The 230,686-nt window shown below is 33.5% G+C and carries 209 protein-coding genes and 2 tRNA genes (1 of these 211 only partly in view); 112 read left to right on the forward strand and 99 right to left on the reverse strand.

What is annotated here, in order from left to right; genetic code table 11:
* Both lepA and ACNFIH_RS13790 read right to left on the reverse strand, forming a co-directional pair.
* Positions 1 to 197, reverse strand: partial view of a translation elongation factor 4 gene (gene lepA, locus ACNFIH_RS13785; protein WP_035652957.1) — the beginning only. It extends 1,600 nt beyond the left edge of the window; 197 of the gene's 1,797 nt are visible here — the first part of the coding sequence; its start codon is at positions 195 to 197; the stop codon falls past the left edge of the window.
* Between the two features lie 163 nt (positions 198 to 360).
* Positions 361 to 1,077 carry an NUDIX hydrolase gene (locus tag ACNFIH_RS13790; RefSeq protein WP_426483588.1) on the reverse strand — a complete coding sequence of 239 codons (717 nt, stop codon included), beginning with the start codon at positions 1,075 to 1,077 and terminating at the stop codon, positions 361 to 363.
* A gap of 399 nt (positions 1,078 to 1,476) precedes the next feature.
* Between ACNFIH_RS13790 and ACNFIH_RS13795 the strand changes: the two genes are divergently transcribed.
* From ACNFIH_RS13795 to ACNFIH_RS13815, 5 genes are all read left to right on the forward strand, one after another.
* Positions 1,477 to 3,966, forward strand: a complete 2,490-nt coding sequence (locus tag ACNFIH_RS13795) for a glycoside hydrolase family 2 TIM barrel-domain containing protein (protein ID WP_426483589.1) — start codon at positions 1,477 to 1,479, stop codon at positions 3,964 to 3,966.
* 96 nt (positions 3,967 to 4,062) lie between these two features.
* A complete protein-coding gene (locus ACNFIH_RS13800; protein WP_426483590.1) occupies positions 4,063 to 6,069 on the forward strand; it encodes a glycoside hydrolase family 97 protein in 2,007 nt (668 codons plus the stop codon).
* 51 nt (positions 6,070 to 6,120) lie between these two features.
* On the forward strand, positions 6,121 to 8,358 hold the full coding sequence (locus ACNFIH_RS13805) for a glycoside hydrolase family 3 C-terminal domain-containing protein (protein WP_426483591.1): 2,238 nt from the start codon (positions 6,121 to 6,123) through the stop codon (positions 8,356 to 8,358).
* Between the two features lie 176 nt (positions 8,359 to 8,534).
* Positions 8,535 to 10,418, forward strand: a complete 1,884-nt coding sequence (locus ACNFIH_RS13810) for a sialate O-acetylesterase (RefSeq protein ID WP_426483592.1) — start codon at positions 8,535 to 8,537, stop codon at positions 10,416 to 10,418.
* 183 nt (positions 10,419 to 10,601) lie between these two features.
* A complete protein-coding gene (locus ACNFIH_RS13815) occupies positions 10,602 to 13,010 on the forward strand; it encodes a glycoside hydrolase family 95 protein (RefSeq protein ID WP_426483593.1) in 2,409 nt (802 codons plus the stop codon).
* A gap of 73 nt (positions 13,011 to 13,083) precedes the next feature.
* Here ACNFIH_RS13815 and ACNFIH_RS13820 read toward each other — a convergent pair whose 3' ends face one another.
* From ACNFIH_RS13820 to ACNFIH_RS13835, 4 genes are all read right to left on the reverse strand, one after another.
* Positions 13,084 to 13,758: a hypothetical protein gene (locus ACNFIH_RS13820; RefSeq protein WP_426483594.1), complete on the reverse strand. Its 675-nt coding sequence runs from the start codon at positions 13,756 to 13,758 to the stop codon at positions 13,084 to 13,086.
* Positions 13,759 to 13,763: 5 nt separating this feature from the next.
* Positions 13,764 to 14,756, reverse strand: a complete 993-nt coding sequence (locus ACNFIH_RS13825; protein ID WP_426483595.1) for an alpha/beta fold hydrolase — start codon at positions 14,754 to 14,756, stop codon at positions 13,764 to 13,766.
* Between the two features lie 234 nt (positions 14,757 to 14,990).
* The gene (locus ACNFIH_RS13830; protein WP_426483596.1) at positions 14,991 to 16,091 is read right to left on the reverse strand and encodes a helix-turn-helix domain-containing protein; all 1,101 of its coding nucleotides are present in this window, start codon (positions 16,089 to 16,091) and stop codon (positions 14,991 to 14,993) included.
* Positions 16,092 to 16,200: 109 nt separating this feature from the next.
* A complete protein-coding gene (locus ACNFIH_RS13835; protein ID WP_426483597.1) occupies positions 16,201 to 16,746 on the reverse strand; it encodes a CvpA family protein in 546 nt (181 codons plus the stop codon).
* A 245-nt stretch (positions 16,747 to 16,991) separates the two neighbouring features.
* Here ACNFIH_RS13835 and ACNFIH_RS13840 point away from each other — a divergent pair, with 245 nt between their 5' ends.
* From ACNFIH_RS13840 to ACNFIH_RS13850, 3 genes are all read left to right on the forward strand, one after another.
* The gene (locus ACNFIH_RS13840; protein ID WP_035652978.1) at positions 16,992 to 17,348 is read left to right on the forward strand and encodes a hypothetical protein; all 357 of its coding nucleotides are present in this window, start codon (positions 16,992 to 16,994) and stop codon (positions 17,346 to 17,348) included.
* 122 nt (positions 17,349 to 17,470) lie between these two features.
* Positions 17,471 to 18,490: a phenylalanine--tRNA ligase subunit alpha gene (gene pheS, locus ACNFIH_RS13845; RefSeq protein ID WP_426483598.1), complete on the forward strand. Its 1,020-nt coding sequence runs from the start codon at positions 17,471 to 17,473 to the stop codon at positions 18,488 to 18,490.
* 78 nt (positions 18,491 to 18,568) lie between these two features.
* Positions 18,569 to 18,976, forward strand: a complete 408-nt coding sequence (locus tag ACNFIH_RS13850) for a hypothetical protein (RefSeq protein ID WP_426483599.1) — start codon at positions 18,569 to 18,571, stop codon at positions 18,974 to 18,976.
* A 160-nt stretch (positions 18,977 to 19,136) separates the two neighbouring features.
* Here the strand turns inward: ACNFIH_RS13850 and ACNFIH_RS13855 are convergent, their stop codons facing one another.
* The 3 genes from ACNFIH_RS13855 to ACNFIH_RS13865 all read right to left on the reverse strand — a co-directional run bounded on the left by ACNFIH_RS13855 (position 19,137) and on the right by ACNFIH_RS13865 (position 22,503).
* Positions 19,137 to 20,132: an NAD(P)H-dependent glycerol-3-phosphate dehydrogenase gene (locus ACNFIH_RS13855; protein ID WP_142451477.1), complete on the reverse strand. Its 996-nt coding sequence runs from the start codon at positions 20,130 to 20,132 to the stop codon at positions 19,137 to 19,139.
* A gap of 298 nt (positions 20,133 to 20,430) precedes the next feature.
* Positions 20,431 to 21,588, reverse strand: coding sequence for an iron-containing alcohol dehydrogenase (locus tag ACNFIH_RS13860; RefSeq protein ID WP_426483600.1), 1,158 nt, complete (start codon positions 21,586 to 21,588; stop codon positions 20,431 to 20,433).
* 153 nt (positions 21,589 to 21,741) lie between these two features.
* Positions 21,742 to 22,503 carry a type 1 glutamine amidotransferase domain-containing protein gene (locus tag ACNFIH_RS13865; protein ID WP_426483601.1) on the reverse strand — a complete coding sequence of 254 codons (762 nt, stop codon included), beginning with the start codon at positions 22,501 to 22,503 and terminating at the stop codon, positions 21,742 to 21,744.
* Positions 22,504 to 22,588: 85 nt separating this feature from the next.
* Between ACNFIH_RS13865 and ACNFIH_RS13870 the strand changes: the two genes are divergently transcribed.
* The 7 genes from ACNFIH_RS13870 to ACNFIH_RS13900 all read left to right on the forward strand — a co-directional run bounded on the left by ACNFIH_RS13870 (position 22,589) and on the right by ACNFIH_RS13900 (position 29,148).
* Positions 22,589 to 23,494 (forward strand): LysR family transcriptional regulator, encoded by a 906-nt coding sequence (locus ACNFIH_RS13870; protein WP_426483602.1) that lies wholly within the window; start codon positions 22,589 to 22,591, stop codon positions 23,492 to 23,494.
* Between the two features lie 124 nt (positions 23,495 to 23,618).
* Positions 23,619 to 23,972 carry a PKD domain-containing protein gene (locus ACNFIH_RS13875; protein WP_426483603.1) on the forward strand — a complete coding sequence of 118 codons (354 nt, stop codon included), beginning with the start codon at positions 23,619 to 23,621 and terminating at the stop codon, positions 23,970 to 23,972.
* 116 nt (positions 23,973 to 24,088) lie between these two features.
* Complete coding sequence (locus ACNFIH_RS13880) at positions 24,089 to 24,781, forward strand: NUDIX hydrolase (RefSeq protein ID WP_426483604.1); 693 nt, start codon at positions 24,089 to 24,091, stop codon at positions 24,779 to 24,781.
* A 74-nt stretch (positions 24,782 to 24,855) separates the two neighbouring features.
* On the forward strand, positions 24,856 to 25,689 hold the full coding sequence (gene prs, locus ACNFIH_RS13885) for a ribose-phosphate diphosphokinase (RefSeq protein ID WP_426483605.1): 834 nt from the start codon (positions 24,856 to 24,858) through the stop codon (positions 25,687 to 25,689).
* Complete coding sequence (locus ACNFIH_RS13890; protein WP_426483606.1) at positions 25,686 to 26,213, forward strand: NADAR family protein; 528 nt, start codon at positions 25,686 to 25,688, stop codon at positions 26,211 to 26,213. Before prs ends, ACNFIH_RS13890 begins: the two co-directional genes overlap by 4 nt.
* Positions 26,214 to 26,220: 7 nt before the next feature.
* On the forward strand, positions 26,221 to 27,672 hold the full coding sequence (locus ACNFIH_RS13895) for an O-acetyl-ADP-ribose deacetylase (protein ID WP_426483607.1): 1,452 nt from the start codon (positions 26,221 to 26,223) through the stop codon (positions 27,670 to 27,672).
* Positions 27,673 to 27,678: 6 nt separating this feature from the next.
* On the forward strand, positions 27,679 to 29,148 hold the full coding sequence (locus tag ACNFIH_RS13900) for a nicotinate phosphoribosyltransferase (RefSeq protein WP_426483608.1): 1,470 nt from the start codon (positions 27,679 to 27,681) through the stop codon (positions 29,146 to 29,148).
* A gap of 40 nt (positions 29,149 to 29,188) precedes the next feature.
* Here the strand turns inward: ACNFIH_RS13900 and ACNFIH_RS13905 are convergent, their stop codons facing one another.
* From ACNFIH_RS13905 to ACNFIH_RS13930, 6 genes are all read right to left on the reverse strand, one after another.
* The gene (locus ACNFIH_RS13905) at positions 29,189 to 29,899 is read right to left on the reverse strand and encodes a hypothetical protein (RefSeq protein ID WP_426483609.1); all 711 of its coding nucleotides are present in this window, start codon (positions 29,897 to 29,899) and stop codon (positions 29,189 to 29,191) included.
* Positions 29,900 to 30,481: a nicotinate (nicotinamide) nucleotide adenylyltransferase gene (gene nadD / locus ACNFIH_RS13910; RefSeq protein WP_035652994.1), complete on the reverse strand. Its 582-nt coding sequence runs from the start codon at positions 30,479 to 30,481 to the stop codon at positions 29,900 to 29,902. It lies immediately after the preceding gene.
* A 29-nt stretch (positions 30,482 to 30,510) separates the two neighbouring features.
* The gene (locus ACNFIH_RS13915) at positions 30,511 to 30,876 is read right to left on the reverse strand and encodes a four helix bundle protein (protein ID WP_426483610.1); all 366 of its coding nucleotides are present in this window, start codon (positions 30,874 to 30,876) and stop codon (positions 30,511 to 30,513) included.
* A 32-nt stretch (positions 30,877 to 30,908) separates the two neighbouring features.
* A complete protein-coding gene (gene gmk, locus ACNFIH_RS13920; RefSeq protein ID WP_142451483.1) occupies positions 30,909 to 31,484 on the reverse strand; it encodes a guanylate kinase in 576 nt (191 codons plus the stop codon).
* A gap of 55 nt (positions 31,485 to 31,539) precedes the next feature.
* A complete protein-coding gene (locus ACNFIH_RS13925) occupies positions 31,540 to 32,400 on the reverse strand; it encodes a YicC/YloC family endoribonuclease (protein ID WP_035652998.1) in 861 nt (286 codons plus the stop codon).
* Between the two features lie 93 nt (positions 32,401 to 32,493).
* Positions 32,494 to 32,841: an arsenate reductase family protein gene (locus ACNFIH_RS13930; RefSeq protein ID WP_343538169.1), complete on the reverse strand. Its 348-nt coding sequence runs from the start codon at positions 32,839 to 32,841 to the stop codon at positions 32,494 to 32,496.
* A 78-nt stretch (positions 32,842 to 32,919) separates the two neighbouring features.
* Between ACNFIH_RS13930 and ACNFIH_RS13935 the strand changes: the two genes are divergently transcribed.
* Positions 32,920 to 33,375 (forward strand): DinB family protein, encoded by a 456-nt coding sequence (locus tag ACNFIH_RS13935; RefSeq protein WP_426483611.1) that lies wholly within the window; start codon positions 32,920 to 32,922, stop codon positions 33,373 to 33,375.
* Between the two features lie 34 nt (positions 33,376 to 33,409).
* Here ACNFIH_RS13935 and ACNFIH_RS13940 read toward each other — a convergent pair whose 3' ends face one another.
* From ACNFIH_RS13940 to uvrC, 14 genes are all read right to left on the reverse strand, one after another.
* A complete protein-coding gene (locus tag ACNFIH_RS13940) occupies positions 33,410 to 33,892 on the reverse strand; it encodes a septal ring lytic transglycosylase RlpA family protein (protein WP_426483612.1) in 483 nt (160 codons plus the stop codon).
* Positions 33,893 to 33,974: 82 nt separating this feature from the next.
* Positions 33,975 to 34,397, reverse strand: a complete 423-nt coding sequence (locus tag ACNFIH_RS13945) for a hypothetical protein (RefSeq protein WP_035653017.1) — start codon at positions 34,395 to 34,397, stop codon at positions 33,975 to 33,977.
* 105 nt (positions 34,398 to 34,502) lie between these two features.
* Positions 34,503 to 37,355: a TonB-dependent receptor gene (locus ACNFIH_RS13950; protein ID WP_426483613.1), complete on the reverse strand. Its 2,853-nt coding sequence runs from the start codon at positions 37,353 to 37,355 to the stop codon at positions 34,503 to 34,505.
* A 312-nt stretch (positions 37,356 to 37,667) separates the two neighbouring features.
* Entirely contained in the window at positions 37,668 to 39,311 is a 1,644-nt protein-coding gene (pgi, locus tag ACNFIH_RS13955) for a glucose-6-phosphate isomerase (RefSeq protein WP_426483614.1), read from the reverse strand.
* 137 nt (positions 39,312 to 39,448) lie between these two features.
* Positions 39,449 to 40,111, reverse strand: a complete 663-nt coding sequence (locus tag ACNFIH_RS13960) for a hypothetical protein (RefSeq protein ID WP_426483615.1) — start codon at positions 40,109 to 40,111, stop codon at positions 39,449 to 39,451.
* 45 nt (positions 40,112 to 40,156) lie between these two features.
* Complete coding sequence (locus ACNFIH_RS13965; protein ID WP_426483616.1) at positions 40,157 to 40,585, reverse strand: hypothetical protein; 429 nt, start codon at positions 40,583 to 40,585, stop codon at positions 40,157 to 40,159.
* Positions 40,586 to 40,593: 8 nt separating this feature from the next.
* Positions 40,594 to 41,214 carry a hypothetical protein gene (locus ACNFIH_RS13970; RefSeq protein ID WP_426483617.1) on the reverse strand — a complete coding sequence of 207 codons (621 nt, stop codon included), beginning with the start codon at positions 41,212 to 41,214 and terminating at the stop codon, positions 40,594 to 40,596.
* A 31-nt stretch (positions 41,215 to 41,245) separates the two neighbouring features.
* Positions 41,246 to 42,466, reverse strand: coding sequence for a peptidoglycan DD-metalloendopeptidase family protein (locus tag ACNFIH_RS13975; RefSeq protein ID WP_426483618.1), 1,221 nt, complete (start codon positions 42,464 to 42,466; stop codon positions 41,246 to 41,248).
* 33 nt (positions 42,467 to 42,499) lie between these two features.
* The gene (locus tag ACNFIH_RS13980; protein ID WP_426483619.1) at positions 42,500 to 43,432 is read right to left on the reverse strand and encodes a tryptophan 2,3-dioxygenase family protein; all 933 of its coding nucleotides are present in this window, start codon (positions 43,430 to 43,432) and stop codon (positions 42,500 to 42,502) included.
* A complete protein-coding gene (locus ACNFIH_RS13985) occupies positions 43,432 to 44,202 on the reverse strand; it encodes a DUF3108 domain-containing protein (RefSeq protein WP_426483620.1) in 771 nt (256 codons plus the stop codon). Before ACNFIH_RS13985 ends, ACNFIH_RS13980 begins: the two co-directional genes overlap by 1 nt.
* A 293-nt stretch (positions 44,203 to 44,495) precedes the next feature.
* On the reverse strand, positions 44,496 to 45,656 hold the full coding sequence (hppD, locus tag ACNFIH_RS13990) for a 4-hydroxyphenylpyruvate dioxygenase (protein WP_142451496.1): 1,161 nt from the start codon (positions 45,654 to 45,656) through the stop codon (positions 44,496 to 44,498).
* Between the two features lie 179 nt (positions 45,657 to 45,835).
* The gene (locus ACNFIH_RS13995) at positions 45,836 to 46,993 is read right to left on the reverse strand and encodes a homogentisate 1,2-dioxygenase (RefSeq protein WP_426483621.1); all 1,158 of its coding nucleotides are present in this window, start codon (positions 46,991 to 46,993) and stop codon (positions 45,836 to 45,838) included.
* Between the two features lie 316 nt (positions 46,994 to 47,309).
* The gene (locus ACNFIH_RS14000) at positions 47,310 to 49,592 is read right to left on the reverse strand and encodes a patatin-like phospholipase family protein (protein WP_426483622.1); all 2,283 of its coding nucleotides are present in this window, start codon (positions 49,590 to 49,592) and stop codon (positions 47,310 to 47,312) included.
* Positions 49,593 to 49,601: 9 nt separating this feature from the next.
* Positions 49,602 to 51,395, reverse strand: coding sequence for an excinuclease ABC subunit UvrC (gene uvrC / locus ACNFIH_RS14005; RefSeq protein WP_035653045.1), 1,794 nt, complete (start codon positions 51,393 to 51,395; stop codon positions 49,602 to 49,604).
* A 137-nt stretch (positions 51,396 to 51,532) separates the two neighbouring features.
* Between uvrC and ACNFIH_RS14010 the strand changes: the two genes are divergently transcribed.
* Both ACNFIH_RS14010 and ACNFIH_RS14015 read left to right on the forward strand, forming a co-directional pair.
* The gene (locus ACNFIH_RS14010; RefSeq protein WP_426483623.1) at positions 51,533 to 52,510 is read left to right on the forward strand and encodes a succinylglutamate desuccinylase/aspartoacylase family protein; all 978 of its coding nucleotides are present in this window, start codon (positions 51,533 to 51,535) and stop codon (positions 52,508 to 52,510) included.
* Positions 52,497 to 53,066: a 5-formyltetrahydrofolate cyclo-ligase gene (locus tag ACNFIH_RS14015; RefSeq protein ID WP_426483624.1), complete on the forward strand. Its 570-nt coding sequence runs from the start codon at positions 52,497 to 52,499 to the stop codon at positions 53,064 to 53,066. Before ACNFIH_RS14010 ends, ACNFIH_RS14015 begins: the two co-directional genes overlap by 14 nt.
* Positions 53,067 to 53,237: 171 nt before the next feature.
* On the opposite strand, the gene ACNFIH_RS14020 is transcribed toward ACNFIH_RS14015, so the two are convergent.
* From ACNFIH_RS14020 to ACNFIH_RS14055, 8 genes are all read right to left on the reverse strand, one after another.
* Positions 53,238 to 53,981 (reverse strand): tetratricopeptide repeat protein, encoded by a 744-nt coding sequence (locus tag ACNFIH_RS14020; RefSeq protein WP_426483625.1) that lies wholly within the window; start codon positions 53,979 to 53,981, stop codon positions 53,238 to 53,240.
* Positions 53,982 to 53,996: 15 nt separating this feature from the next.
* Entirely contained in the window at positions 53,997 to 55,745 is a 1,749-nt protein-coding gene (locus ACNFIH_RS14025) for a BatD family protein (protein WP_426483626.1), read from the reverse strand.
* A gap of 123 nt (positions 55,746 to 55,868) precedes the next feature.
* A complete protein-coding gene (locus ACNFIH_RS14030; RefSeq protein WP_426483627.1) occupies positions 55,869 to 56,666 on the reverse strand; it encodes a tetratricopeptide repeat protein in 798 nt (265 codons plus the stop codon).
* A 43-nt stretch (positions 56,667 to 56,709) separates the two neighbouring features.
* Complete coding sequence (locus ACNFIH_RS14035; RefSeq protein WP_035653057.1) at positions 56,710 to 57,744, reverse strand: vWA domain-containing protein; 1,035 nt, start codon at positions 57,742 to 57,744, stop codon at positions 56,710 to 56,712.
* 44 nt (positions 57,745 to 57,788) lie between these two features.
* Complete coding sequence (locus ACNFIH_RS14040) at positions 57,789 to 58,790, reverse strand: vWA domain-containing protein (RefSeq protein ID WP_426483628.1); 1,002 nt, start codon at positions 58,788 to 58,790, stop codon at positions 57,789 to 57,791.
* Positions 58,790 to 60,421: a hypothetical protein gene (locus ACNFIH_RS14045; protein WP_426483629.1), complete on the reverse strand. Its 1,632-nt coding sequence runs from the start codon at positions 60,419 to 60,421 to the stop codon at positions 58,790 to 58,792. Before ACNFIH_RS14045 ends, ACNFIH_RS14040 begins: the two co-directional genes overlap by 1 nt.
* Before the next feature lie 150 nt (positions 60,422 to 60,571).
* Positions 60,572 to 61,435, reverse strand: a complete 864-nt coding sequence (locus ACNFIH_RS14050) for a DUF58 domain-containing protein (protein WP_035653065.1) — start codon at positions 61,433 to 61,435, stop codon at positions 60,572 to 60,574.
* A 79-nt stretch (positions 61,436 to 61,514) separates the two neighbouring features.
* Positions 61,515 to 62,519: an AAA family ATPase gene (locus ACNFIH_RS14055; RefSeq protein ID WP_017497457.1), complete on the reverse strand. Its 1,005-nt coding sequence runs from the start codon at positions 62,517 to 62,519 to the stop codon at positions 61,515 to 61,517.
* Between the two features lie 224 nt (positions 62,520 to 62,743).
* On the opposite strand from ACNFIH_RS14055, the gene ACNFIH_RS14060 reads away from it, so the two are divergent.
* The 3 genes from ACNFIH_RS14060 (at position 62,744) to ACNFIH_RS14070 (ending at position 65,732) form a co-directional block, all read left to right on the forward strand.
* Positions 62,744 to 63,616, forward strand: coding sequence for an aldo/keto reductase (locus tag ACNFIH_RS14060; protein WP_142451508.1), 873 nt, complete (start codon positions 62,744 to 62,746; stop codon positions 63,614 to 63,616).
* A 104-nt stretch (positions 63,617 to 63,720) separates the two neighbouring features.
* On the forward strand, positions 63,721 to 64,476 hold the full coding sequence (locus ACNFIH_RS14065; protein ID WP_426483630.1) for an SDR family NAD(P)-dependent oxidoreductase: 756 nt from the start codon (positions 63,721 to 63,723) through the stop codon (positions 64,474 to 64,476).
* Positions 64,477 to 64,586: 110 nt separating this feature from the next.
* Complete coding sequence (locus tag ACNFIH_RS14070; RefSeq protein WP_035653073.1) at positions 64,587 to 65,732, forward strand: ATP-binding protein; 1,146 nt, start codon at positions 64,587 to 64,589, stop codon at positions 65,730 to 65,732.
* A 125-nt stretch (positions 65,733 to 65,857) separates the two neighbouring features.
* Here the strand turns inward: ACNFIH_RS14070 and ACNFIH_RS14075 are convergent, their stop codons facing one another.
* Positions 65,858 to 66,601 (reverse strand): DUF3298 domain-containing protein, encoded by a 744-nt coding sequence (locus tag ACNFIH_RS14075; protein ID WP_426483631.1) that lies wholly within the window; start codon positions 66,599 to 66,601, stop codon positions 65,858 to 65,860.
* A gap of 201 nt (positions 66,602 to 66,802) precedes the next feature.
* Here ACNFIH_RS14075 and ACNFIH_RS14080 point away from each other — a divergent pair, with 201 nt between their 5' ends.
* Complete coding sequence (locus ACNFIH_RS14080) at positions 66,803 to 67,945, forward strand: cystathionine gamma-synthase (protein WP_035653075.1); 1,143 nt, start codon at positions 66,803 to 66,805, stop codon at positions 67,943 to 67,945.
* A gap of 78 nt (positions 67,946 to 68,023) precedes the next feature.
* Here the strand turns inward: ACNFIH_RS14080 and ACNFIH_RS14085 are convergent, their stop codons facing one another.
* Positions 68,024 to 68,815, reverse strand: a complete 792-nt coding sequence (locus ACNFIH_RS14085; protein WP_426483632.1) for a THC0290_0291 family protein — start codon at positions 68,813 to 68,815, stop codon at positions 68,024 to 68,026.
* 326 nt (positions 68,816 to 69,141) lie between these two features.
* Here ACNFIH_RS14085 and gdhA point away from each other — a divergent pair, with 326 nt between their 5' ends.
* From gdhA to ACNFIH_RS14140, 11 genes are all read left to right on the forward strand, one after another.
* Positions 69,142 to 70,485 carry an NADP-specific glutamate dehydrogenase gene (gene gdhA, locus ACNFIH_RS14090; protein ID WP_035653078.1) on the forward strand — a complete coding sequence of 448 codons (1,344 nt, stop codon included), beginning with the start codon at positions 69,142 to 69,144 and terminating at the stop codon, positions 70,483 to 70,485.
* 130 nt (positions 70,486 to 70,615) lie between these two features.
* Positions 70,616 to 72,898, forward strand: a complete 2,283-nt coding sequence (locus ACNFIH_RS14095; RefSeq protein WP_426483633.1) for a T9SS type A sorting domain-containing protein — start codon at positions 70,616 to 70,618, stop codon at positions 72,896 to 72,898.
* Between the two features lie 50 nt (positions 72,899 to 72,948).
* Entirely contained in the window at positions 72,949 to 73,662 is a 714-nt protein-coding gene (gene recO, locus ACNFIH_RS14100; protein WP_426483634.1) for a DNA repair protein RecO, read from the forward strand.
* A 130-nt stretch (positions 73,663 to 73,792) separates the two neighbouring features.
* A complete protein-coding gene (ileS, locus tag ACNFIH_RS14105; protein ID WP_426483635.1) occupies positions 73,793 to 77,194 on the forward strand; it encodes an isoleucine--tRNA ligase in 3,402 nt (1,133 codons plus the stop codon).
* 11 nt (positions 77,195 to 77,205) lie between these two features.
* Positions 77,206 to 77,586 (forward strand): TraR/DksA family transcriptional regulator, encoded by a 381-nt coding sequence (locus ACNFIH_RS14110; protein ID WP_012022792.1) that lies wholly within the window; start codon positions 77,206 to 77,208, stop codon positions 77,584 to 77,586.
* Positions 77,587 to 77,808: 222 nt separating this feature from the next.
* Positions 77,809 to 78,405: a lipoprotein signal peptidase gene (locus ACNFIH_RS14115; protein WP_426483636.1), complete on the forward strand. Its 597-nt coding sequence runs from the start codon at positions 77,809 to 77,811 to the stop codon at positions 78,403 to 78,405.
* Between the two features lie 84 nt (positions 78,406 to 78,489).
* The gene (locus ACNFIH_RS14120) at positions 78,490 to 81,645 is read left to right on the forward strand and encodes a UvrD-helicase domain-containing protein (protein ID WP_426483637.1); all 3,156 of its coding nucleotides are present in this window, start codon (positions 78,490 to 78,492) and stop codon (positions 81,643 to 81,645) included.
* A gap of 80 nt (positions 81,646 to 81,725) precedes the next feature.
* Positions 81,726 to 82,919: a glycine C-acetyltransferase gene (gene kbl, locus ACNFIH_RS14125; protein ID WP_426483638.1), complete on the forward strand. Its 1,194-nt coding sequence runs from the start codon at positions 81,726 to 81,728 to the stop codon at positions 82,917 to 82,919.
* A 113-nt stretch (positions 82,920 to 83,032) separates the two neighbouring features.
* Complete coding sequence (locus tag ACNFIH_RS14130; protein WP_426483639.1) at positions 83,033 to 84,496, forward strand: OmpA family protein; 1,464 nt, start codon at positions 83,033 to 83,035, stop codon at positions 84,494 to 84,496.
* Between the two features lie 63 nt (positions 84,497 to 84,559).
* Positions 84,560 to 87,325 (forward strand): PD-(D/E)XK nuclease family protein, encoded by a 2,766-nt coding sequence (locus ACNFIH_RS14135; protein ID WP_426483640.1) that lies wholly within the window; start codon positions 84,560 to 84,562, stop codon positions 87,323 to 87,325.
* Between the two features lie 292 nt (positions 87,326 to 87,617).
* Positions 87,618 to 88,289: an ATP-binding cassette domain-containing protein gene (locus tag ACNFIH_RS14140; protein ID WP_426483641.1), complete on the forward strand. Its 672-nt coding sequence runs from the start codon at positions 87,618 to 87,620 to the stop codon at positions 88,287 to 88,289.
* On the opposite strand, the gene ACNFIH_RS14145 is transcribed toward ACNFIH_RS14140, so the two are convergent.
* From ACNFIH_RS14145 to ACNFIH_RS14155, 3 genes are all read right to left on the reverse strand, one after another.
* A complete protein-coding gene (locus ACNFIH_RS14145; protein ID WP_426483642.1) occupies positions 88,270 to 88,440 on the reverse strand; it encodes a hypothetical protein in 171 nt (56 codons plus the stop codon). The two genes, ACNFIH_RS14140 and ACNFIH_RS14145, sit on opposite strands and share 20 nt — an antisense overlap.
* Before the next feature lie 512 nt (positions 88,441 to 88,952).
* The gene (locus ACNFIH_RS14150) at positions 88,953 to 89,729 is read right to left on the reverse strand and encodes an alpha/beta fold hydrolase (protein ID WP_426483643.1); all 777 of its coding nucleotides are present in this window, start codon (positions 89,727 to 89,729) and stop codon (positions 88,953 to 88,955) included.
* A 148-nt stretch (positions 89,730 to 89,877) separates the two neighbouring features.
* Positions 89,878 to 90,684 (reverse strand): TIGR00266 family protein, encoded by an 807-nt coding sequence (locus ACNFIH_RS14155; RefSeq protein ID WP_426483644.1) that lies wholly within the window; start codon positions 90,682 to 90,684, stop codon positions 89,878 to 89,880.
* A gap of 179 nt (positions 90,685 to 90,863) precedes the next feature.
* On the opposite strand from ACNFIH_RS14155, the gene ACNFIH_RS14160 reads away from it, so the two are divergent.
* Together ACNFIH_RS14160 and ACNFIH_RS14165 are read left to right on the forward strand one after the other, a co-directional pair.
* Entirely contained in the window at positions 90,864 to 91,220 is a 357-nt protein-coding gene (locus tag ACNFIH_RS14160) for a hypothetical protein (RefSeq protein ID WP_035653111.1), read from the forward strand.
* Positions 91,221 to 91,309: 89 nt separating this feature from the next.
* The gene (locus ACNFIH_RS14165; protein ID WP_142451524.1) at positions 91,310 to 91,828 is read left to right on the forward strand and encodes a ferritin; all 519 of its coding nucleotides are present in this window, start codon (positions 91,310 to 91,312) and stop codon (positions 91,826 to 91,828) included.
* Positions 91,829 to 91,883: 55 nt separating this feature from the next.
* Here ACNFIH_RS14165 and ACNFIH_RS14170 read toward each other — a convergent pair whose 3' ends face one another.
* Both ACNFIH_RS14170 and ACNFIH_RS14175 read right to left on the reverse strand, forming a co-directional pair.
* Entirely contained in the window at positions 91,884 to 92,798 is a 915-nt protein-coding gene (locus ACNFIH_RS14170; RefSeq protein WP_426483645.1) for an alpha/beta fold hydrolase, read from the reverse strand.
* On the reverse strand, positions 92,791 to 94,083 hold the full coding sequence (locus ACNFIH_RS14175) for an aminopeptidase P family protein (RefSeq protein WP_426483646.1): 1,293 nt from the start codon (positions 94,081 to 94,083) through the stop codon (positions 92,791 to 92,793). Before ACNFIH_RS14175 ends, ACNFIH_RS14170 begins: the two co-directional genes overlap by 8 nt.
* 441 nt (positions 94,084 to 94,524) lie before the next feature.
* Between ACNFIH_RS14175 and ACNFIH_RS14180 the strand changes: the two genes are divergently transcribed.
* The 8 genes from ACNFIH_RS14180 (at position 94,525) to ACNFIH_RS14215 (ending at position 98,861) form a co-directional block, all read left to right on the forward strand.
* Positions 94,525 to 94,785 carry a hypothetical protein gene (locus ACNFIH_RS14180; RefSeq protein WP_035653121.1) on the forward strand — a complete coding sequence of 87 codons (261 nt, stop codon included), beginning with the start codon at positions 94,525 to 94,527 and terminating at the stop codon, positions 94,783 to 94,785.
* Complete coding sequence (locus ACNFIH_RS14185; protein WP_202965026.1) at positions 94,785 to 95,252, forward strand: macro domain-containing protein; 468 nt, start codon at positions 94,785 to 94,787, stop codon at positions 95,250 to 95,252. Before ACNFIH_RS14180 ends, ACNFIH_RS14185 begins: the two co-directional genes overlap by 1 nt.
* A gap of 24 nt (positions 95,253 to 95,276) precedes the next feature.
* Entirely contained in the window at positions 95,277 to 95,714 is a 438-nt protein-coding gene (locus tag ACNFIH_RS14190; RefSeq protein WP_426483647.1) for a GNAT family N-acetyltransferase, read from the forward strand.
* Positions 95,714 to 96,163: a GNAT family N-acetyltransferase gene (locus ACNFIH_RS14195; protein ID WP_426483648.1), complete on the forward strand. Its 450-nt coding sequence runs from the start codon at positions 95,714 to 95,716 to the stop codon at positions 96,161 to 96,163. The genes ACNFIH_RS14190 and ACNFIH_RS14195 overlap by 1 nt, the downstream gene beginning before the upstream one ends.
* A gap of 17 nt (positions 96,164 to 96,180) precedes the next feature.
* On the forward strand, positions 96,181 to 96,921 hold the full coding sequence (locus ACNFIH_RS14200; protein ID WP_426483649.1) for a LytTR family transcriptional regulator DNA-binding domain-containing protein: 741 nt from the start codon (positions 96,181 to 96,183) through the stop codon (positions 96,919 to 96,921).
* Between the two features lie 101 nt (positions 96,922 to 97,022).
* Positions 97,023 to 97,577, forward strand: a complete 555-nt coding sequence (locus ACNFIH_RS14205; RefSeq protein ID WP_426483650.1) for a hypothetical protein — start codon at positions 97,023 to 97,025, stop codon at positions 97,575 to 97,577.
* A 52-nt stretch (positions 97,578 to 97,629) separates the two neighbouring features.
* Entirely contained in the window at positions 97,630 to 98,475 is an 846-nt protein-coding gene (locus ACNFIH_RS14210) for a tetratricopeptide repeat protein (RefSeq protein WP_426483651.1), read from the forward strand.
* A 14-nt stretch (positions 98,476 to 98,489) separates the two neighbouring features.
* Positions 98,490 to 98,861 (forward strand): hypothetical protein, encoded by a 372-nt coding sequence (locus tag ACNFIH_RS14215; protein WP_426483652.1) that lies wholly within the window; start codon positions 98,490 to 98,492, stop codon positions 98,859 to 98,861.
* 446 nt (positions 98,862 to 99,307) lie between these two features.
* Here the strand turns inward: ACNFIH_RS14215 and ACNFIH_RS14220 are convergent, their stop codons facing one another.
* Entirely contained in the window at positions 99,308 to 100,669 is a 1,362-nt protein-coding gene (locus ACNFIH_RS14220; RefSeq protein ID WP_426483653.1) for a hydroxymethylglutaryl-CoA synthase family protein, read from the reverse strand.
* A 335-nt stretch (positions 100,670 to 101,004) separates the two neighbouring features.
* Between ACNFIH_RS14220 and ACNFIH_RS14225 the strand changes: the two genes are divergently transcribed.
* From ACNFIH_RS14225 to ACNFIH_RS14235, 3 genes are all read left to right on the forward strand, one after another.
* Positions 101,005 to 101,670: a succinate dehydrogenase cytochrome b subunit gene (locus ACNFIH_RS14225; protein WP_035653136.1), complete on the forward strand. Its 666-nt coding sequence runs from the start codon at positions 101,005 to 101,007 to the stop codon at positions 101,668 to 101,670.
* Positions 101,671 to 101,681: 11 nt separating this feature from the next.
* Entirely contained in the window at positions 101,682 to 103,682 is a 2,001-nt protein-coding gene (locus ACNFIH_RS14230; RefSeq protein ID WP_426483654.1) for a fumarate reductase/succinate dehydrogenase flavoprotein subunit, read from the forward strand.
* Between the two features lie 94 nt (positions 103,683 to 103,776).
* Entirely contained in the window at positions 103,777 to 104,523 is a 747-nt protein-coding gene (locus tag ACNFIH_RS14235; protein ID WP_035653144.1) for a succinate dehydrogenase/fumarate reductase iron-sulfur subunit, read from the forward strand.
* A gap of 71 nt (positions 104,524 to 104,594) precedes the next feature.
* On the opposite strand, the gene ACNFIH_RS14240 is transcribed toward ACNFIH_RS14235, so the two are convergent.
* On the reverse strand, positions 104,595 to 106,883 hold the full coding sequence (locus ACNFIH_RS14240; RefSeq protein ID WP_426483655.1) for a family 20 glycosylhydrolase: 2,289 nt from the start codon (positions 106,881 to 106,883) through the stop codon (positions 104,595 to 104,597).
* A 199-nt stretch (positions 106,884 to 107,082) separates the two neighbouring features.
* On the opposite strand from ACNFIH_RS14240, the gene ACNFIH_RS14245 reads away from it, so the two are divergent.
* The gene (locus tag ACNFIH_RS14245; protein ID WP_426483656.1) at positions 107,083 to 107,859 is read left to right on the forward strand and encodes a DeoR/GlpR family DNA-binding transcription regulator; all 777 of its coding nucleotides are present in this window, start codon (positions 107,083 to 107,085) and stop codon (positions 107,857 to 107,859) included.
* Here ACNFIH_RS14245 and ACNFIH_RS14250 read toward each other — a convergent pair.
* The 8 genes from ACNFIH_RS14250 to ACNFIH_RS14285 form a co-directional block, all read right to left on the reverse strand.
* Positions 107,856 to 108,926, reverse strand: coding sequence for a dipeptidase (locus ACNFIH_RS14250; RefSeq protein ID WP_426483657.1), 1,071 nt, complete (start codon positions 108,924 to 108,926; stop codon positions 107,856 to 107,858). The genes ACNFIH_RS14245 and ACNFIH_RS14250 overlap by 4 nt on opposite strands.
* A gap of 18 nt (positions 108,927 to 108,944) precedes the next feature.
* Positions 108,945 to 110,060, reverse strand: a complete 1,116-nt coding sequence (locus ACNFIH_RS14255) for a D-TA family PLP-dependent enzyme (RefSeq protein WP_426483658.1) — start codon at positions 110,058 to 110,060, stop codon at positions 108,945 to 108,947.
* 3 nt (positions 110,061 to 110,063) lie between these two features.
* Complete coding sequence (locus ACNFIH_RS14260) at positions 110,064 to 110,711, reverse strand: bifunctional 4-hydroxy-2-oxoglutarate aldolase/2-dehydro-3-deoxy-phosphogluconate aldolase (protein ID WP_426483659.1); 648 nt, start codon at positions 110,709 to 110,711, stop codon at positions 110,064 to 110,066.
* Between the two features lie 15 nt (positions 110,712 to 110,726).
* Positions 110,727 to 111,758, reverse strand: a complete 1,032-nt coding sequence (locus tag ACNFIH_RS14265) for a PfkB family carbohydrate kinase (RefSeq protein ID WP_426483660.1) — start codon at positions 111,756 to 111,758, stop codon at positions 110,727 to 110,729.
* Positions 111,759 to 112,005: 247 nt separating this feature from the next.
* The gene (locus ACNFIH_RS14270; protein ID WP_142451554.1) at positions 112,006 to 112,473 is read right to left on the reverse strand and encodes a RidA family protein; all 468 of its coding nucleotides are present in this window, start codon (positions 112,471 to 112,473) and stop codon (positions 112,006 to 112,008) included.
* 4 nt (positions 112,474 to 112,477) lie between these two features.
* Positions 112,478 to 113,797, reverse strand: a complete 1,320-nt coding sequence (locus tag ACNFIH_RS14275; protein ID WP_426483661.1) for a GntP family permease — start codon at positions 113,795 to 113,797, stop codon at positions 112,478 to 112,480.
* A 15-nt stretch (positions 113,798 to 113,812) separates the two neighbouring features.
* On the reverse strand, positions 113,813 to 115,342 hold the full coding sequence (locus tag ACNFIH_RS14280) for a SusD/RagB family nutrient-binding outer membrane lipoprotein (RefSeq protein ID WP_426483662.1): 1,530 nt from the start codon (positions 115,340 to 115,342) through the stop codon (positions 113,813 to 113,815).
* Positions 115,343 to 115,353: 11 nt separating this feature from the next.
* Entirely contained in the window at positions 115,354 to 118,509 is a 3,156-nt protein-coding gene (locus tag ACNFIH_RS14285; RefSeq protein WP_426483663.1) for a SusC/RagA family TonB-linked outer membrane protein, read from the reverse strand.
* Positions 118,510 to 118,742: 233 nt separating this feature from the next.
* Between ACNFIH_RS14285 and ACNFIH_RS14290 the strand changes: the two genes are divergently transcribed.
* On the forward strand, positions 118,743 to 119,510 hold the full coding sequence (locus tag ACNFIH_RS14290) for a nitrilase family protein (protein ID WP_426483664.1): 768 nt from the start codon (positions 118,743 to 118,745) through the stop codon (positions 119,508 to 119,510).
* On the opposite strand, the gene ACNFIH_RS14295 is transcribed toward ACNFIH_RS14290, so the two are convergent.
* Positions 119,507 to 121,195, reverse strand: a complete 1,689-nt coding sequence (locus tag ACNFIH_RS14295; RefSeq protein WP_426483665.1) for an Ig-like domain-containing protein — start codon at positions 121,193 to 121,195, stop codon at positions 119,507 to 119,509. The two genes, ACNFIH_RS14290 and ACNFIH_RS14295, sit on opposite strands and share 4 nt — an antisense overlap.
* Before the next feature lie 153 nt (positions 121,196 to 121,348).
* Between ACNFIH_RS14295 and ACNFIH_RS14300 the strand changes: the two genes are divergently transcribed.
* The 5 genes from ACNFIH_RS14300 (at position 121,349) to ACNFIH_RS14320 (ending at position 125,746) form a co-directional block, all read left to right on the forward strand.
* Positions 121,349 to 122,353, forward strand: a complete 1,005-nt coding sequence (locus tag ACNFIH_RS14300) for a hypothetical protein (protein WP_426483666.1) — start codon at positions 121,349 to 121,351, stop codon at positions 122,351 to 122,353.
* Positions 122,313 to 124,670, forward strand: coding sequence for a hypothetical protein (locus ACNFIH_RS14305; RefSeq protein WP_426483667.1), 2,358 nt, complete (start codon positions 122,313 to 122,315; stop codon positions 124,668 to 124,670). The genes ACNFIH_RS14300 and ACNFIH_RS14305 overlap by 41 nt, the downstream gene beginning before the upstream one ends.
* 10 nt (positions 124,671 to 124,680) lie before the next feature.
* Positions 124,681 to 125,085, forward strand: a complete 405-nt coding sequence (gene mce / locus ACNFIH_RS14310) for a methylmalonyl-CoA epimerase (protein ID WP_142451567.1) — start codon at positions 124,681 to 124,683, stop codon at positions 125,083 to 125,085.
* Between the two features lie 146 nt (positions 125,086 to 125,231).
* Positions 125,232 to 125,305: transfer RNA gene (locus ACNFIH_RS14315), tRNA-Ile, on the forward strand.
* A 177-nt stretch (positions 125,306 to 125,482) separates the two neighbouring features.
* Positions 125,483 to 125,746 carry a hypothetical protein gene (locus ACNFIH_RS14320; protein ID WP_426483668.1) on the forward strand — a complete coding sequence of 88 codons (264 nt, stop codon included), beginning with the start codon at positions 125,483 to 125,485 and terminating at the stop codon, positions 125,744 to 125,746.
* 32 nt (positions 125,747 to 125,778) lie between these two features.
* On the opposite strand, the gene ACNFIH_RS14325 is transcribed toward ACNFIH_RS14320, so the two are convergent.
* Positions 125,779 to 126,369 carry a riboflavin synthase gene (locus ACNFIH_RS14325; protein ID WP_426483669.1) on the reverse strand — a complete coding sequence of 197 codons (591 nt, stop codon included), beginning with the start codon at positions 126,367 to 126,369 and terminating at the stop codon, positions 125,779 to 125,781.
* A 57-nt stretch (positions 126,370 to 126,426) separates the two neighbouring features.
* On the opposite strand from ACNFIH_RS14325, the gene pdxA reads away from it, so the two are divergent.
* The 13 genes from pdxA to ACNFIH_RS14390 all read left to right on the forward strand — a co-directional run bounded on the left by pdxA (position 126,427) and on the right by ACNFIH_RS14390 (position 135,216).
* Positions 126,427 to 127,476: a 4-hydroxythreonine-4-phosphate dehydrogenase PdxA gene (gene pdxA / locus ACNFIH_RS14330; protein ID WP_426483670.1), complete on the forward strand. Its 1,050-nt coding sequence runs from the start codon at positions 126,427 to 126,429 to the stop codon at positions 127,474 to 127,476.
* 105 nt (positions 127,477 to 127,581) lie between these two features.
* Positions 127,582 to 128,124 carry a YceD family protein gene (locus ACNFIH_RS14335; RefSeq protein ID WP_426483671.1) on the forward strand — a complete coding sequence of 181 codons (543 nt, stop codon included), beginning with the start codon at positions 127,582 to 127,584 and terminating at the stop codon, positions 128,122 to 128,124.
* A gap of 9 nt (positions 128,125 to 128,133) precedes the next feature.
* Positions 128,134 to 128,328, forward strand: a complete 195-nt coding sequence (gene rpmF, locus ACNFIH_RS14340; protein ID WP_008465217.1) for a 50S ribosomal protein L32 — start codon at positions 128,134 to 128,136, stop codon at positions 128,326 to 128,328.
* A 173-nt stretch (positions 128,329 to 128,501) separates the two neighbouring features.
* Positions 128,502 to 129,500 (forward strand): beta-ketoacyl-ACP synthase III, encoded by a 999-nt coding sequence (locus tag ACNFIH_RS14345; RefSeq protein WP_035653192.1) that lies wholly within the window; start codon positions 128,502 to 128,504, stop codon positions 129,498 to 129,500.
* 23 nt (positions 129,501 to 129,523) lie between these two features.
* On the forward strand, positions 129,524 to 130,009 hold the full coding sequence (accB, locus tag ACNFIH_RS14350; RefSeq protein ID WP_115887483.1) for an acetyl-CoA carboxylase biotin carboxyl carrier protein: 486 nt from the start codon (positions 129,524 to 129,526) through the stop codon (positions 130,007 to 130,009).
* Between the two features lie 106 nt (positions 130,010 to 130,115).
* Positions 130,116 to 131,462: an acetyl-CoA carboxylase biotin carboxylase subunit gene (accC, locus tag ACNFIH_RS14355; RefSeq protein ID WP_426483672.1), complete on the forward strand. Its 1,347-nt coding sequence runs from the start codon at positions 130,116 to 130,118 to the stop codon at positions 131,460 to 131,462.
* Between the two features lie 294 nt (positions 131,463 to 131,756).
* A complete protein-coding gene (locus tag ACNFIH_RS14360) occupies positions 131,757 to 132,053 on the forward strand; it encodes a hypothetical protein (RefSeq protein ID WP_426483673.1) in 297 nt (98 codons plus the stop codon).
* Between the two features lie 74 nt (positions 132,054 to 132,127).
* The gene (locus ACNFIH_RS14365; protein WP_426483674.1) at positions 132,128 to 132,430 is read left to right on the forward strand and encodes a hypothetical protein; all 303 of its coding nucleotides are present in this window, start codon (positions 132,128 to 132,130) and stop codon (positions 132,428 to 132,430) included.
* Between the two features lie 49 nt (positions 132,431 to 132,479).
* Positions 132,480 to 132,776, forward strand: coding sequence for a hypothetical protein (locus ACNFIH_RS14370; protein WP_142451582.1), 297 nt, complete (start codon positions 132,480 to 132,482; stop codon positions 132,774 to 132,776).
* 28 nt (positions 132,777 to 132,804) lie between these two features.
* Entirely contained in the window at positions 132,805 to 133,086 is a 282-nt protein-coding gene (locus tag ACNFIH_RS14375; RefSeq protein WP_035653207.1) for a hypothetical protein, read from the forward strand.
* A gap of 20 nt (positions 133,087 to 133,106) precedes the next feature.
* Positions 133,107 to 133,403, forward strand: coding sequence for a hypothetical protein (locus tag ACNFIH_RS14380; RefSeq protein WP_142451585.1), 297 nt, complete (start codon positions 133,107 to 133,109; stop codon positions 133,401 to 133,403).
* Between the two features lie 3 nt (positions 133,404 to 133,406).
* On the forward strand, positions 133,407 to 133,715 hold the full coding sequence (locus ACNFIH_RS14385) for a hypothetical protein (protein ID WP_426483675.1): 309 nt from the start codon (positions 133,407 to 133,409) through the stop codon (positions 133,713 to 133,715).
* 148 nt (positions 133,716 to 133,863) lie between these two features.
* A complete protein-coding gene (locus ACNFIH_RS14390; RefSeq protein WP_035653215.1) occupies positions 133,864 to 135,216 on the forward strand; it encodes a sigma-54-dependent transcriptional regulator in 1,353 nt (450 codons plus the stop codon).
* Here the strand turns inward: ACNFIH_RS14390 and ACNFIH_RS14395 are convergent.
* Together ACNFIH_RS14395 and ACNFIH_RS14400 are read right to left on the reverse strand one after the other, a co-directional pair.
* On the reverse strand, positions 135,213 to 137,648 hold the full coding sequence (locus tag ACNFIH_RS14395; protein WP_426483676.1) for an ATP-binding response regulator: 2,436 nt from the start codon (positions 137,646 to 137,648) through the stop codon (positions 135,213 to 135,215). The genes ACNFIH_RS14390 and ACNFIH_RS14395 overlap by 4 nt on opposite strands.
* Positions 137,649 to 137,828: 180 nt before the next feature.
* Positions 137,829 to 139,730 (reverse strand): alpha/beta fold hydrolase, encoded by a 1,902-nt coding sequence (locus ACNFIH_RS14400; protein WP_426483677.1) that lies wholly within the window; start codon positions 139,728 to 139,730, stop codon positions 137,829 to 137,831.
* Between the two features lie 227 nt (positions 139,731 to 139,957).
* Here ACNFIH_RS14400 and ACNFIH_RS14405 point away from each other — a divergent pair, with 227 nt between their 5' ends.
* The 4 genes from ACNFIH_RS14405 to ACNFIH_RS14420 all read left to right on the forward strand — a co-directional run bounded on the left by ACNFIH_RS14405 (position 139,958) and on the right by ACNFIH_RS14420 (position 143,429).
* The gene (locus ACNFIH_RS14405; RefSeq protein ID WP_426483678.1) at positions 139,958 to 141,070 is read left to right on the forward strand and encodes an NAD(P)/FAD-dependent oxidoreductase; all 1,113 of its coding nucleotides are present in this window, start codon (positions 139,958 to 139,960) and stop codon (positions 141,068 to 141,070) included.
* Complete coding sequence (mtgA, locus tag ACNFIH_RS14410; protein ID WP_426483679.1) at positions 141,070 to 141,843, forward strand: monofunctional biosynthetic peptidoglycan transglycosylase; 774 nt, start codon at positions 141,070 to 141,072, stop codon at positions 141,841 to 141,843. Before ACNFIH_RS14405 ends, mtgA begins: the two co-directional genes overlap by 1 nt.
* Positions 141,833 to 142,789 (forward strand): lipid A deacylase LpxR family protein, encoded by a 957-nt coding sequence (locus tag ACNFIH_RS14415; RefSeq protein WP_426483680.1) that lies wholly within the window; start codon positions 141,833 to 141,835, stop codon positions 142,787 to 142,789. The genes mtgA and ACNFIH_RS14415 overlap by 11 nt, the downstream gene beginning before the upstream one ends.
* 463 nt (positions 142,790 to 143,252) lie before the next feature.
* Positions 143,253 to 143,429, forward strand: coding sequence for a hypothetical protein (locus ACNFIH_RS14420; protein WP_426483681.1), 177 nt, complete (start codon positions 143,253 to 143,255; stop codon positions 143,427 to 143,429).
* Between the two features lie 62 nt (positions 143,430 to 143,491).
* Here ACNFIH_RS14420 and ACNFIH_RS14425 read toward each other — a convergent pair.
* Positions 143,492 to 143,565 (reverse strand) — tRNA-Ala (locus ACNFIH_RS14425).
* Between the two features lie 105 nt (positions 143,566 to 143,670).
* Between ACNFIH_RS14425 and ACNFIH_RS14430 the strand changes: the two genes are divergently transcribed.
* From ACNFIH_RS14430 to ACNFIH_RS14445, 4 genes are all read left to right on the forward strand, one after another.
* Positions 143,671 to 144,435 carry an enoyl-CoA hydratase/isomerase family protein gene (locus tag ACNFIH_RS14430; RefSeq protein WP_426483682.1) on the forward strand — a complete coding sequence of 255 codons (765 nt, stop codon included), beginning with the start codon at positions 143,671 to 143,673 and terminating at the stop codon, positions 144,433 to 144,435.
* An 80-nt stretch (positions 144,436 to 144,515) separates the two neighbouring features.
* A complete protein-coding gene (locus ACNFIH_RS14435; protein WP_193745239.1) occupies positions 144,516 to 144,692 on the forward strand; it encodes a hypothetical protein in 177 nt (58 codons plus the stop codon).
* A 33-nt stretch (positions 144,693 to 144,725) separates the two neighbouring features.
* Positions 144,726 to 145,178, forward strand: a complete 453-nt coding sequence (locus tag ACNFIH_RS14440) for a 6-pyruvoyl trahydropterin synthase family protein (RefSeq protein ID WP_035653234.1) — start codon at positions 144,726 to 144,728, stop codon at positions 145,176 to 145,178.
* Positions 145,179 to 145,263: 85 nt separating this feature from the next.
* A complete protein-coding gene (locus ACNFIH_RS14445; protein WP_426483683.1) occupies positions 145,264 to 146,007 on the forward strand; it encodes a UDP-2,3-diacylglucosamine diphosphatase in 744 nt (247 codons plus the stop codon).
* Positions 146,008 to 146,064: 57 nt separating this feature from the next.
* Here the strand turns inward: ACNFIH_RS14445 and ACNFIH_RS14450 are convergent, their stop codons facing one another.
* The 9 genes from ACNFIH_RS14450 to ACNFIH_RS14490 all read right to left on the reverse strand — a co-directional run bounded on the left by ACNFIH_RS14450 (position 146,065) and on the right by ACNFIH_RS14490 (position 154,747).
* Positions 146,065 to 147,276, reverse strand: coding sequence for a cytochrome c3 family protein (locus ACNFIH_RS14450; RefSeq protein ID WP_426483684.1), 1,212 nt, complete (start codon positions 147,274 to 147,276; stop codon positions 146,065 to 146,067).
* Positions 147,277 to 147,359: 83 nt separating this feature from the next.
* Positions 147,360 to 147,716: a hypothetical protein gene (locus ACNFIH_RS14455; RefSeq protein ID WP_035653242.1), complete on the reverse strand. Its 357-nt coding sequence runs from the start codon at positions 147,714 to 147,716 to the stop codon at positions 147,360 to 147,362.
* Positions 147,717 to 147,865: 149 nt separating this feature from the next.
* Positions 147,866 to 148,222: a hypothetical protein gene (locus tag ACNFIH_RS14460; protein ID WP_426483685.1), complete on the reverse strand. Its 357-nt coding sequence runs from the start codon at positions 148,220 to 148,222 to the stop codon at positions 147,866 to 147,868.
* Between the two features lie 163 nt (positions 148,223 to 148,385).
* Positions 148,386 to 149,300, reverse strand: coding sequence for an alpha/beta fold hydrolase (locus tag ACNFIH_RS14465; RefSeq protein ID WP_426483686.1), 915 nt, complete (start codon positions 149,298 to 149,300; stop codon positions 148,386 to 148,388).
* Positions 149,300 to 150,580, reverse strand: coding sequence for an MFS transporter (locus ACNFIH_RS14470; RefSeq protein ID WP_426483687.1), 1,281 nt, complete (start codon positions 150,578 to 150,580; stop codon positions 149,300 to 149,302). Before ACNFIH_RS14470 ends, ACNFIH_RS14465 begins: the two co-directional genes overlap by 1 nt.
* Positions 150,570 to 152,270, reverse strand: a complete 1,701-nt coding sequence (gene recJ, locus ACNFIH_RS14475) for a single-stranded-DNA-specific exonuclease RecJ (protein WP_426483688.1) — start codon at positions 152,268 to 152,270, stop codon at positions 150,570 to 150,572. Before recJ ends, ACNFIH_RS14470 begins: the two co-directional genes overlap by 11 nt.
* A gap of 167 nt (positions 152,271 to 152,437) precedes the next feature.
* Positions 152,438 to 152,782, reverse strand: a complete 345-nt coding sequence (locus ACNFIH_RS14480; protein ID WP_426483689.1) for a HopJ type III effector protein — start codon at positions 152,780 to 152,782, stop codon at positions 152,438 to 152,440.
* A gap of 167 nt (positions 152,783 to 152,949) precedes the next feature.
* Positions 152,950 to 153,669: a 16S rRNA (cytidine(1402)-2'-O)-methyltransferase gene (gene rsmI, locus ACNFIH_RS14485; RefSeq protein ID WP_426483690.1), complete on the reverse strand. Its 720-nt coding sequence runs from the start codon at positions 153,667 to 153,669 to the stop codon at positions 152,950 to 152,952.
* Between the two features lie 43 nt (positions 153,670 to 153,712).
* Positions 153,713 to 154,747, reverse strand: coding sequence for a hypothetical protein (locus ACNFIH_RS14490; RefSeq protein ID WP_426483691.1), 1,035 nt, complete (start codon positions 154,745 to 154,747; stop codon positions 153,713 to 153,715).
* A 235-nt stretch (positions 154,748 to 154,982) separates the two neighbouring features.
* Here ACNFIH_RS14490 and ACNFIH_RS14495 point away from each other — a divergent pair, with 235 nt between their 5' ends.
* Both ACNFIH_RS14495 and ACNFIH_RS14500 read left to right on the forward strand, forming a co-directional pair.
* Positions 154,983 to 155,573, forward strand: a complete 591-nt coding sequence (locus ACNFIH_RS14495; protein WP_035653260.1) for a thymidine kinase — start codon at positions 154,983 to 154,985, stop codon at positions 155,571 to 155,573.
* A 28-nt stretch (positions 155,574 to 155,601) separates the two neighbouring features.
* Positions 155,602 to 156,039, forward strand: a complete 438-nt coding sequence (locus ACNFIH_RS14500) for a hypothetical protein (RefSeq protein WP_426483692.1) — start codon at positions 155,602 to 155,604, stop codon at positions 156,037 to 156,039.
* Positions 156,040 to 156,292: 253 nt separating this feature from the next.
* Here the strand turns inward: ACNFIH_RS14500 and rpoN are convergent, their stop codons facing one another.
* From rpoN to ACNFIH_RS14515, 3 genes are all read right to left on the reverse strand, one after another.
* Complete coding sequence (rpoN, locus tag ACNFIH_RS14505) at positions 156,293 to 157,753, reverse strand: RNA polymerase factor sigma-54 (protein WP_035653262.1); 1,461 nt, start codon at positions 157,751 to 157,753, stop codon at positions 156,293 to 156,295.
* 141 nt (positions 157,754 to 157,894) lie between these two features.
* Complete coding sequence (asnS, locus tag ACNFIH_RS14510; RefSeq protein WP_142451618.1) at positions 157,895 to 159,340, reverse strand: asparagine--tRNA ligase; 1,446 nt, start codon at positions 159,338 to 159,340, stop codon at positions 157,895 to 157,897.
* Between the two features lie 362 nt (positions 159,341 to 159,702).
* The gene (locus ACNFIH_RS14515) at positions 159,703 to 162,072 is read right to left on the reverse strand and encodes an efflux RND transporter permease subunit (protein WP_426483693.1); all 2,370 of its coding nucleotides are present in this window, start codon (positions 162,070 to 162,072) and stop codon (positions 159,703 to 159,705) included.
* A 181-nt stretch (positions 162,073 to 162,253) separates the two neighbouring features.
* On the opposite strand from ACNFIH_RS14515, the gene ACNFIH_RS14520 reads away from it, so the two are divergent.
* From ACNFIH_RS14520 to ACNFIH_RS14535, 4 genes are all read left to right on the forward strand, one after another.
* Positions 162,254 to 162,583: a DMT family transporter gene (locus ACNFIH_RS14520; RefSeq protein WP_035653268.1), complete on the forward strand. Its 330-nt coding sequence runs from the start codon at positions 162,254 to 162,256 to the stop codon at positions 162,581 to 162,583.
* Positions 162,584 to 162,702: 119 nt separating this feature from the next.
* Positions 162,703 to 163,464, forward strand: a complete 762-nt coding sequence (locus ACNFIH_RS14525; RefSeq protein ID WP_426483694.1) for a sensor histidine kinase — start codon at positions 162,703 to 162,705, stop codon at positions 163,462 to 163,464.
* Positions 163,427 to 164,146 (forward strand): LytR/AlgR family response regulator transcription factor, encoded by a 720-nt coding sequence (locus tag ACNFIH_RS14530; RefSeq protein ID WP_426483695.1) that lies wholly within the window; start codon positions 163,427 to 163,429, stop codon positions 164,144 to 164,146. The genes ACNFIH_RS14525 and ACNFIH_RS14530 overlap by 38 nt, the downstream gene beginning before the upstream one ends.
* Positions 164,147 to 164,258: 112 nt before the next feature.
* Positions 164,259 to 166,529 (forward strand): cation:proton antiporter, encoded by a 2,271-nt coding sequence (locus ACNFIH_RS14535; RefSeq protein ID WP_426483696.1) that lies wholly within the window; start codon positions 164,259 to 164,261, stop codon positions 166,527 to 166,529.
* Positions 166,530 to 166,776: 247 nt separating this feature from the next.
* On the opposite strand, the gene ACNFIH_RS14540 is transcribed toward ACNFIH_RS14535, so the two are convergent.
* The 3 genes from ACNFIH_RS14540 to pyrH all read right to left on the reverse strand — a co-directional run bounded on the left by ACNFIH_RS14540 (position 166,777) and on the right by pyrH (position 170,823).
* On the reverse strand, positions 166,777 to 169,269 hold the full coding sequence (locus tag ACNFIH_RS14540) for a DUF5686 family protein (protein ID WP_426483697.1): 2,493 nt from the start codon (positions 169,267 to 169,269) through the stop codon (positions 166,777 to 166,779).
* Between the two features lie 119 nt (positions 169,270 to 169,388).
* Complete coding sequence (gene frr, locus ACNFIH_RS14545; protein ID WP_035653278.1) at positions 169,389 to 169,952, reverse strand: ribosome recycling factor; 564 nt, start codon at positions 169,950 to 169,952, stop codon at positions 169,389 to 169,391.
* A 163-nt stretch (positions 169,953 to 170,115) separates the two neighbouring features.
* Entirely contained in the window at positions 170,116 to 170,823 is a 708-nt protein-coding gene (pyrH, locus tag ACNFIH_RS14550; RefSeq protein ID WP_142451631.1) for a UMP kinase, read from the reverse strand.
* Positions 170,824 to 171,012: 189 nt separating this feature from the next.
* Between pyrH and ACNFIH_RS14555 the strand changes: the two genes are divergently transcribed.
* Positions 171,013 to 171,630, forward strand: coding sequence for a thioredoxin family protein (locus tag ACNFIH_RS14555; RefSeq protein WP_426483698.1), 618 nt, complete (start codon positions 171,013 to 171,015; stop codon positions 171,628 to 171,630).
* Between the two features lie 369 nt (positions 171,631 to 171,999).
* Here ACNFIH_RS14555 and truB read toward each other — a convergent pair whose 3' ends face one another.
* The 5 genes from truB to ACNFIH_RS14580 form a co-directional block, all read right to left on the reverse strand.
* Positions 172,000 to 172,689 (reverse strand): tRNA pseudouridine(55) synthase TruB, encoded by a 690-nt coding sequence (truB, locus tag ACNFIH_RS14560; RefSeq protein WP_426483699.1) that lies wholly within the window; start codon positions 172,687 to 172,689, stop codon positions 172,000 to 172,002.
* Entirely contained in the window at positions 172,689 to 173,486 is a 798-nt protein-coding gene (locus ACNFIH_RS14565; RefSeq protein WP_426483700.1) for an undecaprenyl-diphosphate phosphatase, read from the reverse strand. Before ACNFIH_RS14565 ends, truB begins: the two co-directional genes overlap by 1 nt.
* A 96-nt stretch (positions 173,487 to 173,582) precedes the next feature.
* Positions 173,583 to 173,837, reverse strand: a complete 255-nt coding sequence (locus ACNFIH_RS14570) for a DUF3098 domain-containing protein (RefSeq protein WP_035653289.1) — start codon at positions 173,835 to 173,837, stop codon at positions 173,583 to 173,585.
* A gap of 83 nt (positions 173,838 to 173,920) precedes the next feature.
* Entirely contained in the window at positions 173,921 to 174,796 is an 876-nt protein-coding gene (locus tag ACNFIH_RS14575; protein ID WP_426483701.1) for a cell division protein FtsX, read from the reverse strand.
* Positions 174,797 to 175,066: 270 nt separating this feature from the next.
* Complete coding sequence (locus ACNFIH_RS14580; RefSeq protein WP_426483702.1) at positions 175,067 to 175,408, reverse strand: winged helix-turn-helix domain-containing protein; 342 nt, start codon at positions 175,406 to 175,408, stop codon at positions 175,067 to 175,069.
* 276 nt (positions 175,409 to 175,684) lie between these two features.
* Here ACNFIH_RS14580 and leuS point away from each other — a divergent pair, with 276 nt between their 5' ends.
* The 5 genes from leuS (at position 175,685) to ACNFIH_RS14605 (ending at position 181,671) form a co-directional block, all read left to right on the forward strand.
* Positions 175,685 to 178,549 carry a leucine--tRNA ligase gene (leuS, locus tag ACNFIH_RS14585; protein ID WP_426483703.1) on the forward strand — a complete coding sequence of 955 codons (2,865 nt, stop codon included), beginning with the start codon at positions 175,685 to 175,687 and terminating at the stop codon, positions 178,547 to 178,549.
* Positions 178,550 to 178,951: 402 nt separating this feature from the next.
* Positions 178,952 to 179,797 (forward strand): alpha/beta fold hydrolase, encoded by an 846-nt coding sequence (locus tag ACNFIH_RS14590; RefSeq protein WP_426483704.1) that lies wholly within the window; start codon positions 178,952 to 178,954, stop codon positions 179,795 to 179,797.
* A gap of 5 nt (positions 179,798 to 179,802) precedes the next feature.
* Positions 179,803 to 180,276 (forward strand): RNA polymerase sigma factor, encoded by a 474-nt coding sequence (locus ACNFIH_RS14595; RefSeq protein WP_320569014.1) that lies wholly within the window; start codon positions 179,803 to 179,805, stop codon positions 180,274 to 180,276.
* Positions 180,263 to 180,856, forward strand: coding sequence for a hypothetical protein (locus ACNFIH_RS14600; protein ID WP_426483705.1), 594 nt, complete (start codon positions 180,263 to 180,265; stop codon positions 180,854 to 180,856). The genes ACNFIH_RS14595 and ACNFIH_RS14600 overlap by 14 nt, the downstream gene beginning before the upstream one ends.
* 128 nt (positions 180,857 to 180,984) lie before the next feature.
* Positions 180,985 to 181,671 carry a zinc metallopeptidase gene (locus tag ACNFIH_RS14605; protein ID WP_142451733.1) on the forward strand — a complete coding sequence of 229 codons (687 nt, stop codon included), beginning with the start codon at positions 180,985 to 180,987 and terminating at the stop codon, positions 181,669 to 181,671.
* Between the two features lie 244 nt (positions 181,672 to 181,915).
* On the opposite strand, the gene ACNFIH_RS14610 is transcribed toward ACNFIH_RS14605, so the two are convergent.
* The 3 genes from ACNFIH_RS14610 to ACNFIH_RS14620 form a co-directional block, all read right to left on the reverse strand.
* Entirely contained in the window at positions 181,916 to 182,386 is a 471-nt protein-coding gene (locus tag ACNFIH_RS14610) for an Lrp/AsnC family transcriptional regulator (RefSeq protein ID WP_035653302.1), read from the reverse strand.
* 198 nt (positions 182,387 to 182,584) lie between these two features.
* Positions 182,585 to 183,334: a uroporphyrinogen-III synthase gene (locus ACNFIH_RS14615; protein WP_035653304.1), complete on the reverse strand. Its 750-nt coding sequence runs from the start codon at positions 183,332 to 183,334 to the stop codon at positions 182,585 to 182,587.
* 14 nt (positions 183,335 to 183,348) lie between these two features.
* The gene (locus tag ACNFIH_RS14620) at positions 183,349 to 184,038 is read right to left on the reverse strand and encodes a DUF4271 domain-containing protein (protein WP_426483706.1); all 690 of its coding nucleotides are present in this window, start codon (positions 184,036 to 184,038) and stop codon (positions 183,349 to 183,351) included.
* Between the two features lie 107 nt (positions 184,039 to 184,145).
* Here ACNFIH_RS14620 and ACNFIH_RS14625 point away from each other — a divergent pair, with 107 nt between their 5' ends.
* From ACNFIH_RS14625 to ACNFIH_RS14635, 3 genes are read left to right on the forward strand one after another with little or no spacing between them, the layout of a single operon-like run.
* Positions 184,146 to 184,871, forward strand: coding sequence for a polyprenol monophosphomannose synthase (locus ACNFIH_RS14625; RefSeq protein ID WP_142451658.1), 726 nt, complete (start codon positions 184,146 to 184,148; stop codon positions 184,869 to 184,871).
* A 10-nt stretch (positions 184,872 to 184,881) separates the two neighbouring features.
* A complete protein-coding gene (locus ACNFIH_RS14630) occupies positions 184,882 to 186,222 on the forward strand; it encodes a dihydroorotase (RefSeq protein ID WP_426483707.1) in 1,341 nt (446 codons plus the stop codon).
* Between the two features lie 9 nt (positions 186,223 to 186,231).
* Positions 186,232 to 186,702 carry a DUF4296 domain-containing protein gene (locus ACNFIH_RS14635; RefSeq protein ID WP_426483708.1) on the forward strand — a complete coding sequence of 157 codons (471 nt, stop codon included), beginning with the start codon at positions 186,232 to 186,234 and terminating at the stop codon, positions 186,700 to 186,702.
* On the opposite strand, the gene ACNFIH_RS14640 is transcribed toward ACNFIH_RS14635, so the two are convergent.
* Positions 186,703 to 187,704 (reverse strand): NAD-dependent epimerase/dehydratase family protein, encoded by a 1,002-nt coding sequence (locus ACNFIH_RS14640; RefSeq protein WP_426483709.1) that lies wholly within the window; start codon positions 187,702 to 187,704, stop codon positions 186,703 to 186,705. It lies immediately after the preceding gene.
* A 142-nt stretch (positions 187,705 to 187,846) separates the two neighbouring features.
* Positions 187,847 to 189,079 (reverse strand): hypothetical protein, encoded by a 1,233-nt coding sequence (locus ACNFIH_RS14645; RefSeq protein ID WP_426483710.1) that lies wholly within the window; start codon positions 189,077 to 189,079, stop codon positions 187,847 to 187,849.
* 193 nt (positions 189,080 to 189,272) lie between these two features.
* Here ACNFIH_RS14645 and tyrS point away from each other — a divergent pair, with 193 nt between their 5' ends.
* Both tyrS and ACNFIH_RS14655 read left to right on the forward strand, forming a co-directional pair.
* Positions 189,273 to 190,568: a tyrosine--tRNA ligase gene (tyrS, locus tag ACNFIH_RS14650; protein WP_426483711.1), complete on the forward strand. Its 1,296-nt coding sequence runs from the start codon at positions 189,273 to 189,275 to the stop codon at positions 190,566 to 190,568.
* A gap of 203 nt (positions 190,569 to 190,771) precedes the next feature.
* Positions 190,772 to 191,119: a hypothetical protein gene (locus ACNFIH_RS14655; protein ID WP_426483712.1), complete on the forward strand. Its 348-nt coding sequence runs from the start codon at positions 190,772 to 190,774 to the stop codon at positions 191,117 to 191,119.
* Positions 191,120 to 191,179: 60 nt separating this feature from the next.
* Here ACNFIH_RS14655 and ACNFIH_RS14660 read toward each other — a convergent pair whose 3' ends face one another.
* The 4 genes from ACNFIH_RS14660 to ACNFIH_RS14675 form a co-directional block, all read right to left on the reverse strand.
* A complete protein-coding gene (locus ACNFIH_RS14660) occupies positions 191,180 to 192,160 on the reverse strand; it encodes an acyl transferase (protein WP_426486726.1) in 981 nt (326 codons plus the stop codon).
* Between the two features lie 135 nt (positions 192,161 to 192,295).
* The gene (locus tag ACNFIH_RS14665) at positions 192,296 to 192,634 is read right to left on the reverse strand and encodes a T9SS type A sorting domain-containing protein (protein WP_426483713.1); all 339 of its coding nucleotides are present in this window, start codon (positions 192,632 to 192,634) and stop codon (positions 192,296 to 192,298) included.
* A gap of 106 nt (positions 192,635 to 192,740) precedes the next feature.
* Complete coding sequence (locus ACNFIH_RS14670) at positions 192,741 to 193,934, reverse strand: hypothetical protein (RefSeq protein ID WP_426483714.1); 1,194 nt, start codon at positions 193,932 to 193,934, stop codon at positions 192,741 to 192,743.
* 199 nt (positions 193,935 to 194,133) lie between these two features.
* On the reverse strand, positions 194,134 to 196,938 hold the full coding sequence (locus ACNFIH_RS14675; RefSeq protein WP_426483715.1) for a TonB-dependent receptor domain-containing protein: 2,805 nt from the start codon (positions 196,936 to 196,938) through the stop codon (positions 194,134 to 194,136).
* A gap of 232 nt (positions 196,939 to 197,170) precedes the next feature.
* On the opposite strand from ACNFIH_RS14675, the gene ACNFIH_RS14680 reads away from it, so the two are divergent.
* The 3 genes from ACNFIH_RS14680 (at position 197,171) to ACNFIH_RS14690 (ending at position 200,620) form a co-directional block, all read left to right on the forward strand.
* Positions 197,171 to 197,854, forward strand: coding sequence for a response regulator transcription factor (locus tag ACNFIH_RS14680; protein WP_026728392.1), 684 nt, complete (start codon positions 197,171 to 197,173; stop codon positions 197,852 to 197,854).
* A gap of 210 nt (positions 197,855 to 198,064) precedes the next feature.
* Positions 198,065 to 199,144 carry a sensor histidine kinase gene (locus ACNFIH_RS14685; protein ID WP_426483716.1) on the forward strand — a complete coding sequence of 360 codons (1,080 nt, stop codon included), beginning with the start codon at positions 198,065 to 198,067 and terminating at the stop codon, positions 199,142 to 199,144.
* A 165-nt stretch (positions 199,145 to 199,309) separates the two neighbouring features.
* Positions 199,310 to 200,620, forward strand: coding sequence for a porin (locus ACNFIH_RS14690; protein ID WP_035653336.1), 1,311 nt, complete (start codon positions 199,310 to 199,312; stop codon positions 200,618 to 200,620).
* A 90-nt stretch (positions 200,621 to 200,710) separates the two neighbouring features.
* Here the strand turns inward: ACNFIH_RS14690 and ACNFIH_RS14695 are convergent, their stop codons facing one another.
* The 3 genes from ACNFIH_RS14695 to ACNFIH_RS14705 all read right to left on the reverse strand — a co-directional run bounded on the left by ACNFIH_RS14695 (position 200,711) and on the right by ACNFIH_RS14705 (position 206,096).
* Entirely contained in the window at positions 200,711 to 201,796 is a 1,086-nt protein-coding gene (locus ACNFIH_RS14695) for a glycosyltransferase (protein ID WP_426483717.1), read from the reverse strand.
* Positions 201,797 to 202,022: 226 nt separating this feature from the next.
* On the reverse strand, positions 202,023 to 202,601 hold the full coding sequence (locus ACNFIH_RS14700; protein WP_426483718.1) for a hypothetical protein: 579 nt from the start codon (positions 202,599 to 202,601) through the stop codon (positions 202,023 to 202,025).
* Positions 202,602 to 202,664: 63 nt separating this feature from the next.
* Positions 202,665 to 206,096, reverse strand: a complete 3,432-nt coding sequence (locus ACNFIH_RS14705) for a hypothetical protein (RefSeq protein WP_426483719.1) — start codon at positions 206,094 to 206,096, stop codon at positions 202,665 to 202,667.
* Between the two features lie 196 nt (positions 206,097 to 206,292).
* On the opposite strand from ACNFIH_RS14705, the gene ACNFIH_RS14710 reads away from it, so the two are divergent.
* The 3 genes from ACNFIH_RS14710 to ACNFIH_RS14720 all read left to right on the forward strand — a co-directional run bounded on the left by ACNFIH_RS14710 (position 206,293) and on the right by ACNFIH_RS14720 (position 210,915).
* The gene (locus ACNFIH_RS14710; protein WP_426483720.1) at positions 206,293 to 207,354 is read left to right on the forward strand and encodes a helix-turn-helix domain-containing protein; all 1,062 of its coding nucleotides are present in this window, start codon (positions 206,293 to 206,295) and stop codon (positions 207,352 to 207,354) included.
* Positions 207,355 to 207,357: 3 nt separating this feature from the next.
* Positions 207,358 to 208,407 (forward strand): helix-turn-helix domain-containing protein, encoded by a 1,050-nt coding sequence (locus ACNFIH_RS14715; protein WP_426483721.1) that lies wholly within the window; start codon positions 207,358 to 207,360, stop codon positions 208,405 to 208,407.
* A 114-nt stretch (positions 208,408 to 208,521) separates the two neighbouring features.
* On the forward strand, positions 208,522 to 210,915 hold the full coding sequence (locus tag ACNFIH_RS14720) for a TonB-dependent receptor domain-containing protein (protein ID WP_426483722.1): 2,394 nt from the start codon (positions 208,522 to 208,524) through the stop codon (positions 210,913 to 210,915).
* 1 nt (position 210,916) lies between these two features.
* Here ACNFIH_RS14720 and ACNFIH_RS14725 read toward each other — a convergent pair whose 3' ends face one another.
* The 4 genes from ACNFIH_RS14725 to ACNFIH_RS14740 all read right to left on the reverse strand — a co-directional run bounded on the left by ACNFIH_RS14725 (position 210,917) and on the right by ACNFIH_RS14740 (position 213,605).
* The gene (locus ACNFIH_RS14725) at positions 210,917 to 211,141 is read right to left on the reverse strand and encodes a DUF5808 domain-containing protein (RefSeq protein WP_426483723.1); all 225 of its coding nucleotides are present in this window, start codon (positions 211,139 to 211,141) and stop codon (positions 210,917 to 210,919) included.
* Positions 211,142 to 211,167: 26 nt separating this feature from the next.
* Entirely contained in the window at positions 211,168 to 211,365 is a 198-nt protein-coding gene (locus tag ACNFIH_RS14730) for a hypothetical protein (RefSeq protein ID WP_426483724.1), read from the reverse strand.
* A 414-nt stretch (positions 211,366 to 211,779) separates the two neighbouring features.
* The gene (locus tag ACNFIH_RS14735; RefSeq protein WP_426483725.1) at positions 211,780 to 213,039 is read right to left on the reverse strand and encodes an aspartate kinase; all 1,260 of its coding nucleotides are present in this window, start codon (positions 213,037 to 213,039) and stop codon (positions 211,780 to 211,782) included.
* Between the two features lie 65 nt (positions 213,040 to 213,104).
* On the reverse strand, positions 213,105 to 213,605 hold the full coding sequence (locus ACNFIH_RS14740; protein ID WP_035653354.1) for a GNAT family N-acetyltransferase: 501 nt from the start codon (positions 213,603 to 213,605) through the stop codon (positions 213,105 to 213,107).
* A 171-nt stretch (positions 213,606 to 213,776) separates the two neighbouring features.
* On the opposite strand from ACNFIH_RS14740, the gene fbp reads away from it, so the two are divergent.
* From fbp to ACNFIH_RS14755, 3 genes are all read left to right on the forward strand, one after another.
* Positions 213,777 to 214,784: a class 1 fructose-bisphosphatase gene (fbp, locus tag ACNFIH_RS14745; RefSeq protein WP_035653356.1), complete on the forward strand. Its 1,008-nt coding sequence runs from the start codon at positions 213,777 to 213,779 to the stop codon at positions 214,782 to 214,784.
* Positions 214,785 to 214,845: 61 nt separating this feature from the next.
* Positions 214,846 to 215,247 (forward strand): hypothetical protein, encoded by a 402-nt coding sequence (locus ACNFIH_RS14750; RefSeq protein WP_426483726.1) that lies wholly within the window; start codon positions 214,846 to 214,848, stop codon positions 215,245 to 215,247.
* Positions 215,248 to 215,450: 203 nt separating this feature from the next.
* Entirely contained in the window at positions 215,451 to 215,852 is a 402-nt protein-coding gene (locus tag ACNFIH_RS14755) for a hypothetical protein (RefSeq protein ID WP_426483727.1), read from the forward strand.
* A gap of 127 nt (positions 215,853 to 215,979) precedes the next feature.
* Here ACNFIH_RS14755 and ACNFIH_RS14760 read toward each other — a convergent pair whose 3' ends face one another.
* Positions 215,980 to 216,411, reverse strand: coding sequence for a TerB family tellurite resistance protein (locus ACNFIH_RS14760; RefSeq protein ID WP_035653359.1), 432 nt, complete (start codon positions 216,409 to 216,411; stop codon positions 215,980 to 215,982).
* 170 nt (positions 216,412 to 216,581) lie between these two features.
* Between ACNFIH_RS14760 and ACNFIH_RS14765 the strand changes: the two genes are divergently transcribed.
* The 6 genes from ACNFIH_RS14765 (at position 216,582) to ACNFIH_RS14790 (ending at position 220,386) form a co-directional block, all read left to right on the forward strand.
* Positions 216,582 to 217,175: a HupE/UreJ family protein gene (locus tag ACNFIH_RS14765; RefSeq protein WP_035653361.1), complete on the forward strand. Its 594-nt coding sequence runs from the start codon at positions 216,582 to 216,584 to the stop codon at positions 217,173 to 217,175.
* A gap of 5 nt (positions 217,176 to 217,180) precedes the next feature.
* Positions 217,181 to 217,612, forward strand: coding sequence for a deoxycytidylate deaminase (locus tag ACNFIH_RS14770; RefSeq protein WP_035653364.1), 432 nt, complete (start codon positions 217,181 to 217,183; stop codon positions 217,610 to 217,612).
* Positions 217,612 to 219,189 (forward strand): S41 family peptidase, encoded by a 1,578-nt coding sequence (locus ACNFIH_RS14775; protein ID WP_426483728.1) that lies wholly within the window; start codon positions 217,612 to 217,614, stop codon positions 219,187 to 219,189. Before ACNFIH_RS14770 ends, ACNFIH_RS14775 begins: the two co-directional genes overlap by 1 nt.
* A gap of 18 nt (positions 219,190 to 219,207) precedes the next feature.
* Positions 219,208 to 219,573: a nuclear transport factor 2 family protein gene (locus ACNFIH_RS14780; RefSeq protein WP_426483729.1), complete on the forward strand. Its 366-nt coding sequence runs from the start codon at positions 219,208 to 219,210 to the stop codon at positions 219,571 to 219,573.
* Positions 219,574 to 219,657: 84 nt separating this feature from the next.
* Positions 219,658 to 219,972: a hypothetical protein gene (locus ACNFIH_RS14785; protein ID WP_142451690.1), complete on the forward strand. Its 315-nt coding sequence runs from the start codon at positions 219,658 to 219,660 to the stop codon at positions 219,970 to 219,972.
* A gap of 99 nt (positions 219,973 to 220,071) precedes the next feature.
* Complete coding sequence (locus ACNFIH_RS14790) at positions 220,072 to 220,386, forward strand: hypothetical protein (protein WP_426483730.1); 315 nt, start codon at positions 220,072 to 220,074, stop codon at positions 220,384 to 220,386.
* On the opposite strand, the gene ACNFIH_RS14795 is transcribed toward ACNFIH_RS14790, so the two are convergent.
* The 3 genes from ACNFIH_RS14795 to ACNFIH_RS14805 all read right to left on the reverse strand — a co-directional run bounded on the left by ACNFIH_RS14795 (position 220,383) and on the right by ACNFIH_RS14805 (position 221,870).
* Positions 220,383 to 220,988: an FAD-dependent oxidoreductase gene (locus tag ACNFIH_RS14795; RefSeq protein WP_426483731.1), complete on the reverse strand. Its 606-nt coding sequence runs from the start codon at positions 220,986 to 220,988 to the stop codon at positions 220,383 to 220,385. The genes ACNFIH_RS14790 and ACNFIH_RS14795 overlap by 4 nt on opposite strands.
* Before the next feature lie 2 nt (positions 220,989 to 220,990).
* The gene (locus ACNFIH_RS14800) at positions 220,991 to 221,191 is read right to left on the reverse strand and encodes a hypothetical protein (protein WP_035653375.1); all 201 of its coding nucleotides are present in this window, start codon (positions 221,189 to 221,191) and stop codon (positions 220,991 to 220,993) included.
* A 100-nt stretch (positions 221,192 to 221,291) separates the two neighbouring features.
* Complete coding sequence (locus ACNFIH_RS14805) at positions 221,292 to 221,870, reverse strand: MarC family protein (protein WP_035653377.1); 579 nt, start codon at positions 221,868 to 221,870, stop codon at positions 221,292 to 221,294.
* 291 nt (positions 221,871 to 222,161) lie between these two features.
* On the opposite strand from ACNFIH_RS14805, the gene ACNFIH_RS14810 reads away from it, so the two are divergent.
* From ACNFIH_RS14810 to ACNFIH_RS14835, 6 genes are all read left to right on the forward strand, one after another.
* Positions 222,162 to 222,944 carry a hypothetical protein gene (locus tag ACNFIH_RS14810; RefSeq protein ID WP_426483732.1) on the forward strand — a complete coding sequence of 261 codons (783 nt, stop codon included), beginning with the start codon at positions 222,162 to 222,164 and terminating at the stop codon, positions 222,942 to 222,944.
* Between the two features lie 90 nt (positions 222,945 to 223,034).
* Entirely contained in the window at positions 223,035 to 223,604 is a 570-nt protein-coding gene (locus ACNFIH_RS14815) for a DUF3109 family protein (protein ID WP_142451694.1), read from the forward strand.
* Positions 223,605 to 223,940: 336 nt separating this feature from the next.
* Entirely contained in the window at positions 223,941 to 224,918 is a 978-nt protein-coding gene (locus tag ACNFIH_RS14820; RefSeq protein WP_142451695.1) for a ribonucleotide-diphosphate reductase subunit beta, read from the forward strand.
* A gap of 267 nt (positions 224,919 to 225,185) precedes the next feature.
* Positions 225,186 to 227,579, forward strand: coding sequence for a ribonucleoside-diphosphate reductase subunit alpha (locus ACNFIH_RS14825; RefSeq protein ID WP_426483733.1), 2,394 nt, complete (start codon positions 225,186 to 225,188; stop codon positions 227,577 to 227,579).
* A gap of 282 nt (positions 227,580 to 227,861) precedes the next feature.
* The gene (locus ACNFIH_RS14830) at positions 227,862 to 229,259 is read left to right on the forward strand and encodes a DUF1800 domain-containing protein (protein WP_426483734.1); all 1,398 of its coding nucleotides are present in this window, start codon (positions 227,862 to 227,864) and stop codon (positions 229,257 to 229,259) included.
* A gap of 12 nt (positions 229,260 to 229,271) precedes the next feature.
* Positions 229,272 to 230,441, forward strand: coding sequence for a DUF1501 domain-containing protein (locus ACNFIH_RS14835; RefSeq protein WP_426483735.1), 1,170 nt, complete (start codon positions 229,272 to 229,274; stop codon positions 230,439 to 230,441).
* Positions 230,442 to 230,686: the final 245 nt, after the last annotated feature.

Genomic DNA, 230,686 nt, shown 5'->3' on the forward strand with positions numbered 1-230,686 from the left:
TTGTAGGTATATTCCATTTGTATGGCGTGACTTTTTATGGTAATTCCACGCTCGCGCTCCAGATCCATGTTGTCAAGCAATTGTGCTTTTTCTTCACGAGCTGTAACGGTTTGTGTAGCGCCCAATAATCGGTCTGCCAGTGTACTTTTACCGTGGTCAATGTGTGCAATAATGCAAAAGTTACGTATCTTCTTCATTTTAATATATCAGTTCTCTAATCGAGTTTAAGTCTTTTTCTGGGTATAAATTGCACTGCAGCAATTGCTTTAGAGCATGTTATTAAGGCGCAAAGATAGCGCAAAGTTTTGGATTCTGAAATGTAGTTGCCCGATAGTTGGCAACTGAGATTCAAAAGAAACGCTAAAATTCAAAATTAAATCCTTTTTCAGTCAGTTTTTTGTAAATATCAGGATCAAATTTATAGAGTTTTGCGGCTCTGTGCGAAACGTCTTGTTGTTTTTCGTCAAGTTCAACAAGGAGTTTCATATGAAGAATTTTTCGTCTGAAATTCGATTTGTCCAATTCAATTCCGAGAATTTCTTCATAAAGATGCATTAACTGCAACAAAGTGAATTTTTCAGGCAAAAGATTAAAACCAATGGGCGCCTGACGTACGCGGTTTCGAAGTTGCATCAAACTAAAATCCAGAATTTCGTTGTGGTCAAAAATCAAATCTGGAATCTCATTGATTTTGTACCATTTTGCTTCAATAACCGTTTGATTTGCTTTGATATTATAGTCTTCACGATTTACCAAAGTATAGTAGCCAATAGTTACAACACGTCGTTCGCTGACACGATTTGGATTTGTAAAAGCTTTCAGTTGCTCTAAGTAGATGTTGTCGAGTGTTGTAAGTTCGTAGACAATTCGCTGTGCGGCCTCATCAGCACTTTCCTCTTTTTTAAGATAACCTCCAAGCAAACCCCATTTTCCAATACTTTCCCCTTCGGCATGCTGCACTAAAAGTACTTCCAAATTAGCTTTATTGAATCCAAAAATAACGCAGTCAATCGTAATGCCATCAATGGCTGTACTGCTGTCTGGTTTTTCGAGTTTTCTAGGAGAAAGAAATGTCATTTTTGTCTTTATAAACGGTGTTTAAAATTCGAAATTAACCCTTTTTTAGGTTATTTTATTGTCAATCTTAGGTTCAAATTTATGCAAATTAAAAGAAAAATAGATATGATATTTTGCCAAAATAGAAAATTAGCACTATACTTGTAGTCTATTTAACCATAAGGTGTTATTGATTTAATTTTGAAATTTAATTAATACGCTTGTTGGATTAGCTTCAGCATCATTATGTTTATAAGAAATGAAAGCCGAGTTGGAAAAGATCATATTTGAGTGATTTTCTACTATAAACCAAGGCTTTAATTACTTAAATATGTAAAACTAACCGGTAGGAGATTGATACAGTCACAGAATGGTATGTTTATATTTGTTTTTCAAAAATTTTCAAAAAATTATATCTAAATGAAAAATAAAAGAAAATATTTAAGCGGTAAACTGGCATTCTTAATGCTGGCAGTAATTACATTATTCAGTTCATGCAAGAAAAACGAAGAGGCCTTAAGCAGCCGAAAAGTTTCTTTTAATTCTGATTGGAGTTTTCATCTCAATGACAGCATCGTTGATAAAGATACCATTGGCGTTTCAACAAAATGGAGAACTTTAAATGTTCCGCACGATTGGAGCATTGAAGGAAAATTTGATGAAAAAAGCCCAGCCGGATATGGCGGAGGTTCTTTAACCGGAGGATTAGGCTGGTACAAAAAAACATTTAAAGTTGCTGCAGAAGACAGTACAAAAATAACTTCAATCACTTTTGACGGCGTTTACAAAAACAGTGAAGTTTGGATAAACGGTCATTATTTAGGAAAACGTCCAAATGGCTATATTGGTTTTCAATACCAAATTTCTCAGTATTTAAATTATGGAGAAAAAAACAACGAAATAATTGTTAAGGTTGACAATTCAAAACAGCCGAATTCACGCTGGTATTCGGGTTCAGGAATTTTTAGAAATGTCTGGTTAGAAACCACAGATAAATTACACGTTGCACAATGGGGAACTTATGTGACAACACCAAAAGTTACTGCTGAAAAGGCCTCAGTTAATTTTGAAACTACTATTCAGAATCAAAATTCGGATTCAAAAAAAGCAGTTGTAACGACAATAATTTATAAAGAAGATACAAAAGTAACATCGGTTACTCAAAACATAACAATTGGAGCAAACGCCAATTCGATAATTAAACAATCTGCAGAAATTGAAACTCCGATTTTATGGTCAGTTGACAAACCGGAATTGTATACGGCAGTTACGGAAATTTCGCTTGACGATAAAGTTGTAGATCAATACAAAACCAATTTCGGAATCAGAGATTTTAAGTTTGATCTTGACAAAGGTTTTATTTTAAACGGAAAACAAGTTAAAATCAAAGGAGTTTGTATGCATCACGATTTAGGTCCGTTAGGTTCTGCAATCAACACACGCGCAATCGAACGCCAGTTAGAAATTCTGAAAGAAATGGGCGTTAATGGAATCAGAACTTCTCACAATCCTCCCGCTCCAGAGCTTTTAGACTTATGTGATAAAATGGGTTTCATTGTTATGGATGAAGCTTTTGATATGTGGAAAACAAATAAAACGAAATACGACTACGCAAACGACTGGGAAAAATGGCATAAAAAAGATTTGATTGACCAGTTGCTTCGTGATCGTAATCACGCAAGTGTTTTTATTTGGAGTATTGGAAATGAAATTCCAGATCAGTGGAGCGAAACTGGAGTGCAAATTGCAAAAGAATTAGCGGGAATTGTGCGTGATTATGATAAAACTCGTCCGCTTACTGCAGCGATGAATCCGCCGGTTAATATGAATATCGATGAAGTAACGCTTCAATTTGAAAAAAAGAATGTTCAGGTTAACCCAATTGCGGCATCTGGAGTTTTAGATTTAATCGGGTATAATTATGCGCATCAAACGTATGAACATCATAAAGAATATTTCCCAAAAACACCTTTTATTGCAACTGAAACTACTTCAGGATTAGAGACTCGTGGTTATTATGACAATGTTTCGGATGTTGTAAAAAAATGGCCGGTAAGATGGGATCTTAAGTTTACTGATGGAAATCCGGGCAATACAGTTTCTGCTTACGATCAGGTTCAGGCGCCTTGGGGTTCTACGCATGAAGCAACCTGGAAAGTGATTAAAAAACACGATTACTTATCTGGAATGTACATTTGGACAGGTTTTGATTATATCGGAGAACCAACTCCATACGAATGGCCATCGGTAAGTTCATATTTCGGAATTGTAGATTTAGCCGGTTTCCCGAAAGATGTTTATTATATGTACCAAAGCGAATGGACAGACAAAACCGTACTTCACATTTTTCCACATTGGAACTGGAAAGCGGGACAAACTGTCGATGTTTGGGCTTATTATAATAAAGCCGATGAGGTTGAACTTTTCTTAAACGGAAAATCTGTTGGAATCAGAAGCAAAAAAGGAGACGACTTGCACGTAATGTGGAGAATTCCTTATCAGGCCGGAACATTAAAAGCGGTTTCTCGTAAAAACGGAAAAACAGTTTTAGAAACCGAAATCAAAACAGCCGGAAATCCTGAAAATTTAAAATTGACTGCAGACAGGAGCACCATTAAAGCAGATGGAAATGATTTGTCATTTGTAACGGTAGATATTTTAGATGCAAATGGAACTTTGGCTCCAAATGCAAATAATGAAATCAATTTCTCTTTAAAAGGAAACGGAAAAATAGTAGGCGTTTGCAGCGGTGATCCGGTAAGTCACGAATCGTATAAAGGTTCAAAACATACTGCTCTTAACGGAAAATGTTTAGTGATCGTTCAATCGGATACTAAATCTGGAAGATTGGAATTAACCGCTAAAGCAAATGGATTAAAATCAGCAACAATTGTAATTACTGCAGAATAAAATATGAGTAGCGAATATTAAAAATAAGTTTTTATTGAGTTTTAAATCGGGCGGAAGCCTAATTCCGTCCGATTTATTAAAAAACAAAAAAATATCATGAAAAAACACTTAATTCTTCCCGCTTTATTGCTTTCAGTTTTGATTGGATACAGTCAGAAAAAGAAAGACGCTTATGAATTGGCATCACCAAACGGACAAAATAAAATCAAATTTGAGTTGGTACAAAATGCTCCAAAATATGCCGTTTCTCATGGGAAGACAGAAGTGATTGCTTCATCAGATATGGGATTTGTTTTAAAAGGAAACGAAAACCTAAGCTCAAATTTTGAAATAAAAGGAACTAAAACTTCGACTTTTGACGAAACTTGGGAACAAGTTTGGGGAGAAAAGAAAAATATTAGAAATCACTACAATCAATTAGTAGTCGATTTACAGCAAAAAACAGGAAACAAAAGAAAATTACAAATTCAGTTTAGAGCTTTCGATGACGGAGTTGCATTTCGATATGTTTATCCAAAACAAAATGTAAAAGACAGTATTTTCATTATGGATGAAAAAACGACTTTTAACTTAAAAGAAGATGGAAAAGCATGGTGGATTCCGGCAAACAGAGAAAACCGAGACGAATATCTTTTTAAAGATGCTCCAGTAAGTACTTTGGATACCGTTTTGACTCCATTAACAATTGAGAGTAAAAGTGGTTTAGCCTTAAGTTTTCACGAAGCAAATTTGGTAGATTTTGCCAGTATGACTTTGGTAAACAATAAAGGAACAGAATTAAAATCAGATTTAGTGCCGTGGGCTGATGGTGTAAAAGTTCGTGTAAAAGATTCGTTTACTTCTTCCTGGAGAACTATTCAAATTGGAGAAAATCCGGGAGAATTGATTACTTCATATTTGGTTTTAAATCTAAATGAACCAAACAAATTAAAAAACACAAACAGTTATTTCAAACCTTATAAATATTTAGGAATTTGGTGGGGAATGCACATTGGGAAATACACTTTTTGGGAAAGTGAAAAACAAGGTGCAACAACCAAACATGCCGAAGAATATATCGATTTTACAGCTAAAGAAGGTTTCCATCATTTATTAATCGAAGGCTGGAACAAAGGCTGGACGCCGGGTTGGTATGAAAACCGAATGCATATGTTCAGTTTTACCAAAACCGCAGATAATTTCGATTTAGAAAAAGTCGTGGAATACGGAAAGAAAAGCAATGTAGAATTAATAGGATATCACGAAACAGGTTCAAACTTAATTAACTATTTAAAACAAGTTGATGACGGTTTTGAATTATACAAAAAACTCGGAATTCATACGGTAAAAATTGGCCACGTAGGTTCTAAATTAAATATGAAACAAATGCACTTTGGGCAATTTGGAGTAAATTATTTCAGATATATTTTAGAAAAAGCAGCACAATATGATTTAGCCGTTTTATATCACGAATCAATAAAAGATACCGGAGAACGAAGAACTTATCCAAACATGGTTTCAAGAGAAGCAGCGCGCGGACAAGAATATAACGCCTGGAGCGAAGGAAATCCGCCAAATCACTTAACTATTATTCCGTTTACAAGATTGCTTTCCGGACCAATGGATTTTACGCCCGGAATTTTTGATGTTGAGGTAAAACAAGGTTATCCTGGAAAAAGAATTCAGGGAACAGTTGGGCAGCAATTGGCATTGTATGTAACAATTTATTCTCCAATCCAAATGTTGGCTGATCTTCCAGAAAATTACGAAGGAAAACCAGCTTTACAATTCTTAAAAGATGTTCCAACAGATTGGGAAGACACTAAAATCTTAGAAGGAAAAATTGGTGAATACATCACAACAGTAAGAAAAGATAGAAACAGCGCTGACTGGTACTTAGGAACTTTGACAAATGAAAAACCAAGAGAGGTTGAAATTTCACTTTCTTTCTTAGATTCTAATGCAAATTACGAGGCACAGATTTATGCTGATGCCGAAAAAACTGATCAAAAACACAACCCGGAAGCCGTTGCAATTTCAAAGAAGGCAGTAAAAGCTTCAGATGTTCTGAAATTGCATTTAGGCGGTGCTGGTGGCGCGGCAGTAAGATTCAAGAAATTATAATTATTTTAGATTTAAAAAAACATAACTATCAAAAACCAAAAACCACAATCAATGAAAAACAAAATGATATACCTGTCGGCAGCTCTGGCTTTTGTATTATTTGCTTCTTGTAAAAATGATGCAAAAACAGCTATCTCAGAAAATGCACAGACAGAAGAATATAAAGGAAAAGAAATCGGGTCAGAACACGATGCCGAAATAGATAAATTAGTTTCTCAAATGACACTTGAGGAAAAAATTGGGATGCTACACGGAAACAGTATGTTCAGTACTGGAGCTGTTGAGCGCTTAGGTATTCCGGAATTAAAAATGGCCGATGGTCCACTTGGAGTTCGTGAGGAAATTTCCAGAGACAGCTGGGCACCAGCCGGATTAACAAATGATTTTGCAACTTATTATCCAGCTGGAGGCGGTTTGGCTGCAACTTGGAATGCTGAAATGGCGCATACTTTCGGAAATAGTTTGGGAGAAGAACTTCGCGCAAGAGATAAAGACATGTTGCTTTCACCAGCAATTAATATGGTAAGGACACCGCTTGGAGGAAGAACATATGAATACATGTCCGAAGATCCATTTTTGAATAAGAAAATCGCTGTGCCTTTGATTGTTGGACTTCAGGAAAAAGACGTAATGGCTTGCGTAAAACATTATGCAGCAAACAATCAGGAAACAAATCGCGATTTTGTAGATGTTCAAATTGATGAAAGAACGCTTCGCGAAATTTATCTTCCTGTGTTTGAAGCTTCAGTAAAAGAAGCAAAATCGTATGCAATAATGGGCGCTTACAATAAATTGAGAGGCGAATATTTATGTGAAAACGATTATATGCTAAATAAAATCCTGCGCGATGAATGGGGATTTAAAGGCGTTGTCGTTTCAGATTGGGCTGCGGTGCATTCAACGGTAAAATCTCTAAAAAGTGGATTAGATATTGAAATGGGAACACCAAAACCATTCAACGAATTTTTCCTGGCAGATAAATTACTTGCGGCAGTAAAAGCCGGAGAAATTTCAGAATCTGAAATTGATCTGCATGTAAAACGCATTTTAAGAGTTTTGTTCCAAGTAAAAGCAATGGGCGGAGGCGAACGAGCAAAAGGAAGTATTGCAACAGAAGCGCATTACCAAGATGCTTACAAAATTGCAGCAGAAGATATTGTATTATTGAAAAACAATAATAATGCTTTACCATTAAAACTGGACGGCGTTAAATCTATTGCTGTAATTGGAAACAATGCAGTGAAGAAAAATTCTTTAGGTGGATTTGGAGCGGGAGTAAAAACAAAAAGAGAAGTTACGCCACTTGAAGGTTTGAAAAACAGATTGCCTTCTTCAATAAAAATCAATTATGCTGAAGGTTATTTAGAACGTTATGACGAAAAAAATAAAGGAAAATTAGGCGATATTACATTAAACGGTCCGGTAACTATTGACGAATTAGATCCGGCAAAAGTGCAAGAAGCAGTTGAAGCGGCTAAAAAATCGGATGTTGCGGTGATTTTTGCTGGTTCAAATCGTGATTATGAAACAGAAGCTTCTGACAGAAGAACTTTGAAATTGCCTTTTGGACAGGAAGAATTAATCAAAAAAGTATTGGCCGTAAATCCGAGAACTATTGTGGTTATGATTGCCGGCGCGCCATTTGATATTGATGAAGTAACTAAAAAATCGCCTGCTGTGGTTTGGAGCTGGTTTAATGGTTCTGAAGGAGGAAATGCTTTAGCCGATGTTATTTTAGGAAAAGTAAATCCGTCAGGAAAACTGCCTTGGACAATGCCTAAAAATATTATGGATTCGCCAGCGCATGCTACAAAAAGTTTTCCAGGTGGAAAATCGGTTAATTATGCCGAAGGACTTTTGATTGGATACCGTTGGTTTGATACTAAAAATATTGCACCGTTATTTCCTTTTGGTTACGGATTATCATATACCACTTTTGCTTTAGAAAATGGAAAAACAGACAAAACTTCATATGCTTCAAACGAAATTATTTCTGTTTCTGTTGATGTAAAAAATACCGGAAAAGTTGATGGAAAAGAAGTTGTTCAGGTGTATTCTTCAAAAGCAGATTCTAAAGTAACCCGTGCTTCAAAAGAGTTAAAAGGTTTCAAAAAAGTATTAGTAAAATCGGGCAGTTCTGAAACGGTTACAATCCAAATTCCGGTAAAAGAATTAGCATATTATGATGTTTCAGCAAAAAAATGGACAGTTGAGCCAGGAAAATATACGCTGAAAATCGGAAATTCATCAAGAGATATCAAAACTGAGATTGCTATAATAATTCAGTAAGAAGAAAACATTAAATTTACCATATAAGGAATATAAGTGAATTAAGTTCAGCCTCACGGTTAGCTTAATTCACTTATATTCCTTATATGGTTTACTATTTTATATTAGAAAAAATGAAAAAAATCACAGTCTTTTTTTTACTCCTATGTGGCATAATGGCAAACGCCAATGTAAAAATGCCTCTACTATTTTCAGACGGAATGGTATTACAACGCAATAAAGCAATTCCGGTTTGGGGTTTTGCTGATGTCAATGAAAAAGTAGAAATTCATTTCAACAAACAAATCAAAAAAACACAGGCCGATAAAAACGGAAAATGGACTGTCAATTTAGATGCTGAAAAAGCCGGCGGACCTTTTGAGCTTGTTATTATCGGAAAAAATAAAATCACGATTAAAAATGTTTTAGTTGGAGAAGTTTGGATTTGCAGCGGACAATCGAACATGGAATTTCAGGTTTCTAAAACGATCAACGCCGAAAACGAAATGAATAATGCGGAGTATCCTATGATTCGTCATTTTGGTGTTGAGCGAGATTTTAGTGGAATACCAAAAGACGATTTAAAAGCAGGAAAATGGGAAGTTTCAAGCAAAGAAACAGTTGGTAATTTCACTGCAGTTGGGTTTTATTTTGCCAGAAAATTATATTCGGAATTAAAAATTCCAATCGGTATTATCAATACTTCTTGGGGCGGAACCAATGTTGAAACCTGGACAAGCCGTGAAGCATTCGAAAAAAACCCTGAATTTAAAAACATGATTGCCGATGTTCCGGTTATGAATGTCGATTCTATTTCAAAATTATACGCAAAGCGAATGAACGAAAGAATCGAGAAAATTCAAGGAACTCCAGTTAGTACAGCAAATGAAAATACGTTCAAAGAACTTTCTTTTGACGATAATTCCTGGGGCGAATTAAACACGCCAAGCATATGGGAAAGTCAACATCTTGGCGATTTAGACGGCGTAGTTTGGATGCGAAAAACTATTACGCTTTCGGCAGAAGATATCAAAAATAAAGCAACGCTGAGTTTAGCGAAAATCGACGACGAAGATATTACATACGTAAACGGAATTGAAGTTGGAAAAAATTTTCAATATGATGTCAAACGTATTTATCAAATACCAGAAAATGTTTTAAAAGAAGGAAAAAATGTAATTGCCGTGAGAATTGTCGATAACGGCGGAGGCGGAGGTATTTATGGAGAATCGGAAAATCTAAAGTTAACTTTAGGAAGCAAAGTTATTCCGCTTGACGGAAAATGGAAATTTAGAGTAATTGTTGTAAAAACAGCTTTATCGCCAAATAGTTATCCGTCATTATTGTACAATGCAATGGTAAATCCGTTAATTCCTTATGCAATCGAGGGCGTTTTATGGTATCAAGGCGAAGCGAATGTTTGGCGAGCAAATCAATACAAAAAAGCTTTTCCGCTAATGATTACAGATTGGAGAACAAAGTTTAAACAGGGCGATTTTCCTTTTTATTTCGTTCAATTATCGACTTTTGATGAAACCGGAGGAAACAGCAAAAAAGGAAGCCGTTGGGCAGAACTTCGCGAAGCACAGTCTGAAACTTTAAAATTGAAAAATACCGGAATGGCGGTTACGACAGATATCGGAAATGCAAAAGACATTCATCCAACTAACAAACAAGATGTTGGACTTCGCTTGGCAGCAATTGCATTAAATAATGTTTACAGCAAAAAACAGGTTTTCAGCGGACCAACTTATAAATCGCAGGAAATAAAAGGAAATCAAATTATCCTTACTTTCGATAATATCGGTAGTGGCTTGTCAACGCCAAATAACGATGAATTAAAAGGTTTCGAAATCGCCGGCGCAGATAAAGTTTTTCATTCCGCGAAAGCGATAATCAAAGACAATAAAATAATTGTTTCAAGTGACAAAGTTCAAAACCCTATTGCAGTTCATTACGGCTGGGCAGACGACGACACGCAAATTAATCTTTTCAATAAAGAAAAATTTCCAGCATCTCCTTTCAGAACTGATAATTGGGAACTGATTACGGCAAACGAAATATATAAAGTGAGTAAGTAGTCATTAGTAAAAAGTAAAAAGTTTCTGGGTGTGATCCCGTTATCTTAACGGAATCGGGCTATACGCTCCGCCGAGGCGGATTGCTCCTATCCCTCACGCGCATAAAATGTCTATAAATACAAATGAAAATTCCTCAAGAATGATTAATATTGTAGAAACTACACTTCTAACCAAAATGCAATCATGAATTCAAACCTCATAAAAAAGACATTTTTCATTTTACTTCTCACATCTTACTATATAAACATCTCGGCGCAATCCAAAAGTGTTTTATGGTACAAACAACCGGCAGAATTTTTTGAAGAAAGTCTTGTTTTAGGAAACGGAATAATGGGAGCAACTGTTTTTGGTGGTGCAAATTCAGATAAAATTTATTTGAATGACATTACGCTTTGGTCGGGTGAACCTGTAAATGCTAATATGAATCCGGAAGCTTACAAAAACATTCCGGTAATTCGCGAAGCTTTAAAAAATGAAAATTATAAACTGGCCGAAGAATTAAATAAAAAAGTTCAAGGCAAAAACTCGGAATCGTATTCGCCTTTAGGAACATTAGAAATCAATAATTCCGAAAAAGGAAGTGCTGTAAATTATCATCGCGAACTCGATCTTTCAAATGCAATTTCAAAAGTAAGTTACGAAATGGCAGGCATAAAATATACACGTGAATATTTTGTATCAGCGCCAGATCAAATCATGATAATCAAATTAACCGCCGATCAAAAAGGCGCTTTGAATTTTGATATTAATTTAAAAAGTCTGTTACAATCTAATGTCGAAGTAAAAGGTAATATATTGGTAATGACAGGTTCTGCGCCAATTCACGAAAATGCAGGATATACTGTTTTGCCAAAATATGAAAGCGTAAAAGAAAGAGGGACAAGATTTACGACTTTAGTCCAAATCAAAAAAACTGACGGAAAAATTACAACTTCAAGAGAATCGTTGACTTTAAAAGATGCGACAGAAGCTATTATTTTCGTTTCTGTTGCAACTAGTTTTAATGGCTTTGACAAAAATCCTGCAGCTGAAGGTCAAGACGATATTACAAATGCATTGCAAAATTTGAACAAAGCATATGCAAAATCATTCGATAAAATAAAAGAATCTCATATTGCCGATTATCAAAAATTCTTTAATCGCGTCAGTTTAGATTTAGGAAAAACCACAGCGCCAGACTTACCAACAGATGAGCGTTTATTACGATATTCAGAAGGGAAAGAAGATAAAAATCTCGAAATTCTTTATTTCAATTTCGGGCGTTATTTATTGATCAGTTCATCTCGAACACTTGGTGTTCCGGCAAATTTACAAGGACTTTGGAATCCTTATGTGAACCCGCCTTGGAGCAGCAATTATACAATGAATATTAATCTGGAAGAAAACTACTGGCTGGCAGAAAATACGAATCTTTCCGAAATGCATTTGCCTCTTTTAAGTTTCATAAAAAACCTTTCGGTAACAGGAAAAGTTACGGCAAAGACTTTTTATGGAATAAACGAGGGCTGGGCAGCTGCTCATAATTCAGATATTTGGGCAATGACCAATCCGGTTGGGCAATTTGGAAAAGAAGAACCAATGTGGGCGTGTTGGCCAATAGCTGGCGCATGGCTGAGTACGCATATTTGGGAACATTATACCTTTACGAAAGATGTAGCTTATCTGAAAAAAGAAGGTTATCCGTTAATGAAAGGTGCAGCCGAATTTTGTTTAAACTGGCTTGTGACAGATAAAAATGGAAATTTAATAACATCGCCATCTACTTCGCCAGAAAATCAATATAAGTTAGCAGATGGTTTTGTCGGAGCTACTTTATATGGAGGAACTGCAGATTTGGCAATGATTCGCGAATGTTTTGATAAAACCATAAAAGCTTCAAAAGTGCTAAATACAGATGCTGCTTTTAGAGAAAAATTAGAAAAAGCGCTTGAGAAATTTCATCCGTATCAAATTGGTAAAAAAGGAAATTTACAAGAATGGTATTTTGATTGGGATGACAACGAACCAAAACACCGTCATCAATCTCATTTATTTGGACTTTTTCCTGGAAATCATATTACGCCATTAAAAACACCAGATTTGGCTGAAGCTTCGAGAAAAACGCTCGAAATAAAAGGCGACGAAACTACAGGTTGGTCAAAAGGTTGGAGAATTAATCTCTGGGCAAGACTTTGGGACGGAAATCGCGCGTATAAAATGTACCGAGAATTACTGCGTTACGTAGATCCGGATAAAAAGAAAACTGATAAGCCAAGACGAGGAGGAGGAACATATCCTAATTTATTCGACGCGCATCCGCCATTTCAAATTGACGGAAATTTTGGTGGCGCTGCTGCCGTTGCTGAAATGTTGGTTCAGTCGGATGAAAATGAGATTCGTTTGCTTCCTGCTTTGCCTGACGCTTGGGCAGAAGGTTCTGTAAAAGGAATTTGCGCAAGAGGCGGATTTGAAATTGAAATGAATTGGAGCAACAAAATGATTCAAAAATTGATCGTTTCTTCTAAAATCGGTGGAAAAACAACTTTGATTTTCGGGGATAAAAAGCAGGAAATCGTTTTGAAAAAAGGTGAAAAGTTAGAAATCAAATTTTAATAACAATATCCATTTTATAGTTAAACCCGGCAAGTTTTAAAAACCTGTCGGGTTTGTTTTTATGTTTAAAATATTATTCCAATTTATAACTATACCCAATCTGCAAATAAAAAGGAATCAAGGGTTCTGTTTTAAAATCTTCGGTGATTACTTTTCCAGCTCTTAAAGTCAAATCGCTTCGGGAAAAAGAGTAACCGCCCTGAATTCCAAAGTTGAAATTTCCTCCCGTTGTGGGCTCAAACCAACCATTTTTCACATCGGGATAAACTTCTTTGTAAATATCGGTATGTTTAAAATGTGTTACGATGGCTTTGTCAAAACCAAATTCGCCTGCAACAAACCATTTTGGTTTATAATAACCAATTGTCGTTGAAGCATCGGCACCAAAATTCTGCAAAGTCACTAACGGATTTCCATATCGTCTGTAAATTCCGTGAATTGCGGCATTAAAACGGAAATTTTTAATTTGGAAAACATTTATTTGTCCGCCGATTTTCGTTTTAAAATCATCAAAAATGACTTCGCCAGAAGCAAAGGAAAACGAACTTTCTAGAATAATTGGCATTTTGGTTTTTAAATGATAACCGTAACTAAATCCGTAAACAAAACTATATTCCCAACCTGCGTTTGCATTTAAAATATGTTTTTCATTGCTTTTGAGATTTTCCCAATTAATGTTTTGAGCTTGTGAGAAATTAGATGTGAAAAGTGAAATGAGAAAAGTGATAAATACTATTATTGCTTTCATGGCGGTTATTTTAATTCGTTTAAATACTTCAGAATAATCGGATGCACATTTTCCCATTTGAAATAAATCATTTCATGGCCGGTTCCTTTTACTTCTGAAATTTCTGAATTCGGAAAATAAGCGGCTTCTTTTTGGGCAAAACTTAAACCATAAGATTGATTTAATTCTCCGTACAAAAACAAAACTTTAGTAGTGTATTGCTTGAGGTTTGTGGTAAAATCAAAACCATCATTTTCGGCGATATCGGTGAAACTTTCTAAAACCGTTGTTCCAATTCTCCAAAAAGGCGACGGTCCGGGAATGCCTTCTTTATTGCCTTTTGCATAAGAGAAACTTGAAGAAATTCCGTATTTATAATCCAGAATTTCATGCTGATTTTCTTTTCCGGTTAAAAATTGATCAACGTATAAAAGATTGCTGGTAACTTCAGAAAAAATATTGATTTTGCGGCTCATTTCGCCATAATCATCCAAAAGTTGTTTGTTTAATCCACCTGGTTCAGCAAGAATTAATCCGTCGATTTTATCAGGATAGGAATTAACATACGCCGCTCCCAGCATTGCGCCCCAGGAATGTCCAAAAAGAAAAACTTTCTGCTTTGGAGAAGTACGATAATATTGAATCACTTCTGTAAGATCATCTAAAACTAACTGAATTGAATAACTGTTTTTGTCATGTCTTTTTGATAATCCAGAACCGCGTTGATCGTAAAAAATCACATAATAACCTTCATTGGCGAGTTGTTGTACATTAAGTCCGTTTCGATAATCAGAGCCAGGACCGCCGTGAAGAAATACCAACATCGGGTTGTTTGGATTGCCAAAAGTTTCTGCGTGAAGCTGCGTTCCGTTAATAAAAATAGAAGGTAATGAAGAATCTTGATCGACTGTTTTTGGAACTAAATTCCCAACTCCGTCAATTTCGTTTTCATTCTCGCATCCAAGAAAAAAGAAAATCGAAATGGCTATTACTGCTGAATATAACATCTTGTTTTTCATTGCATAATTTTTTAAAATTTTATGCAAAGATGTATTTCAGTGTTATACGGGTCGCCCCAACTTGTAAGGTGGTTCTTTTTTTAAAGATGCTAAGTTACTAAGGCGCTAAGTTGCTAAGTTTTTTGTGTTGAAATTTGCTTGCAAAGATATGAAGTTATTTTGCCACAGATTATTTGGATTAAAATGATTTAAAAATCTGTTTAAATCTGTGGAATCTGCGAGAAACAAAAAAACTTATTTCAAATATTCGGAAGGAGAAAGTCCGGTTGCTTTTTTAAAGTTTCGGTTAAAAGCTGTTTTTGAATTAAATCCGCATTCAAAAGCGACTGAAAGCAAAGTGAATTTTTGATTTTCGGGCAAAAGAATCAGTTTTTTGAATTCTTCTACACGCTGCAAGTTAATGTAATCGTAAAAGTTTTTTTCTTCGGCAGAATTGATGACTTGAGAAAGAACATTGGAATGAATATTTAATTTTTGAGATAAATCGGCTAAAGTCAAATCTGGATTTTTATAGAGCTTTTCATCGGTCATAATTTGAATTAATTTTTGATGCAAAAGTTGTAATTCAGAATTGGTCAAACTTGATTTTTCGTATTTTATTTTTTCAGATGAATTCTCAGTTTCGATATTTTCTACAGAAGAGATATTGGAAATTTTGTTTTCAGAAAAAGCCTGATTCGTGAAAATTCCAACTTGTTTGATTCCGAAATAGCCAATGAAAATCAGATAAAAAACAACAACCGAAAAAATATATTCATCATTAAACAAAATGACAACAAGCCAAATAATACTCGAACCAAGAATTAAATATTGAAGCCAGCGCAAATTGATTTTTTCAGTAGAAGAAAAAGCTTCTGAAATGTTTTTTCGATGTTTGGAAAGTTTCCGAAGTGAAAGTAAAGCATACGTGATTCCCGAAATTAAAATGGCGCTGTATAAAATCAAAATCAGATTTTCATATCCTTTTCCTTCGTTTTGAAAAACCTTTAATTTCTCTTCAAAAGAAAGTTCAAAAAACGGAATGAGAATTAAGCAAGCCATTACAAAAGGCAAAAAATGCAAAAGATTGTATTTTTTATGCTGATTCTGATTTGTCAATGCCGAAGTATATAAAAACAAAAAAGGACCTTGCAGCAAAGGCATTGGCAATTCAAAACCTAACAAAAACGGGAATGAAGCGAAATCATTTTTATAATGCAGATAATATAGAAACAAGTGAAATCCGGTAAAAAACAGCCAAAAGGCCAAAATTTTATCAGCTTCACTTTTATCTTTTTTGCTTGCCAGAATAACAACCAGAAAAAAGGTAATTATAATGCCCGTTAAGTACAACATGGTTTGGATTTTTGGTTAAAATCGGTTGTTGGAAATACGGAGCAAGATAAATTATTTCTCGCAAATATTTGAAAGTGAAATGTTTTCTAAATATTATTTAATATGCGAATTATTGTTTTTCAGTTTCTGATGTTTCCTCCGTTTTTTTGCTGTTCTCTTTTTTAAAACTTTCGTACCACTTTTCGATAGAAGGATACACGAAAGCAGCCACTTTTTTCACTGGATTGTAAAAAATAGATTTGTCTAAAGTTTCTTGTTTGGCAAAAGTATTATTGAAGTTTATTTTTTCGAATAAAGCGATAAAAATACTCAGAATCAGGATGGTTTTTAAAACTCTGAAAAATCCGCCGCCCAGTTTATTCATCCAGCCCAACATCGCAAAATCGGCAATTCCGGTTAATATTTTGGCTAAAAAGTAAACACCAATTACAACCAGAATAAAAGTGAGGATAAAAGCCGTAATTTGAATGTTTGTTGGATTCCAGGAAACGTGTTTTGAAATCATTCCGGTCAATAATGACGAAAATTTAATTGCAAGATAAATTCCTAATAACAAAGAAATAAAAGAAGCAACTTCTACAAAAAGGCCATTTTTTATGCCTTTGTATAAACTGTAACATAAAAGCGCGCCTACTATAATGTCAAAAAAACTCATGTTTTGGTTTGGTGTTTAATGAGGCGCAAAGATATGTTTTTTTGAGGTTCAGAAGTTCAATGAGACAAAGGTTCAGAGGTTTTTTGTAGTGCTTTTTTTGTATGTGTTTATTTTTTTAGGTGCAATGTAGTGAACTATGTATCTTTGCAATTCAAATTTAGAGTTCAGATTGCGATTCTGCCCCCTCAGAATAGATTTTTTAATCCGCAATCTAAAATCTCTACAATCTAAAATCATAAATCAAAATGTCTAGAGATACACAACTAAAAGAGCGATGGGAAAAGCTCGTTGATATACTTTCAAATCAATTTTCGCAAGGCGAAGATTTGGATTTGGATGCCATAATTTACCTTATTGGAGTTCAGGAATTCGGGAAAATACACCGCGAATTCAAAAAAGATGAAAAACTGAACTTAATGCACATCGCAATATGTCGATTATTAGAACCTTACGGATTTTATGAATTCGAATATTTTGATGAAGATGGATGGCCACATTACAAAATAAAAGAGCAATTGCCACCATTGAAAGCCGGAGAACAATCGGTTTTGATGAAAGAAGCCATTGTAAGTTATTTTTTAGAAAGAAACCTTATCGAGTAGTTTTTAGCTACAGTGATAGTCGTAGTTTACAGAATTATTGATTTCAAAACTGAAAACTGTGACTGTGACTAGACACTTTAAACTAAAAACACTAAATTTGTATTCTCAAGAACCGAAGGAAAATGATAGATAAGATAAAAGTACATATAGAGGAAGCAAAAGCCTTTAATGAGAAAAATAAAGAATCTTTAGAGCAATTCCGAATTAAATATTTAGGAAGTAAGGGGTTATTAAAAGAACTTTTTACTGAGTTTAAAAATATTCCAAATGATCAGAAAAAAGATTTTGGACAAGTAATCAATACTTTAAAAGCTGTTGCTGAAGAAAAAGTTAGAGTTATTCAGGAAGAGCTTGAAAGCAAAGAAGAAGTTAAAGGTGCTTTTGGTGATTTGACTCGTGCTGCTGAGCCAGTAATTATAGGTTCTCGTCACCCAATTTCGATTGTTAAAAATCAGATTATAGATATTTTTGCCAATATTGGATTCAATGTTTCTGAAGGTCCGGAAATTGAAGACGACTGGCATAACTTTACTGCATTGAACTTGCCAGAATATCATCCGGCGCGTGATATGCAGGACACATTTTTCATTCAGACAAATCCTGATGTGTTGTTGCGTACACATACATCATCTGTGCAGGTGCGTTATATGGAAAATCATAAACCGCCAATCCGTACGATTTCACCAGGACGTGTTTTCCGAAACGAAGCGATTTCATCTCGCTCACACTGTATTTTCCATCAAGTGGAAGGTTTGTATATTGACAAAGATGTATCGTTTGCCGATTTGAAACAAACATTGCTTTATTTTACTAAAGAAATGTTCGGAAAATCAAAGATTCGTCTTCGTCCATCATATTTTCCATTTACAGAACCAAGTGCTGAAATTGATATTTATTGGGGATTAAAAACCGAAACAGATTACAGAATCACAAAAGGAACTGGCTGGCTGGAAATTGGAGGTTGCGGAATGGTTGATCCAAACGTTCTTAAAAACTGTGATATCAATCCAGATGAATACAACGGATTCGCTTTCGGAATGGGAGTAGAGCGTATTGCAATGCTTTTATACCAAATTGGCGATATCAGAATGTTTTATGAAAACGATGTTCGTTTCTTAGAGCAGTTCAAATCAAATATTTAAAAAATAAGTTACTAGTGAATAGTGATTAGTGAAGAACTTTCTTTCTAATCACTATTTACTTTTTACTATTCACTAAAAATGAAAAAAGATATAATAATTCCAGAAGTCGAAAATGTGTTTCTTGCAGCAGTGCAGGAGTGGAGCGACGATTTTATGGAAAAAGTGTGGTACGCTTATCTAGTAAATGATAGCGACTTTAATTTAGACAGCGTAATGGTAGTTTCAAAAGCATTTGGAACTATTGATGGCGAAATGAAAAAAACTTCGATTCTGCGTCACGCATTTGTTGAAGTTCCTGCAGTTTCGGTAGTAAAAATCGAAATGATAGAGAAAAGTCTTTTGGTTATGAATAACGAATTTATGGTGACTTTCTTCATTGGAAATACTTTATACGACAAGAAATTCATCTTCAAATCAAACCTAATCAACGAAAATAATATGGAAGAAGTGCCGATTTTGTTTGTTGAAGGGGTTATGGTGAAGTAGAGAAAATAGAGTATAGAATAAAGAATAAAGAATATAGATTTCTCAACTTTGAATATAAAAAAAAGAGTCAAGACGAAATTAAATTAGTCTTGACTCTTTTTTTTATCTATTTTCTAAAGTCTATTTTCTTTATTCTATACTCTATTTTCTTTTAAAAAGACTAATCCAAAGATTCAGTTAATTTTCTAAATACAGATTTTGCGTCTTTTCCTTCATATAAAACGGCATAAACAGCGTTTATAATTGGCGTTTTTGCACCGTAACCTTGATTTAGTTTATAAGCACTTTTTGTTGCGTAATATCCTTCGGCAACCATGCTCATTTCCATCATGGCGCTTTTTACGGTATATCCTTTTCCAATCATATTTCCGAACATTCTGTTTCTTGAGAAAACGGAATATCCTGTAACCAATAAATCGCCCAAATAAGCCGAATCATTGATGTTACGTTTCATTTTATGTACTTTTCTGATGAATTTCTTCATTTCACGAATCGCATTACTCATTAAAACCGATTGGAAGTTGTCGCCATAACCTAAACCATGAGCAATTCCGGCAGCAATAGAGTAAATGTTTTTCAGCATTGCTGCATATTCAGTTCCGATGATATCGTCTGAAATTTTAGCTTTAATGTAATTTCCAGAAAGTGATTTGGCAACATTGCAGGCTTTTTCAGGATCGCCACAAGCAATTGTCAAATACGAAAGTCTTTCTAACGCCACTTCCTCTGCGTGACAAGGACCTGTAATAACACCAATATTGTAATATGGAATATCATATTGAATATGGAAATGTTCTCCAACAATTAAGCTTGTTTCAGGAACGATTCCTTTAATTGCCGAGAAAATAATTTTGTCTGACAAAGAAACCGTCATGTTTTTCATTTCGGCATCTAAGAAGGCAGATGGGATAGCGAAGATTAAATAATCGGCATATTCAATTGCTTCGTTGATATTGTTGGTTAATTTAAGTTTTTTAGTGTCAAACTCTACTGAACTTAAATAGTTTGGGTTGTGTTTGTATTTTTCAATGTGCTCGATTGCAGCATCGTTGCGCATGTACCATGCAATCTCAGATTGATTTACGCATAACATTTTTGCAATTGCAGTTGCCCAGCTTCCTCCACCAATTACTGCAAACTTTAAATTTTCGCTCATTATTTTAATAATTTAAAACAAAAGTACTTAATAATGTAGTAATAATACAAAATCTGATTTAAGAAATTTGAAAATCTCCTTTAAATACCACGGTTTTTCAAGTGGTTAGAAAAAAAATAAAAAAATATTTTGCGTTGTACACAATAAAATAATAAACCTTACGTTGTAAGTGATTATAAATTAAAATTTTAATGAGTTTAATAAAAATTGAGTTAGTTAGTTTTGTTTTAGTATTGTGAAAAGGCGTTCCTAAAGTTATTTTAAGAACGCCTTTTCTGATTTAATTAATTTTGAAAGTTTAATAACTCAATTCTACGATTGATTTTACTTTTTCTAAAGTAACCAATTGATTTTCGCCTAAACCTTTCCAGCCTCTTTCGTCAAAACGATTTACAATAAAATCTGCCGTATTTGAATATTCAGTTGTGTATTGCGAAAGTTTAGTATCCATTCCCATTGTGTGGAAAAATTCAACGGTTTTGTTGATTGCTTCTTTTGCTACTTCGTCATCAGAACCTGTTAAATTGAAAATGCGTCTTCCGTATTGAGCCAGTTTTCCTTTTTTAGTTTCAAACATTACGGTATATAAACTTGGGCCAATAATTGCCAAAGTTCTTGCGTGGTCAATTTCGTATAAAGCAGTCAATTCGTGACCAATCATATGTGTTGCCCAATCGCTTGGAACACCTTTCTGGATTAATCCGTTTAAAGCCATTGTACAGCTCCACATAAAGTTTGAAGCCAAAGTATAATCTGTTGGATTTTTGACTACTCCGGGACCAACTTGAATTAAAGTCTGCAAAATTCCTTCTGCAATTCTGTCCTGAAGAAAAGCGTCATGCGGATACGTCAAATATTGCTCCATAACATGTGTGTAAGCATCTACAACACCATTTTCGATTTGTCTTTTTGGTAAAGAAGCTATCACAGTTGGATCACAAATGGAGAATTGAGGGAATAAAGCGCTTCCGCCAGAAGCCAATTTTTCCTGAGTTGCTTCAATAGTTACCACATAACCCGAATTCATTTCGCTTCCCGTTGCTGGAAGTGTCAAAATGGTTCCAAAAGGCACTGCATTTTCTTTAATTAAAATTCTTTTTTGAAGAATATCAAGAGGATTTCCTTCGAAATTAACAGCGCCAGAAATAAATTTCACTCCATCAATTACAGATCCACCACCAACGGCAAGAATAAAATCAATTTTTTCTGTTTTTATTACGTCAACAGCTTTCATTAAAGTTTCAAATCTTGGATTTGGTTCAATTCCGCCAAATTCCACAATTTCAAATCCTTTTAAATTTTGGATTACTTGATCGTAAATTCCATTTTTAAAAATACTTCCGCCACCATAAGCCAATAATATTTTAGCATTTTTTGGAACTAAAGCCGAAAGCTTTTCTATTTGCCCTTTTCCGAAAATTAAATTCGTCGGATTATATAATTCAAAGTTTAGCATTTTTTTTAAGGTTCTAAGATGCTAAGGTTCTAAGGGACTAAGTCCTATGCTGAACTTAATCTTAAAATCTCAACATCGGTTATTATTTATTCATTTAGTTATCGGTTTAGCGCTAAGCTTTTTAAAATCTTAGTAGCTTAGAATCTCAGCGTCTTAATTTAATTTTTTCAACAATTTTCCAGCAACTAATTTAGACGAAGCTGGATTTTGTCCTGTAATTAAAAGCCCGTCTTCAACTGCGTATGGTTGCCAGTTTGGTCCTTTTGAAAAAATTCCGCCGTTTGATGCTAAAGCGTCTTCTAATAAAAACGGAACCACTTTTGTCAATCCAACTGCTTCTTCCTCTTCATTGGTAAAACCAGTTATTTTTTTTCCTTTTACTAAATATTGACCATCAACCTTTACATTTTTCAAAACGGCAGGAGCGTGACAAACAAAAGCAACTGGTTTTTTATGATTATAAAAAGATTCGATTAAAGTGATCGAATTTCTGTCTTCAACTAAATCCCAAAGCGGGCCGTGACCTCCTGGATAAAAAACAGCATCATAATCTTTTTGATTTACTGTTGAAAGTTTCAAAGTATGTTTTAATTTTTCCTGTAAAACTTTGTCTGCATCAAAACGTTTTGTGTCTTCAGTTGCTGATGCTGGATCAGAACTTTTTGGATCAATTGGTGGTTGTCCTCCAAGCGGAGATGCAATTGTAATTTCAACTCCCTGATCTAATAATTCGTAATAAGGCGCCGCTAATTCCTCTGACCAGAATCCGGTTTTTTCTCCTGTGTTGCCCAGTTTATCATTACTGGTCACAACAAATAATACTTTTTTCATACCTTTTTTATTTGATTTTTGTGCCAATGCAGAAATGCTTGTGGCTGTAATTGCAATTATTGCGAGTAGTGCTATTTTTTTCATAAGATTAAATTTTTGACAAATTTACATCTTAAGTGATATCAGTAAAAATAAAATAAACTATGTTTGTTATAAATAAATTTATGTCATGGTCAATTTAGAATGGTACAGAACATTTAAGGCAGTTTACAAAAATGGAAATTTTTCGATTGCTGCAAAAGAGTTATTTATGAGCCAGCCTGCCGTTAGTCAGCAAATTTCTATGCTTGAAGCACATGTTGGTAATAAATTATTTAATCGAAAGTCAAAAGGCGTAGAACCAACTGAATACGCTAAGTTACTGAATAATTTGATAATAGACGCGCTAGACAGACTTGAAAGTGTCGAAACCGGCTTCAGGGCAAAAGCAGAAGATGCAAACCGATTAATTTCGGTTGGAATTTCAAAACATCTTTTTGACTGCGTTGGAGCTCTTTTAATTTCAAAATTTGATTTGATAGATTTTACTTTCGCAGAGAATGATGAGCTTTTTGATTTAGTAAATTCTAAAAAACTTGATTTTGCGATTACGACAAAACGATTTGACACATTTGATACCGTTTACGAAATTGTTGGTAAAATAAAACTGATATTGGTTGCTCCGACAAGTTTAGATATAACCGAATTTCGTCAAAGATTAAAAACAGACAATTTTGCCGAAATCGAACAATGGCTGAATACTCAAAAATGGTACAGTCATGATGCTCGTATTCCGCATATAAAATTATTTTGGCTTCATGCTTTTAATAAAAAGAGGCCATCGATGATTCCTAATTATATTATTCCTTCACAATCAGAAATGCTAAGACTATTGTCAAAAAATGATGGTATAGCCGCAACGTGGAATTGTAATGCGAGAAATTATATTAAAGAAAATAAATTGCAATTGGTTTGGAACAGTTTTCATGTTCCGGAAGAGTTTGTGTATTTATTGGCGCCAAAAAACAATAGTGTAAAGTCGATTTTTGAAGTTATTGAGAAAGAACTTAAATTGTTTTTTGGAAATAGGTTGTAGTTTGATAATGTGTATTTTATGTTTTTTTGTTATTAATAAAACATATGAAAATTCTTCGATTTTGTTTTGAATTTATTTTTTTAAGGGATAATTTTGAGAAACGAACCGCTAAAAGTTTCCAATTATGAAAAAGATTTTGACAATTTCAGTGTTTGCTTTAGTATTTTTTATTTCTAATTCCTGTAGTAAAGCAGAAGAATCTATCGTAGATTGTGCTTTTGAATCTGCTTATGTACAAATACATAATTCTACAGATGGCACTAATCCAAAATTAATGAATTATTCAATTGAATATACTGGATCTGGTACTTTACAAAGTGTAACATGGACATTTGGAGATGGGAAAACAGGAACTGGTGCCGTTGTTACTCATACTTATACTGCTCCTGGGACCTATGAAGCGGTAGCAACTGTTACGGTTAAAAAAGATGGTTCAGAATGTGGTACAACTAAGAAGCGAACTGTTACAGTGAATTAGCAGTTTATATAAGTTAATGAATAACGAATGAGAGTCAATTTTGTAGTTTATGTTTCGGCATTAAATTATAAAATTGACTCTCATTCGTTATATTTGTTCGAATATCATTTTTAAGTATGGAAAAATTGCAAAATATTAGAATTGCTGTTGATGCTATTGTCTTTGGTTACAAAAGCAGTGGTTTATATGTATTGTTAATCGAACAGCAATTTGGTTCTTCGGAGAAATATTGGGCTTTGCCTGGCGGTTTGGTTCAGGACAATGAATCTTTGAAAGATGCAGTTATTCGAGAATTGCATGAAGAAACCAATGTGCAATTGACTTTTATGGAACAATTATACACATTTGGAGATGATATTAATCGCGATTCCAGAAATCGCGTTATTTCGGTGGCATATTATGCTTTAGTGGATGCCTCAAATTTGGAAATTAAAGCCGATACTGACGCCGAAAGGGTACAATGGTTTAAAATTGATGAAATTCCGTCTTTGGCATTTGATCATAATTTAATTTTAAAAAAAGGAATCGAAAGGCTAAAAGCAAAACTGACTTATGAACCCATTGGATTCGATTTGCTTCCGGAAGAATTCTTGTTTTCGGATCTTGAAAATCTGTATTGTACTATTTTAGAAAAAGAAATTGACCGACGAAACTTCAGAAAAAAAATTCTTAGCTACGGAATTTTAGAGCAAACAGATAATTTTTCTCCAATAAAAAACGGAAGACCAGCAAAACTTTTTAGATTCAATAAGTTGAAATACAATGAGTTAATAGATAATGGCTTTCACTTCGAAATAAAGTTTGCGTAATTTTTACACAAAATAAGTTGTTTATTTAAAATTAAATTCTACATTTGCGTATAATTAACGCAAACTAAAAAACTATGATACTAAATCTTGACCCAAATTTCACTCCTTTTCAAAATCAGGAAGAAATCAAATTTCAAAGTTTTACATTTTCTGGAGGAGAACCTCACATTAAAATCAGTCTAGATTTTGATCCAAACAAAAAAGTTACCATTACACACAGATTAAACTCTTTCAATGATTTAGGTCTGTTGTGCATTACTGTGGATGCTTTACACAGAATGGATGTTAAAATTATCGATCTTTTTATCCCATATTTTCCGGCTGCAAGACAAGATCGTGTTATGATTCCAGGAGAACCATTATCTGTAAAAGTGTATGCTGACGTTATAAACGGATTACAATTGAATAAAGTTTTTGTTTTTGATGCACATTCAGAAGTTACTCCAGCTTTGGTTAATAATTGTACCGTAATTCCAAACCATACTTTTGTCAGAGAGATTTTAAAAGTAATTGGTGAAAACGTAAAATTGATTTCTCCAGATGGCGGCGCTCTAAAGAAAATTTACAAAGTTTCTGAATTTTTAGGCGGTGTTGAAGTGGTAGAATGCAGCAAAAGCCGTGATGTAAAAACCGGAAAATTATCTGGTTTTAAAGTCTACGAAGATGATCTCAACGGAATGGATTGTTTGATTGTAGATGACATTTGCGACGGTGGCGGAACTTTTGTTGGTCTTGCTGAAGAATTGAAAAAGAAAAATGCCGGAAAATTATACTTAGCTGTAAGTCACGGAATTTTCAATAAAGGTTTTGAAGTTTTAGATTGTTTTGATAAAATTTTCACCACAAATTCTTTTAAAGATTTTGAAGATGAACGAGTTGTTCAAATAAAATTAAATGAATTGATATGAAATACAATATAGATACTATAGTTCCAGAAAGTATGTTTTTATTTTTCTGGGGACATCAACCAAGTAAAGACGGTACGATTACGAAAACTTGTTTCAGCCAATGGTGGTTGAGCTCTTTTAAAGTCGATGGTGTGATTTACAAAACAGCTGAACACTGGATGATGGCCAAAAAAGCAGAATTGTTCCAAGATAAAGAAATCTTAGAAAAAATTCTTTTAGTTGATTCTCCCGCTGAAGCCAAAAAGTTGGGTCGTGAAGTCAGAAATTATGACGATAAACTTTGGTTAGAAAACCGATACGAGATTGTAAAGCAAGGAAACTATCATAAGTTCAATCAGAATGCAGATTTAAAAACTTTTTTACTGAATACAAATGACCGTGTTTTGGTAGAAGCAAGTCCCGTAGATCCTGTTTGGGGAATTGGAATGGCAAGTGATCATACAGATGCCTTAAATCCTGAAAAATGGAAAGGATTGAATCTTTTAGGTTTTGCTTTGATGGAAGTTAGGGAGGAATTGAAATAGTTTTGTTATGAAAATAGAACTTCTAAAAGCAGATATAACAGAGATTCATGTTGACGCTATTGTAAATGCGGCAAATACTTCTTTGCTTGGTGGCGGTGGAGTAGATGGAGCAATTCATAGAAAAGGGGGAACAGCAATTTTAGAGGAATGTATCCAGATTCGTAATAAGCAAGGCGGATGTAAAGTTGGAGATGCCGTAATTACAACTGCTGGTAATTTGCCTTCAAAATATGTAATTCATACCGTTGGTCCGGTTTGGAATGGTGGGAAAAGTCTTGAAACAGAATTGTTGGAAAACTGTTATTTGCGTGTTTTAGAATTGGCCGTCGAAAACAATATAAAAACAATTGCTTTTCCTAATATAAGTACTGGTATATATAAGTTTCCAAAAGATTTGGCTGCAGAAATTGCTCTTAATATTATCCATAATTTTGAACAGAAAAATCAATTCGAAAAAATCATTTTTGTCTGTTTTGATGATGAGAATTTCAAGATTTATAAGGATATAATAGGAAGTGATTTTGAGTATAACATAGAATCAGGTTTATTTGGTTTAGCGATTGGCGACGCTTTAGGAGTTCCAGTCGAATTTCAATCAAGAAAATATTTAAAAGAAAATCCTGTTTCTGATATGTTTGGGTTTGGTACGCATCATCAGCCGGAAGGAACATGGAGTGACGATAGTTCTCTTGTCTTTTGTTTAGCTGAAAGTTTATGTAAAGGTTTTGATTTAAATGATATCGCCAAAAAATTTGTCAGATGGTATAGTGAAGAATTATGGACACCACATGGTCAAGTTTTTGATATTGGAATAGCCACTAGACATGCAATTCTTAATATAGCAAAAGGACATCAACCTGATTTATGCGGCGGTTTTTCTGAAGGAGACAATGGAAATGGTTCTTTAATGCGTATTTTACCTTTGGCTTTTTATCTTAGAAATGAAAATGATATAGAAGTTGTTTATCAAAAAGTAAAAGCAGTTTCATCTATAACCCATGCTCATTTTCGTTCTGTATTTTCATGTTTCATCTATGTAGTGTATTGCTTAGAAATTTTAAAAGGGAATGATAAAATAGAAGCTTACACGAGGATACAAGATATTATATCTGAATTTTTAAAGGACAAGAAATTTAATCCTTTGGAAATTCAGTTATTCGATAGAATTTTAAAGAATGATATTTCACAATATCTTGAAGAAAATATTTATTCATCAGGATATGTGCTTCATAGTTTAGAAGCCAGTTTATGGTGTTTTTTAAATTTGAATACCTATGAAGGTACTGTTTTAAAAGCCGTTAATTTAGGAGAAGATACCGATACTACAGGAGCAATTGCAGGAGGCTTGGCCGGTATTTATTATGGAATTGAAAATATTCCACAAAAATGGATTGAAAAATTAGTGAGATCCAACGATATAAAAGATTTAGCAGAACGATTAGCAGAAAAATTAAAATAAAAATATATGAACCCATTATTACTAACCGACGGTTACAAAGTTGACCACAGAAGACAATATCCAGACGGAACAACAATTGTATATTCTAACTGGACACCGAGAAAATCTAGAATTGAAGGACTTGATGAAGTTGTGTTTTTCGGACTTCAGTATTTCATCAAAAAATATATTATTCATGATTTTGAAGAATATTTCTTTAAAAAATCAAAAGAAGAAGTAGTTAAAAAATACGCTCGTAGAATCAATAATTATTTAGGCGAAAACCAAGTTGGTACAAAACATATCGAGGATTTACACGATTTAGGATATATTCCAATGGTATTTAAAGCTTTGCCAGAAGGAGCAAGCGTTCCACTGAGAGTACCAATGTTTACGATATACAATACAATTCCGGAATTTTTTTGGTTGACCAATTATTTTGAAACATTACTTTCTGCAGTGGTTTGGTTGCCTTGTAACTCAGCTACATTGGCAAAAGAATACAGAAAAGTTTTGGATAGATACGCAGCAGAAACTTCATCTGTACCAGAATTTGTAGATTGGCAGGCACACGATTTCTCAATGAGAGGAATGGGTGGAATTGAAGCTTCAGTAACATCAGCTGCTGGACACTTATTAAGCTTTACAGGATCTGATACAATTCCGGCAATTGATTTCTTGGAAGAATATTACAATGCCAATTCAGATTTAGAGCTTGTAGCAGGTTCAGTTGCGGCAACAGAACATTCTGTAATGTGCATGGGAACAACTGAAGGCGAATATGAAACTTTCAAAAGGTTAATTACAGAAGTATATCCAAAAGGAATTGTTTCTATCGTTTCTGATACTTGGGATTTATGGAAAGTTTTAACGGATTATCTTCCGAGATTAAAAGAGGAAATCGTTTCAAGAGAAGGTAAAGTTGTGATTCGTCCTGATAGTGGTGATCCAGTAGATATTATCTGCGGAAATCCAAATGGAAAAACAGAACAAGAGAAAAAAGGAGTTATTGAATTACTTTGGGATGTTTTTGGAGGATCAGTAAATGATAAAGGTTTTAAAGAATTGGTTCCTCAAATCGGAGCTATTTACGGAGATAGTATTACTGTGGCCAGAGCAACTCAAATCTGCGAAAGATTAAAAGCCAAAGGGTTCGCTTCTACAAATGTTGTTTTAGGAATTGGATCTTTTACTTATCAATACAATACCAGAGATACTTTCGGTTTTGCAATGAAAGCGACTTACGGAGAAGTAAACGGTGAGGGAAGAGCCATTTTCAAAGATCCAATTACAGATGACGGAACGAAAAAATCGGCTAAAGGATTAATGAAAATTGATTTAATTGACGGGAAATATCATCTAACTGATAATGTTTCTTGGGAAGAAGAAAAACAGGGTGAATTGAAAGAGGTTTTCAGAGATGGAAAACTTTTGATTGATCAATCGCTGAGTGAAATTAGAATAAGAGTGAAAAGCGAAGCAAGTATCGAAGCTTAATTATAAAGCAAAAAGCCTGAATCTTTAAATTCAGGCTTTTTTACTTTAAGGACGAACAATATTTTGCTTTAAATTCTTCAGTTTCTTTTGAATTAAGTCCAATTAGGCGAATTCCTTCTGCGCATTCGATTCGTTTTTCTCGAATTAATTTCCCAACAAGTAGTTCGAAAAGTAAAAATGAACGATGTTCATCATTTATAAAATCAAGATATTCTCTTTTGTAAGGAAGTTTTTCAGTGGTTAAAATATGGATTAGAACCTCTTGTAATTCGTCAAGATGTCGTTCTGAATTTAACTGGAAATACTTTTCAATTTTAATTCCATCATAAGTAAATGAAATAAGATTTTCGACACCATTCCCATACATTGGCCCATATCTATAGTTTTTTGTTCTTTCTCCAGAAAATGAGTTTCCATAAATAACTAGATTTTCTAAATCTGAGTATCTGTATTCTATTTCATTTATTGTTAAAGAATTTTCTTCAAATGAAATTTTTCCTTCGAAATATCCATTAAGATTTTCAAATTCAGTGAATCTAATGAAAATCCCCGCAATATGAACAAGTAAAAGAACCACAGTAGGATAAAAAAAATATTCAGAAAATTTATACTTAAAGAAATGTTCAATTAATAACATTGCAAAACCATATACTGTAATTGTTCCAATTGATAAATAGGATAATTTTTCTGAACAAGTTAAATTAAAAAATTTAGGTTTTTCTGGAATAAAAATTGAAGCGGAGAAAAGCATTTATTTCTTATAAAAATTATTGTGATCAATATATTCCCAAACTTTCGGAGGAAGTAATGGCTGAATATTTTTCCCTTCTTTAATATTGTTTCTAATGAAAGTGGAAGAAATTTCTACAATAGGTGCATCGATTACATGAATTTTTGGATGCGATTTTAATTCCGTGTTTTCAGGTTCATTCGAAATTCTTGGATAGACATAAATATCATGATTTTCAAGAATCACTTCATAATTTCTCCATTTATGAAACGTTTTCAGATTGTCTTCACCCATAATTAATGAAAACTCATGATTTGGATATTTTTCCTGTAAATGAGCGAGCGTGATTACGGTATAACTCGGCTGAGGCAATTTAAACTCAATATCTGATGGTTTTATCTTCGGATAATCTTCTGTTGCCAGAAAAACCATTTGCAAGCGTTGTTGATCGTCTAATAAAGTCGCTTTCTTCTTTAATGGATTATGCGGTGTAACAACCATCCAAATTTGATCTAAACCAGCATATTCTGCCATATGATTGGCAATAATCAAATGACCAACGTGTATAGGATTATATGTTCCGAAATAAAGACCTATTTTCATTATAGTAACTAGTAATTAGTGAAGAGTGATTAGTCTTTTAGCGTTTTTGAAAAAGCATTAATCATTTTTGATTCTTCTTCAATTTGATTTAGAATTTCTTTGTAAAGAGCTTGATTGGTTATAAAACCAAGGTCATTTGCAATTAGTAATTGCGTCTCAATTTCAAATAATGAACCTCTTGATATGTTTAGAAAATGACTAAAAGATTTATCTGTATTGCGGCCATAGCCCTCCGCTATGTTTGATGGAATTGAAACGGATGCTCTTTTTAACTGACTTGTTAAAGCGTATAATTCTTCTTGAGGGAATGATTTTACTAACTGATAAATTAGAGAAACAATTTTAATTCCTTTTTGCCAAACTAATAAATCTTTATATGATTTTATATTGCTCATTTTTAAGCTAATGACTAATTACTGTTTACTAATTACTTTTTAGAAACGAAGTCTTTCACTAATTGATAAGCTTCTTCTTTAGCAGTATCTAAATCGTAGTTTTTAATAATAGTATCAAATTGAGGCGCTGTTGCTAATTCTACAGAAGCTTTAGCAATTCGCATATTGATTTTGTCATCACTTTCTGTTGATCTTTGCTTTAAGCGACGTTTAAGCTCGTCAACACTTGGAGGTTTTACAAAAACAGCTAAAGTTTGTTCCGGAAATTTATGTTTGATACGAAGACCGCCGGCAACATCAATATCAAAAATCACATTTTTTCCTAAAGCCCAGATTCTTTCAATTTCGGCTTTCAAAGTTCCGTAGAAATTATCGCGGTAAACTTCTTCCCATTCCAGGAATTCTTCCGCTTTAATGTGTTTTTTGAATTGTTCTAGCGAAATAAAATAATAATCTTTTCCGTGTTCTTCTTCTCCGCGTGGGTCGCGTGAAGCCGCTGAGATTGAAAATTCTAAGTTTAAATCTTCTTTCCCTAGTAAATGTTTTACTATAGTTGTTTTTCCTGATCCTGAAGGTGCTGAAAAAACAATTAATTTTCCTTTGTTCATTGTGTATGCTTTAGGCTTTAAGCAATACGCTTTAAGCTTTAATTTTGTGTGGTATTTACAAGACGTTCAAAACTTGTTCTTTAATCTTCTCCAATTCATCTTTCATCATTACAACCAATTTTTGCATTTGTGCATGATTTGATTTTGAACCCATCGTATTGATTTCACGTCCCATTTCTTGAGTAATGAAACCAAGTTTACGGCCGTTTGCCTCAGTTCCGTTTAAAGTTTCCAGGAAATAATCCAAATGATTCGTTAAACGCACTTTTTCTTCAGTAATATCTAGTTTCTCTAAATAATAGATTAATTCCTGCTCAAAACGATTTTCATCGACATTTACTTGTAATTCTGAAATAGCAGTTTGTAGACGGTCTTTAATAGCTTGTACGCGTTCCGGATCAAGTGCTAAAGCGTCATCCATATATTGACGAATATTTCCAATTCGTAAGTTGAATTCTTTTTCAAGAGATGCTCCTTCGTCTTTTCTAAAACTTAAAATGTTCTGGAGTGCTTCGTCAATTGTAACCTGAATTTGATCCCAGTCATTTTCATCAATTTCCTCACGTTCTGTTTTTAATGTATCTGGCATACGAACAGCCATTTTCATTAATTCAGTAACGTCAGCATCAGGATAAACTTCTTGCAATTGCGCAATATAATTTTTTACAACAGGAACATTTACTTTAGTTGAAGTCTGTTCAGCTGTGCTTTCAATATAAATGCCGAAATCTATTTTACCTCTTTCAAGTTTCGTCGAAATCAAAGTTCTTAAACCTAATTCCATTTCGCGGTAAACCGATGGCATTCGCACATTTAAATCTAAACCTTTGCTGTTTAGAGATTTTACTTCAACCGTAATTTTTTTTGTAGGCAATTGCAAAGAAGCTTTGCCAAACCCTGTCATAGAATGTATCATATAATTGAGTATAAAGGCGCAAAGATAATTAAAAGTTTGCTGCTTTGTGTTCTAAATTGTTAATCAGTTTCGTACAGAAAGGTTTTTATTTTCTTACGATAATGCTTTGATAACTTCAGCAACATTTTTTTGGCTGTTGCCAATGTAAATTTTGCCGTCAATTATAAAAACCGGACGACTTAAAAAAGTATAATGTTCCAGAATATATTTTTTAAAATCAGCTTCCGTCAGATTTTTGTTTTTTAAATCCATTGATTTGTACAATTGCGCTTTCTTGCTAAATAAAGCTTCATAGCTTCCTGAAAGTTTGTACATTTCTTCAAGTTCCGTTTCTGTAATCGGATTTTGTCTGATGTCTTGAAAAACCAGATTGTTTTCGGGCAAGCTTTTGATGATTTTGCGGCAAGTATCGCAAGAAGCTAAGTAATATATTTTGTTCATTTTTTGTGAATTTTGTTAGAATGCAAAGAAAATCCATTTAAAGCTTAAAATTGATTAATTTTAGAAAAAAATATAATTATGAACTCAGTTTTTGAAGTACAAAAAACCATAAGAGAAAATCTTTTGAAGGTTTTAGACAATCATTCATTAGAGCAATTGAATAAAATTCCGGAAGGATTTAGCAATAATCTGATTTGGAACATTGCACATTGTGTGTCGTCACAGCAAGTTTTAGTGTACAAATTATCAGGTTTGCCAACATTGGTTTCTGAAGAATTTATTGCGAAGTACAAAAAAGGAACAAAACCTGAAGGCGACGTTTCGCAAGCCGAAGTTGATGAAATCAGGAATTTGCTTTCGGCTACTTTAACACAAACAGAAAAAGATTTTGAAGCAAATATTTTTGTTAGTTACAATGAATATTTAACAAGCATGGGATTTACATTACGCAATGTTGAAGATGCCTTGAATTTTAATAATTATCACGAAGGCATTCACACCGGAATTGTGTGGAGCATTAGAAAATTTGTTTAAACGAAAAAATCCTGCTTAATGCAGGATTTTTTATTTATTCTATAATCGTTTCAATTGTTACTTTCATAGCGCCGGCACCTTTACTTTTTGTAATCTCCATAAATGCTCTTTTTGAAAGATCTATTTCACGGGTTTTTACAAATGGACCACGATCAGTAATTTTTACAATTACAAACTTCCCATTGGCTTCGTTTGTTACTTTGACGCGGGTTCCAAAAGGAAGTTTTTTATGTGCTGCTGTATATTTGCTATTATTAAAACGGCTTCCATCAGCGGTTTTTTTACCATTAAAACGATCTGCATAGTAGGAGGCATGAGCGTTTTTTTTGTAGGTTTTCAATTTTAATCCTTTGTCCGTAAAAATGGAGTCTGTCGGTATTGGAATTAAATTTGGTTTTGTCAGGGTGTCTTGAGCTTTAGGCTCAATTACTGGCTTGGTTTGGCTTATAACGTAGGTAAAACAACTTATAAAAGCTGCCGTAAGCATTGTAAGTATGTAGTTTTTTTTGTTTTTCATGGGTTATTTTTTTCAGACTTGGGGAGTTTGTACAAATAATATGCCATTATAAAAAAAGTCCTACAAATTTAGGACTTTTTTATTAGAACCAAAGGTTCCAAGGAATTCTGCTTAAAATAAGCAATAAACCTAAACCATAAAAAATAGCAAACGTCTTAAATTTTGCTTCGCTATTGATTAGTTTTTTATGTTTAGACCATCCGATAGTAATCAGAATGATAGCTATAATATTAATAAGAGGGTGTTCAAGTGATGTAAGTCTAAGTTCAGCATTAGACATTTGCCCGAAAGCTGCTTTCCCTAAAGGAGATACAAAGTAAAGAATAAGACCAATCAATAATTGTGTGTGAGTTCCAATTAAGGCAAATAACGAAATTTTGCGGTCTTTGGCAGTAAATTCTTTTTTAGAATTGAGGCCAATTAGCGCATTCACGACAGCAACTAAAAGAAGCAATAATGCTAAGTAAGCCCAGCCCGAGTGAAGTTCTTTTAAAAAATGATCCATAAATTATGTTTTTTGTTTTAAACAAATATAGAAAAAAAGGCCATAAAAAAAACGGCATTAAACTAAAAGTCAATGCCGTTTTATTATTTATTAAGATTCTAAATTTTAGAAATCGTAACGTAATTGGAAGTTCCAAGTTCTTCCGAATCCAAAGAATACTTGGTTAGCTGTTGCTACACCATCGTAAAGTAATCCTTTTGAAGCGTAAGTTCCGTTTGCTCCAGGTTGTTGCGTACCAGAAACTGGAAGGTTGTCATCAGCAAAGATGTTTGTTCTAGACTCAGCGATGTAAGTTTTGTCAAAAACGTTGTTGATGTTTAATCTGAAGTTTACAGATTTATCTTTGTTTTGACCAACTAACATTTTGTATGAGAAACCAGCGTCTACTAAACCGTAAGCAGGTAATTGTAATGAACCTTTGTTTGTTGGAGAAGCAAAGTTAATTGGGCTAATTCCAGCATATAAATTGTCATTGTAGTTGTAGTTAGCATCTAAAAACACTCTTGTTAAAACTTCGTAAGAAGCTCCTAAAGATGCTGTCATTTGAGCTGCATCACCAACTTTTACTCCATCCATGTATATTTGAGTTGCAGAATATCCAGGAACTGGGCTGTTGTCAGCTGTATAGTAAGCATTTACAGTAGCGTTTCCTTTATATTCCCAGATTCCATAAGAGAACATACCAGTAATTCTTAATTTGTCTGTGATGTTTGAACTACCTTCGAATTCAAATCCTGAGTGAACCTCGTTAAGACCTACGTATTCTGTATAAGTAGTGTTAGCTGCAAGACCAGGAACTGTATTAGCTGGAAGAGCATTACCTCTTAAGTATCTGTCATCCCAGTTTGTGTTATAAAGGTTTACGTTTGCAGTAAAATATTTAGAACGGAATCCGTAACCTGCTTCAAATCCTAAGATTTTCTCGTTAGTTAAGTTAGGGTTAACTGTAGATCTGTTGTTAGGGTAAACTGAGTTAAAGAAAGGTTGTTTTGAGTAGTAACCTGCATTAACGAATACATTGTGTTTTTCGTTGATGTTGTAGTTAGCACCTCCTTTTACGTTTCCACCTAATACATTTTCGTAAGGAGTAGATCTTAATGGATCTCCAGTTTTATATACGAAATCATCTTCTCTTTTGTATCCTTGTTGAGAAACAGCTCCTTGTACAAAAGCACTTAAGTTATCTTTAGAGTACTCTAATTGAGTAAATAAACCGTACCATTTTACGTTACCAGTACTATTGAAAGAGATTTTCTCATAGTTTTTCTTGTCAAAAACGTTCCATTGAACAGTTGTTGGGTAAGTAGTTGTAAGGTGTCTTCCATTTGGTTTTAAATCAGCGATAAAATTATCGAAATATTCTCCACCACCTAATAAATCATTTACAACTGTATAGTGATATCCTCTGTAAGTTCTTCCGTCAAAACCGAAATCTAAAGTCAAAGTATTAGACAGTTTTTTGTTTAAGTTGATTACAGCACCATACCAGTCATGAGAGTTGATAGATGAAGTTTGAGAAATACCTGATGTATTTGTATTTGTCTGTGCGTTCCAATCAGCGTTTGATCCACTGAAGAATGAACTGTTTTGGTAAACTCCACCAATTTTTGTTCTTGTTTGAGGACCTGTAAGGCCTCCAATTGTAACAGTTTGTCCAGAGTTGTAATCGTAGATTTTATCATAATCGATTAAACCGTCAGCTCTTCTGAAAGCCAATACGTCATTGTATGCTTTTCCTTTAATACCTCCAGTTGCACTAGCTCCAGCACCACGTCCCCAAGAAGCGTACAATACAGTAGAAAGTTTTGTAGTCTCGTTGATTGCATAATCCCAGTTAAGAGATGCAATTGGCTTGTGGTAGTAGTTTTTTCTGATGTTGTATTGCTCACCATTCAAATATCCTGTATCAGCATTGTATCTTGTGTTTGGTTCATCAAGAGTACCATATTGTTGGTAAGTTGCAATAGTAGATGCCGTAGATCTTTGGTTGTGCCATTGTGGAGCACCAGTTACTGTTAACTGAATATCGTGTTTGTTGTTTTTAGTTGTATATCCTAAAGCAACAAAATAGTTTGATCCTTCAAATTGAGTACCTTGGATGTATCCGTCTCCCATTGTTTGAGATAATAATACAGAAGCCGAAAGTCCGTTGCTTAATTTTCCTGTACTGTATGAACCTTGAACTTTGAAATTTCTAGCATTTCCAAATCCAGAAGAGAAAGATCCTCCTTCTTTTTTGTCAGAAGTTCTAGTGATTACGTTGATTGTACCTCCTACAGAAGGTGTAGCAAGTTTAGAAGCTCCTAAACCTCTTTGAACTTGGATTACAGAAGCAACATCTGATAAACCAGCCCAGTTACTCCAGAAAACAGAACCATTTTCCATGTCGTTAACTGGCATACCGTTGATCATAACCGCAATGTTGTTTTGGTTGAAACCACGAATGTTAACTCTAGCGTCTCCAAAACCACCACCTGATTTAGTTGCATAAACTGAAGGAGTGTTTTTTAAGATCTCTGGAAATTCCTGAGTTCCAAGTTTTTGCTGAATTTCAGCTGCTTTAATTGTAGACACAGCAACCGGAGTTTTTCTGTCTTTAGCAACGTCAATTACTGTACTTTTTACTACAATCTCACTTAATTCGTTTGAGTTAGATGTTAAAGTAATCTCACCTAAGTTTGTAGTTGAGCCATTTGATACTGTAAATTTTACAGTTTTGTTGTCATAACCGATAAAAGAGACAACAATCTCTCCTGAACCTGTTGTTGAAGTAATGGTAAATTTACCATCAAAATCTGTTGAAGTAGCTGTAGATGATCCTTTGATCGCTACGTTTGCTCCTGGTAATGAACCGCCCGTTGCGTCGGTAATTGTACCAGTAACTTTTCCTTGAGAAAATACGGTTGAAACTATCATAAAAAATAGTCCAGTAAGTAACCAATTTTTCATTTTCTTCATTTGTTATTTAGTTTATTGTTTTTGGCAAAATTATAACAATAAAATCAGATAATGTTATCAAAATGTTAAGAAAAATTAGTTTTACGTTTTCTGTTGCGCATTAAAATGATTTTTTCTTTTTTTATTAAATTAAATAACGTTTTTGTAAATTTTATCTACCGTATTTTGTTAAAATGGTAATAATTTCAACAGCACTGTAGCGGTAAACTTTCAAATAAGTGTTTTTTGAAGGGTGTAATACTTGTTTTTGTATGAAAAAACGCCTTAATTTTAAGTAAATTAAGGCGTTTCAGTTTGTTGTAAATTTGTGATTTATTTATTCTTCAAAAAGTGATTTAGTAAAAATGTTGTCGAGCTGTCGTGAGCCTTAACAGTTTTAGAATTTATTTCATCCAGAATTGAATTTGCCAATTGTTTTCCTAATTCAACTCCCCATTGATCAAAACTGAAAATGTTCCAGATAATTCCCTGAACGAAAATTTTGTGTTCATATAATACAATTAACGAACCTAAACTTTTTGGCGTTAACTTTTCAATCAAAATTGTGTTTGTTGGTTTGTTTCCGGTAAATACTTTGAAAGGCAATAAGTAAGAAGCTTTTTCTGCAGAAAGTCCTTGTTTGTCAAATTCTGCCTGAACTTGTGCCGGAGTTTTTCCATTCATTAAAGCTTCTGTCTGAGCGAAAAAGTTTGACATTAATTTATCGTGGTGATCTTCGTTTCCGTAAAGTGGTTTTACAAATCCGATGAAATCAGTTGGGATTCTTTTTGTTCCCTGGTGAATTAATTGGAAAAATGCATGTTGCGAGTTTGTTCCTGGTTCTCCCCAGATAATTGTTCCAGTTTGATAATTTACAGGTTTTCCATCACGACCAACACTTTTCCCATTACTTTCCATAGTTGCTTGCTGTAAATATGGAGCCAATTTTGATAAATATTGTGTGTACGGAATCAAAGCTTCACTTTCGGCACCATAAAAATTATTGTACCAAACGCTTAATAAAGCTAAAATTACTGGAATGTTTTCGTCAAATTCTGCCGATTTGAAATGGTTATCCATATCATGAGCTCCAACTAATAATTGGTTGTAATTATCAAAACCAATTGCCAAAGCAATACTTAAACCAACAGCACTCCAAAGAGAAAATCTTCCTCCAACCCAGTCCCACATCGGGAAAACGTTGTCTGGATTAATTCCGAATTCTGTTACTTTCTGGATGTTTGTAGAAACTGCAACGAAATGTTTTGCAATATCTTCCTGAGAAGCCGATTTCAAAAACCATTCTTTAATAGTTTCCGAATTTGAAAGCGTTTCCTGAGTGGTAAAGGTTTTAGAAACAATTAAAAATAAAGTTGTTTCAGGATTTAATTTTTTGATTATTTCGTTTACGTGATCGCCGTCAACATTTGAAACGAAATGTAAATTCAAGTGATTTTTGTAGAATTGTAAAGCTTCAACTGCCATAACTGGTCCAAGATCTGAACCTCCAATTCCAATATTCACAACGTCTGTAAAAGCTTTTCCTGTAAAACCTTTTCTTTCTCCCGAAATTACTTCGTTTGTAAAATTTTTGATTTTATTTTTTACTTCATAAACTTCCGGAATTACATTTTCTCCGTCAACATTAATTACTGCCGATTCCGGAGCGCGTAAAGCCGTGTGTAAAACAGCGCGATTTTCTGTTTTGTTGATTAATTCTCCTCTAAAATAATCAGCAATTGCGTTTTTTAATCCAATAGAATTTGCCAATTCTAATAAAAGTGAAATTGTTTCCTGACTGATATTGTTTTTAGAATAATCAACTAAAAAGTCATTCCATTGCAAGTTGAATTTTTCAGCACGTGCATTATCTTGCTGAAATAATTCTTGTATCGTAGTTTCGTGAATTGCGTTATAGTGGTTTTGCAGATTTTTCCACGCCTCAGTCCCAGTAGGGTTTGTTGTGTTTAAAGCCATTTTTATTTTATTATGTGGTTTGTTTTTTTTAGAAACACAAAAATACTGAAATAACTTTTAAAAGGGTAACGGTTCACGATTATATAACAATTAGTTACGAAAACGTTTTATGAATGTTATTTGAAAATGGACAGTTTTTAAAATTTTTCTGAGGTCAGGATTTTGATTAAAAGTGCCAAAGGAAAAATTATCGTTCCAAGAATAAAAATAGTTTTTCCGTGTTTTCGATCGTCCTCATTATAAGAATAAATACGTTCGCCGTTTGGTAATGTTTTTTTAGAAGTCCAAAGAAGATATCCAATAATAATTCCAAGGAAACCACCTAAAAGAGAAAATATATAACCAACAGTAATCCAGGATTTTTGAGGTTCTTCTGGTTTTGCTAAAATTTGTAAACGCTCTTTTTTTAAAGAAGCAAGCATTTCAGAATCAATATTTTTGCCTCGTTCGATTAAGAGTTTTTGAGCCAATTTGTAATCAAAAACATTCCATTCGTCCGATTTTAAAAGAACATCGTATAATTCTTCATCCGAAAAACTTAAAAGGTAATAATCTTTGTCAACTTCATTTAGAATGCTTTCAGTGTCTTTTTCCAAAATAGCTTCGGCTTTTGCAAAATCAGCTGGGTCAATTTTTATTTCGTATTGATTTTGTAAAGTACTTCCTGAAAAAGTAATATCAACTGGAGCAATATTATCGGCTAAAACAGATTTAATATTATTTCTGTCCAATAATATTTCAAGTTCTTTGGCTTGGATGCGTGTTGGGAAATTCTTAAAAGTGATAAAATGTTCAGTCATTATTTGGGGTTGGTTTTTAATGTTTTTTATTTTATTCTTAAAAGTTTAATTTTCACAGAAGCAAAAGATTTCATGTGTAGATTTCTTTCTTGCAATATCATACCTATCGGTTTTTATAATTTCAAAATCGGTGTTATTTATTTCATTATAATCTGGGAACCAATTTGGTTTTAGCTCGTCGTATTTTTTTATTTTTTGTTGAAATGAAAATAGAGGAACTTTTGTACTGTTGAAGAATAAGGAGTCGTAACTCTTATTATTAGAGTAGTTGAATTTTACAAAGTTGCAAGAGCCAAGGTGAGAACCACTTTTTAGATTGTAAGAATCCGATTTGATGATATTTGGGAACCAACCCGTTAATCTCAAATTAGTTTCTGTTTTATAATCATTATATGTGTCAAAACTAATTTCAAACGGTTTATTTTGACATGAAATAAAAGCAATAAGGAGGGAATATTTTAGCAGTTTTTTCATAAATCAGATTACCAAACCTTCCACCAAGGTTTTTTATTTACTTCAATAGTTTTCTTTTCGGTATCAATTTCAATTCTTTTTGGTGATTCCATTTTAATTTTAGAATCATCAAAAAAGAATTCACCATTATCACTCATTCCAATTGGAGATTTGGTTCTTTCCTTCCAATTTTCGGTTTGCAATTCCGGAATTAAGGCAGCGTCAATTTTTTCGCGAAAGCGTTTTTGTGCTTTTTCTATAATTTCTTCTTCCAGATTTGAAGAGGAGTTTTTGAAAAGTGAAATTGAATTGTCAGGAATGTTCAAAAGAAAAACCTGAGTTTTATCTCCGATTTTATAAATATCCAAAACTTTAAAATAAGTAATTGTGTCCAAAAGAAAATGACCAATTTTTGCTGAATCAGGATTGAATTTCGATAAATCTTTGGGATGAGAGCTTGCAATTAAATATCTGAAATTTCCAGAAAGGCCTCCGCCAAGAGAAGTCATATCAGTAAAACCTCTTTCCTGAATTATCTGTCCGACTTTGTAATTCGAAATTAAGTTTTCAGAGAGATTGGTGTCTCTATAAAATAATTTTAAACCTGAAAAAGTTTCATTGTAAATCGCCTTAAGCCGAGCGTTTTTCATGTTTTTTCTATTTAAAAGTCAATTTTGAATTTTATAAATTTCCAATACTATCCAATTCTCTTTTTAAAGGTTCGATTTGTTTTGCAAAACGGGTTTTATCATTTCCAGTCAGAGATTCTCCGGTTGGTAAATTCAAACGAAGCGCATCAACCTGAACACCGTTTTTCCAGAAACGATAACAAACGTGAGGTCCAGAAGCTAAACCGGTACTTCCTACTAATCCAATAGTTTGTCCTTGAGTAACGCGCTGACCACGACGAACCAAGATTTTAGACATATGTAAATATTGAGTAGAGTAGGTTCCGTTGTGTTTTACTTTTACGAAATTTCCGTTTCCTGCTGTATATCCGGTTGCTTCAACAACTCCAGATGCAGTTGTAGAAATTGGAGTTCCGGTTGGAGCGGCATAATCGGTTCCTTTGTGCGCTTTCCAGGTATGCTGCACAGGATGGAATCTGTTCATTGTAAATCTCGAAGTGATTCGGCTGAATTTGATTGGTGTTTTTAGAAAGAAATTTTTAAGTGTTCTTCCTTGATCGTCATAATATTCGATTTTTCCTGAAAGCGTATCTTTTTCAAAAGGGAAAGCATAAACGATTTTACCTTTATATTCAAAAAATGCAGCCTCAAGTTCTTCAACTCCGTCGTATGTTTTTCCGTTGATAAATCTTTCGGTGAAAATTAATCCGTAGCGATCACCTTTTTTAAGTTTGAAGAAGTCAATTGACCATGAAAATACTTTTGTAATTCTGCTGGCAAGTGCTGTTTCGACACTTTCATTTCCTAAAGTTTCTGAAAGAGAACTTTTTAAAACGCCACCAATAATTTTTCTTTTTAAGGTTACTGGTTTTATTTTTTTATAAGCTTTTGCAATACTGTCTCTTAAGTCAATAACATAGTATGTTAGTGCATCTGGCTGATAAATAAAAACCTGAAGATTGTTTGTTTTGTTTTTTGAACGAAGTAATGTAAAAGGTTTGCCATAACGAATAGTTCTGACATTAAAAGAGTCTTTAACTTGCTCCACTATGTCGAATACTTTTTTGTCGCCAATATTCTGACTTTGAAAAATGGATCCAAAAGAATCTCCTTTTGAAATGGTATCATTTACAACATTATAGTCTGCGTAATTAAACCCGAATTCTATTTTTTTGGTTTTAGGTTTGGTAATTTTGTTTTCAACTATTTCCTCTTTTTTATTACATGAGAAAACAGAAAACAAGACTATTAAAATTACGACTGCTCTTTTCAAACTTTTTAAATTTTTCTGGGAAACTAAAATATTCTATTCATTTCCCCAATTGCACAATTCTTCTTCGGTCCACAATTTAGGAAAAAAGATGCGTCTTTGGTATTTTGGATGCATATATTTTTGCCAGTCACTTCCTCCGGTCGCTTCTCCATTGCCTTTTCCACTTTCCAAAATATATTTTCTGGCAGTATTAAGATGCTGCATTACCCAGGTAATATTTACCGTTTTGTCATAATGTCGCATTGCGGCAATTAGTTCTGTATTTTGTTGATCTTCAATAGGAAGCTGTGTGAATTTTTGCCAAATATTTTTCGTTTTAAACGATGACATTTGTCTTAAAAACTGCTCTTTGTATTTTTTCTCAAACTCATTAAGCAAGTATGATTTTTCTCCAGTTTGATAATCTTTTCCAGCTGCTTGCCAATACAAATGTTCGAAACTGGTTTCTAAATCTGTATTTTCGTCAAAGTTAGCTTTGTATCTTCTGTCTGTTAAATTGATAACATCAGTCGATGCAAATTCGATCATTCTATATTGTGCACTTTGGAAACCACTTGCTGGAGTAAGTGTATTTCTGAATTTCATGTATTGATCTACATCCATTCCGTTTTCCATAATGCTGAACGAATTGGTAAGCATGTCAAAATAACGTGTGATTCTTGAAAGTCTTTCGCTGAAAAAATCAACCTGAATATTTTCTGTTTCAGCAATTTGATCAATTTCCCACAAAATCATTTTAAAGATTAATTCATTGACTTGATGGTACATAATGAAAACCATTTCGTCAGGAAGTGTGGTGCGTTGTATTTGTAAATTTAAAAGGGCGTCTGTTTGAATATAATCCCAATATGTAATTGGTTTTGACCAAAGCAATCCTTCTAACTGAACCTCAGTTTTTTGATTTATAGCTTGGAATTTTTGATCAATTTCTTTTAAAATTGATTCTGAATGATCAGTAAGGTTCATTATTTTTTTGCTTTAAATGGATTTTTTAATCCTTTATATTCATCAAGATCTGCTTTGAGTGATCCCACGGCAAGATCTGCTTTAATTCTAATAGGAACTTTGTTGTCGTCGTCTGTAATCCAGAGTGTTAGACTTTCTTCTTCTTTGAAAACCCTTCCTTTCTGTACAGATGGTCTAAAAACCATCGTAGAAACGGTGCCAAATTTAGTTGTAATATCTTGACGACCTATATATTTTAACTTAAATTTTGTGATTTCATCATCAAAAAACATGTCAATTGTAATGGCTTCTCCTGATTTTAATTTATCAATATTTGGATGGTTTCTTAAGTAGTAAAATGAAGAAACAATATCTTGTACATTATCAGTAGTTACAATGGTTTTTTCAGATTTTCGTTTGTAATCTTTTACCAAAACTCTGTTTTCTGCCTGATTAAAAAAACCTTCCTGATTTTTGGTATAACCGCCTTCATCAATTTTTCTCACATAACGATATGGACTTCCGGTTTCTCTGTCAAAATAGCTTTCGTATAAATCTTCGACTTTAAAGAAAAATTTAGACATACCAGTTGTGTAACCTTTACCCACTGCATGAAAAACTTTTTTATTATTTATTGTGGCGTCTTTAATTTCGAGTGTAGCGTATCCGGCGTTTATGATTCCGTAATGAATTCTGAATTTAAAAAACTCTCCCGTATCGAAAGCGTCTTCTTTTTGTGTATCAAAACTAAAGGCTGTGAGGATGAATATAGTGAGGATTAATTTTTTCATAGTACTGTTTTACAAATATTTATGAGGATAATTGCAAATTCTATTCCAAATGTACCAAAACAAAAAAACTCAGTCAAGTAATGACTGAGTTTTTATGCTATTAACTAACCAAAAAACTATAAATTATGAAATTTATATCAATCCAAAAGGAAACCACCCCTTTTGTTTTGCGAGTGCAAAGATAGATAGAAAGTTCAAAAAAGAAATAGCAAAAGGCAAGTTTAACATAACATTTGCATAAAAATCAACGTTTTACAGAGAATTTTTCTGCATAATGTAAAAAATCAGCGTTTTTATAATGTTCCTCTCAATTCTTGTTCTCTTTCAATCGACTCAAAAAGGGCTTTAAAGTTCCCTGCGCCGAATCCTTTTGCTCCCATTCTTTGAATAATTTCGAAGAAAAGAGTAGGTCGGTCCTGAACAGGCTTCGTAAAAATTTGTAATAAGTAACCATCTTCATCGGCATCAACCATGATAGCTAACTTTTCAATTTCATTAATATCTTCTTTCATCATATCCATATGAACGCCCAATCTTTCTGGGATTGCTTGGTAATAGGTATGAGGAGGAGCTGACAAAAATTCAACACCACGTGCTCTTAATTGTGATACTGTTTTAATGATATCATCTGTAGCAATCGCAATATGCTGAATTCCAGGCCCGCCATAGAAATCTAAATATTCTTCAATTTGAGATTTTTTCTTTCCTTCGGCTGGTTCGTTGATTGGGAATTTTATTCTTCCGTTTCCGTTTGACATTACTTTACTCATCAAAGCAGAATATTCTGTGGTAATTTGTTTGTCATCAAAAGATAAGAAATTCACAAATCCCATAACGTCTTCGTAGAATTTTACCCAAGTATTCATTTCATTCCAACCCACATTTCCAACCATGTGGTCAATATACTTTAATCCTGTTGGTTCTGGATTGTAATCTGATTTCCATTCTTTATAACCTGGCAAGAAAACTCCATTGTAGTTTTTTCTTTCTACGAAAATGTGAACGGTTTCTCCGTAAGTGTAAATTCCAGAACGAATCACCTGACCAAATTCATCTTCTTCAACAGTTGGTTCCATAAAAGAACGAGCGCCACGTTTCATTGTTTCTTCGTAAGATTTTGTAGCATCTTCAACCCAAAGTGCCGCCACTTTTACTCCGTCACCGTGTTTTTTCAAATGTTCGTTGATTGGAGAATCAGCTGTTAAAGGCGTTGTCAAAACAATTCTGATTTTGTCTTGCTTCAAAACATATGATGCTCTGTCTTTTACACCAGTTTCTAATCCGGCATAAGCCAATGACTGGTATCCGAAAGCTGTTTTATAATAATGTGCCGATTGTTTAGCATTCCCAACATAGAATTCTACATAATCTGTTCCTAATAAAGGAAGGAAATCTTGTGCTCCTTCAAATATTTTTTCTAATCCGTATTCTACTGATTTAACTTCTTTTGACATAATGTTTATTTGTTTAATCGGTTAATCGTTTAATTGATTTTCCGAAATGTTGTGTTTAGATTTTTTAACCGCAAAGTGCGCAAAGGCAATCGCAATCCCGATAGCTATCGGGAGCAAAGTAATTATAGCGATCTTTGCGCAAAATCCTTGCGAACTTTGCGGTTAGATCAAGACTATAATTATTCAGTCCAAGATTTATAATATTGTCCGTCATCAAGACCCATAGCTTCTTCAGTAACCATTAAAGGTCTGAAAGTATCAACCATTACAGCTAATTCCTGAGTTTCTTTGTGACCAATACTGCGTTCCATTGCACCTGGTGCCGGACCGTGTGGAATTCCTTTTGGATGTAAAGTGATATGACCTTGCTCAATATTATTACGGCTCATAAAATCGCCATCAACATAATAAAGAACTTCGTCAGAATCTATATTGCTGTGATTATATGGCGCCGGAATTGCTTTCGGATGATAATCGTAAAGTCTTGGGCAGAATGAACAAACGACAAAAGTTGCCGTTTCAAAAGTTTGATGTACCGGAGGCGGTTGGTGAACACGTCCCGTTATAGGTTCGAAATTGTGAATTGAAAATCCGTATGGGAAATTATATCCGTCCCAGCCCACAACGTCAAAAGGATGTGTGGCATAAACCACTTCGTGTAGCATGCCTTCTTTTTTGATCTTAATTAAAAAATCACCTTTTTCGTCGCGTGTTTCCAATTCATTTGGCAAAATAAAATCACGCTCACAAAATGGAGAATGTTCTAAATGCTGACCTGATTGGTTTTTATATCGTTTTGGAGTATAAAATGGAGAATATGATTCTACATAAAATAGACGATTATCTTCTGTTTCAAAATCAATTTGATAAATAATACCACGCGGAATAATCAAATAATCACCATATTCAAAAGGAATATTTCCTAACATGGTTCTTAATTTTCCTTTTCCTCTATGGATGAAAAGCATTTCATCGGCATCGGCATTTTTGTAGAAATAATTTCGAAGCGATTCTTTCGGCGCAGCTAAACCAATGATACAATCTTTGTTGACTAACATTGCTTTTCGGCTATCCAAAAAGTCATTTTCAGGTTTTAATTCAAAACCTTTAAAAAGTAATGATTTTATATTTTTTCCGATTGCAATTTTTGGCTCAACCGAATAAGAATTTAAAATTTCTTTAACCTGCGTTGGTCTGTGAACATGATAGGATAAAGACGAATGTCCGTGAAAACCTTCGGTTCCAAATAATTGTTCGTAGTAAAAACCTCCGTTTGGTTTTTCGAATTGGGTGTGTCTCTTTTGAGGAAAATCTCCAAGTTTATGATATAATGGCATGGCTTTTTCAATTAGATAATTTGTGAATTAGATAATTAGAAAATATGAATTGCAGAGTTAATAATCAGTTCAATTTTTTAATTGACCAATTATTTCAATTCGATAGAGCCATTATTCAGGATTTCTCTTGATAAGGAATTGAAGATACTCTAATAAACCTGTCCAATTTGTTTTCATTATAACAAATGTCGTAATTTTTGACGAGTAAAATTAAAAATTATATTATTTATAACACTAATTATTTTGATTTTTTTGATATAATTTTTTGATAACAAAAAAATACCTCAAATTTATTGAACAATTCCTGATTCAATTCTTAAAATAAAAAGCCAATGCTAAACCATGTATAGCTTTTTGACATTTCTGGCGACCACGATTGTTTGATTTCAATTGGACCAATAATAGTTTCTAAACCATAACCAAAAGCGTAACCAGAATATTTCGGCATAGAGATCCAGTCAACTGTTGTGAAAATATCGTCACCCAGATTGGCAAAATTGGCTGAAAAATTCAGGTGGTTTTTTTTGATGATTTCGTAATCAAGCGTAATATCTGTTTTTATATAACTATTGCCAGAGATACTCAGGAAATCATAACCATAGAAATAATTAAAATTGTTGATTTTATTATAACCGTAACCTCCTAAAATATAATCGAAGTAAGGAACACTATCGCTTCCTATATTAAATCCGGCATCGGCACCAATTTTAACAGTTGCTCTTCTAAATAATGTTTTTGCAAATGCGATTTCGGCCTTTGCCATAGAAAACGGTTTAAAAGTATTGGTGTAATCAGAAGAAGCCAAATAGGTTTGTATGTCGCTTGAGAAATATAAACCAGAACGGGGAAAAGTTTTTTTGTCAAAAGAGTCGTATTTTAAGTATCCAAAAACACTCATGTAATTACTTTTATCAATAATGTTTCCTTCATTTGCCAATGTTGGCGAATTGATTTTTAAATATTTATATTCTAAACCACCACCCATCAAAAATTTCTGAACAAAAATAGTCTGAAAATAAGCCTGATTGGTAAGATCAAAAAAATCAACATTAATAAGGTTTACGTTTGGATTTGATTGCTCAAGTCGGCTTATGCTTGTTGTAACATTTCGGTTAAATTGATTTAATCTTGAACGAAATCCAAAACTGATATTAAATCCGTTTTCGATATAATAATTAAAATCATACCTGAAATTATCTCCTAAAATAATATCTAAGGAAGTAACGTCATTTTTTAGGAATGTTTTTTTGTGCGTTAGATTTAATAAGATGGCACTTTTGTAAAGCCCGTCATAATGTAAACCAAGTTTTAGATACGTTTGGGTTGGATTTTCTTTTAAAACAAGATCCAAATTGTCACCGTTTTTATCTCCCGGTTGCAGGCAATATGAAATTGTACTAAAGTTTTGAGTGGCGTCCAAATTGTTCATTCCGGTTTTTAAATCATCGTATGTGATGGTACTTCCGGGTTTGAAACGTAGTTTCCCGTTAATATATTCTTTGGTATAATTATCTAGTTTATCGACATTAATTTTTTCTATTTCTAAAGTATCACTGCTGACTTTAAGTTTTGGCTTTTTATAAAAAGTTTCTTCCGTTACTAATGTTTTGATTTTTTCGTAAACAGCAAAAGTAGCTTCTTCACCTTTTCTGATGATCTCTTCGCCACGGTCAAATGAAATTACGCCAAAATCGCGAATATCCGGTTTTATATAAATATCGGTTTCTTTTCTTTTGGTTTTCATTTTCTCAATCGACTGCAGATTGGTAATCTGAACTAAAATTCGGGTTGCATTTTTCAGTCCTTTTCTTGTCTGTAAATCATCTTGTACATCAACGCCAATAATGATGTCGGCACCGAGATTACGTACTTCCTGAATCGGATAATTGTTTGCTACACCACCATCGACCAAAAGTTTTCCGTCAATTTCAACTGGTGTAAATAACGAAGGAAAAGCAGCACTAGCCATCATAGCCTGAACCAGATTACCTTTGTTAAGTAACACTTCTTCACCAGTTTCAATATTTGTTCCAATACACAAAAATGGAGTTGGCAATTTATTGAAATCACGAACATGGCGCACATTTCTGGTCAAGCTGCTTAAAAGATTGTAATTATACATTCCTTTTGAAAGCGCTTCTGGAATTCCAATTTTGAAATTACTGAAAGGCAAAGTAATGGCATATAATTCGTCATTTTTTTTGCCGTAAAAATTTTTAGAAGAACGCGGAATATAATCGTTGATCAATTCGTCAAAATTTGTTTTTTTGAAAATCGAATCAATTTGCGATGCATTATAGCCAGTGGCATAAAGTCCGCCAATTACAGATCCCATGCTAGTTCCTCCAATATAATCGATTTTGATACCGGCTTCTTCCAAAACTTTTAGAACACCAATATGTGCAAATCCTTTTGCGCCGCCGCCACTTAAAACTAAACCAATTTTTGGTCTTTTAACGCTGTCTTGTTTTATGTCCTGCGAAAATGATTTCTCCGGAAGAAGAAACAATATAAAAAGTACGACTGCAACGTTCCAGATTGAATTGGAAAAAAAACCTTTCGACAGAGTATGTGAAATGAACACTTTTTTTAAGTACATAAAAAGCAGCTAGTTGGTTTTGTAAAAGTCGACAATTTTTTTGGCTTTTGAAACTCCAATTACATCTGAAATTTCTTTTTCGGATGCTAATTTTAATCTTTTAACACTTTTAAAATGCTGAATCAAAGTCAGCATTGTTTTTTCGCCAATTCCTGGAATACTTTCAACCGAAGAATTCAGCGCTGCTTTGCTTCGTTTGTCGCGGTGAAATGTGATTCCAAATCGGTGCGCCTCGTTACGCAATTGCTGAATCACTTTTAGCGTTTCCGATTTTTTGTCCAGATATAGCGGAATCGAATCGCCGGGATAAAAAAGTTCTTCAAGACGTTTTGCAATTCCAATTATTGCAATTTTTCCTCGTAAACCTAATTCATCAATACTTTTTAATGCAGCTGATAATTGTCCTTTTCCACCATCAATAATAATTAATTGCGGCAAAGGTTCATTTTCTTCTAGCAATCTTTTATAGCGACGGCCTACAATTTCAGTCATCGAAGCAAAATCATCAGGACCTTCAACGGTTTTCACATTAAAATGGCGATAATCTTTTTTGCTAGGTTTTCCGTCTTTAAAAACTACGCAGGCCGCAACCGGATTTGTTCCCTGAATATTCGAGTTATCAAAACATTCAATATGGCGCGGCTCAACCGGAAGACGCAAATCTTTTTGCATTTGCGCCATAATTCGGTTGGTATGTCGATCTGGATCTACAATTTGCAATTGTTTTAATTGTTCAATTCGATAGAATTTGGCATTTCGAATCGACAAATCCAAAATCTGTTTTTTATCACCAAGCTGCGGAACAGTTGTTTTGATGTTTTCTCCCAAATCAATTTCAAACGGAACAATAATTTCTTTTGATAATAATTGAAAACGTTCACGAAGTTCAACGATTGCTAATTCTAATAATTCTTCGTCAGTTTCGTCTAGTTTTTTCTTCATTTCCAAAGTATGCGAACGAATAATAGAACCATGCGAAATCTGCAGAAAGTTTACAAAAGCAGCACTTTCGTCAGAAACAATGGAGAAAACGTCAATATTTGTAATCTTCGGATTGATGATAGTAGATTTGGATTGATAGTTCTCCAAAACTTCAATTTTTTCTTTAATTTTTTGCGCTTCTTCAAATTGCAGGTTTTGCGCATAATTATTCATCAATTTCTTGAAATCCTTTAAACTTTCTTTGAAGTTTCCTTTCAAAATTTCACGAATTGCATCAACTTGTCTTTGGTATTCTTCCAAAGGTTCTAAACCTTCGCACGGACCTTTGCAATTGCCAATATGATATTCCAGACAAACTTTGAATTTTCCGGAATCAATATTGGATTTACTTAAATCATAATTGCAGGTTCTCAGTGGATATAATTCTTTGATTAATTCCAAAATCGTGTGAACTGTTTTGAAATTGGTGTAAGGACCAAAATATTCAGAACCGTCTTTTACCATTCTTCGGGTAGAAAAAATTCTCGAAAAAGGTTCTTTTTTTATACAAATCCAAGGATAACTTTTGTCATCGCGAAGTAGTACGTTATATCGTGGCTGAAGTGTTTTGATTAAATTGTTTTCCAATAAAAGTGCGTCGGTTTCTGTTGGAACGACGATATGTTTTATGGTCACAATTTTTTTGACCAAAACATTCGTTTTAGCCGTATCATGGATTTTATTGAAATAGGAGGAAACCCTTTTTTTTAAGTTTTTGGCTTTTCCAACATATAAAATCTTTCCGTCTTTATCATAATATTGATATACGCCAGGATTGTCTGGCAAGGTTAGAATTTGAAGATCTAAGGACGGTTTTTGCATTCTTTTTTGTTTCTGAAGAGAGATGACAAGCAGTTTCAAAAATCATTCCGATTTATCAAAAAAAGCTTACTATCGATTTAGTTTCAAATTTACAAAATCAAAAGAATAATTTCTATATTTAGCTTTTATAATTCTACATGAAAAATAGCAAGCCCTTAGTTATCTTCGATGAAGCAATTTTGCCTGGAGAAAGCAGAACAATCAATGTTGAAATCGCAAGATTGCATACGACTACAAAACTTAATATTCCGGTAATTGTTCGCCGTTCAAAAATTGAAGGCCCTGTTGTTTTGTTTTCGGCAGGAATTCATGGCGATGAAATAAACGGCGTTGAAATTGTGCGACAAATTATCAGCAAAAAAATCAATAAACCAGCTTGCGGAACCATAATTTGTATTCCAATCATAAATATGTATGGTTTTGTAAATAAGTCGCGTGAGTTTCCTGATGGACGTGATTTAAACCGGGTTTTTCCAGGAAGCAAAAAAGGTTCTCTTGCCAGTCGATTCGCATTTCATATTGTTGAAGAAATTTTGCCAATTTTAGATTATGCAGTAGATTTTCATGCCGGAGGTGCAAGCCGATTTAATGCTCCGCAAATCAGAATTACAGAGAATAATCCCGAATTGAAAGTGTTGGCAGATGTTTTTAATGCGCCATTTACTTTGTACTCTAAAAATATTGGAGGTTCTTTTAGAAATACTTCTGAAAAAGCAAATGTGAAAATGCTGCTTTTTGAAGGTGGAAAATCGTTGGACATTAATAATGATATTGCCAATGAAGGCGTTATGGGAACAAAACGATTGTTGAATTATCTTGGAATGCTTGATTCAAAACAACTTGTTGAAGCAGCTCCGATGCCTTCAATCTATATTAAAAATTCAGTTTGGCTTCGTGCAAAATGTTCGGGTTTGCTCCATGATTTTAATTTAATCGGAAGATTTGTGACAAAAGGAACTATTCTGGCGATTATTACAGATCCTTTTGGGAAATTTGAACAAAAGGTAAAAGCACCTCATGACGGATTTATAATTAATGCCAATCATTCGCCAATTGTTTACGAAGGTGATGCTATTTACCATATCTCTAAAAAACCTGACAATGCCGACGAATAAAAAAGAACTTCGATTACATTACAAAAATCTGCGTGCAGCACTTTCTGAAGAAGAAATTGAAGAAAAAAGTCTGGCTGTTGCTAATAATTTAATTCCGCTGCCGATTTGGGATAAAACATACTTTCATGTTTTTCTTCCAATTGTCGAGCATAAAGAAGTCGATACAGAGTTTGTTTTGCATTTGCTTTCCGGAAAAGATAAAGAAATTGTGTTTTCAAAAAGTGATTTTGAAACGCGCGCAATGACACATTTTTTATTGACCGACAATACGAAAATTAAAAAAAACGAATACAATATTCCCGAACCAGTAAACGGTCTTCAGGTTCAGAGTTCAAATATTGATGTTGTTTTTGTGCCCCTTTTAGCTTTTGATATTCATGGAAACCGAATTGGTTATGGAAAAGGTTTTTACGATAAATTCTTAGCAGAATGCCGACCAGAAACGATAAAAATTGGACTTTCGTTTTTTGAAGCCGTAAATCAGATTGATGATGTCTTTGAATCGGATGTAAAATTGGATTATTGCGTTACGCCTTTAAAAGTCTACACTTTTTAAATTTTCATATTTAAATCGATATAAGGTATCTGATGCTAAAACTTATTTTGCTATAAAATTTATCATATCATAACTATGTTTAATGGAATAATTTAAGAACAAAATAAAAATCCCAAACTCCAGTTCAAGAATTGGAATTTGGGATTTTTTTATTGTATTATTTTTAAAAATTTACTTTACTTCTTTAATAGTCGAAGCATCAATCCAACCTTCAGTTCCATCGGTTAATTCGATTTTTTTCCATTGGCCTAAAACTTCGGTTACATAAACTTTTGCACCTTCGTGTAATAAGAAAATAGCAGAACCACCTTTTTGAGGTTCGCTTCGAACTTCGCTCATTTCAGCAAATACAATTGCCGGACGATCATTGTCAAAATGACTTTTTTCAGACATTCCTGCTGAAACACTCAATCCTAAAGCAACCAAAAGAACAAACATTCCAATGAAATAAATTCTTTTTGTAAGTGTCAGTTGTGAAAAGTAATAGCCGATAAAACTCAACAAGAAAAGAAATGCAATTCCAACCGAGATTTTTGCCCAAGTATTATAATTAAAAATGCCAGTAAAATTCTGAATCAGTTTTGCGAAACCCACTTTCGGTACTTCTTTAATTTCGTCAATTGTTAGTTTTTTGGCAAATTTTAAATTGTTCAGTGTTTCCGGATCATGAGGTTTTAAAACTAAAGCTTTCTCATAATTGTAAATTGCCGGAGCGACTTTATTCAGTTTATAATAACTATTTGCCAAATTAAAATACAACTCAGCCGATTCTTGCTTGTTTTCTTTTATAACACCTTCATAAGCCTGAATAGCTTCCTGATAATTGCCTCTTTGATACATGGCATTTCCTTTTTCAAAGCTTTGAGCAAAGAAAACCTGTGTGATGAATAAAAAGAGATAGACTATATTTTTCATTTTATTTTCTTTAAACTAAACGATTTGTTTTTCTAATTCTGAAATAATCAAAACAGCTTTATCAAAATCTTGTTGAATCGAAGCGCTAGACGCCGGAGCATATCTCGCAAATTCGCAGTTTTCAGTTAAATCAATAAAACTCTTAACCGATTCTGGATTTGCATTTCTTGACAACAGCAATTCACGAATATTGTCTTTACTCATTTCTGAAGTTTCAATATGTAGTTTCGCTTTCAGGAAGTTATGCATTGCTTTTTCCAGCGCGATATAAAATGCTTCTTTGTTGTTAAGCTGTTTTTTAGCTTCTGATAAATATTTCTTAGCCAGCTTATTATTCATTTTGATTCGGTTTCCAGCCACATCGCCATCAATTGCTTCTTTTTTCTTCTTAGCAATGATTATAATTGGCAAAATGATGAAAGGTGCAAACAACAAGGCATAATACAAATCAGAACCATAAAAATCATCTTTTTCGACAGAAACTAATGTCGTTCTTGATTTGATATATTTAAACTGATCTGTTTTCGAAATAATATTTTTAGCCGCATTTGCTGTGCTATTTGCTTCAGCCTGCATTGGACCGTCTAAAACGTCAATCGCAATTTCCTGCGAAGTGATTGTTTTGTATGAACCTGTACTCAAATCAAAATACGAAAACTGCATTGGCTTAATAATGTATTTTCCTTTGTATTGTGGTACAATAGTATATTTATCTGAAATTCTTCCCGACATACCAGTTAAAGAAGTAGTCACTTTTTCATCATGAACCGGATCGTACATTTCCAGTGCATTTGGAACAACTGGTTTTGGTAAAGTAAACAGTTTCATGTTTCCAGTTCCATTTGCGCTCACGATTAAATCAAGACCTTCGCCACTTTTTACGCTTGTTTTTGAAGGCGTAACAACGAAATTAAATTTACCAACTGCACCGCTGAAACCTTCTGGTTTTCCAGTTTCAGGAAGCGGTCTTACGTTTATTGTTTTGGCTCCGGCCGAAACTACTTTATTGTCATCCGTAATAATCATTTGACCAAACATATCGCGACGATTTGTTGGCAATTGTACACCAATATCCAATGAAAGCGGTTCGATTGTTAATTTACCTGATTTTTGAGGATACAGGATTGTTTTTTTCAAAATCACAAAATAGCATCTTTGACCCTGAAAACTTCCTTCTTCAATTGATAATTGTTTAATGTCAATGTTTTGATTCCAAAAATCATTGTATTTTGGTTTTGCTAATTCTTTAAAACCAGTAACCCCAATATTATTGAAATACAATTTGTAAACAACCGTAATTGGTTCATTCAGATACGGATTTGTTTTTGAAATTTCGGCAACCAAATTAAGAGTTTCACTGCCTTGTCCTTGAGGTCTGTCATTTGGATCTCTCTCTTGGGCAACGGCATTTGTAACAACAATTTTTATAGGCGAAGTTTTGTAAATCTGTCCATTAAATTCAATTGCAGCCTGGCGTATCGTTACATTTCCTTTTCTATCAGGTTGTAAAATATAGGAGTATATTTTTTGAAAAGAGCTTCGTCCATTAACCCATGACTGGCTTATTTGCTGACTTGGTCCGGCTACGATTTTAAATCCATCAAAATTAGGCTGTTCAAAGTTGTCTCCATCAACATTCATGATGAAGTCAATTCGAAGTCTTTCGTTGAGACCAAGCGTGTTTTTGCTTACTCTGGCTTCAAACTGAACTTGAGCCAAAAGTCCTTGAAAAGTGAATAGAAATAAAATTAAAAATCTTTTCATTTATTCGTTTAATCAGTTTTTGTTTGTTGTTTAATTGTTTAACTGTGAAATCGTTTAATCGGTTTTTTATCTAACGGATACTTTCCGAATAAACAAATTAACAATTAAACGATTAAACTTTTATTACCAGTCTTTTTCTGTTTTTTTAGGACTTCCTTTTACTTTTTGAGCGTTTACTTTATCCTGAACTTTCTTCTCTTCATTGTTAACCGCATCTAATAAATTTTGAACACGATCTTTTGATATTCCTCCAGGTTGTGGTTTTGGCTGTCCGTTATTGTCAGATTTATCATCTTTTTTCGGATCATTTTTACCATCCTTTTTATCCTTGTCTTTATCGCCTTTATCGTCTTTTTTATCTTTATCCTTGTCCTTGTTTTTATCTTTGTCCTTGTCTTTGTCTTTGTCCTTGTCTTTGTCTTTGTCTTTGTCTTTATTTTTATCCTTGTCTTTGTCTTTATCCTTATTCTTGTCTTTGTTGTCGTTTTTAGGAGGATTTTCTTTTAGCTTTTGTTTAGCCAAGGCATAATTATAGCGGGTTTCATCATCAGTTGGATCATTTCGTAATGCTTGTTTATATGCTTCAACAGCCTGCGTATAATCTTTCTCTTTCATGAAAACATTTCCTAAATTGTGATAAGCAGTATGTTTTTCGGGTCTTGTTTTAGCATTTTTTATCGCTTTCGCGTAAGCGAATTTAGCTTCCGAAATCTGATTTTGCTTATAAATGGTGTTTCCTAAGTTGTACGAAGCAGCTGCTTTTTTTGGAAATTTTGACTGTGAAATTCTATAATTCGCTTCAGCATCAACAAATTTATTCTGTTTATATTCTTCGTTCCCGTTTGGCAATGTTTTGTCTTTCTCCTGAGCAGAAACTGCTAAGGAAAACGTTAGTAAAATATAAAGAAGTAAATTTTTCATTCTAAATTTTTTATTTTTTTGTTCCGGGAATTTTGCGGAACAATTATTTCTTTTCATTAAATAAATTCAACTCTTTTATCCAGTTTGTTTTTCTTTCCAAAAGGAAAATATCTAAGAATAATAATAGAAAAGCGAAACCAAGAAACCATTGAAATTGTGATTGAAATTCGGCCATTTGTGTTGCTTCAAACTCTGTTTTCTGAATGTTGTTTAAAGCGTTTTTTACATAATCCAAAACTTCTTTGGTATTGCCACCGTAAACATAACCGCCTTTTGTTGCTTTTGCAATAGTTTTTAAGCCTTCCTGATTTAATTTGGTTATAACAATTTCTCCGTTTTGATCTTTCTGATGATTTCTAACAATGCCATTTTCTTTTAACGGAATTGTTCCTCCTTTTTCAGTTCCAACTCCAATTGTAATGATTTTCATTCCCAATTTATTGGCTTCTTCGGCAGCTGCAGAAGCGCCTTCAGAATGATCTTCTCCATCAGAAATCAGAATCAATAACTTGCTTGTTTTGCTTTTTTCATCAAAATAAGTTGACGATAAACGAATTGCCTCATCAAGCGAAGTTCCCTGAGATGAAACCATATCTGGAGTCATACTTTGCAGGAACATTTTGGCAACACTATAATCAGTAGTAATTGGTAAAACCGGGAAAGCACTTCCAGCGTAAGCTACAATTCCAATTCGGTCACTTCCTAACTGATTGATGATTTGCGAAACAATTTGTTTACTTTTTTCAAGACGATTTGGCGCAACATCTTCGGCTAGCATACTTTTAGAAACGTCGACAGCAAAAACAATATCGATTCCTTCTCGTTTAACGGTTTCCATTTTTGTCCCAATTTTTGGATTTACAAGTCCAATAATCAAGCAGGCAAGCGCCAAAAGGATAATCGATAATTTTAATACTGGTTTAAAAACAGAACTTTCAGGGCTCAGTTTTTTGACCATTTCTATATCACCAAATTCGCGTTGTTTTTTTCGTTTCCAATACACATTGAAAAGAAAAATACACACCAAAATTGGTAGTAAAAATAAAAGGTATAAATATTTTTTTTCGTCTAATTCCATTTTAAATTTCTGAATTTAGATTTTAGATTTTTTTTAATCCAAAATTAAATGAAGCTTCTGTAAACCGTATTTCTTAAACCAACTTCCAACAATAATAAAAAGACTGCCAATGAAACAAAAAATCGGTATTTTTCGTCATAATCGTAGAACTTCAATTCCTGTATTTCTGTTGTTTCTAATTTATTGATTGCATTATAAATTTGGGCTAATCTGTCATTGCTGGTTGCTCTAAAATACGTTCCGTCAGTTTTGCGGGCAATGCTTTTCATTAACTGCTCATCAATTTCTACTTTTTGCATTTTGAATAAAAAACCGCCATTCGGGCCATATGCATATGGAGACTCGGCCATTCCATTTGTTCCCAGACCAATAGTGTAAACTTTGATTCCATATTGTTTTGCAATATCTGCAGCAGTTTCAGGCTCAATAAATCCGGCATTATTTACACCGTCTGTCAATAATATAATAACGCGGCTTTTTGCTTTACTGTCTTTTAATCGGTTTACGGCAGTTGCCAATCCCATTCCAATTCCAGTTCCATCTTGTAAAGCAGTATCATATTTGATTTCCTTTATTGCTTCCAAAATAATGGCTTTGTCACTTGTAACTGGAGTTTTGGTATAAGCTTCTGATGCGTATAAAACCAATCCAATTCGGTCATTTGGTCTTTCGCCAACAAAATCTGCAGCTACTCTTTTTAAAGCTTCCATACGGTTTGGCTTCAAATCTTTTGCCAGCATACTTCCAGAAACGTCAATTGCCATTACAATATCAATTCCTTTAGTTGTTTTGGTCTGATTGCTGATGTCAACTGTTCTTGGTCTTGCTAAAGCAATAATTAATGAACATAAAGCAAGAATCCTGAAAACATATAAACACGGTTTTAGTTTTGTCAACAGTGATTCGCTGTTTTTAAAACCTACAGTTGAACTCATTTTTAAAGTTGCAGATTGTTGGTTTCGTTTCCAGAAGTACCAAGCAATCACAACCGGAATCAAAAGAAACAGCCAAAAGAATTCTGGATTTAAAAAAGTGATCTTTCCCATTAGTTACTAGCTTTTCTAAGTTCAACAGAATTTAAAATTCGGTCTGTAATTGTATTTCCGTAGCTGTCGCCTTCTTCGTGTGAAATAATAATTTGCTGCAATCCTTGTTCTTGTTTAAACAAAAGAATTTCATAATACACTTTTGTACTGCTTTTGGTAAGAGGATTTATAACTGTCATCGTTCCATATCCTTTTAAGCCCTGAACACCTTCGTTTGTTTGGTAATCTTCTTGTTTTACAATTATATTTTGTCCGCCTTGGGCTTCAATAACTTTTAATGAACCTTCTAATGTTTTTGCCAAATCGATTTCAGTCGGTGTTTTAAATTTACTCGTTGAAACCGCAATGTAAAAATTGTCCGTCATACCTCCATAAACAAAAAGCTGCATTTCCTTAATCAAAGCCATTGCATCTTTCGGAAGAACTTTTAGCGGGTCCACTCGTTTTAAAACTTGTGGCGTTTCAAGTAAAACTCCTGGATTTCCATATTCACTTTTTACCCATTCGCTTTCCAAAAGGCGTTTTGTTGGGTTCATTAAAAGGGTATCTTTTACATTAGTGAAACCTTTTACAGCAATTAAAACAGCTGTCGTTACAATCAATAAACCAAAAACAGCTGCGACAGCAATCGTAATTCGTTTATTTCTTTGTTTCTTTAATTGAAGTTTAATCTGTTTTTGTCTTTGAGCTTCATTAAGTAATTCATCTTCTTCAGATGGAATTTCCGTCGGAATTGCATTATCAAGTGTTAAAATCACTTTTTGAATTTTGTTTCGGTCTTCAGTAATTTCAAAATCCAAAGGTTTTGATTTTGCAAACTTTACCAAATCCGCCTGACGTAAAACTCGCTCTAAATTTTCAACGGTTTCAGGCGTCAGTGTCATTTTCTTTTTAGTTGAAGCCGTTCTGATTGCCTGAATTAATTCAGAAGTTGTGCTTTCCATTGCTGGAATGTGAATTGCTTCTTCAATATAATTTCTTGCAATATCAGTAAGCTCACTATAATATTCTTTGATTTCGCCTTTTTGAACAAGTTCTTTTTGTTCTAGATTGTTTAATAAGCTTGTTGCTTTTTCGATAGGAGTCTTATAAACTTCTTCTTCGATTTTCTTTTGCTGACGTTTCTTTACGTACCAATATACAAATGCACCAATACCAAGAATAATCAATAATGCTAAAACATATATCCACCAGTTTCCAATGCCTTCGTCCGCAGTGCTGATGTCTTTGATATCGTACATTTTTTGTTGTAAAGTATCGACTTTTACGTTGGCAACTTCAACTTTGATAGAATCAGAGAAATACGGTTTTTTGTCGATTAAAATCGTAACACTCGGAATTACATATTTTCCAGAATCAAATTGTGTTAGTCCATATTTTTTGATCAGTTCATAATTACCGTCTTTCTTTACAGTATCAACTGGATACGATTGAATGACTTCTAATGGTCCAAAGGTTTTTTGTTTAGGAAAAACAACTTTCGATTTTGAACTCACAACTGTTTTCAGCGTAAGCTTGAACTCAGCTCCAATTTTGTTTTTTGTAGTATCAATACTAGTTTCGACTTGCTTTTGCTGTGCAAAAACCGCCGATGTAAGCAAAAATAGAAATATGTAAAATTTTAATTTCATTTGATTTTTGATTTCAGATTTTAGTCTAAAACGATGCTTAAAAATAGAACACGGATGACACAGATTTAAGCAGATTATATTTTTTATAATTGAAAAACGATATTTTAAAATCTAATATTCTAACCCTCTAATCCCGAAGTTTCAGGATAATTATCTAGACTTGAAATAGCCTAATAATTTAGTTACATAATTTTCATCGACTCTGGTATTTACTACGCCAGCGCCAGATTTGCTGAAAGTTTCCTTGAAATAATTTACTCTTTCGTGATAATGTTTTTCATAGTTCATTCGAACTGTTTTTGAACCTGTATCAACCAAAATTGTTTTTCCGGTCTCTGCATCCAGCATGTTTACCATTCCTAAATTTGGAATTTTTTCTTCACGAATATCATACACGCGAACTCCGGTAAGGTCATGTTTTTTTGAAGCAATTTTTAACGTTTGCTCATAATTTTCAGACATGAAATCTGAAATCATAAAAACAATGGCTTTCTTTTTCTGAGTTCCTGATAAAAATTTTAAAGCTTCAGAAATATCGGTTTTGTGGCTTTTTGGTTCAAATTCGATTAATTCACGAATAATTCTTAAAACGTGTGAACGGCCTTTTTTTGGTGGAATATACAATTCAACATTATCAGAAAATAAAATCAATCCAATTTTATCGTTGTTTTGTGTAGCCGAAAAAGCCATCGTTGCCGCAATTTCGGTTACGATGTCTTTTTTAAACTGAGTTTTTGAACCAAAACCTTCAGAACCCGAAATATCAACCATTAAAACCATGGTCAATTCGCGTTCTTCTTCAAATACTTTAACGTGAGCTTCGTTGTAGCGTGCGGTTACGTTCCAATCGATGTTACGAATATCATCTCCGTATTGGTATTGACGCACCTCGCTAAACGTCATTCCTCGTCCTTTAAATGAAGAGTGGTATTCTCCCGAAAAGATGTGATTGCTCAATCTTTTGGTCTTGATTTCTATTTTCCGTACTTTTTTTAAAAGCTCTTTTGTATCCATTTTTTGTTTGGTTTATGGTTTGTGGTTGTTGGTTGATGGCGCATAAACCATCAACAAATAACTATCAACCATCAACTTTTTAAGGTACCTCAATCTCGTTAACGATTTTGTTGATAATGTCTACAGAAGTAATGTTTTCTGCTTCTGCTTCGTAAGTGATTCCAACTCTGTGACGTAAAACATCGTGAACAACTGCACGAACGTCTTCTGGAATTACATAACCACGACGTTTGATGAAAGCATAACATTTAGCAGCATTAGCCAAGTTGATACTTCCACGAGGAGAAGCTCCAAAACTGATAAGCGGTTTTAAATCGGCTAATTTGTATTTTTCTGGGTAACGTGTAGCAAAAATGATATCTAAGATATATTTCTCAATTTTTTCATCCATATAAACTTCACGAACAGCTTCTTGTGCACGTAAAATTTGTTCTACAGAAACCACTGGGTTTACTTTTTCGTAAGATCCTTTTAAGTTTTGGCGAATTACAAAACGCTCTTCGTCAATTTTTGGGTAATCGATAACGGTTTTTAGCATGAAACGGTCAACCTGAGCTTCAGGAAGCTGGTATGTTCCTTCTTGTTCAACCGGGTTTTGAGTTGCTAATACTAAAAATGGACGATCTAATTTGAAAGTGGTATCACCAATAGTTACTTGTTTTTCCTGCATCGCCTCAAGAAGTGCAGATTGTACTTTTGCAGGAGCACGGTTGATTTCATCCGCAAGTACGAAATTAGCAAAGATTGGCCCTTTTTTAATAGAGAATTCGTTTGCTTTAATATTGTAAATCATTGTTCCGATAACATCGGCAGGCAATAAATCGGGCGTAAACTGGATACGGCTGAAAGAACCCTGAACCGCTTGAGATAGCGTGTTAATTGCTAAAGTCTTGGCCAAACCAGGAACTCCTTCAAGTAAAATATGTCCCTGTCCTAAAAGACCAATTAATAAACGTTCGACCATGTGTTTCTGGCCCACAATAACTTTGTTCATTTCCATTGTAAGAAGGTCTATAAAAGCACTTTCTCTTTCAATTTTTTCATTGATCGCTCTAATGTCTAAAGTCGTTGTATTTTCTTCCATATAAATGTTTTTAAAAGCTTTTTTAAACTCTTGATTTTTACGTCCGGTTTTTGAGAGTGCAAATTGAATATTTTTTGAGAAGTAAGATGTTAAAGAATGGTTAAAACTTCGACCAAACACCTAATTTTAAGGACGAATTGTGAATCTATTTTTATATTTTTAAGAACTTTGATGGATATGTTTTTAAAAAGCATATTTATTACCAAAAATAACGCAATATAACCATGAGTAAAACAACATTATCGCCTATTATTTCAGGCACTATGAATTGGGGAATCTGGGACAAAAACCTTTCGGCTAAAGAAATGGAAAACTTGATACAAATTAGTATCGAAAACAAAATTACCACTTTTGATCACGCCGATATTTACGGCGACTATACCACCGAGGCTGAATTTGGAAAAGCATTTAAAGCAAGTAAAATTTCCCGCGAAAAAGTACAATTAATTACAAAATGCGGTATTCAGTTGGTGAATGAAAACCGCAACACAAAAATCAAACATTATGATTATTCTAAAGACTATATAATTTGGTCTGTAGAAGAATCACTAAAGAAACTCAAAACAGATTTTATCGACGTTTTTTTATTGCATAGACCAAGTCCGCTGATGCAGGCTGATGAAATTGCTGAAGCAGTTGAGAAATTAAAATCGGAAGGGAAAATTATTGATTTCGGACTTTCGAATTTTACAAGTTCTCAAACCGAATTAATTCGTCAGAAAACAGAAGTAAGTTTTAACCAAGTGCAATTTTCGGCAACGCATTTTGAAGCAATGACCGACGGAAGTTTGGATTATATGCAAACGCACGGAATTCGTCCGTTGTCATGGAATCCGCTTGGAACTGTTTTTAGAGAAGATACTAAAAAAACACGCCGCTTGAAAAAACTGTTTTCAGTGCTTTTGGAAAAATATCATTTAGGTGCGGATACACTTTTATTAGCTTGGATTTTAAAACATCCGGCAGGAGTTATTCCAATTGCAGGAACTGTTAACGTTGCCAGAATTCAATCTTTATTAAAAGCAGTTGAATTAGATATGGACAAAGAAGACTGGTTTGCCATCTGGACAGAAAGTATGGGCGATGATGTTGCGTAAATAAAAATATTGGCCCACAGATTTTACAGATTAAACAGGTTTAAAAAATTACAGTGTAAATCTGTTTAATCTGTAAAATCCGTGGGTAAAAACAAATACTTAAAATGAAAAAAACAGCCCTAATTACTGGAGCAACAAGCGGAATTGGAAAAGCAACCGCACAAATATTGGCAAAAAACAATTATAAAGTTATTCTTTGCGGAAGACGTAAAGATCGTTTAGAAGAATTAGAAAAAGAACTTTCGGCTTTTACAGAAGTATATTCTTTATCTTTTGATGTTCGGGATAAAGATGCTGTTTTCTCAGAAATTAGTTCTTTGCCAGAAGATTTTTCAACAATTGATGTTTTAATCAATAATGCTGGAAATGCACACGGTTTAGATCCGATTCAAAATGGAGATATTGATGATTGGGATGCTATGATTGATATTAATGTAAAAGGACTTTTGTATGTTTCTAAGGCAATTATTCCGCAGATGATCGAGAGAAAAGCGGGACATATTATCAATATCGGATCAATTGCAGGGAAAGAAGTTTATCCAAATGGAAACGTTTATTGCGCTTCAAAACACGCTGTAGATGCCATCAACAACGGAATGCGAATGGATTTGAATCCGTACGGAATTAGAGTTGGTGCAATTCATCCAGGAATGGTAGAAACTGAATTTAGTGAAGTTCGTTTTAAAGGCGATGCCGACAGAGCATCAAATGTATATAAAGGTTTAGATGCGCTTCAGGCAGAAGATATTGCAGACATTATTCATTTTGTAGTTTCAAGAAAGTATCATGTTAATATTGCAGATTTAATTGTTTTCCCGACAGCTCAAGCCTCAGCGACAATTGTCAAGAAAAATATTTAAAATTAGATCGTTAGACTTCTTAGAAATTTAGATCTTTAGAGTATCTTAGGAATCTGAAAATCATAATCTAAGAAGTCTAAATTTCTAAGAAGTCTCATAATCTAAATTAAATGATTAATAAGCGCCTTTTGATAAAGAATTTACTTGCTCACAACGACGAGAGCAGTTTTTATGATAAAAAAAGGCAGCTGAATTTGCATACGCGCGAAGGAAAAGGAAAGTTTCTGAAGCACATTTGCGCATTGTCAAATTCAAATCCAACGAATAACTCTTATATTGTTGTTGGTGTTGAAGATCAGGATAATGAAATTGTTGGAGACGATTTCTTCGATGACAGCCGAATTCAGAATCTCGTAAACGCTTTTTTGGAAAATCCGCCGAAGATTCAATATGAAAACGTGCCATTTCCAAATCTTCCCAAAGATAAAGTAATCGGATTGGTTACAATTAAGCCGAAAAGCAAAATCTCTTATTTTAAAAAAGGCATTCATACGATTCTTGCAAATAGTATTTTTGTTAGGCGCGGAAGTAATTCAATTCCTTTAGAAAATCATGAAGAAGTCGAGAAGAATTATCAAAATACCGAAACCGTAATTGGTATCGAAAATAATTCCCGAAACAGTATTCAGTATACACTTGATGGCGTTATTGATTTTATGAATTTCAGGCACAAAGATATGTCGCCGAAATATCGTGTTTTTAAAGAATTATTTGTGATCTGCTGGGCAGGAGTTCCTAAAAAATCACGTGATAAAACCTTTCTTTCCCGTGTTGATATTGAGTTGATCAACGAGCAAATTAAACTTTTTTACTCGGCTCAGGATGTTGTAACGATAATTTTTGACGATGATAGTTTTACGATTACAGAATATGTTCCGCTTGGATTAAATGACAAAACAAGTTACTATCCGCTAGAAGAACAAACTATTCGTTTTTTTGATAATGGTTATTATAAAATCGATCGAAAAATACTTTTTCATCCTCCCGAATTCAATCGCAAAATGCTTTATCATATTTACAATTCAAATATGGCATTGCTTCAAAAATTGCAAAAAGGAATCGTTTTGTCTGAACGAGAATTGATTGATCTGGAAAATCTTCCTTCTACTTTTATGATTTGTTATCTGAATGGTTTTGACGAAGCCAAACAAAAACTTATCGATTCAAAATTGTTGTTAAAACCCTTTCCGCAAGTGTATTTGTCGTTTAAAGAAGCTTTAAGAATTCTCCGTAAAATGAAATATGATGTTCAGTAAAAAAAGGCACAAAGGTACAAAGTAACAGAATTACAAAGGTTTTCTATAGAGATGCAGTACAATAAACTTTTAAATTTGAGTAAAAAAAACTCAGAATCTTAGCAACTTAGAACCTTAGAATCTTTTTAATGATATTTCAAATATTGATTTACTTCATCATACGGAAATAAGATTTCTTTTGGACCATCAGCATAAGAAGCGGCTTCATAGGAGTTGTAGTATAACAGAAGGCCTTCTTCAGTATAAAAAATATTCTGTGGCAATTGAAATTTGTCGTTTTCAAACATTAAACCTGTTGCATTGATATTTGCTTTGGCAGGAATTTTATATTTCTCTCTGAATTTTTTTTCGGCGAAAGCCTTAAATTCTTTTTCGTTTTTGAATAACTGATCGTTAAAAATTGTTTTTCCGGTTTTTGGATCAAATAATAACGATTTAAAGCCTTGATAACCATGTGCGCCGCCGGTAAAAGTGTAGTGATCAATTTTAATGTTTAAAATTTCTTCAGAATGGAATTCGACATTTCCTATGATTTTTCCTTCCCAGCCAAAAGTCTCCGTTGGAAATTTTTTATGCATTTCTTCATAAGACGAAATAAATGATTCTGTGAGGATATTGTAATTGGTTGCTTTTGCAGGATTTTCGTCAAAATAAACAATCTCTTTTACGACTTTGAAAACTTTTTTATTAATACTGTCTGCAGTAATTTTTACATTTTTTGCAATTGGAACTTCAATAGTGATTACAGGACAATCGCTTTTGCAGGGAATAGTAGATTTTTTTTCAAACGTCTCATTTTCAAATGAAAGCTCTTTGTTACAACTTGTGAATATCAAAAACAAAAAGACTAAAAAAGTATAATGTTTCATATATGTGAAAGTTATTGGTTAGCAGATATAAAAGGTAACACTTTTTTTGGAAATGAAATTTTAATTTCACAAAAGTCTGACAGACAGTGGTTTTATGTCAAAAAGTGTTAATTATATACAAAGGTAAGAACTTGTTTCAGGATTAGAATAAATTAAACGGTAAATTTGTAGAGCATTTATAGAATTAAAATTTGTAACTATATGAAATTCAATACTAAAGTAATACATGGTGGTCAACATCATGATCCAAGTACAGGTGCAGTAATGCCTCCGGTATATCAAACTTCAACTTTTATTCAGACAAGTCCAGGAAAACCTTTGGCAGATTATGAATACAGCCGAGCTTCAAATCCAACTCGTACAGCTTTAGAAAACGCTTTGGCAAGTATTGAGAATGGAACTCGCGGACTTGCTTTTTCGTCTGGTTTAGCAGCGACAGATTGTATTTTAAGATCATTTAAAGCTGGTGATGAAATCATTGCAATGGATGATTTATATGGCGGAACTTACAGAATGTTTTCTAGAATTTATAAAGATTCTGGAATTAAATTTCATTTTGTTGACATGACCGATTTGGAGAAATTGAAATCGTTAATCAATGAAAACACAAAATTGATTTGGGTTGAAACTCCAACAAATCCATTAATGAAATTGGCTGATATCGAAGAGGTTGCCAAAATCACAAAAGCGCATAAAATTTTATTTGCAGTAGATAATACTTTTGCAACGCCATATTTACAAAAGCCATTAGATTTGGGTGCTGACATTGTGATGCACTCAGCGACAAAATATTTGGGAGGACATTCTGATGTTATTGCCGGAGCTTTAATTGTAAAAGATGAAGCTTTAGGAGATCAATTGCATTTTCAGCAATTTGCAACTGGCGCAACGTTAGGACCAATGGATAGTTTCTTAGTTTTAAGAGGAATTAAAACACTTTCTTTGAGAGTCCAAAGACATTGTGAAAATGGAGAAAAAGTAGTAGAATTTTTGAGTAATCATCCTAAAATTAAAACGGTTTATTATCCAGGATTAAAAAATCATCCTTTTCACGAAATTGCTAAAAAGCAAATGAAAGCTTTTGGCGGAATGGTTTCGTTTACTTTTGTTTCAGGTAAAAAAGAAGATTCGATTGCATTTTTAGAGAAACTGAAAGTATTTACTTTAGCAGAATCTTTAGGCGGAGTAGAATCTTTGGCAAATCATCCGGCTTTAATGACGCATGCATCGATTCCTGCAGATAAAAGAGCCGAGGTTGGTATAACTGATGATTTAGTGAGATTAAGTGTTGGTATTGAAGATGCTGAAGATTTAATCGCCGATTTAGAGCAAGCTTTATCTTAAAAAAAATAGCAATAAAAAATCCCAAATTCCAATTTTGATTATTTTGGAATTTGGGATTTTTTCTATTTTGGAATTTCTCTAGAACTCTAAATAATAGATGTATCCAAAGTTAAACCATACTTGCCAGTCGTTTGACTTGTTTTCTTTATAAATGTCTTTGTTAGGATTTAGACCATCAATCCAGTCATTACTGTACATCTTAAAACGAGTTTCAAACATTAAATCGTCCATTTTTGTTAGTTTGTAATGAACACCAATTCCTCCGGTTGCAGCTAAAACGATTCCGGTTTCAGTAGAAAACCCGTGTGCTCTTCCGTCTGATGGAGTTAAATATTTTCCTATCGTTACATTTGGAAGTGTCAGGTCTCCTAAATTAGAGCCTACTTTTGCAGAATAATAGTCTACCTGAAACCCAAGACTTAAATACGGACTGAAGCTACCAACTGTGTTTTCGAAATCGTGTATCTTGATAAAAGAAAATTCTAATTGAGATCCTATTCCTACTGTAGTTGAAGTTGCCTTCATGTTTTTAAGCATGTTAACAAATACCGTTTCTGGCTTTTTGTCAACCCATCGTCCAAAATGTTTAAGTTCAGTATGGCTAAATGAAAGTTCAGATCTTACTTTAAAGTGTTCAGTAAAAAAACTTTCACGATTATTGGCTGCTGAGAAGTTGATGAAATGCATAACTCCAATCCCAAATCCGGTGTTTCCGACGTTAGTGTCAAAGTTGTTTCTCTGACCAAAATCAGATTGCAGTGTTACAGGTCCTGCGAATATTCCTATTTCTTGAGCGAGATCAGATTGGGCGTTTACTGCAGTACTGATACCAAGAATGGTAAATAGCGTGATAATTACGGGTTTGAGCATAGTATTTGGGCTTTCAAATCTTGGCAAATATATAAAAAAGGTTGTCTAATCAAAATAATAAATTCTTGTATTAAAAATTTAGTAACAAAACACTTAATTTTCTGACTTTAAGTGCAGTGATTTGATGTAAAATCAGAGGTGTAAAATTGTATTTTAATTTTTGTTTAGAAATTACACAATTCTTCTCTAAAAACGAAAAAAAATAACAATTCATGATTGTTTTGCCTTATCTTTGCATGTTGTTACGAAAACGTTTTCTTTAAGGCGTTTTTCTTATTATAATTGATTTTAAGCTAAAAACTATTATTTGAATAATTTATTTAAAAATGGAACAAAAAATAAATGAATTTATGGCTCTGGTTGAGTCAAAAAATCCAAACGAACCAGAATTTCTTCAGGCTGTTAGAGAATTTGCAGAAACTGTAATTCCGTTTATATCTGAGCGTAAAAAATATGATGGAAAGAATATTCTTTTAAGAATTGCTGAACCGGAAAGATCAATAATATTTAGAGTTCCGTGGGTAGATGATAAAGGAGAAATTATTGTAAACCGTGGATTTAGAATTCAGATGAACTCTGCAATCGGACCTTATAAAGGAGGTATTAGATTTCATCACACTGTAAACCTATCAGTTTTAAAATTTCTTGCTTTCGAACAAGTTTTTAAAAATAGTTTGACAACACTTCCAATGGGTGGAGGAAAAGGTGGTTCTGATTTTGATCCAGAAGGAAAATCGGATGCTGAAATTATGCGTTTTTGCCAATCATTTATGACAGAATTATGTCGTCATATTGGTCCAGATCTTGACGTTCCTGCAGGAGATATTGGAGTAGGTGCAAGAGAAATTGGTTATTTGTTTGGACAATATAAAAGAATCAGAAATGAATTTACTGGAGTTTTAACTGGAAAAGGTTTGGCTTACGGAGGTTCATTAATCAGACCAGAAGCTACAGGTTATGGTGTGGTATATTTTACAGATCAAATGCTTCGCACTATCGGACATGAGATTAAAGGTAAAAAAGTAGCTATTTCAGGATTTGGAAATGTGGCTTGGGGAGTAGCTTTAAAAGTAAATGAATTAGGAGGTAAAGTAGTTACAATTTCTGGACCTGATGGTTATATTTATGATGAAGACGGAATTTCCGGAGAAAAAATCGACCATATGGTTGAAATGAGAGCTACTGGAGATAATAGAGCAGAAAGATATTTAGAGAAATATCCAAATGCGATTTTCCATAAAGGAAAAAGTCCTTGGGAAGTAAAAGTAGATATCGCAATTCCATGCGCAACTCAAAATGAGTTAACTGGAGAAGATGCTAAGAAATTGATTGATAATGGCGTTTTATGTGTAACTGAAGCGGCTAATATGCCTTCTACATTAGATGCAATTAAACTTTTCTTAGATAATAAAGTACTTTTTGCTCCAGGAAAAGCAGCTAATGCTGGTGGTGTTGCTGCATCTGGATTGGAAATGACACAAAACTCTATTCGTCTAAACTGGACAAGTGAGGAAGTGGATTTAAGATTAAAAGACATTATGGTTGGAATTCACAACCAATGTAAAAAATATGGCGCTGAAGAAGATGGCTATGTGAACTACGTAAAAGGAGCAAACATTGCAGGATTTGTTAAAGTTGCCGATGCTATGCTCGCTCAAGGTGTAGTGTAATTTTTAGTTATAGTTTTTTGAAATGCCTTCATTTGTCTCCGGACATTTGAAGGTTTTTTTTATTTATAAAAAGAACAAAAAACAAATAATTCCGTTTGTAGTATATTTGTTTATTCGAATACGTAAAATAATGAAAAGAAAGTTTCTGTATATTTTGTTTATACTCTTGTTTCAATTTAGTTTTTCACAGAACAAATTGTCATGGCAGGGTTATTTTTCGTTCAACGAAATAAAAGATATTTCAGGATCTTCTACTGCGGTTTTTGCAGCCTCAGAAAATGCTTTGTTTACAAAAGACGCAACAACAAATACAACTAAAACCATTACTACTGTTGACGGACTTTCAGGCCAGACTATTTCGGCTATGTATTATAGTGAAGCCTTTAAGAAAACAATTGTAGGTTATGAAAATGGTTTGATGATTGTAATTAATGAATCGGACGGAAGCATGCTTAAAATTGTGGATATCATCAATAAACAATTGGCTCCTAATCTAAAAAAAATCAATCATTTTATGGAGCATAATGGTTTGGTTTATGTTTCCTGCGATTTTGGAATTGTACAGTTTAATTTGACAACTCTCAAATTTGGTGATACATATTTTATAGGAGATAACGGCGCCGAAATCAGTGTTAAACAAACAACTTTTTTTAATGGATTTATTTATGCCGCAACTTCAAGTGGAATAAGACGCGCCGATATTACAAATCCAAATTTAAATGATTTTAAGCAATGGTCTGTTGTAAATACTGGTGATTGGTCAAGTGTTGAAAGTTTAGATGCAGAATTGATTGCGATTAATTCTTCGGGGTATATTCATCGATTTAACGCTAGCAATTTTGTTGGATTTTCGCAGCTTCCACAAGCTTCGGTTGATATGCGTGCAAAAAATCATAATTTGTTTATAACCATAAAAAATGCTGTATATGTTTATAGCAATCAAATGATATTAATTCGCCAAATTTCTAATGCTCAGGTATTGGATAATACTTTAAATTTTACTTGTGCAACTTCAGTGGGCAATGTGATTTTCATTGGAACAAAAGAAAAAGGTTTGTTTTCATCATCGCTTTCAAGTAGTTCTGCATTTGTAAATAATACTCCTTCTGGGCCGGCCCGAAATAATATTTTTTCAATGGATGTAACTCCAAGTGTTCTTTGGGCTGTTTATGGAGATTATGACACGTATTATAATCCGTATGATTTAGATAGTTATGGGGTTAGTAAATACAATACTTCTGGTTGGTTGAATATTCCTTATTCTGATGTGTATAATGCAAAGTCGATGACAAGAGTTATTGTTAATCCAAAGAATGAGAAACAAGTTTATGCAAGTTCTTTTTTTTCAGGCTTATTGCGAATCGAAAATGATGTTCCGAATCTTTTGTATAATGAAAAAAATAGCGGTTTAGAATCGATTACGACTGAAGGACCAAATTATATTGATGTTCGTATAAATGCGACAGCTTTTGATAAAACAGGAAATCTTTGGATAACTAATAGCCGAATTAAAAACGGATTGAAGGTTTTGAAATCGAATAATCAATGGGGAAGTTATGCGATGACTTCAATTTTAGATGATGCTCAAGCCAGTAGTTATTCCAGTATTTTAGTAGATAAAAATAGTGTAAAATGGATTGCAACAAATCGTGACGGTGTTATTGGTTTTAATGAAACGAATAATACTTTCAAAAAAATGACTTTTGGTGCAGATGCTGGAAATCTTCCAGTTGCCGATGTCAGAGCGCTTGCGATTGATACTAAAAATCAGCTTTGGATTGGGACAACAAAAGGATTGCGTGTTTTGTCCAATGTTGGAAATTTTCAGAATGACAGCCAGCTAAAGGCAAATCCGATAATTATTATGGAAGATAATTTGGCTCAGGAACTTCTTTACGAGCAATTTATAACCACAATTGCGGTTGATGGAGCCAATAATAAATGGATTGGAACAAGTGATTCTGGAGTTTTTATGGTTTCTCCAAATGGTCAGGAAACGAAATATCATTTTACAATCAGTAATTCGCCTTTGCCAAGCAACGCCATAAATGAAATTAAAATCAATAGTACAACGGGTGAAGTTTTTATTGCAACCAATAAAGGTTTGATCTCTTTTGGCGGAATTGCCACTGAAGCCAACGAAGATTTGAGTAATGTTTATGTGTATCCAAATCCAGTTCGGCCAACCTATTCAGGAACTGTAAAAGTTGCGGGATTATTGGATAAAGCCAATATTAAAATCACAGACATCGAAGGGAATTTGGTTTACGAAACAACTTCAGAAGGAGGAACAATTGAATGGGATACAACCGCTTTTGGGAAATATAAAGTTTCTTCAGGCGTATATATGATCTTTATTTCTGCTCAGGATGGCGGTGAAACTAAAGTCAAGAAAGTGATGATAATTAGATAATATGCTAATTAGAAAATTAGAGAATTGCCCAAAGTCTAAATAATTTAAAAATGCTTGTTAAAACCAAAGCAATAGTAATCTCGTCTTTAAAATTTCAGGAAAAAAGTTTGATTGTGAAATGTTTTACACTTTCAAGCGGACTGAAATCGTATTTTGTGCGCGATGCTTTTTCGAGTAGGAAAGCGAGCCAGAAGATTGCTTATTTTCAGCCTTTTTCGATTTTAGAAATTGAAGCCGTTCATAAAAACAAAGGAACGTTGGAAAATTTCAAAGAAATAAAAAGTGCCGTTCCGTTTCAGAGCATACATACTGATATTGTGAAAAGTACAATGGTGATGTTTTTGTCTGAAATGCTTCATTATTCTATTCAGGAAGAAGAAAAAAACGAACAGCTTTTTCTCTTTTTAGAAACCGCTCTGACTTGGCTGGATCATCATGAAGAAATTTCCAATTTTCATTTGATTTTACTTTTAGAAATCACCAAATACTTAGGTTTTTATCCTGATATTTCAGAAATAAATTTGCCTCATTTTGAAATGATTGATGGTATTTTTACGCATTTTTCTGGAGTAAATACGCTTTCAGAACACGAAACCAGTTTACTTAGAAAATTACTCGATTTGAAATTTGATAATGATCAAAAAATCTTTCATGTTTTAGAAAGGCAAATTCTGCTAAAAATCTTAATTGATTATTACAGTTTTCATTTGGACGGATTCAAAAAACCGAAATCTTTAGAGATTTTAAAGGAAGTTTTCTCTTAAATCGATTGAAAGGCTATTATTTGTTGCGGAATATACCTGAAATTTCCCGAAATCGGTCTTTTTTCCTTTATCTTTTATCTATTTTCCTCAAAATTCCTTACTTTCGCACCTCGTTTAAGAAAAGGATAAAATGAGTACAAAATTTACTGAATACAAAGGACTTGACTTGCCAACAGTAGCGTCAGAAGTTCTTGATTTTTGGAAGAAAGAAAATATATTTGAAAAGAGTGTTACAACTCGCGAAGGTGCTGAGCCTTTCGTGTTTTTTGAAGGCCCGCCTTCAGCAAACGGATTACCAGGAATTCACCACGTAATGGCGCGTGCGATTAAAGATATTTTTTGCAGATATAAAACTCAAAAAGGTTTTCAGGTAAAAAGAAAAGCCGGATGGGATACTCATGGTTTGCCTGTAGAATTGGGTACTGAAAAAGAATTAGGAATTACAAAAGAAGATATTGGCAAAACGATTTCGATCGAAGAATATAACGAAGCGTGTAAAAAAACCGTTATGCGTTATACGGACGTATGGAATGATTTGACCGAAAAAATGGGATATTGGGTTGATATGGATGATCCATATGTGACTTATAAACCAAAATATATGGAATCGGTTTGGTGGCTTTTGAAACAAATCTACGATAAAGGTTTGTTGTACAAAGGATACACGATTCAGCCGTATTCTCCAAAAGCAGGAACAGGATTGTCTTCTCATGAAGTAAATCAGCCTGGAGCTTACAGAGATGTTACAGATACTACAATTGTAGCGCAGTTCAAGACTTTGCCAGAAACATTACCAAGCTTTTTACAAGGTTTTGGAGATATTCACATTTTAGCTTGGACGACAACTCCTTGGACACTTCCATCGAATACAGCTTTAACAGTTGGGCCAAAAATCGATTATGTTTTAGTAAAAACTTTCAATCAATATACTTTTGAGCCAATTAATGTTGTTTTGGCTAAGAATTTGGTTGGAAAACAATTCGGAAAAGGGTTTTTCTTAAGTGAAGATGATGCTGATTTTGACAATGTGAAAAATGGCGATAAAAAACTTCCGTACAAAATTTTAGCAGAAGCAAAAGGAGCAGATTTAGTAGAAATTCGTTATGAGCAATTATTGCCTTACGTGTTGCCATATCAAAATGCTGAAAATGCATTTAGAGTAATTTCAGGAGATTTCGTTACAACAGAAGATGGAACAGGAATCGTGCATACGGCTCCAACTTTTGGCGCAGATGATGCTAAAGTAGCAAAAGAAGCAAAACCAGAAGTACCGCCAATGTTGGTTTTGGATGAAGAAGGAAATGCAGTTCCGTTAGTTGATTTACAAGGAAAATTCACTTCTCATGTAGGTGAACTTGCTGGTAAATACGTTAAAAACGAATATTACGATGCAGGACAAGCTCCAGAGAAATCTGTAGATGTTGAAATCGCAATTCGTTTAAAAGAAGAAAATAAAGCTTTTAAAGTTGAAAAATACGTGCACAGTTACCCACACAGCTGGAGAACTGACGAGCCGTTATTATATTATCCCCTAGATTCATGGTTCATCAAAGTAACCGATGTAAAAGATAGAATGTTCGACCTGAACGAAACTATCAATTGGAAACCTAAATCTACTGGTGAAGGACGTTTTGGAAACTGGCTTAAAAATGCCAACGACTGGAATTTATCTCGTTCTAGATATTGGGGAATTCCGTTGCCAATTTGGAGAACTGAAGACAAAAAAGAAGAAGTTCTTATTGGTTCTGTTGAAGAATTATATAATGCGATCGAGAAATCTATCGAAGCTGGTTTTCAAAAAGAAAATCCGTTTAAAGGTTTTGAAATCGGAAACATGTCTGAATCAAATTATGATTTAATTGATTTGCACAAAAATGTAGTGGATCAAATTACATTGGTTTCGGCTTCTGGCCAGCCAATGAAACGCGAAAGCGATTTGATCGACGTTTGGTTTGATTCTGGAGCGATGCCGTATGCACAATGGCATTATCCTTTTGAAAATCAAGATAAAATTGATGGGAACAAAGATTTTCCTGCGAATTTCATTGCAGAAGGAGTAGATCAAACTCGTGGATGGTTTTATACATTACACGCAATCGGAACTTTGGTTTTTGATAAAGTAGCGTATAAAAACGTAGTTTCTAACGGTTTGGTTTTGGATAAAAATGGAATTAAAATGTCTAAGAGTAAAGGAAATACGATAGACCCGTTTAAAACCATTGAAGAATTTGGTCCTGATGCCACACGTTGGTACATGATCATGAATGCAAATCCGTGGGATAACTTGAAGTTTGACCTTGAAGGAATTGCTGAGGTTCGCCGTAAATTCTTCGGAACTTTATACAACACTTATTCTTTCTTTTCGTTATATGCTAACATCGACGGATTTAAATATGCTGAAGCAGAAATTCCGTTAAACGAAAGACCAGAAATCGATCAATGGATTATTTCAGAATTGAATACTCTAGTGAAATTTGTTGACGAATGTTATGAAGATTACGAGCCAACAAAAGCAACAAGAGCTATTTCTGAATTCGTTCAGGAAAACTTAAGTAACTGGTATGTTCGTTTATGTCGTCGTCGCTTCTGGAAAGGTGAATATGCTAAAGATAAAATCGCGGCCTACCAAACGCTTTATACTTGCTTGTTAACAATCAGCAAATTGAGCGCTCCGGTTGCTCCATTTTTTATGGATAAATTGTATCGCGATTTAACTGCTTCGACGGGAACCGAGGATTTTGCTAGTGTTCACTTGGCTGAATTCCCGAAATTTGTCGAAAACTTTGTTAATAAAACGTTAGAGAGCAAAATGCAGAAGGCGCAAACAATCTCTTCTTTGGTTTTGTCACTTAGAAAAAAGGAAATGATCAAAGTACGTCAGCCTTTGCAAAAGGTAATGATTCCGGTACTTGACGAGAATCAGAGAGCTGAAATTGAAGCGATTTCTGACCTTGTAAAAGCCGAAGTAAACGTGAAAGAAATTGAACTTTTAGACGATGCTTCTGGTATTTTGGTTAAACAGATTAAGCCTAATTTTAAAGCTCTTGGGCCACGTTTCGGAAAGGATATGGGCTTGATTTCTAAGGAAATACAAGGTTTTACAGCTGAACAAATCAATGAGTTGGACAAGCAGGGGACGCTAGATATTGTTATTTCTGGAAATAATGTAACTTTATCATTAGAAGACGTCGAAATAACATCTCAGGATATTGAAGGATGGCTGGTTGCAAATTCAAATGGAATTACAGTTGCGCTTGACATTACAATTTCTGAAGAGTTGAAAAATGAAGGTATCGCGAGAGAATTGGTAAACAGAATTCAGAATATCCGTAAAGATTCAGGATTTGAAGTTACTGATAAGATTAAGGTACAGATAAAGAGAGACGGCATTTTAGAAGATGCAGTTTTGAAAAACTTAGACTATATTAAGTCTGAGACACTAACAGATGATTTGGTTTTTGTGGATGCTTTAGAAAACGGCACAGAAATTGAGTTTGATGATATTAAAACAATGATATTAATTTCAAAATAAAGTATAATACCATGATAGATGAAATTACAAGATACTCTGACGCTGATTTGGCGGAGTTCAAAGAAATAATCCAAGCAAAAATTAAAAAAGCACAAGAAGATCTTGATTTGATCAAAAGTGCCTATATGAATGATTTGAATAACGGAACAGACGATACATCTCCAACTTTCAAAGCTTTTGAAGAAGGAAGTGAAACAATGTCTAAAGAAGCAAACTCTCAATTGGCAATTCGTCAAGAGAAGTTTATCCGCGACTTAAAAAACGCATTATTCCGTGTTGAAAACAAAACATATGGTATTTGCAAAGTAACAGGTAAATTGATCAGCAAAGAAAGGCTTAAAATCGTTCCTCATGCTACAATGAGTATCGAAGCTAAAAACTTGCAGAGATAATAATATTATCATTCTTAAAAAAAGCGCCCCATTTTGGGGCGCTTTTTGCTTTAATAAGACTTCTCAAGTTTTAATTTCGGTAAATTATATTGCGAAAAAGCATTTCTGACACATACAAAAAGCGAATCCGTTTGATTTCGATTTATTACGAAACAATTAACGTTACTTAAAAAGTGCTTTTTTGATTTAATTAGTTATTTTTGCGCATCAAAATTTTATAAAATGTCATTACGAAAAGCGTATTTCCTTATATTTTTAGTTTTAATTGTTGATCAACTATCAAAAATTTACGTAAAAACAAACTTTGTTCTTGGTGAAGAGGTTGTTTTATTTGATTGGTTTAAGATTCATTTTATAGAAAATGAAGGAATGGCATGGGGAACAAAAATTCCAGGTGAATACGGAAAATTAATTCTGACTGTTTTTAGAATTTTTGCTGTCTTCGGAATTGGATGGTGGCTTTCGGATGCGATTAAAAAACGTCATTCTACTTATTTAGTAGTGGCGATTGCTTTGATTTTTGCTGGAGCAGCTGGTAATATTATAGATTCTGTTTTTTATGGAGTTATTTTTGATGACAGCACGCACACTATGGCAACACTTTTTTCTCCTAATCCATACGGAACTTGGTTTCACGGTTTAGTAGTTGATATGTTTTATTTTCCTATCTGGGAAGGGAATTTGCCAACTTGGCTGCCAATTTTTGGAGGAAAACATTTTGCTTTTTTCAATGCTATTTTCAATGTTGCTGATATAGCTATTTCTACAGGAGTTGGAATATTATTGGTTTTCAATAAAAGAGCTTTTCCAAAGCACTAAATTCTGTCGATTTCTCAGATTCTTTAGATTTTTCAATGGATAGTGTTTTATAAATGCTATTTTTACCATACAAAAAATCGAATTATGCAAAGTCCGTCTTTCTCTATTTATGATGCTTCTGCAGGCTCAGGAAAGACTTATACTTTGGTTAAAGAATATCTCAAAATTATTCTTTCTTCGCCAAAAAACGATGCATATCGAAATATACTAGCGATTACTTTTACGAACAAAGCGGTTCACGAAATGAAAAGCCGTATTGTTGATAGTCTTTCTGAATTTGCTAAAGATGAACCTTCTGAAAAAGCAATTGCTTTGATGGAAGATTTGTCTCGGGAAACCGGACTTTCAATCATTAAAATCAAAATTAAATCGCAAAGTATTATTAAGCACTTAATTCATAATTATGCGGCTTTTGATATTTCGACAATTGATAAATTTACCCATAAAGTAATTCGGGCTTTTGCGCACGATCTAAATCTTCCAATGACTTTTGAAGTCACTTTGGATACTGAAAATTTATTGATTGAAGCGGTTGATGCAATAATTGCACAAGCGGGTCAGGATGAAACTTTGACCAATTTGTTGATTGATTTTACGATGGAGAAAACCGACGATGATAAAAGTTGGGACGTTTCTCGTGAAATTTTGGAAACCGGAAGATTGGTACTTAATGAAAATAATCGGAATGAAATTTTGCATTTTCACGATAAATCTATTGAAGAGTTTATCGAGATTAAAAAGAAAATGCTTGCGCTTTGCAAAGATTTGGAATCTGAAAACGAAGGTTGGGCAATAGATGCGCTTTCGTTAATTGATAAAAACGGAATCGATTTGAAATCATTTTCACGAGGTACTTTTCCAAATCATCTAGAAAGTATTCGTGACGGAAAATTCAATCCAAGAAATAAAACTTTTCATGAGTTTGATGATATTGCAATTAATAAAACGGCTAAAGACCGAGCTTTAATTGAAAATATAATTCCAGATTTGCTTCAGATTTTGAGCAAGATTTATAAGAATTTCGAAAAAAGAGATTTTTATAAAGCTTTCCTGAAAAATATAACGCCACTTTCGCTGTTGAATACAGTAAGTAATGAATTGGCAAAAATCCAATCAGAACAAAATATTCTTTCTATTTCAGAATTTAATGCCATTATTCATCGGGAAATTCAGAATCAGCCGGCGCCTTTTATATATGAGCGTTTGGGCGAAAAGTATCGTCATTTTTTTATAGATGAATTTCAGGATACTTCTGAAATGCAGTGGCAAAATTTGATTCCGCTGATTGATAATTCACTTTCAGGTCAGGATGATTTAGGAAATAAAGGAACGCTCATGATTGTTGGTGATCCAAAACAATCAATCTATCGCTGGCGCGGAGGAAAAGCAGAGCAATTTATTGAGCTTAGTAAAGATGTAAATCCCTTTAATAATCCGGATAAAGAAATAAAGCATTTAAATACCAATTATAGAAGTTATAGTGAAGTTATTGATTTTAATAATGCTTTTTTTAAATTAATTTCTTCTGAATTTTCAAACGAAGATTATAAGGATTTGTACGAAAATCATAGTTTTCAGAATTCAAATGCAAAAAAAGGAGGATATGTAAATATTTCATTTCTTCCAATTATTGAAAAGACTGATGCTGTAGAGGAAGACGAAGTTGTTGAAAAATCAGATTTATATGTTTTAGCAACTTTAAATACAATTCTGAAAGTTGTTAAGCAGGGTTTTCAGTACAGAGACATCGTAATTTTGACTCGAAAAAGAGGTCAGGGAATTGCAATTGCAAATTATTTAACGGAACAAAATATTCCGCTTTTGTCTTCAGAAACTTTAATGATTCAGAATGCTACCGAAGTTCGTTTGATAATTCATCTTCTGAAATATTTGAATAATAGTGCTGATTTAGAATCCAAAGCTAATTTCCTTCATTTTTTAGCTTCCAATATAAATCATGAAATGCCAATTCATGATTTTATTGAAAAAGGAATGTCAAATAGAGTAGAAGCCGATTTTGAAAAATGGCTTCTGACTTTTGATGTTTCATTAAATTTTGAAGATGTTAGAAAAAAATCATTGTACGAAGCAGTTGAAATTATCATTTCTAAATTTATTCCTTCAGAAGGGAATGCTTATGTGCAGTTTTTTCTAGATATTGTTTTAGAAAGAGATATGAGGAGTCAGGCTGGTATAGCCGATTTTTTAAGTTACTGGGATAAAAATGCTGAAAAATTCAGTATTCCGTCTCCGGAAGGAAATAATGCTGTTCGTATCATGACAATTCATAAATCGAAAGGGTTAGAATTTCCGGTTGTGATTATGCCGTTTGCTGAAGAAGATTATAACCGAAAGCCAAAAGATAAATTATGGCTTGATGCTGAAAATGAAGATTTAGGTGTCCCTAAAGCTTTGATTGATAATAGCAGCGCAGTAGAAGGTTTTGGCGAAAGTGCCTCGGCGGTTTTTAATGTGAAAAAACAAGAAGAATTATTAGATAATATTAATGTTTTGTATGTTGCTTTAACACGTGCTGAAGAACAATTGTATGTTATCTCACAATCTTTGAACGAAAGAAAAGATGGAGAATTTCCTAGCAATATGGCATCTTTTTTTATTAAGTATTTGATTAATCAAGGGATTTATGATTCAGGGAAATTAGAATATGAATTTGGAAATCACACAAAATTATCTTCTTCGGTTGAATTTACTGATTCAATAAAAGAGATTCCGGTTGTCAAAGAAGTTTTAAATCCAAAAAATATAAAAATTGCACAGAGAGAAGCTTTAATGTGGGGAACACATCAACAGGAAGCAATTGCTTACGGTAATGTTGTTCATGAAATTTTGGCTTTTGTAAAAGATAAATCAGATATTGATTTGGCGGTTACAAAAGCAATTGAAGCTGGCTTAATAAAGATTGATCAGGTAGAGCAGGTTTTGAAAACGCTTCATGATATTGTGAATCATCCGGAAATTAATGTATGTTTCGAAGGAAAAAACAAGATTTTAAATGAGCATAACATCATCCAGAAAGAAGGAAAAATTTTAAAACCAGATAGAGTTGTGCTTACAGAAGATAAAAATGCTTATTTGTTGGATTATAAAACCGGAGCAATAAATTCCAAATATAAGCAGCAACTTCAGGAATATGAAGATGCTATTGAGGATTTGGGATATAAAGTGTTAAAAAAAGCATTGGTGTATATAGGAACCGAAATCGATGTAGTAAATTTGTGAAAAAATTAATCAGATGTTAAAGATAAATAAGCTTATTTTAGGTTTAAGTTGTTAATTTTTAACGTTTTAAATATAAGGAAATGTACGGTAAAATTAAAGAACATCTGCAAAATGAATTGCAGACTATTGAAGAAAACGGAATTTTTAAAAAAGAACGTATTATAACTTCAGCTCAAGGTGCTGAAATTACAATTTCTACAGGAGAAACTGTATTGAATTTTTGCGCAAACAATTATTTGGGCCTTTCTTCTCATCCAGAAGTAGTGCAGGCCGCAAAAGATGCAATGGATACGCATGGATTTGGAATGTCGTCTGTTCGTTTTATTTGCGGAACACAGGATATTCATAAAACATTAGAAAAAAAGATTGCAGATTTTTATGGAACAGAAGATACTATATTATATGCTGCAGCTTTTGATGCTAATGGAGGTGTTTTCGAACCTTTATTAGGTGAAAATGATGCGATTATTTCAGATAGTTTAAATCATGCTTCTATTATAGATGGAGTTCGTTTGTGTAAAGCGGCTCGTTATCGTTATGAAAATAGCAATATGGAAGATTTGGAGCAGCAGCTAATTAAAGCAAATAAAGCCGGAGCTCGTTTCAAATTAATTGTTACAGATGGTGTTTTCTCTATGGACGGTTTAGTGGCGCCTCTTGATAAAATTTGTGACTTAGCAGATAAATACGATGCCATGGTAATGGTTGACGAGTGTCATGCAGCAGGATTTATTGGTGCAACCGGAAAAGGAACTCTTGAGGCAAAAGGAGTTATGGGACGTGTTGATATTATAACAGGTACTCTAGGTAAGGCTTTAGGAGGTGCGATGGGAGGTTATACAACAGCGAAAAAAGAAATTATTGAGATATTGCGCCAGCGTTCTCGTCCTTATTTGTTTTCAAATTCTTTGGCGCCCGCTATTGTTGGTGCTTCTATTAAGGTTTTTGAACTATTAGAAAAAGATACTTCTTTGAGAGATAAATTAGAATGGAATACAAATTATTTTAAAGAAGGAATGAAAAAAGCAGGTTTTGATATTATTGACGGAGATTCTGCAATTGTTCCTGTTATGTTATATGATGCAAAATTGTCGCAAATTATGGCAAATGAATTATTAAAAGAAGGAATATACGTAATCGGATTCTTTTTTCCAGTAGTTCCAAAAGATAAAGCAAGGATACGTGTTCAACTTTCAGCTGCGCATACTAAAGAGCACTTGGACAAGGCAATAGAAGCTTTTACATTAACAGGTAAAATGTTAAAAGTTATATAATTACCATATTCTGTAAATTTTTGTAGGTTTTTTTTAACATTTCATTTTGTATTTAAAAAATTTGGTGTTACTTTTGCTTGTAATTAACTAAATTGTAATTAAAAAAATTAAGTATGAAACATCTTAACAAACTTTTAGTTGCTGTGATGATGGTGATGGGTTTAAGTTCTCACGCACAAGACAGTAACAATCCATGGGCGATCTCATTTGGGGTTAATGCAGTGGATACCAGAACAAGTTCTGGAGCAGGACATGGTTGGTTCGATCAACATTTTTCTCAACCATTTGATGTGAAAGACAACTGGAACATTCTTCCTTCTTTATCTTACATTGGTGTGTCTAGATATGTTGGTAGTGGTTTCTCTGTTGGTTTACAAGGTTCTGTAAACAAAATTGATAAATTCGTTACTTTTGCTCCAACTGCTCCAGGGCATGACGGAAGAGGTAATATTGTAACTAATCCTGGTGACTTGATGTACTACGGAATTGATGCTACTATCAAATACAGCTTCCAAGAATTAATCAAATCTAAAGTGATTGATCCTTCGTTATCTGTTGGTGGTGGTTATACTTTCTTCGGAGATAGCAGCTACGGAACTGTTAACCCAGGTGCTGGTTTAACTTTCTGGTTTACTGATGCTATTGGTCTTGAATTAGCTACAAGATACAAATGGGCTGTTAGTGGAGATAGAGTTGATGCTTCTGGAACTCCAGATGCTGTTTCTCACTTCCAACACACAGCTGGTCTTATCTTCAAATTCGGAGGTAAAGATACTGACGGAGACGGAATCTACGATAAAGATGACGCTTGTCCAGATGTTGCTGGTTTAAAACAATTCAACGGATGTCCTGATACTGACGGAGACGGAATCGTTGATGCTTCTGACGCTTGTCCAGATGTATTTGGTTTAGCTGCATTAAACGGATGTCCTGATACAGACGGAGACGGAATTGCTGATAAAGATGACGCTTGTCCAGATGTTGCTGGTTTAGCTGCTTTAAAAGGTTGTCCTGATACTGACGGAGACGGAATCGCTGATAAAGATGATAAATGTCCTACAGTTGCTGGTCCAAAAGAAAACGGTGGTTGTCCTTTCTTAGACGCTGACAAAGATGGTGTTGCTGATAAAGATGACGATTGTCCTACAGTATACGGTCCTGCTAGTAACAGAGGTTGTCCAGAAGTAACTTCTGAGGCTTTAGAAGACCTTAAAGTTCAGGCAAGAGCAGTTTACTTCAACTCAGGTAAAGCTACTTTCAAAACAGGAGATAAAGAAACTCCAGCTAGATTAGATGCAATTAAAGAAATCCTTAAAAACTATCCAAACGCGAAATTCTCTATTGAAGGACACACAGATAGTACAGGTTCTGCTAAAATCAACCAAAAACTTTCTGAAGATAGAGCGAAAGCTGTATTGGATGCTTTAGTTGAAAGAGGTGTTAATCCAGAAAACTTAGAGTCTAAAGGATTTGGATCTTCTCAACCAGTTGCAAGCAACAAAACTGCTGCAGGTAAAGCACAAAACAGAAGAACTGAAATCAAACACGTTGGTTCTAAATATCAAGGTAAACTATAATTTACTTTGTAAATAATACTTAAAAGCCATTCTTAATTGAATGGCTTTTTTTATTTTTATAAAATGATAAACACTTCTTTTCTTGAAAAAATTGCAGCAGTAGTTATTCAGAATTATGAAACAAAGCTTGCTGAAACAACTATTATTCTGCCTAATAAAAGAGCGAAGGTTTTTTTAATTGAAGCTTTAAAAAGAAAAACTCACAAAACTATTCTTTCGCCAGATATCATTAGCATTGAGGATTTTGTTCAGGACGTGGCTTCAATTCGTTCAATAGATTCAATCGAGCTTTTGTTTGAATTTTATGAAGTCTATTTGTCTGTTACAGAAAAACAGCATCAGCAGTCATTTGAATTATTTGCTAATTGGGCAAAAACACTTTTGCAGGATTTTAATGAAATTGATCGATATCTTCTAGATCCGAACCATGTGCTTTCTTATTTGAAAGATATAGAGGATATAAAGAAATGGGGAGTTGAAGTAGAAAACAAAACAAAACTTTTAGAGAATTATATTGATTTTTGGAAGCTTCTTCCTTTGTATTATGACGCATTATATAATCATTTGTTAAACAAAGCAATTGGTTATCAAGGATTGATTTATCGAGAAGCAGTCAATAATCTTAATCATTTTTCGAATACGGTTTCAAGCCGTTCTTTTATTTTTGCCGGCTTTAATGCGTTAAATGCTGCAGAAGAGAAAATAGTGCAACATTTATTGGCTCTGGATCAGGCAAAAATTTACTGGGATACAGATCAGACCTTTTTAAATGATCCTTATCACGATGCAGGGCTTTTTGTGAGACGTTTTAAAGAAAGCTGGAAGTATTATAAATCGCATCCTTTTGAATGGATTGTAGATGATTTTTCGCAATCCAAAAATATTCAAGTAATTGGTTCGCCAAAAACTATTGGCCAGGCAAAAATTGCAGGAAGTATAATTGAAAATTTAATTACTGAAAATCCTGCTGGATCTTTAGATAAAGTAGCTGTGGTTTTAGGTGAGGAAAACTTGCTGATTCCGGTTTTGTATTCGTTGCCAGCTTCAGTTGGTGCTTTGAATATTACCATGGGATATTCTGGTAAAAACAATCCGTCACAAATTTTAATTGCTAAATTGTTTAAAATGCATACGAATGCACTTTCACGAAAGGGCGACAGTTATGTGTTTTATTATAAAGATGTTTTAGATGTTTTAACGCATCCGCTTGTGGCTCCTTATGCAAATGCAAATCATCTGGTTAAGATTATCAAAGAGAATAATTACACCTTTATTTCTCATAACAGAATAGTTGAATTGTATGGCCATTCATCTAATTTGTTCGATTTATTATTTAAAAAATGGGAAAACGGTTCATTAGCTGTACTTGAAAATATTTCAGCACTTTTGCTTTTGATCAAAACAAATTTTGATAAGGATAATGAAGAGGAGAAAATTGCAAAATCTTTTGTTTATGCTGTTTTTAAAGTCATAAATAAACTTATTAATTATTACACTAGTCATAACCATATTGATAACATTGATACGCTTCACGCCATTTATAAACAAATTATTGATGTCGCTGAAGTTTCATTTGAAGGTGAACCTTTGCGTGGACTTCAAATAATGGGTGTTCTTGAGAGTCGTGTTCTCGATTTTGATACGGTTATTATAACTTCAATGAATGAAGGGAAATTTCCTGCTGGAAAATCTCAAAATTCCTTTATTCCTTATGATGTAAAACGAGAGTTGGGCTTGCCGACTTTTAAAGAAAAAGATGCAATTTATACGTATCATTTTTATCATTTACTTCAGCGTGCCAAAAATATCTATCTTATTTACAATACTGAAAATGATGGATTAGATGCAGGTGAAAGAAGTCGTTTTATAACACAGTTAGAGGTGGAAAAACAACCTAGACATAATCTGACTTTTGATATTTATAATCCGGTTTTACCTTCAACGGCGTATCAACCAATGGTGATTCCAAAATCGGAGGCTGTTATGGACCGATTGAAAGAGATTGCTTTAGCAGGGTTTTCTCCTTCGGCGCTGACAAGTTATATTCGAAACCCGATTGATTTTTATTTCCAAAAAATACTTCGAATCCGTGAAGTAGAAGAAGTAGAGGAGAATATCGCGTTGAATACTCTCGGAACGATAATACACGAAACTTTAAAAGCGCTTTATGAACCTTTTATTGGTCGATTTATTTCTGAAGAAGATATAACAAAATGCTTTAAACTTCTTGATGAAGAGGTTTTAAAACAATTTAAAGTAGTTTATAAAGAAGGTGAAATTAAAAAAGGCCGAAATCTTTTGGCTTTCGAAGTCGCAAAACGAAATGTTTTTAATTTTCTTAAAGTAGAATTAGAAGCAATTCGAAATGGAGACGCAATTAAAATTATTGCTTTAGAGCAAACATATCAACGCGAACTCACACATCCAAGTTTGCCATTTCCGGTTCTTATAAAAGGAAATGTTGACCGGATTGAACAACGAAACGGAAAAATAAGAATTATTGATTATAAGACAGGAAAAGTCGAAAAAGCGAATGTTGTACTCAAAACATGGAACGGATTGACCAATGAGCTTAAAAACGATAAAATCATTCAGGTTTTAGCTTATGCATTCATGTTTGAAAAGGAAGCTGGCAATATGCCTATTGAAGTTGGAATTATTTCATTTAAGAATCTAAAATCGGGATTTTTGCCTTTTACATTCAAAGAAGAAAAAGACTTGGATACAACTGTGTCTGAGCAAACTCTCAATTTGTATCTGAAAGAAATAGTTTTGCTTTTGAATGAAATTTTTGATACTACAATTCCTTTTGAAGAAAAAATAAATTAATGATCAGAAAGCTACTAAACATATTCGAGTTTTTTAAAACAACATTGACGGTTAATTTGTTGGTTTCTGCAATTGCTGTTTTTTTGGGTGGTTTTGACTATTTCTTTATATGGTTTCTAAGTTTTGGTTTTTTGGCAAGCATTGGCTTCAAGGGATTTTATCGCAAAAAGGATTATTTATTTTATTTCAATAATGGTGTTTCAAAAATCCAACTTTTGCTATTTAGTTATCTGATGACTTTTTGCACCGCACTTTTATTTGGTTTAATCGTCTTTTTAAAAAATAAATTATTTTGAAAAAACATACTTTGGAAATTAGCGGAATTCAGAAAAGATTTGGAAATAAAACGATACTTTCTGATATTTATTTGAAATGTGAAACTTCAGAAATTATTGGATTACTCGGGCGAAACGGCTCTGGAAAATCTACTTTGTTGAAAATTGTAGCCGGTTTAGAATCAGTTCCGGATCGTTGCGTTCGAATCGATTCTGTTTCTTTGAATATTAAAAATGCATTGATGAATAATGTCAGTTATTTGGATCAGGATCAGTTTATTCCGAATCATTTTTCTGTTCGAAAAGTAATTGCACTTTCAATTGATAAAGAAAACAGAATTAATTTTTGTGAAGATGAGTTTATCAAAAAGCTTCTAAACAAAAAAATAAGGCATTTGTCAACGGGTGAATTGCGTTATCTGGAGATAAAAATTGTGCTTTCCAATCCATCTTTGTTTATATTGCTAGACGAACCCTATAATGGACTTTCTCCATTGATGATCGAAAGCATTAACGAAATGATAAAAGGTAGCTTAAACAAAAAAGGGATTATTGTTACGGACCACAACTATCAGAATGTAGTAAAAATCGCAAATAGACTGGTTTTGATAAAAGACGGAAAGATTCATTCAATAAAAGAAAAAACCGAACTTGTCGAAAAAGGTTATCTTACAAGTATGGCTTTTTAATTGATTTAATAACTGCATATTTTTTAAAGAATCCTTTCTTTTCAAGCTCTTGCGGATCTGTACTGTTTATTTTTCTTTTTTCAAAACGAGATTTTGTAGCCTTAATCATTTTGATATATAGATTAAATAGTATTTCTGAAACAGTTTTCATCTCTGCAATTATTTATGCATTTCTATAAAAATACTTCCTCGTATAAACTGTAATGACGTACACAGCTATTTAAAATGAATTTTATGGAACAAAATGTTATTATTTTCAATGAATCTTTTTTTTCTGTTGTTTTTTTTTGCGCATTTTCTTTTAAAAAAAGCCAATAATTATGCTATAAATAAAAGTGATTCAAATGATTATGCAGTGCTTTTTTTTAACAAGTGTTTATCGCGCAATTATGTTAATTAAAATATCTTTGAGACTTCTTAAGAGGAAAATCGATTTAGATGAAGATAGAAACAGGATTTAGAATGTGCCTGAGAATGTGAATAATGGGATCTTCAACAAAGAATAATTAAAAGTAAATCTTGGATTAACGTGAGTAACTTTGTCGAAATTTAAGAAAGACATCGTTGCCAAATTATAATTTTTTGCCCCCACAAAAGGAAGAAAAGGCTGTTTTCGATGTTTATTCGAAACGGCCTTTTCTGATTTTAATATGTTTTATTTTTTTAACTGAAAAAATCGGTTAAAACTATTTTTAGTTCTTCTTTGTTTTCAATATGACTCATGTGACCGTCTTCAAATGAAACTAATTCTGCAGTTGTGTCTTCGATTTGCGCTAAACTATCTTCGTAATTTAGAACTGGGTCTTTTTTCCCCAAAATCAATAAAACTGGAAAACGGTTTTCGTGTAAAAGCCATTCCCTGTCTTTTCTGATTTTCATTCCTTCGAGTGACGCTACAATTCCCTGCAAAGGTGTTTTTAAAGCCTCTTCCTTTACTTTTTCAATTTTATTTGCCAGACGAATTCTGTTGTTTTCGCTAAATAAATTTGCAATCGCTAAACTCACAAAACCTACATAATTTTGTTTTACGGCTTTTATGGCGCGCGTTCTGTTCAGTTTTTTTTCGGCGCTGTCTTCTTTTGAAGTAGAATTCAGTAAAACTAATTTTTTGATTTTATCCGGGAATAATTCGGCGAAAGCCAAACTAACATAACCGCCCATTGAATGACCAAGAATTGTTACTTTTTCGATATTTAAATGTTCCAAAACTTCGTTTACAGCATTGGCATTTTCCTCCATTTCATGAACATATCCCAAAGAATCAGATTCGCCGTGGCCTAACAAATCGATAGTAATTACGCGATTTTTTTCTGAGAAAAGTTCAACATATTCTTTCCACATTTTTTTATTTTCTAAAAAGCCGTGCAACAGAACAATTGCGTTTCCTTTTCCTGAATCTGTAAAAGATATTTTGGTGTTTTTATATAGAATGTTTTTCAAAATGATAGTTTAAAATGTAAAATGCAAAGGTACTAATTGAAGAATCATATAGGAAATATAAGTTTATTGCAGTAAAAAAATATAAGTAATTGAGTTCAAAAAAAACGGCCTTCATTTCTGAAAGCCGTCAATTATATATTTATAAAAATTAAAAACGATTGTCTCCATCTAAAAGATTTCCTAATCCGCCTAGCAGGCTACCTTCATCGCGACTGTTGCCACCTGATCTTGGTGCCGACGCAATGATTCTGTCTGCTAATCTGCTGAAAGGTAAAGATTGTATATAAACTGTTCCGGGACCGCGAAGAGTAGCATAAAACAAACCTTCGCCGCCAAAAATAGAATTTTTGATGCCACCAATAAATTCAATATCATAATCGACATCTTTGGTAAAACCTATAATACAACCCGTATCTACTTTTAGTACTTCTCCAGAGGCTAGTTCTTTTTTAGCCATTGTTCCGCCAGAATGTACAAATGCCATTCCGTCTCCTTCTATTTTTTGCATGATGAATCCTTCACCTCCGAAAAGGCCTCGGCCCAATTTTTGAGAAAATTCGATTCCTACGGAAACGCCTTTCGCAGCACATAAGAACGAACTTTTTTGACAAATAAATTTGCCTTGAAATTGGGTTAAGTCAATTGGAAGAATTTTTCCTGGATAAGGTGACGCAAAGGAAACTTTACTTTTGGTGTTGCCTTGGTTTAAAAATGCCGTCATAAATAGACTTTCACCAGTAAGAACTCTTTTTCCGGCATTTAACAGTTTGCCAAATAGTCCGGAACCAGTTTGTTGGTTGGATCCGTCGCCAAAAATGGTTTCCATCTGGATGTTGTTTTCCATCATCATAAAACTACCTGCTTCTGCGATTACTATTTCTTGCGGATCCAGCTCTATTTCGACATATTGCATTTCTTCTCCAAAAATGTGATAATCTATTTCGTGTGCTTGCATGATTTCTGAATTTTTTGTTTTTTAAATTAGACTAATAATGCTGTGGAATGTTACAATATTTAGTGTACTTCAGCTGTATTTAAGTACATTAAATGATTTTGTTATTTTAAATTAGTCTTAATTATGTGTTTAATTACTTTAAATTCTATATTTTTGCACCGTTATTATATTTTATCAGAATGGCATTAGTTAGTGATTTGACCACCAAAGTATTATTTGAAACAGAAAAAGGATACAGTTATCAATGTGATTTGACCAACAGCATAATTATCAATTTTGTTGATACAGTGTCAAGTTATAAAATTCATGATTTTTTGATTTTTCAAAGAAAGGTTAATAGCGTTGACATTCTCAATATGCTTTACGACTTATCTGATCAGTCAGATGCACAGTTGATTGAAACTACCAAAAGAAATTTTTCCCGAAATCTTACAATCTGCGAAATAGTGCAGTTAAGAGATTTATTAAACGGAACAAAATTCACCCTCAACTTACATTCTTTGCTTTGTAATACGGTTAACGTCGAGCTTATTTAGATTCTTACTTAGATTAAATCCAAATTTTCAAGTACTTAGAGTTGCCGTCTTTAATTTTTGTAATTTTACACGTATAAAAATTAAAGGTTATGAAAGATTTACTAAGAACAAGTACTTCATTAGTTGAAGGAATCGAAAATATATTGAACTTACAGGCAAAATTAGAAAGCGATGCTTCTAATAAATATTTAGCTATGGCTGCATGGTTGGATAGAAACGGTTATGCGAATACAGCATCTTATATGTACAAGCAAGCCGAAGAAGAAAGAGAGCATTTCCTAAAAGTTTTCAAATATATTACAGATATGGGAGGGATTGCAATTACACCATCTGTTCCGGAAGTGCAGCAAGAATTTGCTTCTTTTAGAGAAGTATTTGAAATTGCTTTGCAAAACGAAATCGCTGTTACTCAGGCAATCAATAAAGTAATCGCAAAATGTAGAGCTGAGAATGATTATGCTACAGAAGATTTTATGATGTGGTATGTGGCTGAACAAAGAGAAGAAGAGAAAAACGCAAGAAGAGCTTTAGAGCTTTTTGAACTAATCAACGGAAACGAAGCTGACGGTAAATTTCAATTGGATGTGCAGATTTCAAAAATCGGATAATAAACGATTTATATAATTTAAAAAGCCCTTAATACTATTAAGGGCTTTTTGATTTTTATGATTTTAAAAATGAATTGATATCGGAGAAATATTTCTCTCTTGCATCAAGCCACCCATAATGTTTAGAATGTTCTAATAAAATCAGTTTTGAGTTTGGGTATGTTTGTTTTGCCAATTCTCCAATTTCATTGCTGATAATATCTTCTTTTCCCTGAATAATTAAAACTGGATTTTTGAAATTCTTCAATTTGTCTTTGCAGTCAAAATTCATCTTCTGCATATCTGCCCACAGCAAACCGTTTATTGTTGAATTTCCCTGAGTTAATCTTTCAGCAATTATTGGTACAAACTTTCGATTGTATACGTACGCTGGCGCCATAGCTCTCCCACGTGCTAAACGTGCAGCATGAGAAGTGTCACCTTTTTCGATTTTGTCGTTCCAATAATCCATTGAATCTTTTTCGACTTTGCTTAGATTTTTTTCGATCAAATTCGGGCCTTTCAATAAACTCAAATCAACACCGCCAGAAGACGATAAAACCAATTTATTAATGCTGTTTGGATAAACCGTCGCATAATAGGAACCAAGCATTCCACCAAAAGAATGTCCGAGGATATTCCATTTTTTGATTTTAAGATGTTTTCTTAACGACTCAATATCATCGGCCATTATTTTCATTGAAATGATCTTAGCATCTATTTTTGAAAGTTTCGATTTTCCGGTTCCTCTTTGATCGTAAATAATCGTTTGTTGGCTTTCGCCCAAAGTTTTCGCCATATCTTCAAAACCATTACTGTTCATTCCTGGGCCGCCGTTGATGATCAAAAGCGGTTCCCCTTTTCCGAATGTTTTGTAATACGTTTTGCTCGAATCATTGTTAGTTGCGTAACCTTCTGTTTGTGCAAAAATGTTTCCGGCAATTATCAAAAAAGCAAATAGAAAAATCTTTTTCATAATGAAATTATTCATTCATCAAAGTTTCGATTTCATCTACTTCAACAGGAATATTGCGCATTAAGTTAAAAGGTTCTCCTTTTTCCTGAACGACAACATTATCCTCCAAACGAATTCCGAATTTCTCGTTCGGAATATAAATTCCTGGTTCAACCGTAAAAACCATATTTGCTTTCATTGGTTCATGAAGTAATCCATAATCGTGCGTGTCCAATCCCATGTGGTGGGAAGTTCCGTGCATGAAGTATTTTTTATAAGCAGGCCATTCTGGATTTTCGTTCTGAACATCAGCTTTGTCTAATAAACCTAAACCTAATAATTCAGAAGTCATGATTTTACCCACTTCAACATGATATTGTTTCCAAAGTGTTCCTGGCGTAAGCATTTTTGTAGCTTCGTTTTTAACTCTTAAAACAGCATTGTAAACTGCTTTTTGGCGCTCAGAAAAACGTCCTGAAACTGGAATTGTTCTCGTCATATCACTTGAATAATTTGCATATTCAGCAGCAACGTCTAACAAAATCAAATCTCCGTCTTTACATTGCTGATTGTTTTCGATATAATGCAAAACATTCGCATTGTTTCCAGAAGCAATAATTGGCGTATAAGCAAAACCTTTAGAACGGTTACGGATGAATTCGTGAGCTAATTCCGCTTCGATTTCATATTCTGTAACATTTGGTTTTACGAATCCTAATAATCTGCGGAAACCTTTTTCTGTAATATCACAAGCGTGCTGAATCAAATCAATTTCTTCGCTTTCTTTTACAGAACGAAGCCTTTGTAAAATTGGATTACTTTTCGCTACGTTGTGCGCTGGATAACGTTCTTTCCACCATTTTACAAAACGAGCTTCGCGTGTTTCTGTTTCAACAGTTGCGCGATAATGTTCGTTAGTATTGATGTACATTGTATCAGCATACGTCATCATTTCGTTCAAAATTTTATGAAAATCCTGCAGCCAATAAACTGTTCTAATTCCAGAAACCTGAAAAGCACGTTCTTTAGTCAGTTTTTCACCTTCCCAAACTGCAATATGATCGTTGGTTTCTCTTAAAAAAAGAATTTCTCTTTGGTGCTCATAAGGTGCATCCGGAAACAAAAGCAAAACACTTTCTTCCTGATCTACACCGCTCAGATAAAAAATGTCTCTGTGTTGTGCAAACGGCAAAGTACTGTCGGCACTAATTGGGTAAATGTCATTTGAGTTGAACACGGCAACCGAATTAGGTTTCATTTCAGCCATGAATTTTCTGCGGTTTTTTACAAAAAGAGCGCTGTTTATTTGATGATATTTCATAATAACTTAGTTTTTGAACTTCGAATTTCAAAATTACGTTTTTTCAGTAAACAGCACGAAATTGATTTCTTAAAGTTTTATTATTTGTTTTGGTTCTAATTTTTGAGTGTTTTTTTAACCGCAAAGGACGCTATGGTTTACGTAAAGCACGCAATAGATTTTAGACAATCTTGTCATTTCAACGGAGGAGAAATCTTCGCAAGTAGCTCGACAAAGATTGAGAAAATCTTGGCGTCTCAGGACCTTAACCTTTTAGAATTTCAATAATGGCGTGTCCCTCCGGGCCGGGCTTTCGGCTATATCTTTTATTCCGCTCCGCTTCATAAAAGGATACCGCCTCTATCCCTCACGCTTAGGGTTTCAGAAGGAAATTTATTGTTTCTGAAGAAATTATTTCCAATTGTAGATTTTGTATATTGGCTAAAAAAAAATAAATAAAAGATGTTTTATTTCAAAAGATATTTTAATGAACCACGAATTGAAAAAGATGACAATTGGGGAAATTCTATTTATTACTTGGAATCAAATGAGGATGGAGGAATAATTCGTCAGATTGAGGTTTATGAAAATGGTAAAAAGCTAAAATATAGTGAAGATTTTATAGAAGATGAGTTTGGGTTTCTTTCAGATCAATCAATTGATTTAGTTGAATTTGAAGAATTCATTATTACTAAAGAGAATTTTGAAGATCAATGGAAATGATTATAAATTATGTCATTGGAGATGCAACAGATCCAAATGTGAAGGGTAATAAAATTATTGTGCATATCTGTAATGATATTGGTGGTTGGGGAAAAGGATTTGTAATGGCAATTTCTAAACGTTGGAAAGAACCTGAGCATGAATATAGAAAATGGTATAAATCAAAAGAGAATTTTTTACTTGGAGAAGTACAATTTGTAAAAGTAGAAGATGGTATTTGGGTGTCAAATATGATTGGTCAACATAAAATAAACAAAGATGAAAATGGAAATGCACCAATTCGCTACGAAGCTATCAAAGCAGGACTTGAAAAAGTTGCCCAATTTGCAAAAGAAAACAATGCATCTGTACATATGCCAAGAATAGGATGTGGCCTTGCGGGGGGGACTTGGGAAAAAGTTGAGCCATTAATTAAAGACTCTCTTTTGAATGCAAATATTCCAACTTACGTTTATGATTTTAATTGAAATAAAAAAATGAAACTATAAGTCATGAACTCAAAAATCAAAATCAGAAAAATCCAAAACCATGACCTAGACTTCATCTACAAATCAATCTGCGAACTCGAAAATGAAATTCTAGATTTTGAAGTTTTCGAAACAATATTCAATGAAAACATTTCCAATCCAAAAAATCTTTATCTAATTGCCGAAAACGAAAATGAAGGTTTAGGATTTATTAGTTTTCACACACAAAATCTTTTACATCATTGCGGATTAGTTGGTGAAATTCAAGAGTTTTTTATTCATCAAAAATATCGTAGTCAAGGAGTTGGAAGATTATTAATAAATGAGATTTTAAATTTTGCAGATCAAAATAATTTAAAAAGCATCGAAGTAACGACAAATAAAAAACGAGTAGAAAACGTCGCGATTTATGAGAATCTTGGCTTTACTTTGAGTCATAATAAGTTTACGATTTATAAGTAATGATAATAGAAAAAGCCAACATAACTGATAATGAAATCCTAACTTCAATAACCAAAAAGTCAAAAGCCTATTGGAGATATTCGGCAGGACAAATTCAAAAATGGGATAAAAACTTGACCATTTCGCAGGATTATATCAGAAATAATAACACTTTTAAGTTGATAGAAAACGATTTGATTATCGGCTATTATTCTTATGTTTTTGAAAATGAAAAGATTGTAAAACTTGATAATTTATTTATCTTGCCAGAACATATTGGGAAAGGATTTGGGAAATATTTACTTCTTGATTTTTTAAACAAAATGAAAGAAGAGAAAATAGAAAGAATCATTCTCGATTCAGAACCAAATGCGGAAAGTTTTTACTCCAAAATGGGATTTGTAAAAATTGGAGAATTTGAAACTTCTATAAAAAACCGCTTCATGCCTATTATGGAAATGAAACTTTAAAATCGAATTAAAAAAAAGTGAAACAGCTAAATATTTCCATAAAACATAATCTTGTAATTGGTTTACTGATTGCTTTATGGCTTTTCATTTTTGCTTTCATCATAAAACCTTTTGACGACGGAACCATAAATTTCAGAGCTTGGTTTTTAATCAGTTTTGAATTTAGTGTTGTGGCTTTTGTATGTTATGGTTTTTTAACGATTATTCAAAAAAGCTTTTATAAAAGAATTGGAAAATGGAATGCTGGTTTAGAAATAACAGCGATTTTTTTATTTCATGTACTATATCTGATTGGGGTTTTTGCCTTTTACAAAAGCCCAATTTTAAATGGCGGATATCACTTTTCAGAATTCTTTTCTGTCATCTTTATAAAAGTCGCTTTGATTTTAACTCCGGTAATTATTCTGGCAAGAAGATATTTAATCAAACTGATTCCATTAAAAGATGATGTTTTAATTATTAAAGGCGAAAATAGATTAGACATTTTAAAAATCCAGAAAGCTGATTTGGTCTGCATATCAAATGCACAAAATTATGTTGAAGTTTTTTATACAGAAAACGGAAAACTAACTTCAAAACTATTGCGAACTTCACTCAAAAATATTCAAAAAGATTTTAGTTTTTTGATGCAAATTCATCGTTCGCATTTAATAAATCCGTCTCATTTTAAATCTTGGCGAAATCAAAACACGATTGTTCTAACCCAAATTGAACTTCCGGTTTCTAAAAATTATAAAGAAACTTTATTAGCATTATAATTTCGTACCTAAAACAATATGTTTTGTACCTAAGTCAGTAAAATAGGCCTTTAAGCTGGTTTTTCATTTTAGTTTTGCTTCATCAATTTTAAAAATAAATTATGAAAACAAAACATCTTTGCCTTCTAGGATTATTATTTTTCCTGATCAGTTATTTATTCTTTTCTAAAATTTTGCCCAATTTTCAAAAACCAATTGACTTTGCGCATTGGTTTAACTTAATTGGTGCGTGTTTCTTATTATCATTTAATGATGTTTTTCCTAAAAACACCTGGAGTTTTATTGCTTCAATTGCAACAGCATTGGGCGTGATCGCGCACATTGGCCTCTGCACAATTGATTTTGTAATGTCGAGTTATGGAAACAATGAAATCGCAAAAGAGGCATTAAGTATTCAAATAGGTAATACACCTTCTATTTTTTATCCTTTTATTGTTGTTGGTCCGTCTTTGCTTTTTATTGGTTTAAGTCTGCATGCGCTGCGATTTATTAAAACAAATTTTATAATTGTTTTGATGATTATTCTGAGTTCAGTGTCAATTGGTTTTTCATTTTTTGTTTTGAAAAACGGAATTTATATGTTTTTGAGTTGTCTGTTTTTTGTTTTTGGATTGGGCTTTTTACTTTGTAAGAATGATATTAAAAAAGTAAAATGAATTCTATATATTTGAATGGATTTTATAATTTTAAGCCAATCGCATTTTAAATATGAATAAGATTTTTACTTTATTGGTTTTATTTTTTGTTTTTAATATTTCTGCACAGAACACCATTCATTTTGATAAAAAATTTGTTCAAAGTGAAGATAAATGGGTTGCATTTTCAGCAGATAGCACAGGAGCTTATCCGTATGGATTTATATATATTGATGCGCAAGCTGGATTAACTTTCGATTGGGAAGGAACATTTAAAATTGATCCAACAGGTAAATTTATTCCAAAAAGGAGAGAGATTGATGAGCAGATGAAATATCGTTTGCAACCCAATAATAATTTAGTTGCTTTTATTCCAGAATCTAAGTTTGAAGAATTACATATTAATAAAGTTCCCGATTGGCTGAAGTTTTACAAAACAGATGAAGAATCAATCAAACGACTTTACAATTGGGGTTATATGTATAATGGCTGGAATGAATGTCAAAAAGCGCTTGAGTTTCTTGAAAAGGCGCAAAAAATAGATCCTGAATATAAAGGTCTTCGGGTAGAATTGGCCTATTCTTATAATTGTCTTAAGCAATATCAAAAAGCTGTTGATATTTTGAAAATTGCATTAAAAAAAGAACCTCTCGATGCTTATACAAACAAGGAATTAATTTATGCGGAGACAAAAAACGGTAATTTGCAAGACGCAGAAAATGTATGCCGTAAAGTTTTTAAAGAAGTTATAGATAAGACTTACAATTCTGAAAATGCATATAATGTTTTGCAGGCTTATTATATTAAAAAAGATATTAAAAACTTCAATAATTGGTTTGCAGAAGCAAATTCTTATTTAATGAGTGATCAAAGATTTAAACCTTTGGCAGAACAAATGAAAGTAGAGTTGAAACAATAAATTACAAACGAAAATTGAGAAAACATATAAAATATCTAATAGCACTCTTTCTGACTTTTGTCTTGATTGCGGCTGACGGTACTTTATATTCTCAATCTAAATCGGCAGAATATTACCAATCTTCGTTTGTAGTTTTAAGAAGAGAACTGAATCTTAAAAATTCTCGTTTATATAAATTCGGACAGATTGTTTCTTCGGATAAAATAAGATTTTCAATTGTTCTGAATTTTCTAAAAACCGAAAATGTTTTTACTTTTCAAATTAAAAAGCTTCTGAAACTGCAGAACCTGCTTCATCAAAAACTAACTTCATTTATAAATCAGTCTGTTTTTATAAATCAAATAATCACTTCAAAACACTTCGGTAAAAGTTTATACAACGCTTAAGAAAATTTTTCTTAGGACTTATGCGATATCAAAGCATAAGATGAAAAAATAATGTCTAATCATTTATCATTTTCAAAATGTATAAACAAAATAAAAATACTCGCTTGGAGCAATCTAAGCGACCACTTCTTCATTGGATAAAAAGAAAATTTATAATTATAATATCTGCCTTTATGTTGGGAATGGCAAACGGAATGCACACCGAAGACACCAGAATTAAAGGGAATCAGAATTTTACTGAACAGCATAAAAAGGATTGATTACTTTTTATTTAACCGCAAAGGACGCAAAGGTCTTTTTTCGCAATATCTAAATAAACGCAAAGTTCGCAAAGCTTTGTGTTCATAAAAAGCTTTGCGAACCTTGCGTAATCATTTGCGAACTTTGCGGTTAAATTTTAAAAAGCATAAAAAAACCGAAACATTAAGCTTCGGTTTTGAAATTTCTTAATCAATCCATTTATAATAACGAGCCCCAATCAAAACTGGAATTTCTTTTTCAATTCTATCTAAAACCCATTCGTTTTTAGGAGTTCTTACGCTCTGTTTTTGTTCTTTTTTATGAAGACTTTCATAAGTGTTGAAATCAATTTCTACACTTTCTGCTAAATTTTCAAAAAGCTTTACATTCTCTAAAGCTGATTTCCATTCTGGCTGAATAGTTCCTTCAAAAACTTTCGATTTCGATCCGCTTCCGTAAGCTAGGAAACCGAATTTAGTTCCGGCAACTTCTTTGTTTGTGTCATAAAAATGAGACAAAGTCGACAACAATCCCATGAAAATAGAACCTGTATAAAGATTTCCAATTAATGAAGAGGCCAATTCTGCAGGTTGTAATTTCTCGGTTACAAAACTTCTGTAATCATCCGATTTTGCTACTTCTTTAATTTTTGTCTGATAATCTGCAGGTGCAATATCATCGGCAATAATTTTTTCGGCACTGTCTAAAGCGTAAATTTCAGATAACATTCTTCTTCCCTGGAAAGAATAAGGTAAATGCATCACGATGCTATGCCAAGTGTTGTATAAAGTTTCAGTAGTATTTTTTAATTTTTTGAATGAAAAGTAAGCATTTCGCGTACGATCCATATAACATTGATTCGAATATTGTCCGTCAAAAACCGGCTGATCTTTGTGGATTTCGATTTCGGTTTCTAAATTGTCAAACCAAGAATCGTTGTTTGTATTTTTTGTGATTTCTTCTTTAGAAATAGTTCTGTACGGTTTAAAGAAATCGAAAACGCCTTTTGTGCTCGTTGCCCAATTATCATCAAAAGCAATAATTTTTGGGTTTGCTGTTACCAACATCGCAACAGCTCCGGCACCTTGTGTATATTCTCCGCCAGAATTTAAATCGTATTTTGCAAAATCAGTTGCAACAACAATTGCTTTTTTAGTTGGATTCAATTTTACAAAATCAAGACAGTTTTGCAAAGCGTCAACGCCACCAATACAAGCAAAAGTAAAATCGACAACATCGCATTCTGCTAGAGAATCTTCTCCAAATTTTTGCTCCATTAAATTAATTAAATAAGAAGCAATTGGTTTTGAACTGTCGATGCCACTTTCAGTACCAACATAGATTCGGCTTATTTCTTTTAGGTTGATTTTATTGTCAGTGATCAGTTTTGTTAAAGCATTTGCTCCAAAAACAACAGCATCCTGATGAACGTCTGGAAAAGTCATTTTAAGTAATCCAAGACCTTTTTCTAATTTTTCTGGTTCAATATTTCTGGCGATCGCCAAAGTTTTTATGGGTAAATGTATGTTTGCTACGTCAAAAGAGATAGCATCAATTCCTGTTTTCATTCTTATTTTTTTGAGCCGCTAAAGGTAAAACTATGTTATGGAATGACAATTTTTTGCTTTGATTAAATTAAGTACAGCCGGCACTTTTGAAGAAAATAAATCAAAACTTTGAATAAAATAACAATATGATAAATTTTTAGTAATCTGAATACGTATTAAAATTAAGAGAAAGTGGCTGTAAAGCAATTTTTTAGATTTGCTATACTGAATTTATACGTAAAAATACGTATGCGCAGTCTATTTTAAAATGATTATAAATAACAACGAAATGGTTGTAGTTCTTTTGTATTTGAGTTATTTTTGTGTAATTTTTTAAAACAAACTACTTAACACTTATGGCACAATCTGCACAGTTGAATGCTTCCATCTTAAAGAAAGTGGCTATGGCTCTTTCGGGAATATTCTTAATCACGTTTTTAGCGCTGCATGTTTCCTTAAATTTTATTTCTATTCTTAGTGAAGACGTTTTCAATGAGGCTTCTCACTTTATGGGATACAATCCGCTGATCCAGTATGTAATGCAGCCAGTTTTGGCATTTGGAGTAATTTTCCACTTTGTAATGGGATTTGTACTTACAGCTCAAAACAGCGCAGCAAGACCAATTGCTTATGCAAAATACAACGGAGCTGCTAATGCTTCTTGGAGTTCTAGAAATATGATTATTTCTGGATTGGTTATTTTGGCTTTCTTAGGATTGCACTTTTATGATTTCTGGTTTCCTGAAGTTACCTATAAATATATTGCAGGTACAGCACCGGATGCTACAAGGTATTATGGAGAGTTAGTTCACAAATTTCATGACCCAATCCGTACAGGATTATATTGTGTGTCTTTCATTCTTTTAGGATTCCACTTATGGCACGGGTTTGCATCTTCTCTTCAATCAGTAGGGATGCACAACAAATACTCTAGATTTTTAAGTAAAGTTGGTTACGGTTTCGCAGTAGTGGTTCCGGCACTTTTCGTAATTATCGCATTATTTCATCATTTCAATAATTAATATCAATTATAATGGCATTAGATTCAAAAATTCCAAATGGTCCTATAGCGGACAAATGGACAAATTATAAAGATCATATTAATTTAGTAAACCCTGCTAACAAACGTAATTTAGATATTATCGTAGTTGGTACAGGTTTAGCTGGAGGTTCTGCGGCAGCTACTTTAGCTGAGTTAGGATATAACGTAAAAGCATTTTGCTTTCAAGATTCACCACGTCGTGCGCACTCTATCGCTGCACAAGGTGGTATCAATGCAGCAAAAAACTATAAAGGTGACGGTGACTCTATTTACAGATTGTTTTACGATACTGTAAAAGGTGGTGATTACCGTGCTCGTGAGGCAAACGTTTATCGTTTGGCTGAAGTTTCTGGAAATATTATTGACCAGTGTGTAGCTCAAGGGGTGCCATTGGCTCGTGAATATGGCGGACTTTTAGATAACCGTTCTTTTGGAGGAACTTTGGTTTCTCGTACTTTTTACGCACAAGGACAAACTGGACAGCAATTATTGTTAGGAGCTTATTCTGCAATGAACCGTCAGATTGGTCGTGGAAAAATTAAAATGTACAACCGTCACGAAATGCTTGACATTGTAATCGTGAACGGAAAAGCGAGAGGTATTATCGCTCGTAACTTAATCACTGGAGAAATAGAAAGACATTCTGCTCACGCGGTAGTAATTGGTTCTGGAGGGTACGGAAACGTATTTTTCCTTTCAACAAATGCTATGGGAAGTAACGCAACAGCAGCTTGGAAAATACATAAAAAAGGAGCGTTTTTCGCAAATCCTTGTTATACACAAATTCACCCAACATGTATTCCGGTTTCAGGAGATCATCAGTCTAAATTGACTTTGATGTCTGAGTCTTTACGTAATGACGGTCGTATTTGGGTACCTAAAAAATTAGAAGACGCTCAGGCAATCCGTGAAGGAAAGAAAAAAGCAACAGATTTATCTGAAGACGAAAGAGATTATTTCTTAGAAAGAAGATATCCTGCTTTTGGTAACTTAGTACCTCGTGACGTTGCGTCTCGTGCAGCTAAAGAAAGATGTGATGCTGGTTTTGGAGTTAACAAAACGGGAGAAGCGGTTTACTTAGATTTCGCAGCAGCTATCAAACGTTACGGAACTGAAGATGCTTATGTAAAAGGTTTAGATGATAAAGATACTGCTCTTGTAACTAAATTAGGAGCTGCAATCGTGAAAAGTAAATACGGAAACTTATTCCAGATGTATTACAAAATCGTCGATGAAGATCCTTATACTACACCAATGATGATTTACCCAGCGGTTCACTACACAATGGGTGGAACTTGGGTTGATTATAACTTAATGACTACAATTCCTGGATGTTTCTCAATTGGAGAATCTAACTTCTCTGATCACGGAGCAAACAGACTTGGAGCTTCTGCTTTAATGCAAGGTTTAGCTGATGGATATTTCGTATTGCCATATACTATCGGAGATTATTTAGCTCCAGATATTAAAATGGGAGAAATTTCTACAGACTTGCCAGAATTCGTTGAAGCTGAGAAAGCGGTTGTAGATCAAATCAATAAATTTATCAATAACAACGGAACACATTCTGTAGATTATTTCCATAAAAAACTTGGAAAAATTATGTGGAATAAAGTTGGTATGGCTCGTAATGCTAAAGGTTTAACTGAAGCTATCGAAGAAATTGCTGCTTTACGTGAAGAGTTTTATAAAGATGTAAAAGTTCCTGGAGGTGCTTACGAATTTAATCAGGAATTAGAAAAAGCAACTCGTGTTGCCGATTTCTTAGAATTAGGAGAATTGTTCGCAAAAGATGCTTTACACCGTAACGAATCTTGTGGAGGTCACTTCCGTGAGGAATACCAAACAGAAGAAGGAGAAGCACTTCGTGATGATGATAACTTTGCATACGTTGCAGCTTGGGAATACAAAGGAAAACCAAGTGATGCAGTATTACACAAAGAACCTCTTAATTACGAAAACATTAAATTAGTTCAAAGAAGTTATAAATAAGAATTTGGTCGAAAGCCAAAGTCTTAAAGTCAAAAGGCAAAATGTGCCGAGCGACTTTCGACTTTCGACTTTATGACTTTCAAACGAAAAAGGTATGAAACTTACATTAAAAATATGGCGTCAAAAAAACGCTCAAGATAAAGGAGGGATTGTAGAATATCCTATCGATGGAATCGAACCAGATATGTCTTTCCTTGAAATGTTAGATGTTCTTAACGAAGGTCTAATCAACAAAGGAGAAGAGCCAGTAGCATTTGACCACGATTGTCGTGAAGGAATCTGCGGAATGTGTTCTTTATTCATCAACGGAGAAGCGCACGGACCAGACAGAGGAGTTACAACTTGTCAGTTACACATGCGTATGTTTAAAGATGGCGATACGATTTTTATCGAGCCATTTAGAGCAAAAGCTTTCCCAGTTATAAAAGATTTAGTTGTTGATAGAACTTCTTTTGACAGAATTCAACACGCTGGAGGATTTATCTCTGTAAATACTTCAGGAAATACAATTGATGCAAATACAATTCCAGTTAATAAAGACGACGCAGATAAATCATTTGATGCTGCAGCTTGTATTGGTTGTGGAGCTTGTGTTGCGACTTGTAAAAACTCTTCAGCAATGTTATTCGTTTCTGCAAAAGTTTCTCAATATGCATTATTGCCTCAAGGTAAAGTTGAAGCAACTGACCGTGTTTTAAACATGGTTCACCAAATGGATTTGGAAGGTTTTGGAAACTGTACAAATACTGGAGCTTGCGAAGTAGAATGTCCTAAAGGAATTTCTCTTGAAAATATTGCACGTATGAATCGTGAATATTTAGCAGCAAGCTTGAAAGGATAATCTAAAAAACATTTTTAGTTTTAAATAAAAAAAAAGCATCCCGTCTCCTGACGGGATGCTTTTTTTATGTCTTATTCGTAATATAAATTTGATTCGCTAATTTCCTGTTTTTCTTTTCCTTCCTGCTGAATGAAACAGGTTAAAGAAGTTCCTCCAATCTGATCAAAATAACTGATGTTGAGTTTGTGAAATCCTTTTTCAAGCTTGACAACTCCATAAGCTTCGTTTAACCAATGAATACCGTCATTATTTACAATCAGTTCGTTGTCTATAAAAAGCTTCGATCCATCGTCTGAAAGCGTCGAAATCGTATAATTTGCCGTTTCTGGAATAAAGACATATCCGTCAAATTTTAAACCAATATAACGCTCGGTTTTTGTTTTCCATTTTTCACTGCTGATTGCTCCTTCAAATATGCCTGAATTAACAGGTTTTATAAGCTCTAAATCTTGAACCTGCTGAAATGTTCCGGTATAATAATCGTATTTCAATCCTTTTTTGGTTGGTTGTATGGCTAAAGCTGATTTTAAATCAGGATTTCGGACTAATATTTTACTAATAGAACTTCTTCGTCCGCTTGGACTGATTTGGACTGTTTTTATAATTCTATATTCGCCTTTCGGAATGTTTATCGTTACTGGTTTGGTGTATAATTCAGCTGTTTCGTCTGGATTATACCCATCAATCGAGTAGAATATCTGACCATTTTTAATTGTTGGTTTTAAATCTAAAATATATTTTGATGTGATTACAGCAGTTTCATTAGATCCAAAAGGCGTTGGGACTTTATAAAGCCTTTTTTGTTGCTCTAATCTTTCTAAATGATATGGAATCTGATTCAAAATAAAATGATTGTAGTTTTTATTTTGAGGTTGCGTCCAGGCAATTTCTGCTAAAGCAAATAATCGGGGATAAAGCATATAATTTAATTTGGCCGGACTTGTTAAATACTCTGACCAAAGATTAGACTGAACGCCCCAAATGTATTTCTGTTCTTCAACAGTCAAGCTGTCAACCGGAGTTGGATTGTAATTGTAGATTTTTTCGACTGTAGTCAATCGTCCAATTGTTAAAGGTTCTTGTGGTGAATATCCTTGATTATAATCCAGATAAAGAACTTGCTCCGAGTTCATAATTACAAAATGTTTTTGTTTCGCAGCACTTATTCCGCCTGATTCACCTCGCCACGACATCACAGCTGCGTTTGGGGCTAATCCGCCTTCAAGCATTTCATCCCAGCCAAGAATTTGTCTTCCGTTTTTATTTAAGAATTTCTCTATTCGGGTTGTTAAGTAACTTTGTAATTCATGTTCGTTTTTTAAACCTAAATCTTTGATTCTTTTTTGGCAATTCGGACATTCTTTCCATCTTGCTTTTGGACATTCATCTCCGCCAATATGAATGTATTTGCTCGGAAACAAAGCCATAACTTCGGTTAAAACATCTTCTAAAAAAGTAAAAGTTTCTTCTTTTCCTGCACAAAAAATATCTTCAAAAACACCCCATGTTTCGACAACTTTATAAGTTCTTTCTGGAAAACAAGATAAATTTGGATAAGCGGTTACCGCCGCAGTTGCATGACCAGGCATTTCAATTTCGGGAATAATATTTACATAATGTGCTTCGGCAAATTTTACAACATCTTTGATTTCTTCTTGCGTGTAAAATCCGCCATATGGATTTCCATCAAAAAAAAGCGGTGATCTTTCAAATTTATTTCCGACTAAAGTCTGTGCTCTTTTAGATCCGACTTCAGTTAATTTTGGATACTTTTTTATTTCAATTCTCCAACCTTGATCGTCTGTTAAGTGCCAATGAAAGTTGTTTAATTTATAACTAGACATTTGTGCAATAAAATCTTTTATAACATCAACAGAGAAAAAGTGACGACAAACATCTAGGTGTAATCCTCGGTAAGCGTATCGTGGCGCGTCTTCAACGGTTATGCAAGGCAGTTTTATTTCCTTTTTATTTGATGGTTTATTTGGTAAAAGTTGCAAAAGACTTTGAACAGCATAAAATAATCCTTCTTCAGAACCTGTTACTATAATTTTTTTAGAAGAAATAGAAATTTTATAGGATTCTTTACTTGCCGATGATGGATTTTTGGCAACAAACAAAACTTCAATTGGACTTTTTTTTGCAGGTAAATTTCCATTTATTGCCGCTTCAAAAATTTGCGCTGTTTTAAGTTCTTTTGCACTGAATTTATTGTTTTCAAAAACAACTTTTATTTGTCCATTTAAACTAATACTGTCGCCAGTTGCTTTGTATGAATTTGGTGCAGGAATTATAGAAGTGTTTTGAGCTTTTCCGATAAAACAGCAAAATAATAAAAAGAGGAAGATGTTTTTTTTCATGGCTGGTTACTGTTCGATTTATTGTGGTTTCAGGCAAATTTAGTATTTGAAATTTCTTTTCTGCAAAAAATATGCAAAACGTTTTAATGTTTAAATGTCTTTAAAATAGCTTAGTTAACTTTTTTATTACATTGTGTTATAATTTGTTTCGCAATAATATTGCATTATTTGTTTACATTTGTTTAAAAAATATATTGGCATGAATAATGAAAATGAATTGGTAAATTACACTAAGGAAGAACGAAAAAATCTTATTTTAAAAGAGATTAACCTGCACACTCGTGTAAGTTTTGAAACACTTTCTGCCAAATTATTTGTTTCAGAAGATACTGTCAGACGTGATATTAATGAACTTGAATCAGACTCTTTATTGATTAAGGTAAAAGGCGGTGCGATGACAAAAGCATACCATCATTCTTCATCAAATCAGACTTATGCCGGCGAATCAAAACAGATTATTGCGCAAAAAACATTAGGACTTCTTCGTGACGGAATGGTTCTCTTGATTGGAGGCGGAACTACAATTAGAGAGTTTATTCGTTTAATTCCGAATGATTTAAATCTTACTATTTTTACTGTTACTGTTCTGTCAGCAGTTGAACTTCTTGATAAACCGAATGTCAAAATTATCATGATTGGCGGCAGCATTTCGTCTTACAGCCAAATGTGTGTGAGCGGCGACGTCTATAATCAATTGGCCAATATTAAAGTTGATTTGTTAATATTAGGAACGAATGCTTTAGATATCGAAGGTGGTTTCTCAGATTCTGACTGGGAAACAGTTCAGGTTAAAAAAGCAATGATTCAGGCTTCTGAAAAAACAGCAATTTTGACTATTTCTGAAAAATTAGACACCGTTTTAAAAATGAAAATTGCCAACTTATCTGAAGTTGATTACGTTGTTACAGAAGTTGATCCGAGTGACGAAAAATTAAAATCGTATAAGAAGGCAGTTCCAAGTTTAGTTTTTATCTAATCCCAGTTTTTCATTAAAAAATTAATCCAGTTCTGGTGAAAGATTTTATCTAAATCTTCATCAGAATAGCCGTTGTTTTTAAATATCGGAACGAGTTTCTGTAAATCGGCAATGGTATTTAAATCATACGGCGACTGTTCTGTACCAAAAGCGCCGTCAAGATCAGAACCAATTCCGATATGATCTGCATTTCCGGCCAATTGGCAAATATGATCCATGTGTTTAAAAACTGTTTCTAGATTGCAATTTGTTCCTTTTGGAGTAGAAACGCCTCTTTCCCAATTTGGAACTAACATCCAGGCGTCTAAAGCACCACCAATAACAGCTCCTCTTGAAATTAATGCTTTGATCATTTCGTCGCTGTATTGACGATTGTGATCAACCAGACTTCTGCAATTGTTATGACTTGCCCAAACTGGTCCATTATAATGATCTAAAGCTTGCCAAAAAGCATCATCGCATAAATGCGTAGCATCTAAAATGATATTCAAACGCTCCATTTCTTTTAATAAATCAATACCGTTTTGATTCATTTTTCCCGTTGCATCAGTTCCGTTTGCGTAACGTCCAGGACCATAATGTGCGGGACCAATGGCGCGTAATCCGTAATTGTAGGCTTTTTCTAAATAAGAAATATCAATAATGGAATCGGCGCCTTCTAAACTCAGGATATATCCAATTGGTTTTTTATCATTTGGCGTTCCGTCATTCCATAAATCAATTTGTTTCTTAAGCGATTTTTTATCTGTAATCTGCGTCATTTCTCCAGCTTCTTCCATGGCTTTGTACCATGTGATTTGCCCTTGAGTTTGCGCCCAAGCTTGCTCAGGAGAATTCCACCCCGGAATAATGCTGTCTGGTTTTACAAATCGTGCAATTTGAGTTGCTACAACAATCCCGATATTGCCTCGTCTCAAATCAGGAAAAGAAACCGTCGCGCGCTCACGATCTGGTTTATCTGTCATTCCTTTTTCTAAATGACGCAAAGTGGGAACATCATTTCGTAAATCTCTATTCCATTCCATCGCATTCATGCTCAGGTCTAAATGGGCGTCTAGTATAAACATATTCGTTTGAACTTAATTTTATATATTAATTTTTCTGCTTCGGGCGGCCACTTTCCATTCATCACAAATTTCATGTGCCGAATTCACAACTTGAACCGAATCATAAAGCGCGCAAGTTGGACACACATGATAAGGAATTGCGTAAATAAGATCACCGATAGCATACTGATTTTGTCCTTTGTTTTCAATGATTAAATGCTCTTCAGAATGAGCAGTTGGAATCAGATTTTCATCATTTAAAATAACTAATCTTTTATCAATTGGATTTTCTGAAGAAACGGCTTTGTAGCCAATATCGATACAAAAAGTTGATTTTGTTGGTTTTGAAATAATCGTTCCAACAATAACAAATGCCGGTTCAAATTTTTGTTCCGAAAGATGAATCTGATAATTGGAATCCCAGAAAACAAAAGTTCCCGGACTGCATTCTACATTTTTTTCTGAAGCGTAAAATGGGAACGTATTCGATCCGCCAGCGACAATCTTTAATTGATAATCTAGTTTTTCCTGAATCGTTTTTAGTTTTTCGCTGATGCTGAAAAAAGAATTTGAAGCAAGTGAAATTCTGTGTTCCAAAGTTCCTTTTAAATGGCCGTCATAAATGTGAATTCCGGCAAAATGAATGTTTTTTAATTTCAGAATTTCTTCAACTAAATCAATCCAATTTTCAGAAATTGAAATTCCGGTTCTGTTCATTCCGGTATTCAAATCCAAATAAACGGTTAGCGATAAATTGTTTTTTTGAGCAATTTCATTTAAGGCTTTCGCCGAATCTAAATTATCGACAATGGTTGAAAAAGCGCTTTTTGGATATTTCTGAATAAGAGAAATCCATCTTTCTTTTTTATTTCCAACAGGCTGATAGGCTAGAAGAATATCCGAAATTTCATGAATGGCGGCAAGTTCAGCCTCCGCAATTGTGGCGCATTTTATTTTATTGATTCCGTATGTCTTGAATAAATCCAGAATTTCGCCAATTTTATGTGTTTTAATATGTGGCCTTAAATTTTGAATTTCACCATTTACAGCTTCAATCAGACGCTCGATATTTTGCTGCATACGATTTTCATAAACAGCAATAAACGGAGTATCAACACGGATTTCGGAATTTATTTTCCACCAATTTTCTTGCATAACTTAGTTTCTGGTTTTTTCTACAACTTCAATTAAATCCTGAAAAGCTTTCAGCGACTGCTCATAATTTAAATTTAAAAGCATTTCTTTCGAAAACAAATTAGAACCAATTCCCACACACACAACACCCGATTTGAACCAAGATTTTAAATTGCTTTCTTCTAAAGTTACGCCTCCAGTTGGCATTATTTTCAAATTCGGAAATGGAGCTCTAATTGCTTTTACATATCCGGGTCCGCCAATTTTATCAGCAGGAAAAAGTTTTACAACTTCAGCTCCTAACTTATTGGCATGAAGCACTTCGTTTAAAGTAGCAGCGCCGGGAATCCAATAAATATTATTCTTGAAACAGTAATTTCCAATTTCAGAATCAGTATGCGGACAAACAATGCAATCTGCTCCTAGGTTTATGAATGTTTCGGCATCTTCAACACTTAAAATAGATCCAACGGCTAGTTTGACATCTAAATTGTTTGTCTTTTTAAACTCGATCATTTGACTGAAAACTTCTTTAGCGTCATCTGCACGCGCGGCAAATTCAATAATTTTTATGCCAGAATCAGCAGCTGATTGCAAAACAATTTTAGCTGTTTCAATGTTGATTTGTGTTACTAGCGGAAGCACGCCTTGAGCTTTTAAAATGCTGTACATATTTGGGGTAATTTATTATCTATTAATTCTGTTGCTTGAGCCGTTCTCCATAAAATGATTTATTTCGGCAAGACTGGTTATGGCAAAATCGCCATGTATGCTTTGTTTAATTACACCGCAGGCTGTTGCCCATTCAATGCATTTCTGACCCGATAATTTATTGGATAAACCATAAAGCAATCCGGCATTAAAAGCATCGCCAGAACCAATCTGGTCTGTAACAACGTGTATTTTGTGTTCTTTGGTTTCGTAAAAATTGCCTTCATGCAGTAATAAACCTTTGTATAAATGTGCCGGCCCATCTGATTTTCTAAAACTCATTGCGAGTGTTTTTAGAAATGGCATTTCTTTTTTTAATAATTCGAAAGTCTTTTGAAAACGATCTGAATCTGATTCTTTTTTGTCGGTTTTTATTCCGAAGTAAATTTCAATCGCATCCAAATCGGCTACAGTGATTGTGCTGTATTGAAGCAAATCGGGCATTATTTCAGAAGGTTTTTTGCCGTATTGCCATAATTTGGAACGATAATTAAAATCAGAAGAAATTGGCAATCCTTTTTGATGTGCGGCCAAAATTCCTTCTTTACAAACAAGTCCGGCTTCATAAGAAACGCCCGGACTAATTCCTGACCAGTGAAAATGTGTTACATCTTTTAAAGCTTCTTCCCAATCAATCTGATTTTTTTGAATTGTTGCAAAAGAGGAATTGCTTCTATCGTAAATAACCTGCGATTGTCTGATTTGATTTCCAGATTCGACAAAATAAAGTCCTAAACGTTCACCGCCATAAACACATTTTGATGTGTTGACTTTATGTTTTTGAAGTTCGTTTATGGCTAACTGAGCCAAATCATTTTGAGGTAATCTTGTAATATAATCCGTTTGGATTCCGAGTTGGGAAAGTAAAACACAAACATTTGCTTCGGCGCCTCCAACATGTATTTTTATTTCATTGGCCTGCGTAAACCGGTTTCCATCGGCAACACTCATTCGGAGTAATAATTCTCCAAATGTTGCTATTCTTGTTTGTGGTGTATTTGTATTCATGTTCTTTGTTTTTTGCCACAGATTACACAGATTAAAATGATTTTTTTGCCACGAATTCACGAATTTTTACAAATCATTGCATTTAAATTAATTCGTGAATTTGTGGCTATAACTAAATATCAAAATAATCCTTTTAATCTTTATAATCGGTGGCCTATATTTTTTGCATAACCACAGACTTAGAATCAAAGTATTTCCTTAACCAATTCAGATTACTCTTTAATCTTTAACGTCTGTGGTCTATTTTTTAGAATAATTCGAAAACGGCTTCAACCTCTACAGGAATATTGTCTGGTAAAGAGCCCATTCCAACAGCGCTTCGTACTCCAATTCCATTTTCCTGACCCCAAACTTCAGCAAATAATTCGCTGCAGCCGTTTATCACGTATGGATGTCTTAAAAATTCGCCATTGCAGTTCACCATTCCAAGCACTTTGATAACTCTTTTTACTTTATTCAAGCTTCCAAAATTGGTTACTATCGTAGAAAGCATCGTTAATCCGACTTGTCTTGCTGCCAGTTTTCCTTCTTCAATATCCATATCATCGCCAATTCTACCAATGATTAAGGATTTGTCATCACGAACCGGACCGTGACCAGACAGGTATAAATATTTACCATCAACTAAATAAGGTTTGTAAATGCCAAGCGGTTGTGGTGCTGGCGGTAAAGACAAACCAAGTGTTTCAAATTTTTCTTGAGGTAATAAATTCATGATATTAATGTATTATAGAGTTTAAAATAAAAACGAAAATGATTCCTAAAACAGATACTAAGGATTCCATTACGGTCCAGGATTTAAATGTATCTTTTAGGCTGGTATTAAAATATTCTTTGAACAACCAAAAGCCTGGGTCGTTTACATGTGAACACATTAGGCTTCCGGCTCCAACTGCCAATACTAATAAGTTGGGATCCAAACCATTCTGTTGTAATAAAGGTAATAAAACACTGGCAGTCATTAATCCGGCTGCGGTGGCTGAGCCAACGCAAATGCGAATAATTGCCGCCATTAACCAAGCGAGTAAATAGGGATGAATATTAGTTTGTGTTAAAGCAGCAACGATGGTTTCGTTTACACCGCTAACTATCATAACTTCTTTTAAGCTTCCTGCTCCGCCTACGATTAAAACAATCAGCGCAACATCTTTTATTGCGATTGCATAATCATCCATTATAGAAGCGAGACTTCGTTTCATTCTTACACCTAATGTATAGGTGCAAAGAAGAAGGGAAATCAGCATAATTATACTTGGGTCTCCAATTGTTTTGCAGATATTATTTACAGCTTCATTTGTTGTAATTAATGGCAGTAAAGAAGTAATTGTCAAACCAAAAACAGGAAATAAAGCCGAGAATAAACTAATTGAAAAACTTGGCAATTTGCCTTCGTTAACGACTTCTTCGACGTTTATTATTTCATGATCTGATTCGGTTTTAATGTTTTTCAGCAAATTTGAAAACAATAAACCGGCAATAAAAATAGTAGGAACAGCAATGATGATTCCGTAAATTAAGACTAAGCCAATATCAGCTTTTAAAATACTGCTCAATGCCATTGGGGAAGGATGTGGAGGCAAAAAACCGTGTGCTACTGAAAGCGACGCCAGCATTGGGATTCCGAGATATACTTTTGAAAGCTTAAATTGATGAGCTACTGAGAAGATTAAGGGAACTAACAAAACAAAACCAACACTATAAAATAGAGGTATCCCAACAATAAATCCGGTAATCATTAATCCTAGGCGAACGTGTTTTTTACCTGTCCATCCCATAACTGTTTTTGCAATAACATTTGCCGCACCAGATGAAACGGCAAGTTTGCCAATACAGGTTCCGAAAACGATAATTAATGTAATCGAACCCAACATTTCGCCCAAACCTTTTTGAACTGTTTGCGACAAAGTGTTTATTGGCAGACCTAAAAATAGGCCTGCCAGCAAAGCTGTAATGATAAAGGCAATAAACGGATTGATTTTAAACCAGGCAATTTGAAGGATTAAAAATGCAATACATGCCGTAAGAATTATAATGCTCATTATCTAATTTTTTTATTATTTATCCCACCAGATTTTTGTTGTGAAACTATCTTCGCCCTGGCGTTTAACTGCTTCTGCTAAGTTAGTTGAATTAACAGAATATTCACTAGTTGGATATTTGAATCGTCTTGGAATTGTGCCATTTGTGACATTTCCAGGAAAATTTACCGGAACTAAAACCGGATATCCAGTTCGTCTCCAGTTAGAATAAACCTCTTGTTCATCTACAAAAAGTGCGATGTAAATTTGAGTATGAATTTGATTCATTTTTGCTTCAAAAGAACCTGCTGCATTGAATGGATTTAGCGTTAAATAAGGTGTTGCATCGGTTATTGCATAAGTCGGGCCATAAATTCCCATGTTTAAAAAAGAAGCTTTTACACCTTTTTCATATAAATCTTTATCCGTTTCATTAGTATACCAACCTCTTGCAGCAGCTTCAGCCAATAATAAATTAGTTTCGGCGTTACTGATAACCATAAGTGGCGCATCATATTTGAAAACCGTACTTTGATTTGGTTCCGAATAAGTTCCTTGTTCTGCTGGAGTAGGAGCAGTTTTGGTTCCGTTTGGAAAACCTTTTTGAACAGCAAGTGATGTATTTTGAGTTGTTCCCTGCCAAACTCCTGAATAAACACTAATTCTAGGATCAGCCGTTGATTTTAATAAATCGATAAATGTTTTGCCTAATTTTCCGCCTTCTACATTTTTTTGGCCGTATGATCCAGCTGTAAAATCTTGTCTTCTTGAATCAAATCCAACGGGGTTTCGGTTAATATCATTTGGTCCATCAGTATAGCGCATTATAGCGTTATCAGTTCCGTTTATGATTACACCCCCTGCAATTGCTTTTGTAACCCAAGTTTTGGCTAATGTTGGGTCAACTTTAGTCAATCTCATTCCTAAACGAAGCATTAAAGAATAAGAGAATTTTTTCCATTTTGCTACGTCGCCATCATATAAAAAATCTGCTTTTCCAAAACTTGTTTTTGATGCATCCAAAGCAGTTGCAGCTTCATCAAGTTCTTTTAGTAAATCTTTATAGATTGATTCCTGAGTGTCATATTTTGGAAGAAAAATAGATGAAGTGTTTGCTTTTGCAGCCTGAGAATAAGGAATATCTCCATACAAATCTGTAATTCTGTGATACAAATAAGCTCTCCAGATTCTGGCGATATTAAGTTTGTTGCTGTCAGTTGGATTGCCTTTTACAGCATCAATAACAATTTCAGTTTCATTTATTCCAGTTGGATATGCCTGATTGAAATAAGCAGAGTAATAAACCTCATTGCTAAGATATTTATCTCCAGCTCCCGAAGCTTCTTTGTAAGTCGCATAATGCTGCAACATACCGCCACATTCCAAAATATTGGTTGCAAAATAATTGTTGTTTAAGCCATCCAATTGTGCTTTGCTGAAAATGTAATTCGGATTTGGTTTTTCAACAACATTCGGGTTCGTATTGATTTCTTCAAAATCTTTGGAACAAGAAGTCATACCTCCTAAAAGTATTCCTGTTATATATAATAGAGTTAATTTTTTCATTTCTCTTTAATTTAAAATTTAACGTTTAAGCTTAAACCAAAGCTTCTTGTTTTAGGCAATCCAAATTGCTCTACACCTTGAGCATTTCCTGCACTAAATACAGATTCCGGATCAACGTTTGGCGTTTTCTTGTAAAGGATGAATAAATTTCTGGCCACAAAAGAAACAGAAAGACTCTGAAGTTTAGCCAATGCTTTTATTCTTTCAAGCGGTAAGTCATAACCAACAATTACTTGTCTTAATTTGATAAAGCTTGCGTCATAAATAAAAGTTGATGAAATGTTTCTTAAACCATCATAATAAGTTCTTAAGTTTTCTGGGGCAATTACCATGTTTACAGGATTCCCGTTTGTATCAACTCCTGAAATTGGCAATCCGGTTTCACGACCTTCTAATGTTAATTTAGTTAATCCCATACGTGTTCCGTATAAATCGGTTCCAGAATATAAGCTTCCGCCAAATTTTCCGTCAATTAAAAAGCTGAAGGATACTGCTTTGTATTTGAATTCATTGTTAATTCCCGCGCCCCAAGGATGAACACCTTGTCCTAATTCTTCAAGAGGGCCTCTTGCAATACTAGCAGATCCTCCGCTCACATTGTAAACTGTATTTCCGTTAGCATCTTTTAATGGTTTGTAACCTTTTATAATACTGTACGGACGGCCAACATCACTTGTAATCGTTACATATCCATTTACAGAAGTCGCCATTGTAATAGAATTCAAATCATCTGTAAGTGCCTGAACCGTATTTTTATTATAAGATCCGTTGAAAGTAGCGTCCCATGAAAAATCCTGATTACTGATGATTTTTCCGCTAAGTAAAAATTCAACACCGGTATTTTTCATTTTTCCAAGATTTAGCAACGCAGTATTTGCTCCAGAACTTGTTGAGACTGTCGTTTCAACAATATCATTTGTTGTGGCGCGATCGTACCAAGCAAAATCAAGATTTAAACGATTATTGAAAAAACCTAAATCGGTACCAATTTCAAATGTTGTAGAAGTCAACGGACTTAAAGTTGAATTTGGAACTCTGCTGCTTGTTGGTCCTTGTAATTGTTGTCCGTTATGTCCGCCTTGAACCATCGAATAAGATTGATTCAAAGCATAAGGATCTGGAGTTGCACCTCCAACCTGAGCCCAAGAACTTCTTAATTTTGCAAATGAAACCCATTCTGGCATTTTTAATAAATCGGAAACAATGATACTCGTTCCAACTGAAGGATAAAATACCGTATTGTTTTCTGCAGAAAGTGTTGAGAACCAATCTTGACGTCCAGTGAAATTTAAGAAAATGACATTTTTATAATCAAAGTCGGCAGCTCCGTAAACAGAGTTTGTTTTTGTTTTTCCGTAAGGATAAGAGTAGGTAAGAGTTTGTAAATTGCTTAAAGCATAAAAATCATCTAAAACATATCCAGATCCTTCAACTTTTGTTTCATCTCTCAAAGTAGTTCGGGAGTTTACACCAACTAAGGCATTTAAAGAGAAATCTTTATAGAAGTTCTTTTTAGTATAATTTAAAATTGCCTCGGAATTTAAATTTGAAAGTTTCATTCTGGAACCTTGCGCATAACCAACAGGATTATTTAAAGTCGTTTTTGGAATATATCCAAAGAACTCATAATCGGTGTAATCTTGTCCGATTCGGCCTTGCAGAAAAAGCTCAGGTGTAAAATTCAGTTTTACATTTAACATCCCGATAAAACGATTTTTGGTATCGTTATTTTTAATTTTATTGACAACGAAATAAGGATTTGTCGCTACAGCTACAGGATTCCATGCTTCTTCAATGCCGTTTTCGTCATAACCTGGGGCAAGATTTCTGATATCAACAGTATTGGCAATCATGTACGTTCCCCAGTTTGCATTAGCTTCAGCATCTGAAACGGTTGGTCTGTTAGCCGATTTTTCTAAATTATATTGTGTTACGACATCAAATTTCAACCAGTCTGTCAAATTTACATTACTAGCTAAGTTGAATGTTTTGCGGTTGAAACCTGAGTTTGGCAAAATACTTTCATTTTCTAAATTCGAAAATGACAAACGTCCAGTTGCTTTTTCACTTCCTCCAGATAAAGCGACTGAGTTAATAAAAGTAGTTCCGGTTTGGTAGAAGTTTTTGATGTTGTTTTTTTGTGCTACATAAGGTCGGGCAACGCCATCAAACTGAACAACATCTGTTCCGTCCATTTTTGCTCCCCACGACCAGCGACCGTCAGCAATAGCCTCAGCCTGATTTGCTGGTTTTTTTCCGTTATGACCAGATCCGTATTCGTACTGCCAATCTGGAATTATTGATGGAGTTTCAAAAGTAAAAGAGCTATTGTATTCAATTCCAATGCCTTTTTGGGCAGTTCCTCGTTTGGTTTGAATTAAAATAACCCCGTTTGCAGCGTTGGCGCCATACAATGCCGCAGCTGTTCCTCCTTTTAAAACAGTAATTGATTTGATATCGTCTGGATTGATTACTGAAGTTCCGTCACCTCGATCGACATTGATTCTGGTTGATCCAGGGCCATTTCCAATTCCTGGCAAATTCAACTGTGTATTGTCAATCGGTAAATCGTTAACTACATACATTGGCTGGTTGTTTCCGTTTAGCGAACCGTTTCCACGAATTACAACTCGGCTTGAACCATTTGGTCCCGTTGCTGTGCTGCTCACGTTAACTCCGGCAATTTTTCCAACTAATGCATTCGTAATATTGGTTTCTTTTGCTTTAGTAAATTCGGTTCCTTTAAGTTCTGTTACGGCATATGAAACTGCTTTCCCGCTTTTTTTAACTCCTAATGCAGTTACTAAAACCTGATCCAAAACATTTTCAGCTGGTTTTAAACTTATCGTTACGTCTTTTGTATTGTCTAATTTGAATTCTAATGTTCCATAACCCATGTACGAAATGATGATGTGACTTTCGTTTTCAGGAACATTCAGTTTAAATCTTCCATTTTCATCTGTTATGGTGGCAATTTTATTATTACTTTTTGCAATAATTGTAGCTCCGGCAATTGGCATTCCGTCGTCCTGGCCTATAACTTGACCTGAAATTTCAGTTTGATTGCTTTTCTGTTCAAAAAGATGCGTTTTTATTGCAGTCTCTTTTGCATTTGCCGAGAAAATCATACCTCCGGCAAATACTAATGAAATTAGCCTTGTTTTCATAATTCTTTGGTTTTCATGTTTTTTTGGTTTTTATTGGCAAGTCAAATATATATATTAATTTTTCACTTTTGCATTTTTTTTGCACAAAATGCATTTTTTTTGCAAAATAAAAGTTTGATATGTTTTTAATTTCCTCATGAAATATTGATTTTAGACGTTTTTTGAGAAAATTTTGCAGAAAACGCTTTTTTTGCAAAATTTATAATTTGGCTGAAAATTCGTATTTTTGAATTATGAAAATCGCACTTATACAATCAGATCTGCATTGGGAAAATACTTTAGAAAACAGAAAAAACTTCGAATCGGAAATAAATTCAATTGATTCTGAGGTGAATTTGATTGTTTTGCCTGAAATGTTTTCGACCGGATTTACAATGAATGCTGCTGCAGTTGCTGAAACAATGCAAGGCGAAACTATTCTTTGGATGAAAGAAGTTGCAAAGCAAAAAAATGCTGCCGTTACTGGAAGTTTAGTTATCAGTGAAAACGGAAAATTCTATAACCGAATGTTGTTTGTTTTTCCTTCGGGAGAAATTCAACATTATAACAAACGCCATTTATTTACATTGGCGGGAGAAGATCAGTTTTATACTGCAGGAACAGAAAAAGTTATTGTACAATATTTAGATTGGAAAATCTGTCTGCAGGTTTGTTACGATTTAAGATTTCCAGTTTTTGCCCGAAATACAGAGAATTACGACTTGCTTTTATATGTTGCCAATTGGCCAAAAATACGCACCAACGCATGGGACGCTTTGTTAAAAGCGCGCGCTATTGAAAATTTGAGTTATACAATTGGCGTGAACCGACTTGGTGTTGATGCAAACAATTACGAACACATTGGTCATTCGCAAGCGGTTGATTTTTTAGGGAATTATATTTTAGAGCCACAAGAAAAAAATGGTGTCTTTATCGTAGAATTAGATAAAAACACCATGTATGAAACTCGTAAAAAACTTGATTTTTTAAGTGATCAGGATGAATTCGAAATTAAGATCTAAAAAGCTTTTCGTTTCTTTTCGGCTTCTTTCTTTTTCTTTTCATCTGTTTTCTTCTCAACTTCAGGACTAAAAGGAACACTTAAATCAATAGGTTGATCAACATCCCAATTCGCCCGGACATCGACTTCTTTTTGAAAATAAAAGACTTCTTCAGCGTATGTTTTAGTTAAGAAATTTCCAGTGTCGTAAACTTTGTTTTTATTGTCATCATAAATTACTCGGATCGCAAAAGCTTCGGGCTCAACCAAATTAAACTCAATTTTGGTTTCACCTTCAGAATAAGCGCTGGCAAGAACTTTATCTCCTTTTTTGCTGGTAATTTCAACAATAATCGGGAAACGTTTTACATTTTGAAGATTCACGACTAAGTTTCCGTAATCTTCCAATTCTTTCGTGGTTAATTTATAAGATAAAGTATCATTCGACTTATCGTAAAAATCAGTCAAAGCTCCAGGCAATAAAGTAATACGGTATTTTTCTAATGGTTCTTTTTTGAAATCGAAATATAATTTTTGCTCAAATTCATTATATTCGGTAGTGTATTTCACCGCAACAGAATCTTTGTTCACTAGTGAAATTTTAGAACTGTCAATTTTAACAAGCGGAGTTTCCGTTTCTAGCGTAAATCGTTCTCTGAAATTAAGAACACCACTTTGAACTGCTGTGATATTCAAAGTGTCTTTTTTCAGATCTTTAATTTTAAAACCGAATTTCTTGTTGTACTTGTCGGAGTTAATTTCCAGAGACAGCGAATCGGTTTTTATTGGTTTGTACCAAATTTGTAGCGAATCTTTTTTAGGGAATTGAGTGACAATTGTTTGTAGAACATCGTTGTGGCTTTTAAGCGTAATTTTAGGTTTAGTAACTTTGAAATTCATATTTCCTTCATAAGGGAGTAATAATCTGTTTCCGGATGCCTGAATAGGTTTTAAAGTTTTTAAAGGCAATTTTTCCTTGAATAATTCCAATTCAAAAATAGTATCATTTGGAACTTTAATTGGATGCTTTATAAAGCCAATTTTATCGTCTTTCGGATTGAATTTGTTGTTGCTTGATTTGTCTTTCATGGCAACTAAAAGATATTTTCCGGCCTTTAAATTTTCTAATTTGAAAGTACGTAAACTGTCAAGTGTGTTTGTGATATATCTTGGAAATTCTTTATAAACTACAGAATCTTTATATTGGTCATTTATCTCATAAAGCATTACGGAAACGAAATTATCGACATACTTTTCATAAGAGTCTTTGATGACACCTTTAATAGAAAGTGAATCAATATAGGGTCCAGTCGAAAATACATATTTAAACTGATGCATTGAGTTTCCTTCATTATTATCGGCAATACTTTCTCCAAAATTCAGGCTATAAGTGGTATTTGGCTGTAAAGTGTCTTTGATTTTTATACTGATAAATTTACTCGCATTAGTTGGCAATACAAGCGGCTGATGCTTCATTGGCGGCGAGACTATCAGTTGTTTGTTTAAGTTTTTCAGTTTTACATATTCATCAAATGTCAAAATGATTTCATCGGCCTTAAAATTGGTGCTGAAATTTTCAGGTGAACTTGATCTTATAACAGGAGCAAGGGTGTCTTTTAATCCGCCTGTAATACTGCCTCTTTTGGCACAGCTCATCATTAAAAATACTAGTAAAAGTGAAATGTATTTCAGAGTGTTTTTCAACATAATCGTTTTTGAATTTGATTGCACAAAATAACGATTATATTTGCTTTAATTGAAATTTTTTATCTATTTATTAGGATTTGCAAATTTCGGATTTCGCGCTTTTTTGTAGTAATATTTTCTTACTTTTGAATTCAAATGTAATATCACTTCGTTTTGTTTAAAAAATTTTTTTGGATTTCATTCTTTCTTTTGCTGACAGCCTGCGGCAAAAGTGACAAACCTACAATCGCTTTTTATTATTGGAAAACCAATTTGAAATTTTCTGAAATCGAGAAAAAAGTCTTGAAAGACAATAATGTCCGTAAACTTTATATTCGGTATTTTGATATCGGACTTCATCCACAAACGCAAAACCCATTTCCGATAAGCCCGATTCATTTCAAAGAAAATATTCAGAATTTTGAAATTGTTCCAGTCGTTTTTATTCAGAATAAAGTAATGCTTGATGAGAAACTTGATGTTAAAGATTTGGCTGAAAAAACGATTCATTTGATTTCAGAAATCAATAAAAAGAATAAAATTAATTGCACTGAAATTCAAATTGACTGCGATTGGTCGTTAAATAGTAAAGACAATTATCTTAAATTTATTGAACAGATTAAAAAGCTTTCGAATAAAAAACTCTCCGCCACAATACGACTTCATCAGGTTAAATATTTTAAGAAAACTAAAATCCCAAATGTCGATTCAGGTGTTTTGATGTTTTACAATATGGGAAGTATTGCGCCAGATTCTCTAAATTCAATTTATAACCGGGAGATTATAGAGAAATATCTTCAAAGTTTAAAACATTATCCGCTTCATTTAGATTTTGCATTGCCCATATATTCTTGGGCAATTCATATTAGAAATCAAAAGGTTTTGGGACTTCGGTCAAAACTGAATTTTACCGAACTTAAAAAAGATAAAAACTTTGAACAAATCAGTCCGATTTTTTTTAAAGTCAAACAATCTAATTACAAAAACGGGGTTTATTATGAAGAAAACGATTTGCTTAAAATGGAAGCAATTTCTTCCGAAGATTTAAAAAATATGGCCGAAGATTTGAGTGAAAATTCAGCTCTGGCTCCTAGAGAAATTATATTTTACGATTTAGATGAATTCAATTTAAAAAATTATGAAAAGAATATTTTCGAACAAACTGTTTCTTGTTTTTAGTGTTGGTCTGCTTTCGGTTTACGGCGTGATTTATGCATGCGCCGGCGGAGACGACTGGGATTTTTTTGGATACAATTCGAATTTTACTCCAGAAACTTTTGCAGATAAATCCTATTCGCCGCTGTTTTTATCTGGCTCCATTTTTTACGGAATCGAATTTGATACAGAGCATAATTCCCGATTCAATAAAAACATAAAATCAGATTGGGCTTCTTATTTAAAAGGTAAAGCAGATACTACTTCTGTCAATTATTTTTTAATTGGAGATGAAAAGCCGCGATATTATTCTGATGATAAAAACGTGATTAAAAACAAAGAAGAAATTGCAGATCTTCATCTTTTTTACAAAACTAAAAAAAAGAATAAAACAGTTCAGAAATGGAATAAAAAGCTCAATTTGAAAGACGAAAAAGTAAAGAGTTTTGTTGAGTTTTTGTATTTGGCTCAAAAAATCGAGACCGTATCAATTGGCGAAGATTATTGGAGTTACGATCCTGTAGTGGCAAAAACTTTTAAGGATGCAAAAATGATTCAGTCCATTGAGAATGTATATAATACAACTTCAGATCCGTTTTTGAAAAATCGTTATTGGTTTCTTACTATGAAAGCTCGTTTTTACAGTAATGACAAACAAAAAGCAATTGATTTTTTTAATAAAACAGAAAGTTCTGTTCCAAAAAACACCTTGTATTACAGAGCGCTTTCGTATGTTGCCGGAATCAATTATAAGCAAAAAAAATATGCGGTTTCGAATTATTTATATGCAAAAGTTTTTGATAAATGTCCTGAATTGCGAGTTGTAACAGCCTACAGTTTTAGTCCAAAAAATAATGCCGACTGGAATAAGGCGCTTGCAATGGCAAAAAACAATGATGAAAAAGCGGCACTCTGGGCAATTCACGGATTTTATAAAGATGAAAAACAGGCGATTGAAAGAATTTACGAATTAGATCCAAAAAGCGAACATTTGAATTATCTCGCAACCCGATTGGTAAATAAACAGGAACAGGCAATCAACAATTCGTTTAAACAAGAGGCTGGAGAAAATACGAAGGAAAAAATACAAACAGTTGCTGAAAATAAAACAGAAAATCTTGCTAAACTTAATAATGAAGCATTTGCTTTAATTGCAAAAATTTCAAATGCCGGAAATACTCAAAAACCATATTTATGGGATTTGTCTTTGGGGTATCTTCAAACTTTAAAAGGAGAATATACAAATGCAGACAAAAGTTTTGACAAAGCAACAAAAACGCTTCCTAAAACAGAATTGGCTGGATTTCAGCTCAGATTACTTCGTTTTGTGAATAATCTAAGCAAAATCGATAAGCTGACCGATAAAAATGAAAAAACAATTATTGTCGATTTGAATTGGCTGTATTACGAACTTCCAAAAACATATAAAGGGCAGGAATTTCGTTATCAAAACGCTTCATCCTGGAGTCGAAGTTATTTGTCAACGCTTTACAGAGAAAAAGGAGATTTTGTAATGGCTGAGATTTTTGGTGAATCCCGTTACAGTTATTGGAATGATGGAAATGCTTTTTATGATAATGAGAAGAATTTGTTGGATATAAAATCATTTTTATCTAAACAGAATAAAACTGAAATTGAGAAAACGGGCGCAGGAATTTACAGTTTGAAACTGAAAGATATTAATAATTTTCAGGCAGTTCAGGCGACTTTCAAAAATAAGATTCCAGAAGCAATTGAATTTATGAAACAAGCAGATTCGGTGCAGTATTATAAATTTTTAGGAAATCCGTTTAACGGAAATATAAAAGATTGTCACGATTGTGAGCATGCAGCGTATCAAAAAAAGAAATATTCTCAAATGGATTTTCTGACTACAATCAAAGACATGCAGGATAAACTGGCGCAGAAAGAAGATGTTTATACGAATAGTCTTTTATTAGGAAATGCATTTTATAATATTTCGCATTTTGGAAACGGAAGAACTTTCTATGAAATTAGCATTGTTGGTTACGGTTCAAGTCCGTATTCGTTCAGAAATACAATGAAAGAAATGATTACGAACAATTCGGTTTCGAAAATGTATTATCAAAAGGCTTTTGAAGCGGCTTCGAATAAAGAGCAAAAAGCAAAATGTTTGTACCTGATTTCGAAATGTGAACGAAATGACTATTACAATAAAAAATATAATGACGTTAACAATTACTGGGAAATTCAAGATGATAAAATTAATTTTATCGCCTGGAATTCATTCAAAGTATTAAGGAAGGATTATTCGGATACGAAATATTATCAGGATGTGATTGCAGAATGTGGTTACTTTAATACATACATAAACCAATAAATTTGAAACAATGGTAAATAAAATAGAACATATAGGGATTGCGGTAAAAAATATGGACGATGCAAATGTATTGTTTGAAAAAATGCTGGGTGTTCCATCCTATAAAATGGAAGCTGTAGAAAGCGAAGGCGTTTTGACTTCTTTTTTTCAGACAGGAAACAATAAAATTGAACTTTTAGTTGCAACCAATCCAGAAAGTCCGATTGCAAAATTTTTAGAGAAAAAAGGAGAAGGAATTCATCACATCGCTTTTGATGTTGATGATATCGAAGCTGAAATTACACGTTTAAAAAGTGAAGGTTTTGTTCTGATAAATGAAGTTCCTAAGAAAGGTGCCGACAATAAATTGGTTGTTTTTCTACACCCGAAGAATACTAATGGTGTTTTAGTAGAGCTTTGTCAGGAAATTAAATAAAAAAAAGTTTTTTTTGTTTTTAAATAAGGTATTGAAAATCAATCTCGTTTTTTAATACTGATACTTCAAAATAGAATTAAATACAAATGATGTCTTAAAATATTTGGAGTGAATGAAAAATAGTAGTAATATTGCATCCTCAAACCGGTCCTATAGCTCAGCTGGTTAGAGCACCTGACTCATAATCAGGTGGTCCCTGGTTCGAGCCCAGGTGGGACCACAAAATATAAAAGCTTCATAAATTTTTATGAAGCTTTTTTTGTTTTTAGGGTTGTATTTCTGTAAAAATCTTCTACATTTGTCGGGTCGAGTGCTTTGGTATAAAGGGCTTGTACGAAATTTCATAAAAGACCCCAAGTCTAATTTAAAATCGCTTGTCTGTGACAGGTTTAAACTTATGAAGATAACGAAAACTATTTTTTTTGCATGTTGTTTTGTCTTAATGACAGTTATGAGTGTTATGGCTGCTCCAACGCCTCCGCAACCACCACAATCAGCAGCTAGAAGTGCTGCAACAACTGCTGACGACGACGACGATGGACCACCAGCACCTCCGGGAGTGCCTATCGATCAAAAAATATTTATTTTGGCCGGATGCGCGTTAATATTTGGTATATATGTAATTCGCAGATATGATTCTATAAAAAAAGCTTCAATTTAAATTGAAGCTTTTTTTATGAAAATAAGTTGCCGTTATTTGTTTATCGAATATAATCGTGAGATATATTTTCCAATAACATCAAATTCTAAGTTTATTTTTGTTCCAACTACAAAATTTTTGAAATTGGTATTTTCAAAAGTATAAGGTATTATTGAAACGCTAAATTCATTTGTTTTTGAATTGACTACAGTAAGACTTACTCCGTTTACAGTAATTGAGCCTTTTTCAATAGTAATGTTGCTAAGGTTTTTGTCGTATTCAAAAGTGTAATTCCAGCTTCCGTTTGCTTCCTCGATTTTAATACAAGTTCCCGTTTGGTCTACGTGTCCCTGAACAATATGTCCGTCAAGACGAGCGTCAAGTTTCATGCCTCGTTCTAAATTAACAATGTCGCCGGTTTTCCAGTCGCTTATATTGGTTTTTAAAATCGTTTCTCCAATTGCTGTTACTGTGTAAAAAGAATCTTTTATTGATACAACCGTCAGACAGATTCCGTTATGAGAAACACTTTGGTCGATTTTTAATTCATTAGTAATAGAGGAGTCAACTGTGATGTGAAGATTGCCTTGGTCTTTTTGTATTTCATGAACCCTTCCTAGGGTTTCTATAATTCCTGTGAACATTGTTGTTTTATTTTACTAAATTTGCACATCAAAATTAGTAATAAATAAGCTGAGCTCATGAATAAAAAAGCAGAAAATATAATTGTTGGAATTTCAATTGGAGATTTAAACGGTATTGGAAGCGAAGTTATATTGAAAACATTCGAGGATTCTCGTATGCTAGAATTGTGTACGCCAGTTATTTTTGCAAATGCTAAAATACTTTCTTTCATTAAAAAAAGTTTTACATCTTCTGTTCAATTTCATGGAGTTGATAAATTAGAACAGGTTTTGCCAGGAAAAGTGAATGTTTTAAACCTTTGGAAAGAAGGTGTTGATATTGCTCTTGGGAAAAATGATGAAAAAATTGGCGAATATGCCATTAAATCTTTTGTGGCAGCAACCAAAGCTTTGAAAGAAGGTTCAATTGATGTTTTAGTTACAGCTCCAATTAATAAATATAATATTCAGTCAGAGGAATTTAAATTTCCGGGTCATACAGATTATTTGGACAAAGAGCTTGAAGGTGATGCATTGATGATGATGGTTCAGGATAATTTAAGAGTTGGTTTGTTAACAGATCATGTTCCTTTAAATGAAGTTTCATCACATTTGACGGAAGAATTAATCACAAGAAAAATCGAAACAATCAGAAAATCATTGATTCAGGATTTTAGTATAGTGAAGCCAAAAATTGCTGTTCTGGGATTAAATCCTCATAGTGGAGATGGCGGAGTTATCGGAAAAGAAGAAGATTTGATTTTGAAACCAACTTTGAAAAAAATATTTGAGTCGGGAACAATGGTTTTTGGGCCTTTTTCTGCAGATGGCTTCTTTGGAAGTGGTCAATATGAAAAATATGATGCAATTATTGCAACTTATCATGATCAGGGATTAATTCCTTTTAAAACACTATCTTTTGGCAAAGGAGTGAATTATACGGCAGGTTTGAATAAAGTTAGAACTTCGCCAGATCACGGTACAGCCTATGATATTGCAGGAAAAGATATGGCAGATTTTAATTCGTTTAAAGAAGCAGTTTATCTTGCGATCGATATTTTTCGCTCGCGTAATCAGTATGAGGAGATTAGCCAAAAACCTCTAAAAATAAAAGAAAAACAGTTATAAACAAAAAAAGGTCAATAAGATTATTAGATTTATAATAATTTTATATCTTTGCACCCCAATTCAGATATCTGTTTACAGATGCGAATTGTTCAAATTGATGTTGAAATGAGCAAAACAAAAGAATTTTTAATTCCTTTCGTAGGATTAAAACTAGGAAAACACCATTTTGAGTATCAGGTAAATAACAAGTTCTTTGAGAACTTTGAGTATAACGAATTTCAAAGTTCGGATATCAAAGTTAGTTTAGTTTTAGATAAGAAAAGCACTATGCTTGAATTGGATTTTAAACACAAAGGAACTGTAAATGTGCCTTGTGATCTGACAGGCGAAGATTTTGATTTACCTATAAAAGGGAAAATGAAATTAATCGTTCGTTTTGGAGATGAGTTTAATAATGACAATGAAGAGTTGCTGATATTGCCACACGGAGAGTTTGAAATAGATGTTGCACAATACATTTATGAAATGATTGCGTTGTCGGTACCTCTAAAACGAGTTCATCCAGGAGTGAAAGACGGAAGTTTGCAAACTGAAGCTTTAAACAAACTGAATGAATTAAGTGTAAAAGAACAAAAGGAAGAGAGTAAACAAGAAGAAGATATTGACCCGCGTTGGGAAAAATTAAAGAAACTATTAACGGATAAATAATATAGTAAAATGGCACATCCTAAGAGAAAAACCTCGAAAACAAGAAGAGATAAGAGAAGAACACATTATAAAGCTACTGTAGCTCAAATCGCTACATGTCCAATTACTGGAGAAGCACATTTATACCACAGAGCTTACTGGCATGAAGGTAAAATGTACTACAGAGGGCAAGTTGTTATCGATAAATCTGAAGCGGTTGCTTAATACGTTTTTGTAAATTATACTAGAACTCTCACATAGTGAGAGTTTTTTTTGTTGGTTATAATTTTCGTTTTTTAGGAAAATATAGACAAATTCGTTACGTTTTTTTTTGTAATTTTCAAGTCTTTTAAAAATTTTTCAAATACACCGTATTTGAAAGGAAATAATAGAATATAATGAATACAATCACAGCCGCAATTACCGCTGTTGGAGCTTATGTTCCTGACTTTGTACTTTCAAACAAAGTTTTAGAAACAATGGTTGATACCAATGACGAATGGATTACCACTCGTACCGGAATTAAAGAAAGAAGAATTCTGAAAGATGCTGACAAAGGAACATCGTTTCTTGCTATAAAAGCAGCGCAGGATTTAATAGCGAAAGCAAATATCGATCCGTTAGAGATTGATATGGTTATAATGGCAACAGCTACTGCAGATATGCCAGTAGCCTCTACAGGAGTTTATGTTGCAACAGAAATTGGAGCTACTAATGCATTTGCATATGATTTGCAGGCTGCATGTTCAAGTTTCTTGTACGGAATGTCAACTGCTGCGGCTTACGTACAGTCAGGACGTTACAAAAAAGTTTTATTAATTGGTGCCGATAAAATGTCATCAATTGTAGATTACACAGACAGATCTACTTGTATTATTTTTGGAGATGGAGCAGGTGCTGTTTTGTTTGAACCAAATTATGAAGGTTTAGGTTTGCAAGATGAATACCTAAGAAGTGATGGTGTGGGACGCGATTTTCTTAAAATTTCTGCTGGAGGTTCTCTAATTCCAACTACAGAAGAGACCGTTAAAAACAGACAACACAACATTATTCAAGACGGAAAAACTGTTTTTAAATATGCAGTTACTAACATGGCAGACGCTAGTGAATTGATTGTTAAAAGAAACAATTTGACTAACGAAGATGTAGATTGGTTAGTGCCACATCAGGCAAATAAACGTATTATTGATGCTACTGCAAGCAGAATGAATCTTGAAGATTCAAAAGTGTTGATGAATATTGAAAAATATGGAAATACAACTTCAGCAACTTTGCCATTAGTATTAAGTGATTTTGAACACAAATTCAAAAAAGGAGATAATATTATTTTAGCCGCTTTCGGTGGTGGATTCACTTGGGGATCTATCTATTTAAAATGGGCTTACGATACAAAATAAATCAAAACTAAAAACGAATCATTATGGATTTAAAAGAAATTCAAAACCTAATCAAATTTGTAGCAAATTCGGGAGTTGCTGAGGTAAAGTTGGAAATGGATGATGTAAAAATCACTATTAGAACAACTTTGGAAACAAATGTAACTGAGGCTACTTATGTTCAGCAATTGCCAGCTCAGGCTGCATTGCCACAAGCTGCTGCCCCACAGGTTGCTGCGCCAGTTGTTGTAAATGTAACTCCAGAAGCACCGGCTGCTAACGATTCTAAATTCATAACTATAAAATCTCCAATTATTGGAACATTCTATAGAAAACCATCTCCAGACAAACCAGTTTTCACTGAAGTAGGAAGCACTATCGCAAAAGGAGATGTTCTTTGTGTAATTGAAGCAATGAAATTATTCAACGAAATCGAATCAGAAGTTTCAGGAAAAATTGTTAAAATTCTTGTTGACGATATGTCTCCAGTTGAATTTGATCAACCTTTATTCTTAGTAGATCCATCATAAATAAATTTAGATTTTAGATTTTAGGTTTTAGATGATCTGCGGAATTAATATCAGACATCTAAAATTATCTAATTATCAAATTGTCTAATTATCTAATTAAAATAAGATGTTTAAAAAAATATTAATTGCGAATAGAGGAGAAATTGCACTTCGTGTAATTCGTACATGTAAGGAAATGGGAATTAAAACAGTTGCCGTTTACTCTACAGCCGATGCAGAAAGCTTACATGTTAAGTTTGCTGATGAAGCGGTTTGTATTGGTCCCCCGCCAAGTAACTTATCGTACTTAAAAATGTCAAATATTATTGCTGCTGCAGAAATTACAAATGCAGATGCAATTCACCCAGGATACGGTTTCCTTTCTGAGAATGCTAAATTCTCAAAAATTTGTCAAGAGCACGGAATCAAATTTATTGGTGCAGCTCCTGAAATGATCGATAGAATGGGAGATAAAGCTTCTGCAAAAGCTACAATGAAAGCGGCAGGAGTACCTTGTGTACCAGGTTCAGACGGATTATTAGAATCTTACGAACATGCACAAAAAGTAGCTAAAGAAATTGGTTACCCAGTTATGATGAAAGCTACTGCTGGTGGTGGTGGAAAAGGAATGCGTGCTATCTGGAAAGAAGATGAGCTTTTGAAAGCTTGGGAAAGCGCACGTCAGGAAGCTGCTGCAGCATTTGGAAATGACGGAATGTACATGGAGAAACTTATTGAAGAACCACGTCATATCGAAATTCAAGTAGTTGGAGATTCTTATGGAAAAGCATGTCACCTTTCTGAAAGAGACTGTTCAGTACAACGTCGTCACCAAAAACTTACTGAAGAAACACCTTCGCCTTTCATGACAGACGAATTACGTACTAAAATGGGAGAAGCTGCTGTAAAAGCTGCTGAGTTCATTAAATACGAAGGAGCTGGAACTGTAGAATTCTTAGTTGACAAACACAGAAATTTCTACTTCATGGAAATGAATACTCGTATTCAGGTTGAACACCCAATTACTGAACAAGTAATTGATTACGATTTGATCCGCGAGCAAATTATGGTTGCAGCTGGAATTCCAATTTCAGGTAAAAACTATTTACCACAATTACACGCTATCGAATGCCGTATTAATGCTGAAGATCCTTATAACGATTTTCGTCCTTCACCAGGAAAAATTAGTACTCTTCATATGCCAGGAGGACACGGAGTACGTTTAGATACTCACGTTTATTCTGGTTACAGTATTCCACCAAATTACGATTCTATGATTGCTAAGTTGATTACAACTGCACAATCTCGTGAAGAAGCTATCAGTAAAATGAGAAGAGCTTTGGATGAATTCGTAATCGAAGGTGTGAAAACTACAATACCTTTCCACAGACAATTAATGGATGATCCAAAATATATTGCAGGTGATTATACAACTGCATTTATGGATACTTTCAAAATGAATAGTCCAGAATAATTTTAAAAGGCTGTCGATTTTGACAGCCTTTTTTATTTTTACTACAAACCCGACGAGTTTTTAACTTATCGGGTTTTGTTGTTTTCATACGTTAGGAAACACTAAAAGTGTATAATTTTTACACACTCATTTAGATAATTACACACTTTTTACAATTTGAAAATTTTGGCATGATAATGAAAAATCCTTTAAAAACAAGGGATTAGGTGTGATGGAGGTGTGTTTTTACTTTACGGCATAATAATTTCATTATCTAAAGCGTAAACAACTATAAACAAAACTAAAATTTACATTATGAAAAAGATATTATTATCAGCCGCTATTGTTTTGGGAAGTTTAACTTCATTCGCAGCAAACTCTTCAAATGAAGATTCTATTGTAAAAATAGTTTCAATTCAGGATGAATATACTGAAATCAAATTAGAAGAATTGCCAGCTGCAGTTACTGACGCTTTAAAAAAATCTTTTCCAAATGCAGTAGTTTCTAAAGCATATAAAAATGAAAAAGCACAATATAAACTGGATGTAACAGTTGGAGGCAAAGAAGGAAATCTTTTTGCTAACGCCGACGGAACTTGGATTCAAAAATAATCTAAAGACGCGTCCCATGTATTTTCAAATAAAAAATACTAAAATCAAATTAACTATCTTAAAATACTATTATCATGAAAAAATTATTTCTATCAGCCGCAATCGTTTTGGGAGGTTTAACATCATTTGCTTCGACTTCGACTTCTCCAATATCAAATTCAATCGTAAAAACAGTTTCAATTCAAGACGAGTACACTGAAATCAAATTAGAAGAAGTTCCTACTGCAGTTACAGACGCACTTAAAAAAGCCTACCCAGATGCAGTGCTTTCAAAAGCATACAAAAATGCTGCATCACAATATAAACTTGACGTTACTGTAGGTGACAAAGTAGGTTCTGTTTATGCAAATGCAGACGGAACATGGGTTAAAAAATAATCCCTTTTTGTTCCAATCAAATTAATTAACTCTATTAAATATACACACTATGAAAAATTTATTTTTATCAGCCGCAATCGTTTTGGGAAGTTTAACATCATTTGCTTCAACTTCTCCAATTACAAATTCAATCGTAAAATCAATTTCTGTTCAGGATGAATACACAGAAATTAAAAATGAAGAAGTTCCTTCTGCAGTTACAGATGCGCTTAAAAAAGCATATCCAACAGCAGTACTTAATAAAGCTTACAAAAATACAGCTTCACAATATAAGCTTGAAATTACAGTAGGTGATAAAGTGGGTTCTCTGTATGCAAATGCAGATGGATCTTGGATCAAAAAATAAGAAGTTCAACAACTAAAAATATTACGTTATGAAAAAGTTAATCTTATCGGCAGCAATCCTTTTAGGAGGGCTGTCAATACAAGCCACACCAATTGTTGCCAATGTAGCAACAGTAAAATTTCAGGATGAATATAAAGAAGTTGATGCTGTTCCGGCGGCTATCAAAACTGCTTTAGATAATGCTTATCCTGGTGTAAAACTTGATAAAGCGTATGTAAACGATAAAAAAGAATACAAAATCGACATTATTGTTAGAGACGTGAAATCAACAGTTTACACTGACGAAAAAGGAAACATTCTTAAAAAGTAACTATTTAAAATATCCCCACTATGAAAAAGTTAATCTTATCGGCAGCTGTCGTTTTTGGAAGTTTGTCAATCAATGCTGCAACTGTTGTTGCAAAGACCGAATTGGTCCAATCAGTTAACATTCAAGATGAATATACTGAAGTAGCTTTAGATGCTGTTCCGGCAGCAGTAAAATCGACTATTGAAAAATCTTTTGCTGGTACAAAACTAGAAAAAGCGTATAAAAATGCTAAAAATGAGTATAAACTTGTCATAGCAAGCGGAGAGAAAAAGTATACTTTTTTTACAGATGCTTCTGGAAATATTATTAAAAAATAATTTATGAGCAATATGAAAAAGTTAGCCATCGCAACAGCCGTAGTTGTTCTAGCAAGTTTGTCTTTTTCTGCAAACGCAGAAACGATACAAACTAAAACAGAAATATCTGTTTTAGTTCAAACTGAATATACAGAAGTAGCTACAGATGCTGTTCCGGCAGCTGTAAAAACTGCTCTACAGACCGCTTATCCAAATGCAAAACTGGAAAAAGCATATGTAAACGAGAAAAAAGAATACAAATTAGAAATATCAGTTAAGGACCAAAAGGCTACTGTTTACTCAGATGTCAATGGCAATTGGCTGAAAATATAATAAATATATTATAAATATAATTAGGTGAATTAGATTTATGTTTTTGGTGAAAAAGAGATTGCTTATAGCAGTCTCTTTTTTTTTGCATAATTTTGTGAGAATACAACTTTAATAGTATTATTTTAGCAAAAAAAGTCCTTAAAAACAGATGTCAAAGATATTATTGATAGAAGATGATATTTCGTTTTGTAAATTATTAGAGAAATTTCTAATAAAAAAAGCATACGAAGTAACAATAGCTTTCTCTGCTGCAGAAGCCAGATCAGCAATCAAAAATGAATCATTCGATTTGATTTTGACCGATCTTCGTCTGCCTGATTCTGATGGCATTGGATTAATGACCGAATTCAAAAATTCTCATCCGCACATTCCTGTTATTATGATGACAGGCTATTCTGATGTGAATACAGCTGTAAAAGCGATAAAAAATGGTGCAGCCGATTATATTTCGAAACCTTTTAATCCTGATGAGGTTTTATTAGTCATTACTAATGCTTTGCAAAATAATAATGAAACTGAGGAAGTTGTTTCTAAAGAGAAGAAACCAGCTAAAAAACAAGTTTCTTCAGAAAATGAATTCGTAAGAGGAATTTCTGTTGCTTCACGAAAATTATTAGATCATATTCAATTGGTAAGTCCGACAGATATGTCTGTTTTGATTATCGGCGAAAGCGGAACTGGAAAAGAAATTATTGCCAAAAGTATTCATCAGCAAAGTACTAGAAAAAACAATAATTTTATTGCAGTTGATTGTGGTGCAATTCCGAAAGAATTAGCGGCAAGCGAATTCTTTGGACATTTAAAAGGATCTTTTACCGGAGCAATCAGCGATAAAATGGGTTATTTTGAAGCGGCTAACGGCGGAACTTTATTCCTCGATGAAATTGGGAATCTTTCTTACGAGAACCAAATTCAATTGTTGAGAGCGCTTCAGGAACGAAAAATAAAACCCGTTGGAAGCAATAAGGAAATAAACGTCGATATCCGAATCATAACTGCTACAAATGAAGATTTACGCGAAGCAGTAAAAAACGGCGATTTTAGAGAAGATTTATACCATAGAATCAATGAATTTTCGATTCTTTCTCCTTCTTTAAAAGAAAGAGGAGAAGATTTAATGGTTTTTGCGGATTATTTTCTGGAAAAAGCCAATCAACAACTCAATAAAGATATTATTGGATTTTCGCCAGAAGTGGTGACTATTTTTCAAAGTTACAATTGGCCTGGAAATTTACGTGAATTGCAAAACTGTGTAAAGCGTGCTACACTTTTGACTCGTGGAAATTATATTGAAAGCGAAGTTCTGCCGGCAGAATTTTTTCAGATTCAAAAACAAAATTCTTTTGAATCAGTGGCTGGTTTTTCTTTGTCTGAAAATGAAAAAGAAACAATTATTCATGCACTTTCAAAAACACAAAACAATAAATCAGAAGCGGCAAAATTGCTTAAAATTACCAGAAAGACGCTTTATAATAAATTGAAACAATACAATATTGATTAAACAATTTCGCCGTCTAAGATTTTAAAAAGTGAAGTGATTTTATTTTTTAAATCGGTATAAATGTTTTTTGCTTCAGCAATTTCAAAATCATTTTTTTCTAAAACTACTAAAATTCCGGCAATCTCATTTGCTTCAATTTGTTTGAACATCGGCGCAATTCTATGTGCAATTGCATTTATTTCTGCAGCATTTTCATCGGCAATGGCATTTTCCAAATAAACTAAATTTTCATTTGTGCTTTCTATAAACGATTTTAAAACATCATTTAAAGCATTGCTGTCATGACCCAGAAAATCTTTAAGCGTTTCTAATGAATATAATTTAGTTGATGTTTTTTCTTCAGTTTCTTGTGTTTCAACTTGAGGAAGTGTTTCGTTTCCTAAAATAATTCGGATAGTTTCCAGCAATATTTTTGGCGAATACGGTTTTTTCACAACTGTTATAAATCCTGCATCTGAATAAACTGAAGCGTCAAGATCTGCTCTTCCGGTTAAAGCAATTACTGGCTGATTTTGATAAAAAGTGCTGTTTTTAAGTTTTTCTAAAAACATGAAACCATCTATTTCTGGCATTTGAATGTCGGTAATAACAAAATCAAAATTCGTTTTCTGAATAACTTCCAAAGCTTTACTGGCATTGCTAAAAGACAAAACCTGATGTTTTTCCTGTCTCAGGACACCGCTGGTCAAATTCAGCAGATTAATATCATCATCAATAACAACAAAAGTCTGTGACTTGGTTGGAAGTAAAATAGGTTTTTTAATTTCTTCAATTGTATTCGAGCTAGTGTCAAATAATAAAGGAAGCTGAATTTCGAAAGTACTGCCTTGCCCAAAAATACTTTCAAGCTGTAATGTCCCACCTAAAATCGAAATTATTTTTTGGCAAATTGATAAGCCTAAACCTGTTCCGCCATATTTTTTTTCGATGTTTTCATTCGCTTGCGCAAATTCTTCAAAAACCAATTTCTGATTTCCTTTTTCAATTCCAATTCCGGTATCTTCAATTGTTATCGTAAAAAAATCATTGTTTTCAGTCAAAAAAGCATTAATTCTGATATAGCCTTCTTCTGTAAATTTATAGGCATTTCCAATGATATTGCTTAAAATTTGCTTCAGGCGAAATGGATCTCCAACAATTTTTGAATTTAGTTTTTCATCAATATTAATGATTAAATCTATGTTCTTTTGTTTGTAAACGGTTTGAATACTTTTGGCTACTTCATCAACAATCTGTGGTAGTGAAAACGGGACTTTTTCAATCGTAATTTTTCCTGCTTCGATTTGAGAAAAATCCAGCAAATCCTGGACTAACTGTGTTATATATTCAGAGGAGTTTTTGATATTATTAATGAAATAAGACTGTTTTGTATTAACATCAGAATTGCCTAAAAGTTCAGAATAACCCACAATGGTACTCAACGGCGTTTTTAAATCATGACTTACGGTCGAGATCAATTGTTCACGGCTTTTAAGAAGATTCTTTGTTTTGAAATTCGCGATTTCAAGCTGTTTTTTATACAATTGTGATTTCGAATAATCACTTACAATTAAAATAGAAAAGAAAATCGTCAGAATCAAACCAATAATAGCCGAAGCAGTTACGATTTCATTTACTTTTTTAAGTGATTTTTCTTTTAAAGAATTGTTTTTTATGGAGTTGATGATGATTTCGCGTTCAATAATTCGAAGTACTTTTCGCAGTTGATCAGAAATTGCGATTTCATTTTTCAGCAATTTATTTTCTTCAAAATTCAAAGATTCTTTTTTCTTTTCGGCTCTTAATTTTACAGAGCTTAAAAGTTTTTTGGAATTCGCTAAAATCGAATCCGAAGCTTTTTTGCTCAGCGTATTGGTGCTGTCATCCGGAATATTCTGATTCAGATAATCAACATATTTTTGAAGCACATTTTTTTGATACGCACCAAGCTGATTCGGATTTTTAGTAAAATCTTGGAGCTCTAATTTACGAAGCTTAAACTCCATTTTAGTAATTTCATCAATTGCTGAATTTACTGAAACTTCGTCATCTGCCTTGTTTTTTATGGTTTTTAGCTGCTGAATATTTTTGGTTTTTTCTGCCAATAAATATGTTACGCTGTCTAAAAGTACTTTTTGATATTCTGTAGTAACAATTTGCTTTAAAGTGTCGATTCGCGCGCGGAGTGAATCACTTTCAATTACATAACTTTTAAAGTCTTTATCAGAATTGGTTTGGATCGTTTTTCGCGCTAAACTTTCTGTTTTGTAAACGTTCGAGAAAAGTTTGCTGACTCTTAAGATTTTTGTTTTTTCAAATGCAATTTTATCTTCTAATTTATTATATACTACATTCTCAGAATATAAGAACCATCCCACTGTAACAACCAATGCAAGTAATGCAACATAGCTGAAAAGCACTTTGATGGCTGTGTAACTTTTTTTGCTTTCCATAGATTTTTAAAGTGGGGATGTGGTGGTTTTAAAATCGAATTCACTGCAATTTATTCAAAAAAATCTGTTTTAAAAAGAGAAATACGACTGAAAGTGTTATATAATTCAAAGGTTCAGAAAATAAAATAGCCACAGATTATATAAAATCTGTGGCTATTAAAATGTTTTTTATTTTTTAAATTATAGCGTTTCGTTCAGCCATTTAAAAAATTCGCCTTGCCAAACTTGTGCATTTTGCGGATGTAAAACCCAGTGGTTTTCATCTGGAAAATAAACAAAACGACTTTTTAATCCTCTTAATTGAGCGGCTTGAAAAGCTTCTTGCCCTTGCCCGATTGGCACACGGAAATCTTTTCCTCCTTGGAAAATCAAGATTGGTCTGTTCCAGTTTTGCACTAAAGTTGCCGGATTGAAAGTTGTATATGATTTTTGGGCTACAGCATTGTCTTTTTCCCAATATGCTCCGCCAAAATCCCAATTGTTAAAGAAAACTTCTTCAGTAGTTCCTAACATTGAAACAGTGTTGAAAACCCCATCATGAGCGATAAAAGTTTTGAAACGGTTGTTGTGAATTCCCGCTAAATAAAATACTGAATATCCTCCGTAACTTGCACCAACACATCCTAAACGGCTTTTGTCAACATAGTTTTCTTTAGCAACATCGTCAATTGCAGATAGGTAATCGTCCATAACTTGTCCGCCCCAATCTTTACTAATTTGTTCATTCCAAGCAACACCGTGTCCTGGCATTCCACGACGATTTGGTGCAACTACAACATAACCTTTAGCGGCCATTAAAGAAAAATTCCAACGGAAAGAATACGATTGAGTCAACGCACTTTGTGGTCCGCCTTGGCAAAATAATAAAGTTGGATATTTTTTTGTAGCATCAAAATTAGGAGGTAAAATTACCCAAACCAACATTTTTTTGCCGTCAGTTGTAGTAACATAACGTTTTTCTGTTTTGCTCAGCGTTAATGTTTTGTAAGTATCTGTGTTTACATTTGAAATTTGTTTCCAAGTGTTTTTCTTCAAATTATAAGAAAAAATTTCAGCAGCATGATTCATATCTGTTCTTGTAACAATAATATCATCACCTGCAAAACCAACTAAGTCAGCCACATCAAAATCTCCGTTTGTAATTTGACGAACGTTAATTGCCATTTTAGTCAAGCCAGGAAAATTAACTGTAAAAAGCTGTTTTGTTCCATCAACCGGAGCAACAAAAAATACATTTTTGCCGTCTTTGCTCCACATAAATTGATCTACAGTTCCGTCCCAATTTGCCGTTAAATTGGTTTTGATTCCTTTGAATTCAACAATAATGTCGTTTTTATCAGCTTCATAACCGTCACGTTTCATTTGCAACCAAGTCAAATTTCCTGTCGGAGAAAATTGCGGAGCAGTGTCGTAACCAAGATTGTCTTCGGTTCTGTTGATTGTTTTTTGAGTTTCTAAATTGTACTCATAAATGTTTGTATTTGTCGAAACAGCATAAGCAGTTCCTGCTTTTTTCTTGCATACATACAAAATGCTTTTTCCATCAGGTGACCAGATATAATCTTCGTCGCCACCAAAAGGTTTTTGAGGAGAATCAAAAGTTTCGCCTTTTAAAATATCGATTCCGGCAGCGCCATCTTTATTCTCTTTATAAAAAACATGGTTGAATTTACCTTCGTTCCAAGTGTCCCAGTGACGATAATCCAAACCATCATAAATTTGAGCATCAGATTTGTCAAGATTTGGATAAAAATCTTTTCCTAAAACCTTATCAATTTTTACTTCTTCATTGTAAACTAAAAATTTTCCGTCAGGCGAAACGTTTTTGTCTTTTAAAACATCTTTTGTGTCTTTGATCTCAGTAGCATTACCACCATTAACTGGAATAATGTACAATTTTGAAGTTGATTTGTTTTCTGCTACAGAAGGTGTAGAAACTTTAAAAACAACATTTTTTTCATCTTTTGAAAGTCCAAGTGCAGTAACTCGTCCTAATTTCCATAACAATTCCGGAGACATCACATTCTGTCCGATAGCATTTAAACTCATCATTATTAAGGTTGTGAATAAAACTTTTTTCATAATAAAACTTGTAATTTTTGTGTGCTAAAAATACAACATTTAAATTCCATTTTGTGAAAATGAGAATTCCAAATTTCTGTTAAAATTCTACTATGTTTTTCCGCCACGAATTCACGAATTTTTATTTTCAGAGTTAATCAAAAATAATTTATGTATTACTTCGTCTATTCATTATCGTTCGAGTTGTGGCGAATAAAAAATCATTATTTTTATAAAAAAGTCTGAATATGGAATTGAGTTATTGGGAACTGAAAAACTGGTTTACAAATATTGATTATACAATAGTAGGCAGCGGAATTGTTGGTTTGCATGCCGCATTACGCTTGCGCGAAAGATTTCCTGCTGCTAAAATTTTAGTTTTAGAAAGAGGAATGCTGCCCCAAGGCGCGAGCACAAAAAATGCCGGTTTTGCCTGTTTTGGAAGTCTTTCGGAAATTTTGGATGATTTAAGAACACATTCCGAGGATGATGTTGTGGCGCTTATCGAAAAACGCTGGAAAGGTTTGCAAATGCTCCGAAAAAGACTGGGCGATTCAGCAATTGATTTTAAACCTCATGGCGGATATGAACTATTTTTGAAAGAAGATGAACTCGGATTTAGCGAATGTATTTCGAAAATTCCGTTTATAAATGAAGTTTTAAAACCACTTTTCAAAGCCGATGTTTTTTCTAAAGAAGTAGATCGTTTTGGTTTTGAAAATATTCAGGAATATTTAATTTTTAATCCGTTTGAAGCGCAAATCGATACCGGAAATATGATGCAGGAATTGTTGAGACAAGCCGTTGCAGCAGATATTTTAATTTTGAATCAGCAAACCGTGACGGGTTATTCTGATTTAGGAAATCAGGTTAAAGTTGTGTTGAATGATTTTAGTTTTAAAACCCAAAAACTGTTTTTTGCGACAAATGGTTTTGCCGGATCGTTGACAAATGGCGCTGTAAAACCTGCCAGAGCGCAAGTTTTAATTACAGAACCTATTCACAATTTAGATATAAAAGGAACGTTTCATTTAGATAAAGGATATTATTATTTCAGAAATATCGGCGATCGGATTTTACTTGGCGGAGGCCGAAATCTTGATTTTGAAGGAGAAACCACAACTGAATTTGGTAACACGAAAATTATTCAAAATAAATTGGAAGATTTGCTGAAAAATGTAATTTTACCAAATCAGGATTTCCAGATTGCGCATCGTTGGAGTGGGATTATGGGAATTGGGAACAGTAAGAATCCTGTTGTGTCAGCACTTTCTGAAAATGTATTCTGCGGAGTACGTTTAGGCGGAATGGGCGTAGCAATAGGAAGTTTAATAGGAACAGAATTAGCAGATTTAATATAATGGCAGCAACCAAAAAACCAGCACCAAAAAAGCCGGCAACAAGTAAACCAAAACCAGCAGCAAAAAAGAAAACAAATCGAACCTTTGGCGAAAAAGTCAAATGGTTTTTTATCAAAGCAATGTTGTGGTTTTTTGGATTGTCAATAGGTTCTGTTATCTTTTTTAAATATGTTCCGGTGCCTTTCACGCCTTTAATGATTATTCGCGCCATCGAAAATAAAATGGCGGGTAAGGAAGTTTATTTCGATCATGACTGGGAACCAATTGAAAAAATTTCGAATAATCTTCAAAAAGCGGTAATCGCCAGCGAAGACGGAACTTTTTTATCACACAACGGTTTCGATTTTAAAGCACTTCAAAAAGCATATAAAAGCAACGAACGCGGCCGCCGAATTAGAGGTGGAAGTACGATTTCGCAACAAACCGCCAAAAACGTTTTTTTATGGCAAGGAAAAAGTTATCTGAGAAAAGGTTTAGAAGCTTATTTTACTGTTTTGATTGAGATCATCTGGGGCAAAGAAAGAATCATGGAAGTTTATTTGAACAGTATCGAAATGGGTGACGGAGTTTATGGCGCTTATGCCGCAACTGAACATTGGTACCGCCGTGATGCATCGAGCCTGACGCCAATGCAGGCTGCAGGAATTGCCGCAATTCTTCCAAATCCAAGAAAATTTAAAGCAACGGGTTCTTCAAGTTATATTAATAGACGAAAAGAAAGAATTGTTCGTGAAATGCGCTACGTTGGAAAAATAAATTACGATGGTAAATAAAAACGTTTTTCTGGCGGTTTTTCTGCTCGCAACAACTTTGGTTTTCGGACAGGGAAATACAAAAGAATTCGGTTTTATCTCCGATAATGATTTATATACATCATCTAAAAATGATATGTATTATACCAATGGTTTAGAACTTTTTTTTCGTTATTTATCCAAAAACGAAAATGAAAAAATCAATAAAAAAATAACCGAATTTCGTTTAGGGCAATACATTTATAATCCAAGATATATCAATCAAACGGCTGTAGATATTAATGATCGTCCTTTTACTGGTTATCTTTTCGCAGAAGTTGGACGCAGTTTTTTCTACCAAAGCGAATCAGTTCTAAAAATAGATTTTCAATTGGGTTATATGGGGCCAAATGCTTTTGGGCGCGAAACTCAGGAAAGTTTTCATCATCTTATTGGCTATAAAAGAGTGTATGGTTGGGAAAATCAGTTGCATAATGCTCTTGCTGTTCAGGCGCATGCTATGTATTCGAAGAAATTATTTCCGAGTAAACACAATGATTTTATAGATCTTCATTTTCAATCAGAAGCTAATTTAGGAACTATTTTTACTGGCGTTTCAACAGGATTTCTCACCCGAATTGGTTTTAAAAAACTACAGCCAATTTACGATTCCAATTTGCATGATGCTTCTGTAAGCTCAGAACCGCAATATGAAATCCGCGAATTTTATTTTTATGCCATGCCAATTGTGAATTATCAGTTTTATGATGCCACAATTCAAGGAAGCATGTTTAGCGACACGAGTCCAGTTACTTTCAATTTAGAACCGCTTCGTTTCAATGCGGAGTTTGGTTTGAAATACCGCCATAATAAATTCAATATTTCGTATTCTTTTCTGTATCGAGGCCGAGAATTGAAAGATCCAGGAATTGATACTAACTCTGGGTATTTTTATGGGTCGATCAGGTTGGGGTTTTTATTAAAGTAAATTTTTTAATAAAAAAAGCCATAACTTTTGTCATGGCTTTTTTGGTATTTATCTATAATATGAATTTTTTATCTTAATAATTTCGGGGTACTAATTCAGAAATATTTAAAAATGATACTTAATTCAAAAACAGATACTTATTTTTTTCTTAAAGATTTGAACGTGCTTTGGTCTTCTTTAGAATAATTTTCTACTTAAATTTTTTGCAAAAGTACAAACAACATGTTGATTAATTCTCAATTTTAGGTTAAATTTTTGTTTTTTATTTAAAATGACATTCTAAAACAGTGTCAAAATTGCTTAATAGTTAATTTTAAAGCAAAAAAAGCCTTCGAATTAATGCATTCAAATTGTTTTTTGTAAATAATAAAAGGGTTCCTACAAATTTTTTAATAACAGGCTTAACTTTTTGATAATATACAGAAATAAAAAAAAGCTTTATATTTAGTATAAAATTCGCGTCATGGATATCAATTGGAATATAATAGGAATTGTGGCAATCTTGGTTGTGGTTTTGGTTGTGTTGACAATCAGAAAAAATCAGAGAGAAAAAAAGAAATTGGAAAATTTGCTGAATAACGATTTCAAAAAAGCTGAAAAAGATAGAGTTGATGCTGATGATTCGGCAAATGAAAAATAATTAGAATTTCTGAAAAAAAATAAACCCTTGTAAAACAGAATTTACAAGGGTTTTTTATTTTGTGGAGAATACCGGATTCGAACCGGTCACCCCTTGCCTGCCAGGCAAGTACTCTAGCCAAATGAGCTAATCCCCCAAAGCGTTAACAAATAAAGTTAAATAATTTTCAAAAAACAAATTTCGGTGAGTTTCTGGAGTATTATTTTTCAAAAGCGTAACTTTACTTTTAAATCTGTTTTTTATGAGTTTAGAAAATGCAAACGGAAGCTTAGAAACTTCTTTTCAAAATACTATCGCAACGGTTCAGTTTGGTCATCCTGCGAGTAATTCTTTTCCGCGTCAATTATTGGATCGCCTTACGGCAGAGATTAATTCCTTAAGCCGAAATGAAAATGTTTCGGTTATTATTTTAAAAAGCAAAGGAGCAAAAGTATTTTGTTCCGGAGCTTCGTTTGATGAACTTTTACAGGTTGAAAATGAAGAACAGGGAACTGAATTTTTTTCTGGTTTTGCTCATTTGATCAATGCAATGCGCAATTGCAATAAATTAATCATTGGGCGTGTTCAGGGAAAAGCAGTTGGTGGCGGTGTTGGAATTATCGCGGCTTGTGATTATACTTTCGCAACATTGCTAAGTGATGTAAAATTATCTGAACTCGCAATAGGAATTGGACCGTTTGTGATTGAACCCGCTGTTTCCCGAAAAATTGGTAAAACGGCTATGTCTGAAATGACTTTAGCTCCTGAAAAATGGAAAACGGCTGAATGGGCTTTTAATAAAGGGTTATATTCAGTTTTATGTGATGCGGCCAATCTTGACTCGGAAGTAGATCATTTTGCGGAAAAACTGAGTTCTTATAATCCTGAAGCTTTATACGAAATGAAAAAAATCATTTGGGAAGGCACTGAACAATGGGAATCGCTTTTGTTTGAACGTGCGGCAATTACAGGTAAATTGGTTTTGTCTGATTTTAGTCGAAATGCTTTGACTCAGTTTAAAAAATAATTTTTTGCCACAGATTAAAAGGATTTTAGAATAATCTAACTAATCCTTTTAATCTGTGGCTAAATAAAAATAATTGTAAAATGAAACTTATTTTATTATTTCAAAAAGTTGACGTTGCAGAGAAAATTAAAAATGCACCAGACAGCGGTTATCAGATTGGTGTTGTCATTGGATCTTTTATTCCGTTCCTTATTTTAGGCGGAATTGCTTTGTGGATGTATAACCGTGCTAAAAAAAGAGACGAAAACGGTTATTAATTTGTAAATTTGCAAGCTTAAAATTAAACATCGATGAGTAATATCAGAATTACAAAACAATTTAGTTTCGAAACCGGACATGCTTTGTACGGTTATGACGGAAAATGCAAGAACGTTCACGGACACAGTTATAAATTGTCGGTAACAGTTATTGGTTCGCCAATTACAGATCGATCGAATGTGAAATTCGGAATGGTAATTGATTTTTCTGACCTAAAGAAAATTGTAAAAGAAGAAATCGTCGATCAGTTTGATCATGCAACGGTTTTCAATCAAACTACGCCGCATATTGAATTGGCAAACGAATTGAAAAATCGTGGTCACCATGTTATTTTAGTTGATTATCAGCCAACAAGTGAAAATATGGTGGTTGATTTTGCTGAAAGAATTGTGGCTCGCCTTCCAAAAGGAATTTCTCTTTTTTCACTTAAACTCCAGGAAACAGAATCTTCATTTGCAGAATGGTACGCAAGTGATAATTTGTAAAAAAATCAAAAGTCAAAAGTCGAAAATCAAAAGTTTTTATCTTAGTTGTCTAAAATCTAAGAAGTCTAAAATTCTAATAATCTAAATGAAAAAAATATATTTTGCCTCAGATCAGCATTTTGGTGCGCCAACTCCTGAGTTGAGTTTGCCACGCGAAAAAAAATTCGTGGCGTGGCTTGACGAGGTTAAAGAAGATGCAGAAGCTATTTTTTTGCTTGGTGATTTATTTGATTTTTGGTTCGAATATAAAACGGTTGTGCCGAAAGGTTTTGTGCGTATTTTGGGCAAATTAGCTGAAATTCGCGACAGCGGAATTCCGATTTATTTTTTCGTCGGAAATCATGATTTATGGATGAATGATTATTTTGAAACCGAATTGAATATTCCGGTTTATCACGATAACAAAGAATTTATTTTTAACGGAAAAACCTTTTTAATTGGCCACGGCGACGGAAAAGGTCCTGGCGACAAAGGTTATAAACGAATGAAGAAGGTTTTTACAAATCCGTTTTCAAAATGGCTTTTTCGTTGGCTTCATCCAGATGTTGGCGTTAGTTTAGCGCAATATCTTTCGGTTAAAAATAAATTAATTTCTGGCGATGAAGATGTGAAATTTTTAGGTGAAGAAAACGAATGGTTGGTTTTATACGCCAAACGTAAACTCGAAACAAAGCATTACAATTACTTCATTTTTGGGCATCGCCATTTGCCAATGATAATTCCAGTTGGCGAAGATTCAAATTATGTAAATCTAGGCGATTGGATTGGTTATTTTACTTACGGAGTTTTTGACGGTGAGAATTTTGAACTTAAAAAATTCGAAAAATAAGTTAGTCAAAAGTCGAAAGCCTAAAGTCAAAAGTTATCGAGTTAAATGCTATGTTGCTTATTTTGCAGCCATTGGATAAATACCGATTTTATGCGTTCGCAGAATATATTCAGAAAGTTGTTTACTGCTTGAAAGCTGAAATTTAATTGCTCCTGATGCTTTTTTCGGCATATGACATTCCACACAATTAGAAGCCATTAGTTTTTCTGGCATTATTTTTTGTGTCTTTTCATTGTGTTTCAAACCTTGGTGACAGCTCATACAAATTTTGGAATAAGAAGCCATGTTTTTTGAAGCATTTTCATGAGGATTATGACATGTAATGCAATCCATTTTTTCACTATTGATAAAACACTTGCTTTGCGCCATTAAGCGAAATTGGTTTCCATGAACATCAAATTGTGCAGTGTCTGTAATGCTTCTGGTTGCTCTGTAAAACTCAGATAAATTATCTCCGGGTTTAAAATCAAAACGAGATTTTAATTTCATTCCATCATTTCCAGCATGACAAAGTGCGCAGGCATCTAGTCTTTGTTGTTTATTTAAATTTTTAAAACTTGTAATGCTGTTTGCAATTTTTACATTCGGGTTTTTCAAATGAAATTCGACATGTTTTTTAGCCGGACCATGACAACGTTCGCAATCAATTCCATAAACAATCGTTTCCTTTTTGATGATATCTTCAACATCCATAGACATCATGTTTTTTTCTGCAGAATTTTGATTCACATCTCGGCTGCTGGCATTTGAGGCGTGGCAAGAATAGCAGTCTTTCACTACCATTCGGTCAAAATAAGGTTTATCTGCTGGGAAACCTGGACTTGTTGCCCAATTATTTATAGAATTATAATAGGAAATAGGTAACTCGTAAGTATTGTTTTCACGCCAATAAACTGAAGTCTGCGCATGTTTTGTTCCAAATATAATTTCAAATTTATGCGCCTGAACTTCTTTTCCGTTTTTATATAAAATCTGAAAAAGACTGTCGCCATGTTTTTCCATGACTAGTTTTGTGTCTTTGTCATAAATAAAAGTATGATTGCCTTTGTCAAAATCACCAAGTACGTTTTCTAAAGTTGCCGGAGCAGTCGCTTTGAAATGAGAGCTCTTCAAAGCCATATCATATTGCGTTTGATGACACTGAATACAGCTTTCAGAACCTGCATAATCAGTACCGCGCGGGTCGATGTAATCGTCAGAAGAATTTTTGCAGCTTGTAAAAACTACCGTAAAAAGTATAAAAGCAAAAAGAATGCGTGTTTTTTCCATTGCCGTAAATATACTTTTTTTTGAAGTAAATCAAAATATATTTCAATAATGAAAAAATGCTGTTAAAATATTTAGAATAATTCTTAATTCATGCCTACTCCATAAACATATTCGTCGAGTTCGATTTTAAATAGAGAACCTTCAACTAAATCTTTTATCGATTTCAATTCGGTCATTGAAACTGCTAAATCAATAGAATTGCAAGGCGTTTTTAATAAAAATTTATGGCAGGAATATTTCATTTCGCAAGCTTCACAACAAGCATTTTCGATTATGCTATCTTCAATTAAATCACAAAACTGATTGAGCTCTGATATTGTAAAATAAAAACCAGTTTCTTTAAAAACCAATTGTACTTTGTCGATTATAGTTTGACTGTTTTGTTTCCAGTAAAAAGCTATGCCAAAATTATTGTGGTAGATTTGTTCTATTTCTCTCATCGTAAAACCTTTTATTTCAACAAATATAAATATTATTTATATTAATTCTAAATAAAAAATTCATAAAAGTTTGAAAAAATCTTTTCTAGTTGGTGCATTATAACAACAGTAAAAGTTAAGATTTGTCTCTTTAGAAAGGTAGGAATGTTTTAGTTCATGCCAGAACCATAAATATATTCATTAAGATTAAGTCGAAATAATGAACCCTCAACCAAATCTTTAATGGAATTTAATTCAATTGGTGATATTTCTAAATCTATTGCAACATAGGGTGTTTTCAATAAAAATTTATCGAAGGCACGTTTTACACCTCGCGTATCATAATCATTACGGTCTGTTACGCAGTCATCAATTAAATTGTGAAATTCATTTAACTCCTGAACTGAAAAATAAAATCCCATTTGTTTAAAAAGCAACTGAATTTTATCTGATACAATTTCGTTGCCTTCTTTCCAGTAAAATGAAATTCCAAAATCGTTGCGGTATATCTGTTCGATGTCCTTCATGGCAATTTTTTTTTGCGCTGCAAAGGTACATACTCTTTATATTAACACTTGACTAAGAAAAGCATAAAAAAATGCTAAAAAACTTATTAATGATTGATTTTTAGTTGTTTAGATGGATTCACTTTTTAAATGAATTAATATCTTTTAATGCAGTCTAATGAAATTATTTCAACCAATATTTTAGGTAGGAGAGAAATTCTTTTTGTTGGTCAACAAATAAATAATGCGAACAATTATCAAGGAAAGCAAAGTGTTTTTCTCCCGTTATTGCTTTAAGCGAATTGATTTGTTCCAATGAAAAAATGCCATCTTGTTTTCCATAAATGGCAAAAATAGAAACTCCAGAAGCTTTAATTTTTTTTAAAATCGGACGCGTATCAATATTGTTTTGCTTTTCGTTTTGGTAAAAAAGAAGTGGTGCATTTTTATTTCTAATATTGGTTTTATAAAATTCACCGGCTTCATAATTGGCATATAATTTTTTTGAAGCTTTTGTTGGTTTTGGCATTTTAAAATAACCTTCATCACTTGCCAAATCAAAGCAATGTTTTCTATATCCTGCAGAATGTTTATCAAGTTTTTCTACGTAGGCTATTTTATTAAGTGTTTTGGAATCGTAATCATGAATCTTTTTTATAGAATTTAAGATATGATCATAGGCTTCCTGTTGAGAAAATAGCGCTCCGGCCAAGACCAAGGCACTCACATTTTGCGGATATTTATTGGTATAAAGTGTTGCGACTAACCCGCCAAAGCTATGGCCAAGTATAACCGCTTTCTTCAAATGATATTTTTTGTAAATTGAATTTAAATCCTGAAAAGCTTCTTCATAGGTGAATTTTGCATTAGGATCAGATGATCTTCCTTCGCCTCGACGATCATAAGCAATTACATAAAAACCTTGATTAGCCAGATTTTGAGCTGTTGTTCCTTCAAATAAAGTTGCGTTGCCACTTGGTCCTCCGTGAATAAAAATTAGAGGTTTATTATTCTCGTTTCCGTACGTTTTGATATAAAGGTTTTGACCATTTAGGAAAATGGATGTAATCAAAGCGACAATCAGGAGTAATTGTTTCATTATTCCTGATTATGATGCTCTTCCATATCTCTTTTTAGATCTAAATTTCTAAAAGTAGGAGATATAAAACCGAAGCCTAAAACAGTCAAAAGTGTAATACTTCCTCCAAAAACAACCGAAGTAACAGTTCCCATTAATTTAGCGGTTGCACCACTTTCAAAAGCACCTAATTCATTTGAAGAACCAACAAAAATTGAATTTACGGCACCAACGCGTCCGCGCATATGATCGGGAGTTTTAAGCTGTAAAATGGTTTGGCGAATTACTACAGAAATTCCGTCAGCTAATCCGCTTAAAAATAAAGCAAAAACAGAAAGCCAGAAATAAGTCGAAACACCAAATAAAATAATCGATAAACCAAAAACAAAAATGGCGATTAAAAGTTTTTTTCCTGCATTTTTATACAAAGGCACATAAGCAGAAACGAGCATGGTAATAAAAGATCCAACAGCAGGTGCGGCTCTTAATATTCCAAATCCTTCAGCACCAACTTTTAAAATGTCCTGAGCAAAAATTGGCAATAACGCTACTGCGCCTCCAAAAAGTACTGCAATCATGTCAAGCGATAAAGCGCCTAAAACAACTTGGTTTTTAAAAACAAAAGTTAAACCTTCCGTAAGACTGTCTTTTATTGATTCTCCAATCTTCGGATTTACGATTGGTTTTTTACTGATTTGTGACAAGGCAATTAAGGCGAGAATTGAGAATCCGAAAACAAGACACATTGACCAGTGAACTCCAATCCAGTTAATTGAAAACCCAGCCAACGCGGGGCCCATTACTGCTCCAATTTGCCAAACTGAACTGCTCCATGTAGAAGCATTTGGATATACTTTTTTAGGTATAATCAGCGATTGAAGGGAGAAAGTAGTTGGACCTAAAAACGCTCTAACCAATCCGCCCAGAAATACTAAAGCATAAATGGAATATAAAATAACAGTTTGAGATAAACCACCAACAATTTTTGGCCATGTCAATAAAAATAATCCAAAACTAATTACAGAAAATCCCAGAATACATTTTACCAATAATCCTTTCTTTTCACTTTGATCGACAATATGCCCGGCAAATAATGCCATTCCAACAGCTGGAATTACTTCCATCAAACCAATAATTCCTAGTGAAAGCGGATTTTTAGTTAAACTGTAGACTTCCCATTCGATCACAATAAACTGCATTGCCCAGGCAAAAACCATGCAGAAGCGCAGTAATAAATACACATTGAATTCTCTATAACGAAGCGCCTGATATGGATCTGGCTTGTTTGATTTATCTTCCATTTGTTCTAATGTCTTTCAGCATAAGCTGTGTTGAAATTGTGCCGTTCCATTCATTTTCAGCAATTGTATAGGCTAGTTGAAACGGATTTTGATTTTTTGTAATATCTATTTTTTTTCCAAGTCCAAAGCCAATTGCGGCAATTCCGTCGGAGTTGATTTGTTTTGCGAAAAGCCTTAAATGTTCGTCTTCTGAACCTAAAGTTTTAGCATAACCGGTATCTTTTACATCAGAAGTCATAAAAACCGGCGTCATATTTTGTGGGCCAAAAGGTTCAAATTGTTTTAAAATCCGAATTAATTTTGGCGTTATATCAGAGAAATCAATTTCTGCATCAATCTCAATTTCTGGAGTCAGCATTTCTGGTAAAATTGTTTCTGAAACTTGTTTTTCAAAAGCATTTTTAAAAGTCTGATAATTTTCTGCTTTTAACGTCATTCCGGCCGCATACATATGTCCTCCAAATTGCTCCAAATGTTCTGCGCAGGCATCCAATGCATTATAAACATCAAATCCTTTTACAGATCGGGCAGAAGCAGCATATTTGTCGCCACTTTTAGTAAAAACTAAAGTTGGACGATAATAGGTTTCGATTAATCTTGAAGCTACAATTCCAATTACGCCTTTATGCCAGTCTTCCTGAAAAACAACAGTTGAAAATCGCTCTTCTTCGTTGTTTTCTACAATCTGCTGGAAAGCTTCTTTGGTGATTTTTTTGTCTAAATCTTTTCGGTCGGCATTATATTGTTCAATTTCCGAAGCAAATTGTTGCGCTTGTTCCAAATCAAATTCGGTTAAAAGCTCAACAGCATGATTTCCGTGCTTGATTCTTCCGGCCGCATTTATTCGTGGCGAAATAATAAAAACAACATCAGTAATGTCTAAAACTTTCTTTTTTACCTGATGAACCAGAGCTTTAATTCCTGGTCTTGGTTCGCTGTTAATGACTTTTAAACCGAAATAAGCTAAAACACGATTTTCTCCCGTTATCGGAACAATATCGGCAGCAATTGCCGTCGCAACCAAATCCAGATAAGGAACAAGATCTTCTACTGTTTCATTTCGATTTTGACCTAAAGCCTGAATCAATTTAAAACCAACTCCACAACCGCATAATTCATCATAAGGGTAGGAGCAGTCTTCTCTTTTTGGATCTAAAACGGCCACTGCATCTGGAAGAGTTTCTCCTGGCCTGTGGTGATCACAAATAATAAAATCGATGTTTTTTGCGTTCGCGTAGGCGATATGATCGATTGATTTGATTCCGCAATCGAGGGCAATAATTAAGGAAATTCCGTTATCATCTGCGTAATCAATTCCTTTATATGAGATTCCGTAACCTTCATCATAACGATCAGGAATGTAAGTTGCAATATTTGGATAATGTGATTTTAAATACGAAGAAACCAAAGAAACTGCGGTTGTTCCATCGACATCATAATCGCCAAAAACCAGAATGTTTTCCTGGTTTTCAATTGCCGATTCGATTCGGGAAACCGCTTTGTCCATATCTTTCATTAAATACGGATCATGAAGATGTTCTAATGAAGGACGAAAGAAATTTTTAGCATCTTCAAAAGTTTCAATACCACGCTGAATCAAAAGTGTTGCTACAAAATCTTCTACATTTAAAGCTTGTGCCAAATGTTTGATTTTATCTTCAGAAGGTTTTGGTTTTAATGTCCAACGCATTTTTTAATTGTAGATTTTAGATCTTAGATTTTAGATTGAAGAAATCGAAAATCGTTTAATCTGGATAGGTAATTTTTTTTGCCACTCCCGATAGCTATCGGGATATATGATTTAAAAGATTTTTTAATCTGTGTTAATCAGTGAAATCTGTGGCAGAATATTTTGTATTATTTCGCTTCTAAAGCATTTCCTTCAAATTGAATTCCGTCCCAGCCTAAGTTGATGAAATTTCTAATATTTTGATGATTTGTTCCATTTGGATCTCCTAAAACTTCTTCAAAATAAAAAGCGCCAAAACATGCTAAAGTTTCTTCTTTGCTTAAGTTTTGCAATTTCGCGAAAGAAAATAATTTACAAGAACCCGAATTTTCTCCGGCAGCGTTATGTTGTGTTCCATTTTGAAAAGCAGTTGGAGTAAAAATGTAATTTTCTTCGATTACTGCAATAGTTTCAGGAAATGCGATTTGTGTTGGAGTTTGTTTTACTTTTTCTAAAAAGGCTTGAATGCTCATGTTATTGTGTATTAGTTTTTAGCCACAGATTAAAAGGATTAGAATGATTTTTTTGCTACGAATTTCACAAATTGACACGAATCAAATTAGTGGAAATTTGTGTGATTCGTGGCTACCTTAATTTTTAATCTGTGAGAATCATTTTAATCTGTGGCTGAAATAATTATTTATTCTTCATCGTCCTTAGAAAACTTGCTTTTCTTAGGTTCTTTTGTTATTGTTTTTCCAGCGACAACAACGACGATTTCGCCGCGTGGTGCTGTTTTTTCAAAATGCGCTAAAACTTCTTTAGCAGTTCCGCGTACATTCTCTTCGTGTAATTTTGATAATTCTCTTGAAACACAAACTTGTCGGTCTTCGCCAAAATATTGTACAAATTCAGCTAAAGTCTTAACGAGTTTATGCGGAGAAACGTATAAAATCATCGTTCTGGTTTCTTCGGCTAAAGCCAAAAAACGAGTCTGACGTCCTTTTTTATCAGGAAGAAAACCTTCAAAAACGAATTTGTCATTTGGAAGCCCGCTGTTTACTAATGCGGGAACAAAAGCCGTTGCGCCAGGAAGACATTCGACTTCAATTTTATTTTCGACACAAGCGCGAGTTAAAAGAAATCCCGGATCTGAAATCGCCGGAGTTCCAGCGTCAGAAATCAAAGCGATAGTTTCGCCAGCTTTCAAACGTGAAATTAAATTTTCAGTGGTTTTGTGTTCGTTGTGCATGTGATGGCTGTGCATGTGCGTACCAATTTCAAAATGCTTCAACAATTTGCCACTTGTTCGTGTATCTTCGGCCAAAATCAAATCGACTTCTTTCAAAACCCGAATGGCTCTGAAAGTCATGTCTTCAAGATTGCCAATTGGCGTTGGAACGATATATAATTTTGACATATTTTTTTATTCGTGAAATGTAAAATGTGAGATGTGAAAAGTGTTATGAGAATTTCTTCTCGATAATTCCTAGAAAACGTTCTGCGTAATCGTCTTTTCCTTCCCAGTTATTATAATCTGGTTTTACCATGTTTTCAATAAATTCCTGTGCTTCGCTATAAGTGTCAAAAGTCAGCAATTGATTTAAAACGCGGCTGTAATCTTCGGTACTGTTTCCAAAAAGATTTTTAGTGAACGCAATTCGGTCATTTAAATCAATATGAAAACCTTTTGCTAGTTTTTCATTTAAAGTTGTTGCTTTTGGTTCTGCTTTAGTTTCTAAAACGGCAGTTTCAACAACTTTCTTTTCTGCAAAATCAAATGTAGGAGTCGGTGTTGGTGAGACGGCTTCAAAACTGTCTACTTTTACAAACTGGGCATCAGCATAATTGATTCCGAAATCTTCGAACGCAATCGGGGCTGAAGTTGTTTTTGATGAACTTTCTACTTTTGGTTCTTCTATTTCTGATGGTTTCTCTAATTCAAAAGCGGGTTTAAAATCCGGAATTGGGTTTAAATCATTGACTGTTTTAAATGAAAGATCATTTGCTTCGATTGTTTTTTTAGCTTCAGAAACAGCTGCTTGGATTTTCTCAATAATTGGATCTTTAGCATTTTCTACAGTTTCAGTTTCTTTGACTGCTTCAGCTTCTTCTACTTTTTCAACAATAGGTTCTTCAATAGCTTCCTGAGTATCTTCTTCAATTGGCTCTGGAGTTGTTTCTTCTGGAATTTCGGCAATTATTTCTTCAACAATTGCTGGTTCAGGAGTTTCTTCAATTGCAATTGGAGTTTCAATTATAGCTTCTGCTGGTGCTTTTTCTTCTTTTTCGAAAATAGTTTCGATTTCAGAACTGATTTCGCTGTGGCTGATTGTAGGTTTTACTTCGTCGAAATTTTCATTGACAAATTTTAAAATAGCTAATTTCTCATATAATTTCTGCGTTTCAAGGTACAATTGATTGATATCGGATTTGTTTTTAAGTTTTAAAATTCGATGTGCAATGCTGATTAAATCGGCTTCCAATTTTTTTTTCATAACTGTTGAAATTATAGTGAATAAGGTATTTTAGTGTATTTGATGTCTGAATGTCTTTAATCTTGAAGAAATTCAAAAGATAATTTTTTATTTCTGTTAATAAGCAATTCCAAATCTCCGATTTGATAAAAATTTTCTACTTTTGAAAAAATGTAAAACAGCACATTTTTACGTCGATTTATTACCAGTACAAAGTAATAAAAACTATTCATTTTTAAAGGCAGAAAAATACAAAATGTTTCTCGAAAATACAGTAAATCACAAAGAACAATTTGGTTGGATTGAAGTTATTTGTGGATCAATGTTTTCGGGTAAAACCGAGGAATTAATCCGCAGATTAAAACGCGCGCAATTTGCCAAACAAAGAGTCGAAATTTTCAAACCCGCTATCGATACCCGTTATCATGACGAAATGGTAGTGTCTCACGATGCTAATGAAATTCGTTCTACACCGGTTCCGGCGGCAGCTAATATTTTGATTTTAGCACAAGGCTGCGACGTTATCGGAATTGACGAAGCGCAGTTTTTTGATGATGAAATTGTTACAGTTTGCAATGATTTAGCCAATCAGGGAATTCGTGTAATTGTTGCCGGTCTTGATATGGATTTTAAAGGAAATCCTTTCGGACCAATGCCGGCGCTTATGGCAACAGCCGAATATGTTACGAAAGTTCACGCTGTTTGTACCAGAACTGGAAATCTTGCTAATTATAGTTTCAGAAAAACAGATAATGATAAATTAGTAATGCTCGGAGAAACGGAAGAATATGAACCGCTTAGCCGTGCTGCGTATTTTAATGCCATGAAGAAAATTCAGGAAAAATAGGTTTCAAATTTTATTTAAAATTTAAATTATGCAGGATAAACAAAACCGTAAAAAACAAAATATTTTATTATTAGCTGTTATTGGAATTGCGGTTGTTTTGGCTGTTTTTTTTCAGTTTTATCTTTCTGAAAGTAAAGATGAGGTGGATTCAGAAATTGTTGAATTAGTTGCGAAATACAATAAAAATTGCCCATTAAATATTCAGGAAGGAATTCGGTTGGATAGTGTGAGCTTGCACGAAAAGCAAGTTGTTCAATACAATTTGACCTTGATAAATGTTGAGAAAACAACTGCTGAGACTGATGTGATAAAAACAGAAATTGAAAAAAGTTTCTTAAGCACAGCCAAAGCAAATCCCGGACTTCAGGTTTTTAGAGATAATGATTATACTTTGATTTATAGTTACAGTGATAAAAAGAAAGTGTTTTTGTTTACGGTGAAAATATTGCCGGATCAATATAAATAAGCTTAAAAAACATAAAAATAAAACCCGACAAATTTTAAATTTGTCGGGTTTGTTGTTTTACATCCTTTGTTTAAACTGGACTGAAGTCCAGCTCTACAAAATAATATGTTCCTTCGGAACGAAGAAAGAGTCTTTGGCTCGATTGATATTGTAGGGCTGGACTTCAGTCCAGTTTAATGATGAGAATAAGAAAGAAATAAAAAACCCGACAAGTTTTGGCCTGTCGGGTTTTTTATCTTGTAGAAGTTAAGTTTTATATCTTCTTTCTCATTCTCGCAACCGGAATATCAAGTTGTTCGCGGTATTTTGCAATGGTTCTTCTGGCAATTGGATATCCTTTTTCTTTTAAGATTTCGGCCAATTGATCATCTGGTAAAGGCTTCTTTTTGTCTTCTTCTTCGATCGTATTTTTAAGAATTTTTTTGATTTCCAAAGTTGAAACGTCTTCTCCCTGATCATTTTTCATCGCTTCAGAGAAAAATTCTTTAATCAGTTTTGTTCCGTATGGTGTTTCAACATATTTACTGTTGGCAACACGCGAAATTGTCGAAATATCCAAACCAACCATATCGGCAATGTCTTTTAAGATCATTGGTTTTAGTTTGGTTTCGTCACCGTCTAAGAAATATTCTTCCTGATAATGCATAATGGCATTCATCGTTACAAAAAGTGTTTCCTGACGTTGTCTAATCGCGTCGATAAACCATTTAGCCGAATCCAGTTTTTGTTTAATAAACTGAACCGCATCTTTTTGTGCCGATGATTTATCACGAGAATCTTTATACGTCTGCATCATTTCCTGATAATCTTTCGAAACGTGCAGGGAAGGAGCATTTCTTCCGTTTAAAGTCAGTTCTAATTCGCCGTCAATAATTCTGATAGCAAAATCCGGAACTATATTTTCTGTAACTTTATTATTACCTGTAAAAGAACCGCCTGGTTTTGGGTTCAGTCTTTCAATTTCGTGAATTGCTTTTTTAAGCTGTTCGTTAGAAACGCTGTATTTCTGCAATAATTTATCGTAATGTTTCTTCGTAAAAGCATCAAACTGATTTTCGATAATGTCAATCGCTAAATCTACATATTCTGTTGGCGTTTTGTGCTTTAATTGCAATAATAAACATTCCTGTAAATCACGCGCGCCAACTCCCGAAGGTTCGAGTTCGTGAATCACGGTCATCATTTTTTCGACCATTGCTTCATCAGTATAAATTCCCTGAGTAAAAGCCATATCGTCAACAATATCCGAAATGCTTCTTCGGATATAACCCATATCATCAATACTTCCAACTAAGAATTCGGCAATTTCGCGTTCTTCATCGTTTAAAATAAAAGTATTCAGCTGATTGATCAAATCCTGATGAAAACTTATCGGAGCAGCAAATGGAGTTTCGCGCTCTTCATCATCACTATAGTTGTTTACCTGAGTTTTGTAATCAGGCGTATCGTCGTCGCTTAAGTATTCGTCAATATTAATGTCATCTGCTTCGATTCTGTCTGATTCTGCATCATCATAATCGTCGTAGTCTTCATTAGCGTATTCGTCCGCTTCGTATTCTTCTTCTTTTCCAGCTTCCAAAGCCGGATTTTCGTTCATTTCTTCTAATAAACGTTGTTCAAAAGCTTGCGTAGGCAATTGAATTAACTTCATCAGCTGAATTTGCTGTGGAGATAATTTTTGGGATAATTTTAAATTTAAAAATTGCTTAAGCATATTTTGAGTTAAGAATTATAAGTTATGAGTTATGAGTTTTATACCCATGAACTAGTAACTTATAACATTTATATATTTCTCTTAAATGATTATGAGTCAAGATTAACTCTTAACTCATAACTCATAATTTATAACTTTTTATTAAAATTCCGCGCTACCTGGAGTTCTTGGGAAAGGAATTACGTCTCTAATGTTTGTCATTCCTGTTACAAACAATACCAAACGCTCAAATCCTAAACCGAAACCTGCGTGCGTTGCAGAACCAAATCTTCTGGTGTCTAAATACCAGTATAATTCTTCTTCGTCGATTTCTAATGCTTTCATTTTCTCAACCAAAACGTCGTAACGCTCTTCTCTTTCAGAACCACCAACGATTTCTCCAATTCCAGGGAAAAGAATATCCATTGCGCGAACCGTTTCTCTTCCTGGCTCTGTGTTGTCATTCAAACGCATATAAAACGCTTTAATATTTGCTGGGTAATCGAATAAAATTACCGGACATTTAAAGTGTTTTTCAACTAAGTAACGCTCGTGTTCTGATTGTAAATCAGCTCCCCATTCGTTGATGATATATTGGAATTTCTTCTTTTTATTTGGCGTTGAATCTCTTAAAATATCAATTGCTTCTGTATAAGAAACACGTTTGAAATTATTTTCTAAAACGAAGTTCAATTTCTCTAACAAACTCATTTCGCTTCTTTCAGCTTGTGGTTTTGATTTTTCTTCTTCTAAAAGTCTTCCTTCTAAGAATTTCAAATCATCCTGACAATTATCTAAAGCATATTTAATTACATACTGAATAAAATCTTCAGCCAAATCCATGTTGTCATCCAAATCATTGAAAGCAACTTCTGGCTCAATCATCCAGAATTCTGCCAAGTGGCGAGAAGTGTTTGAGTTTTCCGCTCTAAAAGTTGGTCCAAAAGTGTAAATCTGACCCAAAGCCATCGCGAAAGTTTCACCTTCTAATTGTCCAGAAACCGTTAAGTTCGTATGTTTTCCAAAGAAATCTTTTTTGAAATCAATGTTTCCTTCTTCATTTTTTGGAAGATTATCCAAAGGCAAAGAAGTAACTTGGAACATTTCTCCAGCACCTTCAGCATCTGCTCCAGTGATAATTGGTGTGTTTACGTAAACAAAACCTTTTTCCTGAAAATATTTATGAACCGCAAATGACAATACCGAACGCACACGCATAATCGCACCAAAAGCATTTGTACGTACACGCAAGTGAGCATTTTCACGTAAAAATTCCAAAGAGTGTTTTTTAGGCTGCATTGGGAATTTCTCCGCATCAGAATCTCCAAGGATTTCAAGTTTGTTCACCTGAATTTCATATTTCTGACCTGCACCTTTACTTTCAACCAAAGTTCCAATTACAGAAACCGCAGCTCCAGTAGTGATTCTTTTTAAAGTTTCTTCCGGAGTATTTTCAAAATCAACAACACATTGTATATTATTAATTGTAGAACCGTCATTAAGCGCGATGAACTGATTATTTCTAAAAGTTCTCACCCATCCTTTTGCATTCACTTCCTGTAGCGTCGTCGTACTGTTTAATAAGTCTTTAACCTTTGTGTGTTTCATTTTATATAATATTGATATTAAATTATTTGTTTTTCAACAACTGCAAATATAATCGATAATAATTAATTTTTGAAGCTGTTTCCTGCTCTCCGCTATATCTTTCTATTTTTAAAGAAAAAATAGAAAGGATGCCGCTTCGATCAGGGCTAGGGCACTCGTTTTCAAGATAACCAAATTGTTTTTCTTTTTTGTCATTCCGAGGAACGAGGAATCTCCGCACGTAGCTCTATAAAGATTGGCGATCCTTGGAGCGGAGTTTCTTGCGGAGATTCCTCGTTCCTCGGAATGACAAACTATGTGTCAACCTTTGTCAAAGTTCAAAACGTTGAAGTTTTTTATTTTAATTTGTGGTAGAAAAAAAACTATTCCTCCAAATTCTCCAATAATTCCTCTTTCTTAGTTTTCTTTTTCTCAAAAGTCAAAACCAACGAAGGCAGTACAACCAAATTCGCAAACATCGCAAAAGCCAAAGTACAAGAAATTAATCCTCCAAGTGCAATTGTTCCGCTGAAGCTTGACAATGTAAAAGTCGCAAAACCTAAAATCAAAACTACAGAAGTATAAAAAGTACTAATTCCAGTTTCTCTTAATGCGCTGAAAACTGATTTCTTAACTTTTCCGCCGCTTTGAAGCAAATCGTGTCTGTATTTCGCCATAAACTGAATCGCATTATCAACCGAAATTCCGAAGGCGATACTGAATACCAAAATCGTAGACGGTTTTAACGGAATTCCGAAATAACCCATTAATCCAGACGTAATACAAAGCGGTAAAATATTCGTAATCACCGAAGCCATTACCATTTTAAACGAACGGAATAAGTATAAAATCAGAATTGCAATTGTCAAAATTGCGAAAATCAACGATTCGATTAAGTTGTCAACTAAGTACGAAGTTCCTTTTTGAAAAACCAATGCTTTTCCGGTAACGGTAACTTCAAAACGGTCTTTCGGAAAAATTTCATCAATTTTTGAATGTAATTTTTTCTCCACTTTTGCCATTTCATCCGTTCCAATATCTTTCATGAAAGTGGTGATTCGGGCATATTGTCCAGTTGAATCAACATACGCTTTCATTAGATTTTCTTTGCTGTTTTTCGTCGCATTTTTGGCATAACTCAAAATAAAAGCCTGCTCCTGCGAAGTTGGTAATTGGTAATATTCTGGATTTCCATTGTAGAAAGCCTGTTTCGAATATTTTACCAAATTCACAACAGAAACTGGTTTTGCCAATTCTGGAATTTCAGCAATTGTATTTTGTAATTCGTCCATTTTACGAATCGTCGAGGCTTTCATAACACCTTTTTTCTTTTTGGTGTCAATCATGATTTCCAATGGCATAACGCCGTTGAATTCTTTTTCGTAAAATAAAATATCTTTAAAGAAAGAAGCGCTTTTTGGCATTTCACCAATCAAACTTCCTGAAACTTTCATTTGAGCAACTCCAATTACACTGAAAACCAAAAGTAGTCCGTAAACTATATAAACATATTTACGTTTTGTTTTTACCAGATTTTCAACAACATTTAGTAAAGTCGAAATGTACGTTTTAGTCAAATGGTACAAATGCTTTTCTTTTGGAAGTGGCATAAAACTGTAAATAATTGGCACAATAAAAAGTGTCAACAAATAAACCGAAATTACGTTTATCGATGTTACCATACCAAACTCAAAAAGCAAGTCGTTTCCAGTAATCATAAACGTTGCGAAACCAATTGCTGTCGTTAAATTCGTCATTAAAGTAGCTACTCCAATTTTAGAAATAACACGTTGCAACGCTTTCGCCTGATTGTTATGCAATTTGATTTCCTGCTGATATTTATTAATCAGGAAAATACAATTCGTAATTCCGATTACGATAATCAACGGCGGAATAATAGCGGTTAAAATTGTGATTTTATATCCAAATAATCCCAGTGTTCCAAATGACCAGATTACGCCGACAATTAAAATACAAATTGAAATAAATGTCGCTCTAAACGAACGGAAAAAGAAAAAGAAAATCAAAGAAACCGTCAATAAAGCAGCGCCAATGAAAAGTCCGATTTCGCCTTTCATATCATCAGCATTGATTGTTCTGATGTATGGCATTCCAGAAACTTTCAAATCAATTCCTGTGGTTTTTTCGAATTTAGCGATTTTCGGAACTAAATTTTCAAGTATAAAAGTCTTTCTTTCAGGAGTATTCACTAACGCTTTATTGATATAAATCGCCGAACGAACACTTCCGCTTTCTTTGTTGAATAATAATCCTTCGTAAAAAGGCAAATTGTTGAATAAATCGTGTTGAACACTTTTTAAATATGCAGGATCTAAGGCTTTGCTTTGATCAATAAAAGGCGTTAAAACGAATTTTTCGTTAATGGTGTCTTTTTCCAGTTTTTTCAAATCGTTCAAAGAAACAACTAAATCAACTTCTTTTGATTTTTTTAAACCTGTCATTAATTCATTCCACGCGGCATAATTTTTTGGCGTGAAAAATTTAGGATCTTTAAAACCAATAACAACAAGATTTCCCTCTTCACCAAACTTGTCTAAGAATTTTTGATATTCTTTATTTGCAATATGATCTTTCGGAAGCAAGTTTGCTTCAGTATAAGTCATAGAAAGGTTTTTCCATTGATAACCAAGGAAAATAGTCAATGCAGAAAGGATAATCAGAATTGTTATTCTGTTTTTAAGTATGATTCGGGCTAGTTTTTCCCAAAATCCAACTTGAATAGCGTTTTTCATAAAATCTTTAAAAATGGTTGCAAATGTAGTGAAAATGCCTCAAAATCATAAACAATCGATTGTATTTTACGCAATGTTAACATAATTTTGCAATTATTTAAATTGTGATAATTTTCCTATTTTTAGCTATTTAGTCGTTAGCTTTTCTCATATTTGCAGTTAATTTAAAATTGAAAAGAAAATGAATTGGATTTTATTGATTATTGCAGGACTTTTTGAAGTAGGATTTGCATCTTGTCTTGGAAAAGCAAAAGAAACAACCGGAATTGTATCAACTTATTGGATGATTGGTTTTTTTGTATGTCTTTCAATCAGTATGATTTTATTATATAAAGCAACTCAGGTTTTGCCAATTGGAACGGCTTATGCGGTTTGGACAGGAATTGGCGCGGTTGGAACTGTTTTAGTCGGGATTTTTATTTTTAAAGAACCGGCAGCTTTCTGGAGAATATTTTTCCTTACAACTTTGATCGCTTCAATTATTGGGTTGAAGTTTGTTTCTAGTCATTAAAAAATAAGTCATTGATTTCACAGATTATAAGAAGCTTTTAATATCAAAAACTATTACTTTTAATCTGTGAATTCAATAGCTATCGAAGTGGCAAAAAAACTTTTAATTATTCATAATCAATGCAGCAAAACAATACCACAACTTTTATTTTTTTAGCGATTCTTTTATTGCTTGTCGTCATAATCTGCTTTATGATTTACCAATTAATGCAGGCCAAAAAAGCAAAAGATGACGCCGAAAAAAGTTTTTATGCACTCGAAGTAAAAGTGAATGATTTGCAGCTAGAAACTTTAGAATCAAAACTGAATCCGCATTTGTTCAAGAATATTTTGAATTCAATTCAGTCGCACGCTTATCAGACTTATTTCGCTTTAGATAAATTGGCCAATGTTCTGGATTATATTTTATACGAAAGCAAAAAAAAATTTGTCACTGCCAAAGAAGAAATTGATTTTGCACTGAATTTGATCGAAATCAATAAAATCAAGATCAGTCCGCTTTTTGAATTGAAAATCAAAACCAATATCAATAAAGATGACAAACTTTATGATCAACCTTTATTGGCACCGTTAATTTCGATTGATTTAATTGAAAATGCTTTTAAACATGCCGATCTTCAAAGTGCCGATGCTTTTATATCGGTTGTTTTTGAGTTTAAGGATAATGCTTTTTTTATGACGGTTTCGAATAAAATTTCAGATAAAAAAGTATTGAAAAAAGAACGAAGCGGTTTTGGACACGCCACTTTAGAGCATCGTTTGCGAATTATTTACAAGAATAATTTCAAGCTCGATAAGTTTGTAGAAAACGATGTTTATATTGCTCATCTAAAAATAGATTTACTTGGATACAAAACTGAAATGCTTGCTTCTGGACGATGAGCTTCCGGGATTAACATACCTGAAAATGCTTTGCGAACAAATTCCGGAACTGGAAATCGTAAAAACATATAATAATCCTGAAAAACTTCTGTCTGATTTGGCTAATCTTGATTTTGATTTGCTGATTTCGGATATCGAAATGCCAGGAATCGACGGACTTCATTTGGCTGAAATGCTTCAAAATAAATTGGTGATTTTTTGTACCGCTTATAAGGAATACGCTGCTGATGCTTTTAACATTGATGCTGTTGATTATATCACAAAACCGGTAAAATTAGAACGTCTGCAAAAAGCGATTGCCAAAGCCGTTGAACGTTTTGATAAACCAGATACTAAAAAGAAATTTATTCAATTAAACACCGACAAAGGCAAAACGTTGCTTTATTTTAATCAAATTCAATATATAAAAACGGCTTTGGGAGATAGTCGGGATAAAACGGTTTTATTGACAGATGGCAGTTTTCTGAATCTGAAAAATGTTAAATTTGATACACTTTTAAACGAATTGCCTGACGCTGATTTTTGTCGTGTGAATAAAAAAGAAATCATTGCTGTAAAAGCGATTAAATTTTTTAATCATAACGAAATTGTGCTGCATCATTTGGAAGAAAACAATAAAAATATAACGCTAATTCTCAGTGAAACGTACCGTGCAGACTTTTTGAAAAAGGTGAAAATATAACTTATTACAAAGTTTTACGGACTTATTACATAGATTTAAAATTAGCGGTAAAATTGCTTTTTCACGTAAATCGGACTTCTGATATTTGTTCCATAATTTAAAAAAACGAATTATGAATAACTTTAAAAACTCCTTATTTTACATTACAGTAATTGGCGGTTTTACGACTTTGATATATTGGATAATTTCACAAGGTTCATCTCTTGAAGCGGGCCGAAATGTATTAGAAAAAAAAATAGAAAGTAATCATTGGAATGATTTTTTGAATTCAATGGTTGAAAACCTGCAACATCCTCTTGCCATATTATTAGCGCAGATTGTAACTATTATTTTGGTTGCGCGTTTGTTCGGATGGTTTTTTAGAAAAATCGGACAGCCATCTGTAATCGGAGAAATGATTGCGGGAATTGTTCTCGGGCCATCTTTAGTTGGAATGTATTTTCCGGAGTTTTCAGCCGCTTTATTTCCAAAGGAGTCTTTAGGAAATCTTCAGTTTTTAAGTCAGATCGGTCTGATTCTTTTCATGTTCGTTATCGGGATGGAATTGGATTTGAAAGTTTTAAAAAATAAAGCGCATGATGCCGTTGTAATTAGTCACGCGAGTATTGTTATTCCGTTTGCTTTAGGGTTAACACTTGCTTATTTTATTTACGGAACTTTTGCTCCTCAAGGTGTTGCATTTTCTTCGTTCGGATTGTTTATGGGAATTGCTATGAGTATTACCGCATTTCCGGTTCTGGCAAGAATAGTGCAGGAGCGAGGTCTTCAAAAAACGAAATTAGGAACTATCGCCATTACTTGTGCGGCAGCCGATGATATTACGGCTTGGTGTATTTTGGCAGTTGTAATTGCGATTGTAAAAGCAGGTTCATTAGCTAGTTCACTTTATGTAATTGGTTTGGCGATTTTGTATGTGATTATCATGTTGAAAATTGTTCGTCCTTTCTTGAAACGTGTTGGGGATTTAAATTCAACTCGTGAAAGTCTGAACAAACCTGTCGTTGCGATTTTCTTTCTGACACTTTTATTTTCGGCATATGCAGCTGAATTAATTGGAATCCACGCATTATTCGGAGCTTTCTTAGCTGGAGCGATTATGCCGGAAAACAGTAAATTCAGAAATATTTTTATCGAAAAAGTGGAAGATGTTTCGATAATTGTTCTTTTGCCTTTATTCTTTGTATTTACGGGTCTTCGTACACAAATCGGATTGTTGAATGATCCTGCTTTATGGAAAATCACTGGATTAATTATTGTTGTTGCTGTTGTAGGGAAGTTCTTTGGAAGTGCTTTGGCAGCAAAATTTGTCGGACAAAACTGGAAAGACAGTTTGGCAATCGGTGCTTTAATGAACACACGTGGATTGATGGAATTAGTTGTTTTGAATATTGGTTATGATTTAGGAGTATTATCTACAGAGATTTTTACAATGATGGTAATCATGGCTTTGATCACAACTTTTATGACCGGACCAGCTTTAGATTTCATCAATTTTGTTTTTAAAGATAAAGTTACAGCAGTTCCAGAAGAAATTGGAACCAAAAGCAAATACAAGATTCTGCTTTCTTTTGCCACTCCTGAAAGAGGGAAAAAATTGCTGAAAATTGCAAACAGTTTAGTTAAAAAACAAGGGGACAATTCTGTTGTAACTGCAATGCATTTGTCTTTAAGTACAGAAATCCATTCATTCGACGTCAAAGATCACGAGCGAAAAATGCTGATTCCTATTATTGAGGAATCAAAAAATTTGAATCAAAAGATAAATAGCGTTTTTAAAGTAACAAATGATATCGATGCTGATATTATTGATTCGGCTAATCAAGGCGAATATGATTTGTTGCTTGTTGGATTGGGACAATCTATTTTTGATGGAACTTTACTTGGAAAAATCCTTGGGTTTACAACCAGAATAGTAAATCCAGACCGATTGATAGATAAATTTACAGGAAAAGAAGGTTTGTTTGAAAATTCTCCTTTTGATGAAAGAACACGTCATATTATTGCCAAAAGTAAAATGCCGGTCGGGATTTTTATTGATAAAGATTTAGAAGAAGTTGATCAGGTTTTTATGCCGGTTTTTAGCAAAGAAGATGCTTATTTAATTGAATACGCTAAAAAACTGATCAATAATAACGGTTCTCAAATTACAGTTTTGGATGCGAGCGGTGAAGTTAAAAATACTCGCGATATTCAGGAAACAATTCGTTCGATTGAACAGATTGCTCCAAATCATATTATGATTATGCATGACAGAACAATTAAGAAAGAGTTTTTAGAAACGCAAAACTTAATGATCATAAGTTTAGATAGCTGGAAAAAACTGATTGAATCTCAAAGTACTTGGTTGAATAATACGCCTTCTGTTTTGATTCTTAAACCTTAAATAGTTTTAAATTTTAATACTTTAAATCCCAAATTTCAATTGTTATGATTGGAGTTTGGGATTTTTTTATAGCCACGAATTCACGAATTTATCGCATTTCTTTGCGCAGTTTGTTAACCATAAATTTCACAAATTGTAACAAAATCAATTTGTGAAATTCAGCGGAAAAATTTTCACAAAGTTAAGAGGTGAAATTCGTGAATTCGTGGCTGAAAAATTTGTGATTTAATACATTGGAATTTAAATCTTAAAGCCCCAAATCAATAACATAAGAAATCTTAACTGCAATATTATCTTCAAATTTCAGCAATTGATTTGGTCCATAGCGATAAAATCCCCCTAGTCCAAAACCTTTAAAAATTCGGTTTAACTCAATTCCGGATTCGAAATAACCTTTGTCTAAAGTTTTATAATCTGGACCAACATGCTGTTCAGGTTTTTCCATATTTCCCCAAGCCATTCTTGTAACCAAAACTAAAGAAGGTCGAACCTTTTTCATGATTTTAATTCGGTCAAAACCATGTTTTATTTGAAAGAATAAATATTGACTAGAGAAAAACTCATTAAAATACATGGTTTCAAAACTGTTTCTTCCGGCAAAAGTAATACGCTGAATAACGGTTTCTTTAGTTAAATTATTTGGCATCGTGTTGTACAAATGCGTAATGGGAACATCGCCCATTGCATATCCTCCTTGCAACAACAAACTCGTTTTTTGTCCATTCAGGTATTTTTTTTCATACTCTGTTTTGAAATCTATTTTACTGAATGTAAAATCGTTTTCAAGAACATTTGGCAATGACTGCGTGTACTGAAATGTAAATCGCGGAAATCTTTTATCTGTTTCTGTTCTTCCCGTTGGAGTCTGCATAAACTCACTGAATGGCGCCCAAACAATTGAAACCATTGCAGTAGTCATAATGTAATTCGAGTATAATTGTCCGTTTAAATTGAAAAGATAGTCAAATTTTGGCTCAACATAAGTTCTTGCTAATTCAAAAACAGCTTCAGTTTTCGGAATAATTTTGGTCTGAACATTGGCTTTCCAAGCAATATATTTGTAGAAAGTACTAATATTGATTGGACGTGGATCATAGATTTTGAAAACGCGTTTGTCAACAGCAAAAACGGTACTTGCAATCTCGCGGACATCATCTGTATAAGATCCATTTAGCCAGGTATTGGTGTTTTTGTCCAATAAAACGCCAGAACCTATATTGTATTTAAAAGCACCATCTTTTGTTCCGTACGCGCCATAACCTTCAATTCTGAAGTTTTTGGAAAATCGATCGTTTGTAACGCCTCCAAGGCCTAAACGAAATCCTTCATAGTTATTATAACTGATGACTTTTTTTAAATCCAAATCAATTGGCCCGATAGGAAGATAACCATTGATGATTTTTCGGCCCAAACCAAGACGTTTTTCAATTCTTTTGCTTAACGATAAACTGTCTATTAATTGATAGGTTCTTTGACCTTTAAGATCTAAAGCTTCTTTTCGATAAGTATTCCAGAATTCTTCGGGCTTTTTATTGGCATCATCTTTAATTTCAATATAAAGCGACGGATTTTTTATCGAAGGATTTGTGTTGTAATGAATATCGAAATTATTGCTTTCAGAAATTAAATAAGTAAAATCAGAAGCTACTTTTTTTCTTCGTTCATAATTGTCTTCAACGTCACCATCAAATTGAATTGTTCCGCCTAAAATCTTAATATCATCGTCATTTTTTCCTTTGACAATTTTAAAAGTGGTATTACTTTGAAACCAGATTTTTTCCTCTGGCACATATTCAAATTCGTGTATACCGCTAATATCTAAAACGGCTTTTATACGCATTACAGCTTTTGCAACAGCAAAATTTTCCTGATCAATATATAAAACACCTTCTAGTGCATTTGTTTTTCTTTTCTTGTTTTTGAAGTAAATCATAAAGGTATTTCGACCTTTAATGGGAACGGTGTCCAGAAGCTTGTAATTGTAATCAGAAAATGCGTTATCAGCAATTGGACTTTGATGTTTGGTTTCAAACAATTCATATTTCGAATCATAAATCGAAATAGATTGAAGATTAAAAGCAATAATTTCATAAACAGGTTGCTTAAAACCGGCCATTTTTGTACCTAAAATTGTTTCTTTTAATTTGTTGTTTCCAAATTGATACTGCGAAACTTTCTCCGTTTGAAATAAATGCTGTTTGCTTATGATTTCTTTAAACTTATAGTCCGAAGAATCAATGTTGATTTGCTTTTTATTGAAATCTTTATAGGTTGCAGAAGAATCGATTCGGCCGTCGATCGAATCTGGATTTGCCGTTACAATCAGTTTATTGTATGTTTTGTATTCAAAACTGCTAAGTTTTTTCTGCGGATTATTTTTGTTTTTATTCGCAATAACTTTTTTTATGATGGCTAATGCAGGATTTTCATTGGAAACAACGACTTCCTTTAAATCATCTGTTTTTTGAGAAAGTGAAATAGAATAGAATTTTTTGTTCTCTACAACTGGAATTAATTTTGTTTGAAAACCAATATAGGAAACAGCAAAAGTGGTCGTTTTTGAATTGATTTTAAGTTCAAATTTTCCATCAACATCTGTAATAGTATTGTTGTTGTCTGCAGTAGTTATGGTTGCAAAAGGAAGCGGTTTATTGTGTGGATCGGTAACAATTCCGTTTATTTGAAACTGCGCCTGAATGGTAAGCGTGAAAAACAAAGTCAAAAAACAAAATAGCTTCATACAGCGTGTTATAGTTTCAAAAACGAAAAGATTTTACTTTTGGTATGCAAAAATAAGAATAAAAAAATCCGTCTGACGCTATTTTGCCAAACGGATTTTTTATTTTGTGCCAAATGTAATTACACTTTCATGATTTCAGCTTCTTTTGCAGCTAATAACTCATCGATTTTTTTAGTGAAAGCATTTGTTAAGTTTTGAACTTCTTCTTCAGCAGATTTGCAGATGTCTTCAGAAGTTCCTTCTTTTTCTAATTTTTTAATATCAGTATTCGCATCTTTACGAGAATTACGAATACCAATTTTAGCATCTTCAGCCTCAGATTTTGCTTGTTTTGCCAAATCACGACGACGCTCTTCTGTCAAAGGCGGAACGCTGATAATGATAACATCACCATTATTCATCGGGTTAAATCCGATGTTTGCAATCATGATTGCTTTTTCAATTGCTTGTAGCATATTTTTTTCAAACGGCTGCAAAGTAATTGTTCTAGCGTCAGGAACACTGATTTTTGATACTTGAGAAAGTGGTGTTGCAGCTCCGTAGTAATCAACAAAAACACCTCCAAGCATTGCCGGAGAAGCTTTTCCTGCACGAATATTTAGAAATTCTTTTTCTAAGTGTGCAATCGAACCATTCATTGATTCTTCAGTACTTTCTAATATGAAATCTATTTCTTCACTCATTTTTTTAGATTTTTAGATTTTTAGAAGATTAGATTCTTAGACCCTAAAAATGTAACTTCTAATTTACTAACTGATATTGTTTTTTATTTTTTTGAGATTGCCCATACAGATTGTTCGAATGTAGAAAAATCTAGTTTTCTAAAAATCTAACAATCTAAGCAGTCTAGATATTTACTACAGTTCCAATGTTTTCGCCTGCGCAGATTTTCAAAAGGTTTCCAATTTTGTTCATATCAAAAACAACGATTGGCAATTTGTTTTCCTGGCTTAATGTAAAAGCGGTAGTATCCATTACATTTAATCCTTTTTTAAGTACGTCGTCAAATGAAATGAAATCAAATTTTACTGCTGAAGCATTTTTTTCAGGATCAGAATCATAAACTCCGTCAACACGTGTTCCTTTTAGTATAACATCAGCATTGATTTCGATTCCTCTTAAAACAGCTGCAGTATCTGTTGTAAAATATGGATTTCCGGTTCCGGCTCCAAAAATTACAATTCTGCCTTTTTCAAGATGACGATCGGCTCTTCTTTTGATGTATGGTTCTGCAATAGATTCCATTTTCAAAGCAGTCTGCAAACGAGTTTTCATTCCTTTGTCTTCAAGTGCGCCCTGCAAAGCCATTCCGTTAATAACAGTTGCAAGCATTCCCATGTAATCTCCCTGCACTCTGTCCATTCCTGAGCTTGCTCCGGCAACGCCTCTAAAAATATTTCCTCCTCCAATAACAATAGCAATTTCTACTCCCTTATCGTGAATTTGCTTGATTTCATCTGCATATTCGCCTAGTCTTTTCGGGTCAATTCCGTATTGTAAATCACCCATTAAGGCCTCGCCGCTAAGTTTTAGAAGAATTCTTTTATATTTCATGTTTGTGTTGCGTTAATTTGTGCAAATATAGACATATTCTGATTTTTAAAAATAATGTTTACAAAAAAATAATTGCGTCTTGATTTTAAAATTATAAAGAATTTTACAGTTTTTTTATATCAAATCTGACAAAAGTCATTCTTCAATCTTCAGAAATCCGTAAATTTATGCTAAGCAAAATAACTATTTATGAAAAGTATCGTAGCCAAAGCATTATTCAATAGCCACTCTTATATTGAATATCGAAAATTAGTAACCGATTTATTATCAGAAGGAAAATCAACCGGAAACGAGCAATCTGACAGTTTGACGAATTATTCAAAACTGAATGAAGCCAGAATGAATCGACTGGAAAAAACGATTGTAATTTCTGAAGATACAATTTCAAAACTGCAGCATTTGGACAATCATTATATCTGGCTTGTAATTTCAGAAGGCTGGTGCGGCGATGCGGCTCAGATTCTTCCAATTTTAAATAAAATGGCGCTTGCTTCAGATAAAAAAATAGATTTACGAATTGTGCTTCGTGATGAAAACGATGACTTGATGAATCATTATTTGACCAATGGCGGAAGAGCAATTCCAAAAGTAATTGTGATTTGCAAAGAAGCGGGAATTGTTCGAACAGATTGGGGACCAAGACCAAAAGGCGCGACAGAGTTAATGGCAAAACACAAAAGAGAAGTTGGACCAATTGATGAAAAAATAAAAACCGATTTGCAATTATGGTATTTGGCTGATAAAGGAATTTCAGTTCAGGAAGAACTTCTGGAGATTATGGAAAACATCAAGTACAATCGGTTATAATGCTTTTCTTTTGAAAAAATAACGGGCAAAATAATTGTTGATAACGTGTTGATAATAAACCAAATAAGATGTTAAATAAAGGCTCTAAAATTTTTATTTGGAGGAAAATTTTGTATCTTAGTAAAACTATCCCACTTCTATTATTAATTTTCTGATTTACTCTTTTTATTGGTGTTTATTTAATGTTTAACTATTAAAAAATCACTATTATGAAAAAGTTATTCGAAAGATTCTATGATTTCTTTTCAACCTTTTTATTTGGAGGGAAAAATGTGCCTCACTATTAACTCAGAGGGAATAAGTATGGAATAACTATACTTTGATTTACGAGCTTGGCACATTACTGCTTATTTGTAATGTGCTTTTTTATTACTTTAAGCTTTCTTCAAATAAAGTAATATCGATCGCATTTTTAACATCATATTCGCCAATTTTAGTACGGCGCAAGACAGTTAAATGTGATCCCGAATTCATTGCTTTTCCAAAATCATAAGCAAGTGAACGAATGTAAGTTCCTTTTGAACAAACAACTCTAAAATCTATTTCAGGTAATTCAATTCTAGTAATTTCAAATTCGTGAATTGTCGTTTTTCTGCTTGCAATTTCAACAGTTTCTCCTGCTCGTGCATGTTCATATAAACGAACACCATCTTTTTTAATAGCAGAGAAAATTGGCGGTTTTTGATCAATTTCACCTAAAAACTGTTTTACCGTTTCATGAATTAATGTTTCGTCAATATGATCTGTTGGGAAAGTCTGATCGATTTCTGTTTCTAAATCATATGATGGAGTAGTGGCTCCAATGAAAAATGTTCCTGTATATTCTTTGGCCTGACCTTGCAATTCAGAAATTCTTTTGGTGAATTTTCCAGTACAGATTAATAATAAGCCAGTTGCCAAAGGATCTAAAGTTCCGGCGTGACCAATTTTGAACTTTTTTGGAAGTCCGACTTTATTAATTAAAAGGTATTTTAATTTATTGACAGCTTGAAACGAACTCCATTTTAGTGGTTTATCAATCAATAAAACTTGTCCTTCTAAATATTCTTCAGGTGTCATTATATAATTGTAAGCGGGTGAATGAAAAAGTGAATCACTAATAAAATGATACCTGCAATGATTCGGTAATAACCGAATACTTTGAAACCGTTTTTAGTCAAAAATCCAATGAAGCTTTTAATCGCTAAAAGTGCTACTGCAAAAGCAACAATATTTCCAATAACCAACATGTTTACCTGATCATGAGATAAGTCAAATCCTGCTTTGTAATAATCGTAGCATTTTTTTGCCGTTGCGCCTAACATTGTAGGAACTGCCAGGAAAAATGAAAATTCAGCAGCTGTAGTTCTGGATAATTTTTGTGACATTCCGCCCACAATACTTGCTCCGCTTCTAGAAACTCCCGGAATCATGGCGATACATTGAAATAATCCAATTTTGAAGGCTTGTAAATAGGTGATTTCTTGTGAAGTTTCGGCTGTGTTTGGACTGTTGAACCATTCGTCAACTTTCAATAGAATTAGTCCTCCAATCAAAAGTGAAATTGCAACTGTAACTGGGTTTTCTAATAAGCCATCAATAAAATCGCTTAATAATAATCCGAGTACAACTGCAGGAATAAATGCTACTAAAAGTTTGAAATAAAAATCAAACGTCTGAAAGAAACGTTTAAAGTATAAAATTACAACCGATAGTATCGCGCCAAGTTGAATTACAATCGTGAAAAGTTTAGTGAAATCATCATGCGCAATCCCAAAAAAAGAAGAGGCAATAATCATATGTCCTGTTGAAGAAACAGGCAAAAACTCTGTAATTCCTTCAATAATGGCAAGAACGATAGCTTGTAATGTATCCATTTATTAGATTGTTAGATTATTAGAATGTTAGACTTCTTAGATTTTTTTAGAAAAGACTAATTTAAAGATCTAAGGTGTCTAAGATGTCTAAGGAGTCTATTTAGATTTTTTGAAAATAGAATAAATAGTAATTCCAAAACCAATTAAAACAGTTGTTGGAGCTAAACGAATACGTCTAAAACTGAAAATATCTTCGTTGAAAACATTCGGGTCGTTACTTCCTCCGCCTGACATTAAAATAAATCCTAATGCAATAACTCCAATTCCAATTAATAAGATTTTGTAGTTAATGCCGTCAAAAAGAAATTCGTGATTATCTTGTTTTCCTTCTTTAATATTGTTGTTTTTCATTTTTATATTTTGTTAAACCTTGCAAAAATTAAGGTTATTTATGTGCTATGCTAAGGGAATTCAGAGGTGTTTTAAATCTAAAATTAATAAAGATCGTCAGTTCTTAAATTCAAGAAACGTTGTGTTGCAAAATGTGTGCTTACCCATGTAATCAAAACACCTAATCCGAAAACAGCCAATAAAACCAATCCGATTAGCGCTTTGTCTTCTAAAATTCCTAAACCAGGGAAATTAGTTTCAACATAAATTAAAAGTGCAATTAAAGCTACGATTGCTAATGCTGCTCCTAACATTCCTAATTTTACGCTGCGCATTACAAAAGGCTTGCGAATAAACGATTTTGTTGCACCAACCATTTGCATAGTTTTAATAATAAAACGATTAGAATGTATAGAAAGACGTAGTGAACTGTTTATTAATAAAACTGCAATTACAGCAAGAAAACCGCTGATAATCAAAATCCACATACTTACTTTTTTGATATTGTCATTTACCAGATTTATCAATTGTTTATCATAAACAATATCTTCAATCATTGTGTTTTGACGCAGTTTGCTTTCAATTTTAGAGATACTGTCTCTTTCAACATAATCCGCTTTTAAATGTATGTCGTATGAGTTCAATAACGGATTTTCTCCTAAGAAAGTCAAGAAATCTTCTCCAATGATATCAGTATGTTCTTTTGCCGCCTTTTCTTTAGAGACATAAACAAAAGATTTTGCGAAAGGCGCTCTTTTTAAATCTGCATTGAATGCTTTGATAACACTATCATTAGCCTCATTTTTAAAGAAAACCGTCATGGCGATTTTTTCTTTAAAATCATTAGCCAGTTTTTTAGAATTAATAATGAATAATCCCAGTACTCCCAAAAGGAATAAAACCAAGAATACACTTAATACTACCGAAAAATAAGAGGAAATTAACCTGCGCTTTTGAAATTTATCAAAGTTAGAACTCATAGTCTGCTTAAATTATGTGGTAAAAATAATAAAGAATTTCTTTATTTAAAGTTATTAACGAACTTTTATAGTATAAAAGTACAATTCCATATTGAATAAAAAGTTTTATTTAACCGCAAAGTGCGCAAAGTTTTTTTAATGCCTAATGTTATTAACGCAAAGTTCGTAAAGCTTAATATAGATAAAGCTTTGCGAACTTTGCGTTTTGTTATTGTTTATTTATTAAAAAAAACTTTGCGAACTTTGCGGTTAAAATTTCGCTGTCAAAATTTAAAATTTCAAATTCTGAGTTTCTTTCTGAGCAAATTCTTTAATTCGTTTTTCGATTTCATAAAAAACAGAAATCGCTTTTTCTCCAGCTTCTGTCAATCTTGCTCCGCCGCCGCCTTTTCCGCCAAGAAGTTTTTCTACTAAAGGACTTTCGGCACGTTGATTCATCTCTTCAACCAATTGCCAAGCCTGACGATACGCCATCTTCATCTCTTTTGCTGCATTTGTAATCGATCCGGTTTTTTGAATGTTTTCTAAAAGCCATATTTTTCCAATTCCAAGAAAAGCACCTTCCATTTCTTCAATCCAAACCCGGACTTCAATCGAATATTTTTTATCCATACTCATTTTGTTCTAATGACTTTATAAAAATAAACATTAATCCGTAAAAGTATTCGTTCTTTTTTTTTCAAATGTTTTATAAAAAAGAAATATTTGATACGTATTTTGAAACGCAAACATAAGTATTTTTACGTAATTAAAAATAAGTATTTTGTTATTTTATTTGTTTGTCAACGAAATAGCTTTGGAACAAGCTACAATAAATGTAAATTTGCGCGATAATTAATTAGTGAAAAGCATAGAACCTTAGTAACTTAGAATCTTAGTCACTTAGAAATGAAATACAATCCAAACGAAATTGAAGCCAAATGGCAAAAATATTGGGCAGAAAATCAAACTTTTGCAGCAAAAAATAACTCTGAAAAACCGAAACATTATGTACTCGATATGTTTCCTTATCCATCTGGAGCAGGATTACATGTTGGGCATCCGCTAGGTTATATAGCTTCAGATGTTTATTCTCGTTTCAAAAGACATCAAGGTTTCAATGTTTTGCATCCAATGGGTTACGACAGTTTCGGATTGCCGGCTGAACAATATGCAATTCAGACAGGACAGCGTCCGGAAGATACGACTCGCGTAAATATTGACGGTGGAGTTGATAAAGAAGGAAAACAAATTGCAGGTTACAGAAAACAATTAGATAAAATCGGATTCTCATTTGATTGGGCACGTGAAGTACGTACTTCAAATCCGGATTATTACAAACATACACAATGGATTTTTATCCAACTATTCAATTCTTGGTATTGCAGAAAACAAGGAAAAGCTTTTGAAATTTCTGAGCTTGTAAAAGTATTTGAAGGAGAAGGAAATAAATTAGTCGAAGCAGTTTGTGACGATAACGTTGCAATTTTTACTGCGGATGAATGGAACGCTTATTCTGAAGATCAAAAAGAAAAAATCTTGTTGCAATACAGAATGACCTATTTGGCAGAAACCGAAGTAAACTGGTGTCCAGGCTTAGGAACTGTTTTGGCAAATGACGAAATTGTAAACGGAGTTTCGGAACGTGGAGGCTTTCCTGTTATAAGAAAAAAAATGACACAATGGAGTATGCGAATTTCTGCTTATGCCGAACGCTTACTTCAAGGTTTAAATGATATCGACTGGAGCGAGTCTATAAAAGAGTCTCAAAGAAACTGGATCGGAAAATCGGTTGGTGCTTTGGTAACTTTTAATGTGAAAAACCATGATGAAGTAATCGAGGTTTTCACAACTCGTCCTGATACTATTTTTGGAGTTACTTTTATGACTTTGGCACCAGAACATGATTTGGTAGCTAAAATTACAACTCCAGAACAAAAAGAAGCTGTTGAAGCGTATATCGAAAAAACAGCAAAACGTTCTGAGCGTGAGCGTATGGCCGATGTAAAAACGATTTCTGGAGTATTTACGGGAGCTTATGCTGAACATCCATTTACAAAAGAAGCTATTCCGGTTTGGATTGGCGATTATGTTTTGGCAGGTTATGGAACGGGTGCTGTAATGGCTGTTCCTTGCGGAGACGAAAGAGATTATGCTTTTGCTAATTTCTTTAAAGGTCAAAACGGAATGCAGGAAATCAAAAATATCTTCGCTAATGTTGATATTTCTGAAGCCGCTTACGGATCAAAAGACAATGTTGAAATTGCAAATTCTGATTTCTTAAACGGATTAAATTATAAAAATGCAACGCACGCTGCGATTAGCGAATTGCAAAAAATAGGCAAAGGAATTGGAAAAACAAATTACCGTTTGCGTGATGCTGTTTTTTCTCGTCAACGTTATTGGGGAGAGCCATTCCCGGTTTATTATGTAAACGGATTGCCAAAAATGATTGACACACAACATTTGCCAATTATTTTACCAGAAGTAGAGAAATATTTACCAACTGAAGACGGTTTGCCACCATTAGGAAATGCAGCAGTTTGGGCTTGGGATACAAAACAAAACAAAGTTGTCAATACTGATTTAGTTGACAATGTTTCAATTTTTCCTTTAGAATTAAACACAATGCCAGGATGGGCGGGAAGTTCATGGTATTGGATGCGTTACATGGATGCGCACAATGAAAATGAATTTGCAAGCAAAGAAGCTTTGGCTTACTGGGAAAATGTAGATTTATACATTGGTGGAAGTGAACACGCCACAGGTCACTTATTGTATTCTCGTTTCTGGAATAAATTTTTAAAAGACAAAGGTTTCGCTCCAACTGAAGAACCATTCAAAAAATTGATTAATCAGGGAATGATTTTGGGTACGACGGCCTATGTTTACAGATTGGAAGGAACAAATACTTTTGTATCTAAAAATAAAATTGAAGGTCAAAATGTCCAGCCAATTCGCGTTGATGTTCATTTTGTTAATTCTTCAGATGAATTGAATATCGAAAGGTTCAAAATTTGGAGAGAAGATTTCAATACTGCAGAATTTATTTTAGATGAAAACGGAAAATACATTGTAGGCCGTGAAGTCGAAAAAATGTCTAAATCATATTACAATGTTGTAACTCCAGATGATATTTGTGCAGAATACGGCGCTGATACATTACGTTTATACGAAATGTTTTTAGGTCCGTTAGAGCAGGCAAAACCTTGGAATACGGCTGGTATTTCTGGAGTTTTTGGTTTCTTGAAAAAATTATGGAGATTGTATTTTGATGATAATGGTTTAATCGTAAGCAACGACGAACCAACAAAAGACAACCTAAAATCATTACATAAAACAATTAAAAAAGCGGCAGAAGATATCGAGAATTTCTCTTTCAATACTTCGGTTTCTCAGTTTATGATTTGTGTGAATGAATTGTCTTCTCAAAATTGTCATTCAAGAGCGATTTTGGAACCATTAGCGATTTTGGTTTCACCATACGCACCACACATTGCTGAAGAATTATGGTCACAATTAGGACATACAACTTCGATTTCTGAAGTAGCTTTCCCAATTTTTGAGGCAAGTCATTTGGTTGAAACAAATAAAGAATACCCAGTTTCTTTCAACGGAAAAATGCGTTTCACAATCGAATTGCCTTTGGATTTAACCGCAGCACAAATCGAGGAAATCGTAATGAAAGACGAAAGAACACAAAAACAATTAGACGGTAGAACACCAAATAAAGTGATTATCGTTCCTGGAAAAATCATCAATTTGGTTGGGTAATTTTAAAATTCCAATATAGAAAATTCCAAATTTCAATTTTACGATTGGGGTTTGGGATTTTTTTTGTGCTTTTTTTTCGCCACGAATTACATCCCAAACGCATAGTTTGTCATTTCGACGAAGGAGAAATCTTCACAAGTAACTCTACAAAGATTGGCGATTTTGATTGCGGAGCTACTCGCGAAGATTTCTCGTTCCTCGAAATGACAAGATTGCGGAAAAAACTTTGCGACTTAGCATCTTTGCGAGCAAAATAACTCGCGCACTTAGTGGTTGTAAACCCGCACCAACATTGGAATTTGGAATTTAATAATTAAAAATTTTAAAACTTTTGTAACATTTTAATAGTTGCCGTATCCAAAGGACGGATCCGATTAAATTAACAACTTAAAACTATTAAAAATGAAAAAGTATATCATCTTAATTATCGCATTCTTATTCTCAGCATTATGTTTAAATGTTTTTGCACAAACAAAATCATATCCTTTCGAAGTTCTTAAAACCGGAAAAGGAAAACAATCCATAATTTTCATTCCCGGATTTGCTTCTTCTGGCGAAGTTTGGAACGAAACCAAAACTGCTTTCGAAAAAGATTTCACTTGTTATACACTTACGATGCCTGGTTTTGCCGGAGTGAAACCACAACCAAATCCATTATTTGAAAATTGGAAAACAGAAATTGCCAATTTTATAAAAGAAAATAAAATCGTAAAACCAATTCTAATTGGTCATAGTATGGGCGGAGGATTAGCACTTGCCATTGCTGCTGATTATCCAGAATTAATTGGGAAAATTGTGGTTGTTGATGCGCTTCCGTGTATGGCTGCGCTGATGGATCCTTCTTTTAAATCAAAAGAAAATAATGATTGCAGTGCGACTATAAATCAAATGACCGGAATGACTGATGCTCAATTTCTTGAAATGCAGAAAAAAACAATGCCAAGACTTTTGGCAGATGCTTCTAAACTGGATATGGTTGTCGATTGGAGCGTAAAATCAGATAGAAAAACATTCGGTCAAATGTATTGTGATTTTTCGAATACCGATTTAAGAGCGAAAATCACACAGATTAAATGCCCGTCGTTAATATTATTAGAGTCTTATTTTATAAATTTAAAACCAGCAATTGAAGAGCAATATAAAAACTTGAAAACAGCGAATTTTCAATATGCAAGCAAAGGTCTGCATTTTATTATGTATGATGACAAAGAATGGTATTTGGCACAATTAAACACTTTTATAAAATAATAAGAATGGAATTTGAACAAATCTACAAAACATATTGGGATCGAATATTCAGGCTTTGCATGGGTTTTGTCAATGATTATGATATTGCACAAGATCTCGCTCAGGAAACATTTATAATTGTTTGGCAGAAGTTGGATACATTTAGAAACGAATCGGCTATTGGAACTTGGATTTTCAGAATTGCTTCTAATAATTGTTTGAGACAGATTGAAAAACAAAAACGTTTTCCGAAATCAGAATTGCCAATTCATCTTTCGGAAGAAAAACAGCAATCAATCGAACCGCAGATTCAGTTTTTATACAAATGCATCGCCGAATTGCCAGAAACCGATCGTATCATTATTTCACTGGAGTTAGAAGAGGTGAAGCAAGCTGAAATTGCTAAAATCGTTGGTCTTTCAGAAGCGAATGTAAGGGTGAAAATTCATAGAATTAAAGAAAAATTGACTCAAAAATTTAAAGAAAATGGAAAACAATAATATAAACTTCAACGATTTATGGAAAAAACAAACCGTAAGTCAGCCCGATATGCAGGATTTGCTTTCTAGATTAAGCAAATTTAAAAAAGCATCTTTGCGTAGTTTATGGATGACAAATATTATGCTTTTTGCAACCAGTGCTTTTATAATTTTTATATGGATTTATTATCAACCACAATTTATTTCGACCAAAATCGGAATTGTTTTAACGATACTTGCAATGGTAATTTATCTGTTTGTTTCGAATAAATTATTCAGCAATTATAAAGACATTGATACAACGCAGACGAATCAGGAATATCTTCAAAAATTAATTTTTATTCAAAAAAAGCAACAATTTTTACAGACGAATATGATGAGTTTGTACTTTCTGCTTTTGACAACAGGAATTTGTCTTTATATGTATGAATACGCAAGCAGAATGAGTGTTTTAGGCGCGAGTTTGACTTACGGAATCACTTTGCTATGGATTTTGTTCAATTGGTTTTACATTCGTCCGAAACAAATCAAAAAACAACAATCAAAAATAAAGAGTCTAATTGAAAAATTTGAGGAAGTAAATAATCAATTAGAGTCTTAAATCGGAAAGCTTTGCAGTATTGTAAAGCTTTTTTTGTGCTGAAAAATGCCAAAATGTCATTTTGTTAAAATGGTTCAGAAATTGTGATTGATTTTGTAACTTTAAAAATCAATCAAAAAAATACAAATATGGGAGGTGGATATTTATTACTTGCCGGAGCTATAATGTTGTTTAGCTGGATGGTGAGTTCAAAACTTAAAAGCAAATTCGAGTTATATTCTAAATTGCAATTGCAAAACGGAATGAGCGGTAAAGAAATCGCCGAAAAAATGCTTGCTGATAATGGAATTAGAGATGTTCGTGTTATTTCGACTCCGGGACAATTGACCGATCATTATAATCCGTCAGACAAAACAGTGAATTTAAGTGAAGCAGTTTACAATCATCGAAACGCGGCGGCAGCAGCTGTTGCAGCGCACGAATGTGGCCACGCTGTACAGCATTCTGTCGGGTATGAATGGCTTACAATGCGTTCAAAATTAGTTCCGATTGTGAATGTCGCGTCAAATTTCATGCAGTGGATTTTGCTTGCAGGAATCTTGATGATTAAAGCTTTTCCGCAATTATTGTTAGTTGGAATTGTGCTTTTTGCAGCAACAACTTTATTTTCGATCATTACATTACCAGTCGAATATGATGCGAGCAACAGAGCGTTGGCATGGCTTGAAAATAAGCATATGTTGACACAACAAGAACAAGCAGGAGCAAAAGATGCTTTAAAGTGGGCGGCAAGAACGTATGTGGTTGCAGCTATTGGATCAATTGCGACATTGTTATACTATATTTCAATTTATTCGGGAAGCAGGAGGAATTAATTTGATAATTAGATAATTAGAAAATTTATAGTAAACCCGACAGGTTTTTAAAATCTGTCGGGTTTTGTTTTTGCATATCGATACAAATTAAACTGGACTGAAGTCCAACTCTACAATATGATTTTGTTCCTTCGGAACTAGCAAAGAGCCTTGGCTCAATCCATATTGTAGGGCCGGACTTCAGTCCGGTTTAGAATAGTAAGTTTTAAAATTATCTAATTATCAAATTGACACATTTTCTAATTTACAATTGAATTTGTCTGTCAATCTGCTGGTCTAATGAAATAAAAGTTTCCGTTCTTGAAACACCTTCAATAGCCTGAATTTTATTGTTCAGCAACGACATTAAATGCTCATTATCGCGGCAAATGATTTTAATCAAAACCGACCAGTTTCCGGTTGTATAATGACATTCTAAAACTTCAGGAATTTTTCTTAATTCTTTTACAGCTTCAGAGTTTCGGGAAGCTTTGTCCAGATAAACTCCAATAAATGCCATTGTATTGTAGCCTAAAACTTTTGGATTTACAGTAAATTTTGATCCTGAAATAACACCAGATTGTTCTAGTTTTTTTAATCGCTGATGAATTGCAGCGCCAGAAATACCAATTTTGTTGGCGATTTGTAATATGGGTTTTCGGGCATCGTCCATTAAATAACGAAGAATCTCTTTGTCGATACCGTCAATTTCAATTATTAGGGAATTAATTTTCATAACTTAAAATTTGAAACTATTTTTTGTGATTTGGGTTTTAAATAGAAATCAAATGTAATTAAATTGCTCTGAAAACGGAAATTCCAAATTCCAAAATCGAAGGATTATTATAAAAACAAAAAAATCCAAATCCCAAGTGATTAAGTTGGAATTTGGATTTTAATCCCGAGGCTTCGGGAGTATATTTTTATTCTTAGGTTATTTTCCTTTGTTTGCTTCGGCGATGTATTTTTCTAAAGCCATTGTCATAGAAGGCGTTTCAGGAGTTGGAGCAAGAATGTCAATTCTTAAACCATGGTCTAAAGCTTCTTTTTGAGTTGTGCTTCCAAATACGGCGATTCTGGTGTTGTTTTGTTTAAAATCAGGGAAGTTTTTAAACAAAGATTTAATTCCTGTTGGGCTAAAAAATGCCAAAACATCATAATAAACATCTGCCAAATCAGACAAATCACTCATTACAGTTCTGTAAAAAATAGCCTGTGCCCAATCAACTTTTAAGTTGTTTAGTGTTACAGGAGCATCTGCGTTTAACTGGTCAGATGCAGGAAGTAAAAACTTCTCGTCTTTGTACTTTTTGATTAGCGGAGATAAGTCTGCAAAATCTTTTGCTCCAACGTAAATTTTACGTTTTCTGTACACAACATACTTTTGAAGGTAAAATGCAACAGCCTCAGATTGACAAAAATATTTCAATCCTTCTGGAACTTTGTAACGCATTTCATCAGCCACTCTAAAAAAATGATCTACAGCATTTCGACTTGTTAAAATGATCGCAGTGTAATGATTAAGATCGATTTTTTGTAATCGAATCTCTTTTGCGCTAACCCCTTCCACATGAATAAATGGTCTGAAATCAATTTTTATTTTGTGTTTTTGTTGGAGCTCAAAGTAAGGAGAATTCTCCACTTTAGGTTCAGGCTGTGACACCAAAATTGTTTTCACTTTCATATTATAAACATTTTCTAAGCACTCCCTTTTGTTATCCAATAATAGAGAAAATAATAAGGGGCTATTTCAAGAGCGCAAAGATATAAAATAAAATAAAATAACTTGCCGATTATTGCATTTTGATACGTTTTAATTGAAATAAAATAGGAGTATATACTTATACACAGCGAAATACCTATGATTGCCAACGGAACAATGCTCGGAATATTGTCATAATAAAATAAAACCGCGTTGATAGGAAGCAATAAAACGCCAATATAAGTTCGATATGTGACTTTTTGTAAGTTAAAAAGATCAACAAATTCTTCAATATTAAAGGAAGTTGCGACAATTTTCTCGACTAAATATTTTGCCAAAATAAAATAGAGTAGGAATGTTGCAATCTGAATAAATAAAATCCAGTCGGTTTTTAGGACAATTTCTGCGCTTTTTGAATTCTCTGAAAAAATATGCATCGCCAGTTGAATAAAAAAAGCAAACGAGATAATTTGTACAAAAAATAATCCAACCGTAAAACTGCTTTTCATGTGGCTGTTGTCACGATAGATTTTGGCATATTTATCAGAAATAATAAGCTTACTGAATTCCGAAAATCGGGTTTCATAAGCAGATTTTGTAATTGCAACAACGGCAAAAGTCAGGACAAATAAAGCAGTTGCCCAGTCTTTGTTTTCAATAATTCGTGGATGAAGGTGTTCAATCATAGTGTCACAAAATTAGTAATTTTTTATATCAATAGTTTTATTATAGATTTATTATGAAGCAAATGCTATAAAAAGTTTACTTTTGCGGTGAAATTACCGAGAAAAAAATGAGTGATAGCATTGTCATAATTCCTACTTATAACGAAATTGAAAACATCGAAAGTATAGTGAGAGCTGTTCTTTCGCAACATAAATCTTTTCATCTTTTAATTATTGATGATAATTCTCCAGATCATACCGCAAATAAAGTAATTGCATTACAGGAAGAATATCCTGGTAAATTATTTTTGGAAAAAAGAGCGAAAAAATCAGGTTTAGGAACAGCTTATGTTCATGGTTTTAAATGGGCACTAGAGCGTAAATATGATTTTATTTTTGAAATGGATGCCGATTTTTCACACAACCCAAATGATCTTGAAAAATTATTTGACGCCTGTCATTTTGGAGGTGCCGATTTAGCTATTGGATCTCGTTATGTTACAGGTGTAAATGTGGTGAATTGGCCTTTAAGCCGTGTTTTGATGTCGTATTTTGCTTCGGTTTATGTTAAGTTCATTACCGGAATGAAAATTCACGATGCTACAGCAGGTTTTGTTTGTTATAAAAGAGAGGTTTTGGAAAAAATTAATCTGAACAAAATCAAATTTGTTGGATATGCTTTTCAAATTGAGATGAAATATCGAACTTATTGTGGTAAATTTGAGATAACTGAAGTTCCAATTATTTTTACAGACAGAACAAAAGGAGTTTCTAAAATGAGCAACGCCATTATTAAGGAAGCTATTCTCGGTGTAATTTCTCTTCGATTAAAAAAATTATTCAATACATTATAAACAAAAGGCGATGAACAGGATTTTAATAAAAAACGCTAAAATTGTAAACGAAGGATCAATTTTTGAGGGTGATGTATTGATCGAAAATGATTTGATTGTTGAGGTTTCAGACAGCATCAGCCTAAAAACTTCAGATTGCAAAGTGATTGATGCCGAAGGAAATTATTTAATTCCTGGCGCGATTGATGATCAGGTTCACTTTAGAGAACCGGGATTAACGCACAAAGGTGATATTGAATCAGAATCAAGAGCGGCAGTTGCGGGAGGAATTACCTCTTTCATCGAACAGCCAAATACGGTTCCGAATGCAGTAACTCAAGAAATTTTAGAAGAAAAATACCAGATTGCCTCTCAAAAATCATTTGCGAATTATTCGTTTATGATGGGAGCAACAAATGATAATTTGGAAGAAGTTCTAAAAACAAATCCAAAAAATGTTGCCGGAATTAAGATTTTTCTAGGTTCTTCAACTGGAAATATGTTGGTTGACAGAGAAGAGACTTTAGAGAAAATTTTCTCAAGTACTCCAATGTTAATTGCGGTTCATTGCGAAGATGAAACTACAATTCAAAATAACCTTGCGAAGTTTAAAGAACAATACGGAGAAGATATTCCGGTAACGGCGCATCACTTGATTAGAAGTACTGAGGCTTGTTACATTTCTTCTTCAAAAGCGGTTGCTTTGGCAAAAAAAACAGGAGCAAGACTTCATATTTTCCATCTTTCGACTGCTAAGGAAATGGAATTGTTTACGAATAAAATTCCGTTAGAAGATAAAAAAATTACTGCTGAGGTTTGTGTACACCATCTTTGGTTTACCGATGAAGATTACAAAACAAAAGGGAATTACATAAAATGGAATCCAGCTGTTAAAACTGCTGAAGATCGTGCTGAACTTTGGAAAGCTTTAAATGACGGTCGAATTGATGTTATTGCAACGGATCACGCGCCTCATACAAAAGAAGAAAAACAGCAATCGTATTTGAAAGCGCCATCTGGAGGTCCGCTTGTACAGCATGCAGTAGTTGCAATGTTTGAAGCGCATCATCAGGGAAAAATCAGCGTGGAGAAAATTGTGGAGAAAATGTGCCACAATCCGGCTAAAATTTTTAAAATCGAAAAAAGAGGTTTTATCAAAGAAGGTTATTATGCCGATTTAGTAATTGTAAATCCAAGTTTGCCTTGGAGTGTAAATTCGGATAATATTTTATACAAATGCGGTTGGTCACCTTTTGAAAATATGGCTTTCAAATCGAGAATCACGCATACTTTTGTGAACGGAGAAATGGTTTACAACAATTTTAAAGTAAAAGATGTACGCGCCGGAAAAAGATTATTATTTGACAGATAAAAAACGGAAATGAAGAATTTTGTATTTATAATATTGGTTTTGTTTCTTTCTGTAAGCTGCAAAAAAGAGCTTGTAAAAGAGCCAAAAGGACTTATTGAGAAAGGAAAAATGGTTGATATTATGTATGATTTGTCTCTTTTGGAAGCAATCAAATATCAAAATCCGCTTTCATTAGATTCGGTTGAATCAGATCCGAAGAAATTTATTTTTAAAAAATATAAAGTGGATAGTCTGCAGTTTGCTCAAAGCAATATTTATTACGCAGCAGATTATGAAACGTATAAAGACATGTTTGATGAATTGGGCAAGCGATTGGCAGTTCAGGAAAGAGCGACAGATTCACTTCTTAGAATAGAAGAGAAAAAAGCGGCAAAAGCAGCAAAAAAGAAAGCAATTGAAAAACCTAAAGATTCTATAAAAAGCGCATCAAACCCTGCAAATGTTAATCCTAACAGCAGAGAAAAACTTTTAGATCGATAATTAAAGTTTTGAAATATTTATAATGTACTCCTGTACATCTTGAAAAACCGTTCCTAGAGCGGTTTTTATTTTTTGGTTGGAATATAAATCTTTGGTATATGAAGATTTTGCTGTTGCTTTAGTAAGACGTCTTTTTTGAAAAAACAAAGTAGAAAACACACCATCTGCCATCCAAAGGAAATTCATTAAAAATGGTTTTGCGTGAATATGTGGTTTTTTGACTTTTAGAGCCGTGGCAATCGTATCGAGAATATCTTTAAAAACTACATTTTCGGCAATTAAGGTAAAGCGTTCATTTTTGATGTCGCTTTTCATTAACTGATACGCGATTTTGACAACGTCGTCAACAGTGATAAAACCTGTGCTTCCTAGCGTGTAAAATGGAAGTCCGTTTCTAACTTTCACATATAATTCGGCACTTCCTTGTTGTGCATCTTTTGTTTTCGGAATTGGACCTAAAATCACACCCGGATTTACAATTACAATATCCAAACCTTCCTGAACAGCGCGCCAAACTTCCATTTCGGCTCCATATTTAGAAATAGCATAATCGCTGTGTGGTTTTTCAGGATTCCAATCGGTTTCTTCAGTGATTTCTTTTTCATGAGAAGCCAAATCTCCTAAAGCCGCAATAGAACTTACAAAACAGAATTTTTTTATTCCGCGGGCAATCGAAAAATTGACCATATTGGCAGTTCCTTCAATATTGGTTTTTCGAAGTGCATCTTCATCTTTTGGATCAAATGAAATTAAAGCTGCGCAGTGGTAAACATAATCGATATTTTCAAAAGCAATTTCCAGAGAAGGAACGTCTAAAATATCGGCTTCAAGCCATTCTATTTTTTCAAATAAATTACTTTTTTGGTAAAGTTCAAAAACCGATTTTGTTTTTTGAATACCGCTTTGATTGCGGTAAATAGCCCGAACATTTTCTCCATTTTCAAGTAAATGAAGTAATAAATGTGAGCCTACTAAACCTGTTCCTCCTGTTATTAATATCATTTTGTAAATATAACTTTTTGTTGTAAAGTGGCAAAGAGGCAGAGGTTCAAAGTTGCAAAGGTTTTTTTGAATTTTGCCACAAAGGCACTAAGACGTAAAGTTTTTATAATCGTTGAGTTTTAGCGCCTTTGCGGCAAGAGTTTTACAAAATGGTATATGTAAACAATAGGTCTATAGTGCTATAATCAGTTTTGAAAACTGTATATTCACGGAGAAGATTCTTTTTTAAATTAGCTCTTACTTCTGCACTGAGCTTGTTTTTGTAATTGTATCCAAGTCCTAATGCAAAATTGTTTTCACTTTTGCTTTCTAAATTGATAAGAGAGCTTTTTAAAGTGAATTTTCCGTAAAGATTAAGAACATAGGCTGCATTGATAAATATTTTTGAATTGTCGTTTAAAAAAAGATAGTGGCGTAAACCTATTGGCATCTGTAAATTAGTGTATTCAACTTCTGATGGATGTTGAATTGTTTGCCCATTGTTAATGCTTGTTATTATGCCGTATTCTTGACTGTCTTCATATTTTTGGTAAGCTAGATTCATAAATATGCTCCATTTGTTTTTGTTGACGGGAAGGATATATTCGCCTTCGATTCCAAATTTTGGAGAAATTTTGTTGTCATATTTTGCGTTTGTATATCCAGATGGTTGAGAGCTGTTGATACTTAGTGACTGAGAACTTATTCCAGCCATTATTTTGAGTAAGTATATACTTTTAGTTTCGTTGCTTGAATTTTGTTTTACAGTATTTGCATCAAGATGATTGTACTTTATAAAGTATTTAACTAGCTGTTCTTTTTTGTATTCAAGTTTTTTAATTTCATTTAATGTCGTTGTCTCGCTTTTTACATTGTTGTAAAGTTGCTGTTTGTAAAAAGTGTTTACATCAGTAGTTTTTCCGCCATTATCATTAACAACAAAATATTCTTTATAGACTAGTTGTTCAAGTGGTCTTTCTTTTGTTTCATAAAAAAATCGCATCATATCTCCATTTACGTATTGATATAATGTAGCATCGCCTTTTATTAAAACTTTCAGAAATACAGTGTCGTCTTTCCAAATTGGATTTTTATTTGTTGACAAATTGTCTAATTTGTTGCTTGATTCATCAATTTTTACGCTTGCTCTTTTGTAGGTCACATTGTTTTCAATCCCAAACTCCGTGATGTTTTTTATTGTTTCTGTTTTAGAATCACTATCGTTAAGATTGATTTTGTATTTGAAATCAATAGGGTTATTGTACCAATCGATGTTTTTTATGAAACATTCAGTTTTTGTTCCGTTGTTAGAAATAAAATACCCTTTTTCAAAAGAAATTTGAGCATTAATTGCAGAGAAATAAAGGAATAATGTAAGGAGTAAAATTTTTTTCATGTTAGTAATTTAGGTTGCCGAAAGTATATAAAATAATTTAGGCTTTTTTACGGTTTCCCGCATTTTTGTTTATGGGTTTAAAGTTCTTTAGGATTATTGCTAAAATCTATTTTTAGAATTGTTTTTTTGATATTGTCGTTGCTTTTTGATATTGCCATTGCCATTGATTATATTTGCGCAAAATATTATAAAAATGAAGAATCTAGTTGAAGAATTAAAATGGCGCGGTTTGTACCATGATAGCATGCCAGGAACGGAAGAACAATTGCTAAAAGAGGTAACATCGGCTTATATTGGTTTTGATCCAACGGCAGATTCGCTGCACATTGGCAGTATGGTTCAGATTATTTTATTGGTTCATTTAAAGAATTTTGGTCATCAGCCAGTTGCTCTTGTGGGTGGCGCGACCGGAATGATTGGTGATCCTTCTGGAAAATCTGACGAAAGAAATCTGTTGAACGAAGAAACTTTGGCTAAAAATGTTGCCGGAATCAAAAGTGTTCTATCTCGCTTCTTAGACTTTAATTCAAATGAACCAAATGGTCCAATTATGGTGAATAACTATGACTGGATGAAGGAATTCTCGTTTATTGATTTTGCACGTGAAGTTGGAAAACGAATCACCGTAAATTACATGATGGCGAAGGACTCGGTTAAAAAAAGAATTAACGGAGAGGGTGAAGGAATGTCTTTCACAGAATTTACATATCAATTAATTCAGGGATACGATTTTTATCATTTATATAAAAACAATAACTGCCTTTTGCAAATGGGAGGTTCTGACCAATGGGGAAATATCACCACAGGTACAGAATTGGTTCGTAGAATTGGTGGAGAAAATGCAAAAGCTTTTGCCTTGACAACTCCATTAATTACAAAAGCAGACGGATCTAAATTTGGAAAATCAGAAGGTGGAAATGTTTGGCTTGACGCCGATAAAACTTCGGTTTACAAATTTTACCAGTTTTGGGTAAATGCTACAGATGCAGATGCTGAAAAATATATTAAAATCTTTACTTTCTTAGATAAAGAAACTATTGATGCTTTAATTGCTGAACATCAAGCGGCTCCTCATTTAAGAGTTTTACAGAAGAAATTAGCTGAAGAAATCACGATTTTTGTTCATAGCAAAGAAGAGTTGGAAAAAGCAATTCAGGCTTCAAATATCTTGTTCGGAAATTCAACTGCTGAAGATTTGAAAAAATTGGATGAAAAGACTTTTTTGGAAGTTTTCGACGGAGTTCCGCAAGCTGAAATCGCAAAAGCAGATTTAGAAAATGGATTAGAGATTATTACTGTTTTAAACGAAAAAACAGGTTTCTTTAAATCAAACGGAGAAGCAAGAAGAGCTTTAACTGCGAATTCAATTTCGGTAAACAGAGAAAAAATCAAAGAAGATTTTGTTTTGACAGCAAATGATTTAATTAATAATCAGTTTGTGTTATTGCAAAGTGGAAAGAAAAATTATTTTGTGATTAGAACTGTTTAAATTTTGTTTAACTGTTTAATCGGTTAATTGTTTAATCGATTTTTAAATAGACGGTTAAACAATTAAACAAATCAACGTTAAAAATATCATCAAAATGTCCCAATAGCTTGAAAAAGTTGTTGGGATTTTTTGTTTTGTATGAAATTGAAATCGAATGTTTTTTTAGTAAGTTTATTCTCTAACCAAAAACTATTAACCTAATTATGATTGGATTTTTATTTATTTATTGGATTTGGAAAGCATTTGCTGATTTGGCCGAAAAAAATGAAAAGAACAAATGGCTCTATTTTTTTATTGGAATTGTGTCGTATTATGGAGGAACAATTATTTCTGGATTTGTTTTAGGAATTGTCTTGGCTATTCTTGATGATCCGAGTGCTGTAGATGAAGCTTCTGTAAATCCTGGATGGAATTTGCTTTTTATAGTTTGTGGCGTTTTAGCCTGTTATGGAATATATAAACTTTTAGAATACAGAGGTGAAAAAGAAAGAGAATTGTTAAAAGAAGACAGTATAGATAATATTGGAATCGAGAATGATAATCAAGATTAATAAATATTCTGCTTTAGATTTTTTCGGTTAAACGAATAAACAAATCAACTATTAAACATTTTACAAAACCATCAAGTTACAACCACGAATATCGGAATTATCAAAACGTCCCAATACCTCGAAAGAGTTGTTGGGATATTTTTTGCCTAAATCTTGCGTTGCAATAAAGGAACATGAATTGATGTTAGCTAAATCAATAACATTGATTCCGCCTGTTTTTCCGTCATTTACATATGTAAGTGCATCTTCAGGATCACGAACTAAAATGTTCATCCATGTTGGACATTCAAAAATACCGTCTCCTAATGAATAAGCTTGCGCAAGAAGTTCGGTCATTCCATATTCAGAATGAATTGAAGAAACACCAAAACCTTTGCATAAAATTTCGTGTAATTCTTCGCGAATCATTTCTTTGCGTTTTCCTTTCATTCCGCCAGTTTCCATTATAATGGTATTTTGAAGCTGAAATTGGTGTTTTTCGATTAAATCTAACAATGCGTAAGTAACGCCAATCAAGATTACATTTTGTCCGGCATTATCTAGTTCGATTAGTTTCTGGGTAAGTTCTTCGTGGTTGTGTAAATAAAACCCACTTTCAGGTTGATTAGAGAGCTTTATAAGATCTTCTACCATATAAATTAACGAAGAGCCGTCGCGCTCTAAATAAGACGGTAAAAGGGCTAAAACGACATAATCTTCAATATTGCCGTAAAACTGAGAAAATCCCTGGCGATAACTTTCTTCGTAAAGTGAAACGTCGGTAACCAAATGTCGGCTTGTGACCATTCCGGTTGTTCCGCTGCTGGTAAAAGTAACTTGTGGCAAACCTGAATTAGAAATTACTTCATGAGTTTTGAAAAATTGAATTGGCAAAAACGGAATTTGTTTCAATGTTTTTACCTGTTGCGGATTTACGTTTAAAAAATCACAGAAATCACGATATACTTTGTTGTTCTCGTGCTGAAAACGAAACACTTTTAGTGCTATTTTTTCAAATTGTTTCTGACTTGAAATGGTAAAGATATCGCTGGCTGTAATCAAAACTTTTTTTTGCAAAGATATTGTTTTTAGTTTTTAGTCTCAGTTTTCGACCACGGTTTTTGGGTTTAGTTTAACTGAAAACAAAGACTGCGACTGAAAACTAAAAAAGCTCCCAAGAAGGAGCTTTTTTTATATTTATCTGATAATCAGTTTTCGGGTTGCGGATGCATTTTCTTCACTTATTTTGATGATATAAACGCCTGGAACCAAATCTGAAACGTTCAATTCTCGTGAGCTTAAATGCGTCTGGAGTACTTTTTTGCCCAGAAGATCAAAAATGATTATTTCTTTTTCTAAATCATTTTTGGTCGAAATAAATACTTTTCCGTTAGTAACTGGGTTAGGGTACAAGCTTAAACCCTCGATAGAAGTAGACTCTTGAGGTTTTGGTAATTGTTTACTGTCTTGTGCCGAGACACTTACAGTAAAGAAAAAAGCCAATAAGAATGTAATATAAAAGTAGTTTTTTGCCATCGCATTTATTTGATAAGTAAATATACAAAAAAAATTACAAAAATTACGCCAAAAAAAAACATCCTAAATATTTAGGATGTTTTTAACAATTTATGTTCGAAGTAAATTATTTGATCAAACTTACACCATCAACTGTAGCCCAAGCTCCAGCAGTTAATGAAGCTCCAGTCGCTGTAGAACTTGGCGTGAAAGTTCCAGTTGGGAAAGCAACTGTAAAAGTTGAAGCACCAGCGATTGGGATGATGTTTGTTGTGTTAGAAATTTTGATGTTTAAAATTTTAATTTTTGATGTTTTTACTTGGTGATCATTTGTAGCTGCATCTAAGATACTTACTACAGCACCTTGGTAAGTAGTTGTGCTATTTGGAACTGTGAAGTTTCCGTAACCATCAACAACGATGTTGCTGTATTCTCCGTTACCTTCTCTTTTGAATTGGAAAGCATCAACTTGGTTGTCTGCACCTTCAGGAACGTTAGTAGATTCTCTCTTTAAAGTAATGTTAGAAACTTTTGGTCCGAAAGCATTGTCATTTGCAGACGCTTCGATTTCCATTCCGTAGTTACCTTTTCCAGTTTGGTAAGCATACCAGTTAGTATTAGCTTGACCTTGCCATCCATCTTGCCAGTCAAAAGAGTCATCAGTATTTCCGTAAGAAATAGCATTTGTCATACTTGCAGTTCCTCCGAAGAATTCGAATCCGTCATCAGCACCTTTGTAAGCTACTAAGTGATCTAAAGTTGTTCCAGAACCTACAGAGTAGAATGTGAAAGCGTTGTTTTCTTTGTTACCGTCTGCTAATTTAGAACCAGCGTACTCAACTCTTACATAGTTTAATGAACCACCATTGTGAGTTGCATTTGATCCTCCGTAAGAGATGTTGTTCCCGTCTTCAGAAGTAGAAGAAGTTCCTCCTCCAGCAACTTTTGCAGGTGCATCACCGTACATGATGATACCTCCCCAAGAACCTGGAACTTTAGATTTTTCTGTAAACACAACTGGTTTATCAGCAGTTCCGTTGATGATTAATTTTCCTCCGTTTAAAACAACTAAAGCGTTGTCTCCGGTAGCTTTGTCTATAGTGATTGTAGATCCTGCGTCAAAAGTTACAGTTACTCCTGAATTGATTTTTACAATTCCTTTTAATGTGTAGTTTCCGTAAGCATAAGTTTTGTTTGCAGTGATAGGACCTGTAATTTCGCCTGTAGCAGGTGGTGTAACAGGAGTTGAATCGTCACTGCTTGAGCAAGAATTAAAAAATAAACCTGTAGCAAGTGCTAAAGCAAGAATTTTAGTTTTCATAGTTTTTGTGTTGTATTATTCGTTTTTATTTTTGTCAAAATTATGAGGTTAATCTTTTTAAGGTGTTATCTCAATATTACATTACGGTTACCAAAAATTGATTAAAATGTGAAGAGAATGTTAAGTGAATCTTTGCAAATTGTAGCCATAAAAAAAGCTCCAGATATCTGGAGCTTTCAAGTTTGTTATGTTCTTAATATTAGAATGTATAGCCAACTTTAACTGAGAATCCTACTCCTTTTTTGTAGCTGTTTGCTAATAAAGATGGTTCGTCAACTTTTACTGTTCCGTTGTTTCCAAATTCTAATTGTCTTGCAGGGTTTAGTAAATTATCTGCTGTAAACTTCACATCAAAATGGTCTGAAATTTTGCTTCCCCAAACAAAGTCTAATTGAGATACCGGTAATTCATAAGTGTTATCCTGACCGTTTGTACCTACTGCGTAAATCCTTTTTCCGAATACGCCGTAAACAAGAGACATAGTGTTTGTCCAATCTTTGCCTAAAGTAAATTCATATTTTAAATCAGAATTCACTAACCAGTCTGATGCACCTTGCAATGATCTTGTTTGGTGTGTTTCAATAGAGTTTTTAACCGTTACAACTCCGTCTTCATCTTGAGATTCGTATGTTTTTGCAACATTTACTTTTGTTGACATTAATGAAGCATTCAATCCGAAAGAGAAATGCTCTAATTTATCACTAATTCTATTTAGTCCTAAAAGGAATTCAACTTCTGCTCCATATAAAGTTGCATTGTCTGAATTCAAGAAAGTAGTTACAGTTCCAGAAGTTGCATTTGCAATAAATGTTCTTTCGATTGGATTGTCAATATATTTTCCAAAAACACCAAAAGCTAACATTTCTTTAGATGTTGGGAATATTTCATATTTCAAATCAACATTATAATTGTCGCTATTTTTCAATAAAGAATTACCTTGTGTAGAAGTATTGTCAGCATTGATGTATGAGATCGGGAAAGCTTCCATTACAACTGGTTTTGTATATGTTTTACTTGCAGCGAAACGAATGTTAGATGTTTCTGTCATTAAATATTTCAAGTTTACAGAAGGTAAAACATAAAGATTGTTGTATGTTTTTACTTTGAACGGATCATCAAAAGAACCTAAAGTTCTGAAGTGGGTTTCTTTGATCGTGTTTTCAACTCTCAAACCTCCGTTAAGCTCAAACTTGTCAGCAAATTTCCAGAATAAATTTGCATAACCTGCATTAGCACTTTCGTTAAGTTTAACTTTGTAAGTTGCGTTTGAACTTTCAGCAAAATATACAGAACCGTTACTGATGTCAGTTCTGATTTTACTATCGATATTGTTTATATCATTTGATGAAAAAGCACTACCATAACTTGCAACAAATCGGTAAGAAGATTCCATTTTAGAAAAGTTTCCATTATAACCAACAGTCAATTTGTTTTGTTTTTCTTTTCCAAATTTTAAGTTGTACTCTAGCAATCCTGAAACATACACATTACCGTCAACACTTAAATATTGACGTAAGAAATTGTTTGCTCCATAAGAAGTATTGATTTGATTTTCAGATTCCTGAGTACCAGTGTAGAATTTTCTGTCTGGTTGACCATATTTTGTATTTGCATAAGATACACCACCTTTTAAAGTTTGGTTTTTATCTTCTGTCAAATTGTATTCTCCTAATAATTGAGCATTTAAATAATCTGTTTTATCCAATTGATTCGTACGGATAAAGTTGTTGTTGATACCGTTATTGCTTAAAACTCCGTATTGATCTAAGATTGAGTTTAATGTTGTTTTTAAGTATAAAGTGTTGAAAGATAATTTGTATCGTTCAGCTGAATAATTTACACCTACTAAAGCAGAAGTACTGGTTTTGAAACGGTATTCAGTATTGATGAAATCGTTGTTGTATTTGTCACCAAGTGTTTGCAATGTTCTGTTAACACCTTCTCTAACTGCAAAGCTATTATCAAAATTAAGCGATAATAAATATGAAACGTTACGGTTGTTGCTTAAGTCAAATTTCTCTGCGTGCAAAAAGTTGAAGCTTGAGTTAAGAGGGCTTTTGCTTTTGCTTACGTTAAAACCTTTATCTCCGCTTACAGAATTTAATGCTTGATCTTGTGTGAAAGTTGTTCTTCCGGCAGTTTCGCCTAAAAAACTTGGTAACTCTCTGTCTTTTCCATTAAATCCGAAGAATCCTGCAGCAGAATCTGCATCTCCAGAAAGCAAGAAATCTTTAAAGCTGTTTCCAGTTGTATATCCTGCTCCAAGATTTATTTTAGTAATATTTTTTGTTGGTTTTGAAGTTTGAATATTAAAAGTTCCTCCAGCAAAATCTCCATAAATATTTGGGTTGAAAGTTTTGTAAACATCAATTACACCTACAATATTTGTTGGAAACAAATCAAGCGGAACAATTTTTGAGTATGGGCTGTTTGAAGGAGCAGCAAGATCATTGATTAATAAGTTGTTGTAACGATCTTCAAGACCACGAACAAATATTCCTCTTGAACCTACTTTTGTAATTCCGGTTACTTTTGTCAAACCTTCTTCAACATCGCTTACACCTTTTCTAGACATTTCCTGTGCACCAATACTTTGTTTGATTACAACAGCATTTTTTTGGTCTAATAAAAGAGCAGTTTCTTTTTCTTTGTTTGCTGTCGATTTTACAACAACATCTTTAAGAGTATAACTTCCTGATGAAAGTACTTGGTTAACAGTAACTGTTTCTCCAGCTTTTACAGTAACAGGTTTTTCTACAGATTCATATCCTACGAAACTAAAAATAATAGTATAAGTTCCAGGATTTACAGTTAACGAATATTTTCCGTCAATGTCAGTGTTGGCAGTAATGTTTGTTCCTTTTAATAAAACATTTGCAAAAGGAAGTACTTCATTATTAGTTTCTTTGTCGGTTAATACACCAGAAATCGTACCTTTGTTTTGCGCGATCGAAATCGAACAGATAAATAATGTGATTAATAGAAATTTTAAATTGAATTTCATTTCAGTGTTGTGTTTAATTTATTTTGGTGCAAAGAAAGACACGCATTGTAAAGTTCATGTTAGCCACTTGTTATGTTTTTGTGTTGCTAAGATTATCAAATTGTTACCAAATTAAATTACCGTTAACCGCAATTTTTAACGGTTATTTTGTTACTATCTTTACGCTGTGAAATAAAAAACATCAAATAATAACAAATGAAATTTGATGTCAAAATCTCAATTTTTGCTATTTATGAAAAAAACACAAACCAAGATTTTATTAGTTGACGATGAACCAGATATCTTAGAAATCGTTGGCTATAACCTTGCTCAGGAAGGCTATCAAATTGTAACAGCTTCAAACGGAAAAGAAGCGATAGCAAAAGCTCAGAAAGAATTGCCAGAATTAATCATCATGGATGTAATGATGGCCGAAATGGACGGGATGGAAGCTTGTGAACACATCAGAAAAATTCCAGAATTAAATAATGTTATCATAACATTCTTAACCGCAAGAAGTGAGGATTATTCGCAAGTAGCTGGTTTTGATGCAGGTGCTGATGACTATATCACGAAGCCAATAAAACCAAAATTATTGGTCAGTAAAGTAAAGGCTTTGTTAAGAAGGTTAAAAGAACAAGAAATCGTTACAGACACTATAAATGTAGGTGGAATCGAGATTAACCGCGAAGAATACAAGATCATAAAAGGCAATGTTGAAATTGCTTTGCCAAGAAAAGAATTCGAATTGTTCTATTTATTGGCTTCTAAACCAGGGAAAGTTTTCAAAAGAGATGAAATCCTTGATAAAGTTTGGGGAAATGAAGTGGTTGTAGGAGGAAGAACAATCGACGTTCACATTAGAAAGCTTCGCGAGAAAATTGGCGAAGACCTTTTTAAAACTATAAAAGGTGTTGGTTATAAATTCGAAGTTTAATCTTTTTAGTAGCTAAGATTCTAAGATACTAAGTTGCTAAGGTTTTTAGTAACAATGTGTTGAAGTTAATTTTAAGCTCACTCAAATTATTTAAAACATTCACTATATTTAAACCATATAAGAAATTGAAGTTTACTTGAGCTTCAGTTTTTTATATGGTTTTTGAGTTAAACTTAATTTTACTTAATCCCTTAATGGGAGCTATTTTTAATGAAAATCAATTTTAAAAAAACATACAAATTCGCAATAAAATCGGCATTGTATATCAGTCTTTTCTCAACGGGATTTGTACTGATGTTGATGTCTTTATTCTATAAAAATCAACTGAAACATCAAATTGCTTTCGGAATCGTTTTTATAATTTCAATTTATATTTTCTCTTTTTTAGTGCTTCAATATCGCGTTGAACGTTTCATTTACAGAAGAGTAAAGAAAATTTACGATGAGGTTTCATTGCTAGAATCAACACCGCTTATCAATCAGCCTATAACAACTGATATGGAAACGCTTTCGCGAGAAGTGAAAAAATTTGCGACTGATAAAAAGCTTGAAATCGAAATGCTTGAAATTCGAGAGCAATATCGAAGAGAGTTTTTAGGAAACGTTTCGCACGAACTTAAAACGCCGCTATTTACAGTTCAGGGTTATGTTTCGACTTTGCTTGATGGCGCGATGGATGATAAAAACATTCGTAAAAAATATTTAAAACGCGCCGAAAAAGGTGTAGAGCGTCTTATATATATAGTAGAAGATTTGGATATGATTACCAAATTAGAATCGGGAGATCTGGATTTGAATATGACTGATTTTGATATTGTTGAATTGATTCAGAATGTCTTTGATTTATTGGAAATGAAAGCCGATAAAAAGAAAATTAAATTGGCTTTTGAAAGTAAAAATGTTCAATCCGTAATTATTCGCGGAGATCAAGACAGAATTCAGCAAGTTCTGGAAAACCTGATTGTCAACTCAATTAAATACGGAAAAGAAGGCGGTTTAACCGAAGTTGGTGTCGTAAATCTTACCAAGAAAAAAGTATTAATCCGAATCAGTGATAACGGAGAAGGTGTTGAAAAACAGAATATTTCAAGACTTTTTGAACGTTTTTACCGAGTGGACAAAAGCGGAACGCGTTCTGAAGGAGGTTCTGGTTTAGGATTAGCAATTGTAAAACATATTATTGAGGCTCATAAAGAAAAAGTTTATGTAGAAAGTGAATTCGGAATTGGTTCAGAATTCTCTTTTACACTCGAAAAAGCTAACAAAACGATAAAAGCTGAGGTTAAATAATTGTAAGTTGGCTTTTCTTAGAAGCCGTAAAACAAGGTTTTTAACATTAAAGAAACATTGGGTTTCAGTGCCTAACATTAAATTTTTATTATAGTAACATCTGGTTAATGATTTGTTAACATAGGTGCGTCATCTTTGCATCCTGAAACTAAGGGTAAAAGAAAAATGATAAAAAAAATAGTTCTTGTGATGACAATATTGCTTACAATAGCAGTAAATGCGCAAGATGTAAATCAGCAGAATGTAAATAAACAAGAAGTAAAAAATGAAGTACTTCGTATTTTAGATTCTATCAATAAAGCTAAACTTCCAGAAACAAAATCTGGAGGAGGTATTGAAGAGCATTGGTACGATAAAATCTCTTTAAGAGGTTATGCCCAAATTCGATACAATGGTTTGTTTTCTACAAATGATAAAGTTGCTTGCGACCAATGTGACAGATCTTGGGGAACAACTTCAACCGCTCCAGACGCAAAAGCAAACAACGGACTTTTTATTCGTCGTGCCCGTTTGGTATTTTCTGGTCAGGTGCATCCTAATGTTTTCTTCTATTTTCAACCCGATTTTGCCAGTTCACCAGTTACCGGAATCCAAAATTTCGTTCAAATTCGCGATTTGTATTTTGACCTTTCTTTTGATAAGAAAAGAGAATATCGTGTTCGTGTCGGACAAAGTAAAATTCCGTATGGATTTATAAATATGCAGTCTAGTTCGCAACGTTTAACCTTAGATCGTGCAGATGCAATAAACAGTTCAATAGCAAATGAACGTGATTTGGGACTGATTTTTTATTGGGCTCCAGCCGAAATCAGAGAGCGTTTTGCCATGTTAGTAAAAGATGGTTATAAAGGTTCAGGCGATTTTGGAGTTTTTGCTTTTGGAGTTTATAACGGACAAATTGCCAATAAAATAGATGCAAACAGAGATTTGAATGTAGTAGCCAGAGTTTCTTATCCTTTTGTAATTGGAAGCCAGATCATTGAGCCTGGAATTCAGGCGTATGATGGAAAATGGGCTTTTACAGACGAAATTTCTACTGGAGTTATTGTTAATGATCCTAAATATGTGAAAGATGAAAGAGTAGGTGCAACCTTTGTTTTGTATCCAAAACCTTTCGGAATCCAAACGGAATATAATATCGGTAAAGGACCTCGCTATAATCCAGCAACAAATACTGTTGACGAAAAGAGTTTGAATGGAGGTTATGTTTTACTGAATTACAAATGGGATTACAAGAAACAACATATTTATCCTTACGCCCAATTTCAATATTATGACGGAGGCAAAAAATATGAAAAAGATGCCAGAAGTTATGTGGTGAGAGATTACCAATTTGGTATAGAATGGCAGCCAATCAAAGCATTCGAATTAACTGCCGAATATGTTATCGCCGATAGAACTTTTGAAGACAGCGCCCGCCCAATAAATAGACAAGAAGGAAATTTATTGCGTTTGCAGGCACAGTTTAACTTCTAAAAAGAATAAAATCCGTATTTATCCGCGTCTTCACGAAGTGAATCCGTTTCATCTGTGTTCTGATTATAGACGCAGATGAAATGGATTTTTTTATTGTTGAGAATTATTTTCTTCAAAAACTGAAAATAATTTATCCCAGTCAATATCATTTTTAAATTGGGACAATCCTTTAAACGACTTTACTTTTGAAAGATCTTCAATGGTAAAGTCGTCTTGCATTGCATACGGTACCAAATTTTCTTCCTGAAGTTTAATCGCCAGATACTCCTGTTCATATTGCCCCGGTGTTGGAATAAAAAAAGCTTTTTTGCCCAATTTTGCCAAGTCCATAACAGTTGTATATCCAGAACGGCAAAGAACAAATTCACTCTCATTGAAAGTCTGTTCCAGCTGTTTTGAATTCATAAAATTATAATAGGTAACATTTCCTGCCTGCCATTTGCTTTGTACTTTCTCTACGATACCTTGAACAAAGACCACTTTTCCTTTGAAATTAGAAACTTCCTTTTGCAATTTTTCGTCCAGATAAGTACGCTGAGGTTCAGGACCCGATAAAATAATCATTAAATCATAAACTATTGGTGTTTCCTTTTTTTTCATTCTGCTTAAAGGTCCAATATATTTTAAATTAAGATGATCATTTTTAAGATGTCCTAATTCTCCAGTAAGATTTGTTCCTTCATTTGTATCTGGAACCCAGCATTCAGTATATTTTTTAATAATATGCTGATGGCACTTGCTTGTAAACCAAGTTGTGTTTCCTGTCATCACATTCAATTGATGTGTCATAAAAACAGACGGAACTCTTTTACTGAAAACGCCCAATCGATTATCAGAAATAATACCGTCAATTCCATGTTTTTTGATCCAGGAATTCACGACTTTTTTCTCATCCAAAATGGCTGTAATCATTTTTGGAAGATTCTTAATCAGTTTCCATTTAAAATTTTTGCCATTTTTAGCATATTCAATATGATAAGAAGGCAATTCTAAAGTTTGTATATACGGAAATTCTTTTCGCAATAAAGCAAGTGCAACTCCATCAGAAGCAATAATCGGAATGAAATTATTCTCTTGAAGCGCTTTGATAATTGGGATACATCTAGTGGCATGGCCTAATCCCCAGTTTAATGGAGCAACTAAAATTGTTTTGTTCGCAGAATAGTCAATGCTCATATGTTTATACGCTTTTTAAAAAACGAAGATAAAGAAATATGTTTTTGATGATATTTCGGACATATTACTAAATTATTAACTGAATATTTTTTTTGAGGTTCTAAGGTGCTGAGGTTCTAAGGGACTAAGGTTTTTGCTTGATAAACAAAAAAGCCGAACTTGCGTTCGGCTTTTTAAATGTCGTATTTCAATAACTTAGAACCTTAGCCCCTTAGCGCCTTAGTCCCTAATCCTGAATATAAGTTTTATTTCCATTTTTATTAATGTAGTATTTACCGCCTTTTGGTCCGGTATATACTTTTTTTCCGTTGTATTCTCCTGTAACTTTATCTGGTGTTTTTGGAGCTTTTTCGTTTGTTTCTTTTAAAGTCTTAGAAGCTGATTTTTTAGCTTTATCGGCTTCCGTTTTTGCACTTTTGCTTGCAGCATCAGCTTTTGTTGCTGATTTTTTTGCTTTGTCAGCTTCGGTTTTTGCTTTTGCAGCTTCTTTATCTGCAGTTTTTTTAGCAGCGCTAGCTGATTCTTTTTTAACTTTTGTTGCAGCTGCGGTTGCATCATCTGCTGCTTTTTTAGATTTGTCTGCTGCTTTTTTAGCATCGCTAGCCGATTCTTTTTTAGCTTTTGTTGAAGCTGCGGTCGCATCGTCTGCCGCTTTTTTAGATTTGTCAGCTTCTTTTTTTGCGTCAGCTTTTGCTTTTTTTGCAGCCGCTTCAGTTTGGCTCTTTGTTGCTTTTACAGCGGCGTCCTGACCATAGAAATTAGATGAGAAAACAACTATAAAACAAAGTAATAATAATTTTTTCATAAGGTTACATGTTTAAATTTCTATTAAAATTAATCAATTTATTGTCACCTTTTTCGCATCGCATTAAAAATATGCACGAAGGTTTACGTTTCCTGTGTGTATGGTTGCTCCAGTTTCGCTTTTTCGGCCCTGATAGTTTAAATTTATATCTAAAAAGGATGTTATGTTTTTCTGCAAGAGGAGTTTCCAGACTAAATTTTGTCCTGCCTGAAGTCCTTCAAGCATTTGATAACCGACCGATGAAAATTCATTTCCGCTAAATTTGTTGTCATAAAAAGAAAATTCTCCATTTAGTGTTATTTTCTTTTCTCCGGCAAATGAAAATGAAGTTCCAAGTCTTTTTTGAACCAAAGTTTCTAAATTTCCAATCTGGTTTTCTTTATTCTGAAATTCATAAAAGAAATCCAGACTTGTGTTTTTTGAAAATAAATAACTGATTTTTGGTGCAATCTGATAGCCTTTTAAATCATAGTTTTTCTCTACAAAATCTTCTGAAACTAAATCGGTTTTTATGGTTTTGGTGAAAAAATTAAAGAGCCAGGTTTTTTTATACAAATGGGTGTATTGCAATTGATGCGAATTGTTCGTGACATTTTGCGACCCTACAGAAAGCAGATTTTTTCCTTTATTGACTAAATAAGAATAGGTAACCGAATTTTTTTGTTTGCCTCGATTAAAGTACAAACTGTTTCTCAAACTTGAATTCAACCCCAAAATATTTTCTTGAGAAGAATCAAACGGATTTAGTTCTAAACGCTGGCCTTCGCTTTTTACTTTTCGATCCATAATAAAGGAAGTTTGATTATAGAAATACGAAGCAAATTTTTTCAGACCTTTTTCATTTTGCCATTGCGTCGGGTTCAGGGTCAACGACTGTGAAAATTTGTTTTGATTGGTTTTTATATAAACTTGATTCGGTAAAAAGATTCTGACAAATCGTGCCTGATCTGGGAATTGGGCGATTTCAAATTCTTCTAATTCCTGAATTCCATTACCATTATAATCGTTCCAGGTATAAACACCTTGCCCAGTTGGAACTTCAATATAAGTGAATTCCTGTTGAGCAATAGTTCCTGAACTAGTTTCATAAGCGGTTCCAGCTTGGATTAATTGATTAAAGAAACGGTCATTGTATAAAATTCTCGAATTCAAAGAAGGTTCATTTCCCCGATTTGGATCTGTAAAATCTAAATTTCTATAACTCGCATAAACCGCCAAATTTGTTTTTTTATTCTGAATTAATTTCGATTTTAAATAATAAGTCTGCGAATTGTTGACATGTTGCAATAATCCATTTTGTAAACTGTCATTTTTACGTTGCAGAAAACCCAATTCCACAAAAACTTTAGTACTGTCGCCACGCCCGACAAAACCGCCAAATTCTGAAAATCTTTGGCTTAAAGCCGAAAATTGATTAGTTGTTTTGTCTTTTTCCTGATTGTCTTCAAGTTGCATACTGGCGCCAATCCAGTTTTTACCAAAATGATATTTCGTTCGCGTTTGATTTCGAATAAATTTTGAAGTTGATGTTGTCGCATCTGAATTCAGGAAACTTCCCTGATTTTCAAAAGTCCATTTTTTTATTTTAAAAAACGCGGTTGTAGTGTGGCGCGTTCCTGTATAACTTTCGCTAAAATCTAATTTCTCAAATTGATACGTCAATAATCCAACATTCGAAGTTTTCTTCTTCGCAAATAAATCAAAATTAAAACCAGTGGATAACAAACTCTGATTTCCAAAAAGCGTAGTGTTTAAGTTCCAGTCGCGGTTAAATTCAATATTGTATAAACGCTCAACCGACTTGAAATTTTCTGCAACATATTGATAATTTGCAAATGCATCAAGTGTCCAGCTTTTGGTAAAAAGACGTTTTTTGAGATTGGTTTTAAAAGCAATTCCTTCGTTGTTTCCATCGTCAATACCCGAGAATAAATTTTTGTCATTATTGCTAACGGCAAGTTCAAAATCGGCAAGTGTTTTTTCATTTGGATTGTACTTTCCTAAAAAAGTAGCAACCTGAAGTTTTATTGGCGGAACTAATTGCACAATTGGTTCATAATTTCCCTGAAGAATTCCGTTTACCGGCGGCACATATTCGTAAATTCTTTCAACCGAATTATTATTCTGAATAATATAATTTCCGGCATTATTTCCCACAAGACTGAATTTTACATTATATAAAACGTCAGCAGAATTATTTGAATATTCATAAACTTCAACCGAATTAACCAGCTTTTTTTTGTACAAAATTTTATTATCGGCATATTTATCTTCATAAGCCGAAGGCGCTTTCATTAAATCGGGATTGTCGCCCGCATTTTTCAAAACCTGAACCTGATCTGCAGAAAGATTTTGCTGCAACGGCTGATTTTTCAAATCGCTTTCAGAATAAATATAACCGCCAAAACTCCAATTTTTGTTTTCATGCGTACCTCCGGCATAGGTTACCAGTCGGTTGTAATTTCGTTCCGAATATTGGTATTCAATATTGATACGCATTTCAGAAGTGATTGTGAAAAGTGAAGTAAAAACAATTTCGCCCGCATTATAATCAATTACATAATCGTTGTTTTCGCCACGTTTTAGCAAAACACCATTAACATAAACACGCTCAGAACCTGAAATGACCAAAACATACAATTCGCCGTTTTGACCTTTCAATTTATACGGACCTTGATTTCCTTCCTGTCCTGTAAAAGTGCTTTTTGCGTATTGTCCTTTCACAAACGCAACCGATGCAAAAATGTTGGTTTTGCTTTTTTCAGTGTCAAAATCGAAACTTGCAGAAAGTCCCTGAACCTTTTTATTGAAATTAAGAAATTGCGTTTTATGATTTTCCAGAAAAACATCGCCGGCGCGAATGTTCCAATCGTCGCTGAAAAGTTCCATGAAAATATTGTCAAACTGATCCAGCTTTTGCGAATAACCGCCATCCTGTAACGGAATATTATTGTCCTGAAGAGAAGCCCGCAGACTGACTTTGTCGGAGATTTTTCCGGTAATCTGCAAATCTAGATTAGAATTTAAAACCGTATTTTGATTATTCCCAACTGTAACGCCACGTGTGATGCTTCCAGAAGTACTTAAACCATCAAATGGAACAACTTTTTTGGTGTTTTTGTTGTCAATTTTATACAGTTTTTCAGAACCAGCTTCATTACTGACTACTTGATCTGATTTGTAAAGACTATATTCTTTGGTAATGAAATCTGGATATTTTAAATAATTGACAATTAAAGTATCTGAAATCGAAGTGAATTTTTCATTTAAAAGAAGTGTTCCTTTTTGAAAATCAATTTTATAAAAAGAAGAATCAATAACTTCATTCTTAGTAATCAGAAGCTGAAAGTAACTTGGATTTATGCTGAATTTTTCCAGATGAATGGTGTCGCGGGAAGCAATTACTTTTTTTGTTTTATACGATGATTCTGTTTCCTGTGCATGAAGCCCAGAAAACCAGATGAAAACCGTTAAAAACAGTAATTTTTTCAGCATAAATACTTTAACTCTAAAAATTCAAAAGTAGTATTTATAATCAAGAAATTGTGAGGCTTTTATTTATTGGACAATTGATTGGTTTTAAGCTCGTTTTCTCATTTTAAACCGCATTTTTAATTATAATTTGAAGTATAATTCTCATCATAAATCAATCTTTTTTTTAGCTTTGCTCAAGATATAACGAACTTAAATTATGGATACCAGCAAAGAACTCTTATTTTTTTTTAGCGCTTTGGGATCTTTCAACGGAATTATTTTGGGAGTTTATTTTTTCTTTTTTACAAAGAAAAAATACCTCACAAATTATTTCCTTGGTGCACTTTTGTTTGCATTAAGCATCCGAATTGGGAAATCTGTTTTTGTTTATTTTCATCCCGAACTGCCAAAAATGTATTTGCAGTTAGGGCTTACTGCTTGTTTTTTTATTGGTCCGTGTTTGTATTATTTTCTAAGATCGGCGGTTGAAGAAATTAATATAATGCCAAAATCCTGGAAAATGATGCTCCTGTTTTGGGGAATCCTGATTGTTGGCGCCGGAATACTATATCCGTATCAAACTCATACAACGCTTTGGAGTTTTTATTTTATTAGAATCATTTACTTTCAATGGTTTGTATATATTATTCTTTCAGGATTTACAATTCGAGGTGTTTTAAAGAAAATTTTCAACACAAAAGAAAAAAACAGTCCGTCTGAAATGTGGTTTGGAACTCTTTTTCTGGGAAATTTTTTATTATTTCTTTTTTACTTTTTAGCGATTATGGGTGCTCCGGCAGCAACTTATATAAGTGGCGCTGTTGTTTTTTCTTTTATTTTGTATCTAATCATTTCTATTCTTTTATACCGAAAAAAAACCGACGATTTGTTTCTGCTGAATAGTCAGAAGATTTCTGGAAAAAAAATAGATGCAGGCGAAGCCGTTTTTATTTCTGAAAAATTAGAAAATATAATGAATGAAAAAGGCTTGTATAAAAATCCAAATTTGAATTTACAGGAGTTGTCGCGGGAAATTAATATCTCAAGTCATCAATTATCACAGTTTTTAAATAATAATCTGGGAAAGAATTTTACCAGTTTTGTAAATGAATTTAGAATAAATGAGGCTTGTAAAATCATTACTTCAAATGATAAACTGACTTTGGAATCTGTTGGTTATGATGTTGGTTTTAATTCGAAATCAACCTTTTTTGCAGCTTTTAAAAAACATACCGGAACAACGCCTCTAAATTATCAGCTTCAGGCTTTGCAAATGTAAAAGATGAGTTTAGGTAAAGAAATATTATTCTTTTTTGGAGCTTTGGGCGCCTTCAACGGATTTATTCTGAGTTTATATTTTCTGTTTTTTACCCAAAAAAAATATCTTTCTAATCTTTTTCTTGGAGCACTTTTATTTGTTTTAAGCGTCAGAATTGCAGTTACGGTTTTTGTTTATTTTAATATTGATTTATCTAAAACCTATCTTCAAATTGGACTTTCAGCTTGTTTGTTAATCGGGCCGTTTTTATATTACATTCTAAAATCAGGAATCAGAAATCGTGTTTCTAAACAATGGAAATGGCATTTAGGAATTTGGATCGGTACGATTTTAATAATTGGTTTTGTGTTTCCGTATCAAAATTATCCCGTTTTATGGAATGATTATTTTGTTGCTTTAATTTTCTTTCAGTGGTTTTCCTATATTTTTCTTTCAGGTTTTGAAAGCCGAATATTGCTTCAAAAAACAATTATGAATTATAATAATTCGAATCCTTCCGAAAGATGGTTTGGAATAATTTTTCTGGGAAATGCTTCAATATTTACCTCGTATTTTTTAGGATTTTCAAGAATGCCTTTTGTTTCCTGTATTACCGGAGCGCTTGCCTTTACTTTTATTTTATATCTAATAATTCTGGTGCTTTTATACAGAAAAAGAACAGATGATTTATTTCTTCTCAGCATTCAAAAAGATAAAAAACTGAACAATGAAGAAGCGCTAATTTTAACGCAAAAGCTGGAAAAAATCATGAATGAAAAAGCCTTATATAAAAATCCGAATTTGAGTTTAAAAGATTTATCCAAAGAAATAAATGTATCAAGCCATCAATTGTCTCAGTTTTTAAATAATAACCTTGGCAAGAACTTTACAAGTTTCGTGAATGAATTCAGAATCAATAATGCTTGTGAAATTATTGCCTCAAACGATAAACTGACATTAGAATCTGTCGGTTACGATGTTGGCTTTAATTCGAAGTCGACATTTTTTGCGGCCTTTAAAAAACATACCGGAACGACACCTCTAAATTATCAGCTTCAGGCTCTACAACCGTAAAATAGAGTGTCGATTTATAAATCCGTACTCCTGATTTAACTTTCGATTACCTCATTTCGTGATTTAGAACTGACTTTTGTTGCTGCAAAAGTCAAATCTTAATCCCTAAATTTTATGAGGTTTCTAATTCTGGTTTCTATTTATGTTTGTTTTTTTCTTTTTAATTCTGTGGCTTCAAAGGCGCAGTCAATCCAAAAAATTTCAGGCAAAGTTGTCAATCGAAATAACGAGTTGATGATGGGAAATGCGTCTGTTCTTTCTGTTCGCGATTCTGTAATCATAAAACAACAGGATTTCTTAGACGGCGTTTTTCAATTATCAGATATCAATCAAAATGAAATTATTCTGAAATTGACTTCAGCAGAATTTGCAGATCAATTTTTGAGGATAAAATTTTCAAATTCATCAAATATTGATTTAGGCTCCATTATAGTTTCAGAAAATAATAATCAGTTAAATGAGGTTGTAGTAAAAAGCCAGCCTTCATTATTCAAATATGGAGCCAACGGAAATATCGATGTCAATGTAAACGGAACTGTTCTCGCAACGAGCAGTTCGGTAAACGAATTGTTGGGAAGAGTACCAAATGTTGTGGTTGCTGACGGAGAAATCAGCGTTGTCGGAAAAGGAGAGGCTATTATTTATCTCAACGGAGTTTTGATTAATTACGAAAGGTTTGCTGCAATTCCGGTTTCACAAATTCAGAAGATCGAAGTCATTTCCAATCCTTCAGCGAGATACGATGCCGAAGGAAAAGCTGTCATCAATATTATTACAAAACAAAATATTGAAAGCGGTATAATGGGTACTGTCAATCAGCACGTAACAGTTTCTAAATTTGGCGGAACACTTTATAGCACGCTTTTTGATTTTAATTATTCTAAAGGAAAGTTTTCTTTTATAACCAATTACGGTTTGCAATTAGGAAGAAATCGCGAGTTGCTGTACACCACCAGAACTCGCCCAAATCTTGATGATTTTATGAAATCTGAATTGACAACCGATTGGAAAAGAAGATTTAATAATTATTCTAATTTCGGATTCGGACTTCAATATAGTTTTTCTCCAAATAATTATATTTCATTGGCTTATAGCGGAAACGTGAATGATTTAGGCGGAATTACAGAAAGCAGGAATTCCATAACCAACAATTCAGGAAATAGTTTTTATGCCACAGATGTTGACCGAAACGATGTTTTGTTAAACCAGTTTATTAATTTGAATTATAACTGGACAACCGATAAAGGTTCTACACTGTTTATAGGGTCGCAGTTTTCAAATTACAATCAAACTATAAGAGATTTTATTGAAGAAAGCAGTTTGGCAGAACAAACAGATTCTGAAAGATATTTGAAGAATAATGTTGGAAGTCGAATCAATATAATCGCAGTTCAAGCCGATTATTCGAAGAAAATTGATGAAAAAACAAAACTTGAAGTAGGAGCCAAGTTGAGTCATGCCACAATAAACTCAGGAACAGATTTCTTAATTGCAGATGATAATGTAAATTTTGAGCTGGACGATGCGCTTTCTAGTGATTTTGAATACAATGAAAAAATTACTGCTGCTTACTTTAATTATATTGAAACATTAAACGAAAAAATCAATTTTTCTCTTGGAGTAAGAGCCGAAAGAACAAGTTATGATTTATTCACAAATGCCAACGGAATTCAGAAATTTGAGAAATCGTACAGTAATTTTTTTCCAAATGCACTTTTAAATTTTGATATTTCAGAAGATTGGAAAGGACATTTTTCTTATGTTTCCAGAATTACAAGACCGAGATATCAGGCTTTAAATCCGTATGTGATTTATCAGGATCCGTTTACGACGATTGAAGGAAATCCGAATCTTCTCCCAGAAAAAACACACGCTTTTGAAATAGGCGCGATGTACAAAAAGTTCGATTTTAAAGTTGGCTACACTTATAAAATTGATCCGATTTCTGCGGCGGCTTTGCGTGGAGATACACCAAATAGCTATATTTTAAGAGCGCTGAATCTTGAAAAAGGGCATACTTTTTTTACCTCGCTTTCCAGATCTTTCAATGTCAAATGGTGGAATTCTGTTAACACAGCAAGTATTACCTGGCAGAAATCTGTAGACAATTATTATGCATTTGCTTTTAGTCCTGTAAAGCCTCAGATTTATTTATATACTAATAATACATTTACGATTCCTAAACTTTTTAAATTGCAGCTTTTGGCCTGGTATTTAAATGATAGAAGTTATGGATTAGGAAGCGAAAACAGTCGTTCGACTGTAACTTTAGGAATAGAAAGAAACTTTTTTAAAGATGCATTAAAAGTCAATTTTACCGCAAACGACATCTTTCATAAGTTTATGGTTTCTGGCGATTACAATGTCGGACAGACTCAGATTTATTATCACCGAACGTATAGTATGGATTATTTTAAATTAATTGCAACATACAATTTCGGAGATTCTAAAAAGGCGACTTATAAAAAATCAGAAGTTGAGCAGACGGAGAATAATAGAGCGAGGTAAATTACTTGATACTTTCTGAAATAACCATTAAAACAAGAATAAGAATAACACAGATAAACACCGAATTAGGATTTGCAAAATTAATAGTCCAGCCAAATTCTTTTATTCTTTTAGGAGGAAACATTCTTTTATCTTCCGGGTTATAATAAAACATTCCCCAAACCCAATTATTAGGATCGTTATGCCAATTGTTTTTTTCTTCTTCAGATGCTTTTTGATTGTCCATATCAGTAATCAGTAGAAAGATTGTTATTACTTATTCGTTTTTCCTTCTTTTAGCTGTGTATAGGTAATGAGAATTCCAATTGTAGCTAGAAAAGGACCAATCACTAATTTAAAATCTGAATAAGAAATATCTTTGACGTTTTTTGTAAGCAACGGACTTAAAGATATACCGATGTATAATAAACTAAGAATAATAAAAACAAGTAAAAAGTTCTTCTTGGTCATTTTAGTTTTTTAGATTATTACTATTCTTTTTGTTTTTTGGTTAATCTTTTTTGAGACTCAAACCAATTATATTTATGATGAAAGCTGCTAACAATAAAAGCATCATATTGGCAAACATTTTGTCTGACAAAAAATGTTGATTGGCATTAAGCATCATAATAGCTACAACAACCCACGTCATGATTTTTACACTTTTATACATAATATATTGTTTGGTTTTAAAATTATTCGATAGTTAACAGGTTTTATATTTTTGATAAATGTAGTAATTTTCTGTTGATAAATTTAATATGAGGAAAGAATAAAAGAAAGAGTGTCGAAAAGTGAAGAATATATAAAAAAGGCTCCACTAATTAAGTGAAGCCTTTTTGAAAATATATTTGAATTGAAATAATTACCTTTTATAAAGTAATATTAATTTAGCTCTTTAGTCACAATCTGCATGGTTTCACGGCTAACTTGTTTCAGTAAAACTTCTTTATCTTTTTCAACCGTTTCGGCTGCTTGTTCCGTAAAGTGACGTATTGTATATAATGTTACATTTTCGCTGTAATCAACTTTGAATTTTTTCGAAAGAATCGCATTCAAATCATTGAAATTTCCAAATTTATCTTCCACACAAACAGAGAAACTAATCGCCGAATTCTGAATCAAATTCACTTTGATTTTAAATTCGTGGAATAAACCAAAAATCTCACTTATGTTTTCTTCCATAATGAAAGAGAAATCAATTGAAGAAAGCGAAATTAAAAGTTGCTCCCTTTTTACGATAAAACATGGATATTGTGGCTCCAAATCAACTCCTTTAGAAACGCAAGTTCCTTTTAATAAAGGATTAATGAATGATTTTACGTATAACGGAATTTCTTTTTTCTGTAATGGCTGTAATGTTTTTGGGTGAATAACCGTTGCTCCGTAAAATGCCAATTCGATAGCTTCACGATACGAAATCTGGTTTAGCAAACTAGCATTTTCAAAATAACGCGGATCGGCATTCATAACGCCAGGAACATCTTTCCAGATCGTTACGCTTTCAGCATTTAAGCAATAAGCAAAAATTCCGGCAGTATAATCAGAACCTTCACGACCAAGAGTTGTAGTAAAATTATTTTCGTCAGCACCTAAAAATCCTTGTGTGATATTTAGTTGTTTTCTTGGAACATTTTTGCTGATGTTTTGTTGAGTTGCCTCCCAATCTACTTCGGCATCTCTATAGTTTGCATTGGTTTTAATGAAATTACGAACATCAAGCCATTGCGTCTGAATTCCTCTGAAATTCATGTAATGACTTAAAATATTTGTAGAAATCAATTCTCCAAAACTTACAATCTGATCGTAAACGAAGTTGTAATTTGGTGATTTATTATGCGCTAAAAAATACTCAAGTTCAGCAAATTGCTCATTTACAGCTGCGAAAACCTGATGTTTTTCATCTTCAAATAAATCTAATAATATTTGATTATGGTATTTTTTTATTTCCTGAACAGAAGAATTTAATTCTGCCGATTTATCAAAATAATTCTTTATTACAACTTCAAGAGCATTTGTTGTTTTTCCCATAGCCGAAACTACAAGAATCACGTCTTCATAACCTACTTTTTGTAAAACGTCGTATACGTTTTTAATTCCATCTGCATCTTTTACCGATGCTCCTCCAAATTTAAATACTCTCATTATTAATTTATAGATTTTTAGTTTTTAGATTTCAGATTTGAGGCGAAATCCTATATTTTTTGTTTTTATAATTTTTCTAGAAACGAATTAACTCCAGCTTCGTCCATTTGAACAACTTGCCAGTCTTCCAGAATTCTTGCGCCAGAATTCTTGTAAAAATTGACTGCAGGTGTATTCCATGCCAAAACATTCCATTCAACTCTTCGAACACCATCTTTTTTTCCTTGTTTCATAATTTCAGCATAAAGCGCCGATCCCAAACCTGTACCGCGCATTTTTTCTTTTACAATCAAGTCTTCAAGATGTATCGTTTTTCCTTTCCAGGTAGAGTAGCGGTAATAGTACAATGCAATTCCAACTATTTCTTTTCCGTTTTTACTTTCTTCTGAATCACTTTCAATTTCGGCAACAAAAACCTGAAAAAGTGGTTTTTCTCCAAATCCGTCACGAACTAAATCTTCTTCTGTAATTACGACAGCTTCCGGTTCTTTTTCGAATATTGCCAGCTCCTGAATTAATCCTAAAACCGATTTCATGTCTTCGGGATTTCCTTTTCTAATATTCATTTATTCGTATTATTAAGTGTTTATTAGCTAAAAAAGCATTTATTTATAAGGTACTTTTTGCTATTAATTAGCAAATATACAATAGTAGCAAACTAACAAAATAATTTTTAAATCATTCTCACAAAATAAGCGATATTTGTGACTTTAAATTAAAACTATAACGATATAGCAATGGAAGAACGCAATAAAACACTGGGAGAGTTTATTATTGAGAACCAAAAAGCATTTCAGTATTCGTCGGGAGAACTTTCCCGGATTATCAACTCTATACGTTTGGCGGCAAAAGTCGTGAACTATAAAGTTAACCAGGCAGGACTTGTGGATATTATTGGCGCCGCTGGCGAACAAAATATTCAGGGAGAAGACCAGCAAAAATTAGATGTGTATGCCAACGAAGTATTTATCCAGACGTTAATAAACCGTGAGATTGTCTGTGGTATTGCTTCAGAAGAAAACGACGATTTTATAACTGTTCAGGGGAGCGACAACAGTCATAATAATAAGTACGTGATCTTGATGGATCCGCTTGACGGATCTTCGAACATTGATGTAAATGTTTCTGTAGGAACGATTTTTTCTGTTTTCAGAAGAATTACCCCAATAGGAACTCCGGTAACAAGCGAGGATTTTTTACAACCGGGAATCAATCAAGTGGCAGCAGGTTATGTAATTTATGGAACTTCAACAATGCTGGTTTATACAACTGGACATGGAGTAAATGGTTTTACACTGAATCCGGCAATTGGTACATTTTATCTTTCGCATCCAAATATGAAGTTTCCGGAAAACGGAAATATCTATTCGGTAAACGAAGGGAATTATGTTCATTTTCCGCAAGGAGTAAAAAATTACATCAAATATTGTCAGCGTGAAGAAGAAGACAGACCTTATACTTCAAGATATATAGGAAGTTTGGTAGCCGATTTTCATCGAAATATGATTAAAGGCGGTGTTTATATTTATCCAACAAGTTCAAAAGCGCCAAAAGGGAAATTACGTTTATTATATGAATGTAATCCGATGGCATTTATTGCTGAGCAGGCGGGAGGAAAAGCAACAGACGGTTTTGGAAGAATTATGGAAATCCAGCCTACAGAACTGCACCAAAGAGTTCCGTTTTTCTGCGGAAGCAAAAATATGGTGGAAAAAGCCGAGGAATTTATGGCAGAGGTTGAATAGCGATACGATTCTTTTACGCAACCTTTTGGTGTTTTCAATATCTATTAAATAAAATAGACTTATGAAAAATATATTTGTTTTAGTTGTCCTGGTCTTTACTTTATTTGGCTGTTCTAGTGATGATTCGTCATCTCGTTCTTCTAATGAAGATTCGTCTGAGTTAAGAATTCGATTGTCGAATGCCAGTAAATTCAATTTTCAAAATATTACAGTAAATACTACAACTGGTAATGTGAATTTTGAGAATGTAAATTCTGGTCAGAAGACAAAATATAAAGGTTTTTCGTTTGCGTATAGCTACGCATTTGTTGAATTACAAATTGACGGGAAAACTTATACATTACAACCTATTGATTATGTTGGAGAAACACCATTGGAAAAAGGAAGCTATACTTATGAAATTACCGCAAATGATTCTCAAAATCAATACGGAAAATTGAATTTGAAATTAATTAAGGATTAATACACAATTCAATTTTATGAAAAACCCCGACAGATTTTAAAAATCTGTCGGGGTTTTAATTTATTGTCAATTAATAATTTATAAACAGCTTGTTTTTTGTTGCATCTTTTTATTTGTTCTTTTTTATAAGAAAATGTTGATTTATTTTATAATTTAGTTGTTTATTAGTATCAGAAATTAACTAAAATAAATAATTGAATAGTATGAATAAAAAATTACTGCTTACTTTATTTGGAGTGCTTTCATTTTTGCTTATTTCTTGTGATAATGATAATATCGACGGAAAATGGGGAGATAATATTAAACTTTCACAGAAAACGGCGACTGTTACTTCTGAAAGTAATTCAATAACCGTTACAACCCAGGGTGACAGTTGGTGGCTGAATGGAATTGCGATGAATAAAGTACAGGTCGATTTGGGTAATCTTGATAAACTTTCAAAAAACTTTGTTTTTACAAATTCTGAATTTAAAGTGGAAAGAAAGGATGGAAAGACAGTTATTATTACAATGAATAAAAACACAACCAATGCAGAAAGACTTCTTTCTATAGGCCTCCAAGATGGAGATTATTTTGACAGCATAAATATCACGCAGTCAAAATAATCGTTTAGAACATAAGAGAATTAAAATAAAAAACCCGATAATTTGATTATCGGGTTTTTTATTTTAATTATCATTCACAGTCAAGTTTCAGTATCAAAACTGAACACTAAAAACTGATTACTGAATATTATTTATGCATGTGCTGCATTTCGTAGATAAAAGTATCGCCGTCAACTTTTTGGTCAACTAATGACAATGCTTTTGCAATAATATAATCCACGTTGCTTGGAGTAAATCCTAAAGCTACACTTATCTTTTTTAACAATACTTCTTGTTTATCTTCAAGATGATGGTCAACATGTACCATTCTTGTTAAGTCATATAAACGCTCTAAACGCTGAACATATGAATAAGGTGGATTGATTGGATATTTTAATGGATCGCTAAGAATTTCTTCGTATTCCGATTCTGTAATTTCTAAACGAGAAGCAAGTTTGTCTAAAAAGGCTTTTTCTTCTGGATAAACAACTCCATCTGCTAAAGCTACACGAACGATAGCTGAAAAGTGCCCTTTGTTTCTTTGCTTGAATTCGCTATCAAATAATTCTGAAAATGACATAATTAATTAAGATTTTTGTTAAACAAAGATAAAAGTTATTTTAATTTATAATTTTAAATTTCTCATAAAATTTAACTTATTTTTCTGCGTTGTTTTAGAGGAGGACTTCACGACATTTTCAAAATAAATCGTAAGTTTACATCCCCTAATCATTTAATATCATTACCCCTATGTCAGAATTTTGGATTTATTTTCAGATAGGATTAAAACACGTTTTAGATATCCACGCCTACGATCACGTTCTTTTTTTAATCGCACTAACAGTTCCGTATTCATTTAAAGACTGGAAACGCATTTTGCTATTGGTTTCCGTTTTCACAATTGGTCATACTTTAGCTTTAATACTTTCCGTTTTCGGAATAATTGCTGTTAAAGTAAATTTAGTCGAATTTTTAATTCCAATTACCATTTTGATAACCGCTTTATATCACTTGTTTACGGCAGGAAAAGCTACTAAAAATGAAGGTGTAAATTTAATTTTTATGGTTACGTTGTTTTTTGGAATAATTCACGGACTTGGATTCTCAAATTATTTTAAAACAATTTTAGGTGGTACCGCAACGTCAAAATTAGTACCTTTAGGGGAATTTGCGTTAGGAATCGAAGCAGCACAGTTAGTTGTAGTTTTTGTAGTTTTGGTACTATCATATATAGTGCAAACCGTATTTCGTTTTTCAAAACGCGATTGGGCACTTGTAATGTCGGCTTTTATTGTTGGAGTTGTGATTCCAATGATTATCGAAAGCCCTATTTGGAACAGATAAAATAAATGGAAATAAAAAAATTAAACAAATACGATAAAGCTTATTTGAGAATTGCAAAAGAATGGAGTTTGCTTTCTTATTGCAAACGCAAGCAAGTAGGCGCTATTATCGTAAAAGACCGAATGATCATCTCTGATGGCTATAATGGAACACCTTCAGGATTTGAAAATTGCTGCGAAGATGAAGACGGATTAACCCGTTGGGATGTATTGCATGCCGAGGCAAATGCAATTTTGAAAGTAGCACGGTCGACACAATCTTGCGAAGGCGCAACTTTATATATCACGCTTTCGCCATGTAAAGAATGTAGTAAATTAATACATCAGTCGGGAATAAAAAGAGTGGTGTACAAAGATGGATATCGTGATGATTCTGGAATTCAATTTTTAATAAAAGCAGGTATCGAAGTCGAACATATTCCTGTTTTAGAAGAGTAATGAAATTTAATCCAAAATATTTGCCAATTGTCATTGGAGCAACTTTTGCTCTTGGAACGGTGCTCGGAAGCTTGATGAATGCTCCCGCAGATGATCAGCTTTTGGCTAAAAATTACTCTAAAACCAAATTAAATAAACTGATTGATTTTATTAATAATGAATATGTCGACAGCATCAATACAGACTCAATTGTAAATCTTACAGTTGATAATATTCTTTCCAAATTAGATCCGCACTCTGTTTATATTCCGCCAAGTGAACAAGCCGAAGTTGCTGAAAGCATGAAAGGCGATTTTGTTGGAATCGGAATTAATTTTTATATGTATAAAGATTCAGTTGCGATTATAAAACCAATAGAAAATGGGCCATCGGCAAAAGCCGGAATAAAATCGGGTGATCGAATTTTATTTGCCGGAAAAACCAAATTATTTGGAAGAAAATTGCCGTCAGATAGTTTGTTTTCTAAATTAAAAGGACTTCAGGGTTCTGAAATCGAATTGACCGTTTTTAGAAAGTCAGAACAAAAGAAACTGAAGTTTAAAGTACGAAGAGATATTATTCCGATAAAAAGCGTTGATGCTTCTGTTTTGCTCGGAAATAATACGGGTTATATCAAAATCAATCGATTTGCCGAAACGACTTATAATGAATTTAAAACTGGTTTAGCGAGATTAAAACAAAGCGGAATTCAGTCGCTTGTAATTGATCTTCGTGACAATGGTGGCGGTTATATGGAAGAAGCTGTAGCAATTGCCGATGAATTTTTGAAAGACAAACAGTTGATTGTTTTTACAAAAAGTAAAAACGGTACAACTGAAAAAACATACGCAACAAAAGCGGGAAGTTTTGAAACCGGAAAAGTGTATGTTTTAATTAATGAAAATAGTGCTTCTGCAAGCGAAATTTTAGCTGGAGCAATTCAGGATAATGATCGTGGTATTATTGTAGGACGCCGTTCTTTCGGGAAAGGTTTGGTACAACGTGAAATGGATTTTAATGACGGATCAGCAGTAAGATTGACTGTGGCGCGTTATTATACGCCAACAGGAAGATCGATTCAAAAACCTTATAAAAAAGGGAATGAAGAGTATTTTAAAGAATCAGAATCCAGAATTAAATCAGGCGAACTTTATGCAAAAGACAGTATTAAAGTGGCCGATTCTTTAAAATTCAAAACTCCAAAAGGTAAAATTGTTTATGGCGGCGGCGGAATCGTTCCTGATGTTTTTGTTCCGATGGAAGCAGAACACGGAAATGAAAACGTTGCTTATTTATTGCAAACCGGAATTGTAGGCCATTTTGTTTTTGAAGAATTGGATAAAAACCGAAAAGCATTTGCCGGACTTCATTTTAATGAGTTTTTAAACGAAATGAAAACTTCTGATGTTTATTTCAAAAAATTTAAAAACTACGTTGCAATAACTGGTTTGGATTTAAAATTGGATAAAACAAAAGCGTTAGTAAATCGCTATATCACAGCTGAATTTGCCCGACAATTATTTGGTGAAATATATTATTATAATGTAGTTTTAAAAGACGATGCCATGATTAAGTCGGTTTTAAGTTCAAAAAAATAATCCTAAATTTTTTAAAGTATGAAAACAGAAGCCGTTGTAAATGCTGAAATCGAACTTTTGACCGCAATTAAAAATGCTGATGTTTCCACTTTAGAAAAAATCCTTCACGACGATCTGCTTTTCAATTTACCCGACGGAAATACAATTACAAAAGATTTCGATTTAGATTCCTATCGTTCGGGAAAAATGCAAGTCGAATCATTAGAAGCTTCAGATCAAATTATTAATATAATTGATGATATAGCTGTTGTAACTGTAGTGGTTTCATTAAAAGGGACTTATGATAATACTCCAATAAATGGTGCTTTAAAATATATCAGGGTTTGGAAACAATTTGATGAAAATCTAAAAGTTGTTGCTGGAAGCTGCATTCCATTGGCATAAATTTTGAAAAGAAATTTAATAGTAACATAAAATTAGACTTAGCTCCCGATAGCTATCGGGATTGCGGTTAAATAAAATCAAAATATGAAAAATTTAAAAAGAATAAGCTTTCTTCTGGTTGTAATGACTTTTATAATTTCTTGTGCAACTGCCAAAGACAGCAGTAAGACAGTTTCAGGAAAAGTAGAATCAATTGAAGGCGGTAAAGACGGCTACACAGCAAAAATCAACACAGCTCAAAAAGAAGTTTATTTTGCTACTATCAGTATCGTAAACGTGGGCGGACCACAAAATTACAAACAAGTAAAAATTGGTGATGAAGTTTCAGTAAAAGGAGAATTCTGGAAAAGTGAAGACGAAAACCATATTAAGGTTACGCAGATAATTTCGGTGAAATAAAACTTGTTGAGATACAATTTTACTAATTTGCACGGATTCTAGATCTGTGCATTTTTTTTGGAATATGTTGAAATTTTTAACGAACTTAAAGTTAGGTATTTGAAAACAATTAATACTTTTTTTATTGTATTTACCGGTGGAATTGTTGCGTTTTTCAGTATCTTTTGGATTGGAAGTTACGAGCAAAAAATGAAACTTATAGATGAACTTCCTCTTTCGTTCATTTATCGCTTTGTGGGGTTGTCAGCTATTGGTTTGGTGTTTATAAGTTTGCTTTTGATGTTTAACTATCTCTTTGCCAAATTAATTGTGAAAGATGTAAATGCTGTTGAGCTTCGAAAACTTGCTATTCGAGGTTTTGTTTCGGTAATTTTACTTGCTTTATTTGGGACTCTATTCTTTTTCTGTATTTAACGAATACTATCGTGTGAATGAGTCTGTACGCCGTTATTCCATAAAGTAAGAATATCTGTAGCAACAGCGGCACCGCTTCCGGCAGCAATGGCTAATTGACTTCTCCAGCCAGCTAAAGTTCCAATTACATAAATGCCTTCAGCAACTTTATGATCTTCGTTTTTAAGCTGAATTCGCTGTTTTTCTGGAAGTGCTTTTTTATGCGGTTCAACAAACTGCATTAAACCTTCAATGTCAAATGTATTTGCAGAGCCAATCCCGACAACGATACTTTTTGTCTTATAGGAGTTTTTATTTGTAATTACAGTAAAATTAGGAAATTGTCCTTCGACCTTAATTACTTTTTCGTTTGGAATTTGATCAATATGCGGATAAGTAGTTGCTAAATCCTGCGTACTTTCTGTAAGTAATTCAGAGCCTAATTTTCCTGGTGTAATGCCATAAGCATTGTAGAAAATTGCCTCTTGTAGAGAAGAATTCTTTTGATGTGTAAAAATTCCAATTTTCTTATCGGTAACAAAAGCTTTATTTTTAGCAGAGCCTAAAACGAGCGCACAAGACATTCCTGATACGCCTCCGCCAATAATTAAAACGTCAAACATTATTATCTGCCGTTTGTTTTTTCTTCAATTCTTTTTGAAATTCTAAAAATCAAAAGAATTAATACGGCGCAGAAAGAAGCGACGATTCCAATAAAAGCTACCATGCTGTCACCCTGAAAAGGGTTTTTAAAGTCTAATAGCGTAATATTAAAAACAATTAAAGCTAATGCCAAAAGGACTAATATTGAAGTAAAAATTTTCATCTGGTTGTTTTTGTTTAAAATAATCAAGGCAAAACTTTTTAAAAAGAGCTTAAAGTTTTGTTTTTAGAAATTTTATGGGGTAAAAGTATAAAAATAAATGTTAGACAAACAAACCTTTAACATTAGCAGCGAATAATTTAACAGCAATCGCTAAAAGTATAACCCCAAATGTCTTGCGAACCACGCCCAGACCGTTCTCACCCAGTAATGTTTCAATTTTCTTAGACGATTTTAAAACAATGTAAACCAGTATAATATTTAGTAAAATGGCGATAATAATATTAATGGTGTGAAATTGAGATCGAAGTGATAATAAAGTTGTCATGGTTCCGGCCCCAGCAATAAGTGGAAATGCTAACGGAACAATTGAAGCAGATCCTGGTTCTTCATCGCGATATATTCGGATTCCTAAAATCATTTCCAAAGCAAGAAAGAATAGTACAAAAGATCCGGCAACGGCAAATGAATGTACGTCGATGCCAATTAAATTCAATAATCCTTCTCCAACAAAAAGAAAAACAATCATAATCATACCTGCGACTAATGAAGCTTTTTCTGAGTCGATGTGACCTACTTTTGCTCGTAAATTGACAATAATCGGAATTGATCCTACAATATCAATTACTGCAAAAAGTACCATTCCAACTGTAATAATTTCTTTAAAGTCAATCTCTAACATATAGTTCTGATTTTAAGCGATTAATAATTTGGTGCAAAAGTAGGTAATAAAGTTAGGTGATTTTTTCACAGATTGTATTTTTGTTATAAAAACATTGTTTAGATATGTAAAGTGTGATATTTGTAACATTATGATGCTAAAATTATTGATATCAAGAAAAAAGAACGGTTTGTTTTTGAACTTGATTTATTTTATTGTTGGTCTGAACAAGGTATATAAAATCAAACGTTAAAAAATATAACTTACTGAAAATCAATTATTAAATTTGTTCTAACTTAAAAAGGAATGGTTATGAAAAAGATGATGTTTGTTATAGTTTTCTTGTGTTTGTTGTTTTCGTCCAATAGTTCACAAGCCCAAATCTGGCAACAAATCAAAAAAGCAGCGCAACAAAAAGGCCAAAATGGAAGTGGAGCTGCTGATCAAAATGTAAATATGGAAAATGCCGTTTTAAGTTACGGTAAAAACAAAGTTGATCCCTCGGTTGTACCAAATTCCTATAATTTCAGCTGGAAATATAATATGGAAATTAAAACCGATGAAGGAAAAGCCATGAATGCAAATTATTTGCTGGAACCTAATGCGGCTTATTTCGGAATGAATATTTCTCAGGGAGAAGGTCAGGATATGTTCATGATTATGGATTCAAAAAACAGTATTACGGTAACTGCTTTTGGAAACGGCAAGGAAAAAATGGCATCGGCGTCAAAAATGCCTGATTATACAGAAATGGCGAAAAAAGAAGGAGAGAAATCAAAATTCACTTATAAGACACTTCCAAATAAAACCTTTTTGGGTTACAACTGCAAAGGAATTCAGATGACAAGTGATGAATATGATATTATTTGTTATTACACGAGCGAAGCAAAAGTGAGCTTTGGAGATATGTTCAAAAATCAGAAAGGGTGGAAAATGCCCGAAGGATTATCGAATTATTTCAAACCCGAAGATCGTACCTTATTAATGGATATGACAATGAAGGATTTAAAAAGCAGAAAAGTAACTACGATGAAATGCCTCAGTTTAGAAAAAAGTGCTTACACATTTAATAAATCGGATTATAAATTTATGTAGATAAAATGGTAACATTCTAAATTAGTTGGGTTTGCAAACATATATTGATGAGCGGTTTTTATTTCCTGAATCTTTAGTTACCTTTGCAAAATGTTTCAATTAGGAAAAACCATAGTATCAGAGGATATCCTCGAAAAAGAATTTGTTTGTAATTTATCAGCATGCAAAGGGGCTTGTTGCGTCGACGGAGATGCGGGCGCGCCTTTGAGTGAAGCTGAAACTAAAATCCTGGAAGAGATTTACCCAAAAGTAAAACCTTTTTTAAGAAAAGAAGGTATTGCTGCTATTGAGGCGCAAGGAACTTGGGTAAAAGGAACCGACGGCGATCTTGAAACGCCGCTTATTGATAATAAAGATTGCGCTTACGTAATTTTTGACGGAAAAACGGCACTTTGCGGAATTGAGCAAGCTTATAATCAAGGAATCGTAGATTGGAAAAAACCAGTTTCATGTCATTTATATCCAATCCGTGTGAAAGATTTTACAGAATTTGCTGCGGTGAATTACGATAAATGGGATATTTGCGATGATGCCTGTTCTTTAGGTAAAGAATTAGAAGTTCCGGTTTACAAATTTGTTAAAGAAGCTTTGATTCGCCGTTTTGGTGAAGATTGGTATTTGGAACTTGAAAAAGTTGCTGAGGAACTTAAAAACTCGTAAAAGGCAAGTGTAAAAAATACCCTTTTGCGAGGGCGTGATTTAACTCGAAAAAATAAAGTTTTGACTCAAAAAAAACTTTTAAAAACTATTTAAAATTTCTTGCTTTTTATTTCAAAAAGTCTATATTCTACGGGACTTCAAGATGCTATTTGTGCTTTTAAAGTGTTCATTTGCAATAAATTAATTATTGTATGAAAATCATTTCAAATTTTGGCCGTTGTTAAAAACTACGTCGAATTGTGAATAAGTTTGACTTTCATTTTTAGCGATAATTGACAATCTTTGTAGTCTACTGAATTAGTAAAGTTTCAGTATAAAAATTAAACAAAAATTGTCATGTCACAAGTCGAACCAATATTACAAGAAAATAAAAATCGTTTCGTTATTTTTCCAATTAAACATCATGATATTTGGGAATGGTACAAAAAGATGGAAGCTAGTTTTTGGACTGCGGAAGAAATCGACTTGCACCAGGATTTGACAGACTGGAATAACAAATTAAATGATGATGAAAGATATTTCATCAAACATATCCTTGCATTTTTTGCAGCTTCTGACGGAATCGTAAATGAAAATCTTGCTGAGAACTTTGTAAACGAAGTTCAATATGCTGAAGCGAAGTTTTTCTATGGTTTCCAAATCATGATGGAAAACATTCATAGTGAAACGTATTCTTTATTAATTGATACTTACGTTAAAGACGAAGCTGAGAAAACAGAATTGTTTAATGCTTTGGAAGTTTTTCCTGCAATTGCTAAAAAAGCAGAATGGGCTTTAAAATGGATCGAGTCTGATTCATTTGCTGAAAGACTTATTGCTTTTGCAGCTGTTGAAGGAATCTTTTTCTCAGGGGCTTTCTGTTCAATTTATTGGTTGAAAAAACGTGGTTTAATGCCAGGTTTGACATTCTCTAATGAGTTGATTTCTCGTGACGAAGGCGTACATTGTGATTTTGCGGTTCATTTGCATAATCACCATTTAGTAAACAAAGTACCAAAAGAGAGAATCAAAGAAATCATTGTTGATGCTCTTGATATCGAAAGACAATTTGTAACAGAATCGCTTCCGGTAAGTTTAATTGGTATGAACGCGACTTTAATGACGCAATACTTAGAATTTGTTGCCGACAGATTATTAGTAGAATTAGGTTGTGAGCGTGTGTATGGATCAGCGAATCCGTTTGATTTCATGGACATGATTTCTCTTCAGGGAAAAACTAATTTCTTTGAAAAACGTGTTGCCGAGTATCAAAAATCAGGTGTGATGAACACAGACAGCGATGCTCAAAAAATTTCATTTGACGCAGATTTTTAGAACAACAGCATTTTTTAATTCTGGCCGATTTTATCTAAAGCCATAATTAATATTTACAGAACATTTATTAGGTTGAATCTCTATCACCCAAATCGGAGATTTAATAGCAATTTTAACGGCTTTTCGGTTTGATATTCAAATTGGAAAAGGGCAACTATTGAGAATCCTGTAATTCTCGAAAAATAATTTAAAAACACGCAATGTTTAGGGACTAGAATTCGTTTTCTAGTTACTTTCATTTTTTCAATAACTATAAAAGGTAAGCTTATGTATGTAGTAAAAAGAGATGGCCACAGAGAGCCCGTAATGTTTGATAAGATTACAGAAAGAATCAAAAAATTGTGTTACGGCTTGAATGAGCTCGTAGATCCGGTTAAGGTAGCGATGAGAGTTATCGAGGGATTGTATGATGGGGTTTCTACTTCTGAATTGGATAATCTTGCGGCAGAAACGGCGGCTTCAATGACTATTGCGCATCCTGATTATGCTCAATTGGCAGCGCGTGTGGCAATTTCAAATCTGCATTCAAATACTAAAAAATCTTTCTCAGAAACGATGAAAGATATGTATCACTACGTAAATCCAAGAAATGGTCAAGATGCACCATTAATTGCTGATGACGTATTTAAAGTGATTCAGGAAAACGCTGCTTTTTTAGATTCTCACATTATTTATACAAGAGATTTTAATTACGATTACTTTGGTTTCAAAACTTTAGAGCGTTCTTATCTTCTTAAAATAAACGGGAAAATCGTAGAAAGACCACAACATATGTTGATGCGTGTTTCTGTTGGTATTCACTTAGACGATTTAAAATCAGTTATTGAAACTTACGATTTAATGTCTAAAAAGTTCTTTACGCACGCAACGCCAACGTTGTTTAATGCAGGAACGCCAAAACCTCAAATGTCTTCTTGTTTCCTTTTGGCAATGCAAGATGATAGTATTGATGGTATTTACGATACATTAAAACAAACAGCAAAAATCTCGCAATCAGCGGGAGGAATTGGACTTTCTATTCATAACGTTCGTGCGACTGGATCTTACATTCGCGGTACAAATGGAACTTCAAACGGAATTGTTCCGATGTTGAGAGTGTTCAACGATACGGCTCGTTACGTAGATCAAGGTGGTGGAAAACGTAAAGGAAGTTTTGCGATTTACATCGAAACTTGGCATGCTGATATCTTTGATTTCTTGGATTTAAAGAAAAATACAGGAAAAGAAGAAATGCGTGCGAGAGATTTATTCTTCGCAATGTGGACTTCAGATTTATTCATGAAACGTGTTCAGGAAGATTCAACTTGGACTTTAATGTGTCCTAACGAATGTCCAGGATTATATGATGTTTACGGAGATGAATTCGAAGCATTATATACGGATTATGAATTTAGAGGAAAAGGAAGAAAAACAATCCGCGCTCGTGAATTATGGGAGAAAATCCTGGAATCACAAATTGAGACTGGAACACCATATATGTTGTACAAAGATGCAGCAAACCGTAAATCGAACCACAAGAATTTAGGAACTATCCGTTCTTCTAACTTGTGTACAGAGATTATGGAGTTTACTTCTAAAGATGAAATTGCAGTTTGTAACTTGGCTTCTATTTCGTTGCCAATGTTTATCGAAAACGGAAAATTTGATCACGAAGCGCTTTACAACGTTACAAAACGTGTAACTCGTAACTTGAACAAAGTAATCGACAGAAACTACTATCCAGTAAAAGAAGCTGAAAACTCTAACATGCGTCACCGTCCAGTTGGTTTAGGTGTGCAAGGTTTAGCAGATGCTTTTATCATGTTGCGTTTACCATTTACAAGCGATGAAGCTAAACAATTAAACCAAGAGATTTTCGAAACTTTATACTTCGCAGCTGTAACCGCTTCTATGGAAATGGCAAAAGAAGAAGGACCATATTCAACTTTCGAAGGTTCGCCAATGTCACAAGGAGAATTTCAACATAATATGTGGGGAATGAAAGATGAAGAGTTATCAGGCCGTTGGGACTGGGCTTCATTAAGAAAAGAAGTGGTTGAACACGGAGTTCGTAACTCATTGTTAGTTGCGCCAATGCCAACTGCATCGACTTCTCAGATTCTTGGAAACAACGAAGCTTTCGAACCATATACATCAAACATTTACACGCGTCGTGTATTGTCTGGAGAGTTCATCGTAGTAAACAAACATTTACTTGAAGATTTAGTAAAATTAGGTTTATGGAACGAAGATTTGAAACAAGAAATTATGCGTCATAACGGATCTGTTCAAAATATAGATAAGATTCCACAAGACTTAAAAGATCTTTACAAAACAGTTTGGGAAATGTCGATGAAAGATATTATCGATATGTCTCGCCAAAGAGGTTATTTCATTGACCAGTCTCAATCGTTGAACTTGTTCATGCAGGATGCAAACTATTCTAAATTGACGTCAATGCATTTCTACGCTTGGCAGTCTGGTTTAAAAACAGGAATGTATTACTTAAGAACAAAAGCGGCTGTAGATGCGATTAAATTCACATTAAACAACGATAAAAAAGAAGAAACAGCTCCATCATTAGTTGCAGAAACTGAAGCAATCAGTGTTGAGGATTATAAAGCAATGCTTTTAAAAGCACAAGCTGCAGATCCTGAGGATTGTGAGATGTGTGGATCTTAATTTTTTTTTAGAAGAAAGAGAATAGAGTAAAGAAGAAAGATTTATTCTTTGTTATAGAAAGCAGTTATTGTAATGATAGCTGCTTTTTTTTGCATCCATTATTAATCAACAATTCTTATCATTTCGAAGAACGAGGAATGACAATATTCTAATTAATTCCCCGTTTAAATTATTACCAAAGATTTTTTAAAACTTAGCATCTCATAACTAAGTAACTCAAAATCTTTCTCTTAATTAAACCTTTAAGAGAAAGGAAAGTCTTATTGTAATAATTTCTGAATTATGAAAAAAAGCAATCTTTGGTCACTGCGATTGGGTTTTTCTGGAAAAGAATCTGATAAAATTGAAAAACTAGGATTAGAGAAATTTCTAAAACATTCCTATGATTCAAAATTCGATAAACAACTTCCTGCTTTTTTAGAAGACGATCCCAAAACACTTATCGAATTAAAAGAATTTAAGCAAGCCATAAAAGATGCTGATTCTGACGCTAAAAAGAAAATTCTAAAAAAAGAAATTTATTCGGCCATTGAATTAAGAAGATGGTGGATTAATAAAATGCGAACAGATGAATTTCCTCTTCGGGAAAATATGGTTGTTTTTTGGCACAACCACTTTGTTTCTACTTCGCAAAAAGTAAAAGTCAATTACTGGATTTATCAGCACAATATGATTTTGCGCGAACATGCTTTTGGGAACTTCAAAGAGTTAACGAAGCAAATCGTAAAGTCGAACGCGATGATAAAGTATTTAGACAATGTCGACAATAAAAAAGGCAAATACAACGAGAATTTAAGTCGGGAATTGTTGGAGTTATTTACTATCGGAATTGGAAATTATTCTGAAAATGATATCAAAGAAGGCGCAAAAGCATTCGCAGGTTTAAATTATGGCGATGAAGGAGGTGTTTATAGAAAAATTCCTGAAGATAACAGTGATAAAACGTATTTCGGAAAAACGGGAAACTGGAAATCCGATGATCTTGTAGATATCATTTTCGAACAGAAAAATACGCCTTGTCTCATTACTCGAAAAATTCTAAAATGGTTTATTTATGATAATCCGCCTGAGGATTTAGTGACTTATTATGGAGATTATTTCCGAAAGAAAAACTTCGAAATCCAACCTTTGCTGACAAAAATTTTTACCGAAGAATATGCCAAAGAAAATTCGGGAAACAAAATCAAAGATCCATTAGTATATATTATTCAGTTGATTGATGAATTGGAAGTGAAAGATTTTGATGACGCGATGATAGCGCTTTTTCTTCGCCAACAAGGAATGGATTTATACAATCAGGTAAATGTAAAAGGCTGGGATGGTGGAAACTCCTGGCTGACTTCTCAAATTTATTTACAGCGAAATAATACATCTGATTTGCTCTGCAGTGGAAGAAGTATCTCAAAAAAAGTATTGAACACAATGACGGGAGATGATGAGAAACCAAAAGTAGAATTCGACAAAATCGATGTGAAAATTGATTTTGATTCCAATGGAAACAACAAAACAATCATTGCCGAATTGTCGAACCGATTATTATTTGATGTAAACGATTCCATGCAAAAAGACATGGAGAATTTACTCAAATACGATTTTGACCCAAAAGAAGAGCACGCCAATTTTGCTGTCATCCGACTCTTTAACTATATCACAAAACTACCCGAATATCAATTAATTTAGAAAACAAAAATCATGAACAGAAGAGATTTTCTAACATTGACAGGAACTTTTACAGGCGGAATGCTCGTGCTTCCTGATTTTTTACACGCTTTTGGTTCGCATAATAATTTAATAATCGGTGAACAATGTGTTGTTTTTGTGCAATTGAACGGAGGAAATGATGGATTGAATACTTTCATTCCGTATGATGATCCTTTATATTATGATTTGCGAACGAAAATTGCTTTAAATAAAGATTTAGTTGTTGGAAAGAACAAAGGGATGGCATTTCATCCTTCGTTAAAAGATTTTGCCCAAATGCAGCAAAACGGAGATTTAACGGTAATTCAAAATGTGGGTTATCCTGAGCCAATTCGTTCGCACTTTAGAAGTCAAGAAATTTGGCAGACTGCAACGGATTCTAATAAATATATAAATGAAGGCTGGCTTGGGAGATATTTAGATCTTCAGTGCAATGGGCATCAGGCGACGGCCGGAATAAACTTAGATTCAATTGATAATCTCGCTTTAAAAGGCGTCGAACCTAATTTTATAACGGTAAAAGATCCAAACCGATTTAAAGTAAAATCAGATAAAGAAGAAAATGTAACGTTGTCTGATAATCCACATTTAGATTTTGTTCGAAAAATTGCCAATTCTGTTACTGAAGGTTCAGATGAAATTCAGAAAGCTTTGGCGAAATCAAAAACCGAAATAAGTTATCCAAAAACCGAATTGTCTAAAAACTTGGAATGGATTGGAAGATTAATAAAAGGGAATTTGAATTCGAAAGTATATTATACGTCGCTCGGCGGATTTGATACGCATGATAATCAAATTGCGATTCACGAGAAAAAATTAGCCGATCTGAATGATGCTTTGTACAGTTTTTATCAAGATTTGAAACAAGCCCAATTATTGCAGAATGTTACAATAGTAGTTTTTTCAGAATTTGGACGAAGAGTAAAAGACAACGGAAACGGAACAGATCACGGAACTGCAGCGCCAATGTTTATCATCGGAGGAAATAATAAAGCAACAATTTTAGGAAACAATCCAAACTTAGCAGACTTAGATAATGGCGATTTAAAATATCAAATCGATTTTAGAAGTGTCTATGCATCTTTATTAAAAGAAAAATTAAACTTCGATTATTCTAAAATCGGGATTATGAATAAACCAGTTTCAGGATTGTTTTCATAAGTTTTGATTGGTATCCTCAATCTTTTGATTCCGAGGAACGAGGAATCTTCGCAAGTAACTCCGCAATCAAAAGCGCCAATCTTTGTAGAGCTACTTGCGGAGATTCCTCGTTCCTCGGAATGACAAGAAAGGAGAAAAACAATACTTTAATTAGAGAAATTGAATACTAAAGCGACAATAATTTACGCTAATTCGTGAATTCGTGGCGAAAAAACCTTAGAACCTTAGCAGCTCAGAACCTTAGA

This window comes from Flavobacterium sp. 2, assembly GCF_049949195.1.
In the GTDB taxonomy this organism is placed as follows: Bacteria; Bacteroidota; Bacteroidia; order Flavobacteriales; family Flavobacteriaceae; genus Flavobacterium.

What these genes read in the sequence shown, in the direction of transcription:
- ACNFIH_RS14600 (WP_426483705.1), top strand. Translation starts at nt 180,263, where the DNA reads ATGGAAAACAATAATATAAACTTCAACGATTTATGGAAAAAACAAACC.
- ACNFIH_RS14045 (WP_426483629.1), bottom strand. Translation starts at nt 60,421, where the DNA reads ATGAAATTAAAATTTTACATATTTCTATTTTTGCTTACATCGGCGGTT.
- ACNFIH_RS14465 (WP_426483686.1), bottom strand. Translation starts at nt 149,300, where the DNA reads ATGAAACAATTACTCCTGATTGTCGCTTTGATTACATCCATTTTCCTA.
- ACNFIH_RS14075 (WP_426483631.1), bottom strand. Translation starts at nt 66,601, where the DNA reads ATGAAACATTATACTTTTTTAGTCTTTTTGTTTTTGATATTCACAAGT.
- ACNFIH_RS13905 (WP_426483609.1), bottom strand. Translation starts at nt 29,899, where the DNA reads ATGCTTTTCTCCGCTTCAATTTTTATTCCAGAAAAACCTAAATTTTTT.
- ACNFIH_RS13940 (WP_426483612.1), bottom strand. Translation starts at nt 33,892, where the DNA reads ATGAAAAACAAAAAAAACTACATACTTACAATGCTTACGGCAGCTTTT.
- leuS (WP_426483703.1), top strand. Translation starts at nt 175,685, where the DNA reads ATGAAATACAATCCAAACGAAATTGAAGCCAAATGGCAAAAATATTGG.
- ACNFIH_RS14165 (WP_142451524.1), top strand. Translation starts at nt 91,310, where the DNA reads ATGAAAGATTTACTAAGAACAAGTACTTCATTAGTTGAAGGAATCGAA.
- ACNFIH_RS14620 (WP_426483706.1), bottom strand. Translation starts at nt 184,038, where the DNA reads ATGATTGAACACCTTCATCCACGAATTATTGAAAACAAAGACTGGGCA.
- ACNFIH_RS14190 (WP_426483647.1), top strand. Translation starts at nt 95,277, where the DNA reads ATGAACTCAAAAATCAAAATCAGAAAAATCCAAAACCATGACCTAGAC.
- ACNFIH_RS14665 (WP_426483713.1), bottom strand. Translation starts at nt 192,634, where the DNA reads ATGGCAAAAAACTACTTTTATATTACATTCTTATTGGCTTTTTTCTTT.
- ACNFIH_RS14440 (WP_035653234.1), top strand. Translation starts at nt 144,726, where the DNA reads ATGAGTAATATCAGAATTACAAAACAATTTAGTTTCGAAACCGGACAT.
- mce (WP_142451567.1), top strand. Translation starts at nt 124,681, where the DNA reads ATGGTAAATAAAATAGAACATATAGGGATTGCGGTAAAAAATATGGAC.
- ACNFIH_RS13945 (WP_035653017.1), bottom strand. Translation starts at nt 34,397, where the DNA reads ATGGATCATTTTTTAAAAGAACTTCACTCGGGCTGGGCTTACTTAGCA.
- asnS (WP_142451618.1), bottom strand. Translation starts at nt 159,340, where the DNA reads ATGAAACACACAAAGGTTAAAGACTTATTAAACAGTACGACGACGCTA.
- ACNFIH_RS14070 (WP_035653073.1), top strand. Translation starts at nt 64,587, where the DNA reads ATGATTAATAAGCGCCTTTTGATAAAGAATTTACTTGCTCACAACGAC.
- ACNFIH_RS13970 (WP_426483617.1), bottom strand. Translation starts at nt 41,214, where the DNA reads ATGAAAAACGCTCGGCTTAAGGCGATTTACAATGAAACTTTTTCAGGT.
- ACNFIH_RS14765 (WP_035653361.1), top strand. Translation starts at nt 216,582, where the DNA reads ATGTCAGAATTTTGGATTTATTTTCAGATAGGATTAAAACACGTTTTA.
- ACNFIH_RS13880 (WP_426483604.1), top strand. Translation starts at nt 24,089, where the DNA reads ATGGAAAAATTGCAAAATATTAGAATTGCTGTTGATGCTATTGTCTTT.
- ACNFIH_RS14565 (WP_426483700.1), bottom strand. Translation starts at nt 173,486, where the DNA reads ATGGATACATTACAAGCTATCGTTCTTGCCATTATTGAAGGAATTACA.
- ACNFIH_RS14305 (WP_426483667.1), top strand. Translation starts at nt 122,313, where the DNA reads ATGAAAAGAATATTTTCGAACAAACTGTTTCTTGTTTTTAGTGTTGGT.
- ACNFIH_RS14700 (WP_426483718.1), bottom strand. Translation starts at nt 202,601, where the DNA reads ATGAAAAAATTATTATTACTTTGTTTTATAGTTGTTTTCTCATCTAAT.
- ACNFIH_RS14110 (WP_012022792.1), top strand. Translation starts at nt 77,206, where the DNA reads ATGATAGATGAAATTACAAGATACTCTGACGCTGATTTGGCGGAGTTC.
- ACNFIH_RS14060 (WP_142451508.1), top strand. Translation starts at nt 62,744, where the DNA reads ATGAGTAAAACAACATTATCGCCTATTATTTCAGGCACTATGAATTGG.
- ACNFIH_RS13810 (WP_426483592.1), top strand. Translation starts at nt 8,535, where the DNA reads ATGCCTCTACTATTTTCAGACGGAATGGTATTACAACGCAATAAAGCA.
- ACNFIH_RS14120 (WP_426483637.1), top strand. Translation starts at nt 78,490, where the DNA reads ATGCAAAGTCCGTCTTTCTCTATTTATGATGCTTCTGCAGGCTCAGGA.
- ACNFIH_RS13850 (WP_426483599.1), top strand. Translation starts at nt 18,569, where the DNA reads ATGAAAAAAGATATAATAATTCCAGAAGTCGAAAATGTGTTTCTTGCA.
- ACNFIH_RS14130 (WP_426483639.1), top strand. Translation starts at nt 83,033, where the DNA reads ATGAAACATCTTAACAAACTTTTAGTTGCTGTGATGATGGTGATGGGT.
- ACNFIH_RS14210 (WP_426483651.1), top strand. Translation starts at nt 97,630, where the DNA reads ATGAATAAGATTTTTACTTTATTGGTTTTATTTTTTGTTTTTAATATT.
- ACNFIH_RS13950 (WP_426483613.1), bottom strand. Translation starts at nt 37,355, where the DNA reads ATGAAGAAAATGAAAAATTGGTTACTTACTGGACTATTTTTTATGATA.
- recO (WP_426483634.1), top strand. Translation starts at nt 72,949, where the DNA reads ATGCTTGTTAAAACCAAAGCAATAGTAATCTCGTCTTTAAAATTTCAG.
- ACNFIH_RS14720 (WP_426483722.1), top strand. Translation starts at nt 208,522, where the DNA reads ATGAGGTTTCTAATTCTGGTTTCTATTTATGTTTGTTTTTTTCTTTTT.
- ACNFIH_RS14380 (WP_142451585.1), top strand. Translation starts at nt 133,107, where the DNA reads ATGAAAAAGTTAATCTTATCGGCAGCTGTCGTTTTTGGAAGTTTGTCA.
- ACNFIH_RS13840 (WP_035652978.1), top strand. Translation starts at nt 16,992, where the DNA reads ATGTCTAGAGATACACAACTAAAAGAGCGATGGGAAAAGCTCGTTGAT.
- ACNFIH_RS13915 (WP_426483610.1), bottom strand. Translation starts at nt 30,876, where the DNA reads ATGAGCAATATAAAATCATATAAAGATTTATTAGTTTGGCAAAAAGGA.
- ACNFIH_RS14715 (WP_426483721.1), top strand. Translation starts at nt 207,358, where the DNA reads ATGAGTTTAGGTAAAGAAATATTATTCTTTTTTGGAGCTTTGGGCGCC.
- uvrC (WP_035653045.1), bottom strand. Translation starts at nt 51,395, where the DNA reads ATGCAAAAACCGTCCTTAGATCTTCAAATTCTAACCTTGCCAGACAAT.
- ACNFIH_RS14735 (WP_426483725.1), bottom strand. Translation starts at nt 213,039, where the DNA reads ATGAGAGTATTTAAATTTGGAGGAGCATCGGTAAAAGATGCAGATGGA.
- mtgA (WP_426483679.1), top strand. Translation starts at nt 141,070, where the DNA reads ATGGCAGCAACCAAAAAACCAGCACCAAAAAAGCCGGCAACAAGTAAA.
- ACNFIH_RS14345 (WP_035653192.1), top strand. Translation starts at nt 128,502, where the DNA reads ATGAATACAATCACAGCCGCAATTACCGCTGTTGGAGCTTATGTTCCT.
- ACNFIH_RS14270 (WP_142451554.1), bottom strand. Translation starts at nt 112,473, where the DNA reads ATGAATTTATTACCTCAAGAAAAATTTGAAACACTTGGTTTGTCTTTA.
- gmk (WP_142451483.1), bottom strand. Translation starts at nt 31,484, where the DNA reads ATGAACAAAGGAAAATTAATTGTTTTTTCAGCACCTTCAGGATCAGGA.
- ACNFIH_RS14205 (WP_426483650.1), top strand. Translation starts at nt 97,023, where the DNA reads ATGAAAACAAAACATCTTTGCCTTCTAGGATTATTATTTTTCCTGATC.
- ACNFIH_RS14730 (WP_426483724.1), bottom strand. Translation starts at nt 211,365, where the DNA reads ATGACCAAGAAGAACTTTTTACTTGTTTTTATTATTCTTAGTTTATTA.
- ACNFIH_RS14705 (WP_426483719.1), bottom strand. Translation starts at nt 206,096, where the DNA reads ATGCTGAAAAAATTACTGTTTTTAACGGTTTTCATCTGGTTTTCTGGG.
- recJ (WP_426483688.1), bottom strand. Translation starts at nt 152,270, where the DNA reads ATGCGTTGGACATTAAAACCAAAACCTTCTGAAGATAAAATCAAACAT.
- ACNFIH_RS14495 (WP_035653260.1), top strand. Translation starts at nt 154,983, where the DNA reads ATGTTTCTCGAAAATACAGTAAATCACAAAGAACAATTTGGTTGGATT.
- ileS (WP_426483635.1), top strand. Translation starts at nt 73,793, where the DNA reads ATGAGTACAAAATTTACTGAATACAAAGGACTTGACTTGCCAACAGTA.
- ACNFIH_RS14240 (WP_426483655.1), bottom strand. Translation starts at nt 106,883, where the DNA reads ATGAAAAAAAACATCTTCCTCTTTTTATTATTTTGCTGTTTTATCGGA.
- ACNFIH_RS14275 (WP_426483661.1), bottom strand. Translation starts at nt 113,797, where the DNA reads ATGAGCATTATAATTCTTACGGCATGTATTGCATTTTTAATCCTTCAA.
- ACNFIH_RS13870 (WP_426483602.1), top strand. Translation starts at nt 22,589, where the DNA reads ATGGTCAATTTAGAATGGTACAGAACATTTAAGGCAGTTTACAAAAAT.
- ACNFIH_RS14540 (WP_426483697.1), bottom strand. Translation starts at nt 169,269, where the DNA reads ATGAAGCTATTTTGTTTTTTGACTTTGTTTTTCACGCTTACCATTCAG.
- ACNFIH_RS14000 (WP_426483622.1), bottom strand. Translation starts at nt 49,592, where the DNA reads ATGTACTTAAAAAAAGTGTTCATTTCACATACTCTGTCGAAAGGTTTT.
- ACNFIH_RS14370 (WP_142451582.1), top strand. Translation starts at nt 132,480, where the DNA reads ATGAAAAATTTATTTTTATCAGCCGCAATCGTTTTGGGAAGTTTAACA.
- ACNFIH_RS14285 (WP_426483663.1), bottom strand. Translation starts at nt 118,509, where the DNA reads ATGAAAACAAGGCTAATTTCATTAGTATTTGCCGGAGGTATGATTTTC.
- ACNFIH_RS14225 (WP_035653136.1), top strand. Translation starts at nt 101,005, where the DNA reads ATGGCACAATCTGCACAGTTGAATGCTTCCATCTTAAAGAAAGTGGCT.
- ACNFIH_RS14590 (WP_426483704.1), top strand. Translation starts at nt 178,952, where the DNA reads ATGAAAAAGTATATCATCTTAATTATCGCATTCTTATTCTCAGCATTA.
- ACNFIH_RS14065 (WP_426483630.1), top strand. Translation starts at nt 63,721, where the DNA reads ATGAAAAAAACAGCCCTAATTACTGGAGCAACAAGCGGAATTGGAAAA.
- ACNFIH_RS13865 (WP_426483601.1), bottom strand. Translation starts at nt 22,503, where the DNA reads ATGAAAAAAATAGCACTACTCGCAATAATTGCAATTACAGCCACAAGC.
- accC (WP_426483672.1), top strand. Translation starts at nt 130,116, where the DNA reads ATGTTTAAAAAAATATTAATTGCGAATAGAGGAGAAATTGCACTTCGT.
- ACNFIH_RS14295 (WP_426483665.1), bottom strand. Translation starts at nt 121,195, where the DNA reads ATGTTGAAAAACACTCTGAAATACATTTCACTTTTACTAGTATTTTTA.
- ACNFIH_RS14085 (WP_426483632.1), bottom strand. Translation starts at nt 68,815, where the DNA reads ATGCTCAAACCCGTAATTATCACGCTATTTACCATTCTTGGTATCAGT.
- ACNFIH_RS14385 (WP_426483675.1), top strand. Translation starts at nt 133,407, where the DNA reads ATGAGCAATATGAAAAAGTTAGCCATCGCAACAGCCGTAGTTGTTCTA.
- ACNFIH_RS13925 (WP_035652998.1), bottom strand. Translation starts at nt 32,400, where the DNA reads ATGATACATTCTATGACAGGGTTTGGCAAAGCTTCTTTGCAATTGCCT.
- ACNFIH_RS13965 (WP_426483616.1), bottom strand. Translation starts at nt 40,585, where the DNA reads ATGAAAAAACTGCTAAAATATTCCCTCCTTATTGCTTTTATTTCATGT.
- ACNFIH_RS14480 (WP_426483689.1), bottom strand. Translation starts at nt 152,782, where the DNA reads ATGAGCATTCAAGCCTTTTTAGAAAAAGTAAAACAAACTCCAACACAA.
- ACNFIH_RS14445 (WP_426483683.1), top strand. Translation starts at nt 145,264, where the DNA reads ATGAAAAAAATATATTTTGCCTCAGATCAGCATTTTGGTGCGCCAACT.
- accB (WP_115887483.1), top strand. Translation starts at nt 129,524, where the DNA reads ATGGATTTAAAAGAAATTCAAAACCTAATCAAATTTGTAGCAAATTCG.
- ACNFIH_RS14250 (WP_426483657.1), bottom strand. Translation starts at nt 108,926, where the DNA reads ATGTTTATACTAGACGCCCATTTAGACCTGAGCATGAATGCGATGGAA.
- pyrH (WP_142451631.1), bottom strand. Translation starts at nt 170,823, where the DNA reads ATGAAATATAAAAGAATTCTTCTAAAACTTAGCGGCGAGGCCTTAATG.
- ACNFIH_RS14395 (WP_426483676.1), bottom strand. Translation starts at nt 137,648, where the DNA reads ATGGAAAGCAAAAAAAGTTACACAGCCATCAAAGTGCTTTTCAGCTAT.
- ACNFIH_RS14055 (WP_017497457.1), bottom strand. Translation starts at nt 62,519, where the DNA reads ATGGAAGAAAATACAACGACTTTAGACATTAGAGCGATCAATGAAAAA.
- ACNFIH_RS14760 (WP_035653359.1), bottom strand. Translation starts at nt 216,411, where the DNA reads ATGTCATTTTCAGAATTATTTGATAGCGAATTCAAGCAAAGAAACAAA.
- fbp (WP_035653356.1), top strand. Translation starts at nt 213,777, where the DNA reads ATGGAAGAACGCAATAAAACACTGGGAGAGTTTATTATTGAGAACCAA.
- ACNFIH_RS14220 (WP_426483653.1), bottom strand. Translation starts at nt 100,669, where the DNA reads ATGAAAACAGGAATTGATGCTATCTCTTTTGACGTAGCAAACATACAT.
- ACNFIH_RS14605 (WP_142451733.1), top strand. Translation starts at nt 180,985, where the DNA reads ATGGGAGGTGGATATTTATTACTTGCCGGAGCTATAATGTTGTTTAGC.
- prs (WP_426483605.1), top strand. Translation starts at nt 24,856, where the DNA reads ATGATACTAAATCTTGACCCAAATTTCACTCCTTTTCAAAATCAGGAA.
- ACNFIH_RS13790 (WP_426483588.1), bottom strand. Translation starts at nt 1,077, where the DNA reads ATGACATTTCTTTCTCCTAGAAAACTCGAAAAACCAGACAGCAGTACA.
- ACNFIH_RS14685 (WP_426483716.1), top strand. Translation starts at nt 198,065, where the DNA reads ATGAAAATCAATTTTAAAAAAACATACAAATTCGCAATAAAATCGGCA.
- ACNFIH_RS14725 (WP_426483723.1), bottom strand. Translation starts at nt 211,141, where the DNA reads ATGGACAATCAAAAAGCATCTGAAGAAGAAAAAAACAATTGGCATAAC.
- ACNFIH_RS14595 (WP_320569014.1), top strand. Translation starts at nt 179,803, where the DNA reads ATGGAATTTGAACAAATCTACAAAACATATTGGGATCGAATATTCAGG.
- ACNFIH_RS13805 (WP_426483591.1), top strand. Translation starts at nt 6,121, where the DNA reads ATGAAAAACAAAATGATATACCTGTCGGCAGCTCTGGCTTTTGTATTA.
- ACNFIH_RS14375 (WP_035653207.1), top strand. Translation starts at nt 132,805, where the DNA reads ATGAAAAAGTTAATCTTATCGGCAGCAATCCTTTTAGGAGGGCTGTCA.
- ACNFIH_RS13935 (WP_426483611.1), top strand. Translation starts at nt 32,920, where the DNA reads ATGAACTCAGTTTTTGAAGTACAAAAAACCATAAGAGAAAATCTTTTG.
- ACNFIH_RS14115 (WP_426483636.1), top strand. Translation starts at nt 77,809, where the DNA reads ATGTCATTACGAAAAGCGTATTTCCTTATATTTTTAGTTTTAATTGTT.
- ACNFIH_RS13855 (WP_142451477.1), bottom strand. Translation starts at nt 20,132, where the DNA reads ATGAGCGAAAATTTAAAGTTTGCAGTAATTGGTGGAGGAAGCTGGGCA.
- rpoN (WP_035653262.1), bottom strand. Translation starts at nt 157,753, where the DNA reads ATGCTTAAGCAATTTTTAAATTTAAAATTATCCCAAAAATTATCTCCA.
- ACNFIH_RS14435 (WP_193745239.1), top strand. Translation starts at nt 144,516, where the DNA reads ATGAAACTTATTTTATTATTTCAAAAAGTTGACGTTGCAGAGAAAATT.
- ACNFIH_RS14280 (WP_426483662.1), bottom strand. Translation starts at nt 115,342, where the DNA reads ATGAAAAAATTAACTCTATTATATATAACAGGAATACTTTTAGGAGGT.
- ACNFIH_RS14555 (WP_426483698.1), top strand. Translation starts at nt 171,013, where the DNA reads ATGAAAAGTATCGTAGCCAAAGCATTATTCAATAGCCACTCTTATATT.
- ACNFIH_RS13795 (WP_426483589.1), top strand. Translation starts at nt 1,477, where the DNA reads ATGAAAAATAAAAGAAAATATTTAAGCGGTAAACTGGCATTCTTAATG.
- ACNFIH_RS13815 (WP_426483593.1), top strand. Translation starts at nt 10,602, where the DNA reads ATGAATTCAAACCTCATAAAAAAGACATTTTTCATTTTACTTCTCACA.
- ACNFIH_RS14630 (WP_426483707.1), top strand. Translation starts at nt 184,882, where the DNA reads ATGAACAGGATTTTAATAAAAAACGCTAAAATTGTAAACGAAGGATCA.
- ACNFIH_RS14670 (WP_426483714.1), bottom strand. Translation starts at nt 193,934, where the DNA reads ATGAAAACTAAAATTCTTGCTTTAGCACTTGCTACAGGTTTATTTTTT.
- ACNFIH_RS14680 (WP_026728392.1), top strand. Translation starts at nt 197,171, where the DNA reads ATGAAAAAAACACAAACCAAGATTTTATTAGTTGACGATGAACCAGAT.
- ACNFIH_RS14025 (WP_426483626.1), bottom strand. Translation starts at nt 55,745, where the DNA reads ATGAAAAGATTTTTAATTTTATTTCTATTCACTTTTCAAGGACTTTTG.
- ACNFIH_RS14820 (WP_142451695.1), top strand. Translation starts at nt 223,941, where the DNA reads ATGTCACAAGTCGAACCAATATTACAAGAAAATAAAAATCGTTTCGTT.
- ACNFIH_RS14515 (WP_426483693.1), bottom strand. Translation starts at nt 162,072, where the DNA reads ATGAAAAACGCTATTCAAGTTGGATTTTGGGAAAAACTAGCCCGAATC.
- ACNFIH_RS14810 (WP_426483732.1), top strand. Translation starts at nt 222,162, where the DNA reads ATGAAAAAGATGATGTTTGTTATAGTTTTCTTGTGTTTGTTGTTTTCG.
- ACNFIH_RS13980 (WP_426483619.1), bottom strand. Translation starts at nt 43,432, where the DNA reads ATGAACCTTACTGATCATTCAGAATCAATTTTAAAAGAAATTGATCAA.
- ACNFIH_RS13995 (WP_426483621.1), bottom strand. Translation starts at nt 46,993, where the DNA reads ATGCCATTATATCATAAACTTGGAGATTTTCCTCAAAAGAGACACACC.
- ACNFIH_RS14400 (WP_426483677.1), bottom strand. Translation starts at nt 139,730, where the DNA reads ATGAAAAAAGTTTTATTCACAACCTTAATAATGATGAGTTTAAATGCT.
- pheS (WP_426483598.1), top strand. Translation starts at nt 17,471, where the DNA reads ATGATAGATAAGATAAAAGTACATATAGAGGAAGCAAAAGCCTTTAAT.
- ACNFIH_RS14050 (WP_035653065.1), bottom strand. Translation starts at nt 61,435, where the DNA reads ATGGATACAAAAGAGCTTTTAAAAAAAGTACGGAAAATAGAAATCAAG.
- ACNFIH_RS14015 (WP_426483624.1), top strand. Translation starts at nt 52,497, where the DNA reads ATGCCGACGAATAAAAAAGAACTTCGATTACATTACAAAAATCTGCGT.
- ACNFIH_RS13985 (WP_426483620.1), bottom strand. Translation starts at nt 44,202, where the DNA reads ATGAAAAAATTAATCCTCACTATATTCATCCTCACAGCCTTTAGTTTT.
- ACNFIH_RS14520 (WP_035653268.1), top strand. Translation starts at nt 162,254, where the DNA reads ATGAATTGGATTTTATTGATTATTGCAGGACTTTTTGAAGTAGGATTT.
- ACNFIH_RS14175 (WP_426483646.1), bottom strand. Translation starts at nt 94,083, where the DNA reads ATGAAATATCATCAAATAAACAGCGCTCTTTTTGTAAAAAACCGCAGA.
- ACNFIH_RS14255 (WP_426483658.1), bottom strand. Translation starts at nt 110,060, where the DNA reads ATGCAAGAAAATTGGTGGAAAATAAATTCCGAAATCCGTGTTGATACT.
- ACNFIH_RS14580 (WP_426483702.1), bottom strand. Translation starts at nt 175,408, where the DNA reads ATGGATAAAAAATATTCGATTGAAGTCCGGGTTTGGATTGAAGAAATG.
- ACNFIH_RS14655 (WP_426483712.1), top strand. Translation starts at nt 190,772, where the DNA reads ATGATTGGATTTTTATTTATTTATTGGATTTGGAAAGCATTTGCTGAT.
- ACNFIH_RS13835 (WP_426483597.1), bottom strand. Translation starts at nt 16,746, where the DNA reads ATGAGTTTTTTTGACATTATAGTAGGCGCGCTTTTATGTTACAGTTTA.
- ACNFIH_RS14360 (WP_426483673.1), top strand. Translation starts at nt 131,757, where the DNA reads ATGAAAAAGATATTATTATCAGCCGCTATTGTTTTGGGAAGTTTAACT.
- ACNFIH_RS14245 (WP_426483656.1), top strand. Translation starts at nt 107,083, where the DNA reads ATGAATAATGAAAATGAATTGGTAAATTACACTAAGGAAGAACGAAAA.
- ACNFIH_RS14320 (WP_426483668.1), top strand. Translation starts at nt 125,483, where the DNA reads ATGAAGATAACGAAAACTATTTTTTTTGCATGTTGTTTTGTCTTAATG.
- ACNFIH_RS14645 (WP_426483710.1), bottom strand. Translation starts at nt 189,079, where the DNA reads ATGAAAAAAATTTTACTCCTTACATTATTCCTTTATTTCTCTGCAATT.
- ACNFIH_RS14740 (WP_035653354.1), bottom strand. Translation starts at nt 213,605, where the DNA reads ATGAATATTAGAAAAGGAAATCCCGAAGACATGAAATCGGTTTTAGGA.
- ACNFIH_RS14095 (WP_426483633.1), top strand. Translation starts at nt 70,616, where the DNA reads ATGAAAAGAAAGTTTCTGTATATTTTGTTTATACTCTTGTTTCAATTT.
- ACNFIH_RS14710 (WP_426483720.1), top strand. Translation starts at nt 206,293, where the DNA reads ATGGATACCAGCAAAGAACTCTTATTTTTTTTTAGCGCTTTGGGATCT.
- ACNFIH_RS14610 (WP_035653302.1), bottom strand. Translation starts at nt 182,386, where the DNA reads ATGAAAATTAATTCCCTAATAATTGAAATTGACGGTATCGACAAAGAG.
- ACNFIH_RS13875 (WP_426483603.1), top strand. Translation starts at nt 23,619, where the DNA reads ATGAAAAAGATTTTGACAATTTCAGTGTTTGCTTTAGTATTTTTTATT.
- ACNFIH_RS14490 (WP_426483691.1), bottom strand. Translation starts at nt 154,747, where the DNA reads ATGAAAAAAAAATTGGAAGCCGATTTAATCAGCATTGCACATCGAATT.
- ACNFIH_RS13820 (WP_426483594.1), bottom strand. Translation starts at nt 13,758, where the DNA reads ATGAAAGCAATAATAGTATTTATCACTTTTCTCATTTCACTTTTCACA.
- ACNFIH_RS14260 (WP_426483659.1), bottom strand. Translation starts at nt 110,711, where the DNA reads ATGTACAGCATTTTAAAAGCTCAAGGCGTGCTTCCGCTAGTAACACAA.
- ACNFIH_RS13960 (WP_426483615.1), bottom strand. Translation starts at nt 40,111, where the DNA reads ATGACTGAACATTTTATCACTTTTAAGAATTTCCCAACACGCATCCAA.
- ACNFIH_RS14470 (WP_426483687.1), bottom strand. Translation starts at nt 150,580, where the DNA reads ATGGAAGATAAATCAAACAAGCCAGATCCATATCAGGCGCTTCGTTAT.
- ACNFIH_RS14030 (WP_426483627.1), bottom strand. Translation starts at nt 56,666, where the DNA reads ATGAAAAATTTACTTCTTTATATTTTACTAACGTTTTCCTTAGCAGTT.
- ACNFIH_RS13830 (WP_426483596.1), bottom strand. Translation starts at nt 16,091, where the DNA reads ATGTTGTACTTAACGGGCATTATAATTACCTTTTTTCTGGTTGTTATT.
- ACNFIH_RS14160 (WP_035653111.1), top strand. Translation starts at nt 90,864, where the DNA reads ATGGCATTAGTTAGTGATTTGACCACCAAAGTATTATTTGAAACAGAA.
- hppD (WP_142451496.1), bottom strand. Translation starts at nt 45,656, where the DNA reads ATGTCAAAAGAAGTTAAATCAGTAGAATACGGATTAGAAAAAATATTT.
- ACNFIH_RS14080 (WP_035653075.1), top strand. Translation starts at nt 66,803, where the DNA reads ATGAAATTCAATACTAAAGTAATACATGGTGGTCAACATCATGATCCA.
- ACNFIH_RS14785 (WP_142451690.1), top strand. Translation starts at nt 219,658, where the DNA reads ATGAAAAATTTAAAAAGAATAAGCTTTCTTCTGGTTGTAATGACTTTT.
- kbl (WP_426483638.1), top strand. Translation starts at nt 81,726, where the DNA reads ATGTACGGTAAAATTAAAGAACATCTGCAAAATGAATTGCAGACTATT.
- ACNFIH_RS14625 (WP_142451658.1), top strand. Translation starts at nt 184,146, where the DNA reads ATGAGTGATAGCATTGTCATAATTCCTACTTATAACGAAATTGAAAAC.
- ACNFIH_RS14525 (WP_426483694.1), top strand. Translation starts at nt 162,703, where the DNA reads ATGCAGCAAAACAATACCACAACTTTTATTTTTTTAGCGATTCTTTTA.
- ACNFIH_RS14020 (WP_426483625.1), bottom strand. Translation starts at nt 53,981, where the DNA reads ATGAAAAATATAGTCTATCTCTTTTTATTCATCACACAGGTTTTCTTT.
- nadD (WP_035652994.1), bottom strand. Translation starts at nt 30,481, where the DNA reads ATGAAAATAGGTCTTTATTTCGGAACATATAATCCTATACACGTTGGT.
- ACNFIH_RS14195 (WP_426483648.1), top strand. Translation starts at nt 95,714, where the DNA reads ATGATAATAGAAAAAGCCAACATAACTGATAATGAAATCCTAACTTCA.
- ACNFIH_RS14325 (WP_426483669.1), bottom strand. Translation starts at nt 126,369, where the DNA reads ATGTTCACAGGAATTATAGAAACCCTAGGAAGGGTTCATGAAATACAA.
- ACNFIH_RS14755 (WP_426483727.1), top strand. Translation starts at nt 215,451, where the DNA reads ATGAATAAAAAATTACTGCTTACTTTATTTGGAGTGCTTTCATTTTTG.
- ACNFIH_RS14390 (WP_035653215.1), top strand. Translation starts at nt 133,864, where the DNA reads ATGTCAAAGATATTATTGATAGAAGATGATATTTCGTTTTGTAAATTA.
- ACNFIH_RS14135 (WP_426483640.1), top strand. Translation starts at nt 84,560, where the DNA reads ATGATAAACACTTCTTTTCTTGAAAAAATTGCAGCAGTAGTTATTCAG.
- ACNFIH_RS14180 (WP_035653121.1), top strand. Translation starts at nt 94,525, where the DNA reads ATGTTTTATTTCAAAAGATATTTTAATGAACCACGAATTGAAAAAGAT.
- ACNFIH_RS14640 (WP_426483709.1), bottom strand. Translation starts at nt 187,704, where the DNA reads ATGATATTAATAACAGGAGGAACAGGTTTAGTAGGCTCACATTTATTA.
- ACNFIH_RS14570 (WP_035653289.1), bottom strand. Translation starts at nt 173,837, where the DNA reads ATGAAAAACAACAATATTAAAGAAGGAAAACAAGATAATCACGAATTT.
- ACNFIH_RS14455 (WP_035653242.1), bottom strand. Translation starts at nt 147,716, where the DNA reads ATGAGAGAAATAGAACAAATCTACCACAATAATTTTGGCATAGCTTTT.
- ACNFIH_RS13825 (WP_426483595.1), bottom strand. Translation starts at nt 14,756, where the DNA reads ATGAAAAACAAGATGTTATATTCAGCAGTAATAGCCATTTCGATTTTC.
- ACNFIH_RS13800 (WP_426483590.1), top strand. Translation starts at nt 4,063, where the DNA reads ATGAAAAAACACTTAATTCTTCCCGCTTTATTGCTTTCAGTTTTGATT.
- ACNFIH_RS14825 (WP_426483733.1), top strand. Translation starts at nt 225,186, where the DNA reads ATGTATGTAGTAAAAAGAGATGGCCACAGAGAGCCCGTAATGTTTGAT.
- ACNFIH_RS14780 (WP_426483729.1), top strand. Translation starts at nt 219,208, where the DNA reads ATGAAAACAGAAGCCGTTGTAAATGCTGAAATCGAACTTTTGACCGCA.
- ACNFIH_RS14635 (WP_426483708.1), top strand. Translation starts at nt 186,232, where the DNA reads ATGAAGAATTTTGTATTTATAATATTGGTTTTGTTTCTTTCTGTAAGC.
- ACNFIH_RS14690 (WP_035653336.1), top strand. Translation starts at nt 199,310, where the DNA reads ATGATAAAAAAAATAGTTCTTGTGATGACAATATTGCTTACAATAGCA.
- ACNFIH_RS14750 (WP_426483726.1), top strand. Translation starts at nt 214,846, where the DNA reads ATGAAAAATATATTTGTTTTAGTTGTCCTGGTCTTTACTTTATTTGGC.
- ACNFIH_RS14365 (WP_426483674.1), top strand. Translation starts at nt 132,128, where the DNA reads ATGAAAAAATTATTTCTATCAGCCGCAATCGTTTTGGGAGGTTTAACA.
- ACNFIH_RS13895 (WP_426483607.1), top strand. Translation starts at nt 26,221, where the DNA reads ATGAAAATAGAACTTCTAAAAGCAGATATAACAGAGATTCATGTTGAC.
- truB (WP_426483699.1), bottom strand. Translation starts at nt 172,689, where the DNA reads ATGACACCTGAAGAATATTTAGAAGGACAAGTTTTATTGATTGATAAA.
- ACNFIH_RS14500 (WP_426483692.1), top strand. Translation starts at nt 155,602, where the DNA reads ATGCAGGATAAACAAAACCGTAAAAAACAAAATATTTTATTATTAGCT.
- ACNFIH_RS14815 (WP_142451694.1), top strand. Translation starts at nt 223,035, where the DNA reads ATGTTTCAATTAGGAAAAACCATAGTATCAGAGGATATCCTCGAAAAA.
- ACNFIH_RS14830 (WP_426483734.1), top strand. Translation starts at nt 227,862, where the DNA reads ATGAAAAAAAGCAATCTTTGGTCACTGCGATTGGGTTTTTCTGGAAAA.
- ACNFIH_RS14405 (WP_426483678.1), top strand. Translation starts at nt 139,958, where the DNA reads ATGGAATTGAGTTATTGGGAACTGAAAAACTGGTTTACAAATATTGAT.
- ACNFIH_RS14575 (WP_426483701.1), bottom strand. Translation starts at nt 174,796, where the DNA reads ATGAGTTCTAACTTTGATAAATTTCAAAAGCGCAGGTTAATTTCCTCT.
- ACNFIH_RS14770 (WP_035653364.1), top strand. Translation starts at nt 217,181, where the DNA reads ATGGAAATAAAAAAATTAAACAAATACGATAAAGCTTATTTGAGAATT.
- ACNFIH_RS14450 (WP_426483684.1), bottom strand. Translation starts at nt 147,276, where the DNA reads ATGGAAAAAACACGCATTCTTTTTGCTTTTATACTTTTTACGGTAGTT.
- ACNFIH_RS14805 (WP_035653377.1), bottom strand. Translation starts at nt 221,870, where the DNA reads ATGTTAGAGATTGACTTTAAAGAAATTATTACAGTTGGAATGGTACTT.
- ACNFIH_RS13860 (WP_426483600.1), bottom strand. Translation starts at nt 21,588, where the DNA reads ATGCTAAACTTTGAATTATATAATCCGACGAATTTAATTTTCGGAAAA.
- ACNFIH_RS14230 (WP_426483654.1), top strand. Translation starts at nt 101,682, where the DNA reads ATGGCATTAGATTCAAAAATTCCAAATGGTCCTATAGCGGACAAATGG.
- ACNFIH_RS14040 (WP_426483628.1), bottom strand. Translation starts at nt 58,790, where the DNA reads ATGGGAAAGATCACTTTTTTAAATCCAGAATTCTTTTGGCTGTTTCTT.
- ACNFIH_RS14335 (WP_426483671.1), top strand. Translation starts at nt 127,582, where the DNA reads ATGAGCAAAACAAAAGAATTTTTAATTCCTTTCGTAGGATTAAAACTA.
- ACNFIH_RS14170 (WP_426483645.1), bottom strand. Translation starts at nt 92,798, where the DNA reads ATGAATAATTTCATTATGAAAAAGATTTTTCTATTTGCTTTTTTGATA.
- frr (WP_035653278.1), bottom strand. Translation starts at nt 169,952, where the DNA reads ATGAGTGAAGAAATAGATTTCATATTAGAAAGTACTGAAGAATCAATG.
- ACNFIH_RS14795 (WP_426483731.1), bottom strand. Translation starts at nt 220,988, where the DNA reads ATGTTTGACGTTTTAATTATTGGCGGAGGCGTATCAGGAATGTCTTGT.
- rsmI (WP_426483690.1), bottom strand. Translation starts at nt 153,669, where the DNA reads ATGTCAAAATTATATATCGTTCCAACGCCAATTGGCAATCTTGAAGAC.
- ACNFIH_RS14835 (WP_426483735.1), top strand. Translation starts at nt 229,272, where the DNA reads ATGAACAGAAGAGATTTTCTAACATTGACAGGAACTTTTACAGGCGGA.
- gdhA (WP_035653078.1), top strand. Translation starts at nt 69,142, where the DNA reads ATGGAACAAAAAATAAATGAATTTATGGCTCTGGTTGAGTCAAAAAAT.
- ACNFIH_RS13930 (WP_343538169.1), bottom strand. Translation starts at nt 32,841, where the DNA reads ATGAACAAAATATATTACTTAGCTTCTTGCGATACTTGCCGCAAAATC.
- ACNFIH_RS14800 (WP_035653375.1), bottom strand. Translation starts at nt 221,191, where the DNA reads ATGAAAATTTTTACTTCAATATTAGTCCTTTTGGCATTAGCTTTAATT.
- ACNFIH_RS14265 (WP_426483660.1), bottom strand. Translation starts at nt 111,758, where the DNA reads ATGAATACAAATACACCACAAACAAGAATAGCAACATTTGGAGAATTA.
- ACNFIH_RS14675 (WP_426483715.1), bottom strand. Translation starts at nt 196,938, where the DNA reads ATGAAATTCAATTTAAAATTTCTATTAATCACATTATTTATCTGTTCG.
- ACNFIH_RS14290 (WP_426483664.1), top strand. Translation starts at nt 118,743, where the DNA reads ATGAAAATCGCACTTATACAATCAGATCTGCATTGGGAAAATACTTTA.
- ACNFIH_RS14415 (WP_426483680.1), top strand. Translation starts at nt 141,833, where the DNA reads ATGGTAAATAAAAACGTTTTTCTGGCGGTTTTTCTGCTCGCAACAACT.
- ACNFIH_RS13900 (WP_426483608.1), top strand. Translation starts at nt 27,679, where the DNA reads ATGAACCCATTATTACTAACCGACGGTTACAAAGTTGACCACAGAAGA.
- ACNFIH_RS14460 (WP_426483685.1), bottom strand. Translation starts at nt 148,222, where the DNA reads ATGAAGGACATCGAACAGATATACCGCAACGATTTTGGAATTTCATTT.
- ACNFIH_RS14775 (WP_426483728.1), top strand. Translation starts at nt 217,612, where the DNA reads ATGAAATTTAATCCAAAATATTTGCCAATTGTCATTGGAGCAACTTTT.
- ACNFIH_RS14235 (WP_035653144.1), top strand. Translation starts at nt 103,777, where the DNA reads ATGAAACTTACATTAAAAATATGGCGTCAAAAAAACGCTCAAGATAAA.
- rpmF (WP_008465217.1), top strand. Translation starts at nt 128,134, where the DNA reads ATGGCACATCCTAAGAGAAAAACCTCGAAAACAAGAAGAGATAAGAGA.
- ACNFIH_RS14145 (WP_426483642.1), bottom strand. Translation starts at nt 88,440, where the DNA reads ATGAAAACTGTTTCAGAAATACTATTTAATCTATATATCAAAATGATT.
- ACNFIH_RS14695 (WP_426483717.1), bottom strand. Translation starts at nt 201,796, where the DNA reads ATGAGCATTGACTATTCTGCGAACAAAACAATTTTAGTTGCTCCATTA.
- ACNFIH_RS13890 (WP_426483606.1), top strand. Translation starts at nt 25,686, where the DNA reads ATGAAATACAATATAGATACTATAGTTCCAGAAAGTATGTTTTTATTT.
- ACNFIH_RS14010 (WP_426483623.1), top strand. Translation starts at nt 51,533, where the DNA reads ATGAAAAATAGCAAGCCCTTAGTTATCTTCGATGAAGCAATTTTGCCT.
- pdxA (WP_426483670.1), top strand. Translation starts at nt 126,427, where the DNA reads ATGAATAAAAAAGCAGAAAATATAATTGTTGGAATTTCAATTGGAGAT.
- ACNFIH_RS14430 (WP_426483682.1), top strand. Translation starts at nt 143,671, where the DNA reads ATGAGTTTAGAAAATGCAAACGGAAGCTTAGAAACTTCTTTTCAAAAT.
- ACNFIH_RS14420 (WP_426483681.1), top strand. Translation starts at nt 143,253, where the DNA reads ATGGATATCAATTGGAATATAATAGGAATTGTGGCAATCTTGGTTGTG.
- ACNFIH_RS14035 (WP_035653057.1), bottom strand. Translation starts at nt 57,744, where the DNA reads ATGGAATTAGACGAAAAAAAATATTTATACCTTTTATTTTTACTACCA.
- pgi (WP_426483614.1), bottom strand. Translation starts at nt 39,311, where the DNA reads ATGGCTTTAAACACAACAAACCCTACTGGGACTGAGGCGTGGAAAAAT.
- ACNFIH_RS14615 (WP_035653304.1), bottom strand. Translation starts at nt 183,334, where the DNA reads ATGAAAGTGAAAACAATTTTGGTGTCACAGCCTGAACCTAAAGTGGAG.
- tyrS (WP_426483711.1), top strand. Translation starts at nt 189,273, where the DNA reads ATGAAGAATCTAGTTGAAGAATTAAAATGGCGCGGTTTGTACCATGAT.
- ACNFIH_RS14155 (WP_426483644.1), bottom strand. Translation starts at nt 90,684, where the DNA reads ATGCAAGCACACGAAATAGATTATCACATTTTTGGAGAAGAAATGCAA.
- ACNFIH_RS14535 (WP_426483696.1), top strand. Translation starts at nt 164,259, where the DNA reads ATGAATAACTTTAAAAACTCCTTATTTTACATTACAGTAATTGGCGGT.